141 protein-coding genes and 1 tRNA gene (1 of these 142 cut by a window edge) are annotated in these 163,476 nt (G+C 41.9%); 57 read left to right on the top strand and 85 right to left on the bottom strand.

Translation table 11 applies throughout. The annotated features are described in order from the left end of the window. Positions 1-13: 13 nt before the first annotated feature. Complete coding sequence (locus KPY62_RS09800; RefSeq protein ID WP_216581828.1) at positions 14-1,513, bottom strand: alanine/glycine:cation symporter family protein; 1,500 nt, start codon at positions 1,511-1,513, stop codon at positions 14-16. A 1,036-nt stretch (positions 1,514-2,549) separates the two neighbouring features. On the opposite strand from KPY62_RS09800, the gene KPY62_RS09795 reads away from it, so the two are divergent. The 5 genes from KPY62_RS09795 to KPY62_RS09775 all read left to right on the top strand — a co-directional run bounded on the left by KPY62_RS09795 (position 2,550) and on the right by KPY62_RS09775 (position 8,037). Then, positions 2,550-2,882: a DUF485 domain-containing protein gene (locus KPY62_RS09795; RefSeq protein WP_216581827.1), complete on the top strand. Its 333-nt coding sequence runs from the start codon at positions 2,550-2,552 to the stop codon at positions 2,880-2,882. A gap of 1 nt (position 2,883) precedes the next feature. After that, on the top strand, positions 2,884-4,599 hold the full coding sequence (locus KPY62_RS09790; RefSeq protein ID WP_216581826.1) for a cation acetate symporter: 1,716 nt from the start codon (positions 2,884-2,886) through the stop codon (positions 4,597-4,599). 575 nt (positions 4,600-5,174) lie between these two features. Further along, the gene (locus tag KPY62_RS09785; protein WP_216581825.1) at positions 5,175-5,435 is read left to right on the top strand and encodes a DUF4212 domain-containing protein; all 261 of its coding nucleotides are present in this window, start codon (positions 5,175-5,177) and stop codon (positions 5,433-5,435) included. 4 nt (positions 5,436-5,439) lie between these two features. Then, a complete protein-coding gene (locus tag KPY62_RS09780) occupies positions 5,440-7,308 on the top strand; it encodes a sodium:solute symporter family protein (protein WP_216581824.1) in 1,869 nt (622 codons plus the stop codon). A 183-nt stretch (positions 7,309-7,491) separates the two neighbouring features. Beyond that, on the top strand, positions 7,492-8,037 hold the full coding sequence (locus KPY62_RS09775) for a hypothetical protein (RefSeq protein WP_216581823.1): 546 nt from the start codon (positions 7,492-7,494) through the stop codon (positions 8,035-8,037). Here KPY62_RS09775 and KPY62_RS09770 read toward each other — a convergent pair. The 3 genes from KPY62_RS09770 to KPY62_RS09760 form a co-directional block, all read right to left on the bottom strand. After that, a complete protein-coding gene (locus tag KPY62_RS09770) occupies positions 8,012-8,629 on the bottom strand; it encodes a rhomboid family intramembrane serine protease (RefSeq protein WP_216581822.1) in 618 nt (205 codons plus the stop codon). The genes KPY62_RS09775 and KPY62_RS09770 overlap by 26 nt on opposite strands. Positions 8,630-8,665: 36 nt before the next feature. After that, positions 8,666-9,718: a 5'-nucleotidase gene (locus KPY62_RS09765; protein ID WP_216581821.1), complete on the bottom strand. Its 1,053-nt coding sequence runs from the start codon at positions 9,716-9,718 to the stop codon at positions 8,666-8,668. 325 nt (positions 9,719-10,043) lie between these two features. Then, positions 10,044-10,745, bottom strand: coding sequence for a DNA glycosylase (locus KPY62_RS09760; RefSeq protein WP_228730644.1), 702 nt, complete (start codon positions 10,743-10,745; stop codon positions 10,044-10,046). A gap of 68 nt (positions 10,746-10,813) precedes the next feature. Between KPY62_RS09760 and upp the strand changes: the two genes are divergently transcribed. Then, complete coding sequence (gene upp / locus KPY62_RS09755) at positions 10,814-11,488, top strand: uracil phosphoribosyltransferase (RefSeq protein ID WP_216581820.1); 675 nt, start codon at positions 10,814-10,816, stop codon at positions 11,486-11,488. Positions 11,489-11,690: 202 nt separating this feature from the next. Further along, the gene (locus tag KPY62_RS09750; RefSeq protein WP_216581819.1) at positions 11,691-12,443 is read left to right on the top strand and encodes an SDR family NAD(P)-dependent oxidoreductase; all 753 of its coding nucleotides are present in this window, start codon (positions 11,691-11,693) and stop codon (positions 12,441-12,443) included. Here KPY62_RS09750 and KPY62_RS09745 read toward each other — a convergent pair whose 3' ends face one another. Then, complete coding sequence (locus KPY62_RS09745) at positions 12,444-13,148, bottom strand: hypothetical protein (protein ID WP_216581818.1); 705 nt, start codon at positions 13,146-13,148, stop codon at positions 12,444-12,446. It abuts the gene before it with no gap. A 191-nt stretch (positions 13,149-13,339) separates the two neighbouring features. On the opposite strand from KPY62_RS09745, the gene KPY62_RS09740 reads away from it, so the two are divergent. Continuing rightward, entirely contained in the window at positions 13,340-14,380 is a 1,041-nt protein-coding gene (locus KPY62_RS09740; RefSeq protein WP_228730643.1) for an alpha/beta fold hydrolase, read from the top strand. A 234-nt stretch (positions 14,381-14,614) separates the two neighbouring features. Continuing rightward, positions 14,615-15,451 (top strand): alpha/beta fold hydrolase, encoded by an 837-nt coding sequence (locus KPY62_RS09735; protein WP_216581817.1) that lies wholly within the window; start codon positions 14,615-14,617, stop codon positions 15,449-15,451. Positions 15,452-15,532: 81 nt separating this feature from the next. Here the strand turns inward: KPY62_RS09735 and KPY62_RS09730 are convergent, their stop codons facing one another. After that, positions 15,533-15,760: a DUF1653 domain-containing protein gene (locus KPY62_RS09730; RefSeq protein ID WP_216581816.1), complete on the bottom strand. Its 228-nt coding sequence runs from the start codon at positions 15,758-15,760 to the stop codon at positions 15,533-15,535. Positions 15,761-15,855: 95 nt separating this feature from the next. Continuing rightward, positions 15,856-17,067 (bottom strand): tyrosine--tRNA ligase, encoded by a 1,212-nt coding sequence (gene tyrS, locus KPY62_RS09725; RefSeq protein WP_216581815.1) that lies wholly within the window; start codon positions 17,065-17,067, stop codon positions 15,856-15,858. Between the two features lie 414 nt (positions 17,068-17,481). Here tyrS and KPY62_RS09720 point away from each other — a divergent pair, with 414 nt between their 5' ends. The 3 genes from KPY62_RS09720 (at position 17,482) to KPY62_RS09710 (ending at position 21,288) form a co-directional block, all read left to right on the top strand. Beyond that, on the top strand, positions 17,482-18,834 hold the full coding sequence (locus KPY62_RS09720; RefSeq protein WP_216581814.1) for an anhydro-N-acetylmuramic acid kinase: 1,353 nt from the start codon (positions 17,482-17,484) through the stop codon (positions 18,832-18,834). A gap of 221 nt (positions 18,835-19,055) precedes the next feature. Continuing rightward, positions 19,056-20,399, top strand: coding sequence for a beta-ketoacyl-ACP synthase II (fabF, locus tag KPY62_RS09715; RefSeq protein ID WP_216581813.1), 1,344 nt, complete (start codon positions 19,056-19,058; stop codon positions 20,397-20,399). 169 nt (positions 20,400-20,568) lie between these two features. Further along, positions 20,569-21,288: a hypothetical protein gene (locus KPY62_RS09710; protein WP_228730642.1), complete on the top strand. Its 720-nt coding sequence runs from the start codon at positions 20,569-20,571 to the stop codon at positions 21,286-21,288. 390 nt (positions 21,289-21,678) lie between these two features. On the opposite strand, the gene KPY62_RS09705 is transcribed toward KPY62_RS09710, so the two are convergent. The 5 genes from KPY62_RS09705 to KPY62_RS09685 all read right to left on the bottom strand — a co-directional run bounded on the left by KPY62_RS09705 (position 21,679) and on the right by KPY62_RS09685 (position 29,114). Then, positions 21,679-23,499: an aminopeptidase P family protein gene (locus KPY62_RS09705; protein WP_216581811.1), complete on the bottom strand. Its 1,821-nt coding sequence runs from the start codon at positions 23,497-23,499 to the stop codon at positions 21,679-21,681. A gap of 255 nt (positions 23,500-23,754) precedes the next feature. Continuing rightward, positions 23,755-25,317: a peptide MFS transporter gene (locus tag KPY62_RS09700; RefSeq protein WP_216581810.1), complete on the bottom strand. Its 1,563-nt coding sequence runs from the start codon at positions 25,315-25,317 to the stop codon at positions 23,755-23,757. A gap of 281 nt (positions 25,318-25,598) precedes the next feature. Continuing rightward, positions 25,599-26,054, bottom strand: coding sequence for a hypothetical protein (locus KPY62_RS09695; protein WP_216581809.1), 456 nt, complete (start codon positions 26,052-26,054; stop codon positions 25,599-25,601). 135 nt (positions 26,055-26,189) lie between these two features. After that, positions 26,190-27,764 (bottom strand): apolipoprotein N-acyltransferase, encoded by a 1,575-nt coding sequence (lnt, locus tag KPY62_RS09690; RefSeq protein WP_216581808.1) that lies wholly within the window; start codon positions 27,762-27,764, stop codon positions 26,190-26,192. Positions 27,765-28,214: 450 nt separating this feature from the next. Next, positions 28,215-29,114, bottom strand: coding sequence for a CBS domain-containing protein (locus KPY62_RS09685; protein WP_216581807.1), 900 nt, complete (start codon positions 29,112-29,114; stop codon positions 28,215-28,217). A 325-nt stretch (positions 29,115-29,439) separates the two neighbouring features. Between KPY62_RS09685 and KPY62_RS09680 the strand changes: the two genes are divergently transcribed. Continuing rightward, a complete protein-coding gene (locus KPY62_RS09680) occupies positions 29,440-30,813 on the top strand; it encodes a DUF4105 domain-containing protein (RefSeq protein ID WP_228730641.1) in 1,374 nt (457 codons plus the stop codon). Between the two features lie 140 nt (positions 30,814-30,953). Here KPY62_RS09680 and KPY62_RS09675 read toward each other — a convergent pair whose 3' ends face one another. Further along, a complete protein-coding gene (locus KPY62_RS09675) occupies positions 30,954-31,544 on the bottom strand; it encodes a YcgN family cysteine cluster protein (protein WP_216581805.1) in 591 nt (196 codons plus the stop codon). 208 nt (positions 31,545-31,752) lie between these two features. On the opposite strand from KPY62_RS09675, the gene KPY62_RS09670 reads away from it, so the two are divergent. The 5 genes from KPY62_RS09670 (at position 31,753) to mutY (ending at position 39,940) form a co-directional block, all read left to right on the top strand. Further along, complete coding sequence (locus KPY62_RS09670; RefSeq protein ID WP_216581804.1) at positions 31,753-32,481, top strand: dienelactone hydrolase family protein; 729 nt, start codon at positions 31,753-31,755, stop codon at positions 32,479-32,481. Positions 32,482-32,919: 438 nt separating this feature from the next. Further along, positions 32,920-35,970 (top strand): DUF2339 domain-containing protein, encoded by a 3,051-nt coding sequence (locus KPY62_RS09665; RefSeq protein WP_228730640.1) that lies wholly within the window; start codon positions 32,920-32,922, stop codon positions 35,968-35,970. A gap of 205 nt (positions 35,971-36,175) precedes the next feature. Next, the gene (ylqF, locus tag KPY62_RS09660; protein WP_216581802.1) at positions 36,176-37,132 is read left to right on the top strand and encodes a ribosome biogenesis GTPase YlqF; all 957 of its coding nucleotides are present in this window, start codon (positions 36,176-36,178) and stop codon (positions 37,130-37,132) included. 293 nt (positions 37,133-37,425) lie between these two features. After that, positions 37,426-38,352, top strand: coding sequence for a GIY-YIG nuclease family protein (locus KPY62_RS09655; protein WP_216581801.1), 927 nt, complete (start codon positions 37,426-37,428; stop codon positions 38,350-38,352). A gap of 295 nt (positions 38,353-38,647) precedes the next feature. Continuing rightward, complete coding sequence (gene mutY / locus KPY62_RS09650) at positions 38,648-39,940, top strand: A/G-specific adenine glycosylase (RefSeq protein ID WP_216581800.1); 1,293 nt, start codon at positions 38,648-38,650, stop codon at positions 39,938-39,940. 155 nt (positions 39,941-40,095) lie between these two features. On the opposite strand, the gene KPY62_RS09645 is transcribed toward mutY, so the two are convergent. Both KPY62_RS09645 and rapA read right to left on the bottom strand, forming a co-directional pair. After that, positions 40,096-40,998 carry an acyl-CoA thioesterase gene (locus KPY62_RS09645; RefSeq protein ID WP_201622947.1) on the bottom strand — a complete coding sequence of 301 codons (903 nt, stop codon included), beginning with the start codon at positions 40,996-40,998 and terminating at the stop codon, positions 40,096-40,098. 236 nt (positions 40,999-41,234) lie between these two features. Further along, on the bottom strand, positions 41,235-44,138 hold the full coding sequence (gene rapA, locus KPY62_RS09640; protein WP_216581799.1) for an RNA polymerase-associated protein RapA: 2,904 nt from the start codon (positions 44,136-44,138) through the stop codon (positions 41,235-41,237). Positions 44,139-44,496: 358 nt separating this feature from the next. On the opposite strand from rapA, the gene KPY62_RS09635 reads away from it, so the two are divergent. Continuing rightward, positions 44,497-45,441, top strand: coding sequence for a D-2-hydroxyacid dehydrogenase (locus KPY62_RS09635; RefSeq protein ID WP_216581798.1), 945 nt, complete (start codon positions 44,497-44,499; stop codon positions 45,439-45,441). Between the two features lie 199 nt (positions 45,442-45,640). Here KPY62_RS09635 and KPY62_RS09630 read toward each other — a convergent pair whose 3' ends face one another. Together KPY62_RS09630 and KPY62_RS09625 are read right to left on the bottom strand one after the other, a co-directional pair. Further along, positions 45,641-47,284: a flavin-containing monooxygenase gene (locus tag KPY62_RS09630; protein WP_216581797.1), complete on the bottom strand. Its 1,644-nt coding sequence runs from the start codon at positions 47,282-47,284 to the stop codon at positions 45,641-45,643. A gap of 367 nt (positions 47,285-47,651) precedes the next feature. Further along, entirely contained in the window at positions 47,652-48,365 is a 714-nt protein-coding gene (locus KPY62_RS09625; RefSeq protein WP_216581796.1) for an RluA family pseudouridine synthase, read from the bottom strand. Between the two features lie 377 nt (positions 48,366-48,742). On the opposite strand from KPY62_RS09625, the gene trxA reads away from it, so the two are divergent. The 3 genes from trxA (at position 48,743) to KPY62_RS09610 (ending at position 51,528) form a co-directional block, all read left to right on the top strand. Continuing rightward, on the top strand, positions 48,743-49,069 hold the full coding sequence (trxA, locus tag KPY62_RS09620; protein ID WP_201622942.1) for a thioredoxin: 327 nt from the start codon (positions 48,743-48,745) through the stop codon (positions 49,067-49,069). 535 nt (positions 49,070-49,604) lie between these two features. Continuing rightward, positions 49,605-50,873, top strand: a complete 1,269-nt coding sequence (gene rho, locus KPY62_RS09615) for a transcription termination factor Rho (RefSeq protein WP_216583288.1) — start codon at positions 49,605-49,607, stop codon at positions 50,871-50,873. A gap of 409 nt (positions 50,874-51,282) precedes the next feature. After that, on the top strand, positions 51,283-51,528 hold the full coding sequence (locus tag KPY62_RS09610; RefSeq protein ID WP_201622940.1) for a glycine zipper 2TM domain-containing protein: 246 nt from the start codon (positions 51,283-51,285) through the stop codon (positions 51,526-51,528). Between the two features lie 142 nt (positions 51,529-51,670). Here KPY62_RS09610 and KPY62_RS09605 read toward each other — a convergent pair whose 3' ends face one another. Further along, positions 51,671-52,558, bottom strand: coding sequence for a neutral zinc metallopeptidase (locus tag KPY62_RS09605; RefSeq protein WP_216581795.1), 888 nt, complete (start codon positions 52,556-52,558; stop codon positions 51,671-51,673). A gap of 426 nt (positions 52,559-52,984) precedes the next feature. Between KPY62_RS09605 and KPY62_RS09600 the strand changes: the two genes are divergently transcribed. After that, positions 52,985-53,323 carry a hypothetical protein gene (locus tag KPY62_RS09600; protein ID WP_216581794.1) on the top strand — a complete coding sequence of 113 codons (339 nt, stop codon included), beginning with the start codon at positions 52,985-52,987 and terminating at the stop codon, positions 53,321-53,323. Positions 53,324-53,596: 273 nt separating this feature from the next. Here the strand turns inward: KPY62_RS09600 and KPY62_RS09595 are convergent, their stop codons facing one another. The 8 genes from KPY62_RS09595 to rpmI all read right to left on the bottom strand — a co-directional run bounded on the left by KPY62_RS09595 (position 53,597) and on the right by rpmI (position 61,014). Next, positions 53,597-54,028: a BLUF domain-containing protein gene (locus tag KPY62_RS09595; RefSeq protein ID WP_216581793.1), complete on the bottom strand. Its 432-nt coding sequence runs from the start codon at positions 54,026-54,028 to the stop codon at positions 53,597-53,599. A 62-nt stretch (positions 54,029-54,090) separates the two neighbouring features. Further along, on the bottom strand, positions 54,091-54,618 hold the full coding sequence (locus KPY62_RS09590) for a BLUF domain-containing protein (protein ID WP_216581792.1): 528 nt from the start codon (positions 54,616-54,618) through the stop codon (positions 54,091-54,093). 104 nt (positions 54,619-54,722) lie between these two features. Then, the gene (locus tag KPY62_RS09585; protein WP_216581791.1) at positions 54,723-55,454 is read right to left on the bottom strand and encodes a hypothetical protein; all 732 of its coding nucleotides are present in this window, start codon (positions 55,452-55,454) and stop codon (positions 54,723-54,725) included. Between the two features lie 536 nt (positions 55,455-55,990). Next, positions 55,991-56,290 (bottom strand): integration host factor subunit alpha, encoded by a 300-nt coding sequence (locus KPY62_RS09580; RefSeq protein ID WP_201622934.1) that lies wholly within the window; start codon positions 56,288-56,290, stop codon positions 55,991-55,993. A 226-nt stretch (positions 56,291-56,516) separates the two neighbouring features. Next, positions 56,517-58,931 carry a phenylalanine--tRNA ligase subunit beta gene (gene pheT / locus KPY62_RS09575; RefSeq protein WP_216581790.1) on the bottom strand — a complete coding sequence of 805 codons (2,415 nt, stop codon included), beginning with the start codon at positions 58,929-58,931 and terminating at the stop codon, positions 56,517-56,519. Positions 58,932-59,040: 109 nt separating this feature from the next. Then, positions 59,041-60,096, bottom strand: coding sequence for a phenylalanine--tRNA ligase subunit alpha (pheS, locus tag KPY62_RS09570; RefSeq protein WP_216581789.1), 1,056 nt, complete (start codon positions 60,094-60,096; stop codon positions 59,041-59,043). Between the two features lie 272 nt (positions 60,097-60,368). Further along, positions 60,369-60,725 carry a 50S ribosomal protein L20 gene (gene rplT / locus KPY62_RS09565; RefSeq protein WP_011281252.1) on the bottom strand — a complete coding sequence of 119 codons (357 nt, stop codon included), beginning with the start codon at positions 60,723-60,725 and terminating at the stop codon, positions 60,369-60,371. A 91-nt stretch (positions 60,726-60,816) separates the two neighbouring features. Further along, entirely contained in the window at positions 60,817-61,014 is a 198-nt protein-coding gene (gene rpmI / locus KPY62_RS09560; RefSeq protein WP_201622931.1) for a 50S ribosomal protein L35, read from the bottom strand. A 564-nt stretch (positions 61,015-61,578) separates the two neighbouring features. Here rpmI and KPY62_RS09555 point away from each other — a divergent pair. From KPY62_RS09555 to KPY62_RS09525, 7 genes are all read left to right on the top strand, one after another. Beyond that, a complete protein-coding gene (locus KPY62_RS09555; protein WP_216581788.1) occupies positions 61,579-62,022 on the top strand; it encodes a thioesterase family protein in 444 nt (147 codons plus the stop codon). An 87-nt stretch (positions 62,023-62,109) separates the two neighbouring features. Next, positions 62,110-63,006, top strand: coding sequence for a bifunctional phosphoribosyl-AMP cyclohydrolase/phosphoribosyl-ATP diphosphatase HisIE (gene hisIE, locus KPY62_RS09550; protein ID WP_216581787.1), 897 nt, complete (start codon positions 62,110-62,112; stop codon positions 63,004-63,006). 239 nt (positions 63,007-63,245) lie between these two features. Then, positions 63,246-63,521, top strand: a complete 276-nt coding sequence (gene tatA, locus KPY62_RS09545; protein WP_216581786.1) for a Sec-independent protein translocase subunit TatA — start codon at positions 63,246-63,248, stop codon at positions 63,519-63,521. 58 nt (positions 63,522-63,579) lie between these two features. Then, entirely contained in the window at positions 63,580-64,332 is a 753-nt protein-coding gene (gene tatB, locus KPY62_RS09540; protein ID WP_216581785.1) for a Sec-independent protein translocase protein TatB, read from the top strand. 137 nt (positions 64,333-64,469) lie between these two features. After that, the gene (tatC, locus tag KPY62_RS09535) at positions 64,470-65,204 is read left to right on the top strand and encodes a twin-arginine translocase subunit TatC (RefSeq protein ID WP_416384064.1); all 735 of its coding nucleotides are present in this window, start codon (positions 64,470-64,472) and stop codon (positions 65,202-65,204) included. Between the two features lie 323 nt (positions 65,205-65,527). After that, complete coding sequence (locus KPY62_RS09530) at positions 65,528-67,024, top strand: UvrD-helicase domain-containing protein (RefSeq protein ID WP_216581783.1); 1,497 nt, start codon at positions 65,528-65,530, stop codon at positions 67,022-67,024. A 275-nt stretch (positions 67,025-67,299) separates the two neighbouring features. Then, positions 67,300-68,304 (top strand): tRNA dihydrouridine synthase, encoded by a 1,005-nt coding sequence (locus KPY62_RS09525; RefSeq protein ID WP_216581782.1) that lies wholly within the window; start codon positions 67,300-67,302, stop codon positions 68,302-68,304. A 160-nt stretch (positions 68,305-68,464) separates the two neighbouring features. Here KPY62_RS09525 and KPY62_RS09520 read toward each other — a convergent pair whose 3' ends face one another. Both KPY62_RS09520 and KPY62_RS09515 read right to left on the bottom strand, forming a co-directional pair. Then, positions 68,465-68,890 carry an MAPEG family protein gene (locus KPY62_RS09520; RefSeq protein ID WP_216581781.1) on the bottom strand — a complete coding sequence of 142 codons (426 nt, stop codon included), beginning with the start codon at positions 68,888-68,890 and terminating at the stop codon, positions 68,465-68,467. Between the two features lie 14 nt (positions 68,891-68,904). Next, on the bottom strand, positions 68,905-69,318 hold the full coding sequence (locus tag KPY62_RS09515; protein ID WP_216581780.1) for an OsmC family protein: 414 nt from the start codon (positions 69,316-69,318) through the stop codon (positions 68,905-68,907). 561 nt (positions 69,319-69,879) lie between these two features. Between KPY62_RS09515 and KPY62_RS09510 the strand changes: the two genes are divergently transcribed. Then, positions 69,880-70,401, top strand: coding sequence for an RNA pyrophosphohydrolase (locus tag KPY62_RS09510; RefSeq protein WP_201622922.1), 522 nt, complete (start codon positions 69,880-69,882; stop codon positions 70,399-70,401). A gap of 186 nt (positions 70,402-70,587) precedes the next feature. Here KPY62_RS09510 and KPY62_RS09505 read toward each other — a convergent pair whose 3' ends face one another. Together KPY62_RS09505 and KPY62_RS09500 are read right to left on the bottom strand one after the other, a co-directional pair. Next, positions 70,588-71,451 (bottom strand): NRDE family protein, encoded by an 864-nt coding sequence (locus KPY62_RS09505; RefSeq protein WP_216581779.1) that lies wholly within the window; start codon positions 71,449-71,451, stop codon positions 70,588-70,590. Positions 71,452-71,566: 115 nt separating this feature from the next. Beyond that, positions 71,567-73,237 carry a DUF4139 domain-containing protein gene (locus KPY62_RS09500; RefSeq protein ID WP_228730639.1) on the bottom strand — a complete coding sequence of 557 codons (1,671 nt, stop codon included), beginning with the start codon at positions 73,235-73,237 and terminating at the stop codon, positions 71,567-71,569. A gap of 143 nt (positions 73,238-73,380) precedes the next feature. On the opposite strand from KPY62_RS09500, the gene lgt reads away from it, so the two are divergent. After that, positions 73,381-74,265: a prolipoprotein diacylglyceryl transferase gene (gene lgt / locus KPY62_RS09495; protein ID WP_216581778.1), complete on the top strand. Its 885-nt coding sequence runs from the start codon at positions 73,381-73,383 to the stop codon at positions 74,263-74,265. A 148-nt stretch (positions 74,266-74,413) separates the two neighbouring features. Here the strand turns inward: lgt and KPY62_RS09490 are convergent, their stop codons facing one another. From KPY62_RS09490 to KPY62_RS09480, 3 genes are all read right to left on the bottom strand, one after another. Next, positions 74,414-75,265, bottom strand: a complete 852-nt coding sequence (locus KPY62_RS09490) for a thymidylate synthase (RefSeq protein WP_216581777.1) — start codon at positions 75,263-75,265, stop codon at positions 74,414-74,416. Positions 75,266-75,402: 137 nt separating this feature from the next. Then, complete coding sequence (locus tag KPY62_RS09485; protein ID WP_324033941.1) at positions 75,403-75,552, bottom strand: recombinase family protein; 150 nt, start codon at positions 75,550-75,552, stop codon at positions 75,403-75,405. Positions 75,553-75,799: 247 nt separating this feature from the next. Then, on the bottom strand, positions 75,800-76,282 hold the full coding sequence (locus tag KPY62_RS09480) for a hypothetical protein (RefSeq protein WP_216581776.1): 483 nt from the start codon (positions 76,280-76,282) through the stop codon (positions 75,800-75,802). Between the two features lie 554 nt (positions 76,283-76,836). On the opposite strand from KPY62_RS09480, the gene KPY62_RS09475 reads away from it, so the two are divergent. Next, positions 76,837-77,412, top strand: coding sequence for a dihydrofolate reductase (locus tag KPY62_RS09475; RefSeq protein ID WP_216581775.1), 576 nt, complete (start codon positions 76,837-76,839; stop codon positions 77,410-77,412). 69 nt (positions 77,413-77,481) lie between these two features. Here KPY62_RS09475 and uvrC read toward each other — a convergent pair whose 3' ends face one another. Continuing rightward, positions 77,482-79,371 carry an excinuclease ABC subunit UvrC gene (uvrC, locus tag KPY62_RS09470; protein WP_216581774.1) on the bottom strand — a complete coding sequence of 630 codons (1,890 nt, stop codon included), beginning with the start codon at positions 79,369-79,371 and terminating at the stop codon, positions 77,482-77,484. A gap of 607 nt (positions 79,372-79,978) precedes the next feature. Here uvrC and KPY62_RS09460 point away from each other — a divergent pair. Further along, the gene (locus KPY62_RS09460) at positions 79,979-80,533 is read left to right on the top strand and encodes a DUF4442 domain-containing protein (RefSeq protein WP_216581773.1); all 555 of its coding nucleotides are present in this window, start codon (positions 79,979-79,981) and stop codon (positions 80,531-80,533) included. A gap of 220 nt (positions 80,534-80,753) precedes the next feature. On the opposite strand, the gene rplS is transcribed toward KPY62_RS09460, so the two are convergent. From rplS to rpsP, 4 genes are all read right to left on the bottom strand, one after another. Then, positions 80,754-81,179, bottom strand: a complete 426-nt coding sequence (rplS, locus tag KPY62_RS09455) for a 50S ribosomal protein L19 (RefSeq protein WP_201622910.1) — start codon at positions 81,177-81,179, stop codon at positions 80,754-80,756. Between the two features lie 163 nt (positions 81,180-81,342). Next, the gene (gene trmD / locus KPY62_RS09450) at positions 81,343-82,113 is read right to left on the bottom strand and encodes a tRNA (guanosine(37)-N1)-methyltransferase TrmD (RefSeq protein WP_201622909.1); all 771 of its coding nucleotides are present in this window, start codon (positions 82,111-82,113) and stop codon (positions 81,343-81,345) included. Positions 82,114-82,208: 95 nt separating this feature from the next. Further along, positions 82,209-82,742 (bottom strand): ribosome maturation factor RimM, encoded by a 534-nt coding sequence (gene rimM, locus KPY62_RS09445; RefSeq protein WP_201622908.1) that lies wholly within the window; start codon positions 82,740-82,742, stop codon positions 82,209-82,211. 195 nt (positions 82,743-82,937) lie between these two features. Next, positions 82,938-83,204 (bottom strand): 30S ribosomal protein S16, encoded by a 267-nt coding sequence (gene rpsP / locus KPY62_RS09440; RefSeq protein ID WP_201622907.1) that lies wholly within the window; start codon positions 83,202-83,204, stop codon positions 82,938-82,940. A 252-nt stretch (positions 83,205-83,456) separates the two neighbouring features. Between rpsP and KPY62_RS09435 the strand changes: the two genes are divergently transcribed. Beyond that, positions 83,457-84,923, top strand: a complete 1,467-nt coding sequence (locus tag KPY62_RS09435) for an ATP-binding protein (protein WP_216581772.1) — start codon at positions 83,457-83,459, stop codon at positions 84,921-84,923. Between the two features lie 10 nt (positions 84,924-84,933). Here the strand turns inward: KPY62_RS09435 and KPY62_RS09430 are convergent, their stop codons facing one another. From KPY62_RS09430 to KPY62_RS09370, 13 genes are all read right to left on the bottom strand, one after another. Further along, positions 84,934-85,113 (bottom strand): hypothetical protein, encoded by a 180-nt coding sequence (locus KPY62_RS09430; RefSeq protein WP_216581771.1) that lies wholly within the window; start codon positions 85,111-85,113, stop codon positions 84,934-84,936. 265 nt (positions 85,114-85,378) lie between these two features. Next, a complete protein-coding gene (locus KPY62_RS09425) occupies positions 85,379-87,064 on the bottom strand; it encodes an ATP-binding protein (protein WP_216581770.1) in 1,686 nt (561 codons plus the stop codon). 221 nt (positions 87,065-87,285) lie between these two features. Further along, on the bottom strand, positions 87,286-88,002 hold the full coding sequence (locus tag KPY62_RS09420) for a response regulator (RefSeq protein ID WP_201622903.1): 717 nt from the start codon (positions 88,000-88,002) through the stop codon (positions 87,286-87,288). Positions 88,003-88,533: 531 nt separating this feature from the next. Further along, positions 88,534-88,950, bottom strand: coding sequence for a F0F1 ATP synthase subunit epsilon (locus KPY62_RS09415; RefSeq protein ID WP_201622902.1), 417 nt, complete (start codon positions 88,948-88,950; stop codon positions 88,534-88,536). Positions 88,951-89,120: 170 nt separating this feature from the next. Then, the gene (gene atpD, locus KPY62_RS09410; protein WP_201622901.1) at positions 89,121-90,554 is read right to left on the bottom strand and encodes a F0F1 ATP synthase subunit beta; all 1,434 of its coding nucleotides are present in this window, start codon (positions 90,552-90,554) and stop codon (positions 89,121-89,123) included. Between the two features lie 62 nt (positions 90,555-90,616). Further along, a complete protein-coding gene (gene atpG / locus KPY62_RS09405; protein ID WP_216581769.1) occupies positions 90,617-91,498 on the bottom strand; it encodes a F0F1 ATP synthase subunit gamma in 882 nt (293 codons plus the stop codon). Between the two features lie 244 nt (positions 91,499-91,742). Then, positions 91,743-93,287 carry a F0F1 ATP synthase subunit alpha gene (gene atpA, locus KPY62_RS09400; protein WP_216581768.1) on the bottom strand — a complete coding sequence of 515 codons (1,545 nt, stop codon included), beginning with the start codon at positions 93,285-93,287 and terminating at the stop codon, positions 91,743-91,745. Between the two features lie 96 nt (positions 93,288-93,383). Next, positions 93,384-94,016 (bottom strand): F0F1 ATP synthase subunit delta, encoded by a 633-nt coding sequence (locus KPY62_RS09395; protein ID WP_216581767.1) that lies wholly within the window; start codon positions 94,014-94,016, stop codon positions 93,384-93,386. Between the two features lie 13 nt (positions 94,017-94,029). Beyond that, positions 94,030-94,500 carry a F0F1 ATP synthase subunit B gene (locus tag KPY62_RS09390; RefSeq protein ID WP_216581766.1) on the bottom strand — a complete coding sequence of 157 codons (471 nt, stop codon included), beginning with the start codon at positions 94,498-94,500 and terminating at the stop codon, positions 94,030-94,032. 131 nt (positions 94,501-94,631) lie between these two features. Continuing rightward, on the bottom strand, positions 94,632-94,880 hold the full coding sequence (gene atpE, locus KPY62_RS09385) for a F0F1 ATP synthase subunit C (RefSeq protein WP_010197960.1): 249 nt from the start codon (positions 94,878-94,880) through the stop codon (positions 94,632-94,634). Between the two features lie 33 nt (positions 94,881-94,913). Next, positions 94,914-95,780: a F0F1 ATP synthase subunit A gene (gene atpB, locus KPY62_RS09380; protein ID WP_216581765.1), complete on the bottom strand. Its 867-nt coding sequence runs from the start codon at positions 95,778-95,780 to the stop codon at positions 94,914-94,916. Between the two features lie 532 nt (positions 95,781-96,312). Then, entirely contained in the window at positions 96,313-96,711 is a 399-nt protein-coding gene (locus tag KPY62_RS09375; protein WP_216581764.1) for an ATP synthase subunit I, read from the bottom strand. Between the two features lie 146 nt (positions 96,712-96,857). Beyond that, positions 96,858-97,691 carry a metal ABC transporter solute-binding protein, Zn/Mn family gene (locus tag KPY62_RS09370; protein WP_216581763.1) on the bottom strand — a complete coding sequence of 278 codons (834 nt, stop codon included), beginning with the start codon at positions 97,689-97,691 and terminating at the stop codon, positions 96,858-96,860. Between the two features lie 345 nt (positions 97,692-98,036). Between KPY62_RS09370 and KPY62_RS09365 the strand changes: the two genes are divergently transcribed. The 6 genes from KPY62_RS09365 to gluQRS all read left to right on the top strand — a co-directional run bounded on the left by KPY62_RS09365 (position 98,037) and on the right by gluQRS (position 103,528). Next, positions 98,037-98,549 carry a Fur family transcriptional regulator gene (locus tag KPY62_RS09365; protein WP_216583284.1) on the top strand — a complete coding sequence of 171 codons (513 nt, stop codon included), beginning with the start codon at positions 98,037-98,039 and terminating at the stop codon, positions 98,547-98,549. A 114-nt stretch (positions 98,550-98,663) separates the two neighbouring features. Continuing rightward, positions 98,664-99,485: a metal ABC transporter ATP-binding protein gene (locus KPY62_RS09360; protein ID WP_216581762.1), complete on the top strand. Its 822-nt coding sequence runs from the start codon at positions 98,664-98,666 to the stop codon at positions 99,483-99,485. A 92-nt stretch (positions 99,486-99,577) separates the two neighbouring features. Then, positions 99,578-100,381 carry a metal ABC transporter permease gene (locus tag KPY62_RS09355; protein WP_216581761.1) on the top strand — a complete coding sequence of 268 codons (804 nt, stop codon included), beginning with the start codon at positions 99,578-99,580 and terminating at the stop codon, positions 100,379-100,381. A gap of 423 nt (positions 100,382-100,804) precedes the next feature. Next, entirely contained in the window at positions 100,805-101,584 is a 780-nt protein-coding gene (locus KPY62_RS09350) for a metallophosphoesterase (RefSeq protein ID WP_228730638.1), read from the top strand. Positions 101,585-101,847: 263 nt separating this feature from the next. Continuing rightward, positions 101,848-102,288: an RNA polymerase-binding protein DksA gene (gene dksA, locus KPY62_RS09345; protein WP_201622892.1), complete on the top strand. Its 441-nt coding sequence runs from the start codon at positions 101,848-101,850 to the stop codon at positions 102,286-102,288. Between the two features lie 301 nt (positions 102,289-102,589). Further along, on the top strand, positions 102,590-103,528 hold the full coding sequence (gene gluQRS / locus KPY62_RS09340) for a tRNA glutamyl-Q(34) synthetase GluQRS (protein WP_324033940.1): 939 nt from the start codon (positions 102,590-102,592) through the stop codon (positions 103,526-103,528). 111 nt (positions 103,529-103,639) lie between these two features. On the opposite strand, the gene ftsW is transcribed toward gluQRS, so the two are convergent. Together ftsW and murD are read right to left on the bottom strand one after the other, a co-directional pair. Continuing rightward, positions 103,640-104,833, bottom strand: coding sequence for a putative lipid II flippase FtsW (gene ftsW / locus KPY62_RS09335; RefSeq protein WP_216581760.1), 1,194 nt, complete (start codon positions 104,831-104,833; stop codon positions 103,640-103,642). Positions 104,834-105,090: 257 nt separating this feature from the next. Continuing rightward, positions 105,091-106,506 carry a UDP-N-acetylmuramoyl-L-alanine--D-glutamate ligase gene (murD, locus tag KPY62_RS09330; RefSeq protein WP_216581759.1) on the bottom strand — a complete coding sequence of 472 codons (1,416 nt, stop codon included), beginning with the start codon at positions 106,504-106,506 and terminating at the stop codon, positions 105,091-105,093. 468 nt (positions 106,507-106,974) lie between these two features. Here murD and KPY62_RS09325 point away from each other — a divergent pair, with 468 nt between their 5' ends. From KPY62_RS09325 to KPY62_RS09310, 4 genes are all read left to right on the top strand, one after another. After that, on the top strand, positions 106,975-108,474 hold the full coding sequence (locus tag KPY62_RS09325; RefSeq protein WP_216581758.1) for a SulP family inorganic anion transporter: 1,500 nt from the start codon (positions 106,975-106,977) through the stop codon (positions 108,472-108,474). 75 nt (positions 108,475-108,549) lie between these two features. Further along, positions 108,550-109,404, top strand: coding sequence for a universal stress protein (locus KPY62_RS09320; protein ID WP_216581757.1), 855 nt, complete (start codon positions 108,550-108,552; stop codon positions 109,402-109,404). A gap of 671 nt (positions 109,405-110,075) precedes the next feature. After that, the gene (locus KPY62_RS09315; RefSeq protein ID WP_201622887.1) at positions 110,076-110,414 is read left to right on the top strand and encodes a P-II family nitrogen regulator; all 339 of its coding nucleotides are present in this window, start codon (positions 110,076-110,078) and stop codon (positions 110,412-110,414) included. A gap of 158 nt (positions 110,415-110,572) precedes the next feature. After that, positions 110,573-111,835 carry an ammonium transporter gene (locus KPY62_RS09310; protein WP_216581756.1) on the top strand — a complete coding sequence of 421 codons (1,263 nt, stop codon included), beginning with the start codon at positions 110,573-110,575 and terminating at the stop codon, positions 111,833-111,835. 132 nt (positions 111,836-111,967) lie between these two features. Here the strand turns inward: KPY62_RS09310 and KPY62_RS09305 are convergent, their stop codons facing one another. The 3 genes from KPY62_RS09305 to KPY62_RS09295 all read right to left on the bottom strand — a co-directional run bounded on the left by KPY62_RS09305 (position 111,968) and on the right by KPY62_RS09295 (position 114,035). After that, on the bottom strand, positions 111,968-112,351 hold the full coding sequence (locus KPY62_RS09305; protein ID WP_216581755.1) for a DUF2147 domain-containing protein: 384 nt from the start codon (positions 112,349-112,351) through the stop codon (positions 111,968-111,970). A gap of 252 nt (positions 112,352-112,603) precedes the next feature. Next, complete coding sequence (locus tag KPY62_RS09300; RefSeq protein WP_216581754.1) at positions 112,604-112,867, bottom strand: histidine phosphatase family protein; 264 nt, start codon at positions 112,865-112,867, stop codon at positions 112,604-112,606. Positions 112,868-113,144: 277 nt separating this feature from the next. After that, complete coding sequence (locus KPY62_RS09295) at positions 113,145-114,035, bottom strand: DNA/RNA non-specific endonuclease (protein ID WP_228730636.1); 891 nt, start codon at positions 114,033-114,035, stop codon at positions 113,145-113,147. A gap of 236 nt (positions 114,036-114,271) precedes the next feature. On the opposite strand from KPY62_RS09295, the gene KPY62_RS09290 reads away from it, so the two are divergent. Beyond that, positions 114,272-114,362, top strand: a tRNA-Ser gene (locus KPY62_RS09290). A 380-nt stretch (positions 114,363-114,742) separates the two neighbouring features. Here KPY62_RS09290 and KPY62_RS09285 read toward each other — a convergent pair. The 3 genes from KPY62_RS09285 to KPY62_RS09270 form a co-directional block, all read right to left on the bottom strand. Next, positions 114,743-115,966, bottom strand: coding sequence for a DUF819 domain-containing protein (locus KPY62_RS09285; protein WP_216581752.1), 1,224 nt, complete (start codon positions 115,964-115,966; stop codon positions 114,743-114,745). Between the two features lie 335 nt (positions 115,967-116,301). Beyond that, positions 116,302-117,129: a M48 family metallopeptidase gene (locus tag KPY62_RS09275; RefSeq protein ID WP_216581750.1), complete on the bottom strand. Its 828-nt coding sequence runs from the start codon at positions 117,127-117,129 to the stop codon at positions 116,302-116,304. 6 nt (positions 117,130-117,135) lie between these two features. Further along, positions 117,136-120,504 carry a type I restriction endonuclease subunit R gene (locus KPY62_RS09270; protein WP_216581749.1) on the bottom strand — a complete coding sequence of 1,123 codons (3,369 nt, stop codon included), beginning with the start codon at positions 120,502-120,504 and terminating at the stop codon, positions 117,136-117,138. 476 nt (positions 120,505-120,980) lie between these two features. Here KPY62_RS09270 and KPY62_RS09265 point away from each other — a divergent pair, with 476 nt between their 5' ends. After that, entirely contained in the window at positions 120,981-121,610 is a 630-nt protein-coding gene (locus tag KPY62_RS09265) for a BLUF domain-containing protein (protein WP_216581748.1), read from the top strand. A gap of 151 nt (positions 121,611-121,761) precedes the next feature. Here KPY62_RS09265 and KPY62_RS09260 read toward each other — a convergent pair whose 3' ends face one another. The 13 genes from KPY62_RS09260 to KPY62_RS09205 all read right to left on the bottom strand — a co-directional run bounded on the left by KPY62_RS09260 (position 121,762) and on the right by KPY62_RS09205 (position 134,921). Beyond that, positions 121,762-122,301: an REP-associated tyrosine transposase gene (locus KPY62_RS09260; protein WP_216581747.1), complete on the bottom strand. Its 540-nt coding sequence runs from the start codon at positions 122,299-122,301 to the stop codon at positions 121,762-121,764. A 188-nt stretch (positions 122,302-122,489) separates the two neighbouring features. Next, the gene (locus KPY62_RS09255) at positions 122,490-122,675 is read right to left on the bottom strand and encodes a hypothetical protein (protein ID WP_324033939.1); all 186 of its coding nucleotides are present in this window, start codon (positions 122,673-122,675) and stop codon (positions 122,490-122,492) included. A gap of 189 nt (positions 122,676-122,864) precedes the next feature. Continuing rightward, positions 122,865-122,987, bottom strand: coding sequence for a hypothetical protein (locus tag KPY62_RS13910; RefSeq protein WP_256932885.1), 123 nt, complete (start codon positions 122,985-122,987; stop codon positions 122,865-122,867). Between the two features lie 190 nt (positions 122,988-123,177). After that, positions 123,178-123,579 carry a hypothetical protein gene (locus tag KPY62_RS09250; RefSeq protein WP_216581745.1) on the bottom strand — a complete coding sequence of 134 codons (402 nt, stop codon included), beginning with the start codon at positions 123,577-123,579 and terminating at the stop codon, positions 123,178-123,180. A gap of 70 nt (positions 123,580-123,649) precedes the next feature. After that, on the bottom strand, positions 123,650-123,946 hold the full coding sequence (locus tag KPY62_RS09245; RefSeq protein ID WP_216581744.1) for a hypothetical protein: 297 nt from the start codon (positions 123,944-123,946) through the stop codon (positions 123,650-123,652). 128 nt (positions 123,947-124,074) lie between these two features. Then, the gene (locus tag KPY62_RS09240) at positions 124,075-125,295 is read right to left on the bottom strand and encodes a DUF6161 domain-containing protein (RefSeq protein ID WP_216581743.1); all 1,221 of its coding nucleotides are present in this window, start codon (positions 125,293-125,295) and stop codon (positions 124,075-124,077) included. Next, positions 125,295-126,560 (bottom strand): restriction endonuclease subunit S, encoded by a 1,266-nt coding sequence (locus KPY62_RS09235; RefSeq protein WP_216581742.1) that lies wholly within the window; start codon positions 126,558-126,560, stop codon positions 125,295-125,297. The genes KPY62_RS09240 and KPY62_RS09235 overlap by 1 nt, the downstream gene beginning before the upstream one ends. Beyond that, the gene (locus KPY62_RS09230) at positions 126,550-128,064 is read right to left on the bottom strand and encodes a type I restriction-modification system subunit M (RefSeq protein WP_216583278.1); all 1,515 of its coding nucleotides are present in this window, start codon (positions 128,062-128,064) and stop codon (positions 126,550-126,552) included. Before KPY62_RS09230 ends, KPY62_RS09235 begins: the two co-directional genes overlap by 11 nt. A gap of 429 nt (positions 128,065-128,493) precedes the next feature. After that, positions 128,494-128,907, bottom strand: coding sequence for a PaaI family thioesterase (locus KPY62_RS09225; RefSeq protein ID WP_216581741.1), 414 nt, complete (start codon positions 128,905-128,907; stop codon positions 128,494-128,496). A 558-nt stretch (positions 128,908-129,465) separates the two neighbouring features. Further along, complete coding sequence (locus KPY62_RS09220; protein ID WP_216581740.1) at positions 129,466-130,245, bottom strand: hypothetical protein; 780 nt, start codon at positions 130,243-130,245, stop codon at positions 129,466-129,468. Positions 130,246-130,318: 73 nt separating this feature from the next. After that, on the bottom strand, positions 130,319-133,333 hold the full coding sequence (locus KPY62_RS09215; RefSeq protein WP_228730635.1) for an MSCRAMM family protein: 3,015 nt from the start codon (positions 133,331-133,333) through the stop codon (positions 130,319-130,321). A 92-nt stretch (positions 133,334-133,425) separates the two neighbouring features. After that, entirely contained in the window at positions 133,426-133,944 is a 519-nt protein-coding gene (locus tag KPY62_RS09210) for a hypothetical protein (protein ID WP_228730634.1), read from the bottom strand. Positions 133,945-134,249: 305 nt separating this feature from the next. Then, the gene (locus tag KPY62_RS09205; protein WP_216581739.1) at positions 134,250-134,921 is read right to left on the bottom strand and encodes a hypothetical protein; all 672 of its coding nucleotides are present in this window, start codon (positions 134,919-134,921) and stop codon (positions 134,250-134,252) included. Between the two features lie 606 nt (positions 134,922-135,527). Between KPY62_RS09205 and KPY62_RS09200 the strand changes: the two genes are divergently transcribed. The 6 genes from KPY62_RS09200 to KPY62_RS09175 all read left to right on the top strand — a co-directional run bounded on the left by KPY62_RS09200 (position 135,528) and on the right by KPY62_RS09175 (position 141,572). Next, the gene (locus KPY62_RS09200) at positions 135,528-136,055 is read left to right on the top strand and encodes a spore coat protein U domain-containing protein (RefSeq protein ID WP_216581738.1); all 528 of its coding nucleotides are present in this window, start codon (positions 135,528-135,530) and stop codon (positions 136,053-136,055) included. Between the two features lie 5 nt (positions 136,056-136,060). Beyond that, entirely contained in the window at positions 136,061-136,822 is a 762-nt protein-coding gene (locus KPY62_RS09195) for a molecular chaperone (protein WP_216581737.1), read from the top strand. After that, a complete protein-coding gene (locus tag KPY62_RS09190) occupies positions 136,773-139,256 on the top strand; it encodes a fimbria/pilus outer membrane usher protein (RefSeq protein WP_216581736.1) in 2,484 nt (827 codons plus the stop codon). Before KPY62_RS09195 ends, KPY62_RS09190 begins: the two co-directional genes overlap by 50 nt. Next, complete coding sequence (locus KPY62_RS09185; protein ID WP_216581735.1) at positions 139,256-140,281, top strand: spore coat U domain-containing protein; 1,026 nt, start codon at positions 139,256-139,258, stop codon at positions 140,279-140,281. Before KPY62_RS09190 ends, KPY62_RS09185 begins: the two co-directional genes overlap by 1 nt. Positions 140,282-140,597: 316 nt before the next feature. Beyond that, the gene (locus KPY62_RS09180; protein WP_216581734.1) at positions 140,598-141,290 is read left to right on the top strand and encodes a hypothetical protein; all 693 of its coding nucleotides are present in this window, start codon (positions 140,598-140,600) and stop codon (positions 141,288-141,290) included. A 108-nt stretch (positions 141,291-141,398) separates the two neighbouring features. Continuing rightward, on the top strand, positions 141,399-141,572 hold the full coding sequence (locus KPY62_RS09175; protein ID WP_216581733.1) for a hypothetical protein: 174 nt from the start codon (positions 141,399-141,401) through the stop codon (positions 141,570-141,572). 307 nt (positions 141,573-141,879) lie between these two features. Here KPY62_RS09175 and KPY62_RS09170 read toward each other — a convergent pair whose 3' ends face one another. Continuing rightward, positions 141,880-142,056, bottom strand: a complete 177-nt coding sequence (locus KPY62_RS09170; protein ID WP_216581732.1) for a hypothetical protein — start codon at positions 142,054-142,056, stop codon at positions 141,880-141,882. Between the two features lie 406 nt (positions 142,057-142,462). On the opposite strand from KPY62_RS09170, the gene KPY62_RS09165 reads away from it, so the two are divergent. Further along, the gene (locus KPY62_RS09165) at positions 142,463-143,665 is read left to right on the top strand and encodes a CynX/NimT family MFS transporter (protein WP_216581731.1); all 1,203 of its coding nucleotides are present in this window, start codon (positions 142,463-142,465) and stop codon (positions 143,663-143,665) included. Between the two features lie 167 nt (positions 143,666-143,832). Further along, positions 143,833-144,252, top strand: a complete 420-nt coding sequence (locus KPY62_RS09160; RefSeq protein ID WP_216581730.1) for a GlcG/HbpS family heme-binding protein — start codon at positions 143,833-143,835, stop codon at positions 144,250-144,252. 356 nt (positions 144,253-144,608) lie between these two features. Here KPY62_RS09160 and uvrA read toward each other — a convergent pair whose 3' ends face one another. After that, complete coding sequence (gene uvrA / locus KPY62_RS09155; RefSeq protein WP_216581729.1) at positions 144,609-147,233, bottom strand: excinuclease ABC subunit UvrA; 2,625 nt, start codon at positions 147,231-147,233, stop codon at positions 144,609-144,611. A gap of 238 nt (positions 147,234-147,471) precedes the next feature. Then, positions 147,472-147,855 carry a VOC family protein gene (locus KPY62_RS09150; RefSeq protein WP_216581728.1) on the bottom strand — a complete coding sequence of 128 codons (384 nt, stop codon included), beginning with the start codon at positions 147,853-147,855 and terminating at the stop codon, positions 147,472-147,474. Positions 147,856-148,185: 330 nt separating this feature from the next. On the opposite strand from KPY62_RS09150, the gene KPY62_RS09145 reads away from it, so the two are divergent. After that, the gene (locus KPY62_RS09145; protein ID WP_216581727.1) at positions 148,186-148,674 is read left to right on the top strand and encodes a PACE efflux transporter; all 489 of its coding nucleotides are present in this window, start codon (positions 148,186-148,188) and stop codon (positions 148,672-148,674) included. A 258-nt stretch (positions 148,675-148,932) separates the two neighbouring features. On the opposite strand, the gene KPY62_RS09140 is transcribed toward KPY62_RS09145, so the two are convergent. From KPY62_RS09140 to KPY62_RS09130, 3 genes are all read right to left on the bottom strand, one after another. Further along, positions 148,933-149,484, bottom strand: a complete 552-nt coding sequence (locus tag KPY62_RS09140; RefSeq protein ID WP_216581726.1) for a DUF3124 domain-containing protein — start codon at positions 149,482-149,484, stop codon at positions 148,933-148,935. Between the two features lie 164 nt (positions 149,485-149,648). Then, positions 149,649-150,350: a potassium channel family protein gene (locus KPY62_RS09135; RefSeq protein ID WP_216581725.1), complete on the bottom strand. Its 702-nt coding sequence runs from the start codon at positions 150,348-150,350 to the stop codon at positions 149,649-149,651. A gap of 42 nt (positions 150,351-150,392) precedes the next feature. After that, entirely contained in the window at positions 150,393-152,180 is a 1,788-nt protein-coding gene (locus tag KPY62_RS09130) for a TrkH family potassium uptake protein (protein WP_216581724.1), read from the bottom strand. A 334-nt stretch (positions 152,181-152,514) separates the two neighbouring features. Here KPY62_RS09130 and cls point away from each other — a divergent pair, with 334 nt between their 5' ends. Continuing rightward, positions 152,515-153,954, top strand: coding sequence for a cardiolipin synthase (gene cls / locus KPY62_RS09125; RefSeq protein WP_216581723.1), 1,440 nt, complete (start codon positions 152,515-152,517; stop codon positions 153,952-153,954). Positions 153,955-154,037: 83 nt separating this feature from the next. Here cls and KPY62_RS09120 read toward each other — a convergent pair whose 3' ends face one another. The 7 genes from KPY62_RS09120 to rsmH all read right to left on the bottom strand — a co-directional run. Continuing rightward, positions 154,038-155,126 (bottom strand): putative RNA methyltransferase, encoded by a 1,089-nt coding sequence (locus KPY62_RS09120; protein ID WP_216581721.1) that lies wholly within the window; start codon positions 155,124-155,126, stop codon positions 154,038-154,040. A 320-nt stretch (positions 155,127-155,446) separates the two neighbouring features. Next, positions 155,447-156,565: a phospho-N-acetylmuramoyl-pentapeptide-transferase gene (mraY, locus tag KPY62_RS09115; RefSeq protein ID WP_216581720.1), complete on the bottom strand. Its 1,119-nt coding sequence runs from the start codon at positions 156,563-156,565 to the stop codon at positions 155,447-155,449. Positions 156,566-156,568: 3 nt separating this feature from the next. Beyond that, a complete protein-coding gene (locus tag KPY62_RS09110; protein ID WP_216581719.1) occupies positions 156,569-158,014 on the bottom strand; it encodes a UDP-N-acetylmuramoyl-tripeptide--D-alanyl-D-alanine ligase in 1,446 nt (481 codons plus the stop codon). A 123-nt stretch (positions 158,015-158,137) separates the two neighbouring features. After that, positions 158,138-159,814: a UDP-N-acetylmuramoyl-L-alanyl-D-glutamate--2,6-diaminopimelate ligase gene (locus KPY62_RS09105; RefSeq protein ID WP_216581718.1), complete on the bottom strand. Its 1,677-nt coding sequence runs from the start codon at positions 159,812-159,814 to the stop codon at positions 158,138-158,140. 211 nt (positions 159,815-160,025) lie between these two features. Continuing rightward, entirely contained in the window at positions 160,026-162,125 is a 2,100-nt protein-coding gene (locus KPY62_RS09100; protein ID WP_216581717.1) for a peptidoglycan D,D-transpeptidase FtsI family protein, read from the bottom strand. Then, on the bottom strand, positions 162,122-162,586 hold the full coding sequence (locus KPY62_RS09095; RefSeq protein WP_216581716.1) for a cell division protein FtsL: 465 nt from the start codon (positions 162,584-162,586) through the stop codon (positions 162,122-162,124). The genes KPY62_RS09100 and KPY62_RS09095 overlap by 4 nt, the downstream gene beginning before the upstream one ends. 309 nt (positions 162,587-162,895) lie before the next feature. After that, positions 162,896-163,476 carry the 3' portion of a 16S rRNA (cytosine(1402)-N(4))-methyltransferase RsmH gene (rsmH, locus tag KPY62_RS09090; RefSeq protein ID WP_416384063.1) on the bottom strand. Its footprint extends 424 nt past the window's final position, so only the last 581 of its 1,005 coding nucleotides appear in the window; the start codon falls outside the window, past its right edge; it ends in the stop codon at positions 162,896-162,898.

The following is a 163,476-nucleotide window of genomic DNA, read 5'->3' as shown; positions in this document are numbered from 1 at the left end:
TCATTAATTTAAATTAGTCAGGCCAAGCTTCACGATTGGCTTCATCTTTCAACTTAACAAAGTGATCAGGATTAAAGGTGATTTGGTCACCTGACTTGCCTTCCTTAACTTGACGTTCATAATCACGCAGTATGCGTAAGGCTACTGGCGATAATAGAACAATTGCTATTAAGTTAGTCAAAGCCATCAAACCCATAGATAAGTCAGCAAAGTTCCAGATAGCGGGTAAGCTTGCAACCGCTCCGACGAATACCATACCTAGTACTAAGAAGCGAAACACCATAATCATTCCTTTGGCATTTTTACTACCAGAGATAAATTCGAGGTTGGACTCGCCATAGCTATAGTTAGCAATGATCGAAGTAAATGAGAAGAAGAAAATCGCAATTGCTACAAATACCACTCCTAAATCACCAACATATTGCGATAAAGCTAGCTGCGTTAACTGAATACCTTCTTGCTCAACATCAGGATTAACCACACCTGATAAAATAATAATGGAGGCAGTCGCTGTACAAATCACTAGGGTATCAATAAACACCCCTAACATCTGCATAAACCCTTGGACCGCTGGATGATCAGGACTACTCTTAGCAGTCGCCGCGGCATTAGGTGCTGACCCCATACCGGCTTCGTTCGAGAATAAACCGCGCTTGATACCGTTGATCATAGCTTGGGCGATACCATAACCTATCACTCCACCTGCTGCCTGCTCAAAACCAAATGCCGACTTAACAATCAGCACGATCGCTGCTGGAAACTGGCTAAAGTTGGTGACAATAATGAATAATGCCAACAAGATATATAAAATCGCCATTACGGGTACTACTTTTCCCGCAATGCGAGCTACTGAACGTAAGCCACCAAATACTACGGGCGCTACTAACACTACTAATACTAGACCAGTCATCCAAGTTGGCACCCCAAAGGCTTCATGAGTGGCCTGAGCGATAGTATTAGACTGCACGCCATTGAATGCTAAGCCAAAAGCGATTAGCAGACAAATAGAGAAAAACACTGCCATCCAGCGCTGACCTAGACCTTTTTCAATATAATAAGCAGGTCCACCACGATAGACATTGTCATCAGTATGAGGAACTTTATAGGCTTGCGCTAAAGTCGACTCAATAAAACTAGTCGACATCCCTACTATAGCGGTCATCCACATCCAAAAAACCGCTCCTGGACCACCAAGATAAATAGCAATCGCTACTCCTGCTAAGTTACCAGTCCCTACTCGAGCGGCTAGCGAGGTCATTAGCGCCTCAAAGGAGCTGATGCCCCCATCTTTGCGACCTTGATTAGAGGTTCGTAATAACTGCCACATATGACCAAAGTGGCGAAACTGTACAAAACGAGTAGCAAGGGTAAAATAGACACCTGCGCCAATCAGTACGAACATCAATAATCCATACCAAGGATTACCAACAATCAACCAATCATTGTTGCCCCAGATGACACTTACGCCATAGTTTACAATGTCGTTAAACCAACCTGCTATCCCTTCACTCATATTACGCTCCACACTTATATTTTGTATAGGAGACCTGTTGATATCATCAGTGATATTAATCAGATCCTAATGTCTTTATGACTCTCAGTCACTTATTCATAGTGTTTTAACTGGTTTTGTTTAACACTAATAAATAACAACTTCATATGTTTCAAGGTAACTGAGATATATCATGTGGCGGCATTTTAGCTGAATATGAATCATTAGATCGTTTTTTTCTCTTATCCTACAAATTTTAAACATTATATAAATAGCCACTTGCCCAGCTTCTGCTTGATCATCATCGCTGATATAGAGAAAAAATACTTGTAGATTGTATTTAGAATCAAATATTTAGAGCGCTTAGTTGGTTTGAATGAGCTAATTACTGCGTCCTATAAAAATTAATTATCACTTCAAAAACTTTATTTATAAAATAGCTGCCATTTATTCTCAGTAAGCTTTATTATATTTATAATAATAAAACCATAATAGAAACAGGGTTTTATTCAAGCATAGGCATCAGTAATCACATCAGCAGTATTTGCAGTATTTGCAGTATTTGCAGTATTTGCAGTATTTGCAGTATTTGCAGTATTTGCAGTATTTGCAGTATTTGCAGTATTTGCAGTATTTGCAGTATTTGCAATATATAAATGGTTGCTAGCTAATTAGCAGTAAACATTTAGTTACAAAAAGTAAAGTAAATATTTTTATTGTTAATTGGATGAAATTTTTATATATTCTTTATCGGTGAATTACTACCGTTCATGTGAGTATGGTAATAAAGAGTAATCAAGCATTAAACAGCATTGTTAAAAATACAAGGGATGAGATGAAAATACACAGTCAAGGCTACCGGATTTGTATCCAGGTAAGCCAAAGTAAAGACTGTGATAGTCGATCAATGAAGCACTTCACGGTTAGCTTTTGCTAATTAGCGCTTTGATCGGGGATGAATTAGGTATCTACACTTCAGTCACTTGCTCACTTAAACAATGAAAAACCCCATTTGAAGCAGCAGTCCATAATTGGACCAAAAAACAAGGAGTTGATTATGAATGATTCACAAGTAGAACGAATTATGAATAATCCAAAGTTTCAAGAAATGGTAAGTAAAAAGCGCCGACTGAGCTGGACATTAACGGCAATTATGCTGTTTGTCTACGTCGGTTTCATGCTGTTGGTCGGCTACAACAAAGCATTTTTAGCATCCTCGTTCAATGGTGGTGTCACTACTTGGGGCATTCCTCTAGGTTTAGGGATTATTGTACTGTCCTTTATCTTATGTGCCGTGTATTCCTATATTGCCAATCATAAACTTGATCCCCTCAATGAAGAAACTCTCAAGGAAATTGAGGCTATCGCGCACGAAAAAGGAACACTTTAAAATGAAAGGGATGTCACTTAAAGCGATAACAATTGCATTCGTAGGTATCTGTTGCTACACCATGGCTCTTGCGGCTCCTGACATGGGTATTGCAGAGCAACAGGCCACGAATTGGCCGGCGATCATTATGTTTATGATCTTTGTCGGTTTTACGCTAATAATTACTAAATGGGCCGCTGGGCAAACACAGTCAACTGAAGATTTTTATACTGCAGGCGGTGGAATCAGTGGTTTTCAGAATGGTTTAGCGATTGCAGGTGACTACATGTCAGCGGCGTCGTTCCTAGGTATTTCAGCTTTGGTGTTCAGTTCAGGCTTTGACGGCTTACTCTACTCCCTCGGTTTCATGGTCGGTTGGCCTATTGTGTTATTTCTTATTGCTGAACGCTTAAGAAACCTAGGTAAATACAACCTGTCCGATGTGGTGTCCTTTCGTTTGGCAGAAAAACCTGTGCGAACATTGGCGGCCTTCAGCTCTTTAGTAGTAGTGGCTTTTTATCTGATTGCTCAAATGGTAGGTGCTGGACAGTTGATCAAGCTACTTTTTGGCTTGAACTATAATATTGCCGTAGTGGTTGTAGGCCTATTAATGATGGCTTATGTTCTCTTTGGTGGCATGCTTGCTACCACTTGGGTACAGATTATTAAAGCAGTACTGCTACTGAGTGGTGCAACCTTCATGGCCTTTATGGTGATGAAATCTGTTAATTTTAGCTTCAGTAATATGTTCAATCAAGCTATCGGGGTTTATAGTCAAGCACATAATACAGGCTTAGCTGACGCGATCAAAATCATGGGACCTGGCAAGCTAACTGAAAACCCAATTGATGCATTATCGCTTGGTCTTGCGCTGATGTTCGGTACAGCAGGGTTACCTCATATCTTGATGCGCTTTTTTACAGTGAAGGATGCTAAAGAAGCTCGCAAATCTGTTGTGGTCGCCACAGGATTTATTGGTTATTTCTATCTATTGACCTTTATTATTGGTTTTGGAGCCATTCTATTTGTGGCGAACAACCCACAATTTCTTGATCTTGCCAAATCAGCAACTACTGGCCAGTTAGAGTTAATGGGTGGTAACAACATGGCGGCCATTCACTTAAGTGAGGCGCTAGGTGGCGATTTATTTATGGGCTTTATCTCAGCCGTCGCCTTTGCAACCATTCTTGCGGTAGTAGCCGGTTTGACCCTTTCAGGCGTCTCTGCTATTTCACATGACTTATATGCTAACGTGTTTAAAAAAGGTCAAACTACCCCTGAATCTGAAATGAAAATGTCTAGAATTGCCACTTTAGGATTGGGCGTCTTTGCGATGATTTTAGGTATCGTCTTCGAAAAACAAAACGTCGCTTTCATGGTGGGTTTGGCATTTTCAGTGGCCGCTTGTGCTAACTTTCCAATCTTGATATTGTCTATGTTCTGGAAAGGTTTTACCACACGCGGTGCAGTAGTTGGTGGTGTTGTAGGGCTAGTAGGTGCTGTTGGCTTGATTATTTTATCTAAAGCCGTTTGGGTTGATACGCTTGGGATTTCTGATACTGCGCCAAATCCATTCAATGGTCCCGCATTATTTGCTATGCCCCTTTCATTCCTATGCTGTTGGTTTTTCTCAGTAACTGATAAATCGGCTCGTGCAGAAAAAGAACGTAAGGCATTTGATGCTCAGTTTGTTCGTTCGCAAACGGGCATTGGCATATCTGGTGCTTCTGACCACTAATACATTAATGGTTATCTAGTACATTAATGGTTATAGCAGTCTCTTTATTATGGTGCTATTCATCACTCACAGGCAGTAGCTTGTGAGTGATTTTTTATAGAAATTTATAGCGTTAGCAAGCTCACAACCTCTGTTGTTTCTATTAAATAAATATTTAGTTACATAAAGTAATTTAAATTCATTTATTGTTAACGTTGCATATATTTCCTAGAGGTTTACAATGGACAATTATAGTAACTCCATTACGTAGTGATGGAATTAAAACTATTAGCTTATCAATTATTACGTTTAGAAGACACTGCGTCTATTTTGCTTGTGCTATAGCTTCATTATTTAATTAGATAGATTGTTTTTGCTATCTTTAGTACTATTGAACCAGTGTTTAATATTTTTATAAATTAATGCTATATTTTTTATATAATCGTGGCCAGTTATTTGGATTTATTAAATTATTTTGTTAAGTTTAGAGTCACAGCATAGCCGCCTATCTCGTTAAGGGAAAAACGGTACATTATAAATGCTGGGTATATTCCAACCATCCACCCTGTTGTACATCAGACAAAAGGAGTTGTCATATGGAGAAGTATAACGATCCATCTGGTTATTGGCGCGCCAATATCCGTCTTATTATAGGTAGCCTTATTATTTGGGCACTGTGCTCATATGGGTTTGGTATCTTGTTACGTCCCTTGATTTCAGGTATTAAAATCGGCGGTACTGATTTAGGCTTTTGGTTTGCTCAACAAGGGTCGATTGGCATATTCATCATCTTAATTTTCTTCTACGCTTGGCGTATGAATAAGTTAGATAAACAATATGGCGTAGACGAGGAATAGCCCTATGAGTCAATTTACTATTAATATCATTTTTGTAGGTCTATCTTTCGCTTTATACTTCGGTATTGCTTGGTGGGCACGTGCAGGTTCAACTAGTGAGTTCTATGTTGCTGGCGGCGGTGTGCATCCAGTAGTCAACGGAATGGCAACGGCAGCTGATTGGATGAGTGCTGCGTCATTTATCTCAATGGCAGGTATTATTGCAACTAGTGGTTACGGCGCATCAACGTACTTGATGGGTTGGACTGGTGGTTATGTTCTACTAGCCATGCTGCTAGCCCCTTACTTACGTAAATTCGGTAAGTTCACGGTTCCTGACTTTATTGGCGACCGTTTTTACTCTAAGACTGCTGCTATGATAGCCGTGGTCTGTTTGATTATTGCTTCTACTACTTATGTTATCGGTCAGATGACTGGTGCTGGTGTTGCATTCTCACGCTTCTTAGAAGTTGAAAGCACAACTGGTCTTATTATCGCTGCTGTAGTGGTATTCTTCTATGCCGTACTTGGTGGTATGAAAGGGATTACTTACACTCAGGTTGCTCAGTACGTAGTACTGATGATTGCTTATACTATCCCTGCAGTATTTATTTCGCTTGAGTTGACGGGTAACCCGATCCCTGGTTTAGGCTTGTTCTCAAACCACGTAGAATCTGGCGTTCCGATCTTGACTAAGCTGAACCAAGTTGTTACTGACTTAGGTTTTACCTCTTATACAGCTGACGTACCTAACAAGCTAAATATGGTGTTATTTACTCTATCTCTAATGATAGGTACAGCAGGTCTGCCACACGTTATCATTCGTTTCTTCACAGTCCCTAAAGTTGCTGACGCACGTTGGACAGCTGGTTGGACTTTAGTGTTTATTTCGCTACTATATTTTACTGCTCCAGCAGTAGGTGCTATGGCGCGTTTAAACTTAATCGACACTATCTACCCACAAGGCGTAGAACAGCCTGCTATTGAGTATAATCAGCGTCCTGATTGGATGAATACTTGGGAAGAGACAGGTCTTATCAAGTATAACGACTTGAATAATGACGGTCGCATTCAGTTATATAGCGATAGTGGACTTGGCGCCGCTGAGCTCGCATTAAAAGCAGCACAAGCTGACGGCGGCGACATTGCTGCGGCTACAACTGCAGTTGATGAAGCACGTGTCAAGCATGACTTAGAGCGTGATGGCGTCTTTACTGACAGAGGTTGGGCAGGTAACGAGTTAGACGTGAACGCTGATATCTTAGTATTAGCTAACCCAGAAATTGCCCAGTTACCAGGTTGGGTTATCGGTCTTATCGCCGCAGGTGGTTTGGCAGCAGCATTATCAACAGCAGCTGGCCTACTACTCGCAATCTCATCAGCGATCAGTCATGACTTGATCAAAAGAAACCTTAATCCGAACATCAGTGATAAAGACGAGTTAAAATATGCTCGTATCACTATGGGCGTAGCGATCGTGGTTGCCACTTACTTAGGTATTAATCCACCAGGATTTGCCGCACAAGTAGTAGCCCTAGCCTTTGGCATTGCGGGTGCTTCACTGTTCCCAGTACTAATGATGGGTATTTTCTCTAAGCGTATTAACAACCTTGGCGCTATCGCCGGTATGTTAACGGGTTTGATTAGTATCTTAGTCTATATCTTTATGTTTAAAGGTTGGTTCTTCATCACTGGTACTGCAAACTTCCCTGATACTGAAGAGTACTGGTTGTTTGGTATCTCGCCATTATCATTTGGTGCGGTCGGTGCCTTGCTTAACTTTATCGTAGCGTTCGCTGTATCTTACGCTACTGCGCCACCACCAGCACATATCCAAGAGTTGGTTGAAAGCGTACGTTCTCCACGTGGTGCTGGCGGTGCCATTGACCATTAAGCTATAGATATAATAAGCTTAAATGTTAAAGATATCGTTAGTTACTCTATCTATCACTCACAGGCAGTAGCTGCTTGTGAGTGATTTTTTTATCCTAAGGTTATAAAGTAGCTTTGATTGAGGTAAACTTTATGACGACTCATTATTGTGTTAAATGCGCCTAGGGCGTTAAGGACAGCTGTTATGCTATTTGAGTTTATCGCTACTATAGCTGCCGGTTTCGGCTTAGCTGGTGTGGCACTGATTATAACTCACCTATCCAAATTGGCAGGTAAACGGGCGCCAAAATGGCTTATTCCTTTGTTTGGTGCTATTGGTATTTTTGCTTTTCAAATAAATCAAGAATACAACTGGTTCAGCCAACAAGTTGCCGAACTTCCTAAAGGAGTAACGGTTGTTAAAAAAGTTGAAGAAAGCACTTGGTTTCGTCCTTGGTCCTATGTGAAACCGCAAACTTTTCGCTTTATAGCCGCCGACGCTGACAATGCACGTGCCAATGCAGATAACAAAAACATGTATTTGGTTAACTTATATCTGTTTGAGCGCCGTAGAAGTGTCCAACAGATGCCGCAAGTTATAGATTGCGCTACTCCTGCACGTGCAGATTATGTTCTACAAGAAAAAGACAGTACGCTGAGCATTGATGATCATGTCAAGCAAACCACTGCATGGCGGCCGTTGACTAAAGACGATCCCATATTTATCAGCGTATGTTCGAAGAGAACTTAGCTACTGATGAATAGTGATGTTTAGAATTAGCTCCTAATAGCAGACCGGCGCATAGACCACCAAAGTGCGCCGCAAAGGAGATACCTTGCTGGGGCATTAGTCCTTGTTTAATAGTAAACCAAAACCCTGCACCCATAACGATACAAGCTAATAAATAGCCCCATCGTCTCGCAAATACCGCTCCCCCTATCATAAACCCTAGCATCGCAAAACAAAGTCCTGAAGCACCGATATGAATAGATGATTCCGACCCTATCAACCATGTCATCACTCCTGAGGCAATTATAAGCTTCAAAATCGTGCGATAAGCATTGTTCTCAAACAAGCCAAATAGAAAAAGTATCTGCAGCAATGTTAAGCTATTACCTATGATGTGAGTAATGTCACCATGCATAGTCCAAGAGGCAAAAACCCCTACTATACTGCGTAAATCAAAAGTGCGCGGGGCAATACCGAATATATTCCATAAGCCAAATAAAAAGATATTATTGACGAAAAACAGAACCCACATAGGGACGAGTACAAAGGCATATAAACCAATGACTTGCTTTAAGCGCACTATAATTAAAGAGAGCAAAGATTGCCAGTTCATAGATAAATAGCCTATTATTATTGTAAATATACAATCTTAGTAATTTACAGACAAAACAGCGGGTTCGACAGGCACAAAGGAGAGTAGTGAAGCATCTTTATCGCCTGTTGAGTAGTTATTAGCATGTAGTAGTGAAGTTGAATGATATGGCACTAAGGCGGTTGGCACAAAGTTACGTGCAGCATCAATGTGCTTGATAGAGTCATCAAAGAAAATATGCGGTGCAAAAGTCTTTAGTACGGCTGTTTTATCAAGACCTCCTAGGAAAAAAGCCATATCGACGTCTACCCCCCATTGTCGCAGAGTCTTTATCGCTCGTAAATCTGCCGGTGCATTACGGGCCGTTACTAAAGCGATGTTAATAGGTCGATGATCCATGTGCGCAGGTAAACGCTCCTGTAACTTCGATAACTTAATCAACAGCTCAGCATAAGGACCTTTTTCAATCGGTAAATCACGCATCTGTGCTTCACGGTCATGAAAAGCCTTTAGACCCTTCTGCTTATACAATAGCTCTCCTGAGTCATCAAACAGTACCGCATCACCATCAAAAGCTATCCGCAGCTGCTCGGTGTCTAACTCATAAGTATTTACTGGGGTAGCATCAAGGATAGCACAAGCACAAATATTGGCATCAGCGACTTGCTGAGCGTCATTACGATTAGTAGTCAAAAACAAATCAATATTAAAATCATTAATGTAAGGCGCTACTAAACTACCCGATATAAAGGCTGAACGTGAAATACTCAGACCATGCTCACGAATGGCGTTGAGCACTTGTATACCAGTATCAGGACTACTCTTGGAGACGATTACTACTTCGACCAAAGGAGCCTGAAGATCTATATCTGGCTGAGTGCAATCATGGCAATAGTTATTGAGGTTAAGCAAAGCTTTTATAAGTGGGTAGCCCGCTCCTATAGCCAAAGGCTCATTCTCACGCTCAGCCATATAGTCACGAAACTCTTTTATAGCTTGGTTAGGACGGTGCTCAAGCAACTGTAGCAGATGGTTTTCTGATTCAGATAAATCAAATAAAGCAGTGGCAGAAATAGCCACTATCAAGGTATTACTAAAATCGACTGACATAATTTTCTACTTATATAAAAACTTATATTTTGAATGATTACTTTAAGCTAAGTTTACTACAGTAGCAAAATATATAATGATGATAAAAGTTGCTATCGCGTCATAGCCCGATAATAAATGTAGATACTTAATGCGTAAATACAAACTTTAGCCCAAAAAAAAGACTGCGATAGCAGTCTTTTTTATTTCCGACTGGGACGCATTATACGCAGATTAAAGGCTCGGTCAAGCTTAGTCTAAGATTTAATTTACCTTCGCCTAATGATTTTCCCATTAGTTGATGCTTATCATGGGTTTAGGGTTTGTGCTGGGGTTTGTTTATTATTTATAGCTTACCTATCTTTTCAAAAAACGTTCTATAAGCGGCTGCTTTTTTGTCTAAAGCTAGCGGATAAGCACGTGAAGTAGAAGGCAGTCTATATAAAGTCAAATCACTGACATAGTCTGTGACTCCGTTTTTATCATGCCATTGGTAAGGATAATCAATGCTCTGGTTAGTCTTAGGATATTTGGACTTGATCGGTGGTGACGGTAATAAGTTCAGTAATACTTCTGTGGCCTTACCACCAGTAGTAAATAATGCACTCACCTTTGGCACTTGTAGCAATACCTCATCTAGATTAACAGTAGTGACTACCGTTAAGTTCTTGTCAGAGGCGTTGCCGGTTTCGCGGATAGCTTGTTTGACTGTAGGGCAAGAAGCTATACCACGCTCAAATAGAAAAGCCCGGATACGTTCAGGATCAAAGCGCTTCTCATCCCCTACTCTAAAGTAGTTAACGTCGTCAAAGAACACTTTGCCATAAATTCGCCACATGTCATTATAAAAATTAGGATAATGAAAGCTCATAGCCCATTTATCGCTAGTGGGTGGAAAAGTACCCATCATCATAACTGTAGCATCAGGCGGTAGCACTGGTGCAAAAGGATGGTCTTCTATTTGTGCTGCTGATAAGTTCAAATCAGTAGTAGCATTACTAGCAGAATTATTACTGCCATTATTATTATTCAATGATGATTTGGTCATGATATTCTCCATCAGAAAAGTGGTTTTTTTGCTATCATAGCATACGATCAAAAACTAGAGAGTTATCCATGAGTGACCTAAATAACGGTGCCAATAGCAAATTACATATTACGGTAATCAATCATCCCTTAGTACGCCATAAACTGAGCTTGATGCGTGAAAAGGACTGTAGTACTTATAAGTTTCGTACTTTGACCAAAGAGCTTGCTCGCCTGATGGCTTATGAAGCAAGCCGTGACTTCGAGATTGAGACTTTTCCTATCCAAGGCTGGTGTGGTGAGATCGACGGTGAGCAGATTATCGGCAAGACCGTAACCGTAGTACCTATATTACGTGCCGGTCTTGGCATGTTAGAAGGGGTACTCGACTTGATCCCAACGGCAAAAATATCAGTTGTCGGTCTACAGCGTGATGAAGAAACCCTACAACCAGTACCTTTCTTTGAAAAATTCGTTAGCCATATGGACAAACGCCCAGCATTGATTATTGATCCTATGCTAGCGACTGGCGGTTCAATGATTGCTACTATTGAGATGTTAAAAAAACACGGTTGTAAGAATATCAAAGCTTTAGTACTAGTAGCCGCTCCTGAAGGAGTACGCTTAGTCAATGAAGCACATCCTGACGTGACTATTTATACTGCCGCATTAGACAGTCATTTGGATGAACGCGGATATATTATCCCAGGACTTGGTGATGCTGGCGATAAGATTTTTGGTACTAGACAGATTGGCGGTGAATAGTAGTGCTAGGGTCAGTCCTCAATAGGACGGATGGCTATTAACAGTAGGTTTTTAGGATACATTAGCAATCAAATTTCGCTAAATTACATGCTAAGTTATACGTTAAAGCATAAAAACCGAGTTGATAGCAGCACAATCAATCAAGGTAAACTCCATAAAAACTAATTTAATAAACGCAAAACTGCTAAATTAAGGATGACATATGAATGTTTTGATTACTGGTGCAAGTGCAGGATTTGGTGAAGCCTTAGCCAAGCTATTAGTTGCCAAAGGTCATAAAGTGATCGGCTGTGCTCGACGCTTAGATAGACTAAATGCGCTAGCAGAAGATTTGGGTGAGTTATTTTTACCAGTGGTTATGGATGTTACTGATATTGCTGCTATCCCGAAAATATTAGCTGACTTGCCTGCCGGTTTTAAGCAAATTGACGTGCTCGTTAATAATGCTGGACTGGCACTTGGTACTGAGCCTGCTCATAACAGCGATCTGGCTGATTGGACACGAATGGTCGATACTAATGTCAAAGGTCTAATGGCAGTAACTCATGCTGTGTTGCCAGCGATGGTTGAACGCGATAGTGGCTATATCATTAACGTTGGCTCTATTGCTGGCAATTGGCCTTATTACGGTGGGAACGTCTACGGGGCAACCAAATCCTTTGTAAAGCAGTTCAGTCTAAACTTACGAGCCGATCTATTGGGTACCCAAGTGCGAGTCACTAATCTTGAGCCAGGCAATATCGCTGGTACAGAATTCTCAAACGTGCGTTATCACGGTGACGACGACAAGGCGGCTAAGGTTTATAGCGGCTTTAAAAATATGACTGGCGATGATATCGGCGATATCTTGTTATGGCTAATCGAATCTCCGGCTCATATCAATGTCAATCGCTTGGAAGTGATGCCAGTGGCACAAACTTATAACGGCTTAACTATTGCCAAAAATGATAGCTAGTTAACGCAGCTCATAACAACGCAGCAGCACATCAGTATTAGCTAATATTGCTGTGCTCCCTGTCTTTTGCTCGACCTTATGATGCATAATCTCATGACTGATATGGTGCTCATCTACTAATCGTAAATCATCAAAACCTAAAATCAATACCTCATTACGTATACGTTCGCTGGTGCGCTTGTTGTGGCGTAGTGGAAAGCCTAGTACTCGCTTACTAGCGACTCGTATCTGATTAATAATAAGTGCTTGCGGGTTTATTAATAGCGACTTGCCAGCATCACGTTTGAGCTTTTGCGCACCCACAATTACTGTAGCTGGATTAAGAGTAGTAGTAAAAAACTTTTCTTGCCGAGCTTTTTTCGGCATATTACCTGCCATAAATGCTATCTGCTCTAAAGGTAAATACTGCGTATGACGCATTAATTCATTGCGAAACAATACGGGTATATCCCTATTAAAGCTGTCTTCAGACTGCCCATAGAGTGCAGCAAAACTGTGTTGAATATAACGTCCAAATATCGAAGCCGTAATCCATTCTTGATAAGTATCGTTAGCCTGTAGCTGCTTAGTAAATAGATAAGGATCTGGGCTAACCTTACCTAATAGCATGGCCATTAATAAGGACTGCGCATTATCGAATGTCTGCTGCTCCCAGACTTGCGGATAAAGACTGTTATCAAGCTCTGGTAGCGTCGCTTTGCTCATCAATCGATATCCTTTTATTTATTAAAAAACAATGACCACTAGTGTTCTGTGTTGACGGATAGAGCTTTTTATAAATCTGCTTTATGTTAAAGTCAGATAAAAATAACCGCGATGCGAATAACCGTTTGGCAAGGTTTACTAAATCTTGATTATTAACCCTTTTACTATAACAAGCTATCAATAATAAAATAATGAGCCAGCTGTGTATCAATGACCCAGAGCAAGCACGAGCTATTTACTACAGCTATAGCGCTGAGACCCCCTCGAAGTTAATGGAAAATATGCCTACTATCCTTGCCAAGCAATATCAATTGCAAACTATTCATGTCCTCGCCGTGGACGGCACGCCATTACCGATTTCAGTGATTGGCAATGGCATGCCCGTATTAATGCTACATGCCTTTGGTATGGATACCCGGCAATTTTTGCCTTTTATTCTGCCCTTAACCAACCACTATCGTTTTTATTTGCCACACTTTCGCGGCTTTGGCTTAGCAACAGCGCTGACGTTGCCAAACTTTGACTTTATAGAGCAATACGCTGAAGATACCGAGCAAGTATTAAAACATATCACTATAGAAAATAATGCTGCCACTGTATCTGTAGCAGGTATTTCGATGGGTGCCCTAGTGATGTGGGCTTACTTTAGGCGCTTTGGTACTAGTAAAGTCAGCCGTTACCTTAATATTGACCAAGCGCCTATTATCCATAATCAATCAGACTGGCAAGGTGGACTATTCGGGGTGCGGCAAGCAGAGTTATTTGCTAAGTTTGATAAGGTAATTAATGACACTGCGCCTTATCTAGCTATTGATGACTTTCGTCACTTACCTTTTGCTTTAAAGAGTGGCTTATTAGAGATGGAGAAAGCCTTTTCATTGCTGTCTGTTGGACGCCGTCATTCGCAATTAGTAGTGAAGACACTTAACCACCGCGCTCCCCATCAAGTGGCGCTGATGACTCATGCTACTTGGCAACATAAGCTGCGCTGCCTAGCGGCTTATATACAATTGCCCTTTGACTATCGTGATACTTTAGCAGCGGTAGATATTCCAACTACCCTACTGATCGGTGGCCGCTCACAGTTATACCAGCCAAAATGGCAGCAGCGTTTAGCCGATATGCTCCCGAATGCCACTACTCACCTATTACCTAAATCAGGTCATGCGGTGCCGATGGATGCGCCCGTTGGGTTTTATCGGGCTTTAAAAAAGTTTTTGCAAAGCTCGTAACTTCATTACTGTCTCCGTTACTTTCTTAGTTACTGCCTCAGTTGTTGTCTTAGTTATCGTCTTAGTTACTAGCTCATATAATACACTTAACATTTGCTAACTGTGCTTTACAACATATCATAGTAATTGCTGCCTCCTATCTCTATACTAAAATGAGTTTGCGAAGGTAAGCGTCGCCATACAATTTATCGTTAGATATAACTCATTACTCTCATAGTTTACAAGGATGAAATCATGCCCTACATTACGGTAGACACCCAAAACGATCACCCTGTCGAGCTTTATTATGAGGTGCAAGGTACTGGTAAGCCTGTGGTGCTAATTCATGGCTGGCCGCTTAGTGGACGAGCATGGGAAAAGCAAACTCCTGCGTTAGTTGAGGCCGGATATCAAGTTATCACTTATGATAGGCGCGGTTTTGGTCAGTCTTCTAAGCCATGGGAGGGCTATGACTACGATACTTTAGCCCAAGACTTAAAAGCACTGATGGACAAGCTTGATCTACAAGACGCAGCTATCCTTGGATTCTCAATGGGTGGCGGTGAAGTCGCCCGCTATCTTAGTCAGTATGGTTCAGAGCGGGTTAGCAAAGCAATATTAGCCTCTGCTGTGCCTCCTTATCTATTCAAAACTGCTGACAATCCTGATGGGGGTTTAGAAGAGCAGGATGTGCAAGAATTTTTAGAGGGGGTAAGCGGTGATCGTCTTGCCTTTTTAAATGACTTTACTAAGAACTTCTTTACCCCAAAAGACGGTAAGCTATTAGTCAGTAAACCTATGCGATTATATAACCGTGATATCGCGGCATACGCTTCTCCTAAAGCGACTTATGAGTGCGTCAAGTCATTCGCTTATACTGACTTTCGTGAGGACTTAAAAACATTCGATGTGCCGACGTTAGTCATTCATGGTAATGCTGATGCTATCGTACCGCTTGAGGTTAGTGGTAAACGTTCACACGATATGATTGCAGACAGTCAGCTGCACATTGTAGAAGGTGGCCCACATGGTATCAATGCTACTCATCCTGAAGAGTTTAACCGAGTATTAATTGACTTTTTAAATAGCTAACCGTCATTCATAGTTAATAAAAAAGCGACCTCGATAGGTCGCTTTTTGGTTGGCTAAATACAATATATAACCTTTTTAAAATCAATCCGCTAAAGCTTTAATCAGCTTAAATCGAGGCACTTGCTTGCCATCATGCGTTACCGTTTCAGCAAACATCGATAGCGGTCGCACCCAAACGCCATACTCACCGTATAGACAACGATAAACCACTAAAGATTCTTCGGTCTCTGAGTGCTGCGCTGTATGCAATACTTGATATTCATTACCTTTGTAATGCTGATAGATACCTTGTGGGATGGTTTGAGACATGACAAGTTCCTAATTTTAAAAATTATTAGTTTTTATTGATAAAAAAAGGCCAAGCATCAATGCTGACCTGATTTTTACTAAGCTTTATACAATCCTTAACCTACCGTAACCTTGGCATAAGCTTTCTTGCCAGCTTGGATAACAACCGTCTGTCCCGAGGTTAAGCTAAAGCCCCCATCGACCACTTCGCCATCAACTTTGACTGCGCCACGTTTGATCATATCTTTCGCCGCTGAGCTGTTTTTGGTAAGACCTGCTTGGTTTAAGATCTGAGTGATGAATAGCGCCTCTTGCCCTTCTAAATCTAAAGTCACTTCTGGCAAATCCACTGGCAATTCGCCATCGGCTAGTACATTACCTGCAGATTTGTGCGCATTGGTAGCAGCGTCAGCGTCATGAAAACGCTCAATTAACTCTTCAGCGAGAATACGTTTGATTTCTTGTGGGTTACGACCTTTTTCCATCTCTTCTAGCAAAGCTTCCACTTCTTCCATTGGCTTAAAGCTTAAAAACTCAAAGTAACGACGGATTAGAGTATCTGGCATAGAGAGGATTTTTTGGTACATAGTGCCTGGAGCATCATAAATAGCGACATAGTTGCCTAAGGATTTAGACATCTTATTAACGCCATCTAACCCTTCTAAGATAGGCACAGTAATACAAACTTGTTGCTCTTGACCATAACGGCCCTGCAAAGTGCGACCCATCAGCAAATTAAAGGTCTGATCAGTACCACCAAGCTCAACGTCAGCTTTAAGAGCGATAGAATCATAGCCTTGCACTAGCGGATAGAGGAACTCGTGAATAGAGATAGGCGTTTGTGAGGCATAACGTTTAGAGAAGTCATCACGCTCAAGCATGCGCGAAACGGTTTGTTGGCTGGCCAGCTGAATCATATCAGCGGCTGACATATCGTTAAACCATTCCGAGTTAAAAACCACGCGGGTTTTCTCTTTATCCAAAATCTTAAACACTTGCTCTGCATAAGTCTTAGCATTGGCTTTAATTTGTTCATCGGTTAACGGTGGACGAGTAGAATTCTTACCAGAAGGATCACCAATCTTGGCGGTATAGTCGCCGATTAAGAAATAAATTTCGTGACCTAAATCTTGGAAATGCTTGAGCTTATTAATCAATACCGTGTGACCCAAATGTAGATCAGGCGCCGTAGGATCGAAACCGGCCTTAATACGCAAAGGACGGTTTAACTTCAGCTTCGCCACTAAATCATCGGTAGATAAAATCTCTTGGGTGCCACGCTGAATAAGGGCAAGCTGTTCTTCTACTGTGTATGAGTGGTCAGTCATAATGATCTCTTTATAGTCTTTTTTGAATGATTGGTACATCCCGAAAGTTTATAGCCTCGTAGCTGTACAAAAAAATGTTAGAATTTGGCAGATATACTAGCGTTTTTTGAGATAAATTGCCATTAGTAAGCAGTCGGATGACACCAGACAATAACGACCTCTACTTTATTCACGCTATAAGCTAGTAGTAAACAGACGATAAAAACGCATAAATCATAAGCAGATAATAATTAGATAGTAATTAGATAGTAATTAGATAAACCTTAAATAAAGGCCTAAAACACCTAATGGAATTTTACTTATAGCTACGGTATTGAACAAAGCTCCTATTAAAATATAGTAACTCTAAAAACATTTGATTGAGTTTTGATTTTACGATCTCTTTATTCTATTCTTCACAACTTGAGTATAACCATGTCTATAGAAAATAATGCTGCTCTAAACAGCAACGATAGCTCTAACCACGATGACTTAAACTACGCCACACTCACTGATGCACTTGAACAAACGGTATTTGACAACTTCGATGACGGTCTATATATCGGTATGATGTCAGGCACTAGCTTGGATGGTATGGATGCGGTGTTATGCCAGTTTGCGGCTGATAGTCAGGATAACAGTCAGGATAATACGCCAGCACCAATGCAGCTATTAGCGACTTATAGTGAAGATTTTTCACCGCGTTTACGTGAAGTGCTATTAGCCTTATGTCAGCCTAATGGCGCTAAGGATTTAATCTCGCAAGACGATGAGCCTAATAGCGACTGTGGCGAGCTAGATTGGTTTGGTTGGGCCAGTCGTGAGTATGGAGAATTCGCTAGCAAAGTGGTTAATACTTTATTGCAGCAAGCTAACATCGACCCAGAAGCAGTGCTAGCCATCGGCTGTCATGGGCAAACCATACGTCATCGCCCACAGTTAGGCTTTACTATCCAACTAGTCGATGCCAATATTATCGCTGAGCGTACCGCTATTAGCGTAGTCAGTGACTTCCGCCGTCGTGATATGGCAGTCGGTGGACAAGGCGCGCCTTTAGTTCCAGCCTTCCATCAAGCCTTGTTTGGCAACGCTCCTAGCACTCGTGTGCTGCTTAATTTAGGCGGTATAGCTAATATTACCGTGTTGCCAGCAACAGGCATGGAGCAATCTAGTCAAGTCGTCGGTTATGATACTGGTCCTGCAAATTTATTGCTGGATGCTTGGGCGGCACTACATACTGGTAAAAACTACGATGCTGGCGGTGCTTGGGCGCAAACAGGCCGAGTCCTTGAGCCCTTGCTAAACCAATTATTAGCCCATCCGTTTTTTGCTAGAGCCTATCCTAAAACTACCGGGCGTGAGGACTTCAATCTAGCTTGGTTACAAGATGAACTGCAAAAATTTGATCAAGCCGCTGCCAATACTCGCTACTCATCAGCTGATGTACAAGCGACGCTAACTGAACTGACGGCCATAACCGCTAGCATGCAGATTAGAACTTTTATTAATGCAGACTTTAGTACTGTAAATCCAGCGCCTGAAGCTAGCAGTGAAGTCTATGTTTGTGGGGGTGGTGCACTGAATGATTATCTGATAATTAGACTCCGGGCCCACTTACCACACTGCACCGTTGCTACTACTGCCAGCTTAGGACTCGAACCAACTTGGGTGGAAGCAGTGGCCTTTGCTTGGTTAGCGAGGCAAACATTAATGGGTGAAACCGGTAACTTGCCAGCAGTGACTGGCGCTAATAAAGGCGTGGTATTAGGGCAAGTTTGTTTTGCTTAAAAAGTATTCTATCTGATTATTATTTTGAGCTCACAAACTTAATCGCTTTGCACTGGGCAATACTAAACAGTTTTAAGTTTACAGCTGTAAGCTGATGTGATTTATAATGGTTGCTAAAATACTAATATAACGCTATAAATGACCTAGCGAGAACGGGCATTAGTTATATACAACTTGTAAAACTATCTTTTTAGGATGGCAACAAATATAGGATATATCACATGAGCCAAAGTAGTAGTTCAGCCACATCGCCACAGCGGAAGCACCGTAAGCAACCTCATTATGAACGCTCTGATGAAACACGAGTAGTAGTCACCGGTATGGGTGCAGTGACACCTTTAGGATTAGATGTTGAAAGTACATGGGCTCAGCTGTTGGCTGGTGAGAGCGGAATCACTGCTATTAGTCACTTCGATGCTACTGACTACCGAGCGCAAATTGCTGGGGTAGTCAAAGACTTTGATCCTAGCAAGTTTATGAGTGCTAAAGATGCACGCCGCTATGATAAGTTCATGCATTATGCAGTAGCCGCTACTTCTATGGCGCTACATGATGCTGGCTATGTAGATACCATCAGTAGCGAGGATGCGCCAGTACAAGGGGTTGACCAACAGCGTTTTGGGGTGATCTTAGGATCAGGTATTGGTGGTATTCAGACTATCGAAGATAGCTGTGCAACCTTACGTGAAAAGGGAGCTAAAAAAGTCTCGCCATTTATTATACCTGGCTCTATTGCCAACATGGCAGCAGGGCTAGTCGCTATCAAACATCAGCTAAAAGGCCCTAATCTTGCTACCTCAACGGCTTGTACTACCGCCACTCATGCTATCGGTTTAGCAGCACGCCTGATCGCTTATGGCGATGCTGATGTGATGATCGCTGGTGGGAGCGAAAAAGGCTCAAGTCCGCTGGGTATATCAGGGTTTGGGGCGATGCATGCGCTATCTACTCGCAATGATGAGCCAACCAAAGCGTCGCGACCTTTTGATAAAGACCGTGATGGCTTTGTACTTGGCGATGGTGCAGGTGTCATGGTGTTAGAGAGCCTCGCCCATGCTAAAGCTCGTGGTGCCAAGATTTTGGGTGAAATGGTTGGTTTCGGTATGAGCGATGATGCCAGTCATATCACTTCTCCACCAGAAGATGGTAGCGGTGCTGCACGAGCTATGCAAAATGCCTTAAATGATGCCGGAATCACTGCTGATGCCGTAGGTTATGTCAATGCTCACGGTACTAGTACCCCAGCAGGCGATGTCGCTGAATCCATAGCTATTGAAACCGTATTTGCTGCGGTTAAAGACAGCATTTTGGTCAGCTCTACCAAATCAATGACTGGTCACTTATTAGGTGCTGCTGGTGGTATAGAAGCTATCTTTACTGTGCTAGCTCTGCAGCATCAGCATGTACCGCCAACTATTAATCTAGATAATGTTGAGGACAATTGCAATCTTGATTATGTGGCTAATCAATCGCGCAGAGTGACTGACCTGAACTATGCAGTCTCTAACAGCTTTGGCTTTGGTGGTACTAATGGCTCATTAGTATTCGCTCGTTGGAACGCTTAATCGGCACAAATATTTTGACTGTAGTTTTAGCTTCTATTTATTATGATTTTGTAGGCAAGTTTGATTAGCGTAAGATTTATATTGATTTTGCTACGTTTGTCCTCTTGCAGCCCCTTATGATATTTGCGTATGATAAGGGGTAATTTTTAGCATATTTATGGAAGCAACTATGTCAAGCTATTCGTTTTCACATCAATTTTATCAACATTGGACTGGTGCGCCAGAGCCAGTGCGAGCAGCTATTGTACAAGAGTTGACGGATATCACTGAGCTATTGCAAAGTGAAACCCCATTTGAAAAGTTTGTTTTTAGCATTCATGATCTTGACGCTCATTTGGACGATCTATACTGTGCCTATGAATTACAACAAGCTGAGAAAAAAAGAATAGCTGATGAAAATACCGCTCTAGAGGCACAGCAAAAATTAGCAGAACAACGTAAAACCATACAAGAAGAACAAGAGAAAGAAGATATACGTCAACAAGAAATGGCAGAAAAAAGACAGAAACAACAGGCAGCCCTAGCAGCAGATTTAGCGAGTAAAGCTGCCAGCGTAGTAGCAAACAATACTGATAATGCTAATAATGAAGAAAGTGAAGATGATGGCAATAACCGCCATAATGATAAAGCTCAAGTGGTCTCGGCCAACAGTATCAAAGCGGTTAGCGATAGTATTAATCAAAGCTCAGCTATCGACTTGTCTTTAGCCGATAGCAAATTGAATGCTACTCATAAAGATATGATTCATGAGCTTGAGATGCACATTGATGACTATCTAACTGATGAGATGCTGCAAATGTCTGAAAACTTAAAGTCATGGCTGCGTGCTGAGGTAAGTCGTCAGTTGGCTGAAAAACAGCAAACTGCTGCTGATGTTACAGATAAATAAATTCGACTAAAAACCCTTACGGTTTCTTAGTTTACTGTCACTGTTACCTTAATAAACGTTGTAATAAGCTGGTGCTTTTATACCAGCTTTTTTTTATATCACCTACTAGCCTTTAGCTCATTGGTTGTTTCCTAACTTGTGCTTTACTATAGAATATTTTGGTTAACTATTTACTGAGGTAAAGCCACAGTTAATGCCAGCAGCTCTGACAGTTGAGGAGGCAGATAGTTAATAGCTGATAGCCTACTAATTCATATCGGCCAAACAAAAAGCGCTTAGTATTTTACTAAGCGCTTTTTTATAACTAAATTTTTCTCACTGTGCTTAAGGGGTACTGAAGCCGTACTTAAGCCATAATTGAACTGCATTTAATATCTACTGAGGCCGACATTAAATCGCTTGAGTACGCTCAGTCAACCATTCAAGAGCAGCGCCATCAACACGGTCTTTTAACTCAGCATAAACTTGGCTATGATAACTATTTAGCCAATCAATCTCTACTTGAGTTAATAATGACGGTTCAATTAGACGCGTATCAATTGGACAATAAGTAACCGTCTCAAAATGTAAGAATTTACCAAACTCTGTTTCTGTCGGTTTGGCTACTGGTCTATTCACTACCAAGTTTTCAATACGAATACCCCACTTGCCTTCACGGTATAGTCCCGGCTCATTGCTGGAGATCATATTGACTTTCATAGCGCGCTCTTTTGGGGTGCTAGCGCTATAGGCAATCACTTGTGGGCCTTCATGTACATTCAAGAAATAGCCTACCCCATGACCAGTACCGTGACCATAGTCCATCTGTGCTTGCCATAATGGCGCGCGGCAAATAGCATCGATTAACGGCGAGGCAATACCATCAGGGAAATTGGCACGCGCTAAAGCAACATGGGCTTTGAGCACCGTGCTAAAGTCACGTTTATGCTCGCTGCTAACTTGTCCAATACCGACCACCCGAGTGATATCGGTAGTACCATTCTGATATTGCGCACCGGAGTCAATTAATAATAACCCGCCTTCACCTTCACTGACATCGAGATAGCTGAACTTTTCTGGCGTCGCACGATAATGCGGTAAAGCACCGTTTTCATTAAATCCAGCAATCGTAGGAAAGCTTGGCGATACATAGTTTGGCTGCTGACTACGTACTCCAATCAGCATACTATCGACATCTAGCTCGCTCAAACGTTCACCGTTACTCAGACGCTGCTCAAAGTTGGCAAAAAACTCACATAAGGCGGCGCCGTCTTGACGCATGGCTTCACGCACATGATTTACATCTGCATCAGACTTCACTGACTTCAACAAAGTACTCGGGGCCATTTGCTCAATAAAACCAACGCCATCAGCCATCTGCGATAAAGTACCGACTGCCACTTTACTTGGATCTAACAATAGTAAATCTTCAGGCGTCAGCGTCGCTAATGCAGCTTGTACGACATCGTAATCTGCAATAGTAAAGCCACTATCTTTTAGACTTTTTTCAATCTCGCTACTGACTTTATTATTATCAATAAACAAGGTTGCACTGCCATCAAGGCTGATCAGCATATGCGCTAAAAATACTGGATTATAATCAACATCAGCACCACGCAAATTAGTCAACCAAGCAATGTCATCTAAGCTCGATAATAGATGATGAGTCGCCCCTGCAGCTTTTATGCCTTCGCGTACAGCAGCCAGTTTTGCAGCAGCTGATTGGGAAATAAACGATTCATCATGGACATACAATGGTGCTGTTGGTAACGCTGGACGATCTGACCATACCTCATTGAGGACGTCACGCTCGGTGATCAAGGTAATATCATTAGCATCAAAAGCATTCAGTAATCGGTCCTGCTCAGCGATAGACAATACATTGCCATCAACCGCTACGCTATCGCCTTCTTGTAGATGGTCAGCTAACCAGTCAATATGATTAGGCTGTCCAGGTGCCATCTTTTGCAAACTAATACCTGTACCTTCTAATTGCTCAGCAGCATGCACCCAATAGCGACTGTCAGTCCATAAACCCGCAAAGTCCGCAGTGACTACTAAAGTACCGACTGAACCGGTAAATCCTGACAACCATAGGCGCGCTTGCCAGTATTCAGGTAAGTATTCAGATAAATGCGGATCAGCTGACGGTACGATAATCGCCGTTAGATCTTGGGCAACTAAATTTTGGCGCAGGTTATCGATACGCTCATGAATGTTTTGCTTACTCATTAGGATGTTCCTTGTTTATCTTTTGAAGATATTCTAGCGTGGGGCGACTATAGATAGTCGTCTTATTTGAAGACAAGCGTATTGTTAGATGTGTGGGCAGATACTAGGCTTTCAATAGCTCCATGACAATTAGTTAGCAAAAACGTGCTACCGATTAGGGTAACACGATCTAGCATACGTCACTTACTCTGTGCTAACTGACCAGAACTAGTAATTTATTTACTTACTCATTTATTTACTTATCTACTTAATTACTTAATCAAGCTGCTCAGCAGCTTCGCTATCTTGAAGCATTTTATTGATAGGCTTTGCTAGTATCAATAATATCACCGCAGCCACTACCAAGAAAATCGTCATCGTAGTAAATAAACCCGGTAAACCTTCAATTTTATCCGCTGATACATAGCCCCCGAAGAATGCCGCCACTAAGTTACCCATAGCTACAGAAGCAAAGAAAAGGCCCATCATTTGACCTTGCATGCCCTTCGGAGCCAGTTTAGTCATAGCAGACAATCCAACAGGACTAAGCGCTAATTCGCCAAGGGTTAATAAGAACAAACTACCCACTAACCATAAAGGCGATGCTAATCCACCGTTATTAGTCAAAATACTTTTAGAGGCAAAAATCATCAACGCAAAACCTGCTGCCGCTAACAGCATACCAAGCGCAAACTTAGTCATACTATTTGGCTCAAGGCCTCTGTTGCCAAGCTTCACCCATAAAATACTAGCAATCGGGGCTAGGATTAAAATAAACAAAGGATTCAACGATTGGAACCAAATGCTGGGTATTTCAAAACCTAAGACATTAAGGTCTGTGTAATTATCGGCAAACAAGTTAAACGAGGTAGGTTGCTGCTCAAAACTTGACCAAAATAGCGTTGAACCAATAATAAGGATGAAGCAAATCAACAAGCGTAGCTTATCTGATTTATCTAATCGCGGCGAAATAAACATTACTGCAAAATAGATCAATACTACCGCAGCGATGACATAAGTCATATATGAGGCAACCACTGCAGGCGCAAATGGCATAATACCTGTAGAGACTAAGATAACAATGGCAGCTAAGGCGGCAAGAAATACTAATATCCAACGACCTATATTGTTATAGCGTCCATTGGACTTTTCCCAATCAGCCTCAATTCCTTTTGCTTGCGCATAATGGCTTAGATTTTTTTGAGCGACGAAACGGTATATAAGCAATGACACTAGCATGCCAAGACCACCGACCCCGAAGCCCACATGCCACATACCTTTTTCTTTAAACACACCGACAATAAGGGCCGCTAATAACGCACCGATATTGATACCCATGTAGAATAAAGTAAAACCGCCATCACGGCGCGGATCACCTTTGGGGTATAGCGCACCTACCATCACTGAGATACAGGTTTTAAATAACCCTGACCCCAAAACAATACACATCAAACCGACGAAAAATAGCGTCATGCCAAAAAAAGCGGAGAGCGCAATACACAAATGACCTAGAGCAATAATAATACTACCCCACCACAGTGCACGCTCCTGACCTAACCAGTTATCTGCTAGCCAACCACCAGGCACCGCCGCTAAATACAGCGAGCCGGCAAAAATACCATAAATAGCAGAAGCGGTTACTTCATCGAAGCCAAAACCGCCACTACCGACACTTGCTACCATGAATAAAACCAGTAGCGGACGAATACTGTAATAAGAAAAACGCTCCCACATTTCGGTAAAAAATAGTGGACGTAGTGGTTGGGGATGCCCCATAAACCCATCTTCTAACGCTGCCAATTCGGCAGCACTGAACTCCGTTTGTGACTCCGTTGTCATACACTTATTCCTTAGGTGTGCCACAATAATAATGCCCAAGCCTATCATTACTAAGATGAGTGGTCATTTAGGCGTGTCATTGTTTCACTAGAACATTTACAAGTAAAGAAGAAAATATTTACTAGTTAAAAAAATTCGCCCAATAAAAAACCCGCTGCCAATGATTGACAGCGAGTTTTTTATTATTAGCGTAAGGTATAAAAGCTTTATTCAACCGTTATGAAGCCTTTAAAATTCTAGCACAGCGTAAGAATAGTAGAGACCTAATAAGGACAATTACCTTATTTAGCAGGAGCAGGTGCAGGAGCTGCTTCAACAGTACCAGCCTTTGGATCCGCTTTCGCTTGTTCAGCGGTTGGATCGGCAGCGGCTACTGCGGCTTGATCTACTGTACCGTCAGCAGTAGCTGTCGCTGAACCAGTAGCCACTATCGCATCACCAGTAGCTGGCGCAGGAGTAACTGTAGCATCTGCCGGCACTGTAGTTGCTGCTGCATCTGCAGGTGCCGCTTCCGCTGTTGCCACTGGTGCTGGAGCAGCTGGCGCTGCAGCAATAGCAGCCGCTTCGTCAGCTGCAGCCACTTCCGCTGCAATACTTTCAGCAGTGATATGTTCACCAGCTGGGCGCAAAAAGGCTGAGATACCGATGAGTAACACGATGCCTAAAAATAAGCCGACGCCACCTAAAGCAAACAGAAACTCTTTTTTGGGATTGTTATTGACAATATCATCTGACATATCTTATCTACCTTGCACGAAAAATATTTGAAATATGGGCTATTATATCGCAATTTATGCCGATTTGTTAAATCCCTTAACTATTTAAAGGAATTATTAGTAAAACTCAGCTCATTAGCCAATGCTATGCCCTTTTTACTTACCGAAACGTGCTCGTACTCCTGTCCGCTTGCCTAAATAGCTAAGTATCAGCAGCAAAGCGATAATAATCAAAATAGGATAGTTGCCCCAAGTCATAAAGGGCGTATTACCAACTCGGGCCTGAATATTACCACGTAATACGGTACGCTCGAATTGTGGTGCACGCTTGACGATACGACCTTTGTGGTCAATGATAGCAGTAACGCCAGTGTTAGTAGCTCGCATAAACCAGCGACCATTCTCTAACGCCCGCATCTGTACCATTTGTAAATGCTGTAAAGGCCCGGCTGAAGTGCCAAACCAAGCATCGTTAGAGATAGTCAGTAAGAAGTCAGTGCCAATAGCATTCTTGCGGGTGGTGTCTGGATAAGCCACTTCATAACAAATCGCTGCACCAAGATTATGACCACGTACTCGCAATGGTGACTGCTGCTCATTACCACGACTGTAGCTTAAGATATCTTGACTGCCAGCCAAATCAGGCAGAATATCTAGCATACCCTCGAATGGAATGTACTCACCAAAAGGCACTAAACGCTGTTTTTTATAGAGACCATCAGCTTGCGCGCCTAACGCAATCACACTGTTATAAAACGGCGGGTACTTATCAGTCGCTGCATTGAACGCCGCTTCATCCTTATAAGGAATGCCAGTCACCCAAGTAGTATCCGTTTCCTTGGCCAACTTGACCATTTCACCAATAAAACCAACCGCCTCAGTTTGAAACATCGGTATAGAGGATTCTGGCCAAAGTATGATATCGCGCCCCCATTCAGTGCTGGACAAAGTGGCATATATTTTTAGAGTCTCGATTTGAAATTCAGTCAGCCATTTTAGATCTTGCGGAATATTACCCTGAATCAAAGATACCGATAGATCAGGCGTGCCTTTAGGTTTGGTCCATTGCGGATCCGCCAACCATAGCGAGGTGCTAACGACTAATAAAGCAAATGAGGCCAGCAGATAACCACCGCGATTACGCATTTGCTCGACAACACTAGAAGCTAATAATACTGCTACAAAAGACACTGCGAATACACCAGCAACGGGTGCTAAAGAAGACAGCCAATACTGATCAGTAAAAGCATAACCAACAAATAGCCAAGGAAACCCTGTGAATAGCCAAGTTTTTAGCCACTCTTGTAATACCCAAAGAGCCGCAAAAGCGAAAGGTTGCTTACCAACTCCTCGGTTGAATACTAAGGCTAAAAAGCCATGAAACAGCCCCATGCCTAGACCCATCAGCGCAATTAGGATAAGCGCTAACCAAGCTGGAGTATTACCATAATCATGGATAGAAGTATAAAGCCAAAATGCGCCAACACACCACAGCCCCATCCCATAAGCTTCACCAATAATAAAAGCGCGTTTGCCGCTCATGTCAGGCATTAACAACGCATATAAAATGGCTGGAGATACTAAAGCTATTGGCCAGAATCCGTAAGGAGCAAGGGCTAGTATAAACATTGCTCCTGCTAGCCAAGCCACAAGAAGCACTAGCAAAAGTGGTTTCTTTTTCGACTTATTAGCATTTAGACGCTTTTGCAAATCAACGGTAGACGGGCGCATATTGGTTATCCAAAACTCAAAACGAGGCTTAAAAAAGCGTAAAATTTTATATTTAGGCGGCCTATTATTATAGCAACTCAGAGTAAGTTATCAGCACTCGACTCCCCTTGCCAAATCAAACCCGCCTATAATACCAGCCTGTGCTGATAAAGGGGTAAATTTGCTTGGCTAGTTGGGCGGTGCTTACCTTGATAATTTACTCGACATAATCCACAGATTAGCCCTTATACAACCATTAGGTTTTACGGCAATTGATTTAGAATGTGGTTTTGATAACTTTGTTAATCATGCTATTTGTTTAACAAGCAGGTTATCCTTATTATCTGTCATTGTTTTATAATCCTTAGTTTATAATCCTTAGATAGCAAAAAACACGACCGCAGCCGTGTTCTTATCTTACAATTTAAGCCTAAGTTATAAAGGCTTTAATAATAATTCATCAAACGTCTTTTAATGGCTGCCTATGAGTAATTGCTTATCTGCCTTGACATTCGTGACCTCAAGATCATTGATAGAGCGTCCTTCCACATCGGTGATGGTGATTTGCCAATCATCTATTTCGACAGTTTCACCTTCTAAGTCACTGACATAACCAAGCGCCTGCATCACCAAACCACCCATAGTATCGACGTCGGTATCATCAAAATTACTACCTAGCTCATCGTTGCAGTCCTCAATCACCGTTGAAGCTTGTACTCGCCAAGTATTAGGCTTCTCAGGATGGACAATAATGTTATTAATATCACTGTCTTCATCGAAATCATCGTGCTCGTCAACGATATCACCAACGATCTCTTCAAGTAGATCCTCCATAGTGACTACCCCAGCAAAGTTGCCAAATTCATCGACGACAATTGCCATATGTACTTGAGTGCGCTGCAAAGAACGTAAAAGGGTATCAGAACGCGCAGACTCGCTAATATATAGCGGCTGACGTACCAAATCTTTTAGACGTTGGCTATCAATTTTATCATGTTGATCACGCACCATATAGACCAGCAGCGGAATCAAGTCTTTAGCGAGCAGAATACCTATGACCGCATCATCATCTTGGCTATCGAATACTGGATAGCGTGAATGAGTCGTCTCAAGAATAATGTCCATCACTTCAGCGAGGCTAGTACTCTCGTGCAAACTTATGACCTGTGGACGCGGGGTCATAATTTCACGTACTTGCGTCGCTGGCAGATCCAGTACGCCCTCAAGCATATCAACCGTATCAGGCTCTAAAAATTGCCGTGATTGCTGCACTAAACTAACTAGTTCGTCACGGGTTTCGGGGGCGGTCGATAGCCAGCGTTTTAAGCCGCGCATCGACCAACTACTCGGGCTGGGAATGTCTTCAGACATGGTGGTGTGGGTTAACCTCTTCAATTAGTGGATAGAGCATTGCTAATAAAAATCTAAATGGGGATTAAAATATAAATAAAAACTGTGGTTAAAACTTGCTCTAAAAATATCAACTACTGTATCTAAAGTATAGCTATTTATTCAGAACAACGGTTTTAAAACTCAACTGCTGTTACTTTAGTTTCACTTTATCGCAAGGCTGAGCGACATTCAACGATAAATTTATGCAAATTGTATTGTCAGTGTGTTATAAATTTTGCTAGAGTTAAAGACTCTATTTATGTAATCCATTCTTATGTCGCTTCGCTGTTTATTTTCAAGGCTTATGTCATCTCGCTCTAGCCTCAATCCTTCATCTAACCGTAATAACAACGGTAACCATCAACCTCAATATAAAAGATTTGGTTGGCTTAGCTGGCGTGGTGTGGCAAGATTTTTTATTGCTGTGGCCTTAATACTCTCTGCCGTTTGGTTACTAATGGCGATTTACTATCATTTTGGTATAAACAGCCCTATCACTTGGCTAGTAGCACTAATAGTTTTCGGCTTACTAGGCTGTTGGTTGACGCTACCGTACTACCCTAAGCTGGCCTGTAAGCTTACGCAGCAATCGGTAGCTAAAAATAGTAAAGTGAATACAGCTCATATTAATACCAATAATACTAGCAACAGCAGGCTCAATAAAAGCAAGCTCAACAACTATTTGATAGCTAGCTATGGACTGGTTTGGCTGCTTGGCTTAGGCTGGTTTAACGCTATTAACCCTAAGCAAGAGCGCAATTGGCAGCCTGAAGTGAGTCAAGCAGTTTCTTATACTCGTGATCCTAATAACCCTGATTTGATTACTCTATCTAATGTACGCAATTTTGATTGGCACCCGAGTAATGGCCTTGATGAGATTGCGCCTGCGGAACGCTGGGAAACCCGCACTGTCGATATATCTAAACTATCTGGTATCGATATCGCTAATTCTTATTGGATGGGGCCACTAATTGCTCATACTTTAGTCAGCTTCCGTTTTGAAGACGATAGACCGCTAGCATTCTCCCTTGAGATTCGTAAAGAGGAAGAAGAAAGCTTTTCGGCTCTAGCTGGATTTTTTAGGCGCTTTGAGCTGAGCCTTATCGCCTCTGAGGAGCGTGATATTATTTATACTCGTACTAATGTGCGCGGTGAACAGGTCTATCTCTTCCCTATCAGTCACTTGCAACAGAGCGAAGTGAAATCTTTGTTCGAGTCTTACTTAACGGCTGCTGATAAGCTCAATGCTGAGCCTGCTTGGTATAATACTTTGACCAGCAACTGTACTAATATTATCTTTTATATGGCACGTATTGTGAGTGGTGAGCGGCTACCTTGGGATTACCGTATTTGGGTCTCAGGTTGGCTACCAAACTACCTCTATGATATCGGTATGCTAGATGCAAGCTCTCAGATAAAAGAGGATTCACTAAAACAGGAAGTGGCAACAGACGAGCCGCAAAGTGCTGAGCCTTGGTCAATGGATACTTGGTATCAGCATACCCATATCAATCCAAAGGTGATTGGCTTTGATAATCAAGCGGGATTAGATACTAGTAACAATAGCGCTGAGTTCTCTAAGCAAATTCGCCAAGGCATTCCTATTCCACCACTAGCTAACTCTACTGCTGAAGCTGAAACCCAAGCGCAGTCTGCTAGTGAGACGGCTGATAAATAACCTTGATAATAGCTAGTGTTAGAAATTATCAGGGTTATAGCAATTATAAAGGGCTATCACCTGCTATCAGCGCTTGTCAGATATTTTGAGCAATAGAGTATTTTAGTCAGTAGAGTATAGCACTAGCGGTTGCCCTCGCTCTAAGGCCTTACCCAATTCACCACCCGTGTCTCCATGGCTTCATCGCTCATACCTACCTCAGAGATGCAGCGCCCTGCAATACCAACATTAGCATCACGCATTTGCTGCTGAGTAACGACCGCATCTTGGGTTAATAATAAATGCCAGCTTGGTAGTGACTGCCCTTTATACAAACGTTTATAAGCGCAATGATTGGGCAGCCACATCATAGTAGGTAGTTTAGCGGCGGTCAACTGAATACAGTCTGGCACATACTGTTGCCGAGAGTCATAGTGCTGACAAAACCCCGTCTCACAATTCATCAGCTGGCAAGCGACATCGGTATACTCAACTTGCTCTTCGTCTACATCGCCGTTCTCATCTTCATCAATATACTTAATCAGGCAGCAACTGCCACAGCCATCGCATAAGGCTTCCCATTCGCTATGGTTTAGATCCTGCAACGCAAACTGCGACCAAAATTGTGGTCGTAGAAGTTGGTCACTGTGAGTATTGACCTCGGTATCAGCTGAAGCTACCGCATCCTGCTTTGACTGGGATTCCGCACTCTCAAAGCTGGATTTTAAAGCTTGTAATAAATTTAGACTCATAACATGGCCGTAGGTTTAGATAAGTAGCATTTGCACAACTAGAGTTACAGTATTATAGCTGTTTTTCGCTGTCATGGGCGTTAAGGTAATATCAGTAAATAATAAACAAGTTATCAAAAGTACTGATAGCCAGACTAATAGCTATCGCTATAACTTGCTAGGTTGAGCACGCAATAACAAAAATCACTCTATAAAAAAGGATAATAAGATGTCAATTAAGACCTTTGAGCTAATAAGTACCACCGAGAATGGCGTACAGTTAATCAGTTATGTGGCCTTACCAGAAAACGCTGCAGATGATAATCCGGTAGCTGGCATCTTAGTCGCCCCTGAATGGTGGGGCTTAGTTGAGCATTCAAAAGTTATGACCGAGCGTCTAGCAGAAGCTGGCTATGCCGCTGTAGCTATGGATGTTTACGGTGAAGGCAAAATGACTTCTGATCCTGAGATGGCCACTATGTGGCATGACCAAGTGTTAGCAGACCAAGAGATGCTGATGGCTCGCTGCCGTTTAATCCTCAATGACTTTAGCGATCAACTAGCCGTTGATGGCGATAACTTAGCCGCTATTGGTTTTTGTTTCGGCGGTAAAGTGGTTCTCGACATGGCGCGCGAAGCTATGCCAGTTAAAGCAGTTGCTACTTTCCATGGTGATCTCTCTGCCAAACAACCGGCCGATCAAAACTTTAAAGCAAAGGTATTGATCGCTCATGGTCGTGACGATACGATAGTTACTATGGAAGATATTGAAGCCTTTAAAAAAGAGATGGATGCCGCTGATGTCGATTATACTGTCGACGTTTATGACGACGCCAAACATGGCTTTACCAACCCAAAAGCTGACGATCGAGATAACGTTAATCTTGCTTATGACGAAATAGCTGCCAAACAAAGTTGGGATAACATGTTAGCGTTTATGAAAGCTAATCTAGGCTAAATCCTCTTGGTTTAAGCTACAATCTATTAGCCTGCTATTTAGTAGCTATCCAAAGACAGAGTATGTTAATCATGCTCTGTTTTTAGTTGTAAGTATTAATTTTTAGAATAAGGGCCACCATAAAGTGTACTAAGATAATCATCTGCATAAATACTCACTAAAAAACTGCAAAAAATTATTTATATAGCCATTTAGTAGCTTTAAAGTAAATCTAACATAGCGATATTTTCAGCTACACTGTAAAAACTGATTAGCTTATCATTAGTAATAGACTTGAGTTTATTTTTTAATAAGCTCATTATCTGCATAAGATAAGATAGATCAACTACTAGTGACCCTAGTAAACTAAATATATTGAGGTTTTAAATGGGCTGGTTTGCTTTTATTATTTTGTTGCTTATCACTATTATTATTTATAACAAGATAAATAAGCAGCTTATGCAACTGCGCAGTGATATGGCAAAGCTGCAAAGCAGCTTGCAACAGCAGGAGCACAGTCTTAAACAGCTTAAGATTTCACGTTCTGCCGCTACTCCTATATCGTCACTTGCAGCCAATAGCGCCGTGCCATCCTCGCCTGTTTTAACCCCCTCACTATCAGTGCCACCGCCCTTACCAACTGCGGTTAATGTTGCCCAGCAGCAAACTCTGGTCGCTAGCAGCGTTAATGATTCTGCAACTCAAACTTCAACTGTGCTAACAGCAGCAACCACTAATGAGGTAGAGTTAGTAGATGATACTACGGCACCTTGGACGATAGAGCTTCCTGTGCCAGTGATAGAGCCAGATGAGCAGTCATTACCTATGGTAACCTCGCTCTTTAACTCGCTTAAAAACTGGTTCTTCGGTGGTAATTTAGTAGTACGAGTCGGGGTGTTAGTATTATTAGTCGGCGTAGTCTTGTTACTGCGCTTATTGAGTGATTATATCGAGATTCCTGTTACCTTTAAGCTATTAGCAATAGGCATTATAGGCATAGGGCTTGCCGGCTTAGGTCTCAAGCTTGCCAGCAAACGTTTTGCTTACGGTATCACTTTGCAAGGTACTGGCTTAGCTATCACTTATTTGACTAGTTTTTTTGCTTATAGTGTCTATAACGTCATTCCCAGCTTACCGAGCTTTATCATTCTAGGGCTATTATCAGCGCTCACTATTGGCTTAGCGGTACGCCAAAACGCTTTTCCTTTAGCCTTATTAGCACTATCTGGTGGGTTTTTTGCGCCATTATTAACTGGTACCGACACTGGCAATTTAGTGACCTTATTTAGCTACTACTTGCTATTGAACATCACTATTGCGATTATTGCTCATTACCGTACTTGGAAAGTATTGAATGCTTTAGGGGTGGCCGTCACTTTTGGCTTGGCCTATTATTGGGGCTTAACTGAAGATCTGAGCACATTGATTGCTACTCAACGCTGGCCTTTAGTATCGCTAGTAGCGCTCCATTTAGCACTCTATTTATTCATAGCTATTCGTTATACTCAGCAAATCATCGCTTATAATAGTAATAATGAGGCCAGCAATAGCTTAGCGGCAACTTCTGCTACTACAAAATCTGCGCCCAGTCTCTATCTGTATCCTATCGATATTGGCCTGCTATTCTCAGCGCCCGTATTGGCATTTGGCTTATTTGCCGCCCTGTTAAATGATATCGAGCAAGCGCTAACTTTGACTAGCGCTATATTGGCCACTATTTATTTAGGGTTAGGCTGGTTACTTATTCAACGCAGTCAACGTTATACGCTAATTACTGAAGGCATGCTGGCCTTAGGGTTTGGGTTTTTGGCCTTGGTCATTCCGTTAGCTTTTGATGATCAATGGTTAGCGTTCGGTTGGGCGATTCAAGGATTAGCACTAGTATGGTTTGGACATCGCTCATTGCGGGCGTGGCTAGTTATCTTTGGTTTAGCCTTGCAGCTGATCAGTATCGGCATGCTATTTGTGTTAGATATGCTATGGTCTGAAGTACCGATTTTGACTTTGACAATTTCCGCCCTAAGTGCTCTTGCCTCAATGTTTATTCTGCGTGCTAGCCACTCCCCTAGCTTATTAATAACAGCCAACGCTCAAGCAAATTCAACTATATCTGAGGCTGCTGAGTCTAATGGCAATATTGTTACTGACACTGTTACTGATACTGGCGTTGATAATATTGCAAACTATGCCACCTCTTTAGGCATCAGTAGCGCATCTGCCCAGCAATGGCTGTTAAGCATTAATAGTCAAAGTACGGCCTTTAATGCGGTTTGGCGCAGTCCAGTGTCTATACGTCTGCTAACTTTTGCCGCTACCGTGTGGGCGCTACTAGTATTATTTACTGACCTAAAGCAGTGGCTTGCCAGCTGGCAATTGGCGACTACTAGCTTAATAGCACTAGCGACTCTAAGCAGCCTGCTAATTTATTGGCTAATCAATCGCTATCGTTCATGGCAAGAGATCAGTCATTTTAGCCATGTGCTGTTAAGCTTATTCTGCTTAGTGCTGGTACTACAGTTACCACAAAAATTTGAGTTCAACCATCAATGGAGTACTGCGTCTTGGCTGGTTTTTGCCAGCTTATTAATTGGCTGGCTAGTCGTTGGACAGCTGTGGCTAAAGACTTGGTATAGCAGCTCCAGCCTATCTCGTTATGACACTGCCAGCTGGTTTGCTACTAGTATCTTAGTTCTAGCCGCTGCGCTACATTATGGTTTACCAGACTCCAATGGCGTCATTACTATACTCATTCCAGTAGCGCTAATGCTGGCTGGATTATGGGTCGGTTATCGCCATTCATCTACTAAACAATCCGCCAACCATCACTTGCTTTACTGGTTTGATTGGCAACAAGCCTTAGTAGATAGCGCTAAAGTTTTTGTACCCTTAACCTTAATATGGGCAACTCTAAGCAACTGGAGTTATGATGGGATCATTTGGGGGCTGCCCTATTTCCCAGTAGTCAATCTATATGACCTCAGTTTAGCGTTAGTGTTAGGCTACGGTTTCAGCGCTTATTACTTAAATCAGCTTAGCTATGCTAACTCAGTTACTAGCGATGCTAGCGTAAATGTCCCTGTTAATGTCAGAGCCAACAACATGCTTACTAGTAAGCCTTCGCTTATTATTTTAGGCCTGATTGGCTTTTGGCTGCTATCAAGTATTTTAGTAAGAACCCTGCATGCCTTTATTGGCACCCCATTATGGAATGACGGCGCTTGGAATAGTGAGCAAGTACAAACCGGACTGACCATCTTATGGACCTTAATAGCGTTGGTCGCTACTATCGTTGCCAGTCGCCAATTACATCGTACTTTATGGTTTATGGGTATTGGCTTATTAGGGGTGGTGGTACTCAAACTAGTAGTAGTCGATCTATCACAGACAGAGGCTATTTGGCGAGTGCTGTCCTTTTTAACTGCTGGTAGCTTGATATTGCTGATTGGTTATCTTGCTCCCCTACCGCCTGAGCAAGCCAAAATAGCTGATGAGGGTCAACCGTTAGCTTAGGATTTATAACAGCAGCGCTGGTTTAAAAATTAGGGTTAAACGATTTATCAATACAAAATACTTTAGTAAAAAATACCGCTTTAAAAAGTCATCAGTTAAGTTTTAGGGTGACAGCTTTGGTTCTGTAGTAAACTGAGCACCACCGTTACTTTAGACGCATTGTCTAAGGTTAGCGCACTATTTATTAAAAAGGCAGTTAAAGCAAATGGATAAGAAAGCAAGTATTCAGTGGTTCCCAGGCCATATGAACAAAGCCCGTAATGAAGTTAAAGAAATCATGCCGCAAATGGATGTCATCATTGAGGTTCTTGATGCCCGTATTCCTTATAGCAGTGAAAACCCTATGGTGGCATCGTTACGTGGTGAAAAACCCGTTATCAAAATCTTGAATAAAGCCGATCTTGCTGATCCGGTAATGACCCAAGCATGGATGGATTACTTCGAGCAAGAAAACGGGGTCAAAGCTTTAGCCTTCGATGATAACAAAGCGGATCATGTGCATCGAATCGTTGAGTTGTGCAAAAAACTGATGCCTAATAAGGCTGAGTCAGGCCGACAAATCAAAGCCATGATTTTGGGTATTCCTAACGTTGGTAAATCAACTTTGATTAATACTTTAGCCGGTCGTGCTGTTGCCAGAACCGGTAACGAGCCAGCAGTCACGAAGTCGCAGCAGCTGATCAAGCTCGACGGTGGCATCATGCTTTATGATACCCCTGGTATGCTATGGCCAAAGGTTGAAAATGCTAACTCTGGCTATCGCTTAGCCGCTACTGGCGGTATCCGTGATACGGCGTTCGATTTTGATGACGTGGCTGGTTATACCGCAGAATTCTTACTAAAAGCTTATCCTGAGCTACTAAAAGTTCGCTATAAAATTGATGAGCTACCTAAGACCGATTGGCAGTTCTTTGAAATTGCTGGTCGCAATCGTGGCTGTATCCGTTCTGGTAATCAAGTAGATACGTACCGGATGTCAGAGATTTTAGTTAATGAATTACGTAGTGGTACGTTAGGTCGAATCAGTCTGGAAACCCCAGATATGCGTGAAGCCGAAGAAGCAGTGGTTGCCCAACAACGTATTACTAATGAAGAAAGAAAAGCGGCAAAGTTAGAGGAAAAGCTACTACGTAAAAAGCGCGCTCGCAAGAATCGTAAGTAGAGTTTATTTGTTATTGTTGCTATAAGCTTAAATACCATCTTGCCAAATCATAATCAATAGCGAAATACAGTGCTATAAAATCTAATGATTCCGTGGGTTAACCACCCACGGTACGCAAAAGTTAAAGTTAGAATAGAGTCGATGATGGCGGTGTTTAAAAGGGGCGTAGGGGGCGTTCTATGTACTAATGACAATAGTATGATTAATAATCGTTAAGCATACTATATTCTACGAAACCCTTACTCAGCATTATTTAATTGTATAAACAAACTTTATTATTAGTATAGGCCGCTATGAATTCCTCGACTCCATCTGCTAAAACCATTCAAATCTATCTACCAAAAGGCAATCCACGCGGTTTGCGAATAGCAGAGATGACTACTAGAACCGTCCGTCTAATCGAGATTCCACGAATCCATATTAATGATTTTTTTGCGATGCCAGAAGCTAACCAAGTGGGCTTGTACTTTTTAATAAGTGATACTGATAGTGTAGAAAAACCTCAGCTGTATATTGGACAAACTGGTGATTTAAAAGCACGACTCAATCAGCATCATAAAAAAGAATTCTGGACACGTGCTTTTGTAATGCTATCTACTACCAACACTATGACTCAAACTCATGCTCTTTACATGGAGCATAAGGCTATAGCAACTGCTATCGAGGTTGGGCGTTATGAAATTAAAAATGGTAACAATGGAAACCGCCCTCATACTCCTGATCCGTTAAAAGCTGATTGCGAAGAGTTGTTTTATACTCTAGATGTTTTACTATCAACTTTAGGGCAACCAATTTTTGAAACTTTGAGTATCAATGAAAATATTCTTTATGCTGATGAGCTGAAACCTACTATTGATAACAGAGTTATTGAAAATATTGAAATATCTTCTCCCAAGACTGCACAGCCATTATTATATTACAAAGTTAAAGATGCTGATGCTCAGGGCTATTATAACGATGATGGCTTTGTAATATTAGCAGGATCTTCAATACGACAAGCCCAAACACCATCATTACCTTTAATCATTACTAAACTAAAAGAAAGGTTATTAAACGACGGAAAGCTGATAGCCATTAATGATAAAAGTTATAAGCTGATTGAAAATCAACTTTTTAAAACCCCAAGTGCTGCAGGACAGATGGTGTCTGGACGCTCTTCTAACGGTTGGTCAGAATGGAAAAATTCTGCTGGACAAACTTTAAGTGAAATTTATCGCTAAGCTTTGCCCTTTATAGCTATTTATGGCTAAGCCTACCGCTTACTCAAAACTCTGACAAGTTATGGTTATGGCATAGCAAGCTGCGTCTAGCCAACGGAGTTATCAATAGTTTAAGGTGACGAATTATAGGCTTTGCTCCACGCACCAATAATTTACCTAGGTAGCCTACCCTCTTCGATATCGTTAAGTCATTATTTCTATAGTATTATTTTATAACTTTTAAACAAAGCTAAGTCCTAGAATATCTTGATATAGGGTATAATTAGCTACCTTAAAACTCTAATTAAAGCCCCCTATGACCCAGCCTACCGCTAATATAAATACTGCATCAGCAGACGCTACTGTTACTCACAACACTACTTCCTACGACTCCTTCGCCCCCCGTTTATTAACATGGTTTGCCACAAGTGGCCGTCATGACCTACCGTGGCAGCAACATCAAACCGATACGCCCAATCCCTATATCGTTTGGCTATCAGAAGTCATGCTACAGCAGACCCAAGTCACCACTGTGTTGCCTTACTTCGCCCGTTTTATGACTTCCTTCCCAACCGTGCAAGATTTAGCAGCAGCCGAATGGGATGTGATAGCCGAACACTGGGCAGGCATGGGCTACTATGCGCGAGCGCGTAACTTGCATAAAGGCGCAAAGCAGCTAGTTCAGGTTATTGATGAAACTGGCGACTTTCCGCAGACGTTAGAAGGTTGGGAAGCGATATCAGGGGTTGGACCTTCAACCGCTGGGGCGATTGTAGCCATGGGCTTGCATGGTTATGGAGTAATCTGTGATGGTAATGTCAAACGAGTTTTGACTCGTTGGGCGGCCATCGATGGTGATATTATGAGGTCTGCTACCACTAAAGAGTTATGGGCATTGGCGCAGCGCTTAACACCGACACAGAACTCTGGATTATTTGCCCAAGCAATGATGGATATGGGCGCAACTTTATGTATTCGCCGTAAGCCTACTTGTTCCTTATGTCCGATAGCGGATGACTGTTTGGCGCATGCGCAAGGGCGCGAAACTGATTATCCAGTAAAAGCTAAAAAACAGCCGAAACCCAGCAAGTATAGTAATGCGTTAATGATCAAAAATGCAGACAGTGAGCTATTATGGCTACAGCGCCCAGATAATGGTATTTGGGGCGGCTTATGGAGCTTACCGTTGGAATTTATAGGAAAGATTAGCGGCAGGGCTACTGATAAAGCAGTAGCGGTGAATACAGTCACAGATAACCAGTCGTTGAAAGTTGCCAGTAATGAGCAAGCCTACGAATCAGAATTCACTACCGCTGAGCAAATCATTAACGAGTGGTTGAGCCAGCAGCCGTTGACAGCCAAGCCAATAATCAGAGCTACAACTAATGATTTGTTTGACGATGCACTAGTTGCTCCTATCAAGCACTCATTAACCCATTTTCATTGGTATCTAACCCCGCAGCAACTAACTTTAAATGACCAACAAGCGCAACAGCTAACCGAACTACTGCAAGCGGCTGATATTACTCTAAACTGGCTAAATAGCGCTGAGGCGCAAGCAACGCTTGGGTTGCCACGAGCGATGGTTAAGATACTCGAAGAAGGCTAATACATTATTATAAACTCTTAAAATAATGGTAATTGGATAAACCGAAAAAAAAGCGACTCATAAGTTATCATGAGTCGCTTTTTTATTTAGATCATATTGTATTACATTCTAATAAACTGCCTGCTTTTAATAGGATCTTGCAAGTCTATAGCCAATTAAGACTTCGGCACCCGTAAACGCATCAGCCCTTCTTGTTGTACTGTGGCTACTAGCTTGCCATCTTGCCAAAACTGACCGTGATTTAGTCCCATAGCATTAGAAGTAGTATCGCTCCACATGTCATACAGCAGCCAATTATTGAGGTCAAAATTACGATGAAAATGCATCGAATGATCGATACTGGCCGCTTGTAAGCCGCTAGTCATGAAGCTAACACCGTGCGACATCAAACCTGTACCAACCAAATAGAAGTCTGATGAGAACGCCAATAACGCTTGCTGAATAGCAACTGGTTGCGCCCCCAAATCTTGGATACGTAACCAATTAGCTTGCTTAGGTTTCATCGGTTCTGGATGGATAGGATCACGTGGTTTGACTGGCTTTATCTCTATATGTCGACGACGCATAAAACGTGACTTGAGCGCATCAGGTACTTTACCGACATAATCCTCTTTGAGCTCTTGCTCAGCACGCAAATCCTCTGGTGGTGGATAAACAGGCATATTTTCTTGATACTCTAGGCCTTCCTCCATCGAAGAAAAAGAAGCAATCATTGAAAAGATGACTTGCTCAACAGGCGCTTTGCCACGAGCTTGTTTGTATTGAATAGCAGTGACTTGACGTGCTGATAGACTACGGCCATCACGCAAACGCCGTACTTGATAAATCACTGGCTGATCAATATCGCCCCCACGCAAAAAATAACCGTGTAGCGAATGACAAGGTTTGTCCTCATCAAGCGTATGAGCAGCGGCCATTATCGCTTGAGCTAGTACTTGTCCACCAAAGATACGAGCACCAACATAGTCATGGCTTTTACCTTCAAATACATCAGGGCTGACTTCAATGAGGGCGACTGTAGCTAGCAGCTCAGCGATCAGTTGCGTATTATTAGACATTGAGTTTCCTTATGTTGGATGACCATTATTGCTCAATAACATAGCAATAGGGTTTACAGTAACTTAGCATGATCTTCATTTAGCTTGAGTATTAATAAGTACTAATAAGCAGTAAAAATACTGAATAATAGCATTCGTTTGCAGTAAAACTCAGCTTTTTATAGCCAAGAAGAGATACTATCACGGTATCTCTTCTTGGCTATAAACATTCAAATCACAGTATAGTACTGTACAGTCTAAGGTTTTACCGATACTAGTACTCGGATTGAATCCGGCACTAAAGATAAAGTCGCTAATGCTTGCTCCCCTTGTAACTGTAGCTGCTCTAAGCGCTCAATTTCCGCAGGTCGCACGTTTGGATTGATTGTCTGTAGATGCTTGAGACGCTTGACCTCACGTGACCATTGCTGGCTAAAGCGCATACTTGCTTGCGTACCAATTTCAGCCAGTTGGGCTTTAGCAATAGCTTCAGCTTCATAATAACGCTGTTCGATCACATCACCACGTGCTTTGATAACTTGTCGCGCGCGGTTTTTGTCCAAACGCTCAATATGCGGCATAATCATTTCGCTACTGATACGCGCTGTCAGATCGCTACCTTGCTCACTGATAAATACTCGAATACTTTGTGAAGAAAGAGTAGCTGGTAAATTCAATATTTTTGGTGCAATAGCTTCGACACGGAAGTTGACCTCTAACATCACCATCCCTTGTGGCATAGCGGCACTTTTGAGCATCCCAACCGTAGTATTACCAAAGGTGCTAGTATTAGCCAGCTCATAAATAGCACGCATTAGTGGATGTTCATGAGTGATAAACTCGATCTCTTCACGTGCCAATGCCAGCTCACGCTCAAAGGTCAGAGTCATACCATCTTCTTCACCGAGCGGTAGCCCTTCAATATATTCGCTAATCTCAGTGCTATCGACCGGCGAGATTACCCACGAGCCATCACGTTGAACGCTATAATCAATATTAGCTGAGGCTAAGAAACGTTCAACGAATTTTGGTAATAGGTTATTACCATCGAAGTCGCGCATAGCATCAGCGATACGTCCAGCCACTCTTGGGCGACAAGAGTTATACTCTAATAGGCGGTCACGACCAGACTGCAATTGTGACTCTAATCCTAGACGTGTTTGCTTAGCATCGGCAATCAAATCTTGTAGAATAAGACGATTATCAGCGTTATCAACCCCTTCTAGCAAAGGTTTCAAGGTTTGAATATATAGCTCTTGCACGCTTTGCGCAGTGGGTGATATTTGATTAAATATATTCAGAGCACTATCATACCAATGGTACAGACGCTCTTGCGCGGTACCTTGGATATAAGGCACATGTAAAGTTATTTTTTGGGTCTGGCCGATACGATCTAAGCGACCTATGCGCTGCTCTAAGATATCTGGATTAGCCGGTAAATCCCATAAAATAAGCTGACTAGCAAACTGAAAGTTACGCCCTTCAGAACCAATCTCCGAGCACAGTAATATCTGTGCCCCTTCACTGTCGGCAAAGTACGCAGAAGCCTGATCACGCTCAAGCAGAGTCATCTGCTCAGTAAAAATAGCCGTTTTAATACCAGCATGTAAGCGCAACACAGCCTCAAGGCTTTCGACTGTTGCACCACTACGAGCAATAAGTAGCACCTTCTGGTGTTTTAGTTCGCCTTTTAAAATATTGATTAGCCAAGGTACACGAGGTTCGTCTTCTAACCAGCCACCATCAGGTTGGTTCTCTTCGCCCCATAGCTGCTCACGTAGCTTGCCTGTAGTCTGATAGCTATTGATCCAAGTGTCCGGCAATGGCAACGGATGCGCTGTACTGCTACGACCATAAAAGCCTTTAACGCTCTCACGAGTATTACGGAACAATACTCGACCAGTGCCATGACGATCAAGCAGCTCATTTAGCGCATAGGTGCGAAGCTTATCGTCTTCATTGATAGTGCTTAACTCGTCTTCAGTCACGCTAAGCAAATTAGTTAAAGCCGCAATTTGACTGGCAGTCAGTGGCTTGTCTTCTATTAAAGTTGCCGCAACAGCCGCCGTCTGAGCAAAGGCTTCTTGACCATCGATAAACTCATCCAAATCATCAAAGCGATCGGCATCGAGCAAGCGCAGACGAGCAAAATGACTTTGCACACCAAGCTGTTCAGGAGTTGCGGTTAGCAATAGTACCCCAGCAGTCTCTTCAGCGAAATCAGCTACTAAGTCATACTTTTCGTTGCCACCTTCCGCTTCATTCCAATGCAGATGATGCGCTTCATCGACTACTAATAGATCGAAGCCAGCTTCCATCGCTTGGTCATATAAATCAGGGTGATCGAGTAATAAATCCATCCCAGCAATGATACATTGCTCAGTAGCAAAGACGTTTTGCTCAGGGTCATGCTCTCTGATTGCGGCAGTACGCACTAGATCAAACAAAGCAAAATTTAGATTGAAGCGACGACGTAACTCAATCATCCACTGGTACTGCAAGCTATCAGGCACTAAGATTAATACCCGCTCAGCCTTGCCAGTGAGTAGCTGCTGATGGATAATCAGCCCAGCTTCAATAGTCTTGCCAAGGCCTACCTCATCGGCAAGCAATACGCGTGGCGCAATACGCTTACCGACTTCGTGAGCGATATAGAGCTGATGCTCGATAATATCAACACGGGCACCCATCAATCCTTTTAGAGGATGTCCAGCCAGCGCCGACTGCATACGCAGAATATCTTGGCGAAGCTCATACCAATCACTGCGTTCAATACGACCCGCTAATAGGCGTTCAAGCGGTTTAGCTAGCGTAATATTAGCAGCGAGGCGGGTTTCCATTATGCCTTTACTAACCGTCCTTCCATCAGGGTTATTAACACTGTATTTCAGCACCCCCATCACTTCATCAACGCCAGTGACTATATAGTTGTGACCTTGTTGATCACTGATACTATCACCGACCTTGAACACCACTCGTGATAAAGGCGCGGACATCTTGGCATAGACGCGCATCTCTTCACTTTGGGGGAATAAAATGTGCACACAACGGTCATCTAAATCGATAACTACACCTAAGCCCAATTCGGACTCAGTATCGGATAAATAACGTTGACCAACGGCAAATTCGGAGCTGTGTAAAGAGGCGGCAGAGATAGTCATAGGGCAGGGTCTTTTTGTACTCAGTTAAGAAAAGGATAAGCAGGAGTAATAATTTCGTTATTTGGTCAGTATTAAAGCTGAGCTATTATATAACGTTAGCGGTTAGATGAGTGCGTTAATCTAACTTTTCAAGAGCCTAGCAGCTAGGAATATAGTAGCTATAGTAGTCAGCGGTTCTAGTTGTAGCTTAGTCATGCTACATTGATAGCCAAATCTGCAATAATAAACCTGAGTTAGCGTCATTAAAAGTTAGGTTGACCGCTATAGCAATCCGTTATGAACCATAAATTCCCAGTAGTAAAAACCAGCTATTAGCCAAAATTACTTATTAACAAAAATTATCTTTTAAGGAGTTTCCATGCAAGCAGTATTTTTAGATAGAGGCACATTTTCTGAAGGCATTGACTTGCCAGCGCCACAAGGCATTACTGACTACATCACTTATGATGACACTCCTCAAGAGGACGCGGTGATTATCAAGCGTTGCAAAAATGCTGATATTATCTTCACTAACAAGGTTAAGATTAACGCCGAAGTTATCGCCCAGTTGCCTAAGCTTAAACTGATCCAGTTGACTGCTACCGGTATGAATAACGTTGACCAACAGGCTTGTACAGCTCATAACATTACGCTAAATAATGTCGCAGGTTACGCGGTAAAGAGTGTGCCTGAGCATACCTTTATGCTGATGCTAAATGCGCTGCGTGCTGGTATTTATTATCATCAAAAAGTCGTCGATGGCAGTTGGCAGGCTAATGGTAATTGGTGTCTATTAGATATCCCACTGATAGATTTAGAGGACAAAACTCTAGGCATTATTGGGGTAGGCACTATTGGTAAACGTGTCACTGACATTGCCAAAGCTTTTGGTATGACCGTATTGTGGGCCGAGCATCAAGGACGTAGCCCGCGTAATAGCAATTATACTGCCTTTGATGAAGTGTTGGCTTGCTCGGATGTGATTAGTTTGCATTGCCCACTAGACGAGCGTACTCACCATCTTATCAACGAAACTACTTTGGCAAAAATGAGCAAACAGCCGCTAATAGTCAACGTTGCACGCGGCGGTATTGTTGACAGTCAGGCGCTTGCTGATGCTATTAATAATGAGCAAATCATGGGCTATGCCAGCGATGTTTTTGAAAATGAGCCGATGCTTGATGACGATCCATTGTTAACTATTACTGAGCATCCACGAGTCATTTTTAGTCCGCATAATGCTTGGGGTAGCGAAAGCGCTCAGATTACCTTATGGCAGATTCTTAGCAAGCAAGTAGTCGGTTTTATTGACAACTATACCTAAGCTTTTCTTGGACTAAGATTGAGCTGATGTTTTTTGCTACCAGATTAAAACAGAGTTGTTTATCGCCATCTACTGCTATAAATAACTCTGGCGTTCTACCATCTACGCCATAGCCATCATAAATAACTATCTCAGTAAGCTGTTAACTTAGGCTAGCTTATAAAGTGCAGCGCTCCTGCTATTGGTTATAAGTGCAGCGCTAACGGCTAAAGCTTAACCATTTGTCTTTTATTTGACGGCGCTTTAGCATAATGCGATCGCTTAAGTAATTGCTAGTGACTTTCCACGGATAGCGATCGCCTTGTTTGGGTAGCTCATCTTTAGCTCGACGTATATAGCCAGCTGACAGTGAGCCCATAATAGTATCTTCCTGCACTTGCGCTTTTTCCCCTTCAATCTGGGCTTGTGGTACTACCGTATGGTAGCCATGCTTATGCATATAGCTCAACAACCTAATTAGATAGTGACAGGCTAAATCAACTTTTAGCGTCCAAGAGGCATTGGTATAGCCAAATATGACTGCCATATTGGGGATATCTTCAACTAGTACTGCTTTATAAGTCATACGCGAGCCTACATCAACTGACACACCATCGACATATACTTTTGCGCCACCTAACATCTGCAGTTTTAGCCCAGTTGCGGTAACGATAATATCCGCATCCAAATGCTTACCTGAGTTGAGGGCAATGCCTAATGCAGTGAAATGGCTAATTTGATCAGTCACCACCTCAGCACGTGTCCCTTTTAAGGCTAAAAACAAATCACTATCAGGCACTGCACACAAACGCTCTTCCCACGGATTATAATCGGGCAAAAAGTGCTCAATGTTAACCTCACTACCCTTAAGCTCTTGCTTCGCCCAGCGTGTTAGCAACGCTTTCATAACACTTGGAGCATGCATGGCGATTTGATAGACGCCTTGTTGCCTTAGTACGTTACGTGCTCGTAGCAAAGTATAAGCTTGCTGCTTAGATAACGGTGAGTACTTAGCAGACAACCAATCAAGCGCATAATCATCGCCTGCCACACTAGCGACATAAGTTGGTGAGCGTTGTAACATAGTCACATACCGGGCGCACTGTTCACCGTCTTCAGCAACTAGTGCTGGCAACAAAGTCATTGCCGTTGCCCCACTACCGATAATGACTACTTTTTTATCATCATAATTTAAGTCTTGCCAGTGCTGCGGATGCACAATTTGACCTTGGAAGTCTTCTTCTTTATCGAAGTGAGGACGATAGCCAGCTTGGTAGTCGTAATAGCCCGTTGCGCCGACTACAAAGTTGGCAGTTAACGTAAACACCTCACCACTAGCATGATTTTTTACCATTGCCGTCCACTGCTGCGCCGTACTTGACCATGACAGTTGCTGAACTTCGTGACGATAGCGAATGTGGTCGATGACCTTAAACTCACGCGCAGTATCAGTAATGTAGCTCTTGATATCGCCACCACTTGCTAGCATCCTATGATCTAGCCAAGGTCGAAAGCTGTAGCCAAAGGTTAGCGCATCAGAATCAGAGCGAATACCAGGATAGTTAAATAAGTCCCAAGTACCGCCTAAGTCTTGACGCTTTTCTAATACGACAAATCGCTGCGTTGATGACTGTCCTTGGCGCTTATGGTTGGATTTACGCTTTTGCTTCATCTTGGATTTAGTAGTAAAAAAACTTGCGCTGTTTTGCTGTTGTAAATAACAGCCCATACCTATGCCAGCAATGCCAGCGCCGATAATCAACACCTCATAATCAGCCCCTGTAGCTGCTTGCGCTTTGCTAGACTTTAAACGACGTTTAATAACATTTTTAGCGGCTTGTTTGGCAGAACTGACACTCATCATAATAATATCCTTTAATAATTTTTGATTGCTTGGCTAATTTTTGACTGCCTTGCTACCTTTTACTGACCTGATTGGTCTTTGCTTGTTTTACTTCAATAATAACTATTAACAATTGATATTAGTAATAAGCATTAACCATTATACTAGGGTAATAAAGGCTGAGTTTAGGATGAATATTTGACTCTATAGTTCACAGCTGTACACCATTATTCTCTACCATAAATCTTAGATTATCGACTATTAGCAGTGAATAGCAAAAAATCCTACTAGCTTAAAAATCATAATACCTTAGTAAATATAGAGCATTAAAAATCTATATCTTTCACTAGGTCGATGCCTTAAAAAGCTAATCTAATAAAAACACTAGTTAAAAAGGACAAGGACTTTCCCAATCCATCCAAGCCCCTAATACTGGATGCTTGAGACGCAATTGATGAGCATGTAAATTTAGCCGTGGAGTAATAGTTAAGGCTTCATTCTCAGCATAGATAGGATCACCGATGATTACATGACCGCAGTGCACCATGTGTACTCGCAGCTGATGACTACGACCAGTGACTGGCTTTAAGGCTACTCGAGTTACCGTTTGACCAGTGCACTCTTCATGAGTGAGTATTTGGTAATGGGTCAAAGCATTTTTATGCCAGTCATGATCAACGATATGGCGCGGCTTAGTTGCAGGTTCATAACGCACTGGTACTGATATTTTGCCAGTTGCCCCCACCGTTTCCCAAGCACCAAATACTCGTGCTTCATAAATCTTTTGCGGCAAGCGCTCAATAAACTGTTTACTAATATGGGTTTGAGCAGCAGCATTTTTACCGAATATTAGGAGACCTGAAGTGTCCATATCTAAGCGATGTATCAGTTTTACTTGTGGATTAACACGCTCTAGTCGTGATAGCAGACTAACTTTGAGGGTCTTACCATCGACACTGAGTAAGCTGGCGGGTTTATCTACTACCCAAATATCTTCATCTTCATAAACTGTGACTTGTTGCGCAAAGTCTTCAAAGAAACTGGCTTGGTATTGGGTCTCTTGGATATTTAGAGCAGTGATGGTATTACTATCGTAAGGCATAAAATGACCACTTATTTTTTGGTTATTGACTACTTTTTTTCTGGATTAAAAGTTATTTGATTAAGGGTTTATCACTAAAATTCTATAAGGTATGGGATGAGTTAATTAGCTATTTATAGTAACTAGGGTTGTGTTTCGATTTATTGTACTAATATTAGTTGTTGAGTAATTCAACCAGCCATGCGCTAGTAAGTGCTGATAAACATGTTAATATAATGACATATTGTTATTCATTCATAATATTTCTTTAGCAATCGACCAATATTTGATGATTGCTATTAATAACATTTATAGCATAACTGGTAGCAATTTTGATTGGCTGCTATAGTAATATACAGTCGATGTACTAAAGAGACCATAAAACAAGAGAGAAAATAATGTCAGACCTTATCGTTAATACTACTGATGACAACTTTGACCAAGATGTATTACAAGCCGATGTGCCAGTTTTAGTGGATTTTTGGGCCACTTGGTGTGGACCTTGTAAAGCTATTGCTCCTATCTTAGAAGACTTAGCTGCTGAATACCAAGGTAAAGTTAAAATCGTTAAAGTGGACGTAGATAGTAACCCACAAGCAGCAAGTCGTTTCGGTATTCGTAATATTCCCACCTTATTTGTCTTTAAAAACGGTGAAAAAGTTGATTCAGTAATGGGCCTACAGCCTAAAAGTGAATTGGCTAAAGTACTAGACAAGCACTTATAAGATATTGCTAGCTAATATAGAATAATTTATCACTGATCAATCGGTGATTGAATAGAGTTCTGAAAAGCCATTATCTTCTCCAGATAATGGCTTTTCGCTAACGTTCATCGCAAACTATTCAATTATACGACTTTTTTAGTAAAAATAATTGACAAGCCTATCGTGAAAACCGTATAGTCTTGTGACAAGAAAAATATAGCATTTTCATAAGCGTCTTGTCGCTGTTCTCCCTGTGTTTATCACTATAAAACACATTTATCGCTACTGAATACCATAACTGAATAAAATGACTAAATACGATTATTAGCAGTAAATGCTTATCGTATTCCTTTATGTAGCCTTTTCTATCGCCCTTATTTTTCACTTAGTACTGTTAATGTACAGCAGGTGATAATTTGACGTATAGGAATTGGATCTGTATAAAGATCAACTTTGCGCACACATCCTATTACTATACTAACGTTGTTCTAAATCAATGTCGTGGGTTGTGCTGCTAATGGCAGTTCCCACCCGACAAATTGCTAATGACTTATCTATGAATTTAACTGAATTAAAGAAAAAATCAATCGCTGAGCTATTGACCATCGCCAAAGAAATGGGCCTTGATAATATGGCTCGTAGCCGTAAGCAAGACATCATCTTTGCTATTCTAAAAACCCATGCCCGTAACGGCGAAGCCATTTACGGCGACGGGGTATTAGAAGTACTACCAGATGGTTTTGGCTTTTTGCGTTCTTCTGAAGGCTCATATTTGGCAGGTCCTGATGACATTTATGTCAGTCCTAGTCAGATTCGACGTTTCAGCCTCAAGACTGGTGACAGTATTGCCGGTACTATCCGTCCGCCAAAAGACTCTGAGCGTTATTTTGCCTTATTGAAGGTGGGAGAAATCAACTTTGATACTCCTGATCGCTCACGCCATAAGCTTATTTTTGAGAACTTGACTCCTTTGTTCCCAACTCAGCAGCTCAAGCTTGAATCAGGTAATGGTACTACCGAAGACTTAACTGGTCGTATCATTGACCTGATTGCTCCTATTGGTAAAGGTCAACGCTCAATTATCGTAGCACCACCTAAGGCTGGTAAAACGGTACTGCTGCAAACCATCGCTCAAGCGATCACTCGTAACAACCCTGAATGCTATTTGATTGTATTATTGATTGATGAGCGTCCAGAAGAAGTGACAGAGATGGTACGTACAGTACGCGGTGAAGTCGTCGCCTCAACTTTCGATGAACCGCCACAACGCCATGTACAAGTGGCTGATATGGTTATCGAAAAAGCCAAGCGCTTAGTAGAGCATAAACAAGATGTGGTTATCTTGCTTGACTCTATCACTCGTCTTGCTCGTGCTTATAACACCGTTATTCCTTCATCGGGTAAAGTATTGACTGGTGGTCTTGATTCAAACGCTTTAGAACGGCCAAAACGCTTCTTCGGTGCTGCTCGTAACATTGAAGAAGGGGGTAGCTTGACTATTATCGCCACCGCTTTGATTGACACCGGTAGTAAAATGGACAGCGTGATCTTTGAAGAATTCAAAGGTACCGGTAACCAAGAAATCACTCTAGAACGTGATTTGGCAGAAAAACGCGTTTTCCCAGCTATTAATATTAAAAAGTCTGGTACGCGCCGTGAAGAACGCCTGCTTGATGAAGACAAACTGCGTAAAGTTTGGATTTTACGCAAATTGTTACAGCCGATGGATGGTGTACAAGCTACTGAATTCTTATTGGACCGTCTCAAAGAAGCCAAAACTAATGATGAGTTCTTTGAGCAGATGAAACGTAAATCGCAAAACTAAGATCTGTTAGCTAGAGTTAGTATTACTAAGGCTAATAGTATTACTGGTATCTTGAAGTCATTAAAAAAAGATCGCTTATAGCGGTCTTTTTTTGGCTTACGCTTTAGTGATAATCAGTTAGCGTATTATCATGATGAATACAAGAAAACTAAGTCAAAGCACTACTCACGACATACAAGCGCAACATCGCTTACATTGAATGCGCAAAGCTTAGCGTTTCTACTACGACCCCAACACTAGTAACAAGGTATTATTAGTATTGATACTAATACACTCAATCAAATATTGTTAATAAGTGCTTTGCTAGTTATCCTAGCTAGTAATTATCTAAGAATAGCGCTCAAATGGCTATTTTGATTAATTACTAAAAGTACTTATTATCATTTTGCTTCATTTAACAGGTGATGATATGAAATTTGCTAAAACTATCGCGATGACCGCTATTACTAGTACCGCTTTAATTATGACTGGTTGTAACTCTACTGGTGGTTATAACAGTGGCGTAAGTAACACTACCAAAGCAGCTACTGCTGGTGCAGTTGCAGGCGCACTTATTAAAAGTAAAGGCGATAGTAAAGATATCGCTCGTGGTGCTCTAGCGGGTGCTGCTGTCGGTGGTGCAGGTGGTTATATCTATGACAAAACTAAAAACTAATCGATAGTTTTTGGTTAAACTGATGTTAAAAGCCCACAATCTAAGTTGTGGGCTTTTTTTGGCTTAAATAACTGACCATTAAACTAAAAAATCATACCTTTAGTCCTAAGCTATTTACTGATTATACGGCGCTACTTGAAGACTATAACCCACCGCTAAAAGTATCACAGCTTTGGATATTACCGCTTTCTAAACCACGAGTAAACCATTGCACACGTTGCTGACTAGTACCATGAGTAAAGTTATCGGGAACCACTGCTCCGCCACTAGCCCGCGCTAGTCTATCATCACCGATTTGTCCGGCGGCATTGATAGCTTCATCGACATCGCCTGCTTCTAAGAACTGCACACGCTGTTGATTACGATTGGCCCATACACCGGCGAAGCAATCTGCTTGTAGCTCTTGTAATACTGATAGTTTATTCGCTTGGGCACGAGTCACTTGACGACTGGCTTCGCTGACTTGTTGAGAGATACCCAGTAGGGTCTGTACATGATGACCTACTTCGTGCGAAATGACATAAGCCTGCGCAAAGTCACCCGCTTTACCACGGTTTTCTTCGTCGCCTGACTGTTGCTGATCGCCACTGATACCAAAGTTTTGACGCATTTCTACAAAAAACGAAGTGTCTAGATACACCGTCTGATCACCAGGACAATAAAAAGGTCCCGTCGCTGAAGTGGCATTACCACAAGCTGAATTGATCTGGCCATTGAATAGCACCAATGAGGGCTCTTTATAAGTCTGACCCCCTTCTTTAAATACTTGACCCCATACCTCTTCAGTATCTGCCAGCACTACTTTTACAAACTGGGTATCCCGATCATCGCTAGTAGCTGGTTCAGTTGAGGTATTACTGCCACCACCAGCCACTACTTGACCAGTTTGTAATGCTGTCATTGGATTGACTCCAAACACTAACCATAAAATACCAGCAATAATGATGCCGCCAATACCGCCGCCCATTATCTTACCGCCGCCACTACTAGTACGGACGTTAGAGCTACCCCTTCTACCTTGCCATTTCATAATATTCTCCAATTCACATCAATATATATCAAGCGCTGTCGACACTTAACCCTCTAAGAAAATACACACTCATAGGAGTAAAATATCAATATCTACTGATAGCAACTCTATTTAATTTACTGTTTAGCTAAAGAGTCTATGACCGTTCTTTAAGCTACTAACTATTTTTACTTGCTTCAATTTAGCAAATTATACGTCCATTGCGCTATTAACTTGTATTAAACTTATATAAAAGTCGAGCTTGTAAATATTATTTACATTTTTATTGTTAATTAGTGGTATAAACTCTTTTCATTTACTTAAAAAAGATATAGAATGCGTGCAAGCTGAGTAGCTGTAACCAAGAGTAGTTGATCTCCAAAAATAAACTGGAAGTTCAACCTTTAGCTATGTCTACTGCTCATTTCATTTTCCGGAGAATATTGTATGAAACTTAAATTACTTGCTTTAGCTGGTATCATGGCCGCCTCTATGGGTTTAACTGCTTGTGATAGCAACAAAGAAAACGCTGCTGAAGACATTACTGATGCAAAAGAAGAAGTTGCTGATGCAACTGAAGAGCTAAACAAAGCTGACGAAGCTACTCCTGTAGCTGATGCTGCTGTAGCTGACGCTGCTGTAGCTGTTGACGCTGCTGCTGATGCAACTGCAACTAGCGAAGTTGATGCTGAAGTTCCAGTAGACGGTACTGCTACTACTGATATGGCTACTGATCCAGCTGTTGATGCTGCTGACGAAGTTGTTGTTGTTGAGCCAGCTCAATAATTATTATTATATAAATTATAATAATATTGTACAAAAAAAAGAGAGCTTAAGCTCTCTTTTTTTATGGCTAAGATTTAGTAGTTTTATCCTTACTCTCAAGTATTTTGAGTTCTAAATGTATTTCTATCTATAGGTTTACCGCTATACAAAATATCTGCTGCTATACAAAGCCTTATATGAAATATCTAGCACTATTGAAAACCGCCCTCAATATCTCTCCATAATGGCTGATTGCCCACTAGCCTCTTAGTGTTAAGCTAGCAGCTACTCCGATTAAACCTCACTAATTTCACGCATCAAATTGTTGGCGGATTCAGCATTTAGCAAGTATGGATTAAAACTGATAGTAGTAGAATACTTAAGATAAATAGCTGTATTCTCTTCAGTTGGAGAAGCATAGTTCATCGACCATTTAGCCCATACTCGGTGCTTTAATTCACGAGTCTCAATCAATTGTAGATCATGATGGCGCTGATCAGCGATTAAACTATAAAGCAATCGATTAATCTGTGCTCTTGGTCCTTCAATCGTTTGTAAAAAATAATCCTTATTAAAAATGAGCATGCCAGTGATGCCATTGGCGGCATTGTTGCGTTGGGCTTGTTGCAAAATCTCATTAAAATCATTAGCTGATACATCAGAGTTGGCACGACTGGCATAAGTCATGCTCACTAAAATATGAGCGTCAGTATTATTTTCGATCATCGGTTATCTCTTATATAAATAATATTTAATATAGAGGTGCTAACTACCCTACTAAGAACCAACTAACTCCTGACAAACCAAGACTTTTTCTTTTCTATTGCTTGTTTCTGTTGTTGTTCTTGTTGCTGTTGTTGTTTCGACAGAGCGTCAATCAACATCATAATTTGATTAGTACTCATTAAATAAGGATTGAACTCAGTACCTGCTGAAAATTTAAGCGAATGCTCTTTATTATCTGTACTAGGAATCAGATATTTCATCGACCATTTATCCCATCGACGTTGTTCAATCTCGCTACACTCAATAACTTGTAACGAAAAATGCCGCTCATCTTTGACCAATTTTCTTAACAGATCATTTATAACAGGTCTAGAGCCTTCAATACTTTGAAGAAAGTAATTATGATTAAAAATCAAAGCGCCAGTAATGCCATTATAACTATTATTCTGTTGCGCTTGCGCAAGAATACGAGACACTTCACCCTTTAGATTGTAGCTATTATAACGACTAATATAAGTTAAGCGCACCATGATATGCTCGCCATTCATCATTTTTGCATGACTACTTTCTGAATGTTCAGCTATTGCCATAACGGGCTCCGGTCAAGTAAGAACTGAAATAAGAGTTGATATAAGGACTGATATAAGAATACTAACTATCACTATAGTACGACCAGCGACAAAGACTCTAAGACTTATTTCTTCAGCGCTTGGATATACTTATCCATATTCCACGCCATATTGTTGCCACTAATAGCCTGCCGAATTCGTTGCACTAGAGCCAATAACTGCGAATCGTTTTCACATTGCTCTAGACTTAATAGATAACCCCAAGCATCCTGAGCGGGCACGTTTTTTTCTATATAAGTTGCCAGATCTGACTTTATGGTTTCATAGCTAACTTCAGGAGCTTTACTGTTAGCAAAAAGCCCTATAAAAGCAGGCTTATGGTTTGCAATATTATTGAACTCAGCCGCAAACTCAGCTTCATTATGCACTTGAGTTGCCACTGTGTCAGAAGCTATGACTGAAGATCGACTAGTCTGATAATGATCAACACTTGTCTGTTGATCATTAAGCACTGTATTTACTTCAGATGTGGTAGTAAAAAGAACGTCTGGCTGTGTAAATGTGGTAGATTGCGGTTGGTTAATAACCCTGCTGAGCGGTTGTGCAGCGTTAGCCTTACTCTGCGGGCTAAGCTCAATACATTGAAAATCCACAAGTAATTCAAATAGTGGTGTTATACCTCCAAATTCAGCAAACATATCATTATCATTAAGCGAGTCCAGATAATTTTGATAAGTCTTTTTACCATCGATAGTAATTAGTAGCGTTCTAGCCTCTCTTGGCAATACGCCCAAAGTTTGATTTCTGATTTCTTCTCGACCTAAATTGCTTTTTTGATACACATCATTACTATTCATTTTTTTAATCCAACGCAGATATTCAGACTAGTATTTTAGCAAAATCATGCTAACCGAATAATTTTGTGATCTAAGCAGTAAAGCCTTTTATCCCTAACTTTATAAGTAGTAGTGAAACCTTACTTATATTTCTTACTTATAGTAGAGAGTAACTGATTATCGAACTTTCTATATTATTGCATAGCCTATCTGAGGTTAATACCAATATATAATTCCATAGCCAGATAATAAACTCAATGAGCGGTTTGTCTACAACTAAAAGTTTCTCTATAGCCCTATCTCAATGGCGTCATAAAGTTTTGCGAGCAAGGTAGAACGCTATTTGTATTAGTCAGTTTTAATAGTATTAAATCTACCAAGTAGTAGTAATACTAAATAGTATTGAGAGTGGCAAAAATAAAGCGGCAAACTAAGAAACATTAATATGTCGCTTAGTTTGCCGCTTTATCTACAGTAGATTTGCTTGCTGTACTAATTTGCTTACTGTACTGAGTAGTTATGGTCTACTTAGCAGTTATAGCTAACATTTCTAACTATTATACATCGAATAAGCGCTCATCAACCTTTTGACGAAACTTTTGACCCGTCTTAAAAGTGACTACTCTACGAGCAGAGACTGCTACTGCTTCACCAGTCTTTGGATTGCGACCTGGACGACTATTTTTGTCTTTAAGCTCAAAATTACCAAAGCCTGAAAGTTTTACTTCTTTCCCTTCGATCAAACTCTCTGATAGCTCATCAAAGAAATTCTCTACTAAACAGCGCCCTTCTTGACGAGTTAAATCGAGGCGAGTCATTAGATGCTCGATCATATCAGACTTAGTTAAAGTGCTCACTATGGTGCTCCTTTGCTATATCGTGGCTAGTGTCTTTTGGTAATGTTATGGATAACTATGACAAATAATATTAGCTATTATAAATGATTTCTGCCGAAATTTTAATAGAGTCTGTAATAAAACCTTTTATTAATAACTAGTTAACACTGTTAACGACTAATTCAATCTCTCAAACCCTGTAAGGAACAGAGTTTGAGAAATTAGAAAGTAACGCTATTATTTACTATTAGCTATCACGTAGTTGGGCTTTATGCTGCTCTGTTAGAGCATTAACTACTTTATCAGTAGCGGTTTTAACCACTTCATCAGCTAAGGTTTGGCTATAATCCTGCCAAGTCAAAGCAAAAGCTAGAGAACGCTGGCCCGCTGGTACTTTGTCGCCTTGATAGACATCAAACAGCCATAAATCGGTCAATAATGGCCCAGCGGCATTACGGATAGTTGCTTGTAGCGTTTGTACACTGATATCGCTGTCAACAAGGATAGCAATATCGCGGCGCACTTGTGGAAATTTACTTGGAGTGGCTATCAGTTGTTGTTCGCGTGCGAGTGTCAATAATGGTGCTAAAGCCAACTGCGCAACCCAAGTAGCTGGTAGATCAAGCTGTTTTGCAGTGTTAGGATGTAGCTGTCCAAGCCAACCGATATAATGCTCATCTATATACAGTTTAGCGCTTTGTCCTGGATGCAGAAAGTCCAAATCACTACGCTCGTAACGGATACGTCCTGCCTCAAGCTGCGCAGGTAATAGTTGCTCGACATCGTGTTTAAGATCATAGAAGTCCAGCGCACGATTTTGATAAGCTTGTTCATCCCATAGATTACCGACAGCGATTAAGGCGATACTAGGGGTCTGTACTAAGGCACCCACGTTTTCACCAACGAAGCTTAAGCCGGTCTCAAAAAAACGAATACGCGCTTGTTGACGATTGAGGTTGTATTGGACACAAGGCAATAAGCTCGACAATAGCGTACGACGCATAACCGCTAGATCGTTAGATATAGGGTTAGCTAATGCTAGTACCTCACCTAGTGCTTCATCATTAATTAAGGCCTCTAACTTAGCATCACTAAAGCTAAAGCTAATGGCTTCCATATAGCCGATATCAACCAAAGCCAGTTTCATTTCGTGAGTCAAGTCCGCAGTGTCATCATAGTTCATACTGACTTGTAGATGCGGCAAAACGCTAGGAATATTATCATAGCCATAAATGCGCGCTATTTCTTCGATCAGATCTTCTCTAATAACCATATCAAAGCGATATGATGGCGGTGTACAGATAAGCACATCAGGCTGTTGCTCTATTACCAGCCCTAGCTGGGTCAAAATACGCACCATAGTATCTACTGCAATTTCGATACCGAGGACATCTTTTACTTTAGCAATAGGTAAAATGATAGCGCTACGAGCAGGTAGCTGATCTTGCTGCTCAACGGTAATGATTGGTCCTGCCTCACCATTAGTAATACTAGTGATCAAATCAACAGCACGCGCTAATGCTAATACTGGCAACTCAAAGTCTACTCCACGCTCAAAACGTTGTGAAGCATCAGTATGCAGACCGAAGCGGCGCGCACGAGCAGCGATAGCTAGCGGATTAAAAAAAGCACTCTCAAGAACGATATTAGTAGTAGCATCCGTGACACTACTGCGCTTGCCACCCATGATACCAGCCAGAGCTAAGATACCGTTGTCATCAGCAATAACCAACTCATCACCAGTTAAGCTTATAGTTTGCTCATTGAGCAAAGTAAGGCTCTCTTTAGGCTCAGCTAAACGTACTACTATACTGCCAACAATAGTGTCTGCATCAAAGGCATGTAGAGGCTGACCTAGCTCCATCAATACATAGTTAGTGACGTCAACTAAGAAATTGTGCGAGCGTAAACCGGACTGAACTAAAGCATCAGTCATCCATTTGGGTGTTTGAGCACTACGATCAATACTACTAATAGACTGGACTAAGTAGCGAGGACAAGCTGCAGGGGCAGTAATCGTCACTTCAGGGGTAGTTTGGCTATCACTAGCTAGCTCTGGCGGATTGACTACTGGGGTCTGCACTGTCAAGCCATTGATAACACCAATTTCACGAGCTATACCACGCACACTAAAGCAGTCACCGCGATTGGGGGTAATAGAGATGTCGAATATCTGATGATCTAACCCTAGATAATCGCGGATATCTGTACCGATAGGCGCATCTTCTGCGAGTTCCAGTAAACCGTCGACATCGTCGGTCAAGTCAATCTCAGAGGCGCCGCATAGCATACCGTTGGAAGCTACACCACGTAGTTCGCTGGCTTTGATATGAAAGCCAGGTTTATCTTTACCGCCATCGCCAGGAAGCACAGCACCGACCGTTGCCACAGGGACTTTCATACCGACACGGACATTAGGAGCACCGCAAACGATTTGTAAGGTTTCTTTAGCACCAATATTAACTTGCGTTACTCTTAGCTTATCGGCATCAGGATGGGGCTCGACACTGATGACTTCGCCAACCACTACGCCATTAAATGGACGTGCGACCGCATAACGATCATCGATCTCCAGTCCTGCCATAGTGAGTTGTTCGGCCAATTGCTCGCTAGTATTAGTAGGGTTTACCCATTGACGTAACCACTGTTCGCTAATTTTCATAGATATCTCAGATCAAAATTTCAAAATAAAAAAACGGCGTATTGATACGGCTTGTATTCCCCTAACGCATAGTTGCTAGGGTCGTTAGCCTACTCTACAAAGCCACTGTTTAGCCGAATTGCTTTAAGAAGCGTACGTCATTTTGGAAGAACAAGCGTAAATCATCAATGCCATAGTACAGCATTGCAAAACGCTCAATACCCATTCCAAAAGCAAAGCCAGTATACTTTTCAGCATCAATGCCACAGTTGGTCAGTACTTGCGGATGTACCATACCGCAGCCCATAACTTCAAGCCACTTGCCATTATCATCTAAGATGTCGACCTCAGCTGATGGCTCAGTAAAAGGGAAAAAAGAAGGACGAAAACGTACGGTTAACTCTTTGGCAAAAAACGCCTGTAAAAACTCACTAATCAAGCCTTTTAGCTCTGCAAAAGAGCTGGACTGAGTGACCATTAACCCTTCTAACTGATGGAACATTGGCGAATGAGTTTGGTCTGAATCATTACGGTAAACACGTCCTGGGCAGATAATACGGATAGGTGGTGCGCCCTTCTCCATAGTACGGATCTGTACTGGACTAGTATGAGTACGCAATAAATAGTGCGCATCAAAGTAGAAAGTATCGTGCATAGCACGTGCAGGGTGATGCGAGGGAATATTCAGCGCCTCAAAGTTGTAATAGTCACTCTCAACTTCTGGGCCTGTCGCGACATTAAAACCAGCTTGTATAAAGAACTGCTGCATGCGCTGGGTAATCATAGTCACGGGGTGCAAGTGACCTCTTTCACTACCGCGCGCAGGTAAAGTAATGTCAATACTTTCACTAGCAAGCTTGGCATTTAGAGCGGCGATTTCTAGCTGTTGCTGTTGCACAGTCAATGCTTCTTGGATACGACTACGTACTAGATGCAGCCATCCGCCATAAGTCTTTTTGTCATCACTACTTAGCTTACCCATTTGCTTTGACCAGCCGGTTAACTGGCTCTTTTTACCAGTAAGCTGAACTCGTAATTCTTGCAGCACGGGTACACTAGTAGCTTGGGCAATAAAGATTTCGGCAGCACTGGCAAGCTCATTCAGTTGACTTTCATTGAGCTCATTTAGCTCTGAAGATAGAATCGGTAATTCCGACAAATCGGTAGTAGCAGCAGGGGTAGTCATAAGACGCATTATTCCTGAGTTGAACAAAATTTTGAGGGGTTGACTAAATAGTCACTAATCGGTGTAGCAGGCTTTATGCTGCTTAGCATTTATAGTAACAAACTTAACATCTATATGAACCATTAATAGCTTAGCAATATAACCTACCTGAGCAGCAAACGCATAAAAAAAGCTACCGACTAGCGGTAGCTTTCATTAATATCGTACTATTAATCAATATTAACACTGCCCATATAAATATCTAACTCAGATACTGATAGGGCCATTAATATTTAGGCCAGTTCCGCTTTTGCTTTTTCGACCAAAGCAGTGAAAGTAGCAGCATCATGCATAGCGATGTCAGCAAGTACGCGACGATCGATTGCGATGTTAGCTTTTTTCATGCCATTGATAAAGCGGCTATAGCTCAAACCGTTTAAGCGTGCACCAGCATTGATACGAGCAATCCAAAGGCGACGGAAAGTACGCTTTTTGTTGCGACGGTCACGATAGGCATATTGACCGGCTTTAGTTACTGCCTGTACTGCTACACGATAAACACGTGAACGAGCACCATAGTAACCTTTTGCACGTTTTAAGATTTTTTTGTGACGGCGATTCGCCTGTACACCACGTTTTACACGGGCCATAATTTACTCCAAGAATTTTTAGCGGTATTAGTCAAATTAAACAACAATGCTTGCTATCAAAATAGCCATTGTTGTCAGATTGCAAAGTCAATTAGATGTATGGGCACATACGACGAACAGCTGCTTCGTCAGACTTGTCCACCATCTTAAGACCACGCAACTGGCGAATACGCTTAGCTGATTTCTTGGTCAAAATATGGCTCTTAAATGCTTGCTTGCGCTTAAAACCGTTCGCTGTTTTCTTGAAGCGTTTGGCGGCGCCACGTTTGGTTTTCATCTTCACTTTCATGATGATTTGCCTCTTTGTCTTAGTTAGAACCTGGTCGTCAAATAGCTATAATGATAAACGTCAACTATTTGCCTCGAGGTGGGAGGCGCTATTTTAGCAGAAGTATTGCTATTTTGCCACTGCTAGTTTACTGATTATTAGCTAAGTCTAGGCTATTTATTCACTATAAAGAATATTCATTAGTGTTTTTTAATAAATCAAACATTAGCTCACTAAATCCAAGTCTATTTATTATTGTACAATCTCAGGAATCAATAAATTACTCACGAAAAAGCTGCTAATTCTGCCGTTCATCATCAAAACTATTGCAACCATGCCTTTGCTATGGTTAAGTAAACTCTTATATCCTATATATTCTTTATAAAGAATATATAGTAGTAATACCTACTAGTTATAAACTTTGCGGTAGTAAAAACCTTTAATTAGTTCATTGGGAGTATTTATTTTTATTGTAATTATTGATCGTTTATGGTTGATAAGATTTATAGCTGACCGTGATTATAGCGATATCTTTGTTTATTGGGCTATGAGAATGACTATACAGTTAGCATATGGGAGAGAACGATGATAGATGAAGTTTTAGATATTGATGAACAGATATTCGTTTTTGAGACAGTCATGCGGGTGCGGAATACGGAGATCGATATTGGTCAACATCTGACTTTAGAGTCGCTGACTGCTCTGATATCTGAAACTCGAGTACGGTTTTTATACTCTAAGGGTATTAAAGAGATTGATGCCGATTATCAGGGTTTGATTGTTGATGACCTGCAATTGAATATTATAAGCTTAGTACGAGCACGCGAGGAGCTATTATTTGAAATGGGCGTATCGCTATTAGATTGTGATGGTGGCAATATAACGACTAAAGTGACACGAATGTATGATGGTTCCACCATAGCAATAGCACAACAGCACTTTGTAAATTATGACTATCGTTTTAACAAAGTGACCACCATTAATAACAGTATCAAACAAGCTCTAAATCAGCAATTATTTGATATTTAATATCGCTTTCAGTGTGTATTCACAGTATCATCAATATGGAAATAGCACCCTATTTGTTTTTTAGTTAATTTCTATAAGATGACCACTATGACTGTCCCTACCCAGCCCTTACCTGCTTGGCTTACTGCCGTAAAATTCAATGACGACGGTTTGCTTCCTGCTATTGCCCAAGATCAACAATCAGGCCGTATTCTTATGATGGCTTGGATGAACGCTGAAGCCTTACAGTTGACGGTACAGACTCAGACCGCAGTATATTTTTCTCGTTCGCGTGCCAAACTTTGGCATAAAGGCGAGACCTCCGGTCATACTCAACAAGTTCACGATATCCGCCTAGATTGTGATGCTGATGTTATTGTGCTCAGCGTCACTCAAGTTGGCGGTATCGCTTGCCATACTGGTCGAGAGTCCTGCTTTTATCAGCGTTTAGATACTTCTGGAGCAAGCCCCAAATGGCAGGCAGTCGATGACATTTTAAAAGACCCTGCTGCCATATATGGCGCTGAACAAAAAAATCTTGCTGACCACAGTATTGAGACAGAAGACACTAATAAAGCCCTAAGCTCTACCTCAACAGTAAATAGCGCAAATCCTGCTGACGCTAATCAGCCTAGCCATACTACTAGTGAGTCAATCCTGCAGCAGCTTGATAAAGTGCTCAACGAGCGTAAAAAGGCCGATGCTGATAGCTCTTATGTCGCCAGCTTATATGCACACGGGCTAAATAAGATTCTCGAAAAGGTAGGTGAAGAAGCCATCGAAAGCATCATCGCTGCCAAAGATTTGGCCAACAGCAATGCGCTGACTGATAAAAACCAATATGATGCCGCACGGCATGAGCTTATCTACGAAGTAGCTGACGTTTGGTTCCATACTTTAGTAGCTTTGGCTTGGTTCAATATCAAGTCAGACGTAGTGTTAAGTGAGCTAGGACGACGCTTTGGTCTTTCAGGTATTGATGAAAAAGCCTCTCGTCAATCTTGAGCTAGTGTTTCAGCTAGCTATTGACAGCTCTAACAAATTGACTAGGCTAAATAAAGTTGTTTTTACCTTTTCCATGGCAATAGCGTTATAATATAGCGCTATTGCCTAAAGTATTGTCTGCTGACAATATTTTATTTTTAGTTAACGGCTATTGCGTTTAATTGTGAAATTTAAACCGTGCTGATAGATGGCTTTGGACAATAAAGATACTGATCTAGTCAAGAGATAAGGACAACGTTATGGGCAGTTTTTCCATTACACATTGGTTAATTCTATTAGTAGTAGTCGTAGTAATATTCGGTACTTCTAAGCTTAAAAATGCTGGCAAAGATTTAGGCGGTGCGGTAAAAGGTTTTAAAGAAGCAGTGAAAGATGAAGAGGCTGAAAAACATCGAGTGCTTGATCATGATGCTAGTTTGCATGCTGCAAATAACGATTTAAATAGACCGCTAGGCACTAAGGTTGATGATATCGAAATTAGCTCTGCTCCTGTCGATGATCAGCGCAAGGTATAACATAAGCAGTTTGCCACTGTCATTTTTAAACTGTTTTAGATAGTGATGTTTAACCATTATGTTTGATATCGGCTTTTCTGAATTATTCTTGTTTGGCGTAATCGCCTTAATTGTCTTGGGTCCTGAGAAGTTACCACAAGCTGCCCGTACTGCTGGGAAATGGTATGCCAAACTGCGTCGTACCATCTCTACTATCCAATCTGAAATAGAAGCCGAACTTGACCTAGCAGAGACTAGACAACAGATGCAAGATGAGCTGGCTAACATCCGCAAGACCAAAGCCGATATGGACCGCGAAATGGCAGAGATGCGCGGTAGCATAAAAGCGTTTGAAAACTCACAGAATCATAGTCTCAAGTCGCAGCAAAGCCCAATGCTCTCTTCTGCAACTGATAGCACTCAGCAGCCCTCTGGACAAAACTTGCCGGCAGAGTTTGCCTATGCTTACGAGAGCAGTGCAACTGATGCAATGGGGGATAAGTCAGCAGCAGCAATTGAAAATGAGCCACTCACTAGTGATGCAACTGTAGCGAAGACTACCAAGCCACTGATAATTACTCGGCCGTGGGAAAACATGTGGTTTCGCTTAGGCGATTATGACCGAGTAAGGCGTTTGCCAGCAGCGCCTTATCTACCCAACTATCAGGCTGATATGTTGTTATATACCGCTCCAGCAATTTCTACTACCTTAAATAGCGTAGATAGCGTAAATAGCTCGGTTCGCTTGGATAAACCAGATAGCTTGGATAACTTGAAGCAAGCAGATAGCTCAATGAATAACAGCGCTTTAGATAAACAGCAGGCGAATTAATGAGTTTATTTAAACGCAAAAAGACTCGCCAACAAAAAATAGCAGCGGCAGAAGAGGCCACTATTGCTACTGAAAGCATTGAAAACAAAAATAGCTACGCTAGTGAGCCTGATGAGTTGTTAGATAGCTTAGGCGACATGCCTATTACCCAACATCTCATTGAGTTACGTGGTCATCTGATCAAGATATGCGTGGCAGTGTTAGTAATATTTTTGGCTTTAGTAGGGTTTTCACGCGAGCTGTATGACTTTTTGTCAGACCCGTTAGTTGCTCAGCTGCCTGCTAATTCGACGATGATTGCTACTGATATTACCTCTAACTTTATGGCACCGATTCGATTGACGATCTTTGTCGCTGCTTTTTTTGCTATGCCTTTTATCTTGTATCAAATATGGTCATTTGTAGCGCCTGGTTTATATAAGAAAGAAAAGAAGGTCGCGGTTCCAGTATTGTTATCTTCTATAGTGCTGTTCTACGCTGGGGTCGCCTTTGCCTACTTTATCGTGCTCAAGGGAGTACTGAAATTCTTTATTATGTTTGCCCCACAAAACGTGCTACCAATGACTGATATCGACAGCTATCTCAGCTTTGCGCTAAAGTTATTTATGGTATTTGGCCTGACTTTTGAGATTCCAGTAGTGACCTTTTTATTGATATTAGTCGGTATAGTCTCCATTCAGAGCTTAGAGGATAAACGTCGTTATATCATTGTTGGTTGTTTTGGTGTAGCAGCAGTAGTCACGCCGCCTGACGGCATATCGATGTTGATGCTAGCTATTCCTATGTGGTTATTGTTCGAGCTGGGCTTATTACTGGCTAAGATTCTAATTAAAAAAGATAGCCAAAAACAGCTCAATGCAGATTTAAAATAAGGATTATGCTAAGCACTTAGTACAGTTATTCTGACTGAGGATAAGTAAAAAACTATTAACTTAAGCGGTGATTATTACCTTACTTATCCAATGCCAGTATCCTTTATACTGTTAACATCAATTGCGTTATAAATTTCAATATTTCAATATTTTTCAAATACTTATGGCGCTCATTATTTTATCACGCTTAGAGTTTTGATATTCATTAACGTTTACGTGCCATCGTTTATACCTTGGCTTTTTTTAGCACTACTGCTTTTGTTGATTGTAGTTTTATTCATTTTTATAGTTCGATCTTTATCCTATTATCAGGTAGCTTGTTTATGTCCGCATCTATGCCCGCTTATATGAGTAGTCCTACCGATGAGCAGCTAAATGCGCTCAATATGGCGATGGACCATAAGTCATTCAAAGTGGTGGCGTATGCCGGAGCAGGTAAAACCACTACCCTAAAACTGATTGGTGAGCGCTTACGTGGCCGCGGCTTATATTTGGCCTTTAACAAAGCTATCGCTAATGATGCGCGCTCTAAGTTTCCAGGTCATGTAGATTGTCGCACTTTTCATTCGCTGGCTTACCGTCACGTGCCACGAGATATTACCGCTAAGTTATCACTACCGAGATTTTCGCCCAAACGCTTAGGGGATGATCTAGGCTTGCAACCAGTACAAGTGCGCCGGCAGATGGATGGGGTCAATAAATATATTACTTTAACACCAGCACGCTTGGCACGTTTTGTCAGTGATGCGGTAAGTGGTTTTTGTAGTACTCATGCCAGCTATCCGGCGCCAAGACATATCGAATTTCCTAAATGGCTCGATGATTCTGATGCCGAGCAACTGCGTGAGATGCTGTATCCTGCTGTTGAACAGCGTTGGTTGCAGTCCATAGACCCTCGCCATCCGGCGGGTATCGGTCATGATATTTATCTGAAATTATGGGCGCTATCTAAACCTAGCATTCCTGCTGACTTCATTTTGTTCGATGAAGCGCAAGATGCTGATCCACTAATGATGGGCATATTAACCCAGCAGTCGAAGCAAGTTATCTATGTCGGTGATGCGCATCAGCAGATTTATGAGTGGCGTGGTGCTGTTAATGCGATGAAAAAACTACCGCTACCGCAAACTTTATTGACTCAGTCTTTCCGTTTCGGCGATCCTATCGCTGAGATTGCTAATACTTTGCTAAAAGCATTGCAAGAAGACGTGCCCTTAATTGGCAACCCTAATAAAAACTCCTCTACTGAAAAAGGGCTAGTACATAGTAAAAAAGATGCGATCCTTTGTCGTACGAATGCCGCAGCTATGTCACAGTTATTAACAGGATTAAAACTAGGTCATCGAGTAGCATTACAAGCGGATACTGAGCGCATGCTTAAGTTCTGCCAAGCTGCTGAAAATTTGAAGAATGGTAAGTCGGCTTATGGGGTTCCTGAGTTAGCATACTTTTATAATTGGTCAGATGTGCAGGAATACTCTGAAACCAATGAAGGCAGTGACCTAAAGACTTTGGTCAAGCTAGTCGATGATCACGGCACCAAAGTGTTGACGCAAGCCGTGAATAGTCTTACCCGTATCGAAAATGCTGATTATGTGATTTCAACCGCGCATAAAGCAAAAGGCTTAGAGTGGGGCCGTGTCCAGCTCGATGATGACTTTTATTATGATGTCACTACTAATGGTATTAAGATTAGCCCTGAGGAGTTACGCTTACTTTATGTGGCTTGTACCCGCGCACAAAGCAACTTAGATATCCATAATATTCAACCGTTAATATCAGGTTTGCAGACAGGTAAAAAGGTGATTTATGGGTCTTAAGTTATATCCTGTTATATTTTAAAACCTTTTAAACGTAGTTTAATATTTTATAGGCTGACGCTTTTAGCCCAGCTGCAAGAGCTTATAGTATATAAATGATGAGTGAAAAACCTAGCCTACGCTAGCTATGTGACTTAATTCCGCTACAATTTAATACTCCTAGTACGATAATATTTAATCCGATAGCAACTATCTTTTAAAATATCGACTCAAACCAACATAAAAAAATACCGATAAGCTATCATGTATTTTTTAGACTATACCCTATGAGCTCAATGTCTTTTCAAAACAAATTCTTTGCCAGTCCTGTCCGCCTCCTAGCTCCAATGGACGGCTTGACTGACCCTCTAATGCGCCAAATTTTAACTCAAATTGCCGTGGATTTAGGCCGGCCTTATGATTGGTCAGTCAGTGAGTTTATACGAGTCACCCAGCACGTCTTGCCAGCGCATGTCTTTTATAAATATGTGCCAGAACTGCACCATGATGCTAAGACCACATCGGGTACCCCTATTCATATCCAGCTACTCGGCAGCGAAGCCCAGCTAATGGCAGAAAATGCCGCTTACGCTTGTGAGCTTGGCGCACCAGCTATCGATATTAATTTCGGCTGCCCTGCTAAGACGGTCAATAGCCATCGTGGTGGCTCAGTACTGTTAGATGAGCCTGAAGTGCTGTATCAGATTATTAGCGCTGTACGTCAGGCCGTTCCTGCCAATATACCCGTTTCTGCCAAGATACGATTGGGCTATACCGATACTAGTAGAATGGATGATATCCAGGCAGCTATCGCTGCTAGTGGTGCCAATTGGCTGACTATTCATGCCCGAACTAAAACCCAAGGCTATAAGCCACCCGCTTATTGGGATAAGATTCAGGCCTTTAACTCGTTGGACATTCCGGTGATTGCTAACGGTGAGATTTGGAATGCGGAGCAAGCGCAGGCTTGTATGCAACAGTCCGGAACTAAGCACTTGATGTTAGGTCGCGGCGCTGTTACTCGTCCAGATTTGATTGCAGAAGTACGGAAGCTCGACTTAGAACTACCACAAACTGACTCGATTAGTACCCCTGAACTATCATGGCAAACCTTGATCACTCATCAAATCAAATTTTTGCAAGGTACAGCCAAAAGCGATGTAGTATTAGTCGGTCGCTATAAGCAATGGTTAGGTATGCTGACTAAAGGCTATAGCGAAGCGCAGCCTTTATGGAATGCTCTAAAACGTGAAAAAAATAAAGCAGCTATTATCACAGCGCTAGAAGCTACTTCGCTATAATAATAACTGCTGATAACAATAATAACTGCTAAAACTGCTAATAATAGATGCCATAGCTATACAACTTAGACTGTCTTAAGCTAGCCTATGGCAAACTTACTTATAAAAGCTGATTTTGAGTAGATATCTTGAACTAAGTTTATGCTGTTTAGCCTTACTATTAAGCACTAATTCTAATCGCTAAGTAAAATAGCATGACACAACATGCCATCGATAACAGCCAAAGTATCGAGCGAAACATTGGCAAATTAGTGATATAAGCTACGCAATAACCAATGCGGATAAGCACGTAAAGCCAAGCTAAAATGTTGATGATTGATTGAGGCACGAAGAATAGCATAGCTGCTAATACTGCCACTAAAAATACCGGCAGGGTCTCATAACTGTTCTTTTGGGCCGCATTAGCACGTGCTGCCGCGCCTATAGTCTGTTGTAAAAAATCACGTGGATGGGCATTATCAGCTAAATTAAAGCCGCCGAACACTTTAGCCATCATCGCCAAACTTACTGGTAGCAAACTCGCTACTATCATCGCCCATAATGCCGATGCTGCAGTATCAGAAATTAACCCAAAAAGTAAATTCATCAGTGTTTCTACCCCTAACCTGCAATAACTTCAAAACCATGAGTGATTTCAACACCGCCTTGTACCAACATACGACTAGCAGAACAGTATTTTTCGGCAGAAAGTTTAATGGCTCTTTCTACTTGTTTGTCCGCTATATCTGTACCTGTTACTACAAAGTGCATATGAATAGCAGTATAAACGGCTGGAACCGTTTCGGCACGTTGAGCGCTTAGCTCACAGCGTACATCTTTAACCTCTTGACGGCTCTTTTGCAAAATGGAGACTACATCATAACTAGCACAGCCTCCAAGGCCGAGCAAAATCAGCTCCATTGGGCTTGCGCCTTTTTCTTTATCGGCATCTATCTGCACTTCGTGTCCAGAAGGCGCTACACCCATAAATGCTTTGTCTTGTTGCCAAGTGACGCTTGCTTTTAACTCTGCCATTACCCAATATCCTTGTTATAGAATGCTAATTACACCAATCAAAGCTTGATGCTGAATTTATTATCGATTATTAAAACTTAACTATTAAAAATCAGTTATTAAAAATTAATAGTTAAAATTAGATAACATCAGTTTAGCACAGGATAATGCTGCTTTTTATAGAGTAATTGTCATCTAGTGCCTATCCATTACTTACTAGTAGTTAAGCCTTTTAACTTCAGCTACCTCTCATTAATAAGTAGCTAATCGGTTTGCATCAGTAATGCAAAATACTATTCCTTAGCTGAAATTTGTTATCCATTTAAACACCGATAAACTCTGGTTTTCAGTCATAGAAATAGTATGTAATATCCCCTATAGGGTAGACAATGCAGCATGTTAATTTCATGAAACATTTTATAGCAAAATATTATTACACATTTAGGCTATTTCTTGGTTTAATGACAGTAATGAAACTCATTTTTGTTAGATATCGATGGTAACCAACGAATAATAATTATGGCCACTATCACTATATCGCATTGAAATGAGCTGTTTTTAGACAAATTAAAAGGGTTAGTCATGATAGATGCAGACGGCTTTCGCGCCAATGTCGGTATCATCTTGGCAAATACACAAGGGCAAGTACTATGGGCAAAACGTATTGGTCATAACGCTTGGCAGTTTCCACAAGGTGGTATTGACCATGGGGAAACGCCAATGGATGCGATGTATCGCGAACTCTGGGAAGAGGTCGGTTTACATCCGCGGCACGTAGACTTATTAGCGGTTACGCAAGATTGGTTGCGTTATCGTTTACCCAAGCGCTATGTGCGCCATGGACAATATCCTTTGTGTATCGGGCAAAAACAGAAATGGTTTTTGCTACGCTTAGATGAGCCAAATACTCAACACATCCGCTTTGATGAAGGAAAACCTGAATTTGACCATTGGCAATGGGTCAGCTACTGGTATCCACTCGGACAAGTGATTCACTTTAAACGCGGAGTATATCGTCGGGCTTTACAGGAGCTAGTACGTGAGCTGCCTCTAAAGCAAGAGTTGATTATTCCAGACCAGAACAATCATCTGTTAATGGAATAAACAGATAATACCGCTGGTCATAAACCAATAAATGCCTGTATCAAATTCTAAATCAGTTAGAAATTGATACAGGCATTTTTATGCTTGTTAGATAAATATATTTACTTTAGTGACTACTTATTATTTATTAATACTTATTAACTACCACTACTTGCTAGCCTGCAGTATTCATTGCCATCCACAATACTAACTCTTCACTTGCGCTAACTCACGACTGATAAGCTGAACCTTAAAATCTGCACTTCGATTGGCTAATTCTATTGGCTTAACAGCATCGACTTTATTATACAAAGTTAAGATGCTTTGCGTACGAGTCCCATATAGCGGCATCAGAGCGTCTAAATCAGTCAAAGTTGCCGGCTCAATATAAATAGAAGACAGCGCTTGTTCTATAGTAGGAGCAATACCTGTATCTGGTAGTTCATGTGCTGAGGCTGGCACGGAATCAGACAATATCTCAAAGGCCGCGGCTTGCCAGTAGTCAGCCGCACTATCCTCAGCTATTAACGGCAGCACTTCTTGGCGTAACCTAGCGCGTAGCCGTTCTGTCTTAAACCAACGCTCTTCTGGCTGGCCATTAGATAACACATGCAGTCCTGCATGCAAAGCTGTAGGCGCATGACCACGATTATTGACGATGATCGCTTGCTTAGCATCACCAATCAGCAAATTAAAGCCTGCATAGTCCTGTAAGTTAATCTGCCGCGCAAAGGCCATCGGGGCTAAAGCACTTGTCAAAAATTCAGTAACTAACTCACCACGTGAACGCTCATTGGCGGTTGCTTGCACTCCATCACGGAAGTTCAATACGGCGGCCCAACGACCATTGTGCTGGTAAAGAGTTAACCCATCATCATCAGTGCTTTTGTGCTGCTGCTGATGAATACCTAACCAAGTACCGCCACTTTGACGATCACGACCAGCATAGATTGGCTGATCTAGCCACTGATGTAGCGGCTCAGTTGGGCGCTGCAAAAACTCATCACGGTTAGATAATAACACTAATGGCAGCTCATCAAATAACTGCCAAGCAATAGCGACTATGCACATGATTATCCTTATTTCTGTGGCGACAGTGGCTGATTTTCATAACTGCCATTTTTAACGAGTAGCAGTTTTAATAAGTAGCATTGTTAATGACTAGCATTAGTAGCAATCACTAGCTTTAATAGTCACCAGACAATACTTTATTAGCAGGATAACTGAGCTGATAAGTGGACTGAATCACTTGTGATTGTTTGCTGGGTAGCTCAAAATCCCAAGCGATTATGCCTTTATTATCATTCCAGTCACGCTCGGTAATCGGAGGCGTATGAGTCACGGCGACTTTCAGACTGTCATCACGGCTGATAGGCTCGCTACCTAGTACTTGCAAACGCATAGACCGAGTATGCTGATTGGTAAACTGATAAGCTTGCGTCTTAGTAAAGGTTTGGGTGCGATTAAACGCCCCTTTATCGCCTTGCTTATCCTCGTTAGCTAACTGTTTGACGATAGTATTGGGATCAATACCGAAGCCAATACCTTGCTCTTTTAGCAGCTGGTAGCTATAGCGTGACTGACCAACGTAATTGTCATCACGGTATAACTGCAACGATCCATCAACCCAAGCTGGGATCAAAAAAGGCGCTGAAGCATACCAGTACCCTACCATCTCTTGACTTGGGGTACTACGAATCCACAGCTTACTGCTGCCTGATTGCTCATCAATCAAGGTGCGCACCCGTCTACCATCGCTTGGAATACTAATGCGCTGCGGCAACTTATACTCGATGATACCGTTTTTATTTTCACTGCTCACCGTAAAGTTAGGCAGTGCTGCCCCTGCGACTTTTGCAGAACGCTCATAACTCGCATCTGCCATTACGATAGAAGCTTCCATCATCGGTGGGACAGTTACGACACCGTCTTTATTTTCTTCATATAAAGATAGTCGTGGTACATTGGGCAGTTGGCCAGTAGTGTTTTGATTAGGATTGACAGAGCTCAAAGTCAAAGGCACGTTTATCCAGTTCTCTCCCGTTTGCTGGGCAATAATAGCAGAGGCGATAATGCTGAGCTGCTTACTCTGTGTGTTAAGCCGCGCCTGATAGGTTGGCTCCCAACCTGCACCGCGCACTTGGTAATGTAGCTTGACTGAGCTGGGGCTGCGACTAGCCGTACGTACGCTGACTTGGGTCACATTATCACGAGTAGAGGCAATACTGCCCGCCATCAGCTGAGTTAGCTCATCTTGCGCACGCACTTGGCGCTGCTGAATATCTAAGATTCTTTTATTAATAGCTGCAGCTTGTGCTTCTATATCGCGAGTATTATTAGTCAGCGTACCTTCTATAGTTATTTGCGTAACTTTAGTCAGATTTTGCAAGTAAGCTTTGGCTAACTGTGCGGCCTCTAGTTCAGCTTTAATCGTCGCTAAGCTCTGCTGTCCAACTTGTACTTTTGCATCGCCTTGATACTGACACTGCGCCGCCTGCTCACCACTTAATTCTTCGATACTGACTTCACCGATGTTGACATTGCCTAAGGCCTGAACACTCAAACTTTCTTTATCAATATAAGGCGATAAACAAGAAAAAACTAAAGTCTGTTCACCATTACCAGTGATAGGTAGGGCCCGAGTTACGCTAGCCAAACCTTGATAAATAGTGACTTGCTCTACGCTACTCGCAGCCGCTTGTACACTAGGGCTAATCATAGTTAATGCAGCGGTAGTAACTAGTGATAAGGGCAGCCATTTATTACTAGACATTCCCAGGCTAGCGTTGGCTATTAGCTGTGGATTTGCAGTGACAGATACTAGTGAAGTCATTGACTTTGATGAGTGCGCTTGCATAATAATCCCTTAGTAGTCAGTACGCTTTTTTCTATACTATCGCTTTTCTAAACCCTTTGCCATCCATTGCATGCTAATGATGTCCGTGAGCGTAAAATTTGTTATGATAGTCAGCATTTTATTATCCATATTATGATGCCCTTATGATGATTCACCCACAGTATGATCCTGTAGCTCTATCCATGGGCCCAGTAGCCGTACATTGGTATGGCCTGATGTATTTATTGGCTTTTGCCGCCGCTTATGGTCTCGCCTGGTATCGCAGTACTAAACGTGATAACTGGTCGAACGATATGGTATCTGACTTAGTGTTTTTTGGCGCACTAGGGGTAATATTGGGTGGCCGTGTTGGTTACGTATTGTTTTATCAGTTTGGCGAATTATTACAGAACCCAGCTTACTTATTTAAGGTTTGGGAAGGTGGCATGTCCTTTCACGGCGGCTTAATTGGCGTTGGCCTTGGCATGCTATATTTTGCCCGTAAATATAAAAAGACGCCTTTTCAAGTACTGGACTTTATCATTCCTTGTGTGCCCACAGGACTGTTGTTTGGACGCATCGGCAACTATATAAATGGTGAGCTGTGGGGACGAGTATCTGATGGGGGCTATAACTGGCTTACTTTTTTCCCACAAGCCGCTCAAGCTGATATTACTTTACTGCAAACCAGTCCTACGCTACAAGCTTTAGTTACTGAAGTAAATGGACAATCCCTATTGCCGCGCCATCCTTCACAGCTCTATGAAGCGCTTACTGAAGGCTTGCTGCTGTTCTTATTCTTATGGTGGTATTCATCGAAGCCACGCCCACGTATGGCGGTTACTGGCGTATTTATGCTAGGTTATGGCTTGAGCCGCTTCGTCATTGAATTCTTCCGTCAACCAGATATGGATCAAGGTTTTATCTTATTAGGTTGGATGACTAAAGGGCAAATACTCAGCGCTCCAATGATCCTTATTGGTATCTTCTTGATAGCTTATGCCTACAAGCGTGGTATTTATGATTGGGGCAAACAGACGGCTTATTAAGGGCTTTGCGCAAGCAAGCATCAAGTAGCTTCTATAAAAGTTAGTAAGGGATTAAGAGCAGAAAATCTAGCAAAGACTATTTTTCCTGCTCAGCTTATAAGTCATCTTTTCACTGTTTTCAATTCATCTTTGGCCTACAGCTATCTGCTTATACAGAAAATGGATACGCAATAGGCTCATGGTATTGGTAGTCGGTAACTTTGAAATCATCCAATGTGACCCAAGTTTCGATATCTTCAAGAGATTTAATCTCAGGGTTGATATGCAGCTTAGCTGCGGGGTAAGGTTGGCGTTTTAATTGCACATCGCGCATTAACTCTAACTGATCTGCATAAATATGTGCATTTACTATCTTATGATAAGCACTTCCTGCTTCATGGCCGGTAATTTGAGCCATTAAAGCTAATAAGGTAAAAACTTGGATTTGATTAAAGTTTTGACCTAATGGCACATCACATGAACGTTGCGATGACGTTAAATACAGCTTTCCTCCTAACAATGAAAACGTGTGAGTATGCATACAAGGACGCAAACACCCCATCTCAAACTCGCCTGGATTATAGAAAGTTAGAATTTCACCTCGATCATCAATACCATTGCGCAGATTGTCGTAAATCTTACGAAGCTGATCGAACTCCTCCCCTACTGAGTTACACCAACGGCGTCCCTGTACACCATAGACTCGTCCCATATCATCCTCACCTTTGCGATAAGGATTGGCTAACCAAGCTTCATTATCATTAGCATTGGCATTCCAAGTATTACAGCCAATCGCCCGAAACTGAGCGGCATTATCATATCCACGTATATACCCCAAAAGCTCTGCGATAGCTGCTTTCCAATAACTTTTGCGAGTAGTTACTAAAGGGAACTCATTAGCTCCTACGTTATATTGCAAATCAGCATTAATAACGGTTAAACAACGCTTTCCAGTTCGTTCATTTTCAACCCATACACCTTCATCGATTATGCGTTGACACAAATCTAGATATTGTTTCATTCAATCACCTTAGTTAGACTAAACTTCTTTCTCATCAGGCTGTGTTTCTATTGCCATGCGGTCACAACACATTTTACCTGACCAGTTCTTAAGCATTATAAAGTTTGAGACTTGATTGTACAAACCTGTAGGTGAAATCAGCGATCTATCTGCTCAACTAGAATCACATCGCCTGCATAAGCTTCATCAATCAGCTGCATTAACTGGGGTCGCACCAAAGTAGCTCCTGATAAGTTTTCAACATAGCAAGCGGCAATTTTGTAGTCACTATCTTTGGCAAATGCTATGAGTTCGCTTTTAGCATACTTAGCATCGTGTTATTTAGTAGACGCTCTTAGATACGCTCTAATAACTATAAACACCCATAGTAGTCTGTTATAAGTGGTTCTATTGTGGCGGTCTGTTTTAAGTGGTCTATTAATAGGTTTAGAGGGTAAAATAGCTGGTTCCCTTGGGGTATACTCAATACATCTATAATACTAAAATCCAAAATACGCTCCTTTAGAATAAAAGCATTCCAAAGTATGCTTAATCTTATAAATATGGTTGCTTAATCTTATAACCATATTTTGCGCCACCCTTTTCAGGTTCCCCATTATAGTTATGACATGCTTGTAGGTATAAAATAACATCAGGGTATTGTGCGCCTGGGATCCAACTATTATCACCTACGCCAATGGGTAATATATCGTTTTCTCCATTTAGACTACCTGCTATATTAGGTCTTTTCAGTGAGCAGTTGACATACATCGTATAAAATTCATGATCCCATATAGTTTTTTTATCATCCCAGCCTCTGTAACCACCTACAGCTTTAAGCTTCAACTGAGTATAACCAGGTTTCTTTTTAGTAATTTCAAAATTCATTATTCTTGTTACGGCACATGGGTCGTGATAACAAGACATTGAAGTAGCACCCTTTTGTATACCTTTGTGGTTAAAATTGGAGTTAGCAGCATTCGCATCAAAAGCGAGTAAGACTACAGGAACTAATAAGAATTTAATCGGTAGCTTCATTAAACAATACTCCTTAATTATAGTCTATGATCTAACAAACTAAGACTATAGCAGCAACCGCCCAAAACCATGCGATTATTCCTATAAATTAGATTATGTTAAGAAGAAATTCGCTGAATATATTATTGAAGATAGCCTACAGCTAAAACAGAAGCTAAAGCAGTCTTAAGAGACGTGATTTCAATTTACTGATGCGCTGATTGGTAGGGTTTTAGGGTGACTTCTAAGCTGGAATTAAGTATTTTTATGTGTATTAATAAAATATAATATATCTTGCTTATGTCGTTGAGCGTTGATTACTAGTAACACCAATATGAGATGCCTAAATTAGCGAATATGAGACTCCTAACAGTGCCATTTAACCGTGCCAGCTACGCTGTTAACTACCAAAATACTACTATCGATAATTATCAGTCACATGCCGCTATTAAGCCTGAATTAATAATAACAGTATAAACGCCACTTATAACTACTGTTTTCGTTAGTGTCTATGCTAGTATTTATACCATGCTGTTTTTACTAAGCCATTTTTTATTAACGATCAAGGATATTCCATGAGTTATGCCAATACCCAAGTAGCCCAAATCGCTGCTATTAGTAACAATCGCTGTATCGGTAAAGGTAATGATTTACCTTGGCATATCTCAGCCGATTTGCAGCATTTTAAACAGCTAACTACTGCAGAAACCGTCAATGCCATAAAAGGCATCGTTATTATGGGTCGCAAAACTTTTGAATCTATGGGCAGCAAGCCTTTACCTAAGCGGGTTAGCTTTATTATTACTAGCCAGCTAGATTATGCCCAGCAACAAGGCTTAGAGGGCAAAGACAACGCTTACGTAGTACATAACTTAGATGATGCTTTGACCCAAGCAGCAAGTCTAGCGCATGGTGCACATTTAGAGACTATCTGGGTTATCGGTGGTGAAAAAGTATTTAGCGACGCCTTACTCTATACCGATCGCATTGAGCTGACTCACGTTGATACTGAAATTGAGGCTGGTGATGCTTTTTATCCTCAGCTACCTAGTGACTTCACTGTAGCGCAGCAGTCTGAGCAGATGCATGATGACAAAAGCAATTTAGATTTTAAATTTGTGACTTACCAAAGAAAAGCCACTAATCAATAGTGGCTTATTGGCTACCGCTATCAGGTTTTGCATCAGTGTTTTATGTCAATCAAGCCACTGATTTGTAGATTACTCATGCAACACTTTATAGACGGTCTTGGCTAGTATTGGTCCAATACCTTGTACCCCTGCCAGCTCTTGCTGCGAAGCGCCTAGTAACTGCTGTAAACCACCGAAATGATTCAGTAAGTCGCGACGACGCTTCTCTCCTAGCCCAGGGATCACTTCTAATACTGACGATGAGCGACGCTTGTCACGCTTTTTACGATGGGCAGTAATCGCAAATCGATGCGCTTCATCGCGAATATGCATTAGTAAATGCAGCGCTTTGCTATCCATAGGCAAGTCGAGCGGCTCGTGATCTAAGAAATGCAGCACTTCTAATCCTGCTTTACGCCCCTCACCTTTGGCCACGCCAATTAATAGCGTATCACCGAGAATATTGAGTTCTACCAATACCTCTTTGGCCATACTTAACTGACCTTTGCCACCATCGATCAACAGTAAATCTGGCAACGGCTGCTTTTTATAGCGGCGGGTCAGTACTTGTTTCATGGCTGCATAATCATCGCCGCCGACGATATCGTGAATGGCATACTGCCGATAGTCACGACGCCTTGAACCTCCTTGGTCAAACACTACGCAGCTACCAATAGTCGCCTCACCCATAGTGTGCGAAATATCGAAGCATTCGATACGATCGATAACTCGATCACTTACCGAGGCTAGTACATCCTTTAACGCGCCAAAGCGGGCGTGCAGCTCTAAATAATCACCCAGCTTAGTCTTCAAAGCATTATTGGTATTGAGCGTTGCTAAATCTAACCATTCAGCACGGTGCTCACGTACGCTGTTTTTTATTACCACTTTACTACCGAAATGGGTTGCCAAGGCTTCAGCGACAGCACTTTGATCCGGTAACTTGTGGCTTAAAATAATCTCGCCCGGCAAATCATCCGTTACTTGGAAATAAAACGACATTATAAAGGCTGATAGATTATCTTCTAGTGGCAGACTACTATCTACATCAGGGAAGTAGTTCTTACCGCCAAGTACTCGCCCGCCACGTACGGTTAGCACATTCACTGTGGTCATACCCGCTTGGCTGGCAATGGCGATCACATCTGCCTCACCTTCTATAGTATAAACTGCTTGTCGCGCCTGCACTTCGCGTAGCATCGATAGCTGATCTCGATAGAAAACCGCTTTTTCAAAATCCAGCTCTTCAGCCGCACCTTCCATCTTTTCAATCAAAGCACTATGAATATCGCTAGAATCGCCTTTAAGAAAGCGAATAGTATTATTCACATCCTCGATATAATCCTCAGGGGTCACTAAACCCACGCAAGGGGCACGGCAACGCTTGATCTGATACTCTAAACAGGGGCGCTTACGTTGTTTGAAAAAGCTATTAGTACACTGGCGCATCTGAAACATTTTTTGCATCAGTACTAAAGTTTCTTTAGCCGCATATGCCGAAGGAAATGGCCCAAAAAACTTACCCTTTTGATGATTGCCTTTGCCACGGCCATAAGCTAGACGAGGATAAGGCTTATCAGCAGAAATAAACACATAGAGATAAGATTTATCATCACGCAACATAACGTTATAAGGCGGACGATGCTCCTTAATCAGGTTTTGCTCAAGCAATAGCGCTTCAGTCTCGCTCCGAGTAATAATGGTTTCGATATTATGAATACGAGCCACTAGCGCACGAGTTTTTGGATGGTCGATGGTCTTAGCGAAGTAGCTATTAACCCGACTTTTCAGCGATTTAGCCTTGCCCACATAGAGAATGTCACCATTTTTACCCAGCATTTTATAGACCCCTGGCAAGTTTGGCAGGCGTTTAATCAGATGCTTTAGACGAGCTTGCTTATCCTCTTTATCGATGGCTATATTTTTATTATCGATAGGTTTTTTATCGTCAACAATGCTTGATTTTGAATCAGTGACCATAATGAACAGTACTCTCAGAAAATGCTGTAATACATTTATTTATGGGGCAATTATACTGATATTGCAACAATGCATCAGGGTAAAGCCGCAGCAAAACCACATTAAAGCGACATTAGAACTATAAGTACACCTATAACTATAAAGATCTTAACCTTAAATAATAGTAAAGGCACTATGCGACATACCAATACCTTGTGCCCAAGTAAAGAGATGTTTGACTGGTTTTGACTGGGGATCTAGTACCTACAAAACCTAAATGCAGCAGTATTTAATAACTTACAGCCTACTTTTTCTAGTACAAAATCTTGGTTTAGACCTAAAATTATAGCAAAAGTAGCGGCAATAGCGCCGACCGTTACTACTTTACCAGTAGTTGCCGCCCGCGTCACCGCAATAGTATCTACATACTCAAAGCGATAATCCCGAAACGCTTAGTCGATACGCCAGCGCTTGGCTTGCATCATCGGTCATTCATGCTTAAGATAAGCATTAGTTTAGTTACCCTTTAAGACTGGCTAGTGCTGCTATTTTTAACTATTATGGTTATCTTTTGCGCAGCTAAAGCTTAGATAACCGCTATAATTATAAAAAACAACAGGACAACCCTATGAACCTATTACCAAAGAATTTTGAGTCGTTCAAGCGTAAAACTAAAAAAAACATTATGCCGCTGTTGTCGCCCCATTTGCTTAAATTGCGTATTAATACTTATGCGCCTTATGTTGGTGCCGGTATTAAAGTTGAGCATGTCAATCTTGATCATGGCTTATGCGTAGTTAGCATGGGGCTCAATGCGATGAATAAAAATATCGTTGGCACCCAGTTTGGCGGTAGCTTGTATTCGATGGTTGATCCTTTTTATATGACTATGTTGATGCACCAGCTTGGTAGTAGCTACGTGGTTTGGGACAAAAGCTCACATATTGAGTTTATCGCCCCTGGCAAAACTAGAGTTACCGCACGTATGAAGATCCCTAATGATGAGATAGCCACCATCCGCGACTTAGCAGAGCACGGTGAAGCGGTATTTCGTGACTATAAGACCGACATCGTCGATGATCAACAAAAAATCATCGCTACTGTGACTAAGACGGTCTATATTCGTCTGCGTAAACACAGCAAATCTAAAAATCAGAGCAGTCCGGTAGATACTATTGATTAAGCGACTAATAAATCAGCAGCTTTACTAATATTAAAGTCTATAGATACAAAAACCCCAATCTGGCATCAGCAAGATTGGGGTTTTGTCTTTTTTGGTACACCTACTTATTAATATGATAAACCTATGAATAAGGGCTTGCAGCGAGCACTAAGTCTACTGGTTTACTACAACCTATCCATCAATGAATTAAGCTGAAGTAACGGTAGTCTTAAATAAGTGCTTAGATACCTGGTGCAGTATCGGCTGGAACGTTAGCATCAGTCTTTTTCTGAGCGACTTTTTTAACTGGACGAGCGCCAAGTTTTTCACGGATACGTGCTGATTTACCAGAACGCTCACGTAAGTAGTACAGTTTCGCACGACGAACAGCGCCGCGACGTTTCACTTCAATGCTATCAACAATAGGTGAATGCAATTGGAAAGCACGCTCAACACCAACACCGCTTGAAATTTTACGAACGGTAAATGCTGAGTTTAGACCGCGGTTACGCTTAGCGATAACAACGCCTTCAAAGGCCTGTAAACGCTCACGATCGCCTTCACGTACTTTTACTTGAACCACGACAGTATCGCCTGGGCTGAAGCTTGGGTGCTCACGTAGTTGGGCATTTTCGATGACTTGAACTAATGGATGCTTGTTGCTCATGAGAGTTATCTCCTCACATTAGATAATAGAGGCTAAGCGCATATCACCTGTTTGTAATAATTAATTATATCTGTAATAAGATACAAGGTAAGGGTTATACAAACGGCCATTATGGTATGACCTGTTTTATTATTGCGCAAAATTTTGACGAGTAACTATTTGTTTAACGGTTATTGCTGTCTGCTTTCGCTAAGGCTTTTAACCACTTCGCTTGCTGAACATTGGGAGTAAACGCTTGCCATAGATCTGGACGCCGCGCTTGCGTACGTTCAACTTGCTGACTAAAACGCCACTTGGCAATGTTGGCATGATGACCTGAAAGTAGTACTTCCGGGACAGCCATACCTGCAAACTCATGCGGCTTAGTATAGTGTGGGCAGTCAAGCAAGCCATCGACGAACGAATCTTGCTCAGCTGATTGATCATCACCCATAGTATCTGGTAGACGACGAATCACACTATCCATTAGTACCATCGCTGGCAGCTCGCCACCAGTAAGCACATAATCACCAACTGACACCTCGCTATCAACATATTGTGCTAATAAGCGCTCATCTATGCCCTCGTAACGACCGCACAATATAATCATGCCGTCATACTCAGCCATATCGAGCACTTTACTCTCACTCAGCGTTTGCCCTTGTGGTGACATATAAATCACCGGACAATGCGCTTTGTCAATACGACAGCCATGTAAGCTAGCTCGCTGACGAGCATCATCAATAGCTTGCGCTAAAGGTTCAGCCATCATGACCATGCCAGGACCACCACCATAAGGACGTTCGTCAATGCGGCGGTAGTTATCAGTAGTATAATCACGCGGGTTAATGCACTCTATAGTGACCTGATTCTGAGTCACTGCTCGTCCCGTAATACCAAAATCACGAATCGATGCAAACATCTCAGGAAAAATACTAATCACTGCAAAATACATCTTAGGCCCGCTTGTTTAACTACTCAGCTTAGTGTCATCACCTTAACTTGGTAAAGGCAAATGACGGCTACTCACACTGAACTAACAGTCTGTTATTAGTAGTCGCTTGGCCAATCTACAGTTACCGTTTTGCTAGTCTTATCGACTTGCACTACGGTTTGCTTATGCCAAGGTATCAGACGCTCTTCACCATCTATACTGTCTGAAGTAACGGCTACACGCATAATATCATGGGCACCCGTTTCAAACATTTCGGTGATATCACCTAGATACTCATCTTGCTCGTTTATGACTCGCATACCTACCAAATCTGACCAATAAAACTCATCAGCAGCAGTCTCTGGCAGTATATCTTGCTCAACCCAAACGGTAACTCCGTTCATAGTCTCAGCGACGTTACGGTCAGGAACTTGCTCAAACTGAGCAACGATCCCTGTACCTTGCTGACGCCAAGCTTTGACAGTCAACGGCTTCATACCAGTAGCGGTTTTCATCCACCACGGCTGCATGCCAAATATGTCTTCGCGATTATCAGTTTCACTAAATAACCATAACCAGCCTTTAATGCCGTAAGGCTTTTTGAGCTGGGCAATTTTCATGAGGGATTTAGCGTCTGGAGCAGATGACATAACAGCGAACCTAGCTTTGTATAAGCACCTATTGACGTAAACATCAACAGCCACTTAAAACAGCAATAAACAGTTAATGGCGTAGCCTGGTTAGACCAGTTACGCTATGTTTTAAAGCAGGCTAATAAAAATGAATGATTAAATAACTTACGCTGTTTAATCATTTACTTATCTAATTAGCCGATAAACTAATACTTAAGCTTTAGCTTCGGTAGTAGCTGCTTTGTTATAAGACTTTACTAAAGAAGCAACGCGATCTGAAGGTTGTGCACCTTTCTCGATCCAAGACTTGTACGCTTCCATGTTTACGCGTACTGCTTCTTCTGAATCTTTAGCTAGCGGATTAAAAAAGCCAATATTTTCGATGTAACGGCCATCACGCGCGCGGCGTTGATCTGCTACTACTACTTGATAAAATGGGCGTTTCTTGGCACCGCCCCGTGCTAAACGAATAACAACCATGTGAATTCTCTCTTTCGCAGGTATACCAAAAAGGGCGTAATTATAACATAGTATTTTATTATTAAACACCTAAACTAGGTTTATTTAATGCTTTTATAACCGTGACTTAACGCTAATCACTCTGACGAATGCCTGCCGATTCTTATAGCTGGCGTTTGGTTAGTGAAAAGTCTAGTAGTGCCCATAGCACCTGAATAACTATTGCACTATACTTCATACATTATTACCTATTGTCCAGAGCCACAACTGCTTATGATATCTCCGAATCCACGCTCACGCCGTCAAGGTTGGTTTACTCGCTCCTATTCCAATAGTTGGAAAACCACGCTGATGGTTACTTTTATTGTAATCATTAGCGTTAGCTTATCGATATGGTTTTTTTGGCGCAGTCTTTATTTACCAGAGCTCAAAAGCCATGCACGCTATTTGACTAGTGAGCTGCGTCTGATGAACAGTGTCAAACGTGACTGGCGGGATAATCCACAAATGCAGCAGTGGGTCTATCAGCACTCACATGTGGCAGTAGTGAATAACCCTAGCGACTTCCCAAAAGTGGAAGATAAAGCTTTTGTAGGCTTATTTACTGACGTGCTGCAAAATGAGATTGGGGCTCAACTTGGGCGTCCTGTAGCGGTGTATTTTAAATTTAAACCTACTCCCCAGTTGTGGGTCCAAGACAGTCGTGATACTAGCTTTTGGATTCGCGAGTCGGTTGTCTATTACTCACAATACAGTCCAGTATTACTAATATTATTTTTGTTTGGCTTACCGATATTGACCTTGTTGACTATCATTTTATTAGCGCGTCAGCTTAATCGTCCACTGCGTTACTTGCAGCGGGCGGCAAACAATTATATCCGTCTGGGCCATGCGACTACTTTGCCAACGAATAGTGGCCCTACTGAGATTCGGCAAGTGAACACCGCTTTTAATCGTCTGTTTACTACCCTTAACCAAGCACAAAAAGAGCGCACTATTATGCTCGCTGGAATTTCTCACGATCTGCGCACTCCTCTGACCCGAATGCGCCTAACCGCTGAGATGCTGCCGGATGACTTTTTCCGTGAAGGGCTTATTTATGATGTCGAAGACATGGATGCGATCTTAGAGCAGTTTATCTCATTTATGAAAGATGGCTCTGATGAACCAGTGCGCTTAACCAACTTAGACACTATATTTAAAGAGATTATGGTGCAGTTTGCGCCGATGAAGTTTATCTATCAATCTGAATGTAATAACGCTGTTCCCGTGCGCCCTCTATCAATCAAACGCTTGATCATCAACTTAGTTAACAACGCTAACCGTTATGGTAAACCACCGATCTATTTATCGGCTCAGGTAGTACCCATTCTTAGCGAGGCTGAGCTGGAAGAAGATAGTGAGATAGTTAGCGAAAACCAAGTGAATAAAGAGGCTAATGAGCAATTAGTGATTTGTGTACGAGACTGTGGTGAAGGCGTCGCAGAGGATCAGTTGGAGCGTATTATGCAGCCCTTTGAGCGCGGGGAGACAGCACGGACTACCCAAGGTAGCGGCTTAGGCTTAGCGATTGTTAGTCGTATTGCCCGCCTACATCATGGGGAAGTCGAGGCTATTAATCATCCTGATGGGGGCTTAGAGGTTTGTGTGCGTATTCCACTAATTTCTAAAGTTACTGGGGACGAAGCCTCAGCTAGTGAAGCTAAAATTATTGCTGATAATACAATAGCAGGGCAATAAATACTGTTGGCTACTCTGCTTTACCAATAGGCGGTGCAATATACGTGGCGCTATTGGTAAATGCCAGTGGCTGTATTATCTCAGCTTCAATCAACTTTAGACTGTTAGTAACTGACGGCTGCGGTATAAATAAGTAGTAACCTAAAGTGATAGCGTTTAGTAATACTAAACCGCCAAATAAATAACGCATTGTTTCTGCTCCTGTATTTCAAACAGTAAGGCCTATCCCCTTCACTAGCTTCAACTCATTAATGAGTCTATTGATAACCAACTGCTGCATAGCCAGCTATGTTTACATTCAGACTTATGCTTAGCTAAAAATTAAAATAATAACGGGCTGCTAATACTGATGGCTGTTCTTACAGTACATAAAAACTCTGCGAGCTACTCTAGCTGCTATTCTTTAGCCTTTACTATTTGGATCGAAAATTTGCACCGATACCTTGGATGTGATATTAGCTATCAAAACTGCGATTGCTTTGCTCTTGAGTTATTTGGTCAGCAGAGATAGTTTGAGTCAAAGGCTTAATCGGCCAAGTCATGGCAAAGCGCGCGCCACCCAGCTCCGGGCTTTCGTCTACAGACATACTACCATTAAACCAAAAAGCAATGCGCGATACAATAGATAAGCCTAAACCATAGCCACCTGAAGCACGGGTTCGGCTGTCATCTAAGCGTGAAAAAGGAATAAACACCTTTTCACGATCAGACTCTGCTATACCATGACCATCATCTTCAACGATAACAAAAGCATCGCCTTTTTTTACTCCAGCACTGATGATGATAGTAGTCTCTGCATAGCGTAATGCATTACCAGCTAGATTTTGAATGACTCGATGTAGATAGCGACGATCAGCAATTGCTGTCACTTTAGCATTAGGCGGATTACCAACGATTTTGATATCTTTACCTAACGCATTAGTCTCACGGACCACCTGCTCGATTAGCTCTTTAAGATTTACCGCTTCTAGATCTAGCTTAGGTGAGCCTTCTTCTAATTTGGCATAAGTCAACATCTCATCAATCAAACCGTTGAGCGACTCAATATCTTCATCTATGAAATCGCGCTGCTTAAAACGTGACTCCTCATCTTCAGTATCAGCCAGCATATCGACCGCAAAACGAATACGAGCGACTGGCGTACGCAGCTCATGAGACACCGCCCGAGTTAACTCACGCTGTGACTCAATCAGACGTTTGATATGTGAAGTCATAGCATTAAAAGTCGCTGACAAACGAGCAATCTCATCTTGACCGATAACTTGTACTTGAATATCCAAGTTACCCTCGCTGACCTCATTAACCCCAACTTGGATTAATTGTAGCTTACGCTCGAGCGGGAAGATAAGGGCGTAGACGCCTAGACTGATTAAGAACATGCTAATCAGTACCATACTGATGATTAGATTTAGTGGAAACCAGTTGAATAAGGGTACTGGCCCCATCACTATCACCATATCGTTAATTTCAGAAGGCACAATTATTTTTATCGAAGAGCCGCCTTGGTTGGTACTAGTATCTTGAAACAATATAACTACTTCATCACGGCGCAATCGCGCCATCTGGTCATTGTCTAGACTTAAGCTATTGATACCTTTTAACTTCAATGGAAAAGCAAATTTTTCTGATAGCTCCGCTAGACGACTGCGTTTTGCCGATAGCGTCGAATAGTAGGACAAGTCGTCTAAGAGGAATACCGCCATAGCACGCACTTGCTGCTCAGTAACTTGTGAGATTCGCACTGTCAATACACTATTGCCATCTGGCAATCGATGATAAACATTAGCATAAGTAGGTTGCGTAATGTATCGAACTACCGTTTCACCATTATCAAAACGGCGCAATTCACTAGAGCTAAAACCAACCTCTTTGATCGGCAGTATCTTAAACGTTGAGCCAAACAGACTACTAGCATCAGATAGCCAATACTCACGCTGGGCCTCACTGTCCTGATGACCAATACCTTCACTTACTAAGTAAAAAGCCCCTGTTGCCATATTCTCACGGTAGGATTGCACTCGCTCTTTATTGATAGTATCCATCAACAACTGCGCAAATAAGGCTACGCATAGACAAACTATTAATAGTCCGCCATAGATACGTACGAAGATACTGTGTTTTAACGAGGAGACTAATGACATACGAGCCGTGACCAAACTGTTGAATGATGACTGAATAATGGGGGATGAGCAAGAACTGCTAGCTAAACTTAATTTATTGCACTGACTATAGCAGCTAATTAAACCATAGAACGCTATCCATAAGGTCAAAAAGTTAAAATTTATACCAAGAAAAACCAGCATAATGCTGGTTTTTCTAGATAACTGACTATGATGATTCTATAATAAGCCTAAATACAGACTTAGTTACCTTCTTTGACGAATAGATAGCCTTTACTACGTACCGTTTTGATACGCTTTGGATTCTCAGGATCATCACCAATCTTTGGACGAATACGAGAGATACGTACATCAATTGAACGATCTTGTCCGTCATACTCGATACCACGTAGACGCTCAAAGATATCTTCACGCGATAAGATACGACCGGCATTAGAAGCCAACAACCATAGTAAGTCATATTCAGCGCTAGTAAAATCAACTAACTCTTCACCAAGCATTACTGAGCGACCACCATTATCAATGACCAGCTCGCCAAACTCTAAGCGTTGTGGCACATCTTCAGAAGGGGCGTTCTCAGAACGACGTAATAAAGCACGAATACGCGCTAACAGTACGCGTGGTTGAGCAGGTTTAGCAACATAGTCATCAGCGCCCATTTCTAGGCCTAGCACTTGATCCATATCTTCGGTGCGTGCCGTCAACATCAAGATAGGATTTTGATAGTGTGGACGTACTTCACGGCAAACCGTCAAGCCATCACTACCTGGTAACATGACATCAAGTACTACTAAGTCTGGCTGCTCGCTAACGATACGACGAATCGCACGATTACCATCTGTTTCGATCGCTACTTCTAGACCATTTTTTACCAAATAATCTTGGGTTAACATGGCAAGACGCTCATCGTCCTCAACAATCAAAATTCGAGGGGTATTGTCGTCATCAGTTGCTGTCATTGCTATATCCTCTAGTACATCTGAGTTAAAAGTAATAAAATTAGAAATTAATAACACCGTGAAGTGGCATAATTTATAAGTATTATAGTCATCTATTTATGTTTATTTGGGTTTTTCAGTTTCGTGAGCTTACTATACTAGCAAATCTACTGCCACCTATACTATAGCTCATTGTCATTAACAAAACCTATAAACAATATTGGCTAAAACTTTAGTTAACGTCCGAAAATCATAAAGGTTCACTATTATAGGTACTGCTTATGTACTGTTATGCCCTGCTGAATGCATTTAGCTGAAGCTGGCCTGCTATTGAGTCGCTTTCAGTCTACTGTTGATAAAGTTAGTAGTACCGTAATATAACTAAATATCACTGAGATCGCTAGTGTCTTTTGGGATAAATAACTATTATTTATTAATCCTTTAAAAAGGATATACATATAAGGTAATAAGCCATAAAAAAACAGCCCATTATGGACTGTTGTTGATAAGATATGGCTATTATCAATAATGATCTAACGCTTACTGATTGTCTTAGCTTCGATTCTGATACTTACGTATAGTCTGTAGCTGAGCCACTGATTCTGCTAGTGAGGCTAATGCTGCGTTAGTTTGCAGAGTATCAGACTGATTAACTAGCATTTGCTCAGCTTTTCTACGAGCTTCAACGATTTTGCTCTCGTCAAGATTATGAGCACGCATAGCAGTATCAGCTAAGATAGTAACCATCTTTGGCTGTACTTCTAAAACCCCACCTGAAACGTAAATAACTTCTTCTTCGCCATTAGCCTTTTGTAAGCGCATTGCACCAGGTTTTAGCAAAGTAATTAGTGGCGTATGGCCTGGCAACACCCCAATCTCGCCTTCGCTACCGGTTGCGATTAGCATACTAATCTCCCCTGAATACAACTCTTCACGGGCACTTACTACACGACATTGTAACGTTGCCATACTTAATTCCTTATTGTAAAAGCAGTAGTTTCCAACAGCAGTTATTTTTATAGAATACTAAAAGCAGTAAAGCTATTATAGAAATAACCATTAAATTCATACTGCTCATGAGTGGATAAACTTGTTAAGGCTTATAGATTATACACTCACTAGCTCAGCGATTGATCTGCTTAGGCTGCAGTAGATTTCATTTTTTCTGCTTTTGCAACGACTTCATCGATACCACCAGCCATATAGAAGGCTTGCTCTGGTAAGTCATCATATTCACCAGCGATGATTGCTTTAAAGCTAGCAATAGTATCGCGTAGTGGCACATATTTACCAGGCGCACCAGTGAAAATTTCAGCAACGTGGAAAGGCTGTGATAAGAAACGCTGAATCTTACGCGCACGATAAACGGTTAGTTTATCTTCTTCAGACAGCTCATCCATACCTAGAATAGCGATAATGTCTTTTAGTTCTTTATAGCTTTGCAACACTTCTTGCACGCCGCGAGCAACATTATAATGCTCTTCGCCGATCACTTGTGGATCAAGCTGACGTGAAGTTGAATCTAGTGGATCAACCGCAGGATAGATACCTTGTGAAGCAATATCACGGCTCAGTACTACAGTAGCGTCTAAATGAGCAAAAGTAGTAGCAGGTGATGGATCGGTCAAGTCATCCGCTGGTACATAAACTGCTTGTACTGAAGTGATTGAACCTGACTGCGTTGAAGTAATACGCTCTTGCAGCATACCCATCTCTTCAGCTAAAGTTGGCTGGTAACCAACAGCCGATGGCATACGACCTAGTAGTGCTGATACTTCAGTACCGGCCAAGGTATAACGATAGATGTTATCAACGAACAGTAGTACGTCACGACCTTTGCCAGTGGCAGGATCTTTAGTATCACGGAAGTATTCAGCCATCGTCAAACCAGATAAGGCCACACGTAAACGGTTACCCGGTGGCTCATTCATCTGACCATATACCATCGCTACTTTAGATTTGCTAAAGTCTTCGGTATTCACAACGCCAGCATCTTGCATTTCGTGATAGAAATCATTACCTTCACGAGTACGTTCGCCAACACCAGCAAATACTGATAGGCCTTCATGCTTAAGAGCGATGTTGTTGATCAATTCCATCATGTTGACGGTTTTACCAACCCCAGCACCACCAAACAAACCAACTTTACCACCTTTAGCGAACGGGCAAAGTAGATCGATAACTTTAATACCAGTCTCTAACAGCTCAGTACTATTTGACTGTTCAGCATAGCTTGGCGCTTCACGGTGAATTGACCAGCGCTCATCAGCTATTACTGGACCTTCTTCATCGATAGGACGACCTAGGACATCCATGATACGACCTAAAGTACCGATACCAACAGGCACAGAAATAGGAGCGCCAGTGTTAGTAACTGGTAAGTTACGTTTTAGGCCTTCAGTTGAGCCCATAGCGATGGTACGTACAATGCCATCACCTAACTGTTGCTGTACTTCTAAAGTGGTTTCGGTGCCGTCAACTTGCAAGGCATCATAAATTTGTGGAACTTCGTTACGGTTGAACTCAACGTCAAGAACCGCGCCAATAATCTGTACAATACGACCGCTACTCATTGCGTTCTCCTTTAACTTCTATATATGGGGGCTTCATAAAAACAATTATAGACAAACAGTAATTATGAAACAGCAGCAGCACCGCCAACGATTTCCGAGATTTCTCGAGTAATCGCCGCTTGACGCAGCTTGTTATAAACCAACTGTAAATCGTTAATTAAGTCACCAGCATTATCCGTTGCTGCTTTCATAGCAACCATACGGGAAGACTGCTCAGAGGCAATGTTTTCCATAACCGCTTGGTAGACGATAGATTCGATATAACGTCCTAGCAGATCGTCAATCAAGGTCTTGATGTCAGGCTCGTAGATATAATCCCAGCTTAACTCAGTCTGCATACCGCTTTCGTCATCACTAAAAGCACCTTCTGGTAGAGGCACTAACTGATTAACAGTCGGTTTCTGAGTCATCGCATTGATAAACTGGTTATATACTAAGTAGATACGATCTATCTTGCCGTTATTATAGTCATCAAGCATCGCTTGCACTGGCGCATTTATCTGCTCAAAGGTTGGCTTATCACCATAATCAGTAACAGCAGAGGTGACTTTGCCACCGAAGCTTTTAAAGAAACTGACGCCTTTAGCACCGATAACAGCGTACTCAGCGGCTACCGATTGTTGCTGGTATTGCTGAATGCTTTTTGATAGCGCTTTAAATAAATTGATATTCAAACCACCCGCTAGGCCTCGATCAGAGGTGATAACGATATAGCCCACTTTATTGACTGGGCGCGTTACCATATACGGATGTTTGTAGTCTGATGAGGCATGCACCAAATGTGAAATAACCCGGCGCATACTATCAGCATACGGGCGACCCACGCTCATGCGTTCTTGGGCACGGCGCATCTTACTCGCGGCCACCATTTGCATGGCACGAGTAATTTTTTGGGTGCTTTTAATACTGGTGACTTTGGCACGTATCTCTTTTAAGCTTGCCATAATGATTCCAATATAAGAGGGTTAAAAGAGCATTGGCACATGCTACAAGGTAGTAATAGAAAAAGTATTGTCTTGTGGCATTATGCAATAACATGTCAGTAATGGCGGCTGATAGCGGCACTAATATCTGCTACTACTGTCAAAGTGAGGTCTTAATAATATCCTATTGATATTATTAAGAGCTACTAATAACTTCGATATTAGACCACTATCACAGCGCCTTTAACCAACTTAACCCGTTAAATTAATAACTGTGGTTTTGTTTAAAAGTCTCAAGTGACGACTTTAAACGACCTGCAATATCATCATTATAATTTGCAGTGTCATCGATCTCTTTCATCAGCTCAGATTGCTCATCATGCATATAACGTAAATAGCTTTCTTCAAAAGAACCGATCTTCTCGACTGGAACGTCTGCTAAGAAGCCTTCGTTTGAGGCATAGATAACCGCAGCTTGCTCAGAGATGGACATTGGCTGATACTGTTTTTGTTTCATCAGTTCAGTCACGCGTTCACCATGATCCAGCTGTTCACGAGTCGCATCATCAAGATCAGAGGCGAACTGAGCAAACGCTGCCAATTCACGATACTGAGCTAGGGCAGTACGAATACCGCCAGAGAGCTTTTTGATAATCTTAGTCTGAGCCGCACCACCAACTCGCGATACCGAAATACCAGCGTTCACTGCTGGACGGATACCCGAGTTAAATAGGCTTGATTCTAAGAAGATCTGACCATCAGTAATTGAAATTACGTTAGTCGGTACGAATGCCGAAACGTCACCAGCTTGGGTTTCAATAATTGGTAAGGCGGTTAAAGAACCGGTTTTACCAACCACTTCACCGTTAGTGAATTTTTCTACATAATTAGCATTAACGCGTGATGCACGCTCTAATAGACGTGAATGAAGATAGAATACATCACCAGGATAAGCTTCACGACCTGGCGGACGACGTAACAATAGCGATATCTGACGATAAGCAACCGCTTGTTTTGATAAATCATCAAAAACAATCAGTGCATCTTCGCCGCGGTCACGGAAGTATTCACCCATCGTACAACCTGAGTACGGTGCAATATACTGTAGCGCTGCTGGCTCTGATGCTGAAGCAACTACTACTGTAGTATATTCAAGGGCACCAGTTTGCTCAAGTTTGCGCACCACGTTGGCGATAGTAGAGCGTTTTTGACCAATGGCCACATACACACACTTAATGCCAGATGATTTTTGCGCAATGATCGCATCGATAGCCATTGCCGTTTTACCGGTTTGGCGGTCACCAATAATAAGTTCACGCTGACCACGACCGATTGGGATCATAGTATCAACGGCTTTATAACCCGTCATAACAGGTTGATCTACTGACTGACGATCAATAACGCCTGGAGCAATCTTTTCAACTTTATCAGTCATTTTGGCATTGATAGGACCTTTGCCATCAATAGGATTACCTAAAGCATCAACAACACGACCTAATAGCTCAGGACCTACGGGTACTTCAAGAATACGACCAGTACAATATGCTTTTTGGCCTTCTTGTAATTTTAAGAAGTCGCCCAATACTACTGCACCGACAGAATCACGCTCTAAGTTCAGCGCCATTCCATAGATCTCGCCTTCAAATTCAATCATTTCGCCGTACATAGCGTCTTCAAGACCATGAATCTGCACGATACCGTCAGATACTTTGACAATCGTGCCTTCATTCTTTGCAGTTGCACCCGCATCAAGGTCTTGAATACGCTGCTTAATCAGACTACTGATTTCCGCTGGATTCAATTGTTGCATTGCCTGGTTTCCTTTAATTTATGATACCGCCCACTGACTCAAACACTCTCACTAGCACACCCCACTAATTCAGTAGGGTATTGCCTATCAGTAGTATTAGGCCGTTAGCTGTGTTTTTAACTGTTTTAACTTACCGCGCATTGAATCATCGATGATTTTGTCACCGACTTTGATAGTAGCGCCTGCTAAAAGACTAGAATCAACTGTTTCGTGAATCACTACACTGGCATTAAGCGAGGCAGCAAGACGTGTTTGTAACATCTCACGCTGCTCGTCTGTCAATGGATAGGCGGTAGTCACGTAAGCATCAAGCTGCTTCAGACTTATCGCTTTATGACGACGATAATGTTTATAAACTTCAGGTAGCAGGGCCAAACGTTCTTGCTCTGCTAGCTGGTTTACAAAGTTATTAAGCGCAGTTGATACTTTTGGATAGCTGACACTACTGTTATGAATCTGCTCACTGCGACCATGGGTAGTACCCAATAGTTGCTTAAAGGCAGAATCACTAGCACTAGCTACTTGCGTATCATAAAGATCAGTCAGAGCGGCTGACTTATGCTCAGCAGAAACAGCTGGATTGTCTAGCAAGGTGTGAAAAGATTTATCATTGACAATCGTACTGGCAACGAATAGAAAATCTTCCCACTCGTTTACTACCCCGTTCTCATTGGCATAGTCAAACGCGGCTTTCGCGTAGGGTCGTGCTAAGGTTGATAAGTCAGCCATTATATCCTCACAATTACAGCTTCGCCGCCAGCTGATTTAACATGCTGGCATGTTTTTGCACATCGACTCTATCTTGCAAAATCTTCTCAGCACCAAGGACTGCAAGTTCTGCAACTTGGGCACGCAATGATTCACGCGCTTGATTGATTTCCTGATCGATTGCCGCCTGTGCTTGTTGACGAATACGCTCGCCCTCGATCTGAGCTTGCGACTTGGCATCTTCAATGAGTTGATTAGCACTCTTGTTCGCTTGCTCAATTAAGGCAGCAGCTTTAGTCTTAGCCAGATTAAGCTCCTGCTGTACATCTTGCTCCGCGGTGGCCAAATCTGCTTTTGCTTTTTCTGCGGCATCTAAGCCTTCAGCGATTTTGCGCTGACGGTCATTGATAGCACCGATAAGTGGTGGCCACACGAACTTCATGCAGAACATCACAAAGATTGCAAAAGCAATGGCTTGACCGATGAGGGTAGAATTGATATTCACGTGATCACCTCTTTGTTAATGAAAAATCAGTTTCATTGACCATGTTTGATAGTCAAAATTTGACTAAATTTATTGGTAACAATCTTTTAGAAAAACCTTGAAAATCAAACATTTACAACTGAGCTTTCTGATTAACCTGCTAGAGGGTTTGCGAACAACAATAGCATAGCAATACCAACACCGATCATCGGGATAGCATCAAGTAGACCTGCCACGATGAACATACGAGTTTGCAATTGTGAACCAAGCTCTGGTTGACGTGCAACGCCTTCTAGGAATTTGCCACCTAAGATTGCAAAGCCAATGCCTGTACCTAGTGCACCTAAACCGATAAGTAGTGCTACTGCGATAACTGTGTAACCACCTAATACTGGATCCATGGATGTATCCTCATTTACCTATTGAATGTCTAATTAATGTTCAGTTGATGATGCAAGTGACATATAAACTATAGTCAGCATCATAAATACGAACGCTTGGAGGGTAATAATTAAGATGTGGAAAATAGCCCACGGTACTGACAACGCCCACTGAATCCAAAATGGCATTAGGGCAATCAGTATGAAAATCAACTCACCAGCATACATGTTACCGAATAGTCGTAACCCTAAAGAGATAGGCTTAGCTATTAAAGTAACAAACTCTAAGATAAAGTTGATGGGTATTAAAATAATTTGTACGATAGGGTTTTTGGCGCTAAACGGATGCAGTGTTAGCTCGCCAATAAAGCCGCCTAAACCTTTTTCTTTGATACTATAAAATAGAATCAATATAAAGACTGAAAAGGACATACCAAGGGTGATATTAGGATCAGTGGTTGGTACAATCTTAAAGAACACATGATGCGGATCATGTCCCATCATGGCGCCGATTTGTCCAGCAATCATAGGAATAAAATCAACGGGTAGTAAATCCATCAAGTTCATTAAGAAAATCCACACAAAGATAGTTAACGCCAAAGGCGCTACTAGCTTTGAGGTACCACTATAAGAGTCGCGAACGTTGTTATCAACGAACTCAACGATCATCTCAACAGCGGCTTGTAGTTTACCCGGCACACCTGAAGTGACTTTTCTAGCAACCATCCAAAAGATAGCGCAGAAAACAATACCTAAACCAATTGACCAAAGCATAGAATCAAGGTGGATAGCTTTAAAGCCCATTGCACTGGCTTCTTCAGCAGTGTAGGCAACTTTCCAACCTTCGCCCGGCAGATAGCCGTACGTCCAGTTCGTTAAGTGGTGAGAGATATATTCTGTTGTTGTTTGCTCGCCTGCCATAATATAAGCTTCTTATTAATCAACGATTTACTCAACTACCAAAAATATGATTGTCATCTGATGAGACTTAAGTATGAATATTTACTGCGCTGATACAGCACACAAATAAACGCTACTTGAGCGTCCCAATAATCAATAACAGCCACCCTATTTTAACTTATACCTTGCATGCAAATACTTGTTTTCATTAGCTTTTCATAAAACGTAGCTATAAAAAAAGGGCTTATGAGTAATAACTACTAGCCCTTAGTATTCACATATAAATATATTATATGTTTGTCTGCCTGTATCCATTCGGCGAGACTGTCGCTCAATTAAGTACGGTTGAGCAAAACAATTAGTTGTGTATATTAATGCAGCGTTGTATTCGTGTAAAGGCAATTATTCGTTTTTTATCTACTATATGACTAAGTTAATGGCTAACAGCTTTGCTAGTATGGCTTTACGTCGATAATTAAATTGTAAGATTTTATTTTTAAATGTTGTTTTTAACAAAAATTAGGTGTATTACGGCTGCTATTAGTTTATAGCGTTATCTAATACGACCCAACATTAGCACATGACTTATTTTCATAACGATAAATCCAAGCAACAAGGCTGGCGCAGATAGTGGTTTTATAGTGATAAAAATAAAAGCAAAACCAAACACTGTTAGCAGCCATTTTAGGGCCTGACCTCTAAAAAATTGGCTAACAATGCGGTTACGCGCTTGGTACCCGCTATGACTAAACATAAAGACAGCAAATACCATTTGGGTCATAAAGCTTAATAAGCCACCGATAGCGGCACTTTTTGCTACTACTAATTCACCATTGAACCAGCTATTATCTATCAGCCAAGCTGCAACGATTACTAGCAGTAACGCCCAAGTCTGTCGCTTAAGATAAACTCTTATTTGTTGTTTTTGGCTGCGTTTGGCAGGTTGGGTCATTAGCTATCCTAAAGTGTAAAATATCAGTGCGATATTCCCTTATTCATCTAAATAAAATCCCAGTTATGATAAGGGCTAAGCTGTATTGAAGCAAGGAGAATAATGGGTGCTATCAAGTGTTTAGCTTTGCCTCCCTCCCTACCCTATCAGTTTATACAACTGCGTATTTGCTGCGCCATATCTTGCCATCCTTGTACAAAATCTTTACTCGCACTCATATCCTCCAGCTGTACAGTACTAGTCACTGGTTGCAGCTTAGCCAACAACCCTTTAGCCACTTTACCTTGAGTGACTAAGCACATTGACTTGGCAGGGCGCTGTTCATTTAGCCAACGTAACTGGCTAGCTTTGGGGGCTAAATGTTCATCCACACTCAAGCTACCAATAAGCTTTAGCTTTGCCGCTTGCTCTATATACTGATAAGCGTCGTGATAGGCCCAGTAAGGTTGTTGCTTTAAAACCTTATTTTGGCTTGCTACTGCTTGATCCATACGCTGAGCGAATTTTTTCGCATTAGCTTGATAGAGCGACTTGTACTGCGGATTGGCATGACTGTGAATCACAGCTAGTGCACGAGTAATAGCTTTAGCGTTTTCTGGATCGAGCCAGATGTGCGGATCTAGAGTATTAGCAATAGGCGTGCCTTGTACTTCACGTAGCGGGTGTCTAGTAAAGGCCTTAAAAGCAAATAAGGAGATAGCATTGGGGGCTTTATCTAAACTAGCTGCCAAGTTATTCTCTAAAGGGGCACCAAACCAAACTACAAATTTGCTGTCTTGAATGGCTTTAATATCACCAGGGCTGATGCTACCATGATGCCCCACCTCGCCTGCATGTAACAGTTGCTTAGCTGATGGCGCGCCTGCTGTCACAGCTTCACTTAACAGAAAAAGTGGATAGTTACTAACGCTTACCGTTGCCGCTTGTGTATTGCTCACTATTACTGAGCTTAACAGCATAGCTATTAAAACTGTTGACATTGATAATGCTTTTGCTGGCCAAAACTTAAGCCTTAGTCCTAGCGATGAGAGGTTGCTCAAAAGCCGTGTCACTCGTTGCTTACTTAGGATATTAGCAAAAATTTGTTGATTATTAGACATGTGGGGTTTTGTCCTATAACTATTTTATTAAATGCTTTTTAATAAACATTTTTTGATAAATGATGAGCAAAATTATAATGCTATGAGTGAGTAATTTTATTTATCATTATGTTATACTATAACAATTGAATATGCACTATTATTTTGGAGGTCTGTAAGGTGTCCACTACCATTTCTAATTATGCTGTGACTTCTTGCGCTAATAGATATGTCGATACCGACCATCTGCATGATGTACAGCAATCCACAGCGGAAGATGTTGCTCAACGCTTAGCTAGCGCAAAAGAGGACTGCCGTAAGCGTGGAGTACGTTTCACCCTATTACGTCAGCAGATATATCAGCTAGTATTAACCGCCAATCAGCCAGTTGGTGCTTACGACTTAATCACTCAGCTACAGCAAATACGCTTATTAGATAACGCTGCTGATAGCACAGACGATAGCTCAGGCAAGCAAACGCCAAAAAACGTCGCTCCACCAACGGTTTATCGCAGTTTAGAGTTTTTATTGAGCGAAGGTTTAATTCATCAACTGACCTCAATCAACGCTTATGTGCCTTGCTGTCATCCGCGTGCGCAACATACTGCCGCTTTTCTTATCTGTGAGCAGTGTCAACGGGTGCAAGAATGTAGCAGCCTGCCTATCCAAGAAATGATGATTTTTGCAGAGCAAGATGTGGGCTTTAAGGTTGCCCGTAGTGTTATTGAATTGAGCGGGCATTGCCAAGATTGCCAATAACCTTATCAGGAACATTAGCTGCTTTTTAAGCTTGAACTTGGTAAGTTACTATTAAAACCTAATAACTAATCATTATTCGTTAACCACTATTCATTAACCGTTAGCAGTCATACCATGAAACAGTCTATTGCTCCTCAGCATCTTGCCATTAATTCGGGTCAAGCGCTTGACACTAATATAAGTCATCAAAAAGTCGATGCTAGCCCTAAGCTACTCAGTCTAGAAAATATCAGCTACGAGATTGGCCCACAGCGTTTGGTATCCCATATTAATATAGATATCGCTGTCAATGAGACTCTTAGCCTCATCGGCCCTAATGGAGCTGGCAAGTCAACGCTAGTTAAGCTTATTTTAGGTCTACTCAAGCCTAGCAAAGGCCAAATCGTCACTCATCAACCGCTACAATTAGGGTATGTGCCACAGCGCTTTGCGGTACCGCCTATTTTGCCACTACGAGTAAAAGATTTATTAGCGCAAGCAGACCAGCGCCGTCTAAATACTGAGCAACGGCAGTTTATTTTTGACAACTTATCCTTAAATCATTTATTACCACGGCAAATGCTGCATCTATCTGGTGGCGAGACTCAGCGAGTGCTGCTTGCTAGAGCTTTATTAGATAAGCCTAACTTACTGATTTTGGATGAGCCTATGCAAGGCCTTGATCCCGATACTGAGCTTTGGCTGTATCAGTTTATCGATGAGTTACCAGATTTTTTACGCTGTGCGATGCTAGTAGTCTCTCATGATCTACATTGGGTGATGAAAGGCAGTCGCCGAGTGATATGCCTTAACAAACATATCTGCTGCGAAGGTCAACCTAGCGAGCTGGCGGTCACTGCTGAATTTCAAAAGCTGTTTGGTCATCACTATGAGCAGCCGTATGTCCATCAGCCTCACGCCTGTGAGCATCATGCGCCAAGCGCAATGTCGAGGTAGACAAACAGCTGCCTAGCTACTTTTAGCTAAGGTTAGTTGTTAGTAACATTTAGCTTTTGGCTTTTATTAAAATTTAATGGACGATATTAGTTATGACTGCTTGGTTAGCTATCATTGCTCCGGCTTGGATTGCCGGTAGTATTTTAGGGTTGCTCTCAGCACCGCTTGGCTGTTTGGTATTATGGCGACGCATGGCTTTTTTTGCCGATGCTCTAGCGCACGGAACGTTACTGGGCGTCGCTCTAGCGGTTTGGTGGCAGTTACCAATGGGTATAGGTGTAGCTTTAGTCAGCATTGTAGTGGTGTTGGGACTAGTATTGGTCGATGATGAGCGCTTGCCAGTCGATGCTGTACTAGCAGTAGTAGCCGTCACGCTATTGTGTTTAGGCTTATTAACTTTGACGCAGCTGACTGATCAACAAGCCAATATTTTGGGCTTCTTATTCGGTAACTTATTAGATCTTGATTGGGCAGATTTACCATTACTTAGCGTCAGTGTAGCGCTAGGCTTGGCCTTGCTAGTTTATATTTGGCCGGCGCAAGTCAAGCTTGCGACTCATGAAGCGTTAGCCCGTATCCAAGGTATCGACCCTACTCGCCAGCGCCTATTCTTTATGGGGCTATTGGCAGGGTTTTGTGCGATTGCACTACAAGCAGTGGGTAGCTTATTAATTAGCGGTTTGTTAGTCTTGCCCGCCTTAACCGCACGCTTGTATTCAGCAGCACCTAAGCAAATGGTGATAATGGCTTTAGTAGTAGCACAATTGGGAGTCACTTTAGGGGTTTGGGGTAGTATTTTATTTGATATTCAGACTGGACTAGCCATTGTATTAGTGCTGGCAATCATATTCTTGATCGCCCTTATAGTTTCTAAGACTTTAGCGGCAAAGTCATAAAGAGGTAGTGAGTACTAGAGTATCAATAGAGCAGCGGTACAGCTAGATTACTGTAAAAGCTTATATTACGACGGGCAACTAAAGATTTAATAACAAAAGTATTTTGTTAAACATTATTTTACTTTTTTGCTAAATAATATTGAGTTTGTTACAGAATTCATGCTATAAATGCCATCTATATATAAGATATAAGCCTATACAACTGGTCTTTTATAAAGCTTGGCCATTGACTGATGAGCTGAAAAATGGACTCATTAGCTGTCGTTTATTGGTATAATCAGTGCTTATTGATTAGTACATAAACCACTGAATCTTTATATCCGACTCACTGATACCAGCACTATTTTGGCTTAATGAGGAGTTGATCTTATTCCGACTAACCTTGTCTACCCCATCAAAACACCGAGCAAGCATTTAAATATTTTGCAAATTACTGATTTGCATATATCAACCCATCCGACTGCTAATGATAGCCCAACCTCTACACCAAGCTGTCAGTACGGCTTTGAATCGGTTGTAAAGCAAGCCCTTAATCAACAAATTGACTGTGACTTAATTTTAGTCACTGGCGACTTAGTAAATAAAGTCGAACCCGCTATCTACGACTATATCTATGAAGTCTTGAATGCTACCGGCATCCCTTTTGCTTGTATCGCAGGCAACCACGATGTGACCGATGAAGTAGGAGAAGAGCTGCCTTTTGATCAGCGATACCTTGTCGCTCAACCTGCTGATTCACGTCTCCTAAGTCGCCAAGTGATCAATACTGCTTACTGGCAATTACTATTAATAAACTCGGCTATTCCTGGCGAAATCGCTGGTGAAATTAGCAACGATGATATTGATTGGTTATGCAAACAATTAACTCATTGCCATAAACCAACATTATTGGCTTTGCACCATCACGTTATACCCATGCAGTCAGACTGGATAGATAGGCATATCGTAAAAAATACTGATATGTTTTGGCAACGCATGGCAAGCTTTGAACATTTACGAGTGATTATTAACGGCCACACCCACCAAGAACAAATCCAACATCATAATGGGGTTACGGTCTACACTACGCCATCGACTTGTTATCAGTATAAACCCTTTGAAGAGAGCTTTAGTTATGATAACAATGCTCGTCCTGGTTATCGTTGGTTGCAATTAGCCAACAATGGGCAGGTTGCAAGCTGGGTCGAAAGGTTGGATACTTGAGCGCCAATATTGTTCGCATAATACTATTGCTGTAACTAAATATCGGCTATGATAGCTGATATAGGAATAAAAATACGGCTACCCTCCCTATAATGACAAAGAACTTAAGGGTGAATAAATAGCCAGATAAGCTGTATTGATTGCGTTACCCAGTGGTAAAACGTTTTGCAGGAAGACAGCGTTTAGCTTTCTATAACAGTGGTAATATTTTGTCTTTTGAGAGAACGTTTTGTTGGATTAATTTGAAAAAATAGGATACCCATATGAGCACCCTAACCACAAATCCGAGTGATGTAAAATTTAGCCCTTATGTGCCGGCCAAAGACGAAGAGTATATGTCTGAGGCGCAATTAGAGCATTTTAAAGCCATCTTACTAGACTGGAAAGGTCAGTTAATAGGTGAGGCTGACCGCACTAAAACTTATATACAAGATGAGTCCAGTTCTATGCCGGATATCAATGATCGCGCTACGCAAGAAGAAGAGTTCGCTTTAGCCCTTCGTACTCGCGATCGTGAACGTAAACTTATCCGCAAAATCGATAAGTCTATGTCAGAGATTGAAAACGATGACTATGGCTTTTGTGAAACTTGTGGCGTAGAAATTGGCTTGCGTCGTTTAGAAGCTCGCCCAACGGCGACTCAATGTATCGATTGCAAGACTTTATCTGAGATGAAAGAGCGTCAAAACCAAGGTCACACCTAGACCCTTAGTATTAGCTAGGCAACCTCTTAAACTAACTGTTAAAAAAGCGACCTTATCTAAGGTCGCTTTTTACATTATAGCTGCCAATATTCTTATAGGTTGTTTTAAGCACTGTTAGCAGATCACTCACAAAATAGCTGTATTTTAGGAATATCTTTTTAGCTTTATTTTACTTATCCTAGCTGGCTCATTCTGCTACTTTTGACAGTTACTTATTTTGATTGCTAATAATTATATTACTAGTGCTTATAGTGCTAGCACTGCACTTTCAGCTACGACTACTCAAGCGCCGCAGCGTCCTATTGGTCGCTTTGCACCTTCGCCTACGGGTGAGTTGCATCTTGGCTCTTTGACTACAGCGCTAGCTAGCTTTTGCCACATCAAATCTTTGGGTGGCGACTGGTTATTACGTATTGAGAATACTGATACTGAGCGTTGTGATGCCCAGTTTAGCGAGCAGATACTATTAGATTTAGAGGCTTTAGGTTTGCACTGGGATGGCGATGTTATCTATCAGTCTGAGCGTACTGACATCTATAATGAGTATCTAGCATCGAACCTGCGTCCGCTAACTTATGGCTGTCAGTGCTCGCGTAAGAGCCTAGCAAATTTTTGGGCACAGCAGCAACCAACAGCTACTATACTCCATGACAAATACTCAATCGATAGTTCTATGAGCCTTCATCAGCCTGATCGGCAGCGCTATCCTCGCTGTTGTATCGCTGCTGATCTTGATGAGCATCAGCATAAGCTGCGTATACAACTACCGGATTATGACATGGGTTTTATGGATCATATCCAAGGGCTACAATGGGCTAATCCCCAGCAAACCTTAGGTGACATGGTGGTGCGTCGACAAGACGGCCTCATTAACTATATCTTAGCGGCTAGTATTGATGATGGCTTGCAACAAGTAACTCATATAATGCGTGGCCTCGATATCTTACCGATGACTACCGCACAGATAGCTATCATGCAGGCGGCTAAATTACCGGCTATTGATTACTGGTATCATTTGCCATTGCTATTCAACGCTGAAGGTCAAAAGCTCTCTAAGCAGAATTTGGCACAACCTATAGATACTAGCCAGCCTAGTGAACTACTAGCCACTGCCTTGCGCTTATTACAGCAACCCGCTGTGGATATAGATACCCCAGAACGTATGCTAGCGCAAGCTATTACCCAATGGGATAATGCGCCGTTACAAGGCCGACAGCAATTGGCTATAGTTGAGGACTAAAAGTGCGCTGAAAAAAACGCCGCTATTAGCAGTAGCGGCGTTTTTTGATAAGCATTTGGTTTTTCGTTATAGCATTATAAAAAGAAAACAGAAAGAAAATAGCGTTGAAGATTAGAAATAACGGCACTGGCTTTTTTCTATCTCAGGGCTTTCTTTATAAATCTTTAATAATAACGCTACCATCACTAAACTAATCAACATTGAAGATCCACCGTAACTGAAGAATGGCATAGTCAGACCTTTAGTTGGCATCGCGCCCATGTTCATCGCCGCATTAATGATAGTCTGAGCAATAAAAATAACCCCAATACCAAAAGCGGTATAGCTCATACGCATCTGCCGACGTTTGAGGGCATTATAACTAATGCGCATAGCGCTACCAATGATCAGCGCTTCGAGCAACAGCACCATGGTCACCCCAACGAAGCCTAACTCTTCACCAGTAATCGCTAACAAGAAATCAGTATGGGCTTCAGGTAGATGCGATAGCTTCTGTACGCTCTCACCATAACCTACGCCAGTGAACTGACCACGGCCAAAAGCGATAAGGCTACGTGCCAACTGATAATCAGTATCTTGAATATCGTCAAAAGGGTCTAAAAATGACAAAGCGCGCGTGAGTCGATACTGGACTAAGGTTACTGCTAGGACGCCAAGAGCCCCAACTACCGCACCTAGTGCTAAAAACTGCTTATAAGGCGCGCCAGCGATATAGAAAATCGCAAATACGGTGCCAACTATGACTACCAAGGAGCCAAAATCAGGTTGCAGCAGTAATAACAAAGTCAACATGCCTATGACTAAGGATATACGCAAAAACCCATCCCAACCGTTTCGCACTTCAAAAGAACGTCGCACCACAAAATCAGAGACAAAAACAATAACCACTAACTTGGCAAGCTCGGCAACCTGAAAGTTGATAAACACTAAATTAAGCCAACGTTTAGAGCCATTAATGGGCGTACCGAATAAGGTAGCTACTAATAGCAAGGCTGTGATACCCAACAAGATAAATTGAGTGCCTGTCTGATACAAGGTCTTTAGCGGTACTAGATAATAGGCCAACATCGCTGCGAACAAGCCTATACCCATATATAGCAGCTGACGATCGAAGAAATGCAACTCAGTCATACCACGACTCAGCGCAAAAGGTATCGAAGCAGACGCTACCATGAGCAAGCTCAACACCATGATACAGCCAACACTAGATAACAGTATAGAACGTACTGACGGCAGCGAAAGGACGCCATCTGAGCCAGTAGTTGCTTGAGATTTAGAAGATTTATTAAGAAAGGAGAGCGCCATAATATTTAAACACACTAACGAACGAACGAACGAAGAACACGGCGCCTAGCCTATATAAGAAAAAGACGCCACCGTTTAACGATAAACAACCTGCTTGCTGCTAAAAACTGTTTTTGATAGCCAACGGTCTTTGCTACAGCATAGCTCTGGGGATAACACCGTCTTTAAAGCACAGTAGCAGTAATAGACTGGCAAAACAATGGTTTATCTTAGTACAATGCTACTAGCTACTCATATACCACTATGCGTTAGTAGTATCAGTTGTTGCAAGCAAGTTGCTTGACCAACTGCTCAAAATACTCACCGCGTGCTGCATAGCCACTGAACTGATCAAAGCTGGCACAGGCAGGAGACAGTAGTACGGCTTGTACTTGCGATAGACTACTCTCAGTCAGCTGCTGAATAATAACAAAGGCGTTGTCCAAAGTTTGACACTGATGCAATCTAACCTCATCACTGAGCTTGGCGGCGCGCAACTCCTGTTCGATCCGAGCACTATCTTCACCGATACATAAAACTTGGCTGACATACTTATTAATATAAGGACTCAACTCACCAAACTGCTGCGCCTTGCCTTGACCGCCTAATATCAAAAGTAACTTGCCATCTTTGGGAGCATATACTGCCCCTAAGCCTTCAATAGCGGCTATTGTTGAACCTATATTTGTACCTTTAGAATCATTGAAATAGTCAATACCTGCTACGGTTGCTAAGTACTGACAACGATGCTCAAGGCCAGTGAACTGTTGCAGAGTATTAAGCATACTCTCGAGGGGTAGACCTGCCAGCTCACCGAGCGCTAGCGCCGCTTGCGCATTAAGCAAATTATGACGACCTTTGATCAGCAGCTTATCTGCCGATAACAGCAGTTCAGTGCCGCGTGCCAAATAGATCTGTCCATCAGGCTCAGTAATAAGTCCAAAGTGGTTTTGGTCAGGCGCATGAATACCTGTACTTATACGTGGTAAATTGTCCGCCACTAAAGGACGGGTTAACGCATCCTCACGATTAATCACTACTGACTTTGCGCCATGAAAGATACGGTGCTTGGCTTGATGATAGCCAAGCATATCACCATGGCGATCCAGATGATCAGGCGACATGTTAAGCACAGTGGCTACTTGTGCGCCTAGATTAGTCACTGTCTCCAACTGAAAGCTGGACAACTCTAGTACTGCTAACTGCATATTAGCATTGGCTAATAGGGTCAGCGCTGGTACTCCAATATTGCCACCCACTCCAACGTCAACACCAGCATCAGCAGCCATTTGTCCTACTAAAGTAGTCACTGTACTCTTAGCATTAGAGCCAGTAATAGCTATTATAGGTACGTTACAAGCTTCGCAAAAAAGCTGTATATCGCTTATGACAGGAATATTAGCTTGACGAGCAGCAGCAACAGCGGCCGTGGCTAGTGAAATACCAGGGCTAATGATGATACGTGCTGCCTGTAGCAGTAATTCAGCATCGATGTCTCCAAACTGACGTATTTCAACTGCTGCGGGTAATTGATCGGCCAGTTTTGGTACGCTTTGGCTATCAGTTACTGCTACTCGATAGCCTTGTTCGGCTAGATAACGTGCTGTCGAGAGCCCTGACTGCCCTAAGCCAACTACTACTTGTAGGCCACCGCCTTTTTGAATTAGAGTATCTATTGTGGCAAGGCTAGTCATATTTTATCCTTTTATACTGCGGGTTATACTACTAGTTGGGTCTTATTGCTCCATTGCATGGCATCATAACGCTATCGTTCATGTTTCGATACTGCTTTTTTGCCACTTTATGCTATTATGCGCATACTTTTATGGCCAATCGACAGCCATTAATTACTTCTCTATTAATACTTTCATTATGTATGGTTGATACCTTGTTTCAGCCTACTTCGTCGTAGCTACTTACGCTTCATCATATTTTATCATTAAATATACTGCAACGACTCAGTAGCTATAGTCATTATTTAGGCTTTATGCTCATTTATCATGCTTTATTATTAGCCTAAATGATCTCGCACTAGTGCTCAATAGTATTGATCTATTGAGCAACGCGGTAGCTTATTGAAGGCGGGCCATCCTCTATTATGGATCATCGCTCCCTTTCAATAATGATTACTTTTTTTGCCTTTAACCCTATGCAGTTTACTTATGACATCTTATATTGATAGCTTACGTGACGAATGGTTTTCTAATGTACGCGGTGATATTTTATCGGGTACCGTGGTTGCACTAGCGCTGATTCCAGAGGCCATTGCCTTCTCTATTATCGCTGGCGTTGATCCAAAAGTAGGCTTATATGCTTCTTTCTGTATCGCCGTAGTCATTAGCTTTGTAGGTGGCCGCCCAGGGATGATCTCAGCGGCGACTGGAGCTATGGCTTTAGTGATGGTTGATCTAGTCGCTGATTATGGCTTACAGTATCTATTAGCCGCCACCTTACTGTGTGGTGCTATGCAGATTGTAATGGGTATCTTAAAGCTTGGCAACTTAATGCGTTTTGTCTCACGCTCAGTAGTGATAGGTTTCGTCAATGCTCTGGCGATTTTGATCTTCGCCGCCCAAATACCGGAACTAAATCCGATGACTGAGCGAGTAGGCTTGACGGTCTATATTATGACCGCTGCCGGATTAGCTATTATCTATCTGTTTCCGTTGATTCCTAAAATCGGTCGCGTGCTGCCCTCACCCTTAGTCTGTATCGTTGGGCTTACCGCAGTCGCTATGTACCTGAATTTGGACATTCGTAATGTTGGCAGCATGGGTGAGTTACCTGACTCGCTACCTATGTTTTTGTTGCCTGACATTCCCCTTAATTTAAATACCTTACTTATCATTGCTCCTTATTCTATTACCCTAGCGATTATTGGTCTGCTTGAGTCTATGATGACGGCTACTATTGTTGATGAATTGACTGATACGCCTAGTAATAAGAACCGTGAATGCCGTGGTCAAGGTATTGCCAACGTAGTTGCTGGTTTTTTCGGTGGTATGGCTGGCTGCGCGATGATTGGTCAGTCAATGATCAACGTAAAATCAGGGGGACGCACACGCCTATCAGCCTTGATAGCGGGTGTGGTGCTTTTGATTATGGTGGTATTCTTAAGCAAATGGGTCAGTCAAATACCGATGGCCGCTTTAGTAGCAGTAATGATTATGGTATCGATTGGTACCTTTAATTGGCAATCTATTCGCGAATTTAAGACCCATCCAATGTCCTTTAATATCGTTATGTTAGCGACAGTGCTGACTACTGTGTTCACCCACAATTTAGCTTATGGTGTGGGCGTGGGTGTATTGCTATCTGCCTTATCATTCGCTAATAAAATAGGTCAGTTCTTGACGGTCTTTAGTGAATATGATGATAGTAGCAACACTCGCTATTACTATGTGCAGGGACAAGTGTTCTTCGCTTCAACGACTCAGTTTTTGAATAGTTTTGATACTAAAGAAGCTTTAGACCATATCGAGATCGATGTAAGCCAAGCCCACTTTTGGGATATTAGCGCCGTCGATACTTTGGATAAGCTAGTGATACGCTTGCAACGTGAAGGCATTGATGTCAGAGTAGTAGGGCTTAATAATGCTAGCCGTACTTTGATTGATCGCTTTTCTATCCATGATCGTCGTGACATTGGCTTGCTTGATTAAGGCGTATTGATTAATGGGCGTATATGAGCGCTCCGGTTTGCCTGTATTTACCTTGCTAGATGATGTGACGGTGTTATGAGTAATTTAAAAACAGATAGCGTTATCGCTTGTTTGGATTGTCCTGATCACGTGCAGTCAGTGTTGGATGCTAGCATGTGGGCATCGAAGCGTATGCAAGCGCCGATAGGTCTGCTGCATGCAGTGCCTAGTATGCAACAAAAAGCAGCCATCGATTATTCCGGCTGTCTAAATATCGATGATGAAAGCTACTTGCTCGATCAGTTTGCTAGTAAGGAGCATCTGAGTAACAGTGAGCTAAAAGCCCATGGTAGGCTGTTGTTGTACCAAGCAGCGGCTTATTGTCTAGAGCATCAACCTAAACGTCAGACTTATCCTTTGCATAGGCATGAAAATCTAAGCGAAAGTATCGATTATATCGATGACATAGCCCAGCTCCTGGTCATCGGTCATCAAGTAACTTGTAAATCGACCTTGTGCCAGCTAATTCGTCTTAGCCACTGCCCTATTTTGGTGACTCCTGCACCATTTTTGCCCCCAACTACTGCCTTATTTGCTTTTGATAATCGTCCTACTACTCATAAAATGCTCAATTGGCTCTGTAAAACTCCATTAGTGCGCACGCTAACTATCCACATCGTTATGGTCGGCAAAGAGAATTCTGAAAACTGTGATGCTTTAAGAGAAGCCTATGCTCGTCTCAAACAAGCGGGGCTTAGTTGTAAGAAAAAGCTACTAGACTGCCGTGATGTCAGTGCTGCTCTCAACTATTATCAAAGCGAACATAATATAGGTCTGCTAATGACTGGCGCTTTTGGACAATCACGCTTTCGCGAGCTGTTGCAAGGTAGCGATACTAAAAAACTGCTAGGCAGCACTAAGACTCCTTATCTACTTTTCCCAAAATCTTAGTACCGTGAACAATCTAAATATTCTTAACTCTATTAACACTCTAAGCTTTATGCCCTCGCCACTTTGATAGTCTTTTTTGATAGTCTCTCAATAACGATCAACTACTAGTAGCACTTATTTCTATGCTGCTATGGTTGATGGTTGCTACTGTCAGCAATCGATCAACGATCAACCAGCCAACGACCAGCGACTGTCATTATTGATAGTCCAGCTAACCCTTTGCTTGCCCCAGCTTACCTTATTATCCGATCTAGTCTTCGAGCACTGGTACTGCTCAATCATCCCTACCTCTACCTTACTAGCAAGCTGAACGCCCACCGTTGAACATTTCCACTCATTGTCAGCTGGTTATCTGGTGTCTGTTTTTAGCAAATCATCACAGGATACCCTCGCAAAAAGTTACTAAAGTTGGTTATAATAAAACCTTCGCTCGGGGACTGCCGACGATAGATCAACCCTATTTTCATAGCACTCATACCCTTTAAGATGCCGTTATAGGCATTTTATGCTGTTACTACTAAATTAATTTAAGACTGCTTAGTTCAAACGTACTTACCCCTTTTGAGCATGTTTGGCACAATTCTTGAATAAATTATAGTGAGCACAGTGGCGGTACGATGCACCAAAGCGCAAGCATCAGCCTGCGACATCACTTAGATAAGGAAATTCTTATGAAGCTAATCACTGCTATTTTAAAACCTTTTAAACTCGACGATGTGCGTGAAGCTTTGTCTGACATTGGCGTAAAAGGCGTCACTGTTACTGAAGTTAAAGGTTTTGGTCGCCAAAAAGGACATACCGAGCTTTATCGTGGCGCAGAATATGTGGTGGACTTTTTACCGAAAGTAAAAGTCGAAGTGGCGGTAATTGACGAAATGGTTGAGCCTGCTATCGAAGCCATCACTCGCATCGCTAGTACTGGCAAGATTGGCGACGGCAAAATATTCGTGACGGCGCTTGAGCAAGTCATTCGTATTCGTACCGGTGAGTCAGGTCCTGACGCTATCTAACAGCATTAACTATTTCTGAGCTCACTCTATAGCGCTTATTACAGTCCACTAATAAGCTCCTATAGGTAGTAGCTCTTGGCTGCGATCGGCCATCGATTCTACTATCGATAGCACTCTCAGCACCGAACACTGCATTGACAATTCAAGGGGGAATTAATATGCAAAGTCAGATTTTCGAACTACAGTACGCGCTCGACACGTTTTATTTTTTAATATGTGGCGCCCTAGTAATGTGGATGGCTGCTGGCTTTTCTATGTTGGAGGCTGGCCTAGTACGCTCTAAGAACACTGTTGAGATCTTAACCAAAAATATCGCACTTTTCGCTACGGCTTGTACTATGTACATGATCTGTGGGTATGCCATTATGTATGGTGGTGAGCTATTTTTGAGTGGCATTACTGGTGATGAGAGCTTAGTTGCCGATGCCTTGACTCAGTCAGCGAGTAGCGGCTTTGCTGGTGACTCAGTGTATTCAGTAGCCGCTGACTTTTTCTTCCAAGTGGTTTTTGTGGCGACTTGTATGTCTATCGTTTCAGGAGCTGTTGCTGAGCGCATGAAGCTCTGGTCGTTCTTATTATTCACAGTAGCTATGACTGGCTTTATCTATCCTTTAGAGGGCAGTTGGACTTGGGGTGGTAAGGATGTCTTTGGCTTATTTAATTTAGCTGATATCGGCTTTTCCGATTTCGCTGGCTCTGGTATCGTTCATATGGCTGGTGCCGCGGCGGCACTCTCAGGGGTGTTGCTATTAGGGGCACGTAAAGGTAAGTATGGTTCTAGAGGAGAAATACGAGCGATCCCTGGAGCTAATCTACCGCTAGCGGCGCTTGGTACACTTATCCTATGGATGGGTTGGTTCGGCTTCAACGGTGGCTCAGTACTGAAACTGGGTGATATCGCTAGCGCCAATACTGTAGCTATGGTGTTCCTAAATACTAATGCGGCGGCAGCAGGAGGAGCTATCGGCTCTTTGCTACTGGCTCGTATCATCTTCGGTAAAGCCGATCTAACTATGCTCTTAAATGGTGCATTGGCAGGTCTAGTAGCTATTACTGCAGAACCTACAACGCCATCAGCATTACAAGCGACGCTGTTTGGTGTAGCAGCAGGAATCATTGTAGTATTAGCTATCCTTGCTTTGGACAAAATGAAGATCGATGATCCTGTAGGGGCTATTTCGGTACATGGGGTGACAGGTCTATTTGGGCTATTAATCGTACCCCTCACTAATCCGGCAGCTACATTTATAGGTCAGTTCGTTGGCGCTATCACCATCTTCACTTGGGTATACGTGGCCAGCTTAATAGTTTGGGTAATCATTAAGGCCCTAGTTGGTCTACGTATTTCCGAGGAACACGAGTATGAAGGGGCCGATATAGCAGAATGTGGTATGGAAGCCTATCCTGAATTCACTAAATAGGCTGCTATAATGACCATTAGACTATCAAGTATAAACAAAAACCCCGCTAGACCTATAGGTTTAGCGGGGTTTTAATCATTACAATCTAAATAAGCAAGCTCTAAACAAGTACAATCTAAATAGACCTATAGCTTATTTCTTCTTCCAAGTTTGGCTACGAGAAAACGGTCCAATATAACCTTTTAGATCTAAAGTATTACCCTTTAGATTAGCAGTCATACGATAAGTTTTGTTTTTGGCAGGGTCAGTAATGTTACCACCACTGTATTTGCCATTACCGTCTGCCTTCAAGCCAGTGATCACAGTAGTACCAATATATTGCTTGGCCTTCTCTGTTGAACCACCAATTAGCTTACCCGTTAACACACCATTAGATTCGGTGATTTTGACTAGACCTTTAGGTTGGCCTTCATCAAAAGTTTGCCAAGTAGTATTGTGCAACGGGTCAGCGGCAAATGCCATAGTGGCCATACTGATTCCAGCTACTGCTAACACAGATTTTGTAAATAATTTCATAAATCGACTCCTTTCGTAAGATGATTATTCAAAATGTTAACTTTTAAAACAGGGTTATACGCTTATTATATCCTTTGCCATATTCTAACTATTGATCAGTCGTCTATCAGTTGTTTATCAAAACGCCTAATAATAATTAAGGTAATGAGCAATATAAACGTTGGACTAATTCATTATAAGCAAAATTCTAACTTTGCCTAGTAATTTTTTTATAGTATATTATTACTACAAAATCAAAACTATATCAAATAGTTACATAAAAGGATTATCTATATTTACGTCTGCTCGGTCACTTTTTAATTTTGACATTGACTCGTCATTACTGTTTTTATCGGAATCTGAGAAAGCTTGTAGGATTTTCTCCGTTAAGCGATGTAATTGCTCCGCTTGCTCACGTCCAAGCTCATTCAAATGCAAATCAAGGTCGCCATAAATAATAATTTTGTCCATTTGATTTTCGATAACTAGCTCACCAATTTGCATACTTTGATGATCATTAGCAAAAGGGTCAATCATTATTTTCTCCTATCCATTAAGCTATTAAGCAATGACTTGTCGTTAAAAGTATCACAACACTTGGCTTTATGAGTTCAGTATTGCCATTACCAGCCTTTAAAAATGGCCTTTAACTGCTCACTGTCCTCATGGACTTTGAGTACCTACATTTACTTAAGGGTCTATTTTTAATAGTATCGTTAAGCCAGTTGAAGACGTGGCCTACTCCTAAAAGCTAAGCGGTTTTATTTTAACTACATTCTAGCAGGTGTCAATATTAATAGACAATTATTGAATACTAAGCCTTTAATTGCGCTAATAGCCAGTCGATGATAACCATGACAAACCCCATCCATTCAGGGTCTTTATTCACGGTGTTAGCATTGTTGCCATTATCGTTATTGTTATTATTGTTATTAGCAGGATCCATTTCATTACCTGCCTTTAATGGCAAATCCAAGGCTTTTGACTTGGTTTGATGATCTAGCAGTGGCATAACGTCAATACCTGTCTGCGCTGTCAGCTCATCTAAACTAATAACCTCTATGCGCTCAGACTCATCATTCGGCGCGTAATAAACCCCCGCTTGGTTGATAGTTGGAATATAGACTGCTTTGTAAAAATGACTAGGTACTAAAACTCGCTGTTCAAGTTGCTTAGCTTTTTTATCGGTGAACGCCACCCCAGTAATGCTATAAACCTCGCCATACTGTTGGGTTAGATAACGAGTAGCCGATTCAATATTGCGCCAAATATAACGATTATTACGCGGTGACTGCGGGGCAATGTTGGCCAGACTAAAGCTGTCGTACTGCTGACTGCGATTGGCCATATCTCCATTGGGTGCTAGATGACCTCGGTCATAGCCTGAACCTGAGTAGTCAGCGAGTTTGGCACGCATAGACTTTGGTAAGCGGCTCTCTTCATGAAAACTGTCATCACGGTCGATCAGCTTCGCTTGCGTCAAACGCTCACGAGTCAGATATTCAGCTGACCATAACGGTGTTCGTGAGATGCCAGAATACATCACCGCAAAACCATCGAAGCATAACGCTTGAGTATTTTTGCTAAGTTTACTGTTTTCAGTAAATTCAGGGTAAATCCCAGCGTAGAAAGACTGGTTACACTGCGCCAAGTCATCAGCATGCGCCATCGATAATCCTGATATGGCAACGATGGTTATGCTCATAATGCTGATTTTAAGATTTGCTGTAAGCTGAGTTACAGCACTTTTTTTACGGTTTATGGTTATTAGCTTACTGTTGGTCGTCATCTAACTCTCTATCTCTCTATCGCTGTTCACACTTAGGCTCTATCCTAGCAGGCGCTGACCAATAAAGAAAGATAAGCGCTATTAATCAAAATCACCGTTCTCAAAACCGTGACATTGTGGCTACTATCGGCTATACTAAGCCGTCTAAAAACGGTGAAGTGGGTGAGTGGCTGAAACCGCACGCCTGGAAAGTGTGTATGCGTTAATAGCGTATCGAGGGTTCGAATCCCTCCTTCACCGCCATATCTTTTTCTACTTAATCCAAACCTCTGCTTTATTCTTCTGTTTTCCCAAAAATACTCTTTAAAACCTTTGACAGTTTAAAACCTTTAATAATAGTAAAACTTCTAGTCTTTGCTTATTATATTCTGCTGTCTGAAATATTGTTGTTTAACTCTATTTATCCTATCTGTTTTATTTATCTACTTCTTGATTACACTAGCAAGCTAAACGGTGGCAAGATTGGCAAGCTTAAACCGACTGTTATAGTTAATGTAATATAAAACCAGTCTTATCAAACATTTTTCAATATATTTAAAAAAAGCTAATACAGACTTCTGACGAGTTAAAAAGCAAAAACCGACGCTAATAGTGTCGGTTTTATACTTATACATTGATAGTTTTTACATACCAATTTGAGTGACTATAAAATAAATAATTGTGCCTACGTAATTGCCAATCACATAACCTACAGTACCAATAACTAGGATCGGGCCTACTAGATTAGTCCAACCCTTACTAATAGCTAAAGCTGCTGCAGTGGTAGGACCACCGATATTAGCATTGCAAGCTAGTACCACCTCTTCAACATTAAACTTAAATAATTTACCTATACCCATAGTAATAGCTAAATTAACCATAGCAATTATAAATACAAACACAAATAATAGCGGTGCTTTGGTGACAATCAAACTAATCGATGCCGGAATACCTATGACTACAAAGAACAAATAGATACAGTAAGTACCGAGTTCTTGACTGCCATTAAGGTTTTCAAAAGAGTTTTTAAAAATAGAAACTACGACGAATGTTATAGTTGTTAATAACAGATATTTATCAGTGATCAAACTAATGATAAGGCCAAGCACAATATTATCACTAGTACCCAACACCGCCTGTAAAAATGCTGATAGTTTGAATGAAATCAATACGATTAACATTGATGATGCTAAGCAAATTGCAATATCTTTTAAAGAGATGAGGTTGGGTTTCCAGAACGCTTCTGACAACGTGCGACTGTTTAGCATTTCTGGATTTTTTTCAATTGCATCCGTATGCGGCGAGCCCCATACACGGCGTATAATAGGTATGCCAGCTAAGCCAATCAGTATTAAGAAGTAAAAGGCCATCATCATATTATCAGCTACGATAGTAGCGGCATTAATGCTCTCACTTGGCGCTAACTTAGCCGACATGGCAGCGTAATTCACCCCACCACCACTATAGGATGCTGAAATCATACCACTGACTTTATCCAGTTCTGGAATGTAGTGACGTAAAGCCAAAAATGCCAAAACAGTACCGATCATGGTAGCTATAGAAGAAGTTAAAAATAGTAGTAGGAGCTTCCAACTTTCTTTAACCAGAGACTGTATGTTTGTTTTGAACAATAGTAAAGGTATGGCTAAAGGAACGATATAACCCCAAACGATGTCGTATGTAGGGGCATCTATTGGAATGATTTTCATGTTCGATGCCGCAATCGCAATCAATAGTGCGATGACGGCGCCTGGAATTTTACTAGCCCACTTGTAGCGCTGTTCAATGAAAATAGCAGAAGTTGCGGCAACCATAACGAATGTCCACAACGCTAAATGATCATCAGCCTGTATTAATGTTTCCATCATGTTCTTCCTTAAACCTGATATGTAAGTTTCTCAAAACTGGGAATTATTAATAATTAAGCAAATACAATGTCCCAATGAGCTGCACCGTAAAACTCATTTTTTTGCTTGTCGTTATAGGCCCAAAGCCGATTACCATAATCAAAGTGCCGCCATTCAGTGGTTAAGTTAGTAAAACCAACTTGAGTCATGACCGCATATAGCAAAAGAATACAACCTATCTATCTATCTATTTATTTATCTATAGGTCAAGTTAAATAAAATATACTCCATCTTAAGCTAAGACTCTTGTCTAAAATCTAGACTTATATATCTTAATAAATCACTCTCAACTGTCTTCACTCATTTAAATAAAGCTCAGCCATCCCATCAAGCCTAGCCTTGACCTCTTTCCAATTCGGCATCACTTGCGTCAGTAGCCGCCAAAAGTGCTCACTGTGATTGTGCTCAGCGATATGACATAGCTCATGCAGAATGACGTAATCGATGCATTCCTTTGGCGCTTTAACCAAATGCGGATTGAGTATGAGATTGCCTTTTGTCGAACAACTACCCCATTGTTTCTTCATCGCCAGCAGTCTAAATGATGGTATCTCTTCTACCCATGAAGCTTTGGTGAGCATGGCTTTAAGCCTAGCATGAAAGAGATTTTTTGCTTTATCTTGATACCATTGATCAATAAGGCTTTTTACCTTGTTCGCTCGTTCTTCAGCTTCTAGTTCAGCATCGCTTTGCGAAAATTCTACATTCAGCTTACCGCGACTAAGCTTAACGAGGCTATTTATAACCTTGTTATTTTCTACATTGATGAGCACTTTTAGGACATAACGACGACCCAGATAAAACTGGGTCTCACCGCTGACATAACGCTTAGGTAACACATGATCTTGCTGCTTGGCGAAGTCTTGTAGGCTTTGCCATATCCAGCGTGCGCGTTTCATCATCGCATCATGGATTATTGCATCTGTAGCATCGATAGGAGCAGTAGCAACCACACGTTGATCAGGATGTACCTTGATAACGATTTTACGAGATTTACTCGGTTTGCTCGGTTTGCTTTTTCCGGTAATAAGCGTATCGTTTTTATACTGGTCTTTTACGGCTTTATGCACGACTTCATAGTGAATTTTTTCTTCGCCATAATAAACTACGCCACTTTTAACCATTAGCCATCACCCTCTTGTTGCTCTGGGGATTTTGGTCTCTCTTGAGAGTCCAAGACGGGTAATCTTGAGCACGGCTTCTATAAGCTGTTGCGCTTTATCAATACCTAAGTCAGCAAATAGCATCGGCAGTAATTTGACGCTGATAGCGTTCTCAATCTGCGCCGGATTGATAGAATACTCAGCTACTGCGGTATTCACTACCTCATCAATTTTAAAAGCGTAAGCAACCAGCTGCTCATTATCAACACCTTTCTCGGCAAACGTAGCATCGCTATCGTCATTAAATAACTGTTTAAACAAACCAAAATACGCCTGCGCATGTTTGTTTAATTTGCCAGAGTCATCGATAAATTCATTCGGTATATCAACGACTTTACGCTCATCAACTTGTTGCTCAAGACCGAAAAACAGCAGGTACTGTTTTACTGGTGCATCGAACATTGCTTTGGCTTCTTCAATAGCTTGCTTAAGTAGCTTAGAAAAATATTCCTGCGCATAGGGATCATCAGCCAAATCTTGCTCAATCATTCTAGTGACACGACCGGTGATCTTATCGGTTTGATTACGAGCTTCATCGTCACTTATTGCCTCAGGCTGAATGTTTTTATCTACCTTGCCCGCATTGCCTAGGCCATCGACTAAGTAAACGCCTTTTGCCTCACGCACCTCAAGCCCCGCAATATGCTTATCGAGCAAGCTGCGAATATCCGCTTCATATTCATCGTAATCAATGGTTTCATCAGCGTCCGCGCGTACTTGTTTGCGCAGATTAACAAAGGCTTTTAGATCGGCTTTGTAGCGATCACGCTTACTATCAAAAAAGCTATCTGCAAAAAAAGACGCCGATTGCAAAGCAATTTTCATAGCGTTAGAGAATGCCGTTAAAGCTGCATAAAAGTCATCACGTTCTTTAAGCTTAGTATCGACTACTCTGCCATCGATATCTTGCATCTTAGGGGCTAGCACTTGTCTTAACGCTTGACCATCTTGTTTATTTTTCACTGAAGCGAAGATAGCCCACAGCTCACTATGCAGCTTTGGTAGCTGCTTGTACTCAGTGTCCATGCTGTTGTACATACCTCGGAGGTCTTCAATATCAAAGCCCCCTTGCGTACGCTCGGCAAGATCCTGGTACTTTTCAATGGTGATATCCAGCTCTTTTAAGATGCCACGATAATCAATCAGATAACCAAAGCGCTTCTTCTCATGCAAGCGGTTCACACGCGCAATTGCCTGAATCAAGTTATGCTGCTTTAATGGCTTGTCAATATACAGCACGGTGTTCTTTGGCTCATCAAAGCCCGTTAACAGCTTATCAACGACGATCATAATGTCAGGGCCATCATCTTGACTAAAGGCTTCGATAATCGCTTTGGTATAAGCTTTTTCGTCGCCACCATAGGCAGGTGCGACATTGGCTTGCCACCAGTTCTGGACGATATCTTTTGATTCAGCATCGACCGTGTCATGGCCTTCACGAGTATCAGGTGATGATATGGCAACCACCGATGACACTTTACCAATCTTGTCTAACGCCAGCTTATAGCGGATAGCAGAGGCTTTAGAATCACAAGCCAACTGTCCTTTTAGATGCTGCTGTTTAAAGTTTTGAAAGTGGTCAGAGATGTCATGAGCAATTAGCTCAATACGTCCTTCCGTTTGGTAAATTTGGCCCTTTTGGGAGAACTTACGTTTGAGATCGGTCTTTTGATCGCTAGTGAGCTTTTGGGTGATACGCTCAAACCAAGCATCAATGGCTTGATCATTGGTATTGAGCTCAGGGATACGCTCTTCGTATAACAGTGGGGTGACGGTTTTATCTTTCACCGCTTGCTGCATGGTGTAGGAGTGAATGATGCTACCGAATTTATTTTCAGTCTTATCGTCTTTAAGCAGTGGCGTACCGGTAAAGGCAATAAAGGCAGCGTTTGGCAGGGCCTGGCTCATACGAATATTGTTCTCACCATTTTGACTACGGTGACCCTCATCGACCATGACGATGATATTTGGGCTATCGTTATAGCACTCATCATACTTAACCGCTGAGCCAAACTTATTAATAATAGAGAAGATAACCCGCTCATTACCGTGACCGATTTGCTGTGCTAAACGACGACCAGAGGTTGCCATGGCATCGGTTTTGTCGCGATCACTTAATACGCCGCCTGAGGCAAAGGTTTGGCTGAGCTGAGTCTCAAGATCGACACGATCAGTGACCACAATAACCCGGCACTGTGCTAATGCTTCTAGCCAAATAAGTGCTTTGGAGAAGAACACCATGGTAAAGGATTTACCACTACCGGTGGTATGCCAAATCACTCCGCCATCACGGCTTCCGTGCTCATCAAAAGTGCTGATACGTTTAATCAAAGCTTTAATACCAAAGACTTGCTGATAACGGGCAACAATTTTGCCAGCCTTTTTATCAAACAAGGTAAACATGCGTGTCATCTCAAGCAGACGCTGTGGCTGTAAAAGACTGACAATTAAGCGGTCTTGGTCGGTAACCACCAAATCACCCGCATTAATCAGCGATAGGTAATCTCTGTTAGCAGAAGCAGGACGATGATCAAATAAATGCCTTAGCTGCTCATCATTAAGCTTTTGGTTTTTTAGCCGCTGAAACTCTGGCTCTTGGATCTCTTCTTCGACCCATTTTGCCCAGAACTTCTCAGGCGTTTTACAGGTTCCATAAAGACCGTCATGACCATTCACCGCTAGCAGTAATTGGCTATAAGCGAATAGATGCGGGATTTGTTTTTGACCTTGATTACGAATGTGCTGGGAGATAGCTTGAGCGTTAGTCGATTGCCCTTCTCTATTAGAATCAGGGCGTTTGGCTTCAATGACTACTAAAGGCAGACCATTCACAAAGCAGACGATATCAGGAATAACATTGCCTGTACCCTCGCTATTTTGTACCACAAACTCTTCGGTAAAGTGAAAGCTATTGTTATCTATATTTTCCCAATCTATCAGCCCAACAGTTTGGGAAGTTCTTTTGCCGTCAATAAACTCGGTGACTGTCACGCCATAGAGCATGGCGTTATAAAGCTTTTCATTAGCGAGCTGTAAGCCTAGATTCATCGCTGGGTTTAGCTCGTGCATGATTTTATCAGTGGCACTGTCTGATAGATGATGCGGCTTGCCTTCAAAGATAAAAGTTTGTTTGGCTAAGAACGCCCGCATGATAGGCAGTAATACCACTTGGTTAGTGGCTTTGTTAGTATTCGCCTGATTAGCTAGCAGCTTATTGCTACGCATGGCGTTGCATTGGCTTGGTGGAATAAACTGATAGCCTAGCGTAGTGAGTAAGGTTAAGGCAGGGATTTTTGCGCTAAATTCTTCTTGGAAATTGATGCTGGGATTAGTCATATCTAGCCACTTTAGACATAGCGTTTATTTGATTGCTTGTTTGCTTTTATTGATTGTAGCCTAAAACCCTATGAAAGACTCTGTAAAAAAGGCAAAGCAAAACCGCCGCCGTTGCGCATTACTTAAACAGCGCTCAGCGTGACGGTTGTATTAGCTATATATTGGTTGATTGCTTGGTCTAGGGTAATACGACTATTTGCAGATATTTGCACAAATGAGCACAGTAAATCACCTCTATTACTTCCGTTAATTATCTAACCTATTTAAATGCTGTAGAGAGCTTTTTAACTACCATAAGCTGGATTACAAACCTGTTCTACTCGTTGGAAGCTGTGACTCTCATTTAAAGCGAATATATATGGCAATATGGACGTTTACTAATGTTTTTCATACGGTAAAATTGAATAAAAACTTTAAAATAGTAAGATTGATAGCCGTAAAAAACACGGCATAATACTTGGGATGACTGTACATATATGAGCATAGCCAGTTACGACATGCTAGATGAGTCTATGAAAGATGTCCTTTCGGACTCTCTGATAAGATTAATATATATTAGTGGATTAAACACTACTAGTGACTCTGTATTTAAGCATATACAGAGTCACTCAGAATCTTTTAATAAAGACAATAATATCGCAGGATTTTTGTGCAATAACGACCAAAGCTTTTTGCAATGTTTAGAGGGCACAAAGGATGTTGTCTCTTCGCTTATGCAGAGAATCTTTAAAGACGAAAACCACAAAGATGTGGCTGTTGTTTTTGCTAAAAAGGTAAGTGGTTATAGTTTTACAGATTGGCGTATGCACAGTCTCAATTTAGATAATGATAATTGGGAAAAGTTTTCAAACCATACTAAGGTAAGTGATATCTCACCATTCAAACCACAGCATTGGCCCTCTTGGTTCATTGAACATTTCATCGAAACTGTAAAAAAAATCGATTACTCTGACATAAATCAGAGCTATATTACCTTTGATACTCTAGGGTATTCCGCTATTAAAAAGAAGTTAGCTCGTGATAATGTTTTGTTTTATATATTTCTTGGTTTACTAATTTGCTCTGCGACGGTGATCTTACTGTTTAGACATGATGTTATTTTTTAATGTTTATAACGATATCTATCACTCATTATAGGCTGGGTTTTTAACCCAGCATTGTAATTCTGCAAAGTCTTGAAGCTGGGTTAAAAACCCAGCCTACACATCGCACTGACCCAACCTACACACCACAACCTTGCTTATAGCGCAAATTATTTCAATCATGATAAAGAGTAAATCTATCATCTATATCGCTATAGCTCCAACCTTTGGGATATAGGCCATCGGATATGAATTTATGAATGGTTGAATACTTCCATTCTGTTGGCTGTGAACAATAACCATGTTTTACAGGGTTGTAATGAATGTAGTCAACGTGCTGTTTATAGTCATTATCGTCGCGAATGCGATGTTCCCAAAACCGACGTTGCCAAAGTCCACGCTCTTTCTTATCTGCTCTTGATGGCGATATGTTTTCAGACTCTAATTTGGGTATTTGACGAGAGAAGTTTGCTTTTAAATTCGCTACAATATTGGCATAGTTGTCATTATCATCAGCTAGGGTTATCAATAAGTGTACATGGTCAGGTAATACGACCATCGCATTTAACTCAAACGACTGATGCTGCTTAGTTTTTTTAAACGCCTGACGAAATTCATTAATATGCGTTGTCAGCAGCTGTGACTGACGATCTTGTAAGTTAAAAGTGAGAAAATAACATCCGCCTTTGGTTTTGTCTCGAATATAATTTCTCATGATTGAGGTCACCCCAAAGCTAAATTATTTCACAAACTAAATCTTATCTTAATTTGAGACTCGTTGTAGGCTAGATTGGTTTGGTAGGCTGTTTTTTCGTAGGCTGGGTTTTTAACCCAGCGTTGTAATTCTCCAAAGTTTTAAAGCTGGGTTAAAAACCCAGCCTACACATCGCGCCCTATTCCAAATCAGCCATCAACCACCACCCGCTTCTTACCCGTCAAAAGCTGCTGCATCAATGCCTTTTTCTCTTGCTGAAAATCAGCCAATTGCTGCTCAAGCAATTCAATCTCTTTATCGGCATTGGTCAATACGGTGGCGATTTTTTGTTGTTCTTGTTTAGACGACGGTATATGCATTCTTAAGCTTTTGATGGTTTCAAGTTTTTCATAGGCTGTTTTTTAGTAGGCTGTTTTTTAGTAGGCTGTTTTTCCGTAGGCTGGGTTTTTAACCCAGCATCGTAATTCTGCAAAGTCTTGAAGCTGGGTTAAAAACCCAGCCTACACATCGCGCCCTATCCCAAGTCAGCTATCAACCACCACCCGCTTCTTACCTGTCAATAATTACTGTGGAACAAACCGATAGCCCAGCGTGGTAAGCAAGGTTAAGGCAGGGATTTTTGAGCCGAATTCTTCGGCAAAGTTGATGCTTGCACTGGCGCTAATATTAGAGATTGGATTGGTCATATCTGCCCACTTTAGACATAGCGTTTGTTTGTTTGATTACTTGTTTGGTTTTATCGATTGTAGCCCAAATCTCTACTAAAGACGCCATAAAAAAGGCAACAAAAAACCGCCAAGGTTGCGCGTTACCCAAAGGGCAGGGCGTAGCATGGTGGTTATGTTAAATCTAGTACGTACATTCAATAATTAATATTTATCCAAAAAGTTTATCAATTATAATTTTTTGTACCTCTGGATGAAACTCTTCATACATAGTATTTAGACGAACATTATTTTTTTCTTTTGGCTTAGCAATTTCAAAATTCTCAGTTACTAACCATTTAACATTACGACCAACACTCACTATATTTTTTGTATCTGCTTCGCTTTGTAATAAAACATTATCTACGATAACGCCTATTGCTTTAACGGTAATATTTTTACTACTAGGCGGTGCAGATTTAATATAAATAATATCACCAACCTTCAATGAACTTATAAACTGATGCAACTCTGGTGCTTGATGTTTCTCCCATCCAGGACCTGCTATGTTATGTTTGATAAAGTCACTACTGACGTCTTCATCGTAATACGCACCAACTGCAAATATAGCCATTTAAATTCCTTTTTCATATACTTGATTGACAAATATATTGGGATTGTTAATTGAACCTTTCCTATTTATTTCAGTTTGCTTGCTCAAGATATTCTTTAACGTTAGGATACATCTCATCGACTAAATCTCTTATTTGTTTAGAAGTTTTAGCCTCAACTGCACGATAAATATATGATTCCTCTAATAACCCTTTAGAATGATATATATTCACGGCTGTTACAAATGCAGCATGTGGTGATAACTGAATATCAGAATCATCCTGACCTTGGACAAAAGATTGGGTAAATATATTGTTTAAAGTAATGCCCTCTATCTCTCTATAGGCCGCTTGAACAAACCTTTCATCCTCAAGAAAACGATGTGTCATTTTTTTATCCTTATTGTAAGTGAGGTATTAAATTAATATATCAAAAGCTTAAATATTATAAAAAACGTAAATATTTATAATATGTATTATGTGAATTCTTAACTATTAGTGAGCCCCATCATCTACCTCTATCTATTCGATGATGCATTAATAATTTCATGAAGTCCAGGCATAGTTGGACTTGAATCACCAGATATAAGACCAGTATCGGCTCGGCTAAATAGGGCTTGTAATACAATATTGCGAGCATCAGAATCAAAGTCATCTTTTTCGTGCGTTAATGCTAAATATAAGTGTGTTAACTGCTCACGTTCTTCTGCATCACGCTGTAAGTGATACGAGCTAAATACCATCTTTGAGAGTGCTTTTATAGCGAAGGCATAGATAGACAAAACAGTAATAAATAGTACGACTCCTTGTAAACTATCCAGACTTATAGCGGTGCTTTGTGAGCTTACCCATGCATAGAATAAAGCGCCGAAAACTAAGAACCCAACTACAATAAAACCTGATAAAATCCAAGCCCAACGATTACCTAATTTCTTATATTCCTCTGCTTTGGTCTTCCAATAGCTAGCGGCAGGCTCTAGCCTTAGCTTTTCTTTATAAGTGTTTTCCAAGTTTTCGATTTTTTCTACCCAAAGCCTGAATTGTTCTTGGTCAGAATCTAACTCAGTTTTGACGTCTTTTCTCAGCTTAGTTCGTAGTTCATGAAAATCATCACGCAAACTATCACGGGTTTTGAGAATACTACTTTTCAATTCATTTACAGACTCTTCTTCAAGAGTCGCTCTATCGGTTAAAAAGTTTTCATCTTGTGATTGGAAGTCGTAACCAAGCATTGCTCCTTTGAACCCATCTATAGTATCAAGGCTGGTAAAGTTGGTTTCACTAATAAAGCTAGTAAAAAAATTATTAGCAGCTCTGACTCCTAGTTGTTCTAAAACCTCTTCACCCCTTTTACAAAAACTATTCTCTGAGTGAAACCAATATTTAAAAGAGTTCGAATTAACTCTTTTACTTATGTCATCAACTGCTATCTCTAACTTAGAGCTAGTAGAAAAAATCTCTTCATTTAGGTTTTGATTTATGTCTGTGAAATACTCACCAACTTTTGCAATCAACTTTAAAGACTTGACCTCGTACAACTCAGTTGAGTACTCTGTTTCTAAACTAAGCTTTCTTCCAAGTGAAGAATTAAAGCTTCTCCAAAATTCTGCTTCTGTATTTAAAAAGTCTATCAGTTTCCCCAAAGTTTTGAACTCAAATTCTTTTCCAGCAGCATCTCTAAGTAGAACATTTATCTGTCTATCTTGAACATCAATGTTTCTTAAATCGTTTATATCCATCAATCAACCTCCCCATCAACCACTACCCGCTTATTACCCGTCAACAACACCTGCATCAACGCCTTTTTCTCTTGCTGCAAATCAGCCAGTTGCTGCTCAAGCAATTCAATTTCTTTATCGGCATTGGTTAACACAGTGGCGATTTTTTGTTGTTCTTCAAAACTTGGTAGGAGAATTTTTAATTTGCCAAGCTCACCTAAATAAACCCCTGCCTGAGCAGTAGAGTTTGATTTTCTATGAAGCAAATGAGTGAAGTCGCTACTACTAAATAACTGCATCAAAAACTGGTTACAGACACCTTTTGCAACTCTGATAATAGCTACACTTCTTTGAAGCGTAAACTTCTCGGCTAGCTCTTCTGGCACTAGAGCTACACGCCCAAGCGTTCCAACAACCGTTAGTAAGATATCACCACTTTCAATCGTATACCTAGCATGAATTTTATTATAATCATCTTCGCTAATGTAGGGGGCATCGTCAAAATCAACCGTGTTTTGCTTAGTGATATTTTTAGCTGAAAGCATTGGTACGCCACTTTCATATCTTTCATGCGTGCCATGAGTTCCATCTCTTATAAAGTCAGTTATGTCGCCAAGTTTATACTCTTCCCACTCACCCTCAAACCGCTGACCATTATCATCAAGCAACCGCTTTTTACCTGTCAGCAATTGCTGCATCAAGGCTTTTTTCTGCTGGGTACTATTGTCAATTAAATGCTCAGTAGTGCTAATCGCTTTATCCCAAGTGGATAAGATTTTGGCGATTTTTTGTTGTTCTGGAATTGGTGGAACTGGTAACTTCAAAGACTTAATTATTTTGACAGTTAACTGAGGTTGTGCTGAACCAAAAGCTGCTGAATCTATCTGTCTTGCAATCAGCGAGGACTTACTCAAAGCGTAGAAAAAGTCACTTTCTAATTCAGAGTTTAAACATCCAAGTGTTACCATACCTGAGTTTATTCTTATATTTTCGAAATTAACTGTTTGATCGTAATACGCGAACTGACCAACTGACCCTCTAGTCGTAAGTACAATGTCACCTTTTTTAACTACCCCTTTTCTCAGTTTTCTATGTTTTTCTTCTGAAATAAATTGCGTGTCTAAAAAAGAAAATCCATTTTTTGTCACATTCTTAGCACTTAAGAAAAGGCAGTAGCCAGAATCAAAAAATTCTGATGATTTAGGATATTCTTTTCCTCTATCACCATCGGTTACAGTAATATTAGCTTGTTCAAGAGTTTTAACTTCCCATCCACTAGGCACCATAACCCAACTCCTTTAAAAACCCTGCCATCTCAGTCTCTAAACTTTCCAACTCAGCTTTTAACTCAAGACGCTCAACACGTACCGCATCCAAATCAATCTCTGCTTCTTCCTCAAACGTATCGACATAACGTGGAATATTGAGGTTAAAGTCGTTTTCTTTTATTTCATCAAAGGTGGCAAGGTAGGCGTACTTATCGACATTGTCACGAGCTTTATAAGTCTCGATGATTTTATTAATATTGTCAGGGGTTAGCTGGTTTTGATTTTTACCCGATTTAAACTCATTACTCGCATCAATAAATAGGACTTTGTCATCGCTTCTATTTTTCTTAAACAATAAGATAGCCGCTGGAATCCCCGTACCAAAGAATAAGCTCGCTGGTAAGCCAATGACCGTATCGAGCAAGTTTTCTTCGATAAGTTGCTGACGGATTTTGCCTTCACTAGACGCACGGAACAACACGCCATGCGGTACCACCACACCCATACGACCAGTGGCGGGCTTTAGCGTTTCAATCATATGACTGATAAAAGCATAGTCGCCCTTAGTCTTCGGTGGAACCCCACGATGGAAGCGCCCATAGGGATCGCTACTGGCATCCTCATGACCCCATTTATCCAGTGAGAACGGTGGGTTGGCAGTCACTACATCGAATTGTAATAGATGCTTACCGTCTTTATCGAGTAGCAGTGGATTACGGATAGTATCGCCCCACTCAATACGGTGGTTATCCTCACCATGCAGGAACATATTCATCTTGGCCAATGCCCACGTCGAGCCAATAGCTTCTTGACCGAATAGCGCATACTTTTTCGAGCCAGAGTTTTTGCGTACCATTGCCCCGCACTTAATCAATAGCGAACCCGAACCACACGCAGGATCACATATTTGATCGCCTTCAACAGGCGCGAGGATTGTCGCTAATAGATCAGACACTTCGGGTGGCGTATAGAACTCACCAGCAGTCGCCCCACTACCGGCAGCGAAGTGCTTGATTAAGAATTCATAAGCATTACCAATCACATCAAGGCTGCCGACTCGCTCAGCACTTAGATTGAGGATGTCTTTGCCGAAGTCTTCTAATAAGTGACGAAGCAATTCGTTCTTTTGTTTTTCTTGACCGAGCTTATCAGTGTTAAAGCTAATATCTTGGAAGACGTTCTTAAGCTTGGTACCATTGGCTTCTTCTAGCCCATGTAAGGCTTGGTCAATACGTTGACCGTTACCGGCTTGATGACGCTGCTCGTATAAATCCCAAAAGCTTGCGCCTTCAGGCAGTACAAAGCGCTGCTTGGACATCATCGCATGGATCAATTCTGGGTTGTCGCCGTACTGCTCAACCAACTTGTTGTACTCGTCTTTATAGACATCAGAGATATACTTCAAAAACAGCATAGTTAAGATAAAGTCTTTATAAGTATCGGCGCTGATGACCCCACGGAAAGTGTCACAGGCGTTCCATACCGCTTTATTAATATCGTCTTGATTAATCTTATTGGTCATCTGATTAACGGTGCTGGCGGGCATTCTTTATTCCTTAGTACTTTGCAAAGTTATGAACTTTTATAATGCGGTAATGATAGCAGGGTCTAAGATAGTTGGCAGATGTCATTGCTTAAAAATACGATTATAGTAGACAGTGATATAAGCCAATTAAACTAAGCCAATAAGCTACGAGATTAAGCGATGAAAACCCTAGGATTGTGTCTATTAGCCACCCTTAGTTTAGGTGCTTGTACAACTGGCATAAGCAGTAGCATGTTGGCACGCCAGTGGACTGCTATGTAATTAATCCTCATGGCAAGGTTTTGGATAAGAGAGTTGAGTATAGTTATCCCACTGATAAAGGTTTGAGGAAAGACGTCTATGTAAAAAGATAACTTGTGTTTAACAGTAGCGAGTTATAAGTCGCTTTGCCACGCTTAGTCACGCTTAGTCACGCTTGGGCGGTATAGCATAAGTGCCAACCACATGAGCCACCAAATCATCACAGCCTTCTGAATATAAAGATACTTCACCTACGATTAGCGAGCGCCCTACTTTTATCAATTTGCAGTCAGCGATAATGCGGGCTTCTGCTGTTGGTTTACGCAAAAAGTTGATATTAAGGCTAGTGGTTACTGCCAACGGAACAATGCCAATCGTACCTAGTATCGCCACATAAAGTGCGACATCAGCAATGCTCATCAATACAGGGCCGGCAACCGTGCCACCTGGGCGTAGCTCCTTTATACCAATCTCATGCGCTATGATCGCACGGTTATCCCCTACTGCCTCAACTTGGTATTTGGCATGTGGAAACTCTAATGCCATAAAGGCGACGATCTCTTCTTTAGTTGCAGACATACCTAATCCTTGGTCTAATTATAGTTATTATTAACTACCTACTTCTGTTATTGAGGTTTATTGGGTTGTCGCTATCTCACTAAATACTGATAGTAGCCCTTTATTCAAACCCTTTAAACAGCTTAGCTGTTTTGCAGGATATCACCGCTCAAAGCCAATAGAAATGGCAAAACCTATAACTATTTGAACCGTACGTTCTAGAAGCTTACTACCATCAGCATCGTTTTAATGATTGCTGCCCTCAAGCTCTCTACGCCCCTATCTCTACAATAACAGTTGATGATTCGGACTATCAGCAATTTTTAGACAGGCCTAACCTAGCCAACACTGGGTTAAAGTGTTGGGGTATTATCGTTTGCATAAAGTTATGGTTATTGAATACTAATTAAAGGCTAAGTAAGTGAGCCACTCGAAGTGGTTTACTTAGTATCTCTAAGGTGGTGCAGAAATAATAAGGTAGACGAAACTAGGGCAAGAAGAGTTTTAGCGCTATTAATTGTGTGAGTCTTTGAAAGTGGAAAAAGCCAATGAGGCTAAATGTTGTCTCGCCATTAATTATTATTGAGTTAATACACTAATCTGTAGATCGTAATTGCCAGCAAATTTTACATTGGCACTATCAGGGGTAATAGTCACTCTAGTACCCACACCAAACCAGCAGTCACGATAACTCGGGACATCACTAGTGAAATATTGACCAGTAGTAGGGTTTGTATAGTAAAAGTCAATGTTAGCGGTTAATTCTTTGGTTTGATCTATAGCTGATTTTAATTTAGCTCCGGTCATTTTGACTAGACTAGTATTTGAAGTATTATCTGGGGCAATAGATGCGAATGAAGTGTTGAGCTGAAAAGTATTAGGGTTATTTCTTAAAAAAGTTTTTATGGTTTGATATTCGCTATTACAGTTGCTGTTTCGATCTGTGCGGATATAAAAGTTAAATAAGCTTGGTGAACCGAAGTCTCCATTGGTGTTTGGAAAATTTGCTGATAACTGGTTTAAGTTCAAATTAGCCACATTAAAGCCACTTAGATCGGCACGGTTACTCAAGGGAAAGCTCTGAATAGTGTTGCCCCTTGAGATAGCTTGACTGCCGCGATTGAGGAGCTGAGTCTCTGTAGGGGCAAACCTTAAAGTAGTGTTTGGAAAGTTTTGTTTACAGAAATATATTTGACTGTTACTAGCTGAACCGACACGGTTAGCAGCAGTAGTGATATTGATACCAGCAGTATCAGGACAGGCTGCTAATGCTGTTTGTCCCAGTAATCCCACTATTGCCGTTAAGCTTACTTTTAGCAACAATTTATCATAATGAACGATTGATAGTTTTTTAGACATAACGACCTCGGCTTTGAGCTGCTTTTAATTCAAAATATAACCCATATTTGGGTAATATAATTAATATTATGGTTTACGGTACAGCGCTACTTGTTAGAGGTTTTAAAGCTATTTTCAACACAAAGTCGTTAGTGATCTCAATAGACTGCGCTTCATAACCTTTAGAGTTTAAAGTATAAGTGTCTGGTGCTAAGCCAAATATTTGGAAATACCCGTAGCTACCAGTTGTGACACTTTGTATCAGCTTATCTTTTTGATAGATATCAATCACTATCCCTTCTTCTGCTGTGGTTAGCTTGCCTGATATACCATAAGTCTTTTCTAGCTTGATAGGCACTGAAGTAGGGGCATAGTTGCTAACCCGTATACGCGGTGTCTGTAACTCGCTTGAACTATACTCTAAAGGTAGATTGGTGGCATCCATACTCAGAGTATAATCCCCAGCTTTTATATTACTAATCAGATATTGGCTACGGTTCGCTTGAGTTCCAAGCAAACTGGCCTGAACTTGCTGATTGTCTAACTGAAAACTTAAAGTTTCATTGTTGATTGGCGAATCAACGTAGTGAGTTAAGTCCACTACTACACTGCCTGCTTCTTGACGAGGATATTGACCAAATTTCAGGTTTTGCTTGGGTGGCTTAAACATATCAAATGATAGCTTAGCAAACAGATAATTATTCTGCGTCCAAGCGGGTAGCTCACGTTCATTAGTAAATGAGCTGTCATCTATTAAGTCAGTGTAGCGACCGCTAGGTATAGCATCTACATAGCGATGTTTGTAGCCCAAGCTAAAGTTAATGCCATTGCGATGGGTCAACTGCCAATCAGCTAGCCAGCCTACCTGACCATCAAACAAGCTATAGCCAATGCTAACTAAGTTATCTATAGAGCTAGTGCCGATGGATCTAGCATCTGCATCAGCACCAAACAGATTGAACCCATCAAAACGATAGTTGATATCACCTTGGTTCAGTAGTCGACTACTATCATGTAAAGCGCTAACCGACTGCCCAAAGCTAGTACGATAATCAAACTGATGGCGTACTGATAAGGTATCGCTAGTATTATCACCAGATAGACCTATAGTATTGCTTTTGCCATCGTTAGCCGTACGGTTTCTATAGATATCTTGCCAGTTAATACGATAACTATAGCGATCATCAAGGCTGTTCCAGTTGGCACCGACATTTAGCGCATCGTTGAATCGATGATTGATACTGGCATAAGCATAATAGTTATCCGAATCAGTCTCAATCGCCATCTGATCATAATACTGGCTTAGACTGAGGTTAGTTCTATCACTAGGGCTATAATTGAGTAACAGTTGATGACGCTGATCGTTCAATCGATCTATTCGATTATTATCCAATAGGGGTAGCTCTAATACTGCTTTATCATACTGCCGAGCTTGATACTGATAGTAGGCTAATAGTTTTTTGCGCTGATACTGCAGTTGAGCTTGCCATAACTGCTCAATAGTACTATCGGCATAGCTGAAATCAAAATTACTATAGGGTGATAAGCTATAGTTGACCCCTGTATGCCAAGATACTGACTTACTATCATTTATTAAGTTTTGCGCATTAGTGTTAACACCACCGCGTACTGCCAAGCGATTATTAACCCCATATTCAGTATATAAATGTGCTGCAGTACCACTATTATTGTCTCTAAAACCGTATCGGCTATTACTATTAATTAAATTACCACTAGCACCAATACCTGCTTCTATCAAAAGCTCATCAGTTGCGACGTTGGTGCGACGTTTGCCGAGTACGATAGGTCGAACTTCAAGCGGTTGGCGGGCCAATGGATAGGCAAAGATTGCCACCTCAACTAAATTGTCTGTCAAAGTCAATTGGCTGACATCAAGGTTTAAAAATTCGTAACGCCCATCCAATCCAATCTGTACTCGAGCCAAAGCACGGCCACTGATACGCAACTCTGCCACCCCACCCGCTTCACCTATACCAGTTAAATGCTGATAATCCTGATTAGTATTTTGCAACAGACTGCGACTGTCTTGATCAAAATAAGATAAATGACGGCCGATATCTCGATTACTATAGGCAATCATAGCCCCAGTGAATTCTGTGCCTGTGGTCTGCGCCCCTTGACTGAGCGCATTAGGTCTATTAATACCTATACGGGTAGCTAGCTGTTTGCCAGATTTAGCCCAATATAGATTATCTAGTCCCCAATTATCCCAGTCTGATGGGAGGTAGCTAAATCCATTTAAAGCATTGCGTACAAAGCTGTCATTAGCCGATACCTTGCCTTTTCTATCCTCTATCAGATCATTAGAGCTAGCAAAATCGTAACCGATAGCCTTAATACCCCATACTCCCCCTAATCCGTAACCATAGGCACCTAAGTCTGCATATATTTGTCGACTAGTGGACGTTGTATCATCGTCATTGTTATTAGATGGATTATCCCTTGAGGTATTATTGCTCTCGCTAGTGCTTAGGGTGCTATTAAATGACAAACCCAGTAGACCGGCTTGACTAGAACGATAGTCAATGGGTAGGGTGTTACGCTCATTGTTGGCTTTTGGGACACTTATTTGGGCGGGACGCCAACCCATATTTAGCATAATAGCTAAGTCTGGCTGGCTGTACACAGCGGTTATTCCTAACTTTTTTAGAGTACTAAGTGACACATAGTCTTGACCTTGGTAACTATAGATTTGATCGGCTGATAACTGCACTTTACCTATTGGCGTACTGACATCGTAGCCAGCTTGGTTATCGACAACAGTAAAGCTGACCTTAGTTAATTCACTTAAGTCATTAATAGATAAAAAATAGCAGTCTTTTTGCTCATCACGCTCTGGATCTGATGCTGAGTCATAAAGGGCTTCGGTACTCCCTTGTTCCTCTCCATTGATTAATACCCCTACCAAACTAGGCACTAGCACTTTGTTGTTTTTATTGTAAGCTTTGCTAGCCGATAGCTGCGAAGTTGTATTAGCCGCTATAGTTTGTATCTCAGCCAATGCTGAGGGGCAATAAATCACCATACAAGGTAAAGAAACTAAAGTCACTAAACGCAAAGACGAGTACTTTTTAATCATAAGCGCCATAGCGAATCCATTTTATGGGTATGGGAAGTTATACTGATAATCATTACATCATAATAGCAGTATTTCCTAGTTTGAATTTGAACAGTATTAGCCTATTGCACCTCAATGGATACTGGCAACCCATACTGTGACCCAAGCTCAAGAGTTACCCCTTTGCCGTCAGCAGTATAAGTAACAGGGTTGTCGATTTGCTGTTTGATCGACAACATAGCATGGTACTTACCTTTGGCAAAATCCATAGGCAAACGGATAGACATACGAACCGTCTGATAGCCACCAGCAGGAATAGTAAACGCTGTAGGGTTGATCAACACCCATGGTTTTAGTGTGTTCTCACTAGGGTCGATAGGCTTGCCAGCAGCATCCATATCAACCAAGCTCAGAGCGATTTTTTTAGGTTTGCTGCCATAATTATATAGAGTTAACGATTGATTAAGTTTGGCTAGATTCTTACCCTTTGTCAAAGAGACAGTCTCGTCAATACTACCGGGCTGAATACCTAATTGTGCTGGTGGTAGAGAGGTTTGACGATCATTGCGCACCACCATCTGAGCCTTTCCTTGCTCATTTACTGAGTTACTGATAATCAGCTCAGCCTGTGCATAGCTCATACTTGTTAACGTGACAACAACCCCTGTAATTACAGATAGGGCTAAACGTATACTGGCAGATTGACTAGGTAAACATAATTTAGGGTAAGCAGTTAGGATCATCTTTTTGCCTTTATTTAGTTAATTATTAGCAATTAGCTGCAAAGCCTGTAGCGCAAACCCACTTAAGATCTTATAAAGTGATTGATTTGCAGCCCGGAGAATGTCTTGTCGTTAACTATAAAAAATACCAGCAATAATAGCTGGTATTTTTTAGGATGTAGCTAGTGTCGAAGCACTAAGGCTTAGCCGTTAAAACTCTTCAATTATGGAGTAGGAACATTACCAGTAAGAGTCAATAAGAAAGTGTCAGTACCATTACCTGTAACTGTATCAGGTGAAGCGCCAGTGACACCGCGTGTATTGTATTCACCGGCATTATTAGCAGTAGACAGATCTAAGTTAAAAGTAATATCACCTAATACAGGAGTGAAACCTGATTTGATACCTACAGTTGTTGTACCAGAAGTAGTGATTAAAGGATTTGCTGATACTAAAACAGCATTTGAAGTAGTAATAACAGAGGCGTTATTGACAACATTTTTCAAACTAGTATTAGGGTTAGTCAATGTTAGCGAAACACCATTAGCAGAAGATAAGTTACGTACTGCCCAAGCATTTTTTAGAGTAACCGCAACGTTAGTGGCAAGAGCCGTGTTTGAAGTAGTATTAACATCTGTATTGATGCTAGCAGTAGCTGCTCCTAATACCGCCGTTCCTATACGAGTAGTAGCATCGCTTATTTCGCGCGCATCGCTATCATTTGCAGGGGTAGTAAGAACTTCAGTCAAGTTCAGTACAGCATCATCCCAGTGATATAGCACTAAAACTTCAGGTAGCGTTACACGAAAGTCTGTAGAACCACTTATTGCCGCTGAAGCAAAAGAAGATAGAGATAAGGCTAGACCAGTTACTGCTACTTTTGTAAAAATATTCATAATATAAATCTCACGGTTAAAACTATTTTGAAGTTAGGGCATACCAGTAATAGAGTCTAAAATATGTAGTATTCGACTAAAACAGTAACTGGGACACTAAACAGTAACTGGGGAATAAATAATGAGGTAAAGAGGGGAATGTATTCTGTATGCAGAACGCGCAATATCGCATAATTAAATTATAAATGAACTGATAATCAGATGAATGGTATACAAAATCCGATAATCAGTGAAAATTACGTTAAAAATTTTAAAGTTATATTTTTTTCCTTATTTATATAAAACTCTACTGCACTTTCAAGCTCAACTTCGACCTTTTACAATTCGATATCGGTAGCATTAATAGCAGCCAAAAGCTCGCGCTATGCTTGGACTGACCACTAACAGGAACAGCTTTCTCAACTATCTTATTGTTGTTTAGCCCTAACATATATTGTTACGCTTCAGCGTACTAATATTGAAATTTATAGTGTTTTATTTTACCTTTATGTAATATTTATGTAATAATGCCACCAATTAATGACTGATAAAAATTGTGGATGTTTAAACCGTTTTTATTATGCTTATCAAAACTGATAAAAAACTTAAAATCATCGGAGAATTACTTTGCAACTTCAAAAATCTTTATTGACTACTACTCTACTACTTGCCGTTAGCTCTTTGACTGTTGCTAACGCAGCACCTATTACTAGTGATAGCTTCGATGTTTTACTAAAGGTTGATCAGACTTGTACCGTTGTAACTGGTGCTACTGCTGATATTGGTCTTGGTACTGTTGCAGCAGGTCAAGCACAACTAGTAGGTTCTGAAAAGACAGGTTCTACTATTATTACTACAAATTGTTCTGTCGGTTCCTCTGCTAAAATTACACTTCAACCTGTTTCAAGTAAGAGTACCGATGGTACTGGTAAATTAAAAGGTTCTGGACCTACTACTGGTCAAGAGATTGCCTATAAATTAACCTCTGTGTCAAGTGCTGGTCCTGCTTGGGGTACTGCTACTCCAGTAACAACCGCAGCGGCTACTAACTATGCAACTGGTATTGCTACTACTGTTTATGCCACCGTAACTGATACAGCAGATGTTATACCTGGTGATTACCTCGATACTGTAAACGTTTCAGTAACGTTCTAATCTGAATGCTAAGTCTCTGGGTACACCGTGTTGCGATGCCGGTTATTTTATCTGGTTTGCTACTGCCTAACGGTGTGGCAATAGCGAGCGGCCTGCAGGTCTCTCCCATTTCCCTCAGCTTGCAAGCTAAACAAAATGCCAGTGGACTGACGCTCAGTAATACTGGTGACGATGTGATACATGCGCAAGTTCGTGTGTACCAATGGTCACAGGATGAAAAAGGCGATCAGCTCACCGCATCACGAGGGTTGTTGGCCAGTCCGCCGATGATTGAACTGCAACCGGGTGAAAAACAACTCATTCGCATTATCCGCGCATCTGCACCACCGAGCGGTATTGGTGCGGTAGAAAGCAGCTATCGCCTCTCTATTGATGAGCTCCCTATTCCATCTGCTGAGCAGAAGGCGGGCTTGCAGTTTGCACTAAGTTATTCGCTACCGGTCTTTATTCAGCCTGTAGGAGTGCAACAAACTTCTCCAAAGTTGCAATGGACTTATACTGTGCAACCGGATGGTAACCACGTTGCTATGCGTGTTAGTAATAGTGGGAATGGGCGTGCACAATTGGCCAAGCTCAGCATAGATGATACTAGTGGTAACACTATTGAGATAAGCCCCGGTTTACTAGGTTATGTTTTACCCGGTGCTACTATGCAATGGGTGCTCAAAGTACCACCGAATGAATTAAAAAATAGCAGTAAAATTAAGGTAATGATTAATGGAACTGACACGATTCAAAACGTCACGTTGGACAGTGCCGCTCGCTAAAGTTCTTTTAATTCATGGTGTGGTGGTCTCAGCTAGCCATGCAGCACCCCAAAGCGCTTCTATAACTCCTATCCCCACATCTACTCCTGTCAGCTTACCGAATACCGAATTCGTCCAACTCGGCCTCAATGAGGATCCGAGTCAGACGTATGGCTTAGATTTATACCTAGATGTTACGCTTAATGGTGCTAGCGCTGGCTTAGCTCATTTTGATTATCGTGATGAGCAACTGTGGGCAAGTATCGCTGTATTGCAGCAGCTAGGGTTTATTGTGCCACTAGGTACCACCGACCCAGTACCGCTAAATAGTTTCGCCAATATTAAGGTCGACTATAACGCGCGCATGCAATCCGTCGCTATTATCGCCCCTTTAAATACACTCAATCTAAACACCACCGTATTAAATAACCGTGATAACCGTCGTACTCAAGCTAACTCATCGCCTGGGGTTTTATTAAATTATAATATCTATGGCTCACATACTGACAATAATGCGACCAACCTAAGTGCTTTTACCGAAGTACGCGCTTTTAATGCTAATGGGGTATTAAGCTCAACAGCACTAACCACAGGTAACCGCTTTTACAATAACAATGCTAATAGCATTACTAATAACCGTGACTGGGACCATCGTACCGTGAGGTTAGATACCAGTTGGAGCCAGTCCTTTCCTGATAAGCTGATAACCGTACGTGCTGGGGATATTCTTACAGGTGCTCTGTCATGGACTCGCGCTACCCGCTTAGGCGGTCTGCAAATTGGTAGCAACTTTGATTTGCAACCTTATATGACGACCACGCCACTTCCTGCATTCTTTGGCTCAGCCACCCTACCTTCTGCGGTAGAGCTATACGTGAATGGTCTTAAACAATACAGCGGTGACGTCCCTGCCGGCCCTTTTGAGCTCAATACCGCTCCTAGTATTAGTGGTGCGGGTGATGCACAACTGGTATTGACCGATGCGCTAGGACAAAGCTCTACAGTTAACTTCTCGCTTTATGATACCCATCGCTTACTACAGCCCGGCTTGTCAGATTGGTCGGTCGAGCTTGGGGCTGTACGGGAAAACTATGGCATAAAATCCTTCGACTATGGCAGCAATGTCGCCGTCAGTGGCACTTGGCGTTATGGCGTGAATAACCGCTTTACCGCTGAGACTCATGCTGAAGCTACCAAAGATATAGCTAATGCAGGCGTTGGCGGCACTTGGGTATTGGGCGGTCCAGGTGGGGTGTTATTTGCCTCATTAGCGGGCAGTAATAGCCAAGATGAAAGCGGCACCCAATATAGCGCTAGCTATCAATGGAATAATAAACGCTTTAACGTTGGCATCAATACTTTAGGTACCCAAGGCGAGTATCGTGATGTAGCGACCCAATATGGCTCTACCCCTATTCGCCAAAGCTATCAGCTCTCTACCGGCTACGGCAGCCAGTCTTTGGGCAGTTTTGGGGTCAGTTACAATCAAGTAGATTATGCAGAGGATGATAGCGCTCAATTTGCTAGCGCCTATTGGAGCAAGTCTCTAGGCCGACGCTTAAGCATCAATGCCAACTATAATCACGACTTAAACAACGCCAATAATAGCAGTACAGCTATCGGCGCCTCTTTTTCATTCGATGGTAATCTCTCAGTGAGCAGTAGCCTACAACATAACAATGCACAGAATGTCATAGTAGCAGACGCCTCACAGTCAGCGCCCGTTGCTGGTGGATTAGGCTGGCGAGCACAAGCAAGACATAGTGTGAATAGCCATACTGATAACCATAACGATACTAGCGCTCTAGCTGAGCTGAATTATCTGGGTCGCTATGGCCAAGTGCAAGCGGGTATGAGCAATTATAATGGTGATTACGCCATCTATGCTAGTGGCAACGGCTCGCTAGTCATGATGGGTGGCGGGGTCTTTGCGGCCCGACAAATCAATGATGGGTTTGCCGTAGTTACGACCAACGGTATCGCTGATGTACCTGTATTACTACAGAACAACTTTATCGGCACTACTAATAGCCGTGGTCTTCTGCTAATATCGCCACTCAATGCTTACCAAGACAATAAAATTGGCATTGATCCGATGAACTTACCGGCAGATTTACGCATTGATAAGGTAGCGGCTCAAGCGACCCCCACTGATCGTGCTGGTACAATAGTCAAATTCAATCTTGTCCCAGTACGCTCTGCCTCGGTTATTCTAAAAGACAGCAACGATGAGTTTATACCAATAGGCAGCCAAGTGCGTTTAGTCACTCAACAAGCATTGCCAGCAGCTATCGTGGGTTTTGATGGTGAGATCTATTTAGATACGCTTGATGAGCATAACATAGTAGAGGTAGTAACTCCCTTTGGTGATCGTTGCCAAGTTAGCTTTGATTATCAGAAACAAGGTGATGGCATTCCACTTATTGGGCCACTTACTTGTCAAAAGGTACTGTAATGAAACTGTTTCAATGGCACTTTAGTCTTTATTTGATTCCTTTAGCTTTTTTGTTACCGGTCAATAATGCTAACGCTGCACCCATCGTCACTTGTTCAGCATCGATAAGCAATATCGACTTTGGCTCTATTGACTTACTCAGCAATAATCGCTTCACAACCACAGGTACAGTGAACTACTCATGCACCAATACAGGAGATGCTGCACAGGATTTGACCCTCTGTATTAGCCTTGGGAATGAAGGAATCACTCCACGTGCCATAACACCAGTAACACCAGGCCTTACCAACCTTCCTTTTCAAATGTATACCGATAGCGGATATAATAATATTTGGGGATCTATACAAAACCCAACAACCAAAGAGGCAGCTGGTGTCAATGTCACAGTGACTGCTAATGGTGGTGTACAAAGCGGTATAATGACAGTTTATGCCGCTATTCCTGCAAACCAAAGCACAAAAAATTCAAGCACTTATAAAATTGACTATAAAATAAATAATACCCTTGTCACTTCTGTAACCGGTTTAAACAAAAACTGCAAAACGTCAGCTGCATCCTCACCAGGTCCCGGAGTTACAGCTACTCAACGTATGAACGCCTTCTATGTTCAAGCCATTGCTCCCAGCAAATGCCTAATTAATTCTAAAAGTAATATAAATTTCGGTAATAAGCCATCTAGTGCTACCAATATTGAGAGTGTCGGTACTAATCCTATCAATTTAACTTGCACGAATGGTACGGTTTATAATATCGGATTGGCTCCCTCAAATGGTAGTACAGTGGGATTGGGTGCTATGAAAGGAACTACTGGCAATAATAACCAAGTTCCTTATCAACTGCGTTCTACTACTGGGGTTAATGGAACCGTATGGGGCAATACTGCTACCTCTAGTAATGTAGGGAATGGTGTAACTGCTAATGGCACTGGTTTGGCTCAAAATAGAAGCGTCTACGCCACAGTACCTAGCGCTGACTTTAAACCTGACAATTACTCAGATATCGTAACTATTAACATAAATTATTAACTACTGACACTGTACAAAGATTAAAAATGCACCTAAGTTATAGGGGCATTTTTTATGTAAAATTAGCTATTTTATTTAATCCTACTATATAAAAATCTAGCTAAGACATATGTATGATCTCTGATTGTCACGATGATTAGAGCACCACTTTGATAGATCAGGGTTTATCGGCAGTGTCTGCTTATGAAGATTCAGCACGCCCTAGTGATAAAACGATAAACTATAGCAGTAGATAGTTTATCTAAATTGAGGTACTTTCAATCCATACAGTAGCTAATAATGAAGCAAAATTAAAAATTAAAAGAGGAATTAAATTATGAAAACACTAGCTTTGTGCATCGCAGTCGCTCTGAGTCTAAGCGCTTGCGCCAGTATGAACAATGGCAGTACTAATCCCAATAGCCCCACGAATCAGATGGTCACTCAGTATCCTGTTGAGACGGCGATGATCAATATCTATACTAAGCAGAGCACGCAAAAGTTAATGGCCAAAGTCGGTAATCAAAACATAGTCGCCGATATCAAAGTTACACCCAAAGGTGCTATGCTATTCGATGGCAAGTCCGTACAAGGTGCCGAAGTCAATACCATCACTAAGTCCAACAATCAGCTGATCAATCAGTCCGTTAGTATTAACTACTTCACTCTAAATCCATTAATGTTCCGCGGCTATACGGACACCTCAGGTGAGTACTCAGTGGCAACCCAAACTACCACTATTCCCAAACTGGCCAAGGTTGGCGCTAGCAGTCCACTGCTCACTGAAAACGTCTATAGCGATAGTAGTAAACGTCAGCAGAAAGGCCGATATACTCAGTCTTGGTCTTTGGCACAAGATAGCAGTAACACCGCACTGTTCTGCATAGACACTTCAACCAATATGTTACTTAACGTTGATCCTGAAGGTACTACCACTGAGTGTTACAAAATTAATGCGAAAGGCGATATCTTAGCGAGCCAGTTAACTATTAATGCTCCTAATGAAACCATAGAATTTACTAGTCAATAATGATTGGTCAAATAGTCGTTATCCCTTATATTTATCGTTATAGCGGTGACTTTTCCAGTGGTGTTGCCACAGTTTTGAAACAAGGCAAACAAGGCGCTATCAACCATAATGATGACACTATTATCAACTATCAACTTTTGCTATCAGTATCTCGGTAACTTTAGACCAGGTTTGGCAAGCTTTCGACTAACAGATGATGATAAGACTGACTATGTAAATACTAAAGTCCAACCGGTTATCGCTGCAATATGGGATATGTCTCTAGATTTTTCTGAAGTTTAGCTGCTGCTGGCATTAGTAATGCCTAGGGAGCTAAATGGGGGTTTATCGATAATAGAGAACGGCTAGTTATTAAAGCTAAGTACGACGAAGTTTCTCCTGATGCTGGTGATGATTTTTTAAATGAGGTGTTAAAAACTAAAGGCTGTCTGCTTATAATCGAACGGCTGACCCTTAACCAACCACATTCATAAATTGACAATAGCGCTACTGAATTTTTGTGTATTGCCTGCAATAATTACTGAGCTATAGTGCTATAAATTATTTCCAATTATTAAAAGGAATTTATTATGACCTTTACTACTAAAGCCTACTCTGTGCAACATAATAGTGATGGCAGCTGTAGCTGCGCCAAGTGCGATTGCAGCAACTCCGCCACTTGCAAAAAATGTAACTGCTGTGCTAAGTGCTGCCAATGTGGCTCATGATGTTCAGCATCGTTTAACCCTAAAGATACTAACTGTTGCTGTCGATAGGTAATTATCATCAGCACAGTTAGCTAAGTCAGTGTCCTAAAATGATAGTTAGGGCACTGTTTTTTTATCATAGTCAGCTTATAAGCATAGAGCTTTTACAATAGCAGAATTTTTAACATGCTAGCCCTTTTAAAATAGCAGACAGCTACAAATATCTTTTTATTTACTATGTTAATTAGTTAGTTTAAAGAAGTGGCGTAATCGATGATGATTTTCTACTATTAGTTGCTTAATTTACTGCGGTTAAAGCACTAGCTTTTATAAAAAATATTCCAATAGTAAGTAATACGTCAATTTATCCTTGTTTAAGTTAACTTCACTCCATTCTATTGCCACTTGTCTTACTGCCTTTCCGCTCGTCACTACGCTAGTTAACCAATCAACTGCCCCCCCCCCCACTCTCTATGATGGTCTTTAATGAGCACTGATTATATTTCTTCTTATAGCCGCCAGTCGCTACTGAACATATGTTTGCCGATGCTAGTCATTGCCGGATTGGCACTGACCCTACGTCCCACCTTGACCGCTACTGGTCCTCTATTGGCCGAAATTCGCTCAACTACTGGTATGGGATTACAAGCTGCCTCGTTGCTGGTAGTACTGCCAATGTTCTGTATGGGGGTGTTTCCTTTATTGCTGCCTTGGATTGGTAAACGACTGAGCGAAAGTGCTTGGATAATAGGCGGGCTGATGGCAATTGCCTTATCTGGGTTATGGCGCTTGGGCTTAGATACAGGTTGGAGCTTGATTGCCAGCGCCTTTATAGGCGGCAGCGGTATCGCTATCGTCCAAGCTATGGCGCCTGGTGTGGTCAAGCGCTGGAACCCTAAGCGTGTACCGCTCGCTATGGGTATTTATTCAGCTGCCTTAATGGCTGGAGGTGGGATTGCCGCTACCCTAAGCCCGTTAGTAGCTCAGCACTATGCCAGCTGGCAAATAGGACTTGGCGTATGGTTGATATTGCCAGTTATTGCTTTATTACTATGGTGGCTAAGACCGTCGGAGGTCATGGAAACTAAACATAACAGCGTGCCAGTCAATTTTTTTAGTAATCGCCGTGCTTGGTTACTGGCGAGCTATTTTGGCTTGGCCAATGCTGGTTATGCTTGCATGATCACTTTTTTGCCGACTTATGCACGTGCCTTAGGCTGGAATGCCCAAAGCAGTGGCGAGCTGATCGGTATCATGACTATTTTTCAAGTAATCGGAGCGCTTGGTGCTCCTGCACTAGCTTCTAGTCGTTTGGATCGTCGCCCTTGGTTAATTTTTGCAGTAGCTATACAGATTTTAGGCTTTGCTGGCTTGTTACTTTTTCCTGAATCCATGCTTATTATTTGGGCTGCTCTGATAGGCTGTGGCCTTGGTGCTTGTTTTTCATTGACGCTTGTTGTAGCCCTAGACCACTTATCTATGCCTAAGTTGGCTGGAGCACTGACAGCATTTGTACAAGGCATCGGCTTTATTATTACCGCCTTAGTACCTTATATTGCCGGAGCACTGCGTGAATGGACTGGAAGTTTTCAAGCGGTTTGGCTAATGCTGCTGCTCACCTTAGTATCCATGCTTATGGTCACTATGCGCTTTAACCCTAGTAGTTATGCCAAGGTCATGGACTATTAATAGCCTAGCATTTAGGATTGAAGGCCATTAATAATGACTACCGCCGTGCTGCTAGGGTGGCTGACAGTTTGGTTAATAAGGTACTTGATAGGCGTTGTGGCTTGTGCCAGCAATAAGATTATTTAAAAAAATAAGCGAAACCTTATACCTATAACTTTGGAGCTTGTATGACTACTATTGCTATATTAACTGGCCAGATGGCGCAAGCTATTGTCAATGCCGCCTTTGCAACTGCACAGCTTGAACAGTTAGCCGTATCGATAACCGTAGTCGACCGTTCGGGACAGACATTAGCTGTATTAAGAGATCATCAAGCTGGGGTACATACTATTCGTGCCAGCTATAAAAAAGCTTATACCGCCAACTCACAAAAGAGGGAAACTGCGATCATTGCTCAAGGCATTGCTGATGGATCGATTCCTGCCGATGTCAGATATTTGGATGAAAACATGCTGATGATAGATGGCGGCTTGCCTATCTATAGTGAAGGTGTGGTCATCGGTGGTATTGGGGTGGGCGGCGCGCATGGTAGTGAGGATGTGCGTATTGCCAAAGCGGGTTTAAAAGCCTTGGATGCGCTAGGCTAAATAATCGTAGGGTGTTTTTAAAGCGCTGAAAGGTTCACAGAATTTTTGTCTGCCAAGTAATGGTTATTGCCTAGCAGACTGTTAGGGGTGGCTAGCTGCGCTCAACGCTCCATCTTTTACAAGTAAGCATTAAACCCCTTTTAAATTCAGTGACAATGGTCTCTATTTAAGCTTCAAGCTTTGCGTAGTGTGGGTATTAACCCACCAAATCATTGGATTTGATAGCTATGTATTTCGCTATTGATTATGAATTGGCAATAGCCCATCTACGCAAAGTTAGTGCCTGTTAGTAGCAGTGACTCTCTATTTTTAGCTAATAAAATAGTTTGGATTTACTGCTTCTCTACAGGCCGCTCTCAAGATTCACACTCAGCCAATAAGAACGGTGCAGTTTTGCTGGTTTTGGAGCAAGCTACCTGTTCAGGTGAGCCTTGAGCGACAATCTGTCCACCTTCATCACCAGCACCAGGACCAATATCGATAACCCAGTCGCTGTTGCTAGCCACTTGCATATCGTGCTCAACCATAATCACTGTGTTACCCGCATCGACTAGACCGTTTAACTGAGCCATCAACATCGATACATCTTTAGGATGCAAGCCGGTGGTCGGCTCATCAAGCACATAAAGAGTATCGCCACGTTGAGTCCGCTGTAGTTCAGTAGCTAATTTGATACGTTGGGCTTCACCGCCTGACAGTTCCGTGGCAGGTTGACCGAGACGCAAATAGCCAAGCCCGACTTTTAATAAAGCCTGTAAGGTTCGCAAGATAGCGGGTTCATCAACAAAGAACTCATGGGCTGCCTCCACCGTTAGCGCTAGTACTTCGGCGATATTTTTATCACCATAAGTGATTTCGAGGGTTTCATCATTGTAGCGCTGCCCATGGCAGACTTGGCAAGGTGAATAAACGCTTGGCAGAAATAAAAGCTCGACCATCACAAAACCTAAGCCTTCACAATTGGCGCAACGACCTTTAGTAGTATTAAAGGAAAAACGACCAGCATTATAACGGCGAGCTTTGGCTTCTGGAGTTGCAGCAAACCGTTTACGCACTTGGTCGAACAACCCAGTATAAGTGGCAAGATTAGAGCGAGGCGTACGACCTATGACTTTTTGGTCGACAGTTATTAACCGTGTTACTTGTTCCATACCAGCGACAATTCGACCGCCTGTTGGCGTCTCTAATTCTTGCTGCAATAGATCAGCTTCACCAGTTGGAACTTCTAGCACTGGCTGCTGCCCTAGTGCTTCATAAACCAACTCTATTAACGCTTGACTGACTAAGCTTGACTTACCTGAACCGGATACCCCAGTGACCGTAGTCATCACCCCTAGTGGAAACGCAACCTCTAACCCTTGTAGATTATTACGCTCAATCCCAACCAGTTTAAGCCAAGCTTTTGGCGATCTTGAACTACGCTTTACTTGGCTGGCAGCATTAAACAGATATTGTCCAGTGTACGAGTTTTTAACAGCGCGTAATCCATCAACAGGGCCGTTGTAAATCACTTCACCACCGTGAGTACCAGCATCAGGACCGACATCTACTACCCAATTGGCATGTCTAATAACACTAACATCGTGTTCAACCACAAATACTGAATTGCCAGCAGCAATCAGCTCATCCAGTGCACCCAATAGTGCTTGGGTATCGGCTGGATGCAGACCCGCAGAAGGCTCATCGAGGACATAAACTACCCCAAATAATTTTGAGCGAATTTGGGTAGCAAGACGCAAACGTTGTAACTCCCCTGGAGATAAAGTAGGCGTAGTACGCTCAAGTGATAAATAACCCAAACCTAACTTCGTCAAGGCTTCAACACGAGAGAGGATATCACTAGCGATACGCTGAGCGACAATTGCTTTTTCTCGATCTACGGTATCGTCAGTTGGTGTAGCATACGCTGCGTCTTGCAACTTAAGCGCTACTTCGGTTAAGGTTAATTGCGATAACTCACCGATATCTAGTCCGGCAAATTTCACTGATAGCGACTCTCGCTTTAGCTTTTTGCCATGGCATTCAGGACATACTGAGATTTGCATAAACTGCGAAACGCGCTTTTTAGTTAGCGGGCTTTGAGTAGTGGCAAAGGAGTGCAGAATGAAGTTTTTAGCACTGACATAAGTACCGGTATAACTGGGCTTTTCATTTTGTTCAATGGCTGTACGTACTTGTTCGATATTGTATGTCGAATAAACCGGCACTGTTGGTGTATCGTCAGTAAATAGTATCCAGTTACGAGTCTGTTTTGGCAGTTTATACCACGGCACATCGATATCGTAACCGAGGGTAGTTAGAATACGGGCTAAGTTCTGACCTTGAAACGCTGGTGGCCATGCGGCAATGGCTCTATCTCTAATAGTCTTAGTATCATCAGGAACCAATAACTTCTCGGTTACTTCAAAAACCCGACCAATGCCTGAGCAAGTTGGACAAGCACCGTCAGGGGTATTCGGCGAAAATGCATCCGCATAAAGCATCTGTTGATCAGTAGGATATTCGCCAGCTCGTGAGTACAGCATGCGCAGACCGTTAGAGATAGTAGTTACACTACCAACCGATGAGCGCACGGAAGGCGTACCACGTTGCTGTTGCAAGGCGACCGCTGGCGGCAAGCCCTCTATAGCATCGACATCCGGCTGATCGACTTGATCTATCAAACGTCGTGCATAAGGCGATACTGAATCTAAGTAACGGCGTTGCGACTCAGCAAATAAAGTACCAAAAGCCAGCGACGACTTACCAGAACCAGAGATTCCAGTAAACACTACCAGCGCATTGCGAGGTAGATCAACATCGACGTTTTTTAGATTATGAACACGCGCACCTCTAACTTGGATGCTGTGCTCTATAGTCTGTGTTTCAAGCAAGCTCGTAGTATTACTGGCGATATTATTGCAATCAGCATTAGCATTAGCATTAGCAGCAACATTTTTATTATTACTGTTATTTATTGCTGAGCTTGTAAGGGTAGTCATAAAATAATTATTCCTATAACAGCGTTCTTTTTTTATTTGGTGTTATAGAGTCTAACACTAGATTGTTGTTTGACAGTCTAGGCCTTACTGAGCCAATACGCATTACTTACACAGCCTTACTCACCGTTATTGGCTTTGTTTTCATGACAAAAAATCCCACATAGTTGTGGGATTTTTATAGTTATCGTTGCTTACTAGAGAGCTTTATAGCTCATAACTAAGCACTCAAATAGCACAGTTATTCAGCATCAAAGCAATAAGCCGTTAACTTGTTACCTTCTAAATCACGAACATAAGCTGCATAAGCATTAGGTGCCCAATCACGTGTGCCCGGTAGGCCTGCATCAATACCACCTGCGCTTAGTGCCGCAGCATGAAAGGCATCAATAGCTGCACGACTTGGCGCCACGAAACTAACCGTAACCCCATTACCAGCAGTAGCGGCTTCACCGTCAACAGGCTTCATAACAAAGAAACAAGGGCTATCTACACCCCATATTGCACCGGCTTCGCCTAGATCAGCAATGCGCTTAAGTCCTAAAGGAGCTAAAACCGTGTCATAAAAGATACGGGCTTTGCCTAAATCATTGGTACCAACAGCAACGTGAGTAAAATTAGTCATATGTTTTTCTCCAAGTAATAATGATATTTGTTTGATTGATTGATAGCTATTTTTATAGAGATGCAGCAGATTTGCTACTTTTCTATTAATGGCAATCATCATACACCCTTGTACCTAAAAGGTAGTGGAGCTAAATAGTAAATACCTTTTGCTGCGCAGTAACATTAGCTACGCCCCTAAGATAGTAACTATACTAACCCTACATAAGGGCCATACTTTGCATGCTAAGATCGTGGCTTTTATCTAGTTGTTTTAACAGCCGCAACTAAAGACATACTAGGCCTTAATAGAGGCTCAATCGGCAGACGATTGCAGCCATTAGGAAGTTTAATGCGTACTACTAAAGATCGTATCCGTCATACCCTAAGCTTTGAGATAATCGGCTTGCTTATCTTTGCGCCATTAGCAAGTTTAGTATTTGGCTTTGATCTACAGTTGATGGGGGTTATCGCTGTAGTAGGCTCCATTATCGCTACTGTATGGAACTTCGTTTATAATTTATGGTTTGACCATGCCATGGTAAAACTGTGCGGTAACGTGCATAAGACCCTGATAATACGTGTAGGCCATGCGCTGCTATTTGAGGGTGGTCTGCTGATACTATTTATGCCAATGATTGCTTGGTATCTAGGTATTAGCTTATGGGAGGCGTTTATTATGGACATCGCTATGGCGACTTTTTATGTGGTGTATGCTTTTGTGTTTAACTGGGCGTATGACAAATTATTTCCTATTCCAGAAGCTGCTGTCCCCAATATCAGTGCCAATATTAGCACTAATGGCAATGCCCATCCTCAGGCTAAAACGGTTAGAAAATAAGTCAGAGATTTTGCTCCTAACTGGCAATATTAGTAATTAATTAGCCATAAGCCCATCGCGCTTTAAAAGTTGGATGGGCTTATTATATTAATCGCTTAGTATCACAAGCTAACTCTCAAAATTGCTTATCAGTAAATCTTACGCCGTTTTTGTTTCCCTGATAACCAGCCCAGCGTGCCAGCAAGATTCTGAATGCTAATAGCTGACTATAAATAACTATACATGGCACTGTTATATTGCCAGCCAACGACCTTATACTTAGTCGTGTATCACTGGTGTGCCCTGAGTACTAAACGAAAAGGCTTTATTACTAAAATTACCTATCATGACCGCTTCAATGACTGGCGTCACCGTATCATCCAACCCTTCTACTTCGATAATAAAGTTCGCCCCTGAGCCCCCTTTATCCTCTTCTTTTTCAACGATATAGTTCAACGTGGCCATTGGTGGCAGTTCAATGGTGCTTTTTAGATAATGCTTTACAAGATTACCCGCGGTGTCGTAGTAGTCGATTTTATTGATAAATAGTGGTTTTTTTAGAGTGGTATTACGTACGCTTAGAGTCGCTGATAACAAAACCTTGCGATTGTCTCTATCCGTATAGATATCTGAATAAATAGGCACATAAAAGGTTTGTTTATATTTAAACTGGCTGCGATCAATATTTGAGGTTATCTCAAGCTCTTTAATAGGATCCTTGTGTTGCTCTGAAAACATAGTATTTGGGTCTTGTACCGACTGATCACAGCCTGACAACGTTACCGCTAATAAGACCGCAATAGATAGGACGGATAGGCTGCGCTTGTTCATAACTTTCCCCTTTGTCCATTTATATAGTCAATTACTTCAAGTCATTAGTATAGTGAGTAACTGCTATCTCAAATAGTTTGTATAGCTAATGATAGCGGTTATAAATAACTACTGTGCTAAATATTTTCTATTATAAGCAGCTATTGTCCTAACCTGCCAGCTACCTAATGTACCCTCACCCCAACGCTACGTAAAAACTGATTGATGTGTTTATTAGCACCATAGACTACTAGGACATCGTTATCTTCTAGTATTTGCTCTGGCATCGCCAAACCTTGAATACTCGGTTTACTCTGCATACGTCCAAAAGTATCTTTATACTGCTCGTAGACTAAGGTGCTTAATAGCTTAACATTGAATTTTTGCTCAAGTTTTAACTCACCAATAGCTTTACCAACCAATGCATCAGGAATATTAATCTCCACAATACTAAAATTCTCACTCAACTCAAATGAGTCTACAAAATAGCGTAACGATAGCCTTTTTGCCCAACGCATCGCTGATTCTTTTTCAGGATGGAAGATATCGTCGACCCCGATCGCTTGTAACACAGTTTCGTGCAAGGGGTTAATACTACGACTTATTAAACGCTTGGCCTTTAAGGTTTTAAATAGCGCTGTGGCCATGACGTTAGCGCCTTGATCTTCGCCAATAGCGACGATCACAATATCAGTATCAATAATCGGTAAGCCTTTTACGGTATATTCATCAGTGGCACTCATGCAGATAGTATGGGAGATCACTTCTTTATAAGCATCGACTTTTTGCATATTGCTATCGATACCGATAACTTCATGGCCTTGACTGGTGAGCGCTATCCCTAATGATGAGCCAAAGCTCCCTAAGCCTACAATAATATATTTCATAACTTTGCTTACACCCCGATAATTAATAGCTGTTTAAATGCTTTAGTTAATAGTAATTTCTTCAGTTGGATAACGATAGTTACGCTGACGCATATTTTTAAGAAGTGCAATAAAGATAGTTAACATGCCTACTCGACCAACGAACATAATGACAGCGACTACCAGTTTGCTAAAATCTGACAGCTCAGGGGTCAAATTCAAACTTAAACCTACTGTGCTATAGGCGGAAAAACATTCAAATACTACTTTGATTAACTCCAGCTCTGGCTGATTGTAGCTAATTACTGTCACCCCCGTACCGATGACCAATAATGATAGCCACATAATAGAGAAAGCACGACGGATAGAGATATCGGCAATCTCACGTTGAAAGACCTCAACACGCCCCTGTCCACGGGCAATGCTCAAGGTATTTAGCAACGCAATTGCAAAGGTACTAGTCTTGATACCCCCACCAGTAGAGTTGGGCGAGGCACCAACCCACATCAGAAATATGGTCAACATGATAGTGGGGAACGCTAAAGCGTCCATATCAGAATTATTGAAACCTGCGGTACGCGGGGTGGCGGCGGTAAAGAACGCTGATATTAACTTACCATACCAGCTACTATGCTCAACTAATATCCCATTATATTCAAATATCATTACTCCAATTAGCCCGATCAGTAGCAGCGCGCCGGTCATGATTAAAGTAATACGGCTATTAATGCTAAGTAGCCACGGCTGATAGGCATAGCGCGACTCATTACTATGGCTATTGCGATAGAGAAAACGCTCGGTACGATGGCGCAAATAACGCAGTAGATTAACCACGATAATAAAGCCTAGACCACCGAAGATAAAAGTAGTAGCAATGGTTAGTTGTAGAGGGTAATTAAAGCGTACTGTTTCGTCATAAAGACCAGCACTAAAAGTCGAAAATCCTGCATTACAAAAAGCCGAAACCGCATGAAAGACCGAAAAGAATAAACGCTCTGATAAACTCATCCCCGGCAAATCATAAATACTGCTATAGATAAACACAGCGGCCAACGCTTCAACACCAAAAGTGACATATAGAATGGACTTCAAGGTAGTCACCGCATCTCCTAGCCGCTGCGCATAGGTCATCTCACCTATACTTAGCTGAGTCTCGTAACTGACGCCACCCTTAAAAAAATAGCTGAAATAAGTTACAAAAGTCAGAATGCCCAAACCACCAATTTGGATCATTCCCATGATGATGACTTGGCCAAAGGTAGTGAAATAAGTAGCAGTATCTACGACGATTAGCCCCGTCACACAGACAGCACTAGTAGCGGTAAATAGAGCATCTACAAATGATAAAGGCTGAGTAGTAGCTTTGGGCATCATCAGCAATAAAGCACCAACTAAGATCACTGACAAAAAGCTTAAGATAAAAAACTGACCTGGGTTTAAAAAAGTACGTTTTAGATTGAAATCAGTATCGGATATTTCACGGATAAAAGTGGCAAAAACGGCAATTTTGATGGCAGCAAAACCATCAGTGGCCATAGTAAATCCTGACTGCAATAAATCAGTGAAATGTAACGCCAGTAGCACGACAATCGCCGCACTAGTAAACAAATCGAATATGGCGACTTTATTAAGCAGTAGCTTGTGGAGTACAAGCGGAGTTTTTGGGTGCATATAACGCTCTACTATGGCTGAAAAACCTAGAGCGATGATGAACAAATAAAAGAAATGGAACAACTGCTGTAACCAAGTGCCTAGCGTAAAACCACTATCGATTAACGCTACCCCAACCCCGATAAAACTAATGACGATAGTGAGCTTATTTAATAACCTAGAGGGTATGGCTAATTGCATATACTGAGTCCATTAAAGAGGTAATGGTAATATAAAGTAAGCAAGGATGCTTGAGGATAAAGACTGGATGGTAGCCATTATTGAGATTAGTAAAATCTAGCTTACTTATACACCCTTTTTTAGCTAATACGTTAAAGCTATATCTAAATAATCGTAACCAGTTACAAGTTACTTATCAAAAACTAAACTATCTAAAGGTTTTAGCAAAAAGGCTTCTAAACAGCTTACAAGCCTTACTCACAAGCTAATAGCAACATCGACCCAAGTTATTACAGAATACGCTATAATTGCTGATAATTAATCCCAATAAAAATACCGCTAATGGACTGCTTTTATGGCAATCAATATTCTCCTAACTGTTCACTTTCTGTTGCTTATCATTATTTCTTTGCGAGTTCTAGCTCGTCATAATTTATCTTCACCCGCACGCTTAGCTTGGCTAGTTATATTATTTATACTGCCTTATATTGGAGTGGTCATTTATTGGATGTTTGGGGAGATTCATTTAGGCCGCAACTTTGAGCGTGAGCATCGGCAAATTATTAATAAATTACATCAAGCTAATCCTGAAGTACTCGGTAGCGACGCCTCATTAGCAGCCGCTATTAAACCGCCCTATCAAGCCGCTTTTGCTTACTCTGCAAACGTAACAGGCTTTCATACTACTTTAGGCAATAGTGCGGAGCTAATGGCTAATGCCGCTGACACTCGAGCGCGAATGATTACCGACTTCGATGCGGCGACTGATCATATCCATGTACTGTATTATATTTGGCTGATTGATGGGATGGGTATTGATACCGCTCAAGCACTCATCCGCGCAGCGAAGCGTGGGGTTACTTGTCGAGCTATGGTCGATGGTATGGGTTCGCGCAAAATGATTGGCTCAAAAATATGGCAAGAAATGAAAGCGGCAGGCGTACAAGTTAGCGTAGCGCTACCGATTAGTAACTTGATAAAGACCTTGTTGTTTAGTCGCCTTGATTTGCGTAATCACCGTAAAATAACTGTGATTGATGGCAAGATTGGCTATTGCGGCAGTCGTAATTGCGCTGACCCTGAGTTTCAGGTCAAGCCTAAGTACGCCCCATGGATAGATATTATGCTAAGAGTTGAAGGGCCAGTGGTAGCACAAAACCAGATGTTATTTGCCAGCGATTGGCTTATTCAAAACCCTGAAACCCCTTTGGAGAGCTTTAAGTATTTTAGTGACTCAAAACCTGAGGGCTTTGCTGCGCAAGTATTCTCTGATGGGCCTACTCAGCGCCAAGGTGCGACACCACAGTTCTTGGGCGCACTAATCAGTCAAGCACAGCATACTCTGATCATTTCAACGCCCTACTTTGTACCTGACTATTCTCTAGTGAGTATCTTGTGTGCGACGGCCTATCGTGGCGTCGATGTGACTATGATATTCCCCAAAAAGAACGACTCCTTTGTGGTTGCCGCTACTAGCCACAGCTACTACTGGCAACTGCTTGAGGCTGGAGTCAAAATCTATGAGTATAAACCGGGCTTACTGCATGCTAAGACTCTAACTATCGATGGTGAAATCAGCTTGATTGGCTCGACTAATTTAGACTTACGTAGCTTTGATTTGAACTATGAGAATAATGTATTGATTAGCGATAAAGCCCTCACCGCTGATATTATGGAAAGACAATACCAGTATATTACTGCCTCTGATGAAGTACGCCGTGAACATGTAGAACAGTGGTCAGTACCTTATAAAATCTGGAACAATATCGTTGCTACTATGGGACCCGTTTTATAAAATCATAATCAATAATAAACAGAGCAACTACTCCCTCATACGCTGCCCTGATTTTCGCTAGTGGTTAGATAAATAGGTAGTTGCTAGCTATGGTTTATCGATTCCTCATCATTTACTGATAAAGGGTTAGCAGCATCCTTTACACTAGCAAGTTTTTGTAGAATATAAATGACAAACTTTGCTTCCGTCAAAAACTCAGTCATCTCAGTAGTCGCTAGTAGTTGCTGACGCTTCTCAGCGTGAGCACGATAAGCGTAAGGAGTCATGGTTAGTAGATCAGTTAAGGCCGCTGTCGATAAGCTGAGATTGGTGCTGACATGATGGCTATCTAGCAAGGTAAAATACGGAGCCAAAGTCGGTAAGAACTTATCTGAATCATGCTCACGCACTTCATCAAATAACGCCTCACGTACTGTTGCTAAGTGACCGACATCGGGCTTAGCAATAATCAAATAACCCTCACTCTGCAAAACCTGCGCAAAAGCTTCGGGCAATATCGGGCTAAAGATACTGCTAATACCAGTTATGCTTTGCGCTTGTAGCGGTAAATGAGCGGCGCTGGTAACGATTGGGTAAACAGCAGTCTTTTGCGGCGTCTGCTGTTGGTTATTTTCTTGGCTTTGTAGGCTCTTTTGCTCATCTTTGTTCTCCTGATTAACCTCTGTAAGGTGCTGTTGATACCAAAGTATATATTTAGCCTTACTGACTTTTGCTAGCTCTATCAGTGCCGACTTACTAATATCAGCCGCTACCAACTGATCGATAGCCAATAGCTGTGCCATAGCTTGAGTATAGTAGCCCTCGCCGCAGCCGATGTCTAACCAGCGAGTATTAGCATAATTATCAATATCTGTATTATCCTCATTAGCCAATGTTTGCGCCGCTTGGCGCTTAGCTACTAATAATTCCATCTGCTGACAGACTAAATCTCGTAGTGGCTGATAGTATCCAGCGTTTAAAAATCTTTGCCGCGCTGCAATAGACTGCTGACTATCACCGGGTACTTTAGAGTTTTTTTGTTGTACTGGCAATAGATTAACATAGCCTTGGCGTGCGACATCGAAGGGATGAGAGGTTTGCTTGGCATTTAGGCTACCATCACAGCGCCAAGTATCAACTGCAGGCTGCAAAGGCGATTGACAAATTGGACAAATAAATAAGGGCACGAGCATCTCAGCGTCATAGAAGTAGAGCCAGCATTTTAACAAATATCGTAGCCGATAAGCGATAAAAAGCCACTATAGTTAACGACTAGTTGACTAGAGTGAATTAGAAGATTTCAAAGTAAAAGTAAAATGGTTAGATAAGCTTTTAGATACGCTTTTAGATAAATAGTTTCGATAGGTTATTACCTTAGCAACAAGCCGGCTTAGCAACAGCCTAATCTTATCAATCCATAGTAAGTTTTAAGCCTATTAAAGCAAAAAAAGACTCTTATTAAAGAGTCTTTTTAAAGGATCAGCCAATACTATTAACTTAATATAATTTTGGCTTAGCGTAGCTTTAAGGTCATCAGCCCTAATATCACTAATAATATAGCAATAATCCAAAACCTAACCACCACTTGGGTCTCTTTCCAACCGATTTCTTCAAAGTGATGATGCAGAGGCGCCATACGGAAAATACGTTTTTTACGCAGCTTATACGAGCCTACTTGTAGTATAACCGACACTGCCTCGGCGACGAATAGACCACCCATAATAGCAAAAGCAATCTCTTGGCGAGTCATTACCGCAATAGTTCCGAGCATGGCTCCTAAAGCTAGTGCACCGACATCACCCATAAATACTTGTGCAGGATGGGCATTAAACCATAAGAAACCTAAACCTGCACCGATCATGGCGCCACAAACGATAATCAACTCAGAGTTATAGGCGATATAAGGCACATGCAGGTATTCGGAGAATCTGACATCACCTGAGACATAAGCCATCGCCCCTAGCCCTGCTGCCACTAACACTACGGGCAAAATCGCCAGACCATCTAAGCCATCGGTTAGATTGACCGCATTAGAGGAGCCGTTGATTACAAAGTAGGTAAAAATAATAAAGCCAATGCCTAAGGGCAGCGCTGAGAAAGGAATTACCCAGTCTTTAAATATTGGTAACAATAAATCCTGCATCGCCATTGTAGTCGATACATCCGGCTGTAGCGTCGCAATATAATACAAAGAGATGCCAACGAACAAGGCACCCATCGACAACCAAAAATATTTTTTGCGAGCGATTAAGCCTTTAGGGTCTTTATACTTTATCTTTAGCCAGTCATCCGTCCAACCGACGGCACCGAAGATAACCATCACCACTAGCAGTATCCACACATAAGGATTAGTCAACCGGGCCCACAGCAGAGTTGATATCCCGATAGACGCTAAAATTAATATCCCGCCCATCGTTGGTGTACCAGTCTTAGCTAAGTGCGACTGCGGCCCATCATTACGAATAGCTTGACCATATCTGAGAGCACGCAAATGGCGGATAACCCGACCTCCTAAAGCCATGCTCAGGCCAAGCGCTGTCACCACAGCAAGCAGTGCTCGTAGGGTTAAAGAAGATACCGCAGAAAACGGTGAATAATACTGGCTAAGCCATTCAAACAACCAAACTAACACCGCCTACTCCTTTACTAGTGCGTCAATAAGTGTTTCCATTTCCATAAAGCGTGAGCCCTTGAATAACACGGTACAAGGGTGCGCTTGTTGCACTTGTAAATATTGTTGTAAATACACCAGCAAGCTGTCTTTATCCTCAAATGCTAGTGCATTAATGGCATCGTTAGCGCTGATCTCTTGCGCGCCCGCCACCGTACAGCTAGCGAACTCGCCTACACATAGCAGCACATCAATACCAATGGTGGCGATATTTCGACCTAAGCTTTGGTGCTCGCTGACAGCCGCCTCACCCAATTCACCAATATCCCCCAGTACCAATATTTGCGTACCGGTTTGCGCTGCCAATACTTTGGCTGCTGCACGTACAGAGTGCGGATTAGAATTATAAGTGTCATCAAGCAGTCGATGATTACCCAACAGCTGACTATTTAAGCGACCTTTGGCAGGACGCGAATTCTGTAAGCCAATAACGATGTCATCGATACTGACACCAAGCGCATGAGCGCAAGCCGCAGCAGCCAAAGCATTACTGACATTATGCTCACCAGCTAGCGGTAGACTGATAGCTTGTACTTGCGTACCAATATGCAGCTGAAACTCACTACGCTCAGGCTCGACATCGAGATGACTGGCACTAACATCAGTATTACCAAAGCCAATTACGTGGCTTGTATGGGTCTCGGCAATCCGGCGCAGTTGGTTGGCAAAGTCATCATTATCAGGCACGATAGCGTACTGATCAGCATTCAAAGTGTGGTAGATTTCAGCCTTAGTTTGACAGATACCTTCACGACTACCGAACTCTCCTAGATGTGCAGTGCCAATATTGAGAATACAAGCAACATCAGGACGTACTATCTCGGTCGTGTAGGCAATCTCGCCGATATGATTGGCTCCGAGCTCCATAATCGCATAACGATGATGATCAGATAACTCAAGCAACATCATCGGTACACCCAAATCATTATTGAGGTTACCGCGAGTGATTAGAGTTGGTGCCAGACGGCCAAAGATACTGCCTAGCATCTCTTTACAAGTGGTTTTGCCACTGGATCCTGTGATAGCGATAACCGTCAAATCTTTATGCTGCTGACGACGATGAGCGGCCATCTGACCAAAAGCCAAACGCGTATCGCTGACTACCAACTGTGGAATAGTAGTCGATATTGGTCGTGATACGATAGCGGCAACAGCGCCTTTAGAAGCGGCTAGATTAATATAGTCATGACCGTCAAAATTATCACCAGTCAAGGCTAAAAAAATATCGCCCTGATTAATAGTACGAGTATCAGTAGCGATACGGTTGCTAGTCACCTTACTCTCAGTAGAGTTCTGGGTTTCAGGTAGCTGCCAATGACTGTTGAGAGTGTTTGTTGCTGCCAGCAGATTGTCGGCTTGCCAGACATAAAGTCCCTGCGACTGTATAATATTATTGTTATCGGCTGTCATAGTAATTACCTTTAGGTAGCGGCTTATCTTATATAGTGATGCGGTTGAAAAATTAGGGCCTATTTATCACAAAAATACGGCTGTGCATAAGAGCAGTATTTATAGCCCCGTTTAAGGTGCGGCTTATAGTCTTGCTGCTGTTGGTAATGACAGTCGTCCAGCTCGTCGCAGAGCTTCTGCTAAAACCACAGTGTCATCGAAATCATGGCGCACACCTTGAATCTCTTGATAGGTTTCGTGGCCTTTGCCAGCAATCACCACGATATCATCAACGCTAGCATGACTGACCGCATACTCAATCGCTTGTTTACGCGCCGCCTCAATATGAGTGCGCTGATATTGTTCAGTGCTCATGCCTGCTTGCATATCTTGCAATATCTGCTGAGGATCTTCAGTACGTGGATTATCAGCTGTCAATATCACTCTATCAGCACCCGCCAAACCAGCTTGCGCCATCAGCGGTCGCTTACCAGTATCGCGATCACCACCACAGCCAAACACTGCCCACAGCTCGCCAGTACAATGAGTTCTAAGACTATCAAGGACTTGGGTTAACGCATCTGGCGTATGAGCATAATCGACGATAAAACAGCCATCATTTGATGCGATACGCTGCATACGCCCAACAGCACCTTGTAACTGCGCTACTAATGAGGCTAGCTGTTCAATATCTACACCAAGCGCCACTACCGCTGCGATAGCAGCCAATAGATTAGCAACATTAAAGCGACCTAATAACGGACTGACGATACTGATATTGCCGAACTCACTGACTAAATCAATCTCAACGCCTTGCAAACTTGGTTTAATACTAGCGGCAACAAAGGTAGCTGAGGCTGAAGCCTGCAAGCTATAAGTCCAAACTATTAATTGGCTAGCATGCGCGGTATCAAGCATCACTTGCGCATGCTCATCATCACTATTGATAATAGCGTGCGTTAAGCTCGGAAAATAAGCTTTATTGAATAGCTTAGCTTTTGCAGCGACGTACTCTCCCATATCCGCATGATAATCTAGATGATCACGACTAAGATTAGTATAAATAGCGACCGTAACTGGCACACCTTGCAAGCGCTGCTGATCCAAACCATGCGAGCTAGCTTCTAGTGCTAGTAACTCCACACCCTCAGTACCCATTTGATGTAGGAACTGCTGTACCGCTAAAGCATCGCCCGTAGTATGACTAGCTTGTACTAAGGCGCCAAGTCTGCCATTACCTGCCGTGCCCATGACCGCACTACTCATAGTAGCGAGTTGACCTAGTTGCGCCACTAATTGACTGATAGTAGTCTTGCCATTAGTGCCAGTAACAGCCACCACAGTAGGCAACTTGACTGGCTGCGAGTGTTGTAACAGGGCTTGGGCAAAGTCACCAAGCAGCTCACGAATATTAGGCACATAGATAACGGGACAACCCAGTTCAGCCAATTGCTGTTGAGCCGTAAGTTGATGACTGTCAACTTGCGAGTCGCTAGCTTGACCATCAGTCGATGTCCCCAAACTACTATTGTTAAGTAAAGTGCTGGGCTCAATTTCAGATAAGGTAAAAGCCGCCGATTTAGCGGCCTGCTGCAGATAGCAGCAACTAGCTTCATAGGACTGAGTTTGACTAGCTAGTAATACGAATACGTCGTCAGTCGTAACTTGGCGGCTGTCCAGACGCAGCTGAACAAAAGGGATATCAGTGATTGAATTTGCATAGTCATTCAGCTGATTTAAGGCTATTAGCTGCTGCTTACTAGTCTGGTTATTGTCGATAAGCTGCTGCAAAGTCACAGCGTTATGAGCGTAATCAGTCATGAGCAGATCCTAAACAAGTGAGAAAATAGGTGTTAACAGAGTCTGTTAAATGACACCGTAGAAATTTAAGTAAAAAATAAGTTAAAAAAACAATATACAAAAATAACAGCAATAGCAAATTCTGGGTTTAATGTTTAAATAAAACCCAGCAACCTAATACAAGGCTATATTTGCTTTGATCTGCTTTTGGCGAAGCCAGTTAGTTACTGACTTATTCAGTCTCTAAAGGCTTGTCTAAAGGTACATTGTACAGACGCAGCGCCTCTTTCATCACATTATGAAATACTGGTGCTGCGGTTAAACCGGCATAAATCTGACCGCGTGGATCTTCGATTAAGATCACTCCTACTAGCTTTGGGTTAGAAGCTGGAGCCATACCAGCAAAGACGTTACGGTACTGATCAGTATAATAACCACCATCAGGATTAATACGTCGTGAAGTACCTGTTTTGCCCGCTACTCGATAACCATCAATAGCCGCTGCTTTTGCTGTACCGCCTATTTCAGTAACCGCCTCTAGCATTTTTACGATATCCATCGCTTGTTCACGTTCCATAATACGTTTACTAGGCAATGGGGTAGTATTTTTGCTCAAGGTTAGCGGGTGCATTACTCCACCTGAAGCCAAAGCGGCATAGGCTTGGGCTACTTGTGCCAAAGTTACTTGCAGGCCATAACCATAACTGACAGTAGCACGGCGAGCGATTTCTTTTTCTTTTGGCGTAGTCACTAAACCAGCGCCTTCCCCTGGAAACTGTAGTGGGGTCTTTGAACCAAAGCCAAATTGATGCTGCATATTAGTGATGGCATCTGCAGGTAAAGATAAAGCTATTTTAGTAGAGGCCACGTTACTTGATTTTTGCAATAAGGTAGCCATGTTTATGGTACCCAAATTGTTATGATCGCGGATCGTGTAGCCTGGGACTCGGATGGAGCCAGGGTTAGTATCAATAAGAGAGCCGGCCGTATATTTACCTGAGTCCAAAGCCGCAGCAACGGTAAAGGGCTTCATTACTGAACCGGGTTCAAAGACATCGAGTAACGCTCGGTTACGCTGATTCTCGCCAGTCATCTCGTTGAGGTTGTTAGAGTTAAATGATGGCCATGTCGACAAAGCTAATACCTCGCCAGTCTGCACGTCCACTATCATGCCGGTCGACCAACGGGCTTGTTGCAAGCGTCCAGCTTTTTCTAGCTCTTTGTACAGCAAATATTGTAGACGCGAATCGATAGTCAAAGCTACATCTTGTCCCGGTACTTCGGGCTCAATTTGCTTCAGCTCTCTTAAGCTGTTTTGTTTGGCATCTTTTAGGATCAATACCTTGCCATCCTTACCAGCTAGCATGCTGTCGTATTGACGCTCAATACCTGCTCTACCCTCATAACCGCCTTCAGGGTCATCAACATTTTGCCCCATAAAGCCTAACAGCTGCGAATTGGGTTGTGGCTGTGGGTAATAACGCTGGAAGAAGTTCTTCTCGTATACTCCAGGGAAGTCAAGGCTAGTAACGCTCTGCGCAATTTCAGGAGTGACTTTATTGAGTAGCGGTAAATAATGCGAACCTGCACCTGAGGGTAACGCTGCTTTTACCGCCGCAGCGTCGGTCGCATCAACGCTAGCATCAATAGCAGCCGACTTTTTCAGCTGTTCTAATGGAATATTAGCAGCGACCGCTAGGGGTGTTAAATCCATATTATCTAGACGCTTTTGCATGCGGGCTTGCATCTGCGGATGATCGTTATTTTCAATGATAATGCGTTTTAGCTCATAGTACTCTTGTGCATAATCATGCGGGCTAAAAGAGACAGTAGCTAAAGGGGCGCTAACCGCTAGTGGCAAATTATTACGATCAGTAATCATACCTCGGTAGGACTTTTGCGTACGCACACTAGTAATCAGCTCATTACCTTTATCTTGATAAAACTGAGCGTTAGCGACTTGCAAATAATAGGCACGGCCTACTAGCGCAACTAAGACAAATAGCGCAATGCCCCAGATAGTGCGAAAACGGTTTTTATCACTCTCAAAACCACCACGTGACGAGGCACCAGACGCTTTATTAAAAGCGATTTTCTTACGGTTCTTAACACTAGTATAAGCGCCCGCTGTACTATCATTTTTTAGACGGCTGTTTAGTTTAGCAGAGCGATTTTTTAAGTTAGTTTTAGCAGTGCTTTTGGAGGCCGAGGCTTTATTTCCAGTGCTATTATCAGCTTTAGCACTACTAGCGCGGCGCAAAGGTTTGATGACTTTGCCAGCGGTAGCTTTGCTGCTAGATGCTTTGCCAGTTTTGGGTGTTTTATCACTCATTGAGCGACCTCCGCTACTGCAGCATCATCAGTAGTACTAGCTTTTATGCTTGCATCTGCAGGAGCACTCGCTTTAGGTTCAGCCGTTGCTACTGGAGCACCTAACTGGATAATGAGCTTATCTTTAAGGGTTGGGGTGTACATATTAAGTTCGGAAACCGCACGACTAGCAATCTGTGGCGTCGCACTAAAGGTTTGCTGTTCAATGAGCAAGCGCTGATGCTCAACTTGTAGTTTGCGTTGTTGCTTTTTCATATCTTGCAAGGTTTTATAATCCTGATGATATTGTTGAATCCCTTCGGCAGTTTTGATACCGCTCCAGACGATGCTTGTTGCCAATAATAGCAGCAACACTACATAAATACTGACCACGTTAAAGCGCTGCGCGAATATTTCGCCGACATCAGTTGTTGCCGCTGCAGCGGCCTTGTGTTGGTTGCTAGGTTTACCCGATAGTGCCATGACGATCTCAAAAAAGTGAACTTAAATATAAAAAATTATTGTGAATGTCTATAACAATTATTGTTATAGACATTCACAGTAATAAAAATGTCAGTCATCACATCGATGATAAAGAGTATTTATATCTATACAATTTACCTTCATTGTTAATAACAATTTCATAACCATAACTGAGTAAAATCTAAAACCAACCCGCTCAAAGCCTAGCAGCCAATATTTACAGCTTTTTAACAGTAGCGTAGTCATTCATAATCAATCACTACCTAATTACTAATCACTAGCTGACTATTACTCACTACCCTTTGCTAGTTACTGCTTATCTTCTGTAGGATTGGCGACGGTATCAGTACGAGTAGCTGCACGTAACCAAGCACTGCGCGAACGCGGATTAGCAGCCACTTCAGCTTTACTGGGGCCAACACGTCTTGGCTTACTAAAATAACGGGGGCGATCAGGCCTTATGGGTAATTGCTCATCCTCGGGATACTGACCTTTACTATGACGCTGCAAAAACTGCTTAATACGGCGATCTTCAAGCGAATGAAAACTAATCACTGCCAGCTGTCCACCCGCTTTGACCACTTCAATACTTTGTTGCAAAAAGCTATCAACATCACCAAGCTCGTTGTTAATGAATATCCGCATCGCCTGAAAGCTTTGAGTCGCTGGGTGCTTACCACGCTGCCAGTTAGGATGCGCCACTTTTATGGTCTCAGCCAGCGCCAAGGTAGAAGTATAACTGTCCATCTCCTTGATCGCACGCGCAATACGGCGACTGTGACGCTCTTCACCGAATTCAAAAAGCACATTGGCTAAAGTCTCATCATCGACATCTGCTAGCCATGCTGAAACTGGCTGACCACGGCTCGTGTCCATGCGCATGTCGACTT

This window comes from Psychrobacter sp. TAE2020 (assembly GCF_018919485.1).
Classification (GTDB): Bacteria; Pseudomonadota; Gammaproteobacteria; order Pseudomonadales; family Moraxellaceae; genus Psychrobacter.
The sequence above is the reverse complement of the archived record's forward strand: the minus strand, read 5'-3'. Positions and strand labels throughout refer to the sequence as shown.

Bases quoted from the DNA above. Each gene is read 5' to 3' on its own strand.
- KPY62_RS09800 (WP_216581828.1), bottom strand. From the start codon at position 1,513: ATGAGTGAAGGGATAGCAGGTTGGTTTAACGACATTGTAAACTATGGC.
- KPY62_RS09795 (WP_216581827.1), top strand. From the start codon at position 2,550: ATGAATGATTCACAAGTAGAACGAATTATGAATAATCCAAAGTTTCAA.
- KPY62_RS09790 (WP_216581826.1), top strand. From the start codon at position 2,884: ATGAAAGGGATGTCACTTAAAGCGATAACAATTGCATTCGTAGGTATC.
- KPY62_RS09785 (WP_216581825.1), top strand. From the start codon at position 5,175: ATGGAGAAGTATAACGATCCATCTGGTTATTGGCGCGCCAATATCCGT.
- KPY62_RS09780 (WP_216581824.1), top strand. From the start codon at position 5,440: ATGAGTCAATTTACTATTAATATCATTTTTGTAGGTCTATCTTTCGCT.
- KPY62_RS09775 (WP_216581823.1), top strand. From the start codon at position 7,492: ATGCTATTTGAGTTTATCGCTACTATAGCTGCCGGTTTCGGCTTAGCT.
- KPY62_RS09770 (WP_216581822.1), bottom strand. From the start codon at position 8,629: ATGAACTGGCAATCTTTGCTCTCTTTAATTATAGTGCGCTTAAAGCAA.
- KPY62_RS09765 (WP_216581821.1), bottom strand. From the start codon at position 9,718: ATGTCAGTCGATTTTAGTAATACCTTGATAGTGGCTATTTCTGCCACT.
- KPY62_RS09760 (WP_228730644.1), bottom strand. From the start codon at position 10,745: ATGACCAAATCATCATTGAATAATAATAATGGCAGTAATAATTCTGCT.
- upp (WP_216581820.1), top strand. From the start codon at position 10,814: ATGAGTGACCTAAATAACGGTGCCAATAGCAAATTACATATTACGGTA.
- KPY62_RS09750 (WP_216581819.1), top strand. From the start codon at position 11,691: ATGAATGTTTTGATTACTGGTGCAAGTGCAGGATTTGGTGAAGCCTTA.
- KPY62_RS09745 (WP_216581818.1), bottom strand. From the start codon at position 13,148: ATGAGCAAAGCGACGCTACCAGAGCTTGATAACAGTCTTTATCCGCAA.
- KPY62_RS09740 (WP_228730643.1), top strand. From the start codon at position 13,340: ATGAGCCAGCTGTGTATCAATGACCCAGAGCAAGCACGAGCTATTTAC.
- KPY62_RS09735 (WP_216581817.1), top strand. From the start codon at position 14,615: ATGCCCTACATTACGGTAGACACCCAAAACGATCACCCTGTCGAGCTT.
- KPY62_RS09730 (WP_216581816.1), bottom strand. From the start codon at position 15,760: ATGTCTCAAACCATCCCACAAGGTATCTATCAGCATTACAAAGGTAAT.
- tyrS (WP_216581815.1), bottom strand. From the start codon at position 17,067: ATGACTGACCACTCATACACAGTAGAAGAACAGCTTGCCCTTATTCAG.
- KPY62_RS09720 (WP_216581814.1), top strand. From the start codon at position 17,482: ATGTCTATAGAAAATAATGCTGCTCTAAACAGCAACGATAGCTCTAAC.
- fabF (WP_216581813.1), top strand. From the start codon at position 19,056: ATGAGCCAAAGTAGTAGTTCAGCCACATCGCCACAGCGGAAGCACCGT.
- KPY62_RS09710 (WP_228730642.1), top strand. From the start codon at position 20,569: ATGTCAAGCTATTCGTTTTCACATCAATTTTATCAACATTGGACTGGT.
- KPY62_RS09705 (WP_216581811.1), bottom strand. From the start codon at position 23,499: ATGAGTAAGCAAAACATTCATGAGCGTATCGATAACCTGCGCCAAAAT.
- KPY62_RS09700 (WP_216581810.1), bottom strand. From the start codon at position 25,317: ATGACAACGGAGTCACAAACGGAGTTCAGTGCTGCCGAATTGGCAGCG.
- KPY62_RS09695 (WP_216581809.1), bottom strand. From the start codon at position 26,054: ATGTCAGATGATATTGTCAATAACAATCCCAAAAAAGAGTTTCTGTTT.
- lnt (WP_216581808.1), bottom strand. From the start codon at position 27,764: ATGCGCCCGTCTACCGTTGATTTGCAAAAGCGTCTAAATGCTAATAAG.
- KPY62_RS09685 (WP_216581807.1), bottom strand. From the start codon at position 29,114: ATGTCTGAAGACATTCCCAGCCCGAGTAGTTGGTCGATGCGCGGCTTA.
- KPY62_RS09680 (WP_228730641.1), top strand. From the start codon at position 29,440: ATGTCATCTCGCTCTAGCCTCAATCCTTCATCTAACCGTAATAACAAC.
- KPY62_RS09675 (WP_216581805.1), bottom strand. From the start codon at position 31,544: ATGAGTCTAAATTTATTACAAGCTTTAAAATCCAGCTTTGAGAGTGCG.
- KPY62_RS09670 (WP_216581804.1), top strand. From the start codon at position 31,753: ATGTCAATTAAGACCTTTGAGCTAATAAGTACCACCGAGAATGGCGTA.
- KPY62_RS09665 (WP_228730640.1), top strand. From the start codon at position 32,920: ATGCAACTGCGCAGTGATATGGCAAAGCTGCAAAGCAGCTTGCAACAG.
- ylqF (WP_216581802.1), top strand. From the start codon at position 36,176: ATGGATAAGAAAGCAAGTATTCAGTGGTTCCCAGGCCATATGAACAAA.
- KPY62_RS09655 (WP_216581801.1), top strand. From the start codon at position 37,426: ATGAATTCCTCGACTCCATCTGCTAAAACCATTCAAATCTATCTACCA.
- mutY (WP_216581800.1), top strand. From the start codon at position 38,648: ATGACCCAGCCTACCGCTAATATAAATACTGCATCAGCAGACGCTACT.
- KPY62_RS09645 (WP_201622947.1), bottom strand. From the start codon at position 40,998: ATGTCTAATAATACGCAACTGATCGCTGAGCTGCTAGCTACAGTCGCC.
- rapA (WP_216581799.1), bottom strand. From the start codon at position 44,138: ATGACTATCTCTGCCGCCTCTTTACACAGCTCCGAATTTGCCGTTGGT.
- KPY62_RS09635 (WP_216581798.1), top strand. From the start codon at position 44,497: ATGCAAGCAGTATTTTTAGATAGAGGCACATTTTCTGAAGGCATTGAC.
- KPY62_RS09630 (WP_216581797.1), bottom strand. From the start codon at position 47,284: ATGATGAGTGTCAGTTCTGCCAAACAAGCCGCTAAAAATGTTATTAAA.
- KPY62_RS09625 (WP_216581796.1), bottom strand. From the start codon at position 48,365: ATGCCTTACGATAGTAATACCATCACTGCTCTAAATATCCAAGAGACC.
- trxA (WP_201622942.1), top strand. From the start codon at position 48,743: ATGTCAGACCTTATCGTTAATACTACTGATGACAACTTTGACCAAGAT.
- rho (WP_216583288.1), top strand. From the start codon at position 49,605: ATGAATTTAACTGAATTAAAGAAAAAATCAATCGCTGAGCTATTGACC.
- KPY62_RS09610 (WP_201622940.1), top strand. From the start codon at position 51,283: ATGAAATTTGCTAAAACTATCGCGATGACCGCTATTACTAGTACCGCT.
- KPY62_RS09605 (WP_216581795.1), bottom strand. From the start codon at position 52,558: ATGAAATGGCAAGGTAGAAGGGGTAGCTCTAACGTCCGTACTAGTAGT.
- KPY62_RS09600 (WP_216581794.1), top strand. From the start codon at position 52,985: ATGAAACTTAAATTACTTGCTTTAGCTGGTATCATGGCCGCCTCTATG.
- KPY62_RS09595 (WP_216581793.1), bottom strand. From the start codon at position 54,028: ATGATCGAAAATAATACTGACGCTCATATTTTAGTGAGCATGACTTAT.
- KPY62_RS09590 (WP_216581792.1), bottom strand. From the start codon at position 54,618: ATGGCAATAGCTGAACATTCAGAAAGTAGTCATGCAAAAATGATGAAT.
- KPY62_RS09585 (WP_216581791.1), bottom strand. From the start codon at position 55,454: ATGAATAGTAATGATGTGTATCAAAAAAGCAATTTAGGTCGAGAAGAA.
- pheT (WP_216581790.1), bottom strand. From the start codon at position 58,931: ATGAAAATTAGCGAACAGTGGTTACGTCAATGGGTAAACCCTACTAAT.
- pheS (WP_216581789.1), bottom strand. From the start codon at position 60,096: ATGACTACCCCTGCTGCTACTACCGATTTGTCGGAATTACCGATTCTA.
- rplT (WP_011281252.1), bottom strand. From the start codon at position 60,725: ATGGCCCGTGTAAAACGTGGTGTACAGGCGAATCGCCGTCACAAAAAA.
- rpmI (WP_201622931.1), bottom strand. From the start codon at position 61,014: ATGAAAGTGAAGATGAAAACCAAACGTGGCGCCGCCAAACGCTTCAAG.
- KPY62_RS09555 (WP_216581788.1), top strand. From the start codon at position 61,579: ATGATAGATGAAGTTTTAGATATTGATGAACAGATATTCGTTTTTGAG.
- hisIE (WP_216581787.1), top strand. From the start codon at position 62,110: ATGACTGTCCCTACCCAGCCCTTACCTGCTTGGCTTACTGCCGTAAAA.
- tatA (WP_216581786.1), top strand. From the start codon at position 63,246: ATGGGCAGTTTTTCCATTACACATTGGTTAATTCTATTAGTAGTAGTC.
- tatB (WP_216581785.1), top strand. From the start codon at position 63,580: ATGTTTGATATCGGCTTTTCTGAATTATTCTTGTTTGGCGTAATCGCC.
- tatC (WP_416384064.1), top strand. From the start codon at position 64,470: ATGCCTATTACCCAACATCTCATTGAGTTACGTGGTCATCTGATCAAG.
- KPY62_RS09530 (WP_216581783.1), top strand. From the start codon at position 65,528: ATGTCCGCATCTATGCCCGCTTATATGAGTAGTCCTACCGATGAGCAG.
- KPY62_RS09525 (WP_216581782.1), top strand. From the start codon at position 67,300: ATGTCTTTTCAAAACAAATTCTTTGCCAGTCCTGTCCGCCTCCTAGCT.
- KPY62_RS09520 (WP_216581781.1), bottom strand. From the start codon at position 68,890: ATGAATTTACTTTTTGGGTTAATTTCTGATACTGCAGCATCGGCATTA.
- KPY62_RS09515 (WP_216581780.1), bottom strand. From the start codon at position 69,318: ATGGCAGAGTTAAAAGCAAGCGTCACTTGGCAACAAGACAAAGCATTT.
- KPY62_RS09510 (WP_201622922.1), top strand. From the start codon at position 69,880: ATGATAGATGCAGACGGCTTTCGCGCCAATGTCGGTATCATCTTGGCA.
- KPY62_RS09505 (WP_216581779.1), bottom strand. From the start codon at position 71,451: ATGTGCATAGTCGCTATTGCTTGGCAGTTATTTGATGAGCTGCCATTA.
- KPY62_RS09500 (WP_228730639.1), bottom strand. From the start codon at position 73,237: ATGCAAGCGCACTCATCAAAGTCAATGACTTCACTAGTATCTGTCACT.
- lgt (WP_216581778.1), top strand. From the start codon at position 73,381: ATGATGATTCACCCACAGTATGATCCTGTAGCTCTATCCATGGGCCCA.
- KPY62_RS09490 (WP_216581777.1), bottom strand. From the start codon at position 75,265: ATGAAACAATATCTAGATTTGTGTCAACGCATAATCGATGAAGGTGTA.
- KPY62_RS09480 (WP_216581776.1), bottom strand. From the start codon at position 76,282: ATGAAGCTACCGATTAAATTCTTATTAGTTCCTGTAGTCTTACTCGCT.
- KPY62_RS09475 (WP_216581775.1), top strand. From the start codon at position 76,837: ATGAGTTATGCCAATACCCAAGTAGCCCAAATCGCTGCTATTAGTAAC.
- uvrC (WP_216581774.1), bottom strand. From the start codon at position 79,371: ATGGTCACTGATTCAAAATCAAGCATTGTTGACGATAAAAAACCTATC.
- KPY62_RS09460 (WP_216581773.1), top strand. From the start codon at position 79,979: ATGAACCTATTACCAAAGAATTTTGAGTCGTTCAAGCGTAAAACTAAA.
- rplS (WP_201622910.1), bottom strand. From the start codon at position 81,179: ATGAGCAACAAGCATCCATTAGTTCAAGTCATCGAAAATGCCCAACTA.
- trmD (WP_201622909.1), bottom strand. From the start codon at position 82,113: ATGTATTTTGCAGTGATTAGTATTTTTCCTGAGATGTTTGCATCGATT.
- rimM (WP_201622908.1), bottom strand. From the start codon at position 82,742: ATGTCATCTGCTCCAGACGCTAAATCCCTCATGAAAATTGCCCAGCTC.
- rpsP (WP_201622907.1), bottom strand. From the start codon at position 83,204: ATGGTTGTTATTCGTTTAGCACGGGGCGGTGCCAAGAAACGCCCATTT.
- KPY62_RS09435 (WP_216581772.1), top strand. From the start codon at position 83,457: ATGATATCTCCGAATCCACGCTCACGCCGTCAAGGTTGGTTTACTCGC.
- KPY62_RS09430 (WP_216581771.1), bottom strand. From the start codon at position 85,113: ATGCGTTATTTATTTGGCGGTTTAGTATTACTAAACGCTATCACTTTA.
- KPY62_RS09425 (WP_216581770.1), bottom strand. From the start codon at position 87,064: ATGTCATTAGTCTCCTCGTTAAAACACAGTATCTTCGTACGTATCTAT.
- KPY62_RS09420 (WP_201622903.1), bottom strand. From the start codon at position 88,002: ATGACAGCAACTGATGACGACAATACCCCTCGAATTTTGATTGTTGAG.
- KPY62_RS09415 (WP_201622902.1), bottom strand. From the start codon at position 88,950: ATGGCAACGTTACAATGTCGTGTAGTAAGTGCCCGTGAAGAGTTGTAT.
- atpD (WP_201622901.1), bottom strand. From the start codon at position 90,554: ATGAGTAGCGGTCGTATTGTACAGATTATTGGCGCGGTTCTTGACGTT.
- atpG (WP_216581769.1), bottom strand. From the start codon at position 91,498: ATGGCAAGCTTAAAAGAGATACGTGCCAAAGTCACCAGTATTAAAAGC.
- atpA (WP_216581768.1), bottom strand. From the start codon at position 93,287: ATGCAACAATTGAATCCAGCGGAAATCAGTAGTCTGATTAAGCAGCGT.
- KPY62_RS09395 (WP_216581767.1), bottom strand. From the start codon at position 94,016: ATGGCTGACTTATCAACCTTAGCACGACCCTACGCGAAAGCCGCGTTT.
- atpE (WP_010197960.1), bottom strand. From the start codon at position 94,880: ATGGATCCAGTATTAGGTGGTTACACAGTTATCGCAGTAGCACTACTT.
- atpB (WP_216581765.1), bottom strand. From the start codon at position 95,780: ATGGCAGGCGAGCAAACAACAACAGAATATATCTCTCACCACTTAACG.
- KPY62_RS09375 (WP_216581764.1), bottom strand. From the start codon at position 96,711: ATGACCCAACCTGCCAAACGCAGCCAAAAACAACAAATAAGAGTTTAT.
- KPY62_RS09370 (WP_216581763.1), bottom strand. From the start codon at position 97,691: ATGTCAACAGTTTTAATAGCTATGCTGTTAAGCTCAGTAATAGTGAGC.
- KPY62_RS09360 (WP_216581762.1), top strand. From the start codon at position 98,664: ATGAAACAGTCTATTGCTCCTCAGCATCTTGCCATTAATTCGGGTCAA.
- KPY62_RS09355 (WP_216581761.1), top strand. From the start codon at position 99,578: ATGACTGCTTGGTTAGCTATCATTGCTCCGGCTTGGATTGCCGGTAGT.
- dksA (WP_201622892.1), top strand. From the start codon at position 101,848: ATGAGCACCCTAACCACAAATCCGAGTGATGTAAAATTTAGCCCTTAT.
- ftsW (WP_216581760.1), bottom strand. From the start codon at position 104,833: ATGGCGCTCTCCTTTCTTAATAAATCTTCTAAATCTCAAGCAACTACT.
- murD (WP_216581759.1), bottom strand. From the start codon at position 106,506: ATGACTAGCCTTGCCACAATAGATACTCTAATTCAAAAAGGCGGTGGC.
- KPY62_RS09325 (WP_216581758.1), top strand. From the start codon at position 106,975: ATGACATCTTATATTGATAGCTTACGTGACGAATGGTTTTCTAATGTA.
- KPY62_RS09320 (WP_216581757.1), top strand. From the start codon at position 108,550: ATGAGTAATTTAAAAACAGATAGCGTTATCGCTTGTTTGGATTGTCCT.
- KPY62_RS09315 (WP_201622887.1), top strand. From the start codon at position 110,076: ATGAAGCTAATCACTGCTATTTTAAAACCTTTTAAACTCGACGATGTG.
- KPY62_RS09310 (WP_216581756.1), top strand. From the start codon at position 110,573: ATGCAAAGTCAGATTTTCGAACTACAGTACGCGCTCGACACGTTTTAT.
- KPY62_RS09305 (WP_216581755.1), bottom strand. From the start codon at position 112,351: ATGAAATTATTTACAAAATCTGTGTTAGCAGTAGCTGGAATCAGTATG.
- KPY62_RS09300 (WP_216581754.1), bottom strand. From the start codon at position 112,867: ATGATTGACCCTTTTGCTAATGATCATCAAAGTATGCAAATTGGTGAG.
- KPY62_RS09295 (WP_228730636.1), bottom strand. From the start codon at position 114,035: ATGAGCATAACCATCGTTGCCATATCAGGATTATCGATGGCGCATGCT.
- KPY62_RS09285 (WP_216581752.1), bottom strand. From the start codon at position 115,966: ATGATGGAAACATTAATACAGGCTGATGATCATTTAGCGTTGTGGACA.
- KPY62_RS09275 (WP_216581750.1), bottom strand. From the start codon at position 117,129: ATGGTTAAAAGTGGCGTAGTTTATTATGGCGAAGAAAAAATTCACTAT.
- KPY62_RS09270 (WP_216581749.1), bottom strand. From the start codon at position 120,504: ATGACTAATCCCAGCATCAATTTCCAAGAAGAATTTAGCGCAAAAATC.
- KPY62_RS09265 (WP_216581748.1), top strand. From the start codon at position 120,981: ATGAGCATAGCCAGTTACGACATGCTAGATGAGTCTATGAAAGATGTC.
- KPY62_RS09260 (WP_216581747.1), bottom strand. From the start codon at position 122,301: ATGAGAAATTATATTCGAGACAAAACCAAAGGCGGATGTTATTTTCTC.
- KPY62_RS13910 (WP_256932885.1), bottom strand. From the start codon at position 122,987: ATGACCAATCCAATCTCTAATATTAGCGCCAGTGCAAGCATCAACTTT.
- KPY62_RS09250 (WP_216581745.1), bottom strand. From the start codon at position 123,579: ATGGCTATATTTGCAGTTGGTGCGTATTACGATGAAGACGTCAGTAGT.
- KPY62_RS09245 (WP_216581744.1), bottom strand. From the start codon at position 123,946: ATGACACATCGTTTTCTTGAGGATGAAAGGTTTGTTCAAGCGGCCTAT.
- KPY62_RS09240 (WP_216581743.1), bottom strand. From the start codon at position 125,295: ATGGATATAAACGATTTAAGAAACATTGATGTTCAAGATAGACAGATA.
- KPY62_RS09235 (WP_216581742.1), bottom strand. From the start codon at position 126,560: ATGGTGCCTAGTGGATGGGAAGTTAAAACTCTTGAACAAGCTAATATT.
- KPY62_RS09230 (WP_216583278.1), bottom strand. From the start codon at position 128,064: ATGACCAATAAGATTAATCAAGACGATATTAATAAAGCGGTATGGAAC.
- KPY62_RS09225 (WP_216581741.1), bottom strand. From the start codon at position 128,907: ATGTCTGCAACTAAAGAAGAGATCGTCGCCTTTATGGCATTAGAGTTT.
- KPY62_RS09220 (WP_216581740.1), bottom strand. From the start codon at position 130,245: ATGTCTAAAAAACTATCAATCGTTCATTATGATAAATTGTTGCTAAAA.
- KPY62_RS09215 (WP_228730635.1), bottom strand. From the start codon at position 133,333: ATGGCGCTTATGATTAAAAAGTACTCGTCTTTGCGTTTAGTGACTTTA.
- KPY62_RS09210 (WP_228730634.1), bottom strand. From the start codon at position 133,944: ATGAGCTATGCACAGGCTGAGCTGATTATCAGTAACTCAGTAAATGAG.
- KPY62_RS09205 (WP_216581739.1), bottom strand. From the start codon at position 134,921: ATGAATATTTTTACAAAAGTAGCAGTAACTGGTCTAGCCTTATCTCTA.
- KPY62_RS09195 (WP_216581737.1), top strand. From the start codon at position 136,061: ATGCTAAGTCTCTGGGTACACCGTGTTGCGATGCCGGTTATTTTATCT.
- KPY62_RS09190 (WP_216581736.1), top strand. From the start codon at position 136,773: ATGGAACTGACACGATTCAAAACGTCACGTTGGACAGTGCCGCTCGCT.
- KPY62_RS09185 (WP_216581735.1), top strand. From the start codon at position 139,256: ATGAAACTGTTTCAATGGCACTTTAGTCTTTATTTGATTCCTTTAGCT.
- KPY62_RS09180 (WP_216581734.1), top strand. From the start codon at position 140,598: ATGAAAACACTAGCTTTGTGCATCGCAGTCGCTCTGAGTCTAAGCGCT.
- KPY62_RS09175 (WP_216581733.1), top strand. From the start codon at position 141,399: ATGATGACACTATTATCAACTATCAACTTTTGCTATCAGTATCTCGGT.
- KPY62_RS09170 (WP_216581732.1), bottom strand. From the start codon at position 142,056: ATGATAATTACCTATCGACAGCAACAGTTAGTATCTTTAGGGTTAAAC.
- KPY62_RS09165 (WP_216581731.1), top strand. From the start codon at position 142,463: ATGAGCACTGATTATATTTCTTCTTATAGCCGCCAGTCGCTACTGAAC.
- KPY62_RS09160 (WP_216581730.1), top strand. From the start codon at position 143,833: ATGACTACTATTGCTATATTAACTGGCCAGATGGCGCAAGCTATTGTC.
- uvrA (WP_216581729.1), bottom strand. From the start codon at position 147,233: ATGACTACCCTTACAAGCTCAGCAATAAATAACAGTAATAATAAAAAT.
- KPY62_RS09150 (WP_216581728.1), bottom strand. From the start codon at position 147,855: ATGACTAATTTTACTCACGTTGCTGTTGGTACCAATGATTTAGGCAAA.
- KPY62_RS09145 (WP_216581727.1), top strand. From the start codon at position 148,186: ATGCGTACTACTAAAGATCGTATCCGTCATACCCTAAGCTTTGAGATA.
- KPY62_RS09140 (WP_216581726.1), bottom strand. From the start codon at position 149,484: ATGAACAAGCGCAGCCTATCCGTCCTATCTATTGCGGTCTTATTAGCG.
- KPY62_RS09135 (WP_216581725.1), bottom strand. From the start codon at position 150,350: ATGAAATATATTATTGTAGGCTTAGGGAGCTTTGGCTCATCATTAGGG.
- KPY62_RS09130 (WP_216581724.1), bottom strand. From the start codon at position 152,180: ATGCAATTAGCCATACCCTCTAGGTTATTAAATAAGCTCACTATCGTC.
- cls (WP_216581723.1), top strand. From the start codon at position 152,515: ATGGCAATCAATATTCTCCTAACTGTTCACTTTCTGTTGCTTATCATT.
- KPY62_RS09120 (WP_216581721.1), bottom strand. From the start codon at position 155,126: ATGCTCGTGCCCTTATTTATTTGTCCAATTTGTCAATCGCCTTTGCAG.
- KPY62_RS09110 (WP_216581719.1), bottom strand. From the start codon at position 158,014: ATGACAGCCGATAACAATAATATTATACAGTCGCAGGGACTTTATGTC.
- KPY62_RS09105 (WP_216581718.1), bottom strand. From the start codon at position 159,814: ATGACTGATTACGCTCATAACGCTGTGACTTTGCAGCAGCTTATCGAC.
- KPY62_RS09100 (WP_216581717.1), bottom strand. From the start codon at position 162,125: ATGAGTGATAAAACACCCAAAACTGGCAAAGCATCTAGCAGCAAAGCT.
- KPY62_RS09095 (WP_216581716.1), bottom strand. From the start codon at position 162,586: ATGGCACTATCGGGTAAACCTAGCAACCAACACAAGGCCGCTGCAGCG.